At 64.9% G+C, this 225,143-nt stretch carries 216 protein-coding genes, 2 pseudogenes and 1 riboswitch (2 of these 219 running past the window's edge); of the genes and pseudogenes, 105 read left to right on the plus strand and 113 right to left on the minus strand.

The genetic code is table 11. The features are described from left to right. Both AWB67_RS00520 and AWB67_RS00525 read left to right on the plus strand, forming a co-directional pair. A protein-coding gene (locus tag AWB67_RS00520) for an ABC transporter substrate-binding protein (RefSeq protein ID WP_087654276.1) crosses the window boundary here: on the plus strand, nt 1-441 show its 3' portion. 300 nt of this gene lie to the left of the window's left edge; the window shows 441 of its 741 coding nt (coding positions 301-741); the start codon falls outside the window, past its left edge; the stop codon is at nt 439-441. 15 nt (nt 442-456) lie between these two features. Next, nucleotides 457-888 carry a GNAT family N-acetyltransferase gene (locus AWB67_RS00525; RefSeq protein ID WP_087654277.1) on the plus strand — a complete coding sequence of 144 codons (432 nt, stop codon included), beginning with the start codon at nt 457-459 and terminating at the stop codon, nt 886-888. Nucleotides 889-1,099: 211 nt separating this feature from the next. Here the strand turns inward: AWB67_RS00525 and AWB67_RS00530 are convergent, their stop codons facing one another. Next, nucleotides 1,100-1,789, minus strand: a complete 690-nt coding sequence (locus tag AWB67_RS00530) for a DJ-1/PfpI family protein (RefSeq protein ID WP_087654278.1) — start codon at nt 1,787-1,789, stop codon at nt 1,100-1,102. Nucleotides 1,790-1,852: 63 nt separating this feature from the next. On the opposite strand from AWB67_RS00530, the gene AWB67_RS00535 reads away from it, so the two are divergent. Then, a complete protein-coding gene (locus AWB67_RS00535) occupies nt 1,853-2,869 on the plus strand; it encodes a GlxA family transcriptional regulator (RefSeq protein WP_327365052.1) in 1,017 nt (338 codons plus the stop codon). Nucleotides 2,870-3,243: 374 nt separating this feature from the next. Further along, nucleotides 3,244-6,147, plus strand: coding sequence for a bifunctional diguanylate cyclase/phosphodiesterase (locus tag AWB67_RS00540; RefSeq protein WP_087654280.1), 2,904 nt, complete (start codon nt 3,244-3,246; stop codon nt 6,145-6,147). Here AWB67_RS00540 and AWB67_RS00545 read toward each other — a convergent pair. Continuing rightward, on the minus strand, nt 6,116-6,352 hold the full coding sequence (locus AWB67_RS00545; protein WP_087654281.1) for a hypothetical protein: 237 nt from the start codon (nt 6,350-6,352) through the stop codon (nt 6,116-6,118). The genes AWB67_RS00540 and AWB67_RS00545 overlap by 32 nt on opposite strands. Nucleotides 6,353-6,630: 278 nt before the next feature. Here AWB67_RS00545 and pqqA (AWB67_RS39385) point away from each other — a divergent pair, with 278 nt between their 5' ends. Next, the gene (gene pqqA / locus AWB67_RS39385) at nt 6,631-6,705 is read left to right on the plus strand and encodes a pyrroloquinoline quinone precursor peptide PqqA (protein ID WP_008353049.1); all 75 of its coding nucleotides are present in this window, start codon (nt 6,631-6,633) and stop codon (nt 6,703-6,705) included. A 37-nt stretch (nt 6,706-6,742) separates the two neighbouring features. Here pqqA (AWB67_RS39385) and AWB67_RS00555 read toward each other — a convergent pair whose 3' ends face one another. Further along, complete coding sequence (locus AWB67_RS00555) at nt 6,743-7,048, minus strand: hypothetical protein (RefSeq protein ID WP_087654283.1); 306 nt, start codon at nt 7,046-7,048, stop codon at nt 6,743-6,745. A 129-nt stretch (nt 7,049-7,177) separates the two neighbouring features. Here AWB67_RS00555 and AWB67_RS00560 point away from each other — a divergent pair, with 129 nt between their 5' ends. The 5 genes and pseudogenes from AWB67_RS00560 to AWB67_RS00575 all read left to right on the plus strand — a co-directional run bounded on the left by AWB67_RS00560 (nt 7,178) and on the right by AWB67_RS00575 (nt 11,203). Then, on the plus strand, nt 7,178-8,701 hold the full coding sequence (locus AWB67_RS00560) for an FAD-dependent oxidoreductase (RefSeq protein ID WP_087654284.1): 1,524 nt from the start codon (nt 7,178-7,180) through the stop codon (nt 8,699-8,701). Between the two features lie 8 nt (nt 8,702-8,709). Then, nucleotides 8,710-9,201, plus strand: a pseudogene (locus AWB67_RS00565) (UdgX family uracil-DNA binding protein); the annotation flags it as partial. 75 nt (nt 9,202-9,276) lie between these two features. Next, nucleotides 9,277-9,444: a hypothetical protein gene (locus AWB67_RS41340; RefSeq protein ID WP_200822143.1), complete on the plus strand. Its 168-nt coding sequence runs from the start codon at nt 9,277-9,279 to the stop codon at nt 9,442-9,444. A 4-nt stretch (nt 9,445-9,448) separates the two neighbouring features. Then, on the plus strand, nt 9,449-10,768 hold the full coding sequence (locus AWB67_RS00570) for a PQQ-dependent sugar dehydrogenase (protein WP_200822144.1): 1,320 nt from the start codon (nt 9,449-9,451) through the stop codon (nt 10,766-10,768). Continuing rightward, entirely contained in the window at nt 10,769-11,203 is a 435-nt protein-coding gene (locus AWB67_RS00575) for a hypothetical protein (protein WP_087654287.1), read from the plus strand. A 4-nt stretch (nt 11,204-11,207) separates the two neighbouring features. Here the strand turns inward: AWB67_RS00575 and AWB67_RS00580 are convergent, their stop codons facing one another. Next, a complete protein-coding gene (locus tag AWB67_RS00580) occupies nt 11,208-15,287 on the minus strand; it encodes a CheR family methyltransferase (protein WP_235024988.1) in 4,080 nt (1,359 codons plus the stop codon). Nucleotides 15,288-16,048: 761 nt separating this feature from the next. Here AWB67_RS00580 and flhD point away from each other — a divergent pair. From flhD to AWB67_RS00595, 3 genes are all read left to right on the plus strand, one after another. Then, a complete protein-coding gene (flhD, locus tag AWB67_RS00585) occupies nt 16,049-16,366 on the plus strand; it encodes a flagellar transcriptional regulator FlhD (protein ID WP_087654288.1) in 318 nt (105 codons plus the stop codon). Between the two features lie 24 nt (nt 16,367-16,390). Then, entirely contained in the window at nt 16,391-17,041 is a 651-nt protein-coding gene (gene flhC / locus AWB67_RS00590) for a flagellar transcriptional regulator FlhC (protein WP_087654515.1), read from the plus strand. A 186-nt stretch (nt 17,042-17,227) separates the two neighbouring features. Beyond that, nucleotides 17,228-18,559, plus strand: a complete 1,332-nt coding sequence (locus AWB67_RS00595) for an Nramp family divalent metal transporter (protein WP_087654289.1) — start codon at nt 17,228-17,230, stop codon at nt 18,557-18,559. A gap of 416 nt (nt 18,560-18,975) precedes the next feature. Here AWB67_RS00595 and AWB67_RS00600 read toward each other — a convergent pair whose 3' ends face one another. The 4 genes from AWB67_RS00600 to AWB67_RS00615 are packed head-to-tail and all read right to left on the minus strand — an operon-like array spanning nt 18,976 to nt 22,816. After that, nucleotides 18,976-20,151: an acyl-CoA dehydrogenase family protein gene (locus AWB67_RS00600; protein WP_235024989.1), complete on the minus strand. Its 1,176-nt coding sequence runs from the start codon at nt 20,149-20,151 to the stop codon at nt 18,976-18,978. A 35-nt stretch (nt 20,152-20,186) separates the two neighbouring features. Then, nucleotides 20,187-20,846, minus strand: a complete 660-nt coding sequence (locus AWB67_RS00605; RefSeq protein WP_087654290.1) for a methionine ABC transporter permease — start codon at nt 20,844-20,846, stop codon at nt 20,187-20,189. Further along, nucleotides 20,839-21,963: a methionine ABC transporter ATP-binding protein gene (locus tag AWB67_RS00610; protein WP_087654291.1), complete on the minus strand. Its 1,125-nt coding sequence runs from the start codon at nt 21,961-21,963 to the stop codon at nt 20,839-20,841. Before AWB67_RS00610 ends, AWB67_RS00605 begins: the two co-directional genes overlap by 8 nt. Nucleotides 21,964-21,991: 28 nt before the next feature. Next, complete coding sequence (locus AWB67_RS00615; protein ID WP_087654292.1) at nt 21,992-22,816, minus strand: MetQ/NlpA family ABC transporter substrate-binding protein; 825 nt, start codon at nt 22,814-22,816, stop codon at nt 21,992-21,994. Between the two features lie 497 nt (nt 22,817-23,313). On the opposite strand from AWB67_RS00615, the gene AWB67_RS00620 reads away from it, so the two are divergent. Continuing rightward, nucleotides 23,314-23,688 (plus strand): hypothetical protein, encoded by a 375-nt coding sequence (locus tag AWB67_RS00620; RefSeq protein ID WP_125477524.1) that lies wholly within the window; start codon nt 23,314-23,316, stop codon nt 23,686-23,688. On the opposite strand, the gene AWB67_RS00625 is transcribed toward AWB67_RS00620, so the two are convergent. The 4 genes from AWB67_RS00625 to AWB67_RS00640 form a co-directional block, all read right to left on the minus strand. Beyond that, on the minus strand, nt 23,689-26,142 hold the full coding sequence (locus AWB67_RS00625; protein ID WP_087654294.1) for a mechanosensitive ion channel domain-containing protein: 2,454 nt from the start codon (nt 26,140-26,142) through the stop codon (nt 23,689-23,691). It lies immediately after the preceding gene. A 195-nt stretch (nt 26,143-26,337) separates the two neighbouring features. Then, nucleotides 26,338-27,267, minus strand: a complete 930-nt coding sequence (locus AWB67_RS00630; RefSeq protein ID WP_087654295.1) for a cation diffusion facilitator family transporter — start codon at nt 27,265-27,267, stop codon at nt 26,338-26,340. A 27-nt stretch (nt 27,268-27,294) separates the two neighbouring features. Further along, the gene (gene selD / locus AWB67_RS00635; RefSeq protein WP_087654296.1) at nt 27,295-28,359 is read right to left on the minus strand and encodes a selenide, water dikinase SelD; all 1,065 of its coding nucleotides are present in this window, start codon (nt 28,357-28,359) and stop codon (nt 27,295-27,297) included. 64 nt (nt 28,360-28,423) lie between these two features. Next, nucleotides 28,424-28,960, minus strand: a complete 537-nt coding sequence (locus AWB67_RS00640; RefSeq protein ID WP_087654297.1) for a putative glycolipid-binding domain-containing protein — start codon at nt 28,958-28,960, stop codon at nt 28,424-28,426. Between the two features lie 177 nt (nt 28,961-29,137). On the opposite strand from AWB67_RS00640, the gene AWB67_RS00645 reads away from it, so the two are divergent. Continuing rightward, the gene (locus AWB67_RS00645; protein ID WP_125477525.1) at nt 29,138-29,554 is read left to right on the plus strand and encodes a BspC domain-containing protein; all 417 of its coding nucleotides are present in this window, start codon (nt 29,138-29,140) and stop codon (nt 29,552-29,554) included. Between the two features lie 3 nt (nt 29,555-29,557). On the opposite strand, the gene AWB67_RS00650 is transcribed toward AWB67_RS00645, so the two are convergent. Further along, the gene (locus AWB67_RS00650) at nt 29,558-30,112 is read right to left on the minus strand and encodes an RrF2 family transcriptional regulator (protein WP_087654298.1); all 555 of its coding nucleotides are present in this window, start codon (nt 30,110-30,112) and stop codon (nt 29,558-29,560) included. Between the two features lie 324 nt (nt 30,113-30,436). Here AWB67_RS00650 and AWB67_RS00660 point away from each other — a divergent pair, with 324 nt between their 5' ends. Beyond that, nucleotides 30,437-30,670: a hypothetical protein gene (locus tag AWB67_RS00660; RefSeq protein WP_087654300.1), complete on the plus strand. Its 234-nt coding sequence runs from the start codon at nt 30,437-30,439 to the stop codon at nt 30,668-30,670. Nucleotides 30,671-30,733: 63 nt separating this feature from the next. Here AWB67_RS00660 and AWB67_RS00665 read toward each other — a convergent pair whose 3' ends face one another. From AWB67_RS00665 to AWB67_RS00680, 4 genes are all read right to left on the minus strand, one after another. Next, nucleotides 30,734-31,528, minus strand: coding sequence for an anti-sigma factor family protein (locus AWB67_RS00665; protein WP_087654301.1), 795 nt, complete (start codon nt 31,526-31,528; stop codon nt 30,734-30,736). Then, the gene (locus AWB67_RS00670) at nt 31,525-32,049 is read right to left on the minus strand and encodes an RNA polymerase sigma factor (RefSeq protein ID WP_087654302.1); all 525 of its coding nucleotides are present in this window, start codon (nt 32,047-32,049) and stop codon (nt 31,525-31,527) included. Before AWB67_RS00670 ends, AWB67_RS00665 begins: the two co-directional genes overlap by 4 nt. A gap of 107 nt (nt 32,050-32,156) precedes the next feature. Then, nucleotides 32,157-32,522 carry a COG4315 family predicted lipoprotein gene (locus AWB67_RS00675; RefSeq protein WP_087654303.1) on the minus strand — a complete coding sequence of 122 codons (366 nt, stop codon included), beginning with the start codon at nt 32,520-32,522 and terminating at the stop codon, nt 32,157-32,159. Nucleotides 32,523-32,654: 132 nt separating this feature from the next. Further along, nucleotides 32,655-33,632, minus strand: coding sequence for an AraC family transcriptional regulator (locus AWB67_RS00680; protein ID WP_087654304.1), 978 nt, complete (start codon nt 33,630-33,632; stop codon nt 32,655-32,657). Nucleotides 33,633-33,864: 232 nt separating this feature from the next. Here AWB67_RS00680 and AWB67_RS00685 point away from each other — a divergent pair, with 232 nt between their 5' ends. Next, nucleotides 33,865-34,917: an aldo/keto reductase gene (locus AWB67_RS00685; RefSeq protein WP_087654305.1), complete on the plus strand. Its 1,053-nt coding sequence runs from the start codon at nt 33,865-33,867 to the stop codon at nt 34,915-34,917. On the opposite strand, the gene AWB67_RS00690 is transcribed toward AWB67_RS00685, so the two are convergent. The 3 genes from AWB67_RS00690 to AWB67_RS00700 are packed head-to-tail and all read right to left on the minus strand — an operon-like array spanning nt 34,911 to nt 36,768. Then, nucleotides 34,911-35,402 carry a GNAT family N-acetyltransferase gene (locus AWB67_RS00690; RefSeq protein WP_087654306.1) on the minus strand — a complete coding sequence of 164 codons (492 nt, stop codon included), beginning with the start codon at nt 35,400-35,402 and terminating at the stop codon, nt 34,911-34,913. The two genes, AWB67_RS00685 and AWB67_RS00690, sit on opposite strands and share 7 nt — an antisense overlap. Next, entirely contained in the window at nt 35,399-35,860 is a 462-nt protein-coding gene (locus tag AWB67_RS00695; protein ID WP_087654307.1) for a YaiI/YqxD family protein, read from the minus strand. Before AWB67_RS00695 ends, AWB67_RS00690 begins: the two co-directional genes overlap by 4 nt. 41 nt (nt 35,861-35,901) lie before the next feature. Further along, a complete protein-coding gene (locus AWB67_RS00700) occupies nt 35,902-36,768 on the minus strand; it encodes an SDR family oxidoreductase (protein WP_087654308.1) in 867 nt (288 codons plus the stop codon). A gap of 109 nt (nt 36,769-36,877) precedes the next feature. Here AWB67_RS00700 and AWB67_RS00705 point away from each other — a divergent pair, with 109 nt between their 5' ends. After that, nucleotides 36,878-37,573: an alpha/beta fold hydrolase gene (locus AWB67_RS00705; RefSeq protein WP_087654309.1), complete on the plus strand. Its 696-nt coding sequence runs from the start codon at nt 36,878-36,880 to the stop codon at nt 37,571-37,573. 91 nt (nt 37,574-37,664) lie between these two features. After that, nucleotides 37,665-38,846 carry a 4-hydroxybenzoate 3-monooxygenase gene (locus AWB67_RS00710; RefSeq protein ID WP_087654310.1) on the plus strand — a complete coding sequence of 394 codons (1,182 nt, stop codon included), beginning with the start codon at nt 37,665-37,667 and terminating at the stop codon, nt 38,844-38,846. Nucleotides 38,847-38,986: 140 nt separating this feature from the next. Here AWB67_RS00710 and AWB67_RS00715 read toward each other — a convergent pair whose 3' ends face one another. Beyond that, nucleotides 38,987-41,200, minus strand: a complete 2,214-nt coding sequence (locus AWB67_RS00715; RefSeq protein WP_087654311.1) for an amylo-alpha-1,6-glucosidase — start codon at nt 41,198-41,200, stop codon at nt 38,987-38,989. A 190-nt stretch (nt 41,201-41,390) separates the two neighbouring features. Here AWB67_RS00715 and AWB67_RS00720 point away from each other — a divergent pair, with 190 nt between their 5' ends. Continuing rightward, nucleotides 41,391-42,185, plus strand: coding sequence for a sulfite exporter TauE/SafE family protein (locus tag AWB67_RS00720; protein WP_087654312.1), 795 nt, complete (start codon nt 41,391-41,393; stop codon nt 42,183-42,185). A gap of 315 nt (nt 42,186-42,500) precedes the next feature. After that, nucleotides 42,501-44,189, plus strand: a complete 1,689-nt coding sequence (locus tag AWB67_RS00725) for an acid phosphatase (RefSeq protein WP_087654313.1) — start codon at nt 42,501-42,503, stop codon at nt 44,187-44,189. 149 nt (nt 44,190-44,338) lie between these two features. On the opposite strand, the gene AWB67_RS00730 is transcribed toward AWB67_RS00725, so the two are convergent. Genes AWB67_RS00730 through AWB67_RS00740 form a run of 3 tightly spaced genes read right to left on the minus strand, consistent with a single transcriptional unit; the run spans nt 44,339 to nt 47,141 of the window. Further along, complete coding sequence (locus AWB67_RS00730) at nt 44,339-45,751, minus strand: HdeD family acid-resistance protein (protein WP_087654314.1); 1,413 nt, start codon at nt 45,749-45,751, stop codon at nt 44,339-44,341. A gap of 59 nt (nt 45,752-45,810) precedes the next feature. Beyond that, on the minus strand, nt 45,811-46,200 hold the full coding sequence (locus tag AWB67_RS00735; RefSeq protein ID WP_087654315.1) for a RidA family protein: 390 nt from the start codon (nt 46,198-46,200) through the stop codon (nt 45,811-45,813). 47 nt (nt 46,201-46,247) lie between these two features. Further along, nucleotides 46,248-47,141, minus strand: coding sequence for a LysR family transcriptional regulator (locus AWB67_RS00740; protein ID WP_087654316.1), 894 nt, complete (start codon nt 47,139-47,141; stop codon nt 46,248-46,250). Between the two features lie 110 nt (nt 47,142-47,251). Here AWB67_RS00740 and AWB67_RS00745 point away from each other — a divergent pair, with 110 nt between their 5' ends. Further along, nucleotides 47,252-48,145 carry an NAD-dependent epimerase/dehydratase family protein gene (locus AWB67_RS00745; protein ID WP_087654317.1) on the plus strand — a complete coding sequence of 298 codons (894 nt, stop codon included), beginning with the start codon at nt 47,252-47,254 and terminating at the stop codon, nt 48,143-48,145. Nucleotides 48,146-48,437: 292 nt separating this feature from the next. On the opposite strand, the gene AWB67_RS00755 is transcribed toward AWB67_RS00745, so the two are convergent. The 3 genes from AWB67_RS00755 to AWB67_RS00765 form a co-directional block, all read right to left on the minus strand. Next, complete coding sequence (locus AWB67_RS00755; RefSeq protein ID WP_087654318.1) at nt 48,438-49,532, minus strand: malate/lactate/ureidoglycolate dehydrogenase; 1,095 nt, start codon at nt 49,530-49,532, stop codon at nt 48,438-48,440. A gap of 134 nt (nt 49,533-49,666) precedes the next feature. After that, entirely contained in the window at nt 49,667-51,133 is a 1,467-nt protein-coding gene (locus AWB67_RS00760; protein ID WP_087654319.1) for a M20 family metallopeptidase, read from the minus strand. Nucleotides 51,134-51,196: 63 nt separating this feature from the next. After that, complete coding sequence (locus tag AWB67_RS00765; RefSeq protein WP_087654320.1) at nt 51,197-53,647, minus strand: penicillin acylase family protein; 2,451 nt, start codon at nt 53,645-53,647, stop codon at nt 51,197-51,199. A 232-nt stretch (nt 53,648-53,879) separates the two neighbouring features. On the opposite strand from AWB67_RS00765, the gene AWB67_RS00770 reads away from it, so the two are divergent. Both AWB67_RS00770 and AWB67_RS00775 read left to right on the plus strand, forming a co-directional pair. Then, entirely contained in the window at nt 53,880-54,053 is a 174-nt protein-coding gene (locus tag AWB67_RS00770) for an oxidoreductase-like domain-containing protein (protein WP_087654321.1), read from the plus strand. A 78-nt stretch (nt 54,054-54,131) separates the two neighbouring features. After that, nucleotides 54,132-54,641 (plus strand): DUF1993 domain-containing protein, encoded by a 510-nt coding sequence (locus AWB67_RS00775; RefSeq protein WP_087654322.1) that lies wholly within the window; start codon nt 54,132-54,134, stop codon nt 54,639-54,641. 62 nt (nt 54,642-54,703) lie between these two features. On the opposite strand, the gene AWB67_RS00780 is transcribed toward AWB67_RS00775, so the two are convergent. After that, nucleotides 54,704-55,981, minus strand: a complete 1,278-nt coding sequence (locus AWB67_RS00780) for a virulence factor family protein (protein ID WP_374729789.1) — start codon at nt 55,979-55,981, stop codon at nt 54,704-54,706. Beyond that, nucleotides 55,969-58,563 carry a bifunctional lysylphosphatidylglycerol flippase/synthetase MprF gene (gene mprF, locus AWB67_RS00785; RefSeq protein WP_087654519.1) on the minus strand — a complete coding sequence of 865 codons (2,595 nt, stop codon included), beginning with the start codon at nt 58,561-58,563 and terminating at the stop codon, nt 55,969-55,971. Before mprF ends, AWB67_RS00780 begins: the two co-directional genes overlap by 13 nt. A gap of 450 nt (nt 58,564-59,013) precedes the next feature. Here mprF and AWB67_RS00790 point away from each other — a divergent pair, with 450 nt between their 5' ends. After that, nucleotides 59,014-59,376: a hypothetical protein gene (locus tag AWB67_RS00790; protein WP_087654323.1), complete on the plus strand. Its 363-nt coding sequence runs from the start codon at nt 59,014-59,016 to the stop codon at nt 59,374-59,376. A 9-nt stretch (nt 59,377-59,385) separates the two neighbouring features. Here the strand turns inward: AWB67_RS00790 and AWB67_RS00795 are convergent, their stop codons facing one another. Next, nucleotides 59,386-59,868 (minus strand): hypothetical protein, encoded by a 483-nt coding sequence (locus AWB67_RS00795; RefSeq protein WP_087654520.1) that lies wholly within the window; start codon nt 59,866-59,868, stop codon nt 59,386-59,388. A gap of 148 nt (nt 59,869-60,016) precedes the next feature. Between AWB67_RS00795 and AWB67_RS00800 the strand changes: the two genes are divergently transcribed. Beyond that, the gene (locus tag AWB67_RS00800; RefSeq protein ID WP_087654324.1) at nt 60,017-60,985 is read left to right on the plus strand and encodes a nucleoside hydrolase; all 969 of its coding nucleotides are present in this window, start codon (nt 60,017-60,019) and stop codon (nt 60,983-60,985) included. Here AWB67_RS00800 and AWB67_RS00805 read toward each other — a convergent pair. Both AWB67_RS00805 and AWB67_RS00810 read right to left on the minus strand, forming a co-directional pair. Then, a complete protein-coding gene (locus tag AWB67_RS00805; RefSeq protein ID WP_087654325.1) occupies nt 60,982-61,653 on the minus strand; it encodes an alpha/beta hydrolase in 672 nt (223 codons plus the stop codon). The genes AWB67_RS00800 and AWB67_RS00805 overlap by 4 nt on opposite strands. 24 nt (nt 61,654-61,677) lie before the next feature. Further along, nucleotides 61,678-62,067, minus strand: coding sequence for an MAPEG family protein (locus tag AWB67_RS00810; protein ID WP_087654326.1), 390 nt, complete (start codon nt 62,065-62,067; stop codon nt 61,678-61,680). Between the two features lie 117 nt (nt 62,068-62,184). Here AWB67_RS00810 and AWB67_RS00815 point away from each other — a divergent pair, with 117 nt between their 5' ends. Continuing rightward, entirely contained in the window at nt 62,185-62,580 is a 396-nt protein-coding gene (locus AWB67_RS00815; protein WP_087654327.1) for a PPC domain-containing DNA-binding protein, read from the plus strand. Here the strand turns inward: AWB67_RS00815 and AWB67_RS00820 are convergent. The 4 genes from AWB67_RS00820 to AWB67_RS00835 form a co-directional block, all read right to left on the minus strand. Next, nucleotides 62,567-63,397, minus strand: a complete 831-nt coding sequence (locus AWB67_RS00820) for a phosphatase PAP2 family protein (protein WP_087654328.1) — start codon at nt 63,395-63,397, stop codon at nt 62,567-62,569. The genes AWB67_RS00815 and AWB67_RS00820 overlap by 14 nt on opposite strands. After that, the gene (locus AWB67_RS00825) at nt 63,394-64,230 is read right to left on the minus strand and encodes a metallophosphoesterase family protein (protein WP_087654329.1); all 837 of its coding nucleotides are present in this window, start codon (nt 64,228-64,230) and stop codon (nt 63,394-63,396) included. The genes AWB67_RS00820 and AWB67_RS00825 overlap by 4 nt, the downstream gene beginning before the upstream one ends. Continuing rightward, a complete protein-coding gene (locus AWB67_RS00830; protein ID WP_087654330.1) occupies nt 64,227-65,210 on the minus strand; it encodes a diacylglycerol/lipid kinase family protein in 984 nt (327 codons plus the stop codon). The genes AWB67_RS00825 and AWB67_RS00830 overlap by 4 nt, the downstream gene beginning before the upstream one ends. Before the next feature lie 476 nt (nt 65,211-65,686). Continuing rightward, nucleotides 65,687-66,127 carry a CBS domain-containing protein gene (locus AWB67_RS00835; protein ID WP_087654331.1) on the minus strand — a complete coding sequence of 147 codons (441 nt, stop codon included), beginning with the start codon at nt 66,125-66,127 and terminating at the stop codon, nt 65,687-65,689. 324 nt (nt 66,128-66,451) lie between these two features. On the opposite strand from AWB67_RS00835, the gene AWB67_RS00840 reads away from it, so the two are divergent. Further along, complete coding sequence (locus AWB67_RS00840; protein ID WP_087654332.1) at nt 66,452-67,408, plus strand: chemotaxis protein; 957 nt, start codon at nt 66,452-66,454, stop codon at nt 67,406-67,408. Between the two features lie 134 nt (nt 67,409-67,542). Here the strand turns inward: AWB67_RS00840 and AWB67_RS00845 are convergent, their stop codons facing one another. From AWB67_RS00845 to AWB67_RS00855, 3 genes are all read right to left on the minus strand, one after another. Next, on the minus strand, nt 67,543-67,815 hold the full coding sequence (locus AWB67_RS00845) for a hypothetical protein (RefSeq protein WP_087654333.1): 273 nt from the start codon (nt 67,813-67,815) through the stop codon (nt 67,543-67,545). 308 nt (nt 67,816-68,123) lie between these two features. Then, nucleotides 68,124-68,570 (minus strand): response regulator, encoded by a 447-nt coding sequence (locus tag AWB67_RS00850; protein WP_087654334.1) that lies wholly within the window; start codon nt 68,568-68,570, stop codon nt 68,124-68,126. A 92-nt stretch (nt 68,571-68,662) separates the two neighbouring features. Then, a complete protein-coding gene (locus AWB67_RS00855) occupies nt 68,663-69,070 on the minus strand; it encodes a hypothetical protein (RefSeq protein ID WP_235024990.1) in 408 nt (135 codons plus the stop codon). A gap of 155 nt (nt 69,071-69,225) precedes the next feature. Between AWB67_RS00855 and AWB67_RS00860 the strand changes: the two genes are divergently transcribed. After that, nucleotides 69,226-70,251 (plus strand): transporter, encoded by a 1,026-nt coding sequence (locus tag AWB67_RS00860; RefSeq protein WP_087654335.1) that lies wholly within the window; start codon nt 69,226-69,228, stop codon nt 70,249-70,251. Between the two features lie 21 nt (nt 70,252-70,272). Here the strand turns inward: AWB67_RS00860 and AWB67_RS00865 are convergent, their stop codons facing one another. Further along, nucleotides 70,273-70,740, minus strand: a complete 468-nt coding sequence (locus AWB67_RS00865) for a nuclear transport factor 2 family protein (RefSeq protein WP_087654336.1) — start codon at nt 70,738-70,740, stop codon at nt 70,273-70,275. A 98-nt stretch (nt 70,741-70,838) separates the two neighbouring features. On the opposite strand from AWB67_RS00865, the gene AWB67_RS00870 reads away from it, so the two are divergent. Continuing rightward, nucleotides 70,839-71,405 (plus strand): TetR/AcrR family transcriptional regulator, encoded by a 567-nt coding sequence (locus tag AWB67_RS00870; protein WP_087654337.1) that lies wholly within the window; start codon nt 70,839-70,841, stop codon nt 71,403-71,405. Between the two features lie 48 nt (nt 71,406-71,453). Here the strand turns inward: AWB67_RS00870 and AWB67_RS00875 are convergent, their stop codons facing one another. Continuing rightward, complete coding sequence (locus AWB67_RS00875; RefSeq protein ID WP_087654338.1) at nt 71,454-71,888, minus strand: RcnB family protein; 435 nt, start codon at nt 71,886-71,888, stop codon at nt 71,454-71,456. Between the two features lie 144 nt (nt 71,889-72,032). Next, nucleotides 72,033-73,541: a MocR-like pyridoxine biosynthesis transcription factor PdxR gene (pdxR, locus tag AWB67_RS00880; RefSeq protein ID WP_087654339.1), complete on the minus strand. Its 1,509-nt coding sequence runs from the start codon at nt 73,539-73,541 to the stop codon at nt 72,033-72,035. A 178-nt stretch (nt 73,542-73,719) separates the two neighbouring features. Between pdxR and AWB67_RS00885 the strand changes: the two genes are divergently transcribed. The 5 genes from AWB67_RS00885 to AWB67_RS00905 all read left to right on the plus strand — a co-directional run bounded on the left by AWB67_RS00885 (nt 73,720) and on the right by AWB67_RS00905 (nt 78,747). Next, a complete protein-coding gene (locus AWB67_RS00885; RefSeq protein ID WP_087654340.1) occupies nt 73,720-74,811 on the plus strand; it encodes an ABC transporter ATP-binding protein in 1,092 nt (363 codons plus the stop codon). 64 nt (nt 74,812-74,875) lie between these two features. Continuing rightward, nucleotides 74,876-75,913 carry an ABC transporter substrate-binding protein gene (locus AWB67_RS00890; protein ID WP_087654341.1) on the plus strand — a complete coding sequence of 346 codons (1,038 nt, stop codon included), beginning with the start codon at nt 74,876-74,878 and terminating at the stop codon, nt 75,911-75,913. Between the two features lie 62 nt (nt 75,914-75,975). Beyond that, nucleotides 75,976-77,247 carry an ABC transporter permease gene (locus AWB67_RS00895; protein WP_087654342.1) on the plus strand — a complete coding sequence of 424 codons (1,272 nt, stop codon included), beginning with the start codon at nt 75,976-75,978 and terminating at the stop codon, nt 77,245-77,247. A 5-nt stretch (nt 77,248-77,252) separates the two neighbouring features. Continuing rightward, nucleotides 77,253-78,092 (plus strand): ABC transporter permease, encoded by an 840-nt coding sequence (locus AWB67_RS00900; protein WP_087654343.1) that lies wholly within the window; start codon nt 77,253-77,255, stop codon nt 78,090-78,092. Between the two features lie 223 nt (nt 78,093-78,315). Next, the gene (locus tag AWB67_RS00905) at nt 78,316-78,747 is read left to right on the plus strand and encodes a DUF3331 domain-containing protein (RefSeq protein ID WP_235024991.1); all 432 of its coding nucleotides are present in this window, start codon (nt 78,316-78,318) and stop codon (nt 78,745-78,747) included. Nucleotides 78,748-78,768: 21 nt separating this feature from the next. On the opposite strand, the gene AWB67_RS00910 is transcribed toward AWB67_RS00905, so the two are convergent. Continuing rightward, complete coding sequence (locus tag AWB67_RS00910) at nt 78,769-79,383, minus strand: NAD(P)-dependent oxidoreductase (protein ID WP_087654345.1); 615 nt, start codon at nt 79,381-79,383, stop codon at nt 78,769-78,771. Nucleotides 79,384-79,839: 456 nt separating this feature from the next. On the opposite strand from AWB67_RS00910, the gene AWB67_RS00915 reads away from it, so the two are divergent. The 12 genes from AWB67_RS00915 (at nt 79,840) to yjfF (ending at nt 98,007) form a co-directional block, all read left to right on the plus strand. Then, nucleotides 79,840-80,037, plus strand: coding sequence for a hypothetical protein (locus tag AWB67_RS00915; RefSeq protein ID WP_087654346.1), 198 nt, complete (start codon nt 79,840-79,842; stop codon nt 80,035-80,037). Nucleotides 80,038-80,531: 494 nt separating this feature from the next. Then, nucleotides 80,532-80,987 carry a cellulose biosynthesis protein BcsD gene (bcsD, locus tag AWB67_RS00920; RefSeq protein ID WP_087654347.1) on the plus strand — a complete coding sequence of 152 codons (456 nt, stop codon included), beginning with the start codon at nt 80,532-80,534 and terminating at the stop codon, nt 80,985-80,987. A gap of 176 nt (nt 80,988-81,163) precedes the next feature. After that, nucleotides 81,164-81,889, plus strand: coding sequence for a cellulose biosynthesis protein BcsP (gene bcsP / locus AWB67_RS00925; protein WP_087654348.1), 726 nt, complete (start codon nt 81,164-81,166; stop codon nt 81,887-81,889). Further along, on the plus strand, nt 81,886-82,674 hold the full coding sequence (gene bcsQ, locus AWB67_RS00930) for a cellulose biosynthesis protein BcsQ (RefSeq protein ID WP_087654522.1): 789 nt from the start codon (nt 81,886-81,888) through the stop codon (nt 82,672-82,674). The genes bcsP and bcsQ overlap by 4 nt, the downstream gene beginning before the upstream one ends. After that, complete coding sequence (bcsA, locus tag AWB67_RS00935; protein WP_087654349.1) at nt 82,671-84,878, plus strand: UDP-forming cellulose synthase catalytic subunit; 2,208 nt, start codon at nt 82,671-82,673, stop codon at nt 84,876-84,878. The genes bcsQ and bcsA overlap by 4 nt, the downstream gene beginning before the upstream one ends. A gap of 3 nt (nt 84,879-84,881) precedes the next feature. Beyond that, on the plus strand, nt 84,882-87,380 hold the full coding sequence (bcsB, locus tag AWB67_RS00940) for a cellulose biosynthesis cyclic di-GMP-binding regulatory protein BcsB (RefSeq protein ID WP_087654350.1): 2,499 nt from the start codon (nt 84,882-84,884) through the stop codon (nt 87,378-87,380). 1 nt (nt 87,381) lies between these two features. Continuing rightward, nucleotides 87,382-88,533 carry a cellulose synthase complex periplasmic endoglucanase BcsZ gene (gene bcsZ / locus AWB67_RS00945; RefSeq protein ID WP_087654351.1) on the plus strand — a complete coding sequence of 384 codons (1,152 nt, stop codon included), beginning with the start codon at nt 87,382-87,384 and terminating at the stop codon, nt 88,531-88,533. After that, a complete protein-coding gene (locus AWB67_RS00950; protein WP_087654352.1) occupies nt 88,527-93,128 on the plus strand; it encodes a cellulose synthase subunit BcsC-related outer membrane protein in 4,602 nt (1,533 codons plus the stop codon). The genes bcsZ and AWB67_RS00950 overlap by 7 nt, the downstream gene beginning before the upstream one ends. 220 nt (nt 93,129-93,348) lie before the next feature. Continuing rightward, nucleotides 93,349-94,317: an ABC transporter substrate-binding protein gene (locus AWB67_RS00955; protein ID WP_087654353.1), complete on the plus strand. Its 969-nt coding sequence runs from the start codon at nt 93,349-93,351 to the stop codon at nt 94,315-94,317. Nucleotides 94,318-94,373: 56 nt separating this feature from the next. Then, complete coding sequence (locus AWB67_RS00960) at nt 94,374-95,888, plus strand: sugar ABC transporter ATP-binding protein (protein WP_087654354.1); 1,515 nt, start codon at nt 94,374-94,376, stop codon at nt 95,886-95,888. Continuing rightward, nucleotides 95,885-96,922 carry an ABC transporter permease gene (locus tag AWB67_RS00965; RefSeq protein WP_087654355.1) on the plus strand — a complete coding sequence of 346 codons (1,038 nt, stop codon included), beginning with the start codon at nt 95,885-95,887 and terminating at the stop codon, nt 96,920-96,922. Before AWB67_RS00960 ends, AWB67_RS00965 begins: the two co-directional genes overlap by 4 nt. Beyond that, nucleotides 96,919-98,007: a galactofuranose ABC transporter, permease protein YjfF gene (gene yjfF, locus AWB67_RS00970; RefSeq protein WP_087654356.1), complete on the plus strand. Its 1,089-nt coding sequence runs from the start codon at nt 96,919-96,921 to the stop codon at nt 98,005-98,007. The genes AWB67_RS00965 and yjfF overlap by 4 nt, the downstream gene beginning before the upstream one ends. A gap of 316 nt (nt 98,008-98,323) precedes the next feature. Here the strand turns inward: yjfF and mntP are convergent, their stop codons facing one another. Beyond that, the gene (gene mntP / locus AWB67_RS00975) at nt 98,324-98,893 is read right to left on the minus strand and encodes a manganese efflux pump MntP (RefSeq protein ID WP_087654357.1); all 570 of its coding nucleotides are present in this window, start codon (nt 98,891-98,893) and stop codon (nt 98,324-98,326) included. Between the two features lie 8 nt (nt 98,894-98,901). After that, nucleotides 98,902-99,079, minus strand: a riboswitch (yybP-ykoY riboswitch). 213 nt (nt 99,080-99,292) lie between these two features. Here mntP and AWB67_RS00980 point away from each other — a divergent pair. Beyond that, the gene (locus AWB67_RS00980; RefSeq protein ID WP_087654358.1) at nt 99,293-101,506 is read left to right on the plus strand and encodes a TonB-dependent receptor; all 2,214 of its coding nucleotides are present in this window, start codon (nt 99,293-99,295) and stop codon (nt 101,504-101,506) included. A gap of 86 nt (nt 101,507-101,592) precedes the next feature. Next, nucleotides 101,593-102,279 (plus strand): Fe2+-dependent dioxygenase, encoded by a 687-nt coding sequence (locus AWB67_RS00985; RefSeq protein ID WP_087654359.1) that lies wholly within the window; start codon nt 101,593-101,595, stop codon nt 102,277-102,279. A 4-nt stretch (nt 102,280-102,283) separates the two neighbouring features. On the opposite strand, the gene dhaK is transcribed toward AWB67_RS00985, so the two are convergent. The 9 genes from dhaK to AWB67_RS01025 all read right to left on the minus strand — a co-directional run bounded on the left by dhaK (nt 102,284) and on the right by AWB67_RS01025 (nt 110,674). Next, nucleotides 102,284-103,273: a dihydroxyacetone kinase subunit DhaK gene (dhaK, locus tag AWB67_RS00990; protein WP_087654360.1), complete on the minus strand. Its 990-nt coding sequence runs from the start codon at nt 103,271-103,273 to the stop codon at nt 102,284-102,286. Nucleotides 103,274-103,290: 17 nt separating this feature from the next. After that, nucleotides 103,291-103,920: a dihydroxyacetone kinase subunit DhaL gene (gene dhaL, locus AWB67_RS00995; RefSeq protein ID WP_087654361.1), complete on the minus strand. Its 630-nt coding sequence runs from the start codon at nt 103,918-103,920 to the stop codon at nt 103,291-103,293. Then, nucleotides 103,917-104,936, minus strand: a complete 1,020-nt coding sequence (locus AWB67_RS01000) for an ABC transporter ATP-binding protein (RefSeq protein WP_087654362.1) — start codon at nt 104,934-104,936, stop codon at nt 103,917-103,919. Before AWB67_RS01000 ends, dhaL begins: the two co-directional genes overlap by 4 nt. Then, on the minus strand, nt 104,929-106,005 hold the full coding sequence (locus AWB67_RS01005; RefSeq protein ID WP_087654363.1) for an ABC transporter ATP-binding protein: 1,077 nt from the start codon (nt 106,003-106,005) through the stop codon (nt 104,929-104,931). The genes AWB67_RS01000 and AWB67_RS01005 overlap by 8 nt, the downstream gene beginning before the upstream one ends. Before the next feature lie 2 nt (nt 106,006-106,007). Then, nucleotides 106,008-106,178: a hypothetical protein gene (locus tag AWB67_RS41345; RefSeq protein WP_181505532.1), complete on the minus strand. Its 171-nt coding sequence runs from the start codon at nt 106,176-106,178 to the stop codon at nt 106,008-106,010. After that, complete coding sequence (locus AWB67_RS01010) at nt 106,175-107,128, minus strand: carbohydrate ABC transporter permease (protein WP_087654364.1); 954 nt, start codon at nt 107,126-107,128, stop codon at nt 106,175-106,177. Before AWB67_RS01010 ends, AWB67_RS41345 begins: the two co-directional genes overlap by 4 nt. Next, the gene (locus AWB67_RS01015; RefSeq protein WP_087654365.1) at nt 107,125-108,090 is read right to left on the minus strand and encodes a carbohydrate ABC transporter permease; all 966 of its coding nucleotides are present in this window, start codon (nt 108,088-108,090) and stop codon (nt 107,125-107,127) included. Before AWB67_RS01015 ends, AWB67_RS01010 begins: the two co-directional genes overlap by 4 nt. Before the next feature lie 108 nt (nt 108,091-108,198). Then, entirely contained in the window at nt 108,199-109,530 is a 1,332-nt protein-coding gene (locus AWB67_RS01020) for an ABC transporter substrate-binding protein (RefSeq protein ID WP_125477527.1), read from the minus strand. A gap of 124 nt (nt 109,531-109,654) precedes the next feature. Continuing rightward, a complete protein-coding gene (locus AWB67_RS01025; RefSeq protein ID WP_200822145.1) occupies nt 109,655-110,674 on the minus strand; it encodes a LacI family DNA-binding transcriptional regulator in 1,020 nt (339 codons plus the stop codon). Nucleotides 110,675-111,028: 354 nt separating this feature from the next. On the opposite strand from AWB67_RS01025, the gene AWB67_RS01030 reads away from it, so the two are divergent. Both AWB67_RS01030 and AWB67_RS01035 read left to right on the plus strand, forming a co-directional pair. Further along, on the plus strand, nt 111,029-111,385 hold the full coding sequence (locus AWB67_RS01030) for a host attachment protein (protein WP_087654367.1): 357 nt from the start codon (nt 111,029-111,031) through the stop codon (nt 111,383-111,385). 3 nt (nt 111,386-111,388) lie between these two features. After that, on the plus strand, nt 111,389-112,207 hold the full coding sequence (locus AWB67_RS01035; RefSeq protein WP_087654368.1) for a hypothetical protein: 819 nt from the start codon (nt 111,389-111,391) through the stop codon (nt 112,205-112,207). Nucleotides 112,208-112,227: 20 nt separating this feature from the next. Here AWB67_RS01035 and AWB67_RS01040 read toward each other — a convergent pair whose 3' ends face one another. Continuing rightward, the gene (locus AWB67_RS01040; protein ID WP_087654369.1) at nt 112,228-113,616 is read right to left on the minus strand and encodes an FAD-binding oxidoreductase; all 1,389 of its coding nucleotides are present in this window, start codon (nt 113,614-113,616) and stop codon (nt 112,228-112,230) included. A 408-nt stretch (nt 113,617-114,024) separates the two neighbouring features. Between AWB67_RS01040 and AWB67_RS01045 the strand changes: the two genes are divergently transcribed. Continuing rightward, nucleotides 114,025-114,231, plus strand: a complete 207-nt coding sequence (locus AWB67_RS01045) for a hypothetical protein (RefSeq protein WP_087654370.1) — start codon at nt 114,025-114,027, stop codon at nt 114,229-114,231. On the opposite strand, the gene AWB67_RS01050 is transcribed toward AWB67_RS01045, so the two are convergent. Beyond that, entirely contained in the window at nt 114,228-119,069 is a 4,842-nt protein-coding gene (locus tag AWB67_RS01050; protein ID WP_087654371.1) for an NAD-glutamate dehydrogenase, read from the minus strand. The two genes, AWB67_RS01045 and AWB67_RS01050, sit on opposite strands and share 4 nt — an antisense overlap. A gap of 124 nt (nt 119,070-119,193) precedes the next feature. Here AWB67_RS01050 and AWB67_RS01055 point away from each other — a divergent pair, with 124 nt between their 5' ends. Next, entirely contained in the window at nt 119,194-119,613 is a 420-nt protein-coding gene (locus AWB67_RS01055; RefSeq protein ID WP_087654372.1) for a cupin domain-containing protein, read from the plus strand. Between the two features lie 6 nt (nt 119,614-119,619). Here the strand turns inward: AWB67_RS01055 and AWB67_RS01060 are convergent, their stop codons facing one another. Then, nucleotides 119,620-120,114, minus strand: coding sequence for an LEA/WHy family protein (locus tag AWB67_RS01060; RefSeq protein ID WP_087654373.1), 495 nt, complete (start codon nt 120,112-120,114; stop codon nt 119,620-119,622). 39 nt (nt 120,115-120,153) lie between these two features. After that, nucleotides 120,154-120,675, minus strand: a complete 522-nt coding sequence (locus AWB67_RS01065; protein ID WP_087654374.1) for a metal-dependent hydrolase — start codon at nt 120,673-120,675, stop codon at nt 120,154-120,156. A gap of 140 nt (nt 120,676-120,815) precedes the next feature. Here AWB67_RS01065 and AWB67_RS01070 point away from each other — a divergent pair, with 140 nt between their 5' ends. Then, complete coding sequence (locus AWB67_RS01070; protein ID WP_087654375.1) at nt 120,816-121,325, plus strand: M48 metallopeptidase family protein; 510 nt, start codon at nt 120,816-120,818, stop codon at nt 121,323-121,325. A 6-nt stretch (nt 121,326-121,331) separates the two neighbouring features. Here AWB67_RS01070 and AWB67_RS01075 read toward each other — a convergent pair whose 3' ends face one another. The 3 genes from AWB67_RS01075 to AWB67_RS01085 form a co-directional block, all read right to left on the minus strand. After that, nucleotides 121,332-121,799 (minus strand): DUF4126 family protein, encoded by a 468-nt coding sequence (locus AWB67_RS01075; RefSeq protein WP_087654376.1) that lies wholly within the window; start codon nt 121,797-121,799, stop codon nt 121,332-121,334. A 19-nt stretch (nt 121,800-121,818) separates the two neighbouring features. After that, nucleotides 121,819-123,813, minus strand: coding sequence for a PAS domain-containing hybrid sensor histidine kinase/response regulator (locus AWB67_RS01080; RefSeq protein WP_087654524.1), 1,995 nt, complete (start codon nt 123,811-123,813; stop codon nt 121,819-121,821). 64 nt (nt 123,814-123,877) lie between these two features. Continuing rightward, the gene (locus AWB67_RS01085) at nt 123,878-124,315 is read right to left on the minus strand and encodes a DUF3293 domain-containing protein (protein ID WP_087654377.1); all 438 of its coding nucleotides are present in this window, start codon (nt 124,313-124,315) and stop codon (nt 123,878-123,880) included. A gap of 141 nt (nt 124,316-124,456) precedes the next feature. Here AWB67_RS01085 and AWB67_RS01090 point away from each other — a divergent pair, with 141 nt between their 5' ends. Then, on the plus strand, nt 124,457-124,660 hold the full coding sequence (locus tag AWB67_RS01090) for a DUF1059 domain-containing protein (RefSeq protein ID WP_087654525.1): 204 nt from the start codon (nt 124,457-124,459) through the stop codon (nt 124,658-124,660). 12 nt (nt 124,661-124,672) lie between these two features. On the opposite strand, the gene AWB67_RS01095 is transcribed toward AWB67_RS01090, so the two are convergent. Together AWB67_RS01095 and AWB67_RS01100 are read right to left on the minus strand one after the other, a co-directional pair. Next, nucleotides 124,673-125,530 carry a GNAT family N-acetyltransferase gene (locus AWB67_RS01095; protein ID WP_235024992.1) on the minus strand — a complete coding sequence of 286 codons (858 nt, stop codon included), beginning with the start codon at nt 125,528-125,530 and terminating at the stop codon, nt 124,673-124,675. Nucleotides 125,531-125,609: 79 nt separating this feature from the next. Then, the gene (locus AWB67_RS01100; RefSeq protein WP_087654378.1) at nt 125,610-125,846 is read right to left on the minus strand and encodes a hypothetical protein; all 237 of its coding nucleotides are present in this window, start codon (nt 125,844-125,846) and stop codon (nt 125,610-125,612) included. A 298-nt stretch (nt 125,847-126,144) separates the two neighbouring features. On the opposite strand from AWB67_RS01100, the gene AWB67_RS01105 reads away from it, so the two are divergent. Further along, complete coding sequence (locus AWB67_RS01105; protein ID WP_087654379.1) at nt 126,145-126,384, plus strand: DUF4148 domain-containing protein; 240 nt, start codon at nt 126,145-126,147, stop codon at nt 126,382-126,384. Between the two features lie 10 nt (nt 126,385-126,394). Here AWB67_RS01105 and AWB67_RS01110 read toward each other — a convergent pair whose 3' ends face one another. The 3 genes from AWB67_RS01110 to AWB67_RS01120 all read right to left on the minus strand — a co-directional run bounded on the left by AWB67_RS01110 (nt 126,395) and on the right by AWB67_RS01120 (nt 129,037). Then, nucleotides 126,395-127,576: an acyl-CoA dehydrogenase family protein gene (locus AWB67_RS01110; protein ID WP_087654527.1), complete on the minus strand. Its 1,182-nt coding sequence runs from the start codon at nt 127,574-127,576 to the stop codon at nt 126,395-126,397. 84 nt (nt 127,577-127,660) lie between these two features. Further along, complete coding sequence (locus AWB67_RS01115) at nt 127,661-128,038, minus strand: nucleotide pyrophosphohydrolase (RefSeq protein ID WP_087654380.1); 378 nt, start codon at nt 128,036-128,038, stop codon at nt 127,661-127,663. A gap of 15 nt (nt 128,039-128,053) precedes the next feature. Continuing rightward, nucleotides 128,054-129,037 carry a 2-dehydropantoate 2-reductase gene (locus AWB67_RS01120; protein WP_087654381.1) on the minus strand — a complete coding sequence of 328 codons (984 nt, stop codon included), beginning with the start codon at nt 129,035-129,037 and terminating at the stop codon, nt 128,054-128,056. Between the two features lie 85 nt (nt 129,038-129,122). On the opposite strand from AWB67_RS01120, the gene nudC reads away from it, so the two are divergent. From nudC to AWB67_RS01145, 5 genes are all read left to right on the plus strand, one after another. After that, on the plus strand, nt 129,123-130,064 hold the full coding sequence (nudC, locus tag AWB67_RS01125) for an NAD(+) diphosphatase (protein ID WP_087654382.1): 942 nt from the start codon (nt 129,123-129,125) through the stop codon (nt 130,062-130,064). Between the two features lies 1 nt (nt 130,065). Further along, nucleotides 130,066-130,749: a HisA/HisF-related TIM barrel protein gene (locus tag AWB67_RS01130; RefSeq protein WP_327365089.1), complete on the plus strand. Its 684-nt coding sequence runs from the start codon at nt 130,066-130,068 to the stop codon at nt 130,747-130,749. Between the two features lie 314 nt (nt 130,750-131,063). Beyond that, entirely contained in the window at nt 131,064-131,930 is an 867-nt protein-coding gene (locus AWB67_RS01135; RefSeq protein ID WP_087654383.1) for a manganese catalase family protein, read from the plus strand. Nucleotides 131,931-132,062: 132 nt separating this feature from the next. Continuing rightward, a complete protein-coding gene (locus AWB67_RS01140; protein WP_087654384.1) occupies nt 132,063-132,638 on the plus strand; it encodes a phasin family protein in 576 nt (191 codons plus the stop codon). Nucleotides 132,639-132,713: 75 nt separating this feature from the next. Further along, on the plus strand, nt 132,714-134,075 hold the full coding sequence (locus AWB67_RS01145) for a glycerophosphodiester phosphodiesterase family protein (protein ID WP_087654529.1): 1,362 nt from the start codon (nt 132,714-132,716) through the stop codon (nt 134,073-134,075). On the opposite strand, the gene AWB67_RS01150 is transcribed toward AWB67_RS01145, so the two are convergent. Continuing rightward, the gene (locus AWB67_RS01150) at nt 134,076-134,567 is read right to left on the minus strand and encodes a response regulator (protein ID WP_235024993.1); all 492 of its coding nucleotides are present in this window, start codon (nt 134,565-134,567) and stop codon (nt 134,076-134,078) included. Between the two features lie 118 nt (nt 134,568-134,685). On the opposite strand from AWB67_RS01150, the gene AWB67_RS01155 reads away from it, so the two are divergent. Next, complete coding sequence (locus tag AWB67_RS01155; protein ID WP_087654385.1) at nt 134,686-135,258, plus strand: peroxidase-related enzyme; 573 nt, start codon at nt 134,686-134,688, stop codon at nt 135,256-135,258. Between the two features lies 1 nt (nt 135,259). Here AWB67_RS01155 and nhaR read toward each other — a convergent pair whose 3' ends face one another. Then, nucleotides 135,260-136,153 carry a transcriptional activator NhaR gene (gene nhaR, locus AWB67_RS01160; RefSeq protein ID WP_087654386.1) on the minus strand — a complete coding sequence of 298 codons (894 nt, stop codon included), beginning with the start codon at nt 136,151-136,153 and terminating at the stop codon, nt 135,260-135,262. A 130-nt stretch (nt 136,154-136,283) separates the two neighbouring features. Between nhaR and AWB67_RS01165 the strand changes: the two genes are divergently transcribed. From AWB67_RS01165 to AWB67_RS01180, 4 genes are all read left to right on the plus strand, one after another. Continuing rightward, the gene (locus AWB67_RS01165; RefSeq protein ID WP_087654531.1) at nt 136,284-136,607 is read left to right on the plus strand and encodes a TFIIB-type zinc ribbon-containing protein; all 324 of its coding nucleotides are present in this window, start codon (nt 136,284-136,286) and stop codon (nt 136,605-136,607) included. Nucleotides 136,608-136,661: 54 nt separating this feature from the next. After that, a complete protein-coding gene (locus AWB67_RS01170; RefSeq protein WP_087654387.1) occupies nt 136,662-137,168 on the plus strand; it encodes a CBS domain-containing protein in 507 nt (168 codons plus the stop codon). Between the two features lie 220 nt (nt 137,169-137,388). Next, nucleotides 137,389-137,661 (plus strand): DUF1488 family protein, encoded by a 273-nt coding sequence (locus AWB67_RS01175; protein ID WP_087654388.1) that lies wholly within the window; start codon nt 137,389-137,391, stop codon nt 137,659-137,661. Between the two features lie 355 nt (nt 137,662-138,016). Continuing rightward, complete coding sequence (locus AWB67_RS01180) at nt 138,017-138,691, plus strand: dihydrofolate reductase family protein (protein ID WP_087654532.1); 675 nt, start codon at nt 138,017-138,019, stop codon at nt 138,689-138,691. A 44-nt stretch (nt 138,692-138,735) separates the two neighbouring features. Here the strand turns inward: AWB67_RS01180 and AWB67_RS01185 are convergent, their stop codons facing one another. The 3 genes from AWB67_RS01185 to AWB67_RS01195 form a co-directional block, all read right to left on the minus strand. After that, nucleotides 138,736-140,973 carry an NADP-dependent isocitrate dehydrogenase gene (locus tag AWB67_RS01185; RefSeq protein ID WP_087654389.1) on the minus strand — a complete coding sequence of 746 codons (2,238 nt, stop codon included), beginning with the start codon at nt 140,971-140,973 and terminating at the stop codon, nt 138,736-138,738. 187 nt (nt 140,974-141,160) lie between these two features. Then, the gene (locus AWB67_RS01190; protein ID WP_087654390.1) at nt 141,161-141,793 is read right to left on the minus strand and encodes a LysE family translocator; all 633 of its coding nucleotides are present in this window, start codon (nt 141,791-141,793) and stop codon (nt 141,161-141,163) included. A gap of 123 nt (nt 141,794-141,916) precedes the next feature. Continuing rightward, nucleotides 141,917-142,090 (minus strand): hypothetical protein, encoded by a 174-nt coding sequence (locus AWB67_RS01195; RefSeq protein ID WP_235024994.1) that lies wholly within the window; start codon nt 142,088-142,090, stop codon nt 141,917-141,919. Nucleotides 142,091-142,334: 244 nt separating this feature from the next. Between AWB67_RS01195 and AWB67_RS01200 the strand changes: the two genes are divergently transcribed. Next, nucleotides 142,335-142,784 (plus strand): ester cyclase, encoded by a 450-nt coding sequence (locus tag AWB67_RS01200; protein WP_087654533.1) that lies wholly within the window; start codon nt 142,335-142,337, stop codon nt 142,782-142,784. Between the two features lie 139 nt (nt 142,785-142,923). After that, complete coding sequence (locus tag AWB67_RS01205) at nt 142,924-143,613, plus strand: carbonic anhydrase (protein WP_087654392.1); 690 nt, start codon at nt 142,924-142,926, stop codon at nt 143,611-143,613. Here the strand turns inward: AWB67_RS01205 and AWB67_RS01210 are convergent. Beyond that, nucleotides 143,610-144,209, minus strand: coding sequence for a GNAT family N-acetyltransferase (locus AWB67_RS01210; protein ID WP_087654393.1), 600 nt, complete (start codon nt 144,207-144,209; stop codon nt 143,610-143,612). The two genes, AWB67_RS01205 and AWB67_RS01210, sit on opposite strands and share 4 nt — an antisense overlap. Before the next feature lie 123 nt (nt 144,210-144,332). On the opposite strand from AWB67_RS01210, the gene AWB67_RS01215 reads away from it, so the two are divergent. Continuing rightward, nucleotides 144,333-145,718 carry a TAXI family TRAP transporter solute-binding subunit gene (locus AWB67_RS01215; RefSeq protein ID WP_087654394.1) on the plus strand — a complete coding sequence of 462 codons (1,386 nt, stop codon included), beginning with the start codon at nt 144,333-144,335 and terminating at the stop codon, nt 145,716-145,718. Continuing rightward, the gene (locus AWB67_RS01220) at nt 145,719-146,519 is read left to right on the plus strand and encodes a 2-keto-4-pentenoate hydratase (protein WP_087654395.1); all 801 of its coding nucleotides are present in this window, start codon (nt 145,719-145,721) and stop codon (nt 146,517-146,519) included. It abuts the gene before it with no gap. Here the strand turns inward: AWB67_RS01220 and AWB67_RS01225 are convergent. After that, entirely contained in the window at nt 146,506-147,408 is a 903-nt protein-coding gene (locus AWB67_RS01225) for a LysR family transcriptional regulator (protein ID WP_087654396.1), read from the minus strand. The two genes, AWB67_RS01220 and AWB67_RS01225, sit on opposite strands and share 14 nt — an antisense overlap. A gap of 143 nt (nt 147,409-147,551) precedes the next feature. On the opposite strand from AWB67_RS01225, the gene AWB67_RS01230 reads away from it, so the two are divergent. The 3 genes from AWB67_RS01230 to AWB67_RS01240 all read left to right on the plus strand — a co-directional run bounded on the left by AWB67_RS01230 (nt 147,552) and on the right by AWB67_RS01240 (nt 150,195). Further along, complete coding sequence (locus AWB67_RS01230; RefSeq protein WP_087654397.1) at nt 147,552-148,298, plus strand: SDR family NAD(P)-dependent oxidoreductase; 747 nt, start codon at nt 147,552-147,554, stop codon at nt 148,296-148,298. A 92-nt stretch (nt 148,299-148,390) separates the two neighbouring features. Next, nucleotides 148,391-149,101, plus strand: a complete 711-nt coding sequence (msrA, locus tag AWB67_RS01235) for a peptide-methionine (S)-S-oxide reductase MsrA (RefSeq protein WP_087654398.1) — start codon at nt 148,391-148,393, stop codon at nt 149,099-149,101. Between the two features lie 83 nt (nt 149,102-149,184). Then, nucleotides 149,185-150,195, plus strand: coding sequence for a sensor domain-containing diguanylate cyclase (locus AWB67_RS01240; RefSeq protein WP_087654399.1), 1,011 nt, complete (start codon nt 149,185-149,187; stop codon nt 150,193-150,195). Nucleotides 150,196-150,207: 12 nt separating this feature from the next. Here AWB67_RS01240 and AWB67_RS01245 read toward each other — a convergent pair whose 3' ends face one another. From AWB67_RS01245 to AWB67_RS01260, 4 genes are all read right to left on the minus strand, one after another. Beyond that, a complete protein-coding gene (locus AWB67_RS01245) occupies nt 150,208-151,344 on the minus strand; it encodes an MBL fold metallo-hydrolase (protein WP_087654400.1) in 1,137 nt (378 codons plus the stop codon). A 50-nt stretch (nt 151,345-151,394) separates the two neighbouring features. Continuing rightward, a complete protein-coding gene (locus AWB67_RS01250; RefSeq protein ID WP_087654401.1) occupies nt 151,395-153,011 on the minus strand; it encodes a D-alanyl-D-alanine carboxypeptidase/D-alanyl-D-alanine-endopeptidase in 1,617 nt (538 codons plus the stop codon). Between the two features lie 104 nt (nt 153,012-153,115). Beyond that, on the minus strand, nt 153,116-153,961 hold the full coding sequence (locus AWB67_RS01255; RefSeq protein WP_087654402.1) for an oxidoreductase: 846 nt from the start codon (nt 153,959-153,961) through the stop codon (nt 153,116-153,118). A 71-nt stretch (nt 153,962-154,032) separates the two neighbouring features. Then, nucleotides 154,033-155,982 (minus strand): CaiB/BaiF CoA-transferase family protein, encoded by a 1,950-nt coding sequence (locus tag AWB67_RS01260; RefSeq protein ID WP_087654403.1) that lies wholly within the window; start codon nt 155,980-155,982, stop codon nt 154,033-154,035. 247 nt (nt 155,983-156,229) lie between these two features. Here AWB67_RS01260 and gcvA point away from each other — a divergent pair, with 247 nt between their 5' ends. After that, nucleotides 156,230-157,129 (plus strand): transcriptional regulator GcvA, encoded by a 900-nt coding sequence (gene gcvA / locus AWB67_RS01265; protein WP_087654404.1) that lies wholly within the window; start codon nt 156,230-156,232, stop codon nt 157,127-157,129. A gap of 9 nt (nt 157,130-157,138) precedes the next feature. Here gcvA and AWB67_RS01270 read toward each other — a convergent pair whose 3' ends face one another. Together AWB67_RS01270 and AWB67_RS01275 are read right to left on the minus strand one after the other, a co-directional pair. Beyond that, nucleotides 157,139-157,942: an enoyl-CoA hydratase/isomerase family protein gene (locus tag AWB67_RS01270; RefSeq protein ID WP_087654534.1), complete on the minus strand. Its 804-nt coding sequence runs from the start codon at nt 157,940-157,942 to the stop codon at nt 157,139-157,141. Between the two features lie 11 nt (nt 157,943-157,953). After that, on the minus strand, nt 157,954-158,721 hold the full coding sequence (locus tag AWB67_RS01275; RefSeq protein WP_087654405.1) for an SDR family NAD(P)-dependent oxidoreductase: 768 nt from the start codon (nt 158,719-158,721) through the stop codon (nt 157,954-157,956). Between the two features lie 317 nt (nt 158,722-159,038). Between AWB67_RS01275 and AWB67_RS01280 the strand changes: the two genes are divergently transcribed. Continuing rightward, on the plus strand, nt 159,039-160,343 hold the full coding sequence (locus AWB67_RS01280) for an MFS transporter (protein WP_087654406.1): 1,305 nt from the start codon (nt 159,039-159,041) through the stop codon (nt 160,341-160,343). A gap of 70 nt (nt 160,344-160,413) precedes the next feature. Then, nucleotides 160,414-161,586 carry a thiolase family protein gene (locus AWB67_RS01285; protein WP_087654407.1) on the plus strand — a complete coding sequence of 391 codons (1,173 nt, stop codon included), beginning with the start codon at nt 160,414-160,416 and terminating at the stop codon, nt 161,584-161,586. A gap of 7 nt (nt 161,587-161,593) precedes the next feature. On the opposite strand, the gene AWB67_RS01290 is transcribed toward AWB67_RS01285, so the two are convergent. Then, nucleotides 161,594-162,985 carry an ATP-binding protein gene (locus AWB67_RS01290; protein WP_087654408.1) on the minus strand — a complete coding sequence of 464 codons (1,392 nt, stop codon included), beginning with the start codon at nt 162,983-162,985 and terminating at the stop codon, nt 161,594-161,596. Between the two features lie 122 nt (nt 162,986-163,107). Here AWB67_RS01290 and AWB67_RS01295 point away from each other — a divergent pair, with 122 nt between their 5' ends. Further along, nucleotides 163,108-163,527: a TOBE domain-containing protein gene (locus tag AWB67_RS01295; RefSeq protein ID WP_087654409.1), complete on the plus strand. Its 420-nt coding sequence runs from the start codon at nt 163,108-163,110 to the stop codon at nt 163,525-163,527. 16 nt (nt 163,528-163,543) lie between these two features. On the opposite strand, the gene AWB67_RS01300 is transcribed toward AWB67_RS01295, so the two are convergent. Next, complete coding sequence (locus AWB67_RS01300; RefSeq protein ID WP_087654410.1) at nt 163,544-164,410, minus strand: NHL repeat-containing protein; 867 nt, start codon at nt 164,408-164,410, stop codon at nt 163,544-163,546. A gap of 154 nt (nt 164,411-164,564) precedes the next feature. On the opposite strand from AWB67_RS01300, the gene AWB67_RS01305 reads away from it, so the two are divergent. Together AWB67_RS01305 and AWB67_RS01310 are read left to right on the plus strand one after the other, a co-directional pair. After that, complete coding sequence (locus AWB67_RS01305) at nt 164,565-165,050, plus strand: molybdopterin-dependent oxidoreductase (RefSeq protein ID WP_087654411.1); 486 nt, start codon at nt 164,565-164,567, stop codon at nt 165,048-165,050. Then, a complete protein-coding gene (locus AWB67_RS01310; RefSeq protein ID WP_235024995.1) occupies nt 165,047-165,604 on the plus strand; it encodes a nitrogen fixation protein NifQ in 558 nt (185 codons plus the stop codon). The genes AWB67_RS01305 and AWB67_RS01310 overlap by 4 nt, the downstream gene beginning before the upstream one ends. Before the next feature lie 93 nt (nt 165,605-165,697). Here the strand turns inward: AWB67_RS01310 and AWB67_RS01315 are convergent, their stop codons facing one another. Next, nucleotides 165,698-166,858 carry a porin gene (locus AWB67_RS01315; RefSeq protein ID WP_374729791.1) on the minus strand — a complete coding sequence of 387 codons (1,161 nt, stop codon included), beginning with the start codon at nt 166,856-166,858 and terminating at the stop codon, nt 165,698-165,700. Between the two features lie 254 nt (nt 166,859-167,112). Here AWB67_RS01315 and AWB67_RS01320 point away from each other — a divergent pair, with 254 nt between their 5' ends. After that, nucleotides 167,113-167,433 (plus strand): winged helix-turn-helix domain-containing protein, encoded by a 321-nt coding sequence (locus AWB67_RS01320; protein WP_087654413.1) that lies wholly within the window; start codon nt 167,113-167,115, stop codon nt 167,431-167,433. A gap of 8 nt (nt 167,434-167,441) precedes the next feature. On the opposite strand, the gene AWB67_RS01325 is transcribed toward AWB67_RS01320, so the two are convergent. The 6 genes from AWB67_RS01325 to AWB67_RS01350 all read right to left on the minus strand — a co-directional run bounded on the left by AWB67_RS01325 (nt 167,442) and on the right by AWB67_RS01350 (nt 175,003). Further along, entirely contained in the window at nt 167,442-168,749 is a 1,308-nt protein-coding gene (locus AWB67_RS01325; RefSeq protein ID WP_087654414.1) for a DUF2325 domain-containing protein, read from the minus strand. A 121-nt stretch (nt 168,750-168,870) separates the two neighbouring features. Further along, nucleotides 168,871-169,569 (minus strand): glutathione S-transferase C-terminal domain-containing protein, encoded by a 699-nt coding sequence (locus tag AWB67_RS01330; RefSeq protein WP_087654415.1) that lies wholly within the window; start codon nt 169,567-169,569, stop codon nt 168,871-168,873. Between the two features lie 31 nt (nt 169,570-169,600). Next, nucleotides 169,601-171,967, minus strand: a complete 2,367-nt coding sequence (locus tag AWB67_RS01335) for a DNA polymerase II (protein WP_087654416.1) — start codon at nt 171,965-171,967, stop codon at nt 169,601-169,603. Nucleotides 171,968-172,039: 72 nt separating this feature from the next. Beyond that, nucleotides 172,040-172,426, minus strand: coding sequence for a DUF427 domain-containing protein (locus tag AWB67_RS01340; protein WP_087654417.1), 387 nt, complete (start codon nt 172,424-172,426; stop codon nt 172,040-172,042). 180 nt (nt 172,427-172,606) lie between these two features. Next, nucleotides 172,607-173,581: a hypothetical protein gene (locus AWB67_RS01345; protein ID WP_235024996.1), complete on the minus strand. Its 975-nt coding sequence runs from the start codon at nt 173,579-173,581 to the stop codon at nt 172,607-172,609. Nucleotides 173,582-173,941: 360 nt separating this feature from the next. Then, on the minus strand, nt 173,942-175,003 hold the full coding sequence (locus AWB67_RS01350; protein ID WP_087654418.1) for an AraC family transcriptional regulator: 1,062 nt from the start codon (nt 175,001-175,003) through the stop codon (nt 173,942-173,944). A gap of 165 nt (nt 175,004-175,168) precedes the next feature. Between AWB67_RS01350 and AWB67_RS01355 the strand changes: the two genes are divergently transcribed. The 3 genes from AWB67_RS01355 (at nt 175,169) to AWB67_RS40710 (ending at nt 176,740) form a co-directional block, all read left to right on the plus strand. Beyond that, entirely contained in the window at nt 175,169-175,603 is a 435-nt protein-coding gene (locus AWB67_RS01355) for a GFA family protein (protein WP_087654419.1), read from the plus strand. A 130-nt stretch (nt 175,604-175,733) separates the two neighbouring features. After that, nucleotides 175,734-176,567, plus strand: coding sequence for a class I SAM-dependent methyltransferase (locus AWB67_RS01360; RefSeq protein ID WP_087654420.1), 834 nt, complete (start codon nt 175,734-175,736; stop codon nt 176,565-176,567). Next, a complete protein-coding gene (locus tag AWB67_RS40710) occupies nt 176,564-176,740 on the plus strand; it encodes a hypothetical protein (protein WP_159964761.1) in 177 nt (58 codons plus the stop codon). Before AWB67_RS01360 ends, AWB67_RS40710 begins: the two co-directional genes overlap by 4 nt. A 37-nt stretch (nt 176,741-176,777) precedes the next feature. Here the strand turns inward: AWB67_RS40710 and AWB67_RS01365 are convergent, their stop codons facing one another. Beyond that, nucleotides 176,778-177,746 carry a VTT domain-containing protein gene (locus tag AWB67_RS01365; protein ID WP_159964763.1) on the minus strand — a complete coding sequence of 323 codons (969 nt, stop codon included), beginning with the start codon at nt 177,744-177,746 and terminating at the stop codon, nt 176,778-176,780. A 198-nt stretch (nt 177,747-177,944) separates the two neighbouring features. Beyond that, nucleotides 177,945-179,966, minus strand: a complete 2,022-nt coding sequence (locus AWB67_RS01370; protein ID WP_087654537.1) for a VTT domain-containing protein — start codon at nt 179,964-179,966, stop codon at nt 177,945-177,947. 145 nt (nt 179,967-180,111) lie between these two features. On the opposite strand from AWB67_RS01370, the gene AWB67_RS01375 reads away from it, so the two are divergent. The 3 genes from AWB67_RS01375 to AWB67_RS01385 all read left to right on the plus strand — a co-directional run bounded on the left by AWB67_RS01375 (nt 180,112) and on the right by AWB67_RS01385 (nt 183,093). Further along, nucleotides 180,112-180,465 carry a DUF1428 domain-containing protein gene (locus AWB67_RS01375; RefSeq protein ID WP_087654422.1) on the plus strand — a complete coding sequence of 118 codons (354 nt, stop codon included), beginning with the start codon at nt 180,112-180,114 and terminating at the stop codon, nt 180,463-180,465. A gap of 146 nt (nt 180,466-180,611) precedes the next feature. After that, nucleotides 180,612-182,150 (plus strand): hypothetical protein, encoded by a 1,539-nt coding sequence (locus tag AWB67_RS01380; protein WP_087654423.1) that lies wholly within the window; start codon nt 180,612-180,614, stop codon nt 182,148-182,150. A gap of 184 nt (nt 182,151-182,334) precedes the next feature. Beyond that, on the plus strand, nt 182,335-183,093 hold the full coding sequence (locus AWB67_RS01385; RefSeq protein ID WP_087654424.1) for a DUF4410 domain-containing protein: 759 nt from the start codon (nt 182,335-182,337) through the stop codon (nt 183,091-183,093). 10 nt (nt 183,094-183,103) lie between these two features. Here the strand turns inward: AWB67_RS01385 and tehA are convergent, their stop codons facing one another. Then, nucleotides 183,104-184,084: a dicarboxylate transporter/tellurite-resistance protein TehA gene (gene tehA, locus AWB67_RS01390; protein WP_087654425.1), complete on the minus strand. Its 981-nt coding sequence runs from the start codon at nt 184,082-184,084 to the stop codon at nt 183,104-183,106. Nucleotides 184,085-184,225: 141 nt separating this feature from the next. Next, entirely contained in the window at nt 184,226-184,507 is a 282-nt protein-coding gene (locus tag AWB67_RS01395) for a hypothetical protein (protein ID WP_087654426.1), read from the minus strand. A 181-nt stretch (nt 184,508-184,688) separates the two neighbouring features. Here AWB67_RS01395 and AWB67_RS01400 point away from each other — a divergent pair, with 181 nt between their 5' ends. The 3 genes from AWB67_RS01400 to AWB67_RS01410 are packed head-to-tail and all read left to right on the plus strand — an operon-like array spanning nt 184,689 to nt 187,214. Further along, complete coding sequence (locus AWB67_RS01400) at nt 184,689-185,324, plus strand: TetR/AcrR family transcriptional regulator (protein WP_087654427.1); 636 nt, start codon at nt 184,689-184,691, stop codon at nt 185,322-185,324. A gap of 29 nt (nt 185,325-185,353) precedes the next feature. Beyond that, nucleotides 185,354-186,430, plus strand: coding sequence for an aldose epimerase family protein (locus tag AWB67_RS01405; RefSeq protein WP_087654428.1), 1,077 nt, complete (start codon nt 185,354-185,356; stop codon nt 186,428-186,430). Between the two features lie 34 nt (nt 186,431-186,464). After that, nucleotides 186,465-187,214: a Pr6Pr family membrane protein gene (locus AWB67_RS01410; RefSeq protein WP_087654429.1), complete on the plus strand. Its 750-nt coding sequence runs from the start codon at nt 186,465-186,467 to the stop codon at nt 187,212-187,214. Between the two features lie 9 nt (nt 187,215-187,223). Here AWB67_RS01410 and AWB67_RS01415 read toward each other — a convergent pair whose 3' ends face one another. The 9 genes from AWB67_RS01415 to AWB67_RS01455 all read right to left on the minus strand — a co-directional run bounded on the left by AWB67_RS01415 (nt 187,224) and on the right by AWB67_RS01455 (nt 195,414). Then, nucleotides 187,224-187,532 carry an EthD family reductase gene (locus AWB67_RS01415; RefSeq protein WP_087654430.1) on the minus strand — a complete coding sequence of 103 codons (309 nt, stop codon included), beginning with the start codon at nt 187,530-187,532 and terminating at the stop codon, nt 187,224-187,226. Nucleotides 187,533-187,562: 30 nt separating this feature from the next. After that, a complete protein-coding gene (locus AWB67_RS01420; protein ID WP_087654431.1) occupies nt 187,563-188,486 on the minus strand; it encodes an MBL fold metallo-hydrolase in 924 nt (307 codons plus the stop codon). Then, nucleotides 188,486-189,340, minus strand: coding sequence for a quinoprotein dehydrogenase-associated SoxYZ-like carrier (locus tag AWB67_RS01425; protein ID WP_087654432.1), 855 nt, complete (start codon nt 189,338-189,340; stop codon nt 188,486-188,488). The genes AWB67_RS01420 and AWB67_RS01425 overlap by 1 nt, the downstream gene beginning before the upstream one ends. Nucleotides 189,341-189,362: 22 nt before the next feature. Continuing rightward, entirely contained in the window at nt 189,363-190,280 is a 918-nt protein-coding gene (locus AWB67_RS01430) for a quinoprotein relay system zinc metallohydrolase 2 (RefSeq protein ID WP_087654433.1), read from the minus strand. Beyond that, a complete protein-coding gene (locus AWB67_RS01435; protein ID WP_087654434.1) occupies nt 190,280-191,260 on the minus strand; it encodes a LysR family transcriptional regulator in 981 nt (326 codons plus the stop codon). The genes AWB67_RS01430 and AWB67_RS01435 overlap by 1 nt, the downstream gene beginning before the upstream one ends. A 55-nt stretch (nt 191,261-191,315) precedes the next feature. Then, a complete protein-coding gene (locus tag AWB67_RS01440) occupies nt 191,316-192,056 on the minus strand; it encodes a hypothetical protein (RefSeq protein WP_087654435.1) in 741 nt (246 codons plus the stop codon). Beyond that, nucleotides 192,053-192,940 (minus strand): substrate-binding domain-containing protein, encoded by an 888-nt coding sequence (locus tag AWB67_RS01445; RefSeq protein ID WP_087654436.1) that lies wholly within the window; start codon nt 192,938-192,940, stop codon nt 192,053-192,055. Before AWB67_RS01445 ends, AWB67_RS01440 begins: the two co-directional genes overlap by 4 nt. Nucleotides 192,941-192,970: 30 nt before the next feature. Further along, nucleotides 192,971-193,384 carry a c-type cytochrome gene (locus tag AWB67_RS01450; protein WP_087654437.1) on the minus strand — a complete coding sequence of 138 codons (414 nt, stop codon included), beginning with the start codon at nt 193,382-193,384 and terminating at the stop codon, nt 192,971-192,973. Between the two features lie 218 nt (nt 193,385-193,602). Then, the gene (locus tag AWB67_RS01455; protein WP_087654438.1) at nt 193,603-195,414 is read right to left on the minus strand and encodes a methanol/ethanol family PQQ-dependent dehydrogenase; all 1,812 of its coding nucleotides are present in this window, start codon (nt 195,412-195,414) and stop codon (nt 193,603-193,605) included. Between the two features lie 373 nt (nt 195,415-195,787). Between AWB67_RS01455 and AWB67_RS01460 the strand changes: the two genes are divergently transcribed. The 9 genes from AWB67_RS01460 to AWB67_RS01500 all read left to right on the plus strand — a co-directional run bounded on the left by AWB67_RS01460 (nt 195,788) and on the right by AWB67_RS01500 (nt 203,436). Then, entirely contained in the window at nt 195,788-196,174 is a 387-nt protein-coding gene (locus AWB67_RS01460; protein WP_087654439.1) for a 4a-hydroxytetrahydrobiopterin dehydratase, read from the plus strand. Between the two features lie 200 nt (nt 196,175-196,374). Beyond that, on the plus strand, nt 196,375-197,409 hold the full coding sequence (locus tag AWB67_RS01465; protein ID WP_087654440.1) for a beta-ribofuranosylaminobenzene 5'-phosphate synthase family protein: 1,035 nt from the start codon (nt 196,375-196,377) through the stop codon (nt 197,407-197,409). Between the two features lie 47 nt (nt 197,410-197,456). Next, on the plus strand, nt 197,457-198,392 hold the full coding sequence (locus tag AWB67_RS01470) for an NAD(P)-dependent methylenetetrahydromethanopterin dehydrogenase (RefSeq protein WP_087654441.1): 936 nt from the start codon (nt 197,457-197,459) through the stop codon (nt 198,390-198,392). Next, complete coding sequence (locus AWB67_RS01475) at nt 198,392-199,573, plus strand: ATP-grasp domain-containing protein (RefSeq protein WP_087654442.1); 1,182 nt, start codon at nt 198,392-198,394, stop codon at nt 199,571-199,573. The genes AWB67_RS01470 and AWB67_RS01475 overlap by 1 nt, the downstream gene beginning before the upstream one ends. Continuing rightward, complete coding sequence (gene mch / locus AWB67_RS01480; protein ID WP_087654443.1) at nt 199,551-200,555, plus strand: methenyltetrahydromethanopterin cyclohydrolase; 1,005 nt, start codon at nt 199,551-199,553, stop codon at nt 200,553-200,555. The genes AWB67_RS01475 and mch overlap by 23 nt, the downstream gene beginning before the upstream one ends. Beyond that, on the plus strand, nt 200,552-201,523 hold the full coding sequence (locus AWB67_RS01485) for an ATP-grasp domain-containing protein (protein ID WP_087654444.1): 972 nt from the start codon (nt 200,552-200,554) through the stop codon (nt 201,521-201,523). The genes mch and AWB67_RS01485 overlap by 4 nt, the downstream gene beginning before the upstream one ends. Further along, nucleotides 201,510-202,361, plus strand: coding sequence for a triphosphoribosyl-dephospho-CoA synthase (locus AWB67_RS01490; RefSeq protein ID WP_087654538.1), 852 nt, complete (start codon nt 201,510-201,512; stop codon nt 202,359-202,361). Before AWB67_RS01485 ends, AWB67_RS01490 begins: the two co-directional genes overlap by 14 nt. 107 nt (nt 202,362-202,468) lie before the next feature. Beyond that, the gene (fae, locus tag AWB67_RS01495; RefSeq protein ID WP_087654445.1) at nt 202,469-202,978 is read left to right on the plus strand and encodes a formaldehyde-activating enzyme; all 510 of its coding nucleotides are present in this window, start codon (nt 202,469-202,471) and stop codon (nt 202,976-202,978) included. A gap of 71 nt (nt 202,979-203,049) precedes the next feature. Beyond that, entirely contained in the window at nt 203,050-203,436 is a 387-nt protein-coding gene (locus AWB67_RS01500) for a hypothetical protein (protein WP_087654446.1), read from the plus strand. Nucleotides 203,437-203,445: 9 nt separating this feature from the next. Here AWB67_RS01500 and AWB67_RS01505 read toward each other — a convergent pair whose 3' ends face one another. Further along, nucleotides 203,446-203,934 (minus strand): dihydroneopterin aldolase, encoded by a 489-nt coding sequence (locus AWB67_RS01505; protein WP_087654447.1) that lies wholly within the window; start codon nt 203,932-203,934, stop codon nt 203,446-203,448. A gap of 420 nt (nt 203,935-204,354) precedes the next feature. Here AWB67_RS01505 and AWB67_RS01510 point away from each other — a divergent pair, with 420 nt between their 5' ends. From AWB67_RS01510 to AWB67_RS01520, 3 genes are read left to right on the plus strand one after another with little or no spacing between them, the layout of a single operon-like run. After that, nucleotides 204,355-206,409: a sigma-54-dependent Fis family transcriptional regulator gene (locus AWB67_RS01510; RefSeq protein WP_087654448.1), complete on the plus strand. Its 2,055-nt coding sequence runs from the start codon at nt 204,355-204,357 to the stop codon at nt 206,407-206,409. Next, on the plus strand, nt 206,406-207,005 hold the full coding sequence (locus tag AWB67_RS01515; protein WP_087654449.1) for a flavoprotein: 600 nt from the start codon (nt 206,406-206,408) through the stop codon (nt 207,003-207,005). The genes AWB67_RS01510 and AWB67_RS01515 overlap by 4 nt, the downstream gene beginning before the upstream one ends. Beyond that, nucleotides 206,984-208,372 (plus strand): DUF6513 domain-containing protein, encoded by a 1,389-nt coding sequence (locus tag AWB67_RS01520; RefSeq protein ID WP_087654450.1) that lies wholly within the window; start codon nt 206,984-206,986, stop codon nt 208,370-208,372. Before AWB67_RS01515 ends, AWB67_RS01520 begins: the two co-directional genes overlap by 22 nt. Before the next feature lie 88 nt (nt 208,373-208,460). Here the strand turns inward: AWB67_RS01520 and AWB67_RS01525 are convergent, their stop codons facing one another. The 9 genes and pseudogenes from AWB67_RS01525 to AWB67_RS01560 all read right to left on the minus strand — a co-directional run bounded on the left by AWB67_RS01525 (nt 208,461) and on the right by AWB67_RS01560 (nt 219,097). Continuing rightward, nucleotides 208,461-209,921: a YadA family autotransporter adhesin gene (locus AWB67_RS01525; RefSeq protein WP_235024998.1), complete on the minus strand. Its 1,461-nt coding sequence runs from the start codon at nt 209,919-209,921 to the stop codon at nt 208,461-208,463. Nucleotides 209,922-210,029: 108 nt separating this feature from the next. Next, nucleotides 210,030-210,578: pseudogene (locus tag AWB67_RS43300) on the minus strand (ESPR-type extended signal peptide-containing protein); the annotation flags it as partial. Between the two features lie 410 nt (nt 210,579-210,988). Next, nucleotides 210,989-212,026, minus strand: coding sequence for a class II fructose-bisphosphate aldolase (gene fba, locus AWB67_RS01530; RefSeq protein ID WP_087654452.1), 1,038 nt, complete (start codon nt 212,024-212,026; stop codon nt 210,989-210,991). Beyond that, a complete protein-coding gene (gene tkt, locus AWB67_RS01535) occupies nt 212,026-214,089 on the minus strand; it encodes a transketolase (RefSeq protein WP_087654453.1) in 2,064 nt (687 codons plus the stop codon). The genes fba and tkt overlap by 1 nt, the downstream gene beginning before the upstream one ends. 33 nt (nt 214,090-214,122) lie before the next feature. Next, entirely contained in the window at nt 214,123-214,995 is an 873-nt protein-coding gene (locus AWB67_RS01540) for a phosphoribulokinase (protein WP_087654454.1), read from the minus strand. 98 nt (nt 214,996-215,093) lie between these two features. Beyond that, nucleotides 215,094-216,173 carry a class 1 fructose-bisphosphatase gene (locus AWB67_RS01545; protein ID WP_087654455.1) on the minus strand — a complete coding sequence of 360 codons (1,080 nt, stop codon included), beginning with the start codon at nt 216,171-216,173 and terminating at the stop codon, nt 215,094-215,096. A gap of 18 nt (nt 216,174-216,191) precedes the next feature. Next, entirely contained in the window at nt 216,192-217,148 is a 957-nt protein-coding gene (gene cbbX, locus AWB67_RS01550; protein ID WP_087654456.1) for a CbbX protein, read from the minus strand. Between the two features lie 3 nt (nt 217,149-217,151). Next, nucleotides 217,152-217,577, minus strand: coding sequence for a ribulose bisphosphate carboxylase small subunit (locus tag AWB67_RS01555; protein ID WP_087654457.1), 426 nt, complete (start codon nt 217,575-217,577; stop codon nt 217,152-217,154). 29 nt (nt 217,578-217,606) lie between these two features. Beyond that, complete coding sequence (locus tag AWB67_RS01560) at nt 217,607-219,097, minus strand: ribulose-bisphosphate carboxylase large subunit (RefSeq protein WP_087654458.1); 1,491 nt, start codon at nt 219,095-219,097, stop codon at nt 217,607-217,609. Nucleotides 219,098-219,427: 330 nt separating this feature from the next. Between AWB67_RS01560 and pqqA (AWB67_RS01565) the strand changes: the two genes are divergently transcribed. The 3 genes from pqqA (AWB67_RS01565) (at nt 219,428) to AWB67_RS01575 (ending at nt 220,893) form a co-directional block, all read left to right on the plus strand. Then, entirely contained in the window at nt 219,428-219,502 is a 75-nt protein-coding gene (pqqA, locus tag AWB67_RS01565; protein WP_008354335.1) for a pyrroloquinoline quinone precursor peptide PqqA, read from the plus strand. Nucleotides 219,503-219,602: 100 nt separating this feature from the next. Then, the gene (locus AWB67_RS01570) at nt 219,603-220,175 is read left to right on the plus strand and encodes a DUF447 domain-containing protein (protein ID WP_087654459.1); all 573 of its coding nucleotides are present in this window, start codon (nt 219,603-219,605) and stop codon (nt 220,173-220,175) included. A 19-nt stretch (nt 220,176-220,194) separates the two neighbouring features. Further along, entirely contained in the window at nt 220,195-220,893 is a 699-nt protein-coding gene (locus tag AWB67_RS01575) for a (5-formylfuran-3-yl)methyl phosphate synthase (protein WP_087654460.1), read from the plus strand. Between the two features lies 1 nt (nt 220,894). Here AWB67_RS01575 and AWB67_RS01580 read toward each other — a convergent pair whose 3' ends face one another. Genes AWB67_RS01580 through AWB67_RS01590 form a run of 3 tightly spaced genes read right to left on the minus strand, consistent with a single transcriptional unit; the run spans nt 220,895 to nt 223,683 of the window. Then, nucleotides 220,895-221,485: an amino acid kinase family protein gene (locus AWB67_RS01580; protein WP_087654461.1), complete on the minus strand. Its 591-nt coding sequence runs from the start codon at nt 221,483-221,485 to the stop codon at nt 220,895-220,897. Nucleotides 221,486-221,533: 48 nt separating this feature from the next. Continuing rightward, the gene (locus AWB67_RS01585) at nt 221,534-222,646 is read right to left on the minus strand and encodes a hydantoinase/oxoprolinase family protein (protein WP_087654462.1); all 1,113 of its coding nucleotides are present in this window, start codon (nt 222,644-222,646) and stop codon (nt 221,534-221,536) included. Then, on the minus strand, nt 222,643-223,683 hold the full coding sequence (locus AWB67_RS01590) for an ATP-grasp domain-containing protein (RefSeq protein ID WP_087654463.1): 1,041 nt from the start codon (nt 223,681-223,683) through the stop codon (nt 222,643-222,645). Before AWB67_RS01590 ends, AWB67_RS01585 begins: the two co-directional genes overlap by 4 nt. A gap of 248 nt (nt 223,684-223,931) precedes the next feature. Between AWB67_RS01590 and AWB67_RS01595 the strand changes: the two genes are divergently transcribed. Continuing rightward, nucleotides 223,932-225,143, plus strand: partial view of a molybdopterin-binding domain-containing protein gene (locus AWB67_RS01595; RefSeq protein WP_087654464.1) — the 5' portion only. The gene runs 123 nt beyond the window's last position; the window shows 1,212 of its 1,335 coding nt (coding positions 1-1,212); its start codon is at nt 223,932-223,934; its stop codon lies beyond the right edge, outside the window.

Here is a 225,143-nt window from a genome sequence, read left to right on the forward strand (position 1 = left end):
ATCGAGGGCTTCTATCTCGTGCGCGACGATTCGCCTGTTCAGAACAACGAGGACGTCGATCAGGAGACGAACCGCGTCGTCGTCGGCAAGGGCAGCGCGTACGACCTCTTTCTCACGCGCGAGCTGAAGCGCGCGCAGATCGTGCGGGCGGCGTCGTCGCAGGCGGTGGTCGAGACGTTTCTCGCCGACGGCATCGAAGTCGCGGCGGGCGTGAAGCAGCAACTCGAAGCCGATAGCGCCGGCAAGCCCGGGCTGCGGCTGCTGGGCGAGCGCTTCATGGTCATCCAGCAGGCGATGGGCACGCCGAAAAGCCGCGGCGAAGCGGCGGCGGCGCATTTAAAGGCGTTCGTCGAGGAGATGAAACGCGACGGGTTCGTCGCGGCGTCGCTTGCCCGGCACGGTGTGAAAGGCGCGTCGGTGGCGCCTGCAAGCGATCTCTGAGTTCTGCCCCGCGCGATGAACGTCACGATCGAAGTCGCCGACTGGATTGACGAGGACTTTGCCGCAGATATCGGCGGCGGCCTCGCGGCGTTCAATGCTGAGGTGCTTGGACCTTCGCGGCAGTTGGATCTTGCGGTGTCGATCTTTGCGGATGATGACCTCGTCGGCGGCCTGGCCGGTTTCACGGCGTGGGACTGGCTCTTCGTCAAATGGCTCTGGATCCGCGACGACGCGCGCGGTCAGGGGCTTGCTGCGCGCGCGGTTGAAGCGGCCGAGCGGGAAGCGGTGAAACGCGGCTGCCGCGCCGCGTGGCTCGATACGCTGAATCCGGACGCCAAACGCCTCTACGAGCGATGCGGATTCGTCGTGTTCGGCGAATTGCCGGATTTTTTCGCGGGCAGCACGCGGTTTTTCATGCAGAAGCGGTTCGAGGTGGTGAGCGCGTAGCGCGACGGGGCGGCGCGGTTCGCTTGGCTGACGCGGCTGCGCGTCTGGCGCGTCTGGCGCTTCTGGCGCTTCTGGCGCTTCTGGCGCTTCTGGCGCTTCTGGCGCTTCTGGCGCTTCTGGCGCTTCTGGCACGGTGGCACATTCAGCCCAGTGGCGCGCTTGTTACCTCAACGCGCCCAACGCGGCCGCCCAAGAACCGCACGCGCTCCCCTCACCGCCCCAATCCGAGCCGCGCCGCCACCCGCTCGACGATCTTCCCCCGCGCCGCGAGATTCGCCGCCGAGCGCTCCCTTACCGTTTCTACGACTGCACGCGGCGCGCTGTCCGGCGAACCTGCGTCGAACGGCGGTGCGGGCGCGTATTCAAGTTCCAATTGAATCGCCTGCGCCTCCTCCGCGCCGACGAGCTCCTCAGCCAGCGTCAGCGCGAAATCGATACCCGCCGTAATCCCGCCGCCCGTCAGCAGATTGCCGTCGCGCACGACGCGCTCGCGCACCGGAATCGCCCCCAGATCGGCCAGCAGCGAGTGGAACGCCCAGTGCGTCGTCGCACGCCGGCCGCGCAGGAGGCCCGCCGCGCCGAGTACGAGCGCGCCCGTGCACACCGACGTCACGAAGCGCGCGCCGCGCGCCTGCGTCCGGATGAAGTCGAGCGTCTCGTCGTCCTCCATCAGAGCGCCGACGCCCGAGCCGCCCGGGATGCAGATCACATCGAGCGGCGGGCAGTCGTCGAACGTGGTGTCGGGCGTGAGCACCATCCCGCTCGACGATTCCAGCGCCGCACGCGTCTTCCAGACCAGATGGACAGTCGCGCCGGAGATTTGCGCAAAGACATCGTGCGGGCCGGTCAGGTCGAGTTGCTGGACGCGCGGGAACAACAGCAGGCCGATATGGAGCGTCATGGCAGTTTCCTTTTCGAGTGAGAGGTGGACGGAGAAATCGTACGCCGCTACGCTATGGCGTGAATGACACATAGCCCACGTTTCACGCCAACCGCCATGAATCTGCAAAACACGCGACATATCGATGTGCTCGCCTTCGCCAACGTCCAGTTGCTCGACGTCGCCGGGCCCCTGCAGGCGTTCGCCTCCGCCAATGAACTGGCCTGCGCACGCGGCGACGCGCCGCCGTACTTGCCGCGCGTCATCGCGGCGGGTGATGGCGGGACCGTGACGACCTCCGCCGGACTCGGCCTCGTCGTGCATCCGCTGCCGGGCGAGGGCGAACCGTCCGATACGCTCGTCGTCGCGGGCGGCTGGGGCGTGTACGAGGCGTCGCGCGATCCAGTGTTGGTCGCGTGGGTACGCCAGCAGGCGTCGCTGGCGCGGCGCGTGGCGTCGGTCTGCACGGGAGCGTTCCTGCTCGCGGCGGCGGGCCTCCTCGACGAGCGCCGCGCCGTTACGCACTGGACGCGCTGCGCCGAGCTCTCCGAACGCTACCCGGCAGTGCGCGTCGAGCCCGATCCGATCTTCATCCGCGACGGCGATGTCTGGACCTCGGCGGGCGTCACGGCGGGCATCGACCTGGCGCTCGCGCTGATCGAAGACGATCTCGGCCGCGCGCTCGCGCTCGATGTCGCGCGGCATCTGGTCGTGTTTCTCAAGCGCCCTGGCGGGCAGGCGCAGTTCAGCGCGGCGCTCTCGCTGCAAAAAGCGGGCGATCGATTCGGCGAACTGCACGCATGGATCGCGGAGAATTTGTCGGCGGATTTGTCGGTGGGCGCGCTCGCGACGCGCGCCGGCATGAGCGAGCGCAGTTTCGTGCGCCACTATCACGCGCAGACCGGCCTCACGCCCGCGCGATCGATCGAGCAATTGCGGCTCGAAGCAGCGCGGCGCCTGCTCGGCGATACGGCGCTGCCGGTGAAGCGAATAGCCGCGCGCTGCGGCTTCGGCTCGGAGGAAACGATGCGGCGCGGCTTCCTGCGCGCGCTCGGCGTGACGCCGCAGGCTTACCGGGAGCGGTTCACGTCGCGGCAATGACGCCATGACGTACCCCGTCGGCTTTCGCGCACTGTCCACGCGCGCACTGCCGGGACCCCGATCGATCGGATGGCACGGTCCACGCGTGCGCCGACGACATCATTTCTGCCATCTGGCCCGACCGACGCGGGCGCGAATGCCAATGCCAGCGCCGCCGCCGGACTCCTCACTTATTGGCCGTTTTGCTTTTACACGAGCGCGGCTTTATTCTTCATACGCAACGTGCACCCTGCGCGAAGGCTTCGAGAAACATCTCAAGCCTCCGACCGCGCGTGCCGTTAGCACGAATAGACCGATCCACGGAACGGTTCACCGCTCGAATTATACAAAAGGGGTTGGCTTGCTCGCCCTGCACTGCCGATGAGTGTTTTCCCATGATTGACGTCTCGCCCGACTCGAACGATGCGCCGAGCGCCGCCACCGCCGCGCCGTCGATCGATGCCCTGTTGCGCCCGGCGCCCGGCTGCGGCCGGCCGTGCGCCTGGGCGTGGTATCGCGCGGGCGAGCAGTTGCACCTCGCGGGCCGGGGCGATGCGCCGCTCGACTGGCCGCAGGGCATCGCCGAAGATCGTTTCGCGGCGCTTTGCGCGGCGCGCGGCTGGCATCGCTGGCCGACCGGCCGTGGCGAAAACGTGCTCGGCTGGCTCGTCGCGCCCGCCGAATTCGCCGCCGACGAATCCTTGCGCGACCTCGCGAGGCGCCTCGGCGAGCGCGTACAGACCGACGCCCTCGCCCACGCGCAAAACACGCAGCGCGTGCTGTACGAGATCGCGTATCTCGCGAGTTCGGTGCCCGATCGCGCCGCGTTCCTGCAGCGCATTCACGAGCGGCTCGGCACGCTGATCGACGCCGAGAACTTCTACCTCGCGCTCTACGACCGCAAGAGCGGCAAGATCACGTATCCGTACTACGTCGACGTGATCGATACGGAAGTCGTCGCCGCCGAGAACTACGACCTTCTGAATCCCGATCGCCTTTCGCTGACCGCGCGCGTGCTGACGACCGGCCAGCCGCTCCTCGTCGATGCCGCGATGATCCGCGCCGCCGAACGCGAAGGCAGTTACTACTGCATCGGCGACCGCCCCGAGTTCTGGATGGGCGCGCCGCTGAAAAACGCATCGGACGAAGTGTTCGGCATGCTCGCGATGCAGGTTTACGACGTCTCGCGCGTATACAGCGCCGAGGACCGCGCGCTCTTTCTCGTGGTCGCGCGGCACGTCGCGATGGCGCTCGACCGGATCCTGCACCGCGCCGACCTCGAAGAGCAGGTCGCGCGGCGCACTTCGGAACTTTCACGCGTGAACGCGGCGTTGCGCGAAGGCATCGCCGAGCGCGAGCGCGCCGAACATTTGCAGGCGGCGCTCTTTCAGATCGCGGAACTGTCGAGCCGTCCGGGGGATATGGTCGAATTCTTCCGCAGCCTGCACGACATCGTCGGCGAGCTGCTTTATGCGCGCAATTTTTACATCGCGCTCTTCGATACCGATACGCAGGAAGTCTCGTTCCCCTATTACGTCGATGAGATCGTCCACGAGCCGCCGCTGCCGCGCCGTGGGCAGCGCGGCCTGACCGAATACGTGATCCGCCAGCGCCGCCCGTGCCTGATCGATGCCCCCGACGCGCGGCGCCTGATCGCCGAGCGCACGATCGATACGGGCAACGAGAACGTGCGGCTGCGTTCGTGGCTCGGCATCCCGCTCTTCGACGGCGACGACGTGCGCGGCGTGCTCGCCGTGCAAAGCTACGCGCCGCTCGTGCGCTATTCGCTACGCGACCAGGAATTGCTCACTTTCGTCTCGCGCCATATCGATACCGCGCTCTCGCGCCGCCGCGCCGCCGAGGCGCTGCATGCGGCGAACGCCGAGCTCGAAGCGCGCGTGCAGATCCGCACGCGCGAACTCGACAACGCCAACGCGCGGCTCGTCCACGAAAATTCGCACGACGCGCTGACCGGCCTGCCGAACCGCAGCCACTTGCTGCAGCGCTTGCAGGCCGAATGGCGGGCGTATCGCGAGCATGGGCGGCAGGTGACGGTGATGTTCATCGACCTGGACCGCTTCAAGGTCGTGAACGACAGCCTGGGCCACCATTACGGCGACCTGCTGCTCGTGCAGGCGGCCGAGCGGCTGCGCGCATGCCTGCGCACGAGCGACCTGCTCGCGCGGCTCGGCGGCGACGAATTCGCGGTGCTTTCGCCGAATGCGCCGCAGAACGATGCCGTCGCTATCGCCGAGCGGATTCTCGCCGCGTTCGACCTGCCGTTTCACATCGACGATCACGTCGTGTTTTCGTCGTGCAGCATCGGGATCGTGAACGCGGACAGCCAGTTCCACGCCGAACCCGCCGACCTGCTGCGCGACGCCGATACTGCGATGTATCGCGTGAAGAATGCGGGCCGCGACAGTTACGTCGTGTTCAATCACGAGTTGCGGCGAGAGGTGTCGGACCAGGTGGAGCGCGAAGGCGCGCTGCGCAACGCGCTCAAGCGCGACGACGAACTCCTGCCGTTCTTCCAGCCGATCGTCGACGTGACGACGGGCGACGTCGTCGCGCTCGAAGCGCTGATCCGCTGGCGCAAGCCGGACGGGCGCATCGTCGGGCCGGGCGAGTTTTTGCCGGCCGTCGAGGGGCTGCGGATCATCGGGCGGCTGGATTTGTACATGCTCACGCGCGTCGCCGTGATCCTTTCGGACGCGCGGCACGCGAACTGGCCGCCGGTGCACGTGAACTGTTCGAGCTACAGCATGACGCGCCCCGAGTTCGCCGACGACGTGCTCGCGCTGCTGCATAGGCACGGCGTGGCGCCCTCGCGCGTGTGCCTGGAGCTGACCGAAGGCGCGCTCGTCGCGGAGCCGGATCTCGCGCGCCGCACGATGCAGCGTCTCGCGGACAACGGCATGTCCGTCGTCCTCGACGATTTCGGCGCGGGCTTTTCGTCGCTGAGTTACGTGCATCAGTACCGCTTCAGCGGCCTGAAAATCGACAAGTCGTTCATCCTGGAACTGACCGCGAGTTCACGCAGCCGCGCGATCGTGCGGGCGATCGTGCGGATGGCGGAATCGCTCGATTTGACGCTGGTCGCGGAAGGTGTCGAGGATGCCGAGACGCTCACCGTCCTGCGCGACATGGGCGCGGAGCAGGCGCAGGGCTACTTCTTCGCCAAGCCGATGCCGCTCGACGCCCTGATGCGCTCGCCGCTCGCACAGCGCCTCGCGCGCGGCGGCGGCTCGGCGCTGTCGGCGGTGCTCAGGGCATCCCGCCCAGCGACGGCGAGATGATGCTGCCCGGCTCGCCTTCGGCGGTGCCGGCGTCGGTCTGCGCGATGCGCGTCGAAAGCGGCGGGTGACTGCGCGTGCAGGCATCGACGGAATCGGGGCCGAGGCAGTGCTGGAAGGCGTCCGCTTTATCTTTCGATTCGAACGCGTAAATCGCCTGATCGACTTTTACTTCGGTATCGGAAATGCGTTCTGCGTTGAGGGTCATGGTGTTCCTTTTTATATGCATTGATTCAGGGTGCCTGAGCATTACGCGCGCCTGCTTCACGGCATCGGGAAAAGCCTCATGGTGAAAACCCTTAGCGCGATGCCCTGTAAACCGTCGTTACGATTTACCCAGTGATGCGTTTTGCGAAGAAGAGTTAGGATGAGGATGCGTCGGGAAGAAACGAAATGCGGCCTGTAAGGCGCTTGCAGCTTTCATCGAACGAAACCGCGCAACGGTCATGCATTCGGCTTGGCCGGCCAAAAGCAAAAGGAGGCTATATGAAGTGGGAAACCCCTAGTTTTACCGACATGCGCTTTGGCTTTGAAATCACGATGTACATCGCCACGCGCTAAAAGCAGATGCGGCCTCGATCAGAGGCCGCTTTTCTTTTCAAGGCTTGGGGGCGTTCGGATCTTTCAAATCCGCGTTCTGCGCATCGAGGCCACCCGCGCCCGCCGGGTCCGGTCTGTCGCCCGATCCATAGGGCACTTCCGCCGTCTGTTCTGGATGTTGATCCAGTCGCCGCGATTCCGGCTCGACTTCCCCCGCGTTCGGCGCGCGCACGCCCTGCTTCGGATCGCCGCCCGTCGGCGCGCCCGGGCCCGGCAGATTGCCGATCGATCCCCCGCCGCTCGCACCGCTGCCTGCATCGCCAAGCGGCTTGTCGGTGCTCTCTACTTGTTCGCTGGTGGTCATCGCGTGCTCCGTCGTCGTGAGTGTCACTGCGATGGAGCAACCGACATACCCGTGCCTCGGATAGCGCTTAGGAGGCGATTAACGCGGTCCGCTTTTTGCGAGGTGTATTGCGACTAACAGGAGAATGCAATGCACTCGTCGATGCAGAAGGTCGCCCGTCTCACGGACTTGCCCGAGACGCGCGGCACACGCGTGAAAGTCGGCGAGACGCCGATCCTCCTGGTGCGCGTAGGCAACACCGTTCATGCCTACACGGCGGATTGCCCGCATGCCGGCGCACCGCTAGAAAAGGGCGGCCTCTGCAATGGACGCATCATCTGTCCGTGGCACAAGGGCACGTTCGAAATCAGCGATGGTTCGCTCGTCGAGCCGCCCGCGCTTAAAGGCCTGACGCGTTACGACGCTTCGGTCGATGGCGGCGACGTGTACGTGTCGCCTGAACCGGTCGAATCGCAAGCGCGAAGCCGTCGCGCCGATGAATCCACAATGTTCATCGCAGGCGCCGGAGCAGCGGGCGCGGCCGCTTGCGCGGCGCTGCGCGAAGCGGGCTTCGACGGTCGCATCGTGCTCGCGGGCAAGGACGCGCCGATGCCTTACGACCGCGCCGCGCTGAGCAAATTCGTCGTCGCGGGCGACATGCCCGCTGACGACGTTCCCCCGCTTCTCGATCCCTCCTTCTTCACCGATCAGCGCATCGAGCGCATCGAATCGGAAGCGGTGCGGCTCGATGCATCGACGCGCCAAGTCGAACTCGCGAACGGCACGGTGATCGACTATGACGCGGCGCTCGTCTGCACGGGCGGTCTGCCGAAACCGATGGACGTTCCCGGTGCGAAGCTCTCGCATGTACACGTACTGCGCAATCGCGACGACGCCGCCGCGATTGTCGCCACACTCGATACAGCGAAGCGCGCGGTGATCGTCGGGGCGAGTTTCATCGGACTCGAAGTGGCTTCGTGCCTGCGCAAGCGCAAGATCGACACCACCGTTATTTCGCCCGACAAAGTGCCGTTTGCGAAGCAGTTCGGAGAACGCATCGGCGAGATGTTCATGCGGCTTCATGAGAAGAACGGCGTGTCGTTTCGCATGCTGCGCAACATCAAGGCGATCGAAGCGAACGAAGTCGAACTCGACAACGGCGAGCGCATTCCTGCCGATGTGGTGATCGTCGGCACGGGGGTCAAGCCGGCGACGTCGTTTGTCGGCGGCATTACGCTCGCCGACGATGGCAGCATCGACGTCGATGCGGGAATGTGCGCCGCGCCCGGTCTTTACGCAGCAGGCGATATCGCGCGTTTCCCGCTGCCGCGCTCGGATAGCAAGCTGCGTATCGAACACTGGCGCGTCGCGCAGCAACATGCGCGCGTCGCCGCTTTCAACATGGCGGGCGCGAGCCGCGAGTACGACGGCGTGCCCTATTTCTGGACCTATCACTTCGAAAAGCGCTTCGACTACCTCGGACACACGAGCAAACCCGACCACGTCGTCATCGACGGCGACCTCGACACGCAGCAGTTCATCGCGTACCTGATGAAGGACGGCAAGGTCGGTGCTGTCGTCGCGTGCGAGCGCGAGGATGCGACCGCCCGGCTTGCTGAAGCGATGCGCGAACCGTTGACGATCGAAGCGGCGCGCGAAGTCGCGAGCGCGTGACGTCAGTCATGGCGGCCACACAACAGCCGGGCTTCGATCTCGATCAGGAACCCGCATCGCTCGATGAATGCCGACGCTGCCCGCTATGGAAGGATGCGACGCAAGCGGTGCCCGGTGCGGGTCCGCGTCACGCGCCGCTGATGATCGTCGGTGAACAGCCCGGCGATCAGGAAGACCTGCAGGGCAAGCCTTTTGTCGGACCGGCAGGCGCGATGCTGGATCGTGCGCTCGAAGAAGCGGGCGTCGAGCGCAAGGAAGTGTATGTGACGAACGCGGTCAAGCACTTCAAGTGGGAGCCGCGCGGCAAACGTCGCATGCACAAGTCGCCGGCGCGGCGCGAAGTCGATGCGTGCCACTACTGGCTGGATATCGAAAGCGGCAAGATCGAACCGAAGGTGATAGTCGCGCTGGGCGCTACTGCTCTGAAGGCAGTTTTGCAGGGCTCGGGCGCGAAGTTGCAGGCGTCGATGGGGCACGCAATCGCTCAAGGATCGCGCGTTCCCGCCTATTGCGCGCGATAAGGAACGCGGTTTGCTTTCATGTTCACAGCACCGCCAACACGCAAGGAGCACACGATGCCGCAAGAACCCCCTCTCAATCCCGGCGACGAAGCCGAACCCGGCACCCCCGGCAGCGGTGAAGACCTGTGCCCCGTTTGCGATGGCAGCGGCACGAGGGACGGCGCGAAGTGCGAAGCGTGCGGCGGCACCGGCAAGGTTGTGCAAGGCATCGGCGGAGGCTGAGCTTATGGGTCGCTTTCACACCAGGCTTGCTGCGGCATCGTTATTAATGGCGTCGATTGCGTGCGCCTACGCCGTCGATCAGAACGCGATCGGCTTCGGTCCCGATCCCGAATTGCCTCCGCCACAGAAAAAGTCGCTGTTGCCGACGGTCAACATCGCGCCCGCCTCGCAGCGGCCTGACGGCACAAAACCCACGTCTCCCGCCGGCTTCAACGTCACCGCATTTGCAACCGGGCTCGATCATCCGCGCTGGCTCGCGACGCTGCCGAACGGCGACGTGCTCGTCGCCGAAAGCAATGCGCCCGCACAGCATGACGCGAACGCGGGCGTGAAGGGCTGGGTGATGAAGAAGGTCATGAAGCGCGCAGGTGCCGGCGTACCGAGCCCCGACCGCATCATGCTCTTGCGCGATGCGGACGGCGACGGCATCGCCGAAACGAAGACCGTCTTCATCGACAAGCTGCATTCGCCGTTCGGCATGGCGCTGGTCGGCGACGAACTCTACGTCGCCGATACCGATGCGATCATGCGCTTCAAGTATCACGCGGGCGATACGAACATCACCGATCCCGGCGAGAAGTTCCTCGATCTCCCAGCGGGCCCGATCAATCATCACTGGACGAAGAATCTGATCGCGAGTCCCGACGGCAAGCATCTGTACGTGACGGTCGGTTCGAACAGCAACGTCGCGGAGAACGGTATCGATGCCGAGCGCGGCCGCGCTGCGATCATGGAAGTCGATATCGCGAGCGGACAGTCGCGTCTCTTCGCGACGGGTCTGCGCAATCCTAACGGCATGTCGTGGCAGCCGCAAAGCGGCGCGTTGTGGACGGTCGTCAACGAGCGCGACGAACTGGGCAACGATCTCGTGCCCGATTACATGACGTCGGTGAAGGACGGCGCGTTCTATGGCTGGCCTTATAGCTACTACGGGCAGCATGTCGACGACCGCGTGAAACCGCAGCGCTTGGACCTGGTGCAATCGGCGATACCGCCTGACTACGCGTTGGGTGCGCATACGGCGTCGCTCGGACTGACGTTCTACGACGCGAAAGCGTTCCCGCAGCGCTACTGGAACGGCGCGTTCATCGGACAGCACGGCTCGTGGAATCGCAAGCCGCATAGCGGTTACAAGGTGGTCTTCGTGCCGTTCGCGGATGGCAAGCCTTCAGGGCCACCCGAGGATATCCTGACCGGCTTCCTTTCACCCGATGGTCATGCTTATGGACGGCCGGTCGGTGTCGTCGTCGATCATTCCGGCGGACTGCTAGTCGCGGACGATGTCGGCAATGCAGTGTGGCGAGTCGCGCCCGCGGAGCAATAGATGGCAGCGCGCGCGTCGAGGAAATCGATCGGACTGTTCTCGCTTGCCGAGCGACAGGTGCTTGGTCTGTACGACGCAGGCATGCTGTCGCCCGCGGTGCTGCATCACGTGATTGCTGCTTACGTGGGGCGCGACGTCGATTGGAACGAGGACGCGAAAGCGCGCAGCGTCGACGATCGATCGCTGCATGAAGTCGTCGTGCTCACGATGATGCCGGGGCGTGCGCTTCGTAACGCGAAGAAGGATTTTCTGTCGGTCATCGAGCATTGGATGGGCGAACAGCCAAGCGTTGAAGCGGAAGAACCCGAGCAAGACGACGATCTACTGACACAACTCTCCGGCGCGTCGAAGAAGCCGCAAACGCAAGCGCGCAAGGAACCAGCTCGCAAAAGCGCGGCTTTCAATCCGCTCGTCAAGGCACGTCCGTTGCGCTGAAACGCTAATCGACGCGCCTCTTGAACACCGTCCGCTCCACCGCGGCGACCAGCGTGGCAAGCGACACCGGCTTGGTGAGATGCACGTCGAACCCTGCATCGAGCGTCTTGCGTTCCTGCGCTGCGCCGCTATATCCCGTCAGCGCAATCGCGGGCAGCGCTGCCAACTCCGGCATTGAACGCAGCGCATGCATCAACTGATAGCCGTCCATCACCGGCATCCCGACGTCGCACAGCAGCAGGTCTACATGCCCGCTCGTCAACGCGACGAGCGCGTCCGCCCCGCTCTCGCCCGTCTGCACGCTCGCGCCTTCCAGCGTCAGCAGCGACGCCAGCGCGCGCCCCGTCTCGCCATCGTCGTCGATGACGAGAATCGACAGCCCTGCAAGCACGCTCGTTTCACCCGGCAGCGCGCCGGGAATCACGATATCGTCGCCCGACGGCGGAAGCCACACCGTGATGCAACTGCCCTTGTCGACGCCTTCCGATGTCGCCGCCACACGCCCCGCGTGCATCTCCGCCAGTTGCTTCACGAGAGCGAGCCCGATGCCGAGCCCCACGCCGGACTTGCGCCGCGCCTCGTTCGCCTGCGAAAACATGTCGAAGATATGCGGCAGGAAATGCGGCTCGATGCCCTCGCCGGTATCGGCCACGTCGATGCGCAGATACTCCCCGTCGCGCGTCAACGTGATGCGCACTTCGCCGCCCGCAGGCGTGAATTTGAGCGCGTTGGTGAGCAGGTTCCAGAGGATCTGGTCGAAGCGCACCGGATCGACCTTGGCCGTCGCCGGTTCGGGCGGGAGCGTCGTCGTCAGCGCGATACCGTGCGCGGCAGCATCGCTTTCCATCGCGTCGCAGATCGCGGCTATCGTCGCGCAGAGATCGGTGCGCGCGAGGTTCAGCGCGAGCTTGCCGGTACGCACGCGCGAGAGGTCGAGCAGGTCGTCGATGATCCGCGCCTGGCCGTGTACCGCGCGGCGGATCGCATCGGCGGCTTCGACGATCGCCGGCACGCCGCGCGCCTCGGGCAGGCGCGGCAACATCTCCGCCTTGACGTTGATGAGGTTCAGCGGATGCTTCAGTTCATGCGAGAGCACCGCGAGAAAATCGTCCTTCAGGCGGTTCGCGGCCTCGGCGCGCTCGCGTACCGATCTCTCCTGCGAGAGCTGCAACTGCCGCATGTCCTCGAGCGTCTTGCGACTCGTCAGATCGCGTGCGATCTTCGCGAAGCCGGTGAACTGAGCCTCCGACAACGGCGTCATCACGCCGCTGCAAAACACGCGCCGTCCGTTCTTCGCGACGTGCCAGCGCTCGTCCTCGAAGCGACCCTCGCGTAACGCCGCCGTGCGCTCGTGTTCGGGAATGGCCGACGCGCGATCTTCGGCGGTGAAGAGCATGTCGATATTCCTGCCGAGCGCCTCGCTCTGTGCATAGCCGAACACGCGTTCGGCGCCCGCGTTCCAGCTCTGGATCACGCCGTTGAGGTCCTGCACGATGATCACGTAGTCGTTGGTCGTCTGCACGGCGAGCCGCAGCCGCTCCTCGCCCGCGCTCGCTTCGTCCTCGGCACGCCGCCGCGCGGTGATATCGACGAGCGTCAGCACCGCACCATCGATGCGATCGTCGACCGTGCGATACGGCAACAGCCGCGCGAGGAAATGGCGTTTGTCGTTGCCCGCTATCTCGCGCTCGATCACCCGCAGCGACTGGAACGTCACCGCGACGTCGTCCGCGAGTTCGGGATAGTCGAGCCGGTGCGTGATGTCGAAGAGCGAGCGGCCCACGTCCGCGCCGATCAGGTTGAACACGCTAGTCGCGCTCGGCGTGTAGCGCTTCACGCACATGTTGCGGTCGACGAAAATGGTGGCGATGTCGCTCGATGCGATAAGGTTCTGCAGATCGTCGTTGGCCTTGCCGGTCTCCTCGATCTTCAACTGCAATTCGTTGTTGACCGTGATCAGTTCCTCGTTCACCGACTGCACTTCTTCCTTGCTCGTCTCGAGTTCCTCGGTGGCCGAGCGCAGTTCCTCGTTGATCGCCTGCAATTCCTCGTTCGACGCCTTCAGCTCCTCCGTCGACGTCTCGTACTGCTCGATCGTGCGCTGCAACTGCTCCTTGCTGCGCTGAAGCTCGCGTTCGAGTTGCATCAGCACCGAATCGGCACTCGCGTCCTCGATGTGGACGGTGTCGTCCGATATCGCTTCCTGCACTTCGTCGAAGAGCACGAGGACGAAATCGGCATCGGCTTCGGCGTCGTGGAACGGGCGCACGGTCATCGTCACGTGCGCCTGGCGTCCGTCTCGCTCGAGCCGCACGCGTCGCGCATCGACGCTGTGGCCGGTCTGCTGCGCCTGAAAAAGCGCGGTGCGCAGGTCGAGCCGCAATTCGGGCAGGACGAGCGCAATCACGTTGCTCGAAGGCTCGCCGCCCACATAGCGCAGAAACCGTCCGACGTTATCGGACATATGCACGATCTTCGAATCGCGGTTCACGACGATGCTGGGCGGCGCGTACTGTTCGAGCATGCGCTGGTGCAGCGCGCCGAACGAAAAGTTGCGGCGCGCGGGGGGCAGCGCGGAACCGTTGTCCGCGGCGGCCGGCTGCGTGTTCGCGCCGCCCGGCGCCTGCCCGATGATCGACGGTCCGCGCGGCTTCGCAACGGCCTTCGCGCGATAAATGCGATGCTTCTTGTCGACCACGCTGAAGAGATCCTCCGCCGACTCCGCCGATTCGGAACTGCCGAGCATGAGGTAACCGTTGGGATGCAGCGCGAAGTGGAACATTTCGAGCACCTGGCGCTGCACGGTGCGGTCGAGATAAATCAGGAGATTGCGGCAGGAGACGAAATCGAGGCGCGAGAACGGCGGATCGCGCAGCACGTTATGCAAGGCGAACAAGATCCTCTCTCGCACAGGCTTCGCGATTTCATAGCGGCTCGCGGTCTTCGTGAAGAACTGGCGCAGCGTTTCCGGCGGCACATCGACCGAAATCGAATCCGGATAGACGCCCGCACGCGCCTTCGCGACGGCGCTTTCGTCGATGTCGGTCGCGAAGACTTGCAGCGCGGCCAGAGAGCGTGCGTCGCTCTGGTGCGCGGCGAACAGCATCGCGACCGTATATGCCTCCTCGCCCGACGAACAGCCGGCCACCCACACGCGCACCTGATCCTGCCCGTGCTTGCGCTCGAAGATTTCGGGCAGCACGTCGCGCGCGAGGGTATCGAACGCTTCGCGGTCGCGGAAGAATTGCGTGACCCCGATCAGCATGTCGGCGAGCAGCGCGCTCGTTTCGGGCGGGTTGTCCTGCAGGAAATCGCGGTATGTGACGAGGTCGGGCAGCGCGTTCACCTGCAGGCGCCGCTCGATCCGGCGCAGCATCGTCGCGCGCTTGTAGTGGCGGAAATCGTGACCGGTGCGGGCGCGCAGGCTCGTCAGGATGTCCTGCAGCGCCGATTCGGCGTCCATACCTGAATCAGGTTCGGATTCGGGCGCCGGCCTTGAGGCACGAAGTTCGAGCCCGGGCAGGCTAATGCGCTTCACGTTCTGCCAGAGCTCGAGGAGTTTCTGCGGCATCTCGACGACCGGCAGCACGAGATCGACCTGTCCCGTCGCGATCGCGCTTTGCGGCATCTCGCTGTATTCGGCGTCGTTCGGCTCTTGGGCGAAAGTCACGCCGCCGAGTTCCTTCACGCGCGCGAGGCCCACGGCGCCATCGCTGCCCGTGCCCGAGAGCACGATGCTCATCGCGTGCGGGCCGTGCGCATCGGCCAGGCTCCTAAAAAAGAGGTCGATCGTGACGGGTCGGCCGCCCGCGGGCGCCACGTCGCTCACGGTCAGATGGCCGTCGTCCATCGTCAGACTTTTGCCGGGTGCGATCACGTACACATGATTGCGCTCGATCGGGAGGGGCTTTTCCACCTGGACCACGCGCATGCGCGTTACGCGCTGGAGGATCTGGTCGGCGGTGCTGATGTGCTTCGGCGAAAGATGCAGGACGACCACGAACGCCATGTCCATGTCGGCCGGCGCATTCTCGAAGAAGCGCAGGAGCGCCTGCAATCCGCCCGCCGACGCGCCCAGCCCCACGACGGGAAATCGAGCGCGCTTCTGGTGAACGTGATATCGGCGGCATCCGTGCAAGATGGATCGAGGATCGATGCCGGGGTAGTAGTGCTTTCGCTCACTACGTGTCCTGTTTGGGCTTTGCAGCTTTTGTGGTTTTCTGGATTAACGCGATTGTGCGCGCAGAGCGGCGGACGATACCAACGGAATGCAGATTTTGCGCCCGCAAAGGCGGAGTAAACCCGCGAAGTAATCATCTGACGGCGTGCGTTGCGATAACCGCGCACACACAGAACCGCGCGCCTCCTTACTTAATTCCCGGAAACGCACTTTCGTACGAATATTCTCTTTTTAAGATGAAAACGAGTCGTCTACTCATCTTGAAAGTCGGGCCTCGATTGCTTCTCTATTAATTGAGAAGCGTGTCAACGGCAGCGTCGTTCATTTCGTTACAAATCACGCAACAGGCGCGTGTTTTCTCGTCTGATGAAATCTCAAAAACCCACGAAATCACGGTAAAAACGATAAAGGGACAGGTTAATCTTGCCTGTTACAAACGCCCGAAAAAGTTACCGATATCGCGTGTTGTTTTCTTGAAAATTATTATTGAGATGTGCTTGCTTTCCCGTCAGACGGTACTTACAATCCGTTTCACAGTGTTGTTACAAGTTGTAACACGCTGTATCAAAGAGTACGTAACCGGGCAAAACGACGCTCGGCGAGGCACAAAAAAAGATATCGGCAAAAAATGCCGGCAAGATCGGGGATTTACTGGAAGCAGCAACATGAACGGTCGTGAAACGCTTGACTCGATTCGCGAAATAAACCTGTCGTACATCATGCTCGCTCAGCGCATGTTGCGCGAAGACAAGGCAATCGGCATGTTCCGCCTCGGGCTTTCGTCCGAACTCGCGGACCTGCTCGCCGGCCTGACGCTTCCGCAGATCGTGAAGCTTGCGTCGTCCGACCAGCTGCTGTGCTTTTTCCGCTTCAACGATTACACGATGCTTTCGGCATTGACGCAGCCCGCGAAGCACGCGGACATTGCGTCGACGCACGCAGCAATCCTGCTGGCTGGCCAGCCAGTTGCACAGTTCGCTTGAGAGATGAGGCGAGCCATGACCACGATGCTGAAAAAAAGCCTGACCGAAGACGCACAGGAAGTATTCCGCGCGATCGCCTTGATCGAACTCGGGGCGCGGATGCAGGTCCTGGAGAGCGAATTGACGCTTTCGCGCGATCGCATGATCCGTCTTTATCGCGAAGTGAAGGGCGTATCGCCGCCGAAGGGAATGCTGCCCTTCTCGGCAGACTGGTACATGACGTGGCTCGCGAACATCCACGCATCGCTGTTCTACAACACGTACGTGTTTCTGAAGAACGAGGCGGGCTGCTCGCACCTCGATGCTTTGACCAAGGGGTATCGGCTGTATCTCGAACACTGCAACCATAGCGGTGTCGAGGCGGTACTCGATTTGACGCGGGCCTGGACTCTTGTGCGCTTTTTCGACGCCGACATGTTGCAGATGACGCGCTGCTGCCGCTGCACCGGAAAGTTCGTGGCGCACAAACATGATTTGCAGAACAACGTGGTGTGCGGGGCCTGCCAGCCGCCGTCACGCGCGGGGAAGACCAAGAAAGCGGCGGCCGCCCGTCAGGCGACCGAAGAAGCCGCTCTGGAGGTGGTGAGCGACAATGAAGTGCCGCACGAACCGGTACTCGACAACGCGGCGAGATTCTCGCCGCGCACACAAGGCCTGGTCGCACAGGCCGCTTGAACGGTAGCGGCGCGAGCCGTCCTCGAGGACCGTCTTCGGACGGGGGGCAACCCGCTTACCGCTACCGTTTTCCTTCTTCTTGAATTTTGAAGGCCCGCCAGAGGATCGGCGGGCTTTTTGCATTTTTGCGCTTGGCGTCGCGCTCGGGCATCATCGGGTGCTGCCATAGCCCCTCGGGACCTCACCTTGCCGTTCAAGCTGCCGACCACCGCCACCGCGCCGTTCTGCCCGTCCGAAGTCAGGGGTTCCGTCGATGTTCCCGAAGGCGCGCCGTTCTGGAAAAAGATCGCGCAATTCGCGGGGCCGGGCCTGCTCGTGTCGATCGGTTACATGGACCCAGGCAACTGGGCAACCGACATCGAAGCCGGCTCGCGCTACGGCTACAGCCTGCTGTTCGTGGTCGTCCTGTCGAGCCTCGCCGCGATGGCGCTGCAATGTCTCGCGATGCGCCTGGGGCTCGTCACTGGCCGCGATCTCGCGCAACTCTCGCGGGATCGATATTCGAAGCCGGTTGCGCGCGTGCAGTGGGCGCTCGCGGAGATATCGATCATCGCGTGCGATCTGGCCGAAGTGCTCGGCGGCGCGCTCGCGTTTCATTTGCTGTTCGGCTGCTCGCTGATGTGGGGCGTGATCTTCACGGCCTTCGACACGCTGATCGTGCTCGGACTCAGGGGCAAGAACTTCCGCGACCTGGAAGCGATCATGCTCGGCCTGATCGCGACGATCGGGCTCGGCTATGTCGTCGAGCTGGTTCTCGTGAAGCCGCACTGGCCGGCGGTAATACAAGGGCTCGTGCCGTCGTGGCAGGCGGTGGCCGGGCGCGAGCCGCTTTATCTCGCGATCGGCATCCTTGGCGCCACCGTCATGCCGCACAACCTGTATCTGCATTCGTCGATCGTGCAGACGCGGGTCGTGGCGCGCACGCCGTCGAGCCTTGCGTCGGCGATCCGGCTCTCGCGTATCGATACGATCGCCTCGCTCTGTCTCGCGCTGCTGATCAACGCGGCGATCCTGATTCTCGCGGCGTCGGCGTTTCATGCGACCGGCCACACGCAAGTGACCGAAATCGAGGACGCGTACCGCCTGCTCGCGCCGATCGTCGGGACGGGGCTCGCGGCGATACTCTTCGCCGTCACGCTGCTTGCATCGGGCCAAAGCTCAACGTTCACCGGCACGATCGCGGGCCAGGTGATCATGGAAGGCTTCCTCAACCTCAAGATTCCCTGTTACCAGCGGCGCTTCATCACGCGCGCGCTCGCGCTGATTCCGGCGCTGATCGGGGTCGGGATGATGGGTAACGGCGCGGTCGGCAAGCTGCTGGTCGCGAGCCAGGTCGTGCTGAGCCTGCAATTGCCGTTCGCGCTGTATCCGCTGATCCGCATGACGAGCGATCGCACGCTGATGGGCAATTTCGTGAATCGCGCGCTGACAAAAGGCATTGCGTGGATGCTGTTCGGCGTGATCAGCGCGGCGAACCTGTGGCTGGTCTTGCAGACGATCGGGTTCATCGCGGGTTGAAGTTTCGCTCGCGCTCGGGGGAGCTGTTCGACACCGTTCGATGCGCTAGTGCCTCTAAGGAACTTGCTTTCTTATTGGTCTATTAGCTCTGCCCCTGTGCGGGGCGGCACTCACTTTCTTTGCTGCTGCAAAGAAAGTAAGCAAAGAAAGCAGCTTTCAACCGCCAGTGCTAACCAACCCTCACTCGCGCAAAAACGGATTGGCGCTGGAGAGTAAGTGTCGCCCTCACGATGGACCCGGGCCTGGCTCGCGGACCCACTGTGACAACTCGCAGTACAACAGACAGGTGCAGCAGTCATACATCCGTCCTCGCGCTACGCGCTCAGACGTGGGGTGCACCGGACGCGCAATACTGGCCGGCCGATGACAACAAGGTCCATAGGAGCGTCGAGCTATCAATCAGTGCAAATATCGGTCTAGCTGTACAAGTTCGGTTCGGGCAACGCACCCGAAATCGCAAACCGCCCAATATCGCGCAACTTGTAATCGAGCGGATCGTGCAGCGTGTGCACGCGCGCATTGCGCCAGAAGCGGTCAAGCGCGCGCGGCGCGTGTGTTGAGCGTGCACCACAGGCATCGAAAAGCGCTTCGCTCACGTCGAGCGCCGCGCGATGCGCCAGCACCTTCGCCTCCGCAACCGCCAGCGCAACACGCGCACGTTCCTCGGCTTCTAACGCATCGCCGCGTTGCCACGCCCGATCGAGCGCATGCGCGGCACGGGTCGCGAGCGCCTCGGCGCTGATCGTCTTGAGCCGCATCTCAGCGAAGCGATGCAGTTGATACGGATCGTCGGCGGCGTTCGCGACGTTCGAGTGAATCCACGGCCGCCCGTGCTGCGCGACGTACTCGCGCGCCTCCTGCAACGCGCCTTCCGCGATCCCGACGAACAAATTGGTCAGCACCAGTTGCGACACGAGCGTGCGCAGCGTCGCGCGCGGCGTCGGCAGCACTTCCGACCGATGCAGCACTTCCTCCGCCCGCAGTTCGACATCGTCGAAAGAGACGCTGCCGCTGTCGGTCTGACGCTGGCCGATCGGGTCCCAGTCCTCGTGGACGGTGATGCCCGTGCGCGATGTCGGCACGACCGCGAAGACCGGCTTGCCAGTAGCCGGATCGTGCGCGGAGAGCGTCATCATCTGCGAGCCGCGCGTGCCGGAGCAAAAGCCCTTCTGTCCGCTCAGGCGATAGCCGCCGTCGCCCGTCGAGTGGGCGATCAGGCGCGTATCGAGCGGATTCACCGCGTTGCCCCACCACCAGCGGTTCTCGACCGTCCCGCGCAGATAACGCTCGCGCTGCGCCTCGTTGCCCCACACCGTGACGCTCACCACCTGCAGACAGGTAAAGCCGAGCAGATGCGCAAGCGCACTATCGACGCGGGCGATCGCGCGGATGGTTTCATACACGTCGGGCCAGCGCGCGCCCTCGCCGCCGAATTCGCGCGGCACAGCGATCGTCAGCAGGCCCGCATCGGCGATCAACTGTTTTTCCCGCCCGGCGTGTCCGCCGTCGCGATCGCGCTGTTCGGCGGTTTCGCGCAATGCCGCGACCACGTCGGCCAATTCGAGTTTCGCGGGCTGGTGAGGCGCGTTCATGCGATCTCCGATGTCGATGCGATACATCTGTTGTTTCATCCGGTGCGTTGCGTGATGCGGCGCACGAGGCGGTCGCCGCCCCATTGCACGGCGCTGACGAGCACGATCAAGAGCACGATCACGGTGACCATCACGGTCGTGTCGAAGCGCTGATAACCGTAGCGTATCGCGAGATCGCCGAGGCCGCCCGCACCGACCGCGCCCGCCATCGCCGATGAACCGATCATCGCGACGACCGTGATCGTGAAGCCGCCGAGGATGCCGGGCAGCGCCTCAGGCAATAGCACGTGCCAGATGATATGCCGGCGCTCGGCGCCCATCGCCTGCGCCGCTTCGATCAGCCCGCGATCGACCTCGCGCAGGCTCACTTCCGCGATGCGCGCAAAGAACGGGATCGCGGCGATCGACAGCGGCACGATCGCGGCCCACACGCCGATCGTCGTGCCGACGATGAGGCGCGTCAACGGCAGGAGCGCGACGAGCAGGATGATGAACGGCGTCGAGCGGAATGCGTTGACGAGCGAACCGAGCGTCGAGTTGACGGCAGGCCGCTCGAAGATGCCGCCGCGCGTCGTCGTGACGAGCACGAGCGCGAGCGGAATGCCGGCAAGCAGCGCGACGAGCGCCGAGACGCCGACCATCACGACGGTGTCGCGAATGGCGTCGATGAATTCGGGCAGCCAGATTTCAAACATAGCCGAGCACCTCCACTTTGTCCGCGTGACGGCGCGCGCCCGCGACGAGCGCCTCGACGTGCGCGCGCAGGCCAGCCTCGTTCGAGCCGCTCGCACGCAATTGCGCCGAGACGACGAGCCGTCCTTGCGCATGCCCCTGAATCCGGTCGATGCCGCCGTGCACGAAGTTCACGCGGCCGCCCAGCGCGCCAAGCGCCACCGCGAGCGCGCCGAGATCGGGCTCCTGCCGCGACTCACCGGTGTAGCGCACGTCGAGCAGAACGTCCGCGTTGTCTTGCGGCACGGGAGCGAGCCTGGCCGCGAGATCGGCGGGCAAATCATGCACGAGCGTGCGCAAAAGCGCCTGCGTCGCTGCATGATGCGGATCGCCGAACACGCGCCACACGGGCCCCGTCTCCACGACTTCGCCCGCCTCGATCACCGCGACCGAATCGCAGACCTCGCGAATCACGGCCATTTCGTGCGTGATGAGCAGCACCGTCAGCCCAAGCCGGCGATTGATGTCGCGTAATAGCGCAAGGATTTGCTGCGTCGTTTCGGGGTCGAGCGCGGAGGTGGCTTCGTCGCAGAGCAGCAGGTCGGGATCGTGAACCAGCGCCCGCGCGATGCCCACGCGCTGCTTCTGTCCGCCCGAGAGACTGCGCGGATACGCATCGCGTTTCGCCGACAAGCCGACGAGTTCGAGCAGCGCATCGACCTTCGTGTCGATGTCGCGCTTGTTCACGCCCGCGATCTTCAGCGGCAACGCGATGTTCTCGCGCACCGTCTTCGCCGAGAGCAGGTTGAAGTGCTGGAACACCATGCCGATGCGCCGCCTCAACGCGACGAGCCCGCGTTCGTCGAGCCCGCCGACCGAGATGCCGTTCACGCGCACTTCCCCGCTCGACGCTTTTTCAAGACCGTTCACGAGCCGCAACAGCGTGGACTTGCCCGCGCCGCTGCGCCCGATGACGCCGAACACTTCGCCGCGCGCCACCGATAAATCGACGTTTCTCAGCGCCGCCGCGTCACCGAACAGCTTGCCGATGCCCGCGAACACGACGCTCTTCGCATCGTTGCGCTCGGCGGCGAGACTCGTGTCGCTCAAGCGCGGTTCATCGATGATCAGGTCCGCCATGATGCAAGCCTCCGCTCGATGTTGAGAGTTACCACGCAACCGCGTATAGCGTGCCGAACGCCTTGTCGAGCGCGGCGCGCACCGCGGGCGACTGCTGGTAGATCGTGATGAACTTGCGGATGCGCGGATCGTTCGCGCTCTCCGGACGCACGACCCACTGGATCGCGAAGAGCTTGTTCTCGACACCATCGAAGAGCAGCGCGCTGTTCGGATCGGCCGTGCCCGCGAGCTTGATGAAGCTCGGATAACCTTGCGCGAGATCTACATCATCGAGCGAGCGCGCGAGTTGCGATGCTTCGAGCTGCACGATCTTCAAGTGCCTCGGGTTATCGACGATGTCGAGCGTCGTCGCGCGATAGTCCGCGCCGGGTTTGAGCTTGATGAGCCCCGCACGCTGCAGCAGCAACAGGCCGCGGCCGCCGTTCACCGGATCATTCGCGATCGCGACGGTCGCGCCGTCCTTCAACTGGTCGAAGCTCTTCACCTTTTTCGAATAGAGGCCGATCTTCATGATCGTGCCCGGCGCGATCGCCACGAAGTTGTAGCCGCCCTGTTTTTTCGCGTTTTCGAGGAACGGTATGTGCTGGAAGTAATTGACGTCGATGTCCTTGTTTGCGAGGGCGGCGTTGGGCGTATTCCAGTCGGTGAATTCAATCAGCTTGACGTCGAGGCCTTGTTCTTTAGCCTCGCGCACGGCGACCTTCAAGGCATCGATTTGCGGGCTCGTCGCGGTGCCGATTTTAAGCGTCGCGTTATCTGCAAACGCAGTGGACGCATAAGAAAGCGACGCGGCGGTGACGAGAAAAAGAGCAGCGGCGCGCACGCCGCCGAGCGCGGATTTGATAAAGGTCATGATCGACTCGTTCAAAGGAAAACGATGAGCGCGCACATTTAGACAACGCGCGAATGAAGCGAAAGGATGAAGAAAACAACTAGCTGCCGGACGAACGCCGACAGCGCGAATGCAGACGATTCATCGCCCTCTCCTGTGTCGACGAGAGTTAGCGCTTTAGCGCTTACTCACGTCCCATGCAGAGCACGTCGACGAGAGTTAGCGCTTTAGCGCTTACTCACGTCCCATGCAGAGCACGTCGACGAGAGTTAGCGCTTTAGCGCTTACTCACGTCCCATGCAGAGCACGTCGACGAGAGTTAGCGCTTTAGCGCTTACTCACGTCCCATGCAGAGCACGTCGACGAGAGTTAGCGCTTACTCGCGTCCCATGCAACATGGTTGCTAATTCAAGTGAAGGCCATCATAGAAGGCGAATCGTCAATGGTCTACGAAGCGATTGTCCAATCGAAATCGCTAAAGCGGATATAGTGCGGCTTGACGCCTGCGGGGCTTATCGATGACAACTCTCACCACCGCCGCGGCTGCGATGATCGACGCGTTTCATCGCACGCGTATCGAAGACGAACAGCAAGTCGAGATGTGGCTGGAAGAAACCGGCGACTGCGCGGTCGCGCTCGAAGCGATCTGGTCGGAAGGCGCGCACCATCGCGGACATGCGCGTATTGCGATGGAGCGGCTTATCGGTCTCGCGGACCGGCATCGCGTGCTGCTTACTTTAGTGCCGCGCCCGCTCGAACCGAAAGGCGACGGTCTCGTCGACCGCCACACGCCCGATGCCGCCGCACTCGAAGCGTTTTACGAGCGCCTCGGCTTCGAACGCAGCGGCGGCGAGTTCGAAGGCTCGCCGGTGCTCGTGCGCTCGCCGCGCTGATCAAGCCGCCGGATGCTGCGCAGCCTTCGAAGGCTCCGCGCGCTGCTCCGCTGAAGTCTGCGCCTCATCGCGCACCGTCGGCTCCCCATTACTGACCACCACGAAATTACGCTGCGGATTCGCGATCTCGATACCGCGCGCCGTAAACTCGTTCAGAATGCGCCGGTTCATCTCGCGCTGCACCGGCCAGCGCGCGCTGTCGCGGCATTGGATCTGGCCCGCGAGCGTCACTGTCGAGCCATCAACCGCATCGACGCCCCAGAAGCTGAAGTCCGACAGGATGCCGTCCTTGAAGGCATCGTCCTCACGCAGCGCCGCGCCGATTTCCTTCAGCGTCGAAATCGCGAGATCCACGTCCTGACCCAGCGCGATCGAAACGCGCACCGCCGCATTGCCGATGCCGCGATTCGTGTTGTTCACCGTCGACACCGAACTGAACGGCACGGTGTGCAGCGACCCGTCGCCGGCACGCAGGCGCACCGTGCGAATCGACAGATACTCGACCGTGCCCGAAACGCCCGCGAGCGTCACCCAGTCGCCGACCTGCATCGCGTTTTCCATCAACAGGAAGATGCCGGTGATCAAATCCTGCACGAGCTTTTGCGATCCGAAGCCGAGCGCCACGCCGAAGATGCTCGCGCTCGCGAGCAGCGGCGCCGTGTTCACGCCGATCTGGCTCAGACCCGTCAGCACGACCACCATCGCGATCACGATGAAGAGCGCGGAGCGCATCATCGGCAGGAGCGTGCGCAGGCGAGCGGCGCGCAAGCGCTCCCCGGTCGTGGTCCACTCCTCGAGGCGTCGCTCCACCATCACGTTCGCCGCTTCCCATACGACCACCGCGAACGCAGCCGCGACCGCGATCGTCAGCAGCGCCGACGCGAGCCGATTGCCCACGCCGCCCGACGTGAAGAACGCCAGGATGTGCACGCCCCACACTTCGAACAGCGCGATGACGGTCGCGATGACGATCACCGTCTGCACGATGCGCCGCAGCGCCGGATAGTAGCGATACGCATGACGATGCACGATCGACTGGCTCGCGAAGTCCTCTTCCGCTACGCTGTGGAAGATGCGGCCGAGCGCACCGAATGCGACGATCGCGGCGACGCGCGCTGCGACCAGCACGATCACCGAGACGCCGCCGAGGTGAAACAGCGTCTTGTAGCCGTTCTGCACGTCGAGCGCCCATACGAACCACAGCGCGAGCACGAAGAAGATCGCGATGCCCGCCCAGACATCGGCCACCCAGTTGCCGAGCAGCGTCACCGAACGATGCCCCTGCGCACCTTCGCGAATGCGCTCGGCGACCGGCTTTCTGCACGCGAAGATCACGTAGCAGATCATCACGTGCACGACGAACGTGACCGCCTTCAGGATCGCGATGCGCGCGTCGTCGGAGAGGCCGAGCGGCTCCGCGCCGTTCGCGAGGGCCACGCCCGCGCCCGCCACACAGACGATGCGCAGCACCCACGTATGCGTGAAAGTAGCGTACGCGTCGCGCATCTGCAGCAGGCGCAGGCCGGCCGCATCGGGCGCGAGGAAGAAGCCGCTCACGATCTGGATCAGGCGGCATATGAGGTACACGTCGATCAGCGCGCCCGCGACGTGGGCCTCGGGCGTGTTGTCGTCGATGAAGATCGACATGAGGAGCGTCGCCGCCGCAATGAACACGGCGAGCGGCACGGCCGAGAAGAACGTATAGAGCAACGCGCTCGGCAGGCGCTGCAGCAGCGTCCAGTGGCGTGCCGCGTGACGTTTGCCGCGCACTGTATCGGTCTTTTTCTCCGCGACGTGCAGCGCGGTTTCGTCGCCGCTGCGCTCGGCCACGGCCTCGTTGCGCACCGCCGCGCGCTCTTCGCGTGCGAGTTCCGGCTGGGTCTCATCGACATCGACGATGCCGCGCGCCGCGATCTTCGCGCGCGGACGCCGCAACAACCGGGCGCACAGGAATTCAAGCAGCAGCGCGGGCACGAGTGACAGCAGCACCGTCATGCCGACGTGCTCGATCAACTGACGCCCTGCATCGGTCGACGTGCGTTCACGCCACCATTCGAGCACCGAGCCGTAGTCGAGCAGCGCCGACATCGAATGGCGCAGCCCCGCGCCGATCTGCACGAGCCAGTGGCCGGCCTGATGCGAGATCTGCGAAGCTAGGCCGTTACTCGTCAGCGATTTCGCAAGCACGCTCGATGCACCGCTAGCAGCCGCAGCGGACGAAGCACCCGACGACGCCGCTGCCGATGCGCTTTGCGGCGGCGTCGCGAGCGCGCCCGCAGCCGCGACGGCGCGCAGCGTGTCCGCGACTTGCGCGCGGCGCGCGGGATCGTTCAGGACCGCGAGAGCATCGCGGGCTTGCTGCGGCGTGAGCGAGACCGGCGCGGGATTCGGAGACGCGGCATTCGCGACTGCGCTTAGGGCAAAGAGAAGAAAAGCGAGCAGGGTTTTACGCATGGGCCGTTGAGGAACTGAGGGATTCAGGGACTCGACGTAAGGTGTCGATCGATGCGCGCCGGAACGGATCGTGCTAACCGGTTTCGATCGACGATGGACAAGTACGGGTTCTTGCGTCGATGCACGGCACGAAACCGTGAACGCTCATTGGTAGCACATCTCGCGCCCGCCCGCAGGAACGAAGCGGCAAGAAGCTCAGTACATTTGTTCCGGTTGCGCCTTGTCGCGCGCGATATCCGGTTCGAAGAAGACCCAGCGGACTTGCGGGAACTTGCGCTGCAAATCGTCCTCGACGATATTGATCGCATCGATCAGCGCGCGGCCGCTCGCGTAATCGATCATCTCGGCCTGCACGGCGACCACCACATGCTTGCCCCACTGCAGCGTAATGAGGCTGATGATGCGCAGGATTTCGGGCCGCGCGCGCAGATGCGCATCGATCGCCTTGCGCACTTCGGGACTCGCCGATTCGCCGACGATCATCGACTTCACCTCGCGCGCCACGACATACGCGACCACCATCAGCAAAAGCCCCACACCGATCGAACCGCCCGCATCCCACATCGGATTACCGGTGAGCATCGTCATCAGCACGGCGCAGAACGCGATGGCAAGACCCGCGAGCGCCGCGACGTCCTCGCCCGCGACGACCAGCAGTTCCGACTCGCGCGTCTCGCGAAACCATCGCCAGAGCGTCTTGTTGGGCGCGCCCTTGCGAATCTCGCGCAACGCGCCCCAGAGCGAGAACGCTTCGAGCACGACCGAAATCCCGAGGATCACGAGCGCGACGACCGGGTTGCTCAACGGCTCGTGATGCAGCATGCGATGCACGCCCTCATACACCGAGAACGCGCCGCCGACGAAGAACAGCAGCAGCGCCACGATCAGCGCATAGAAATAGATCTCGCGTCCCGAGCCGAGCGGATGCAGCGCATTGGCCGGCTGCTGCGCGCGCTTCATGCCGAATAGCAGCAGAAGCTGGTTACCGCAGTCGGCGGTGGAGTGAATCGCCTCGGCGAACATCGAGCCGGAGCCGGTGTACGCGGCCGCGCCGAACTTGCACACCGCGATGCCGAAGTTGGCGGCGAGCGCGTAAAAGATGGCCTTTGGCGATTCTTCGTTCATATCGTTATTTTGAAAGGGCTGGAAGGCTCAGGACACTTCGACGCGGCTCGCTCCGTCTACCATCTCGCCGATGATGGCAGCGTCCGCGAAGCCATCGGCGCGGAAGATCGCGAGCACTTGATCGACCGTTTCCGGCGCGCACGAAACCAGCAGGCCGCCTGAAGTCTGCGGGTCCGTGAGCAGGACGCGTGCCACGTCGTCGAGCGTGGCGGTGAGCACGATGTCGGCGCCGTAAGCGCTCCAGTTGCGGCCCGACGCGCCCGTGAACACGCCAGCTTTCGCGAACGCCTCGACGCCCGGCAACCACGGCAACGCCGCATAGCGAATGCGCGCCGTGAGCCCTGCGCCGCGGCTCAGTTCGAGCGTGTGGCCGAGGAGGCCGAAGCCGGTCACGTCGGTCATCGCGTGGACGCCTTCGAGTTGCGCGAGGTCCGCGCCCGGGCGATTGAGCTTGGTCGTCGCGGCGATCATCGCGGCGTAGCCGGCGGCATCGAGCTTCTCCTTTTTCAGCGCCGCCGACAAAACGCCCACGCCGAGCGGCTTGCCGAGGATCAGCACGTCGCCGGGACGCGCGGCCGCGTTGCGCTTGATGAGCTTCGGATGCACGATGCCGAGCGCCGCGAGCCCATAGATCGGCTCGACCGAATCGATCGAATGGCCGCCCGCGACCGGAATGCCGGCCTCCGCGCACACCGACTCGCCGCCCTTCAGGATCTCTGCGATCACTTCATGAGGAAGCACGTTGATCGGCATGCCGACGAGCGCGAGCGCGAGGATCGGCTTGCCGCCCATCGCGTAGACGTCGGAGAGCGCGTTCGTTGCGGCAATGCGGCCGAAGTCGAACGGATCGTCGACGATCGGCATGAAGAAGTCGGTGGTCGCGACGATCGCCTGCTCGTCGTTCAACTGGTAGACGGCGGCGTCGTCGGCGGTGTCGTTGCCGACAAGGAGGTTCGGGAACGCCGGCAAAGGGACGGTGCGCTTCAGGAGATCGGCGAGCACGCCCGGCGCGATCTTGCAGCCGCAGCCGCCGCCATGCGACAGGCTCGTCAAGCGTGGAGTGGATGCGGGGAGCTGCGTGGTGTCGGTCATCGATGTGCGTTCGGCTCGTTGCGGTGAGAACCGTATTATGGCCGCTCGCGCACCGCGCCGTCTGCTAACCGCTTTGTACGCGCCGGAACAGCTCCGGATAGTCGATTACGAGACCGTCGTCATCGACGTGCAGCTCTGCCGTGTATTGCGACGTGATGCCTTCGTAGCGATAGCGGCGCTCTTTGAGGCGCGTATAGGCCTGCTCGACAGGCTCAGCCGTCATCGCGGGCAACGCGATGTAAACGACGCGAATCGCGCGCCGCTCGTCCGGATCAAGCCGCAAGCGGCGGATAGGCAGCGTATTGGTGAACGGAGTCGCCGATATATCGATATCGATGCAGCCTTCGAGGTCGATGCGCGGCCGGCCGCTGCCATCGGTCCAGTTGCCTTGCGCGTTGCTATGAAGCTCGAGCGCGGCGCCCCCCGCGCGCCGGATCGCCACGCGCGTGACGCGCCAGTGCGAGTCGCATTCGATGCGATACATAAAGCCGCCCTCGCCATCGATCAGCACGCTTTCCACGACCACGCCTTGCTCGTCCACCTCGAGTTCAAGGTGTTCGAGCCCTCCGTGTTCCTCCGACGTCCACCGCACCGGTTTCATCGCGCGCCTCTCTCTTTGCTTGGCCGTATAAGCATACAACTCGCCTGCGCGTTGCTTCAAGCAAAGAAGAAAGTGCCCTGAAACAGGCACTATTTCGAAGAGAGCGTGTCACTCGCAATGATCACACTGTATACTTCACACCCGAGTCACGCTTCATTCACACGATCCCTCCATCGCATGAAAGCTCCCTTTGCGCTCACCGCGCTGCTGTTCACGGGCTGCGTGTACCAAGCAGTACACGCGCAGGAAACGCCCGATCCTTCGAAGGATTATGACTACCTGACGCGCATGCATGTACCGAGCACCGTCATCAAATGCGTGGCCGCGTTCGATCACTTCGTCGAGCTTGCGCCAAAGTACGACACCTTCATCGTGCCCGATCGGCGCGTGCTCTCCGCGAAGATCGAAAGCGATTCGCCGATCTTCAGCGTCGGCAACCCGATTCCCGTCGACAAGATCATCGTGATGCGCGCGTTCGCGAAGTCGCGCGGGAAGTCGCAATGGACGCGCGTCGACAGCAAGTGCGGCGTGCGCGATGGGAATGTCGTCGGGGTGTCGCTGACGCCGAATGTGAAGCCAACAATCGTTCGATAGGGGTCAAGACTCCGAGCGTTCCTCTTCATGCCGCTCGGTACGCGCGACGCGCCGGTTCGTCGTGCGATCGTCGAGCCACTTGACTACTTGCGGCCCGTAACCACGCGGCGCTTTCGCCACGACGCGCGCAGCGAGATCAGCCAGGCAATCGCCGGCTAAAGCCTCCCGCATGCGCTTCTCCGCGTTGCGCATGACGGCGTGGACCGCGCACACGCCGCTCGTCGCCCACGGCGGCGGGTCCGCGTCGAACACCGCGCAGCGCGAGCGAATCTCCCGGCATTCGAAGATCGGCTTGTCGCCGTCGATCGCATCGACGACATCGAGCACGCTGATCTGCTCCGGCGGCCGCGCGAGCGCGAAGCCGCCCTTCGCGCCTTCGGTGGCAACGACGAGCCCCGCCTTGTGCAGCTTCGTGAAAAGCTTCGCGACGTAATCGACCGGCACGCCCTGCAGGTCCGAAAGATCGCGCACGCTCGCATCGCGCACGCCGTGCGGCTGTTCCGTCAAATAGAGCATGCAGTGCAACGCGTACTCCACGCCCGTGCTGATGTGCGACATGTCCACTCCGTATGAATCGATCGCAACGAACAAGCAGATCGCCCGAGCCGACGATCCATATATTTCAAGCCGAACGTTTACTTACAAACGCATACGGCTTGTCATTTCCCGATTCGCTAAATTGGGTTCACGGATTCACACGGAGAAACCGATGAAAAAAATAGCGATCCTCGCAGCCCTGGCTGCCTTGCTGGGCACGGCGCTCGGCGGCTGCATCATCGTCCCGGGAGATGGGGGATACCACCATCACCGCGACTACTACCGGTACTGAACCACTGCACGCGCTATTACTCGCACCACTACCGCTACCGGAGAAACACGATCATGAACAAGACCAGGAAGACACTGCTGCTCGTATCGCTCGCTGCCTCTCTCGGCATGGGCCTGATGAATGTCGCATCGGCTGACGATCATCGTCCGCAATACGTTCACACCGTAGAACGGGGCTGGCACGGCGACCGCTATTACGACGGCCATCGCTACTGGGCGCGCAGCGATTGGGAACGCCGTCATCCGGTGAAGTACCATCACGCGCCGCCGGTGCACCACTACTACTGATACTCATCCGATGCATCGAAAAGCCGGGACACGTCCCGGCTTTTTTTGTCGGCCGAAGCGCCACTACCAGCTCTTCGGATCGCCGCCGAGTTCCTTGCAGGTGTCGTAGGCGATCGCCTGCAATTTCTCTTCTCCGATCTGCCCGGACAGCGCATAGCCCGCGCCATTCCCCGCCCAGTAATACGTGGTGCGCGGCCCGTCGCGCAGCACGCGAATCTTGCCTTGCGCGCGCGTGACCGTCGTCGTGTAAAGCGTGAGGCGCTCGCCCGCCGCGTTTTGATACATGAACTGCGCAGCCGGTCCTTCCTCGCCGGGCAAGAGCCTGCCGCCGACGAGCTGGAATCCGTACTCCGCGAGCGACGGAATCGTCAACGTGCGGTTCAGCCGTTTCGACAGCCAGTTGACGAGATGATCCTGCTGCGCCGCCGCCACTTCCACCGCATGTCGCTGCTCGGGCGCATAGACCGCGTACGCGATGTCGGCGCGCTCGGCGAACGGAGGCCGGTTGTTGCCGAGCGCGGGCACGAGCATGTGTAACAAATAGCCGCAAGCCACACCGACGACGAGAAAGCACGCCGCCATCAGATACCGTTCGCGGGCACGCGGACGCATCACCACGACCTGCGGTTCGGCCTCCGCTGCGAAGAGCGCGCGCAACGCGTTGTCCTGCGCGTGGTACGCGGCGACGGTCGCGGCACTCGCGGGATCGCGCGCGATGCGATCGGCGGTGGCCGCGCGCTCCGCTTCGTCAAGTTCGTCGTCGACATACGCCGAAAGCGACTGCACATCCGGCGGGTCGCGTGGATCACGGGGATCGCGCGGGTCGTGCGCTTGATCGGGACGGTCGGGATTCGTCATGTGCGGTTCACCACTTTCAGCGACGACGCCGACGCCTTGCGTCCCGGCTCTTCACCGAGCAGGACGCGCATGTGTTCGCGCGCTCGCGAGAGGCGCGACATCACGGTCCCGGCCGGCACGTTCAGCACCACGGATGCCTCCTGATAACTCATTTCCTCGACGCATACGAGCAGCATCACTTCGCGCTGCTCGACGGGCAGACAATAAAGCGCCCGCTGGACGTCGCGCAGCACGAGTCCGTCGACTTCGCCGACCGGCGCCGCCATTTGCCGCCACGGCGCGGTTTCGTCGTCGACAGCGATGTCGCGGCGGCCGCGCAATTGATCGATATAAAGATTGCGCATGATCGTGAACAGCCACGCGCGCAGGTTGCTGCCGGCCTGATAGGCCTTCGAACGGCCGAGCGCGCGCTCGGTCGCGTCCTGGACGAGGTCGTCGGCCCAGGCACGGTCGCCCGTCAGTGCGCGCGCATAGCGGCGCAACTGCGGCAGGTGCGTGAGCAGTTCGGTCTCGAAGGTCAAGGCGCGTCGCCGATTGAAGCGTGGTTTATCAAGTGGTTGATCGGGACCTGCCGCCGATGGCGCCGCGCGCGGACGCTCGATGGCGGCAGGATGTCCGACTCACCGCCTCAGGGCTTCAGGACGTGCCAGACGTCGCGGAAGTTGTCGCCGTTCTTGTCGCCCGGCTTGGTGTCCTTGGCGAAGCGGTAGACGCGCTTGCCGTCGTAGGCCCACTGCTTGCCGCCTTCGGCCGAAACCGTGGTCCATGCGCCGGAGGGCTGGTCGGCGTCGGTCGCCGTTGCGGCGGGCCACGCCTGCACGCAGCCGCCCGTGCAGGCGCTCGGGCTGCCCTTCGTGTCCTTGTCGAACGTGTAGAGCGTCATGCCGTTCTCGTCGACGGCCATGCCGTTTGCGACCTTCGGCGGCGCGGCCAGCACGCTCACCGACGCGCACAGCAAGCCAGCGGCTGCGGCCATCAGGAATTGCTTCTTCATTTCATCTCCTCCTGTGAAGTACCCGTAGAACGATTGGCGGCGCCAAACTATTCCGCGGGTGACGAAAAAAAAGATGCTTCGCTGAATTGGGTCGCAGTTCGTGCTTTCAGTTGTTTGACATCGAAGCGCGAATCACGCGCCCGCTTCTTCGCGCCAGCGCCTCGTGTCGCGCAACGGCGGCGCGCCGAACAGGCGGCTGTACTCGCGGCTGAACTGCGACGCGCTCTCATACCCTACGCGATGCGCGGCGGTCGCGGCATCGGCGATATCGAGCAGCATCAGCCGGCGCGCTTCCTGCAGGCGCAACTGCTTCTGGTACTGCAACGGGCTCATCGCGGTGACGGCCTTGAAGTGATGATGCAGCGACGACACGCTCATGTGCACGTCGCGCGCGATGGCTTCGACGCGCAACGGCTGGTCGAAGTTCTGCCGAAGCAGCAGGATCGCCTTGGCGATGCGCTGCGTCTGGCTGTCGGTGAGCGCGATCTGGCGCAGCCGCGCGCCCGGCCCGTTCATGAGCAGCCGATACAGAATCTCGCGCTTGACCAGCGGCGCGAGGATCGGAATGTCCTCGGGCGTATCGATCAGACGAAGCAGGCGCAGCACGGCGTCGAGCATCGGCGCGCCGAGACGGTTCACGTAGAGCCCGCGCGCGGCGTCCGAATGCGTGGCGGGCGGCAGCTTTTCGTCGCGGATCAGCTCGGTGATCGCCTCCACGTCGAGATCGAGTCGCAGCCCGAGATACGGCTCGGTTTCGCTCGCGACCGTCACCTGCCCCATCACCGGCAAATCCACCGACGAAACGAGGTAATGCAGCGGATCGTAGACGTAGACATCGTCGCCGACCATCACGCGTTTCGAGCCCTGGGCGATCAGCGCGAGCGCGGGCGTCTGGATGCCGTGCTTCGGCCCGCCGGGATTCATCACGCGATGCAGGTAGAAACCGGGCACGGGCGTTTCGATGGTGCCCTCGCAGCCGATGGTGAAGCGGTCGAGGAGCGCGACGAGGTCGAGCCGCGCACCATCGAGCGAAGGATCGGGCGTGCGCGGCGGCTCGTTCGGGACATGCGAGAAGTCGTTGGCGGAGTCCGCCGTCTCGTTCAGGGCCATGATTTCGCTTCAGAAAGGGAGTGCACCTAGCTTACTCGCGCGCACGCGAATTCGCTCATGGCTCCCCTCGCCGTTTGCAGGAACGGGCAATGATTCGACAGGATCAGGCTATGGGTCGCGGCGCGGCCGGGAAGATACTGGACGAGCAGCAGCACGGCCTGCGCTTACTCGCACCTTGGCGGGCGGCGTTCATAGGCCGGACTGCAACTGCCAAGCTTCGAAGGAGCAATCAATGCGCTACAGAAAATTCGGCAATACCGGCCTGTTCGTCTCGGAACTCTGTCTCGGCACGATGACGTTCGGCGGCGGAGGCGGCGGCATCTGGGACAACATCGGCACGCTGCAGCAGGCGGACGCCGACCGGCTCGTCGGCCGCTCGCTGGAAGCGGGCATCAATTTCATCGATACCGCCGACGTCTACGCCGACGGCCAGTCGGAAATCATCACCGGGCAGGCGCTGAAAAACCTGAAGGTGCCGCGCGAGAACGTCGTCGTCGCAACGAAGATTCATGGCGAAACCGGCACGAAAAGCGTGAATTCGCGCGGCGGCTCGCGCTTTCACATCATCGACGGCGTGAAGGCGAGTCTCAAGCGCCTGCAACTCGATCACGTCGATCTGTACCAGATCCACGGTTTCGACCCCGCGACGCCGATCGAAGAGACGCTGCGCGCGCTCGACACCCTCGTCCAGCACGGCCACGTGCGCTATATCGGCGTGTCGAACTGGGCGGCGTGGCAGATCGCGAAGGCGCTCGGCATCTCCGAGCGGCTCGGCCTTGCGCGCTTCGAGTCGCTGCAGGCGTATTACACGATCGCCGGGCGCGACCTGGAGCGCGAACTCGTGCCCCTGTTGCAGAGCGAAAACGTCGGCTTGCTGGTATGGAGTCCGCTCGCGGGCGGGCTGCTGTCGGGCAAATACACGCGCGAAGGCGGGAAGGAAGAAGGCAGCCGCCGCACGAAGTTCGATTTTCCGCCGGTGAACGTCGAACGCGCGTACGACTGTATCGACGCGATGCGCAGCATGGCCGAGGCGAAGGACGTCTCGGTCGCGCAGATCGCGCTCGCGTGGCTCTTGCACCAGAAGCCGGTGACGAGCGTGATCATCGGGGCGAAGCGTGTCGAGCAGCTCGACGACAACATCGCCGCGACGAACGTGCGCCTGAACGAGGACGAGCTTGCCGCGCTCGATGAAGTCAGTCAGTTGCCGGCCGAATATCCGGGATGGATGCTCGCGCGCGTGGGCGAATATCGTCGCAAGCAGTTGAAGGAAGCGGTGGATTACTGAAGCGGCTTCGTCATCAAAAGCGAGTCGTGATAGACGCCGTCGATCTTGAGCGCGCGCGGCTCGCGGGCGAACTGCTCGAAGCCCGCCGCGCGATAGAGGCGGATCGCTGCCTCGTTGTCCGGGGCGACCACGAGATGCACTTCCTCGACGACGCCGCGCGCGTGGTCCAGCACCCGCTCGACGAGCGCGGCGGCGAGCCCCGTGCCGCGCGCGGCCGGCCGCACGTACATGCCCCAGAGCATGCCTTTGTGTTTCAGTTTCGCGCCGGAGGGAACGAGAAGGCCCGCGACGCCGCCGAGCGTGCCGTCGGCAAGCCAGCCGCCGAACACCGCGTGATCGGCGATGCGCGCTTCGAACCACGCGAGGGGCTCGGTCTTTTCGTCGTCGTAAGAAGCGCCGAAGCCGTCGGGATGAAGACGCAGTCCTTCGAGACGAATGTCGCGATATGCAGCAGCGTCGGAAATTGCGAGGCGGCGCACGTTCATTTCGTCCTCGACGCGCGGTACTTGGCCAGAAACCGGTCCAGCTGCGCGGCGAAGTTCTTGCCATCGCGAGGGCTATACGGCGACGGCCCGCCCGTATCGACGCCCGTGCTGCGCAGCTGATCCATCATCGAGCGCATAGTCAGCCGTTCCTCGATGTTTTCCGCGCTGAACCACTCGCCACGCGGATCGAGCGCGAGCGCGCCTTTTGCCAGCACGCCCGCAGCGAGCGGAATGTCTGCCGTGATGATCAGATCGCCCGCCACGGCCAGTTCGACAATGCGCGCGTCGGCGACGTCGAAGCCCGCCGGCACCTGCACCGACCTGATGAACGGCGACGGCGGCGTGCGCAGATACTGGTTCGCGACGAGCGTCACGCAGACTTCGACGCGCGGCCCCGCCCGGAACAGGATGTCCTTGACTATGGCGGGGCAGGCGTCGGCATCGACGAGGATTTGCATGGTGAGCGGTATCGGGAAATCGAGCCGCTCATCATATCCCGCTAGATGATCGGCTTGCCACCCGTCACCGCGATGGTCGCGCCCGATGTGTAGCTAGATTCGTCCGAGGCGAGCATCACGTAGGCGGAGGCGAGTTCCGCAGGCTGGCCGGCGCGCTTCATCGGCACTTGCGAGCCGAAGTTCTTGACCTTTTCGGGCGGCATCGTCGAGGGAATCAACGGCGTCCAGATCGGCCCCGGCGCGACGCAGTTCGCGCGAATGCCCTTTTCCGCAAGCAATTGCGCCAGACCGCCGGTGAAATTCTGGATCGCGCCCTTGGTCGTCGCGTAAGCGATCAGGCCCGGATTCGGCGCGTCAGCGTTCACCGAACTCGTGTTGACGATCGCGCTGCCCGGTTTCATGTGCGGCAGCGCCGCCTTGACGATGCGGAACATCGCGCCGATGTTCGTCGAAAAGGTCTTGTCCCACTCGTCGTCGCTGATGTCCTCCAGGCCGTCGTAGGTCATCTGGTAGGCCGCGTTGTTCACGATCACGTCGATGCGGCCGAACATATCGACCGTTTTCGCCACCAGTTCGCGGCAATGCGCGCGATCGGTGATGTCGCCGGGCACGAGCAGCGAACGGCAGCCCGCTTCCTCGACCCAGCGCGCGGTTTCCTGTGCGTCTTCGTCCTCGTCGAGATAGGAAATCGCGACGTCCGCGCCCTCGCGCGCATACGCGATCGCGACCGCCCGGCCGATGCCGCTGTCGCCGCCGGTGATCAGCGCGACCTTGCCGGCGAGGCGCCCGCTGCCCTTGTAGCTTTTCTCGCCGTGGTCCGGCTGCGGATCGAGCGGCGCGGTCAGGCCGGGCTGGCGGTCCTGCTGCTGATCGGGGAACGGCGGCTTCGGATAGGAAATTTGCGTCATGTGGGTTCTCCGCTGGCTGGATCATTCGCTTTTCCAGCAAGCGACGGACCCGTCGCGCGCGCACGGAACGCCTAGACTTCGATCAGCGGACATCGTTCGGACTCGACGCATGATCGAAATCGTCACGCTTTGCGCAAACGCGTCGCGCGGCGCCGTCGCGCTCGAATGCGAGTGGCTCGGCGGCAAAGGCGGCGGCGCGCCGGTGATCGTGTTTCTCGCGGAGGGCACGATCGATCCTCTCGGCGACTGGCCGGCGAGGCTCGTGCGCGCGCTCGGTCTTCGCGGGCTGGTCTGCGGACTATCCGGCGGCGCGCCCGTGCGCGATCAGGCGCGCGACATCCTGCCCGCCCTGTTCGATGCGCGCGACATCGATTCCCGCATGTGGATCGTCGGTTATCGGGAGGGCGGGACGATTGCACTGCTCTACGCTGCTGAGCACCCGGGCGGCCTGGCGGGCGCTATCGTCATTGCGCCCCGGATGTTTTCGCAGTCGCCGCACGCCGGGCATCTGCTGGGCGTGCGCGCCGCCTTCGATCCGGCGAACCTCCGCGAGCGCTTCGCCTGCCACGCGCCGCACCACGAATGGACGATCGAAGGCGAGTTGCACGGCTTGCGCTGCCCGGTCCTCGCGATCAGGGATTTCCCGGACGACGACGGCAGCGCCGCCGCCCATATCGACCTGCTGAAATCGCACGCGCATGGCGCGGACCGCCTCGAAACCCATACGCATCAAGGAACGGCCGAATTCCCGCCGCTCGATCCGATGATTCGCTTCATCTCGGCACATTCGCCTCTATCTCGATAATGCATACGCGCTATCCGTCGTATCGCGTTGCGCGATAAGGTGGCTCAGCACGACACTGTTTCCACAACATCAACGTTTTCACGGAGACATCATGCGTACTCAAGTCGGCATCATCGGCGGGGGCCCGGCTGGCCTTCTGCTTTCCCACCTCCTTCATCTGCGCGGCATCGACTCGGTCGTGCTCGAAGCGCGCAGCCAGAACGACATCGAATCGACGATCCGTGCCGGCGTGCTCGAACAGGGCACGATGGACCTCTTGAACGAAGCCGGCCTCGGCGCACGGATGCAGGCCGAAGGCGCGCTGCACCACGGCTTCGAACTGGCGTTCGAAGGCCAGCGCCGCCGCATCGCGCTCACCGAGCTGACCGGTCATTCGATCACCGTCTACGCGCAGCACGAAGTGATCAAGGATCTGGTCGCAGCGCGCATCGCCGCCGACGGCGCGCTGAAGTTCAACGTCTCGAACGTCTCGCTGCACGACTTCGATGACGCAGCCGACGCGAAACCGCGCATCAAGTACCGCCACGAAGACCGTGACGAAGAGCTGGAATGCGACTTCATCATCGGCTGCGACGGCTCGCAGGGCGTCGCGCGCGGCTCGATTCCGGCGGCGCTGCGCCAGGATTACCAGAAGATCTATCCGTTCGGCTGGTTCGGCATCCTGGTCGAGGCGCCGCCCTCGTCGGACGAACTCATCTACGCGCGCCACGACCGCGGCTTCGCGCTCATCAGCACCCGCTCGCCGGGCATCCAGCGCATGTACTTCCAGTGCGACCCGAAAGACACCGCCGATGCCTGGTCCGACGACCGCATCTGGGCTGAACTGCACGCCCGCGTCGATACCGCCGACGGCTGGCAGATCACCGAAGGCAAGATCTTCCAGAAGAACATCGTCGGGATGCGCAGCTTCGTGTCCACGCCGATGCAGTGCGGCAAGCTCTTCCTTGCCGGCGACGCCGCGCACATCGTGCCGCCGACCGGCGCGAAGGGACTGAATCTCGCGGTATCGGACGTAAAGGTGCTGACGGCCGCGCTCACCGCGTTCTACAAGGAAGGCGCGAACGACAAGCTCGCGCGCTACACCGAGACGGCGCTCAAGCGCGTCTGGCGCGCGGAGCACTTCTCGTGGTGGATGACGCGCATGCTGCACAAGCTCGACGACACGTCGCCGTTCGAGCAGCGCCTGCAGGTCGCGGAACTGGAGCACGTGACGACCTCGCGCGCCGCGGCTACCGCGCTCGCGGAGAACTATGTAGGGAGCGTGGCGGTTTAAGATTTGCATCGACGCGAGGCTTTGGCCTGGCGTTGAAATCAGCCTGACCGGAAAGGTCCAATTCGGCTTGCGCCGATTGGACCTTTTCTTTTTTGCGGCTTTCCGCCTCGCTATCTGCTGACTGCCGGGGCCATCCGAACCTACAGCACCGCCACTACACGCACGTCCCCTTCCACCGACGGCACCACCTGCCCGCCGACACGCCGGAACGTAATCGACACGCTCCGCTCGCCGACCCGCAATTCGCCGATCTCCAGCCAGTCAATACCATCCGGCAACTGCGGCCGGTCGATCCGCACTTCGTCGCGCTCGGCGTCGATGGTCACGCCGAGACACGCTTCCAGAATCATGAACGGCGCCCCCGCCGCCCACGCTTGCGGCAGACACGCGACCGGATACGCGATCGGCTTTTCGCCGCGCTGCCGCGTGAAGCCGCAGAAGAGCTCCGGCAAACGCATGTCGAAGGTCACGGCCGCTTCGAACAACGCCTGCAACAGACGCACCGCGCCGCCGCGATCGCCGTAGCGCGCAAGGCCGCGCGCGCACATCGCGGTGTCGTGCGGCCACACCGAGCCGTTGTGATACGACATCGGATTGAAGCGCGGCTGCCCCGCTGCGAGCGTGCGCACGCCCCAGCCCGTGTGAAAGAGAGTGGATTCGAGTTGCCGCGCGACCGCTTCGCCGCGCCCCCGCTCGACGAGATCGAACGCGAGCAGATGCCCCGCATTCGACGCGAGCACGCTGCACAACGCGCCGTGGCCGTCGAGCGCGATGCCGTAGAACTCCGAATCCGGCATCCAGAACATCGCCTCGACGCGGTCGCGGATGTTCTGCGCGCGCCGTTCGTAATCGAGCGCCTCTTCCTTCGCGCCGCGCGTCCGGGCAAGACGCGCCATCGTCGCGAATGCCGTCGATGCGTACGCCTGCACCTCGACGAGCGCGATCGGACCGTCGGGGAAGCGGCCGTCCGCGTGAAACACGGAGTCCTGGCTGTCCTTCCAGCCCTGGTTCGCCAGGCCGTGCTCCGACGCGCGCTGATAGTCGAGCAGGCCCCAGGCGTTCTTGTCGCAGTGACGCGCGATCCATTGCGTGGCGAGTTGCAGGTTCGGCCACAGTTCGTCGATCAGCGCGCGGTCGCCGGTGCGCTCCACGTAGGCGCCCGCGAGCACGACGAAGAGCGGCGTGCTGTCCACGCCGCCGTAGTACATCGCGAACGGCACTTCGCCGGTGGCGGCCATTTCGCTCTTGCGCGTCTCGTGCATGATCTTGCCGACCTCGGCGTCGCGGAACGCCGAATCCTCGCGCGCCTGATGCGCCGCGAGAAAGCGCAGCACGCCGCGCGCGAGCGTCGGCTGCAGCCACAGCATCTGGAGCGACGTGATGATGGCGTCGCGGCCGAACGCCGTGGAGAACCACGGAATGCCGGCATACGGATATGGGCCAGTTTCGAGATCGGTGGTGAGCAGGCCAAGATCAGCCAGCGAGCGGTCGATCCATTCGCTGAACAGCGGATTGCTCGACCGCACGCGCGCCGTCGCGCGGCGCCGCTCGCGCATGCGCCGGTGCGCTTCCATGAGCGCCTCGCGGATCGCCGGGCGCCCCGATTCGGGCGCGCATTCGGCCGCTTCGGACGCGTCGCGCTTGCTCTGCTCGCTCGCGTCGCTCAGGGCGTGCGTCGTGGCCGTGACCGACAGATAGATCGAAATCGCCGTTTCCGACTGAATATTGAGCGCGTAATCAGCGCGGCTCGGCGTCAGCGAATCGGGCGCGGGCGTGAACTGGATGCGCGCGGTGCGCTCCACTTCGTCGAGACCGGTGTAGCGCAGCACGACTTCGCCGTTTTCCACCATCGGCGGGCGCATCGTGCCCCGCTTTGCGCGCTTGCTGCCGCGCACTTCGAACATGTCGAGGAAGTCGGCGGCGAACGAAATCGACAGCGGCACAATGGCCGGTTCCGTCCCGTAATTGGTAAGCACTATGCTTTCGTGCAGCACATGACCCGACAGCACGCGTTTGCGCTCGACGTGAATCACGCCCTCGGGCGTACGCGCCCCGCCGATGGGCGGCAGCGGCTTGTTGGTCAGGTGGGCCGTGAAGACGGCGTTGTCGCTCGACACGCTGCCCGACAGGAGTGACGGCGCCCGGCCGCCGAAGGTCAGCACCAGTTCCGAGAGCACGCGCGTATCGTTGACAAAGAGGCCGTCGTCGTGGCCGCGGATGTCGCCGTTCGCGTCGTTGACGGCGAACGTGTTGCCCGACTTGAGCACGAACTGCTGCTCGCTCGCGATGTTCGCGTGCTCGTTCGGGATGAATGCGTCGTCGGGGCGCGGGGGGTTCGGTTGCTTCGTTTCCATTTGCACCTTCCTGAATTGACTTGAGTAAGCGCCGGGGCGTGCATGCTGGCGGTTTTTTACCGCGCTGCATGCGCGCCCCCGGGCCTCGCGATGGGCTGGGGCAAAAGAAGCCGGCGGGACGGCACCGCCGCCGACCGGCTATCATCGACGGCTTTTCGACCGTCTCACGCCTAACGGGTTCTACGCGCGAATGTCATTTCCGCATATCGACTTACTTTATTCAGCGTCCGGACTGGCCGTCGGATTCCTCGTCGGCCTGACGGGCGTCGGCGGCGGCTCGCTCATGACGCCGCTGCTCGTGCTCCTGTTCGGCATCCATCCGGCGACCGCCGTCGGCACCGACCTGCTCTACGCCGCCGCAACCAAGACGGCCGGAACGCTCGTCCACGGGATCAAGGGCTCCGTCGACTGGCGCATCACCGCGCGGCTCGCCATGGGCAGCGTGCCGGCGGCCGCGATCACGCTCGTGCTGCTCAACCGCTACGGCCTGCACGCGCCGGGCACGGCCAGACTGATACAGATGATTCTCGGCTCGGCGCTCCTGATCACGGCGGTTTCGCTCGTGTTCCGGCCTCAGCTCGCGCGGCTCGCCTATAACAAAGGGCGCAACCGGCCGGACAATCCGCAGCGCACTGTCTTGTGGACCGTGCTCACCGGCGCGATTCTCGGCATGCTCGTGTCGATCACCTCGGTCGGCGCGGGCGCGATCGGCGTGACTGTCCTGCTTTTGCTCTACCCGCGGCTCGCGACCGCGCGCATCGTCGGCTCGGACATCGCCCACGCCGTTCCGCTCACGCTGATCGCCGGGACGGGCCACTGGATTCTCGGGTCGGTCGACTGGTCGCTGCTCGCCTCGCTGCTCGTCGGCTCGCTGCCGGGCATCGTGCTCGGCAGCATGTTGTCGGCCAAGGCACCGGAGGCGCTCCTGCGCAACCTGCTCGCGGCTACCCTCGTCCTCGTAGGCATCAAGCTCGTTCTGAGCTGACGTTCGATGCGTTGATAGTAGTCGCGCGCGGTGACGGATTCCAGTCGGCCAAAAGGCATAGGTTTTTCGCACAGGCGTGCGCATTTTTTCCTGTTTGTGCTTCGGGCTTATGCCATTCGGCCGACTTCTCGCGGCGTCTCGTTGCAGGCAACATGCAGTTCCGATGCACTCGATGAGCGGCCCGACGCGGGTAACCCCCCGGTTCTTAACGGTTGGCGCACGCCACGTCATTGACGATAATGCTTGGCGCGCGCCGCCGCGCGTCGAAGCATGGGACCAGAGTAAGCCGCTAAGCGACCCAAAGGAGCCAGAGCGATGAGCCAAACCGACGATCCGCGTGACGACCTTCCCGCTTCTTACGCAAGCGATGCACCGACGGACCCCGCCCGGCGCCGTCTGCTCGCCGCGGGTGTCGGCCTCGCGGGCCTGTCGCTCGGCGGCTGCAACCTGTTCGATCAAAAATCCGCGACACCCAGGACCGCCGCCGATATCGCGCTCGACCGCACGCTGCAGGCGAAAATCAAGCGCATCGTGGTGATCTACGCGGAAAACCGCAGCTTCACCAATTTGTACGGCAATTTCCCCGGGGTCCAGTATCCGCTCGATTCCGTGCCGGCGTCGCGCTATCTTCAGCTCGATCGCGACGGCAGCACGCAGCTCGCCAAGTTGCCCGCCATCTGGGGCGGGCTCGTGCCGCAGGCGCAGGAAGTGAACGGCAAGCGCTACGCTATTGCCGAGAACCAGATCACCGGCCTTGCAAACACGCCGTTCCGCTTGACGGACGCGCAGGGCCAGCCGCTGCCGAACGGTGTCATCACGCGCGATCTCGTGCACCGTTTCTATCAGAATCAGATGCAGATCAACGCGGGGCGCAACAACCAGTTCGCCGCGTGGGGCGACTCGGGCGGCCTCGTGATGGGGCACTACCGCAATTCCGCCGGTACGCTGCGTCTCTGGGGGCTCGCAAGCCAGTACACGCTTTGCGACAACTTCTTCATGTCGGCGTTCGGCGGTTCGTGGCTCAACCACATCTTCCTGATTTCCGCGCAGGCGCCGTTCTATCCGAACGTGAGCAGCGGGCCGGCGGCGAAGCTCACCTCGGTCGTGGAAGGCGACGACCTCACCGGCACGCGCCTGAAACTCGCGCCGGATTCGCCGAAATCGGCGCTCGAAGGTCCGCCCAAGTTCGTGCGCGACGGCGCGCTCACCGCCGACGGTTACGCCGTCAACACAATGGCGCCGCCCTATCAGCCGAGCAACGTGCGACCCGCCGAGCACGGCGATCCGTCGCTCGCGGACCTCTCGAATCCGCGCGTGCTGCCGCCGCAGGATTACGCGACGATCGGCGACCGGCTGTCGGCGAAGGGCGTCGACTGGGCGTGGTACAGCGGGGCGTGGCAGTACGCGCTCGAACACGCCGATACGGGCATGGTCCCCGATTTCCAGTATCACCATCAGCCGTTCAACTATTTCCGCAGCTTCGCGCCGGGCACGCAGGCGCGGGCGCAGCACCTGCGCGATGCCGGCCTCGGCGACGATCCGTCGACCAACAAGCTGATGGCCGACATCGACGCGGGGCGCCTGCCCGCCGTCACGTTCTACAAGCCGCAGGGCAACCTGAACATGCACGCCGGGTACGCGGACGTCGAATCGGGCGACCGGCACATCGCCAACGTGATCGAGCGGATTCAGCGCGGGCCGCAGTGGGAGAACACGGTCGTGGTCGTCACCGTCGATGAAAACGGCGGCTGGTGGGATCACGTCTCGCCGCCGAAGGGCGACCGCTGGGGACCGGGCTCGCGGATTCCCGCGCTCGTGATCTCGCCGATCGCGAAAAAGGGTTACGTCGATCACACGGTGTACGACACGAACTCGATCCTGCGGTTTATCTCAAGGGTGCATGATTTGCCGCCGCTCGACGGCGTCGTCGCACGGGATCGGGCGTTTGCCGCGAACGGGGAAGCGCCGTTGGGGGATTTGACGGGGGCGCTGGATCTGGCGTAAGCGGCGGGCGGGTGCTCACGGCCGCTCGCACCCGTGATTTCGGTGCGACGTCAGGTCTGGGGTGGCAGCCAAACCTCCCTCTGCGCGCGTAGCCGCGGCGCGCGCGCGGCGCGGCCGTTCGGCGCGCGGAACTGCAGAGCTCGAAGCGCCTAAACCCGCCCCGCCCGCGCATCCGCGGCATCGACGGCTTCCTGCCGCCAGCCGCGTCGCGAGCGCATCATCCGGCGCAGCGCGAGCCGCGCCATCTTGAGCCAGCCGAACGGGCGCGGGTCGGCGAGCATGCTCAGCGCCCGCGCGTAGTCAAGCGTGAGGCCGGGCGTCCAGGCCATCGTCGCGGCGCGCTTGCGGATTTGCGCCGCGACCCACAGTTCGGGCGTGACGAGCAGCCGCCAGAACGCGCGCCAGCCGGTATCGCGTCCGTGAAATCGGCCGACCGCGCCTTCCAGCGCGGCTTCGAGCGCGTTCGACACCGTGCTCGAACAGTTGCGATACGTGAGGTTGTAGGTCGGTTCCTGCCGATAGGCGTCCCAGAATTCGCCCAGTCGGTCGGGGCTGTAGTTGCGGATGCGGACTTTCGTCGTCGATTCGCACCACGCCTTCGATTCCGTCGCGTAGTCCGGCTGGAACACGCCGGGCACGTCGTTTTCGCGGGTCGCGCGCAGGATGCGGCCGAATTCGTCGGGCGAGCGGTCGATTTCCACGCCCGGATAGAGGCTGATATACACGCCCTCCGGAGATTCCAGCGCAGCGTGGCCGGTCGAAATCACGCCGTTCGCATCGACGGCCGCGATGTAGCGATCGACGATCAGCGTGCGTTGCGCCTGCGTCCGCGCCGATCCGACCGGCGTCCATACATGGACTGTGAGCGCTTTTTCGTCCGGAGCGGGCGGGCCGTCCCATTCGAACGGGCTATCGGCGGCGAGCTGGGTCGCGGATTTCTCGACGATCGTGTGGTCCGCGATCACGTCGTCCGACAGGTTCAGCGTGCGCTTTCTTTCCGGCGGGATGCGCTGCAACGCGCGCACGCGCAGCGCGATCCACAGCAGGTTCCAGCCGCCGAACGCGAGCCCGAGGCCGAGGCAATATGGTGCCGTGCCGACGTAATGCGTCGGATACGGCTGGAAGAAAAATATCGCCAGCAGGATTTCGACGATCGCAAACCCCAGCACGACCCGCCAGCGCGGATAGCGCACGACGAATGCCGACACCGCCTGCAACAGCCCGTCGGCGAGAAAAAGCGTGCCGAAGATCATCGACAGCACAAAGTTGCCGTGGTGATGCCCGGCCAAAATCAGCGCCGCCGCCAGCACGACCGCCGCGCCCTTCACGTAGCGCAGCACGCGCTGCCCGCCCGCGCCGGTCCACGCGACGGCGAGCGTCGCGAGACCCTCGGCGAGCAGCAGATAGGCCAAAAATTCCATCGGGAAATAGATGGCGTTGTCGAGCGCGTCGATGAAAACGCCTACGCCGATCAGCAGCCACAGCAAGCCGACGGCGAACAGCGTGCGCCAGCGTCTGCGCAAATAGTCGACGCCGAGGAGAAGCAAAACGAGCTGGACCATGACGCAACCTGTATTGACCGGACCTCGCAATAATAAGAGCGATGGCCGGGCGAGCAAAATCAGTCGCGCTCGACCCACGCGCGCGCCGCGATCTCGAGCAAGTAGCCGTAGTGCAGCGCGCCAACCGGCACGACCGCGCGCGCGGACTTCCACTCGCCGAAATGGCGCGCGTAAATCTCGTTGAATTCCTTCCAGTGATCGACGCCAACGAGATATACCGTGACTTCGATGCAGTCTTTCAGCTCGGCGCCCGCTGCCGCGAGGACCGCGCGCAGGTTCGACAAGGTCTGTTCCGCCTGCACCGCGAACGGCTGGTCGCCGGTGTGGGTGCCGTCAGGGCGCATCGGCAACTGGCCGGACACGCAGATCAGGTTGCCCGCGCGCGTCGCGTGGCTGTAGTGGCCCGCGGGGATCGGCAGGCCGGGAGCGTTGAGGGCTTCGATTGGCATCGTCGGTTCGGTGGTTGAGGAGACGCCCAAGCATACGCAGCCGCGCCTCACCCCGCCAGTTTCGCCACCAGAAAATCTAGGAACGCGCGCGCCCGGCCCGCCATCGACGCGCTCTGGTAGTACACCGCGTTGACCGGCAGGCGGACGTCGGCGAGGGCGTCGTCGAGAATCGCGCGCAGGCGGCCTGCGCGCATGTCGGCGGCTGTCATGAACTCGGACAGACACGCGATCCCGCAGTCGTTCAGCGCGAGTTGCCGGATCGTCTCGCCGCTCGATGCCGCGAGCGCCGGCGTGATAGTCACGAACGCGCGGGCGGAGCGGGCATCGCGCAGGGGCCAGTCATTGAGGCTTTCCGGCGCCGTAAAGCCGATCAGCCGATGCCGCAGCAATTCATCGACGTCGCGCGGCTCGCCGTTTTCCGCCAGATACGCCGGACTCGCGAGCACCCGCCAGCGCGTGCTGCCGAGCGAGCGCGCGTGCAGCGTCGAATCCTGCAGCGCGCCGAGCCTGATCGCGATATCGACGCGCTGCTCCATCAGGTCGACGATGCGCTCGTTGCTCGTCAGCTCCAGCGTGATATCGGGATAGAGCGCGTTGAACGCCTTCACGTTCGGCACGATGCAGTGGAGCATGAACGGCGACGCGGCATCGACGCGCAGCCGCCCCGCCGGCCGCTCGCGATGCCGCACGATGGCTTCCTCGGCGTCGTCCATCGCGGCGAGGATCAGCCGGGCGCGCGCGAGAAACAGTTCGCCCTCGTCGGTCAGTTGCAGACGGCGCGTCGTGCGGCGCACGAGCGTGGCGTCGAGTTTCGTCTCCAGCCGCGTGAGCGCCCGGCTCACGCCGGAGACGGTCTGCTGCAACGCCTCGGCCGCCGCCGTGATCGAGCCGCAATCGATCACGCTCACGAAGACCTGCAATTCGTCGGTGTTCGTCTTCATCGTTTGTTTGTTGACTCAGAATCAAGATTGATTTGAGACTAGCACTGTTTTTGCGAAAGTCGAATCGGCCCATACTGCCCCTTATCGACACCTTTCAAAGGAGCAGCACCATGAAAATTTTTGTGACTGGCGCAGGCGGGTTCATCGGCGGATCGATCGCGGCGGGCCTCGTGCGCGACGGCCATCAGGTGCGCGGCCTCGTGCGGCGCGCGGAGCAATCGGACGAACTGAAGCGCCTCGGCATCGAGCCGGTGCTCGGCAGCCTCGACGACCGCGCGCTCCTCGCCGCCGAAGCGCGCGCGGCGGACGCCGTCATCAACGCCGCCAGCAGCGACCATCGCGGCGCGGTCGAAGCGTTGATCGAAGGGCTCGAAGGCTCGAACAAGCCATTCCTGCACACGAGCGGGTCGAGCATCGTCGGCGATGCGTCGGGCGGCGAGTCGTCGGAGGCGATCTATCGCGAGGACAACCTGCCCGAGCCCACCGCCGACAAGGCGCCGCGCGTCGCGATCGACAACCTCGTGCTCGATGCCGCCAAGCGCGGCGTGCGCTCGGCCGTGCTCTGCAACACGCTGATCTACGGCCACGGCGCGATTCCGTCGGCGGCAAGCGTGCAGTTGCCGCGCTTGCTGAAGCAGGCGAAGAAGAGCGGCGTCGTGCGTCATGTCGGGCCGGGGCGCAACATCTGGTCGAACGTGCATATCGACGACGTCGTCGATGCGTACCGCCGCGCGCTCGACAAGACGCCGCCGGGGACGTTCTATTTCATCGAGAGCGGCGAAGCGCCGTTCCGCGAAATGACGACGGCGATGGCAGAGGTGCTGGGTTTGGGCGAGCCTCAGGACTGGCCGCTCGACGCCGCGAAGGAAGAATGGGGTTATGAGATGGCGTCGTACGGGCTCGGGTCGAACAGCCGGGTGCGCGGCGAGCAGGCGCGCAAGCTGCTTGGATGGACGCCGAAGAGGACGTCGGTCGTCGAGTGGATCAAGAATGAAATGGTTTGACTTCGGGTACGGGGTGACTTTGCTGGATTAGAAAAAGCCGTTCCAACGCGTTGGAACGGCTTTTTCGCGGCCTTCGCGGCCTTCGCGGCCTTCGCGGCCTTCGCGGCCTTCGCGGCCTTCGCGGCCTTCGCGGCCTTCGCGGCCTTCGCGGCCTTCGCGGCCTTCGCGGCCTTCGCGGCCTTGGCGGCCTTGGCGGCCTTCGCGGTTTTCGCGGTTTTCGCGCCTGCAGCTACGTCAAGCTTCGATTCCGCTCACGTGACCGGCACTACACCGGCCAGCGAGTCTTAAATCCCTACCGCAACTGCCTCACAAACCCCTCGATCTCCTCAGCCGCCATCCCAGACGCCGCCGCCGCATCGCGAATCTGCTGCCACGTCGTCGGATCGATCGGCACGCCGTTCGCGCCCCGCTCCTCGCGGCGCGCGTCCTCCGGCTCGCCCGGCGCGTAGATGCGCTCGACGCCCGCCTGCACCGGCGACGCCTTCACCCACTCGATAAACGCCTCCGCCTCTTCCTGCGCTGCGGGTGCATCGAATGCGTCCGGATCGAGGATCACCGATGTCATGCAATTCATGATCGCGCTCGTCTTCTGCAGCGTGCTTTCGCGCGTCGTGTAGCCGCCCGACAGCGCGCCGCCGAGAATCTCGCACATGGCGGCCAGACCAAATCCCTTGTGCAGCCCGAACGGCAACAGTGAGCCGAACGGCTCCTCGTGCATCACCTTCGGCTCTACGGTCGGCGTGCCGTCGTGTTCGATCAGGTAGCCCGGCGCGACCTTCACTCCCTTGTTGTACGCGACGCGCGTCTTGCCGTACGCGATGCCGCTCGTCGCGAAATCGAGCACGAGCGGCGTCTTGCCTTTGCGCGGGAACGCGGCGCAGAACGGATTCGTGCCGAAGCGCCGGTCGATGCCGCCGAACGGCGCGACGAGCGGGTCGCCCGCGACGTTCACGAAGTGAAACGACACGAGGCCGGCCTTCGCGCACTGTTCGGCCCAGTGCCCGATGCGCCCGATGTGGTGCGCGTTGCGCAAGCCGACCGCGCAGACGCCGAGTTTTTTTGCGCGCTCGATGCCGTGCTCCATCGCCTCGTAGGCGACGACCTGGCCAAAGCCCTTGACGCCGTCGATGGTGAGCACAGCGCCCGCATCTCGGACGATTTCGGCGTGGGCGTTGAGCTTGAGTTCGCCGTCGGCGAGCGAAGCGACGTAGCGCGGGATCATCCCGACGCCGTGCGAATCGTGGCCTGACAGGTTCGCCATGACGAGATGATCGGCGACGAGTTCCGCCTCGCGCGGGGTGCTGCCAGCGCGTTCCCAGATCGCGCGGACATAGGTGTGGAGGGCTTCGGCGGGGATGCGTGGTTCGTGTGTCTTGGGGTCGGTCATCAGAAGTTTTGTCTCCATTATGCAAGTGCAACGCGGAAGCCATACTCTACAGACGATCGATTGGCCTTACCACTTTTGGCAAGAAAAAAGGCGCGCAGAACCGACCGCGCGCCTCCGTCATCCCGCGTGAAACGTCAACGCGTCGCCGCAATCACCTCCGCAACCGCCGACGTCAGCTTCTTCCCATACGGCACATGCAAAAATTCATTCGGCCCATGCGCGTTCGACTTCGGCCCGAGCACGCCGCACACCATGAACTGCGAGCGCGGAAAGCCTTCCTTGAGCGTATTCATCAGCGGAATCGTACCGCCCTGCCCGATGTACGCAACATCCGCGCCGAAATGCCGCCGCGACGCATCGTTCAGCGCCGCTCCGAGCCACGGCGCCAGGTCCGGCGCGCTCCAGCCGGTCGCCGCGCCCGCCTCCGGCTTGAACGTGACCTTCGCGTTATAGGGTGGGTCGAATTCGAGCAGCGCCTTCAGTTCCGCGACCGCCTGCGTCGCCTCGACGAGCGGCGGCAGACGCAGCGACAGCTTGAACGCCGTGCGCGGCGCGAGCACGTTGCCGGCATCGGCGAGCGGCGGAAGGCCGGACGCGCCCGTCACCGTGAGCGATGGCCGCCACGTCGAATTCAGCAGCGCCTCCTGCGGATCGGTCGTGGTCGGCAGCACCGATCCGCCGTCCTGCCCGCAGCTCCACGGCAGCTTTTTCCAGACGTCGTCGCCGAGGATGTGCGCCGTCGCTTCCGCTTCCCGCAGGCGTTGCAGCGGGATCGGGCAGTGAAAGCCCTTCGGCAGGAGGTTCCCAGTGCCGGCATCTTCGAGACGCTCGAAGAGTTGTCGCATGATCCGGAACGTCGATGGTGCAATGCCGCCGTAGCCGCCCGAATGGATGCCTTCGTCGAGCACCTGCACTTCGAGATCGCCCGCGACGAGGCCGCGCAGCGACGTCGTCAGCCAGAGCTGGTCGTAGTTGCCCGCGCCGGAGTCGAGGCAGATCACGAGGCCGACATCGCCCAGCCGGTCGCGCAATGCATCGATATACGGCAGCAAATCGTAGCTGCCCGATTCCTCGCACGTCTCGATGATGCCGACGCAGCGCGGCCGTTCGATGCCCTGCGCGTCCAGCGCGGCGATCGCGGTGATGCTGGCGTAGGTTGCGTAGCCGTCGTCAGCGCCGCCGCGGCCGTAGAGCTTGTCGTCTTCGAGCTTCGGCGTCCACGGACCGAGGTCGCGGCGCCAGCCTTCGAATTCGGGCTGCTTGTCCAGATGCCCGTACAGCACGACGGTTTCCGTGCTGCCCGAACGCGTCGCGGGCGCTTCGAAAAAGATCACCGGCGTGCGCCCGGCAAGCCGCACGATCTCGACTTTCAGACCCGTCACCGGCTGCTGCTCGACCCATTGCACGGCGTCCGTCACGACGCGTTCGATGAAGCCGTGGCGGAACCAGTCGGCGTCGAACATCGGGCTTTTGGCGGGGACGGCGATGTAGTCGGTCAGCGCGGGAACGATCTCGTCGTTCCACTTGCGCTCGACGAAGGCGGTCAACGCTCCGCGATCGAGTTGAGGGGCGGCTTGCTGCGTGGTGTCATCGGAAATCATGACGGTCTTTCCATCCGATTTAAACCTCAATCATAGACGCGTTTCGACACTCATAACCGCTCCTTACGGCACGCGGCGCGGCCCGACCGGGCGCAGCACCGCCTCCTGCACGCGCTCGCCGGTGACGGTCGCGCGAACAAGCGTGGGGTCGGCATCGATCGCTTCGTCGGTGAAAGGAAAGCGCGACCACGTCTTCGAGGCGAAAAGCCGCGTCGCGTCGCCGGAATGCGGGGAGGCGGGATCGTCGGATTCGGAGTGCGCGAGCATCGTGTCGGCATCGACGCCCTGCTGGCCGAACGACACCACCTGCATGTAACTGTCGCCCTGGCCGTTCACGTCCATCGAATAGCCGCGGGAGTCGAGCGGCCGGCGCGCGCACACGACCGTGAAATACCCGACTTCGTCGCAGCCACCGTAGAGCGGCACGCGCGCGCCGTTGCGCGTCGTGTAGAGGATGTCGCCGCGCCGCGAATTCAGCGCGAAGCCGTTTAGCTTGAGCGCGAGTACCGCGCCGCCGAGCGCCTGCTTCAGATCCTGCACCACCGACGGATTCGACGTGTTGAAGCCGCCCGGCGTCGCGAGCGGCTTGGCGGGGTCGAAGGCGTTCGCCCACAGCCGCTCCGGAGCGATGCGCACGAGGCGCACCCAGAATTCGTCCCACAGATTGGCGCCGCGTGCGTCGGTGTTCGCGGTGCCGTCCCAGGCGCGCAGCACGTCGCAGGCTTCGCGCAGGTTGTTGGTCGGATCGCCGAAGTTGCAGGCGGCATCGAGCAGCGGCTTCCGGTACAGCCGCTCCGACATCGATCCGGAATCCAGCACCGCCGTTTTCAGCGCATCGCGCGTGATGCCGCCGGGCTCGCGCTGAAGCTGCGCGGCGAGCAAATGCCCGTAGCGCGTGCGCAGCGACTGCGACGTGCCGGTCGCGCCAGCGATGCGCGGATAGCCCGTCATCGGCGCATTGGCGTTGGTGAGCCAGTAGCTGTCGTTGAAATTGCCGACGTAGTCGCCGCGCGCGATGCTCGGCATCTCGTCGACGGGGAGCGCGCCCGCCTGCGCCGCCGTGTCGTCGACGCGCCACGCGCAGGCACTCTTCGCGCCGTCGAGAAAGGCGACGCCCGGCACGCGACCCGCGAACGAACGGCCTGCCGGCGTCGTGCAGGTGTCGAGAACGGTGTCGGGCACGTTCGGCATCGGGCCGATGTCGGCGAACCAGACGCGCGCGTCGCCACGCCCGATCGCGAACGTGTTGACCCACGGCATCGCGGCGAAGCGCTTCTGGATCGAGATGAAATCGGTCAGCGAGCGCGCCTGGTTCCACGCGAAGAAATTAAGGAACGCGCGATTGTTCTCGGCGTTCACGTCGCGCAGGGCGAAGGCGCGCTGCGCGGTCCAGCCGAGCCCGGGCGCCATCGGCGACAAATCCGCGACCGGTCCGAAGCGCGTGCGATACAGCGTGCGCGTGACCGGTTCGGTCGAGCCGTCGGGACGGCGCGTCTGCACGGTGATCTGCACGGGCGTCATCGGCTCGGAGCGGCCGTCGACGACGTAGCGTGTCGGGTCGGCGGGATCGAGCGTCAACTGGAACAGGCCGAAGCGGCGCACGGTCGAGACCGTGTGCGTCCACGCGACGTTTTCGTTGAAGCCGAGCACGATCACCGGCACGCCGAGAAACGACACGCCCGCCACGTTCACGACGCCCGGAATCGTCAGTTGCGCCTGATAGAAGCGGTCCGGGCCGCGCCAGAACCAGTGCGGATTGCCGAACAGGAGGCTGCTGTCGTCGTGCGTGATCGGCGCGCCGAACGCGAGCGCGTTGCTGCCGACGCCAGGCGTCTTGCCGATGTCGACGTTCGTGGTTTTTTCGACTTCGCCAGGCGCGGCGGGCGCCTCGGCCGAAGGCGCACGCGGCGGCCGCGCGTTCGCGATCTGCTGCAGGAACTGCGTCGATCCGCCGGCGAGGTTCGCGGCGATCAGGCGCTGGTAGACGTCGGCGGAGGTGATCCGATCGACCCACGGCTTGCCCTTGCAGGCGGCGTGGGCGTTGGGGAAGCGGCCGGCGTCGAGGTCGCGGAGGTATCGGTTGTAGCCGGCCGCGAAGCCTTCGATCAGGCTTTGCAGCGTGGCCGGCTGCGCGGATCGATAGCGTTCGACGGCGGCGCCGTCGACGATGAAGCGGAAGAAAAAGTCAGCGTCGATGTTGCGCGGCTGTCCGAAGGTCGCGCCGGCGGGCGGGCGCGCGTCGGCGCCAAACCAGGCGGAGCGCTCGCCGCGATAGGTCACGAAGGCGTCGGCGAGCGTGCAAAGGTTGTCTTCCGCCTGCGCGTATCCGTAGCCGTAGCCCAGGCTGCCCCAGTCGGCGGCCTTGACGTGCGGGATGCCCGACTGCGTGCGGCGGATTTCGGCGGTGTAGGGGGTGTCGGACCGGGAGGCGGAGGCCGACGGCTGCGGCTGCAACTGCATGCAGCCCGCAAGGACGACGAGCGCGGCAAAAAGGAGCGTGGCTGTCTTGGTCATCGAAGGAGCCTTCCATTCGTTCGAGAGGCAGCAGCGTCGCCCTCTGGAACCACGCGCGAGGAGAAACGCCGCGTGGCGGGCCGTTGCCGCGTAGTTTGTCCGCCACGTCTCATGGCTGCTGCGGCAAAGTATGCCATCGGGCACACCGTCGGACGACGCCAAAACCTAGCCGCCGAAGTCTGCGAACATCGATCGGCGCAAAATGGCGTGACTGTCTTTGAACGCCGGTGAGATGCCCGATCCAGACTCCAATCCGCGCCCGATTCCGCCCGAGCGCCCCGCCCCGGACGACTGCTGCCAGAGCGGCTGTCATCCGTGTGTGTTCGATCTCTATGAAACCGCTCTAGAACGCTACGAAGCCGACTTGCGCGCGTGGGAATCTCGTGCGCGGGCAACGCCGTCATAAGCCTCGTTTCGGCAGCCGAGAGCCCGACGCGCTATCCTTGTGGCCCCTGTCAAACCACAGTCAAAAAAGGAGACACCCATGTCCCTGACGATGTATCGCGCGTCGATTCCGGCGTTCATCCGCGGCCTCGAAGTGCTGTCCACGCTGCTCGAAAAGGCGGCCGCTTTCGCCGACGAAAAAGGCATCGCCCATGCCGACATCATCGGCACGCGGCTCGCGCCCGACATGCTGCCGTTCGCCGCGCAGATCCAGCGCGCGAGCGATACGTCGAAGCTCTCGGCGCAACGACTCGCGGGCGGCGAAGCACCGCGCTTCGAAGACAACGAGGACAGCTTCGACGCGCTCCAGGAACGCATCGCGAACACGATCATGTATTTGAAGAGCATCGACGCGAAGCAACTCGACGGCAGTGACACGCGCACCATCACGGTCAAGTTCAAGGATGCGCAGCCGAGCTTCAGCGGCGTCGATTATCTGCTGGGGTTCGGGCTGCCGAACTTCTATTTCCACGTCGTGACGGCGTACGACATCCTGCGGCATCTGGGCGTGCCGATCGGGAAGATGGATTATCTGGGGCTGTTGAAGTAAGCGCGGCCAGCGCCTTTATGTAGGCCGCGCCGCCTCGTTGGCGCGCGCGGCTTCTTACTGTTTTACGCCCCGTTGCGCGCAGCAATCTGCTTCTGCCACCCGCCAAGGATGCGCTTGGCGAGCACATCGTAATCGCCGCCGAAGTGGTGATCGCCCGGCAGCCTGACCACGTCGATACCCGTCTTCGTCAGCGTCGGACACAGCGTGTCCTCTTCCTTCTCGCCGTAGATGCACTGCACGATCGCGGGCGGCAGCTTCGCCAGCTCGCCCTTCACCGGCAGCGCCTTGTCGCTCGCCGGCATGCCGAGCCAGCCGGTCACGCGAATCTGGAAATCCGCCGTCGGCGCAAACCCCATCAGCGACACATACGACACCTTTGCGCGCAACGCGTCCGGCAGACGGTTGTAAGCGAACGGCATCACATCGGCGCCGAACGAGTAGCCGACCAGCGCGACATGGCTCGTATGCCAGCGCGCGCTATAAGTCTGGATCACGCGGCCGAGGTCGTGCGCGGTCTGTTGCGGCGTTTTCTCGCTCCAGAAGTAGCGCAGCGCGTCGATGCCGACCACCGACACGCCTTCGCGCTGCAGCGCCTCGGCGATCGTCTTGTCGAGATCGCGCCAGCCGCCGTCGCCGGAAATGACGATCGCGAGCAGGTCAGTCGGGCGGGACGCGCGCAGTTCAACGAGCGGCAGGTCGGACACGTCTTCCTCACGCTCGACGGTTGCGCGCAGATGCGGAGCCGTCATCGCGACGAGCGCGTCGGCCTTCGTGCGCCCCGCCTGCATCGCGCCACGCTCGACGAAACCGGGCAAGCCCTTGCCGTGCGTGATCGTCGGGTCCGGCGGACAAAGGTCGAAGCGCGGATCGAGTTGCTTCTCGGCGTCGAGCGAAACGGCGCCTGCGACAGTGTTCTCCGGCGCCTGCGCCAGAATCCGCTCGGCGAGGATCGCGCCCTGCCCCGTGCCCGCGATGATCGGCGCGAAATAGCGGCTCGTCTGCACGCCGCGCTCTAGCTGATGGCTCACGGCTTCGGCATCGCCGACGAGGTTATGACAGCTTTCCTTCTCCGCCGGCGATTTCAGGCGCGCAGCGTAGCGCTCCGTATCCACGCCGACGACCATCGCGCCGTTCTTCGCGAGCGCATCGGCGGCTTGCTGATCGGCCGGGCTCCAGCCGCTTTTTTCCGAAAACAGCACGACGAAGCCGCGCATTTCGCCGACGGGCTTCGTCAGCGTGACCTGGCCGTAGCGGCCGCCCGGGATCGTGGCGGCGTGGGCCGCGGAGATCAGCGCGAGCGAAACCGCCGCGACCTTCAACAAAAATTTCATGAACGCCATCCGCCCGCGAGCAGCGAGAGGTCCGCCAAAGTGAAAAATACGCCGACCGAGCCGGACGCCGCGAGATAACGCGGCTCCCAGCGCGGCTGGAACTTGCTTTTGAATCCGCGCAGGCCGCGGAAATTGTAGAAACGCCCGCCAAAGCGCCAGATCAGGCCGGCCAGGCGGTGCCAGTACGACGCGAGCGGCGTCGGCTGCATGCCGGAGAGCGGCGCGATGCCGAGCGACAACGACTGGAACCCCGCCTGCTTCAGATGCAGCGCGAGCTTGGTGAACAGATACTCCATCGCGTAAGGCGACGCGTCGGACACATGGCGCATCACGCCCACCGTCGCTTCGGTGTTCAGGTCGGTCGTCATGAACGTGACGAACGCGACGGGCGTGCCCTGCTGGCGCACCAGCAGCACCGATTGCGCGGCCAGATAGTCCTCGTTGAACGCCGCCACCGAGAAGCTCTTTTCGCGCGCGAGACGGCTTTCGAGCCACGCATCGGAGATTTCGCGCAGCATTGGCAGGCTTTCAGGCACGCGCGCCGGTTCGATCACTTCGACGTCGAAGCCATCGCGTTCGCCGCGTTTCAGCGCATAACGCAGATGCGCGCGATGCGAGCCCTTCAGGTCGAAATCGCTCAGAACGACATGCGCTTCCTCGCCGAGCTTCATCAGCGTGAGGCCGGCGTCGAGGTAGAGCGGCAGCGCGTCGGCGCGCACCTGGTAGAACGCGGCGCGGCCATGGTGCGCATGCGCGAGCTCGACGAACTTGCGGATCAGTTCCGCCCATTCGCGGCGCGGACCGACCGGATCGTGCAGCGCGGCCCATGTGCGGCCGTGCTTCGCGTACATCAGGAACGCCTCGCGCGACTCGGAAAACAGGAAGCTCTTGTCGCCCATCATCGCGAGGCCGGCGTCGCTGCGCTCCTGCGCGCGGAAAATGCGCGCGGCGTCGAGCAGGTCCTGCGGCTCGGGCATCACGAATCGGCCAGCGGCCGGACGCAGCAATTGCCACATCGCGAAGACGGCGGCGAACAGGACCGCGGCGAGCGTCGCGCGCAGCGCACGCGGCGCGCGGTTGTCGAACGCGAACTGCCACCAGAGGTCGCCGCTATAAGGAACGTCGCGGAACGCGAAGAACATGACCCACACCGCCAGCAGCATCACGACGGCGACCGACGCGAGCCACGTCGCCGTGAAACGCTCGGCGAAGAGCGACGAACGGCGGTTGAAGCGCTCGCGCGTCGCGAACAGGAGGACGATCAGGAAGCCGAGCACGCCCGCTTCGACGAACGCGAGACCCTTCGCCAGCGAGAGCGCCAGATTCGCGACCGCCAGAATCATCGCGAGCCACCAGGCGGCGTCGAGCCGGCGCAGCAGCCCGCGCGCGACGAACAGCAACAGCACGCCGAGCACGCTGCCAAGCAATTGCGAGCTTTCGAGCACCCAAAGCGGCAGAATCGTCTGCAGCGTGGCGATGCGTTTTGCGAATGCAGGCGTCGCGCCGGAGATGACGAGCATCGAGCCGGCCACGAACGTGACGATGCTCAAAAAGAGCGGCGCGAGCTGCGATACGTGGCGCGGGCGCAGGAACGCGAAGCGGCCTTTCAGCGCGCGGCCTTCGAACGCGGCCATCACGCCGGCCGAGAGGATCAGCGGCACGCCGAAGTAGATCGCGCGGTACGCGAGCAGCGCCGCGACCATTTCGGGCGTTTGCACGGTGCCGCCGAGCGCGAACACCATCGACGCTTCGAACACGCCCACGCCGCCCGGCGTATGGCCGATCATGCCGAGCAGCATCGCGGCGGAGAACACGGTGATGAAATCGCCGAAGCCGACTTGCGCGTGCGGCAGGAGCGCCCACAGCGCGAGGCCGGCGGCAATGACGTCGACGATCGCGAGCACGATCTGAGCGACGAAATCGCGGCGCGCGGGAATCGTGAAGCGCAGCCACGTCCAGCGCGCGGCCAGCGTGCGCGGCGCGGCGCCGCAGCAGGCGATCATCACGGCGAACACGGCGACGAGCGCCGCACCGGCCGCCCGCAGCGCGACGGGCGAAAGCGGCATCATGCGGGCCAGGGTATCGGCGGAAACGATCATGCCGACCGCGGTCATCAGCACCAGCGATAGCGCAAGCGTGACGCTCGTGAACACCGTGAGCCGGCCGATCTGTGCGGGCGTGACGTCCGCCGCGCCGTACACGCGGCAGCGCACCGCGCCGCCGGTGAGCGCGCCGAAGCCGGTCGCGTTGCCGAGCGCCGAGCCGACCGTCGCACCGACCCACAACAGCGAGCGCGGCACCTGCACGCCGACGTGCCGCAGCCCGACGGCATCGCGCCCGATCAGCGCGCCGAAGCTGAGCGCGGTGGCGAAAAGCGCGGCGCCCCAGGCATCGAGGGGCAGATGGCGCAATTGCCGCATCACCGATTTGTAATCGACGGTTTGCGACAGGTGCTGGAACACGGCAAGCAGGAGCGCGCACACGACGACCGTGAGGACGGGCGCCGTGAAACGCTGCAGGCGATGAGCGTGGGACCAGCTGCGGACTTTCGCGACTGTGCGGGCGGGATCGAACAACTTTCTGCGGGGCATGCGTTCAACCAAGGTGACAAGAACCGTCGCAACGGGGCCCGATTGCTCGGGCGCCGCTCTGGCGGCATTAGCATTTTCCGTGGAGCTTCTGCGGGTTTTCCGCCGTTGTCTCAGAGGCGAAATAATGCATCGGCGGCATATGGGGCCGGCTCTTGCGGACGGCGTCTTATCTTATTAAGTAGGAACGCCTGTATAACGGCGTGGGTTGACGTGACTTAAGTAATTGAGAAGAAAGTCACTCGAATAATTCTGAAAGTTACCGATCGATCGTAAGTGTTTGCTGAATTTCGGGGGTTTGGACCAGCTCGACGAGCTTTCGGATCGCATCGCCCGCTGGCTTTACGGTTCGTCAGCCGAACGGTTAGCATCGGGGACGGCGATTTTTCCGCGTCGCCGCCTGCGAAACAAGCCGCCAGCGCGCGGCGACATCACGAAAAGGCATCGAAACGCATGAAATTTCCCGCCCTCGCCTCGTCCGCCGCGACCTGCGCGCTTGTCCTCACTGGCTGCGCCGCAGCTATGGATGACAACAATCTGATGAAAAACGTGCCGGTCGGCTCGGGTACATCGCACCTCGAAATCTATCCGTTCATCGAGTGCGTGAAGGCGAAATGGGCGCCGCAAGCCGGACGTCTGCGCCAGTACACGCCCGACGCGGACGGCCAGGTCCTCGCCGTGCGCAGCGCGAGCGGCAGCGGCGATGACGTCCTGCTGTACGCGCAGCCGTCGCCGGCAGCGCGCAACACCGGCTACACGATCTACGGAGATATCGCGGCCGCCCGCTACGTCTCGGCGGCGCATGCCTGCGACTGAGTCAGCGCTTCAAGAAGCCTTGCCGCCGCCGTTCAGATCGACACCCGCGCGATGCGTGCCGACGATCCGCCCGATCAGATAACCGTCCGACGCGCAGGCGTTGAGGCGCTCGTTGCCGTTCCACTGGATCTTGTATTGATCCTCGCGTGACTGGACGCTGGCGGCGTCGAACTTGCGTTTCGGTGGTGTTTTGACGCCCCCGTCGCGCGCCTGCTCCAGCACGAGGCGGTTCCACGTCAGCGCGTAGCCGTAGCGCACGCCGTCGGCGAAAGCGTCGTTGTCGCAGACTTGCGACGGCGGCACGAGCTTGAGGGTCACGTGATAGCCGCTCGACCCGCCGACCATGATGCGCTGTTCACCCGGCGGCCCGGCCGGCACCGGCGGGCCGACGAACGTCGCCGCCGCACCCGACGCCGAATTCGGTACGGGCGGCAGGCTGGCGTTGACATCGGTGGATTGGGGAAGCGGCGCGCACGCGCCCAGAAGGAGCATCGACGCGCCTAGCGCCGCGCCGAAAACTTTCAAACGTCTTAGGAAAATCACCTGCGATTCCGTCTCAAATAATCCGACCGCTACCTTAACATCTCAGACGAATCTCACATTTACGCTGCGCTTTCACCAGACTGATCCGATCGCCTCCATGACCCTCCACACCGTCATCTACGACACCGACCCCGGCATCGACGACGCCATCGCCCTCGTTTTCCAGGCGCTGCATCCGGATATCGAACTGGCGGGGATCACGAGCGTGTTCGGCAATGCGTCGATCGCGACGACGACGCGCAACGCCCTTTATCTCGCCCAGCGGTTCGCGCCGGGCGTGCCGGTCGCGCGCGGGGCGGCCGCGCCATTGCAGTGCGCGGCGCCCGAGCCGCTCGGCTGGATCCACGGCGACGACGGCCTCGGCAACATCGAACTGCCCGAAGTCGATCACGCGCCGCTCGATTCGCGGCCGGCGCACCGGTTCATCGTCGATACGGTGCGCGCGCGTCCGGGCGACATCACGCTGCTCGCCGTCGGGCCGCTCACGAGCCTGGCGCTCGCGCTCGCCGACGATCCCGGCATCGCGGAGTTGGTCAAGGAAGTGGTGATCATGGGCGGCGCGTTCGGCATCGGCGGCGTGCTCGGCAACGTCACGCCGGCCGCCGAGGCCAACATCCACTGCGATCCGCACGCCGCCGACCTCGTGTTCGCGGCGCCCTGGAAGGTGTCGATCGTCGGGCTGGACGTGACACACGAAACCGTGATGACGACGGCCTATCTCGCCTCGATCCGCGACCGGGGCGGCGATGCGGGGCGCTTTGTCTGGGACATTTCGCGCCACTACGAACGTTTCCACTCGGAGAGCGGCCAGACCACGGGCATCTTCGCGCACGATTATTCGGCCGCCGCGTACATCGTCGCGCCGCATCTATATGGAACGCGCGGCGGGCCGGTGCGTGTCGTGACGGAGGGCATCGCGAACGGTCTGACGATTCAGAAGCCGTTCGCGATGCAGGTAGACGCGCCGGACTGGGACGGCCGGCCGTCGTGTGAAGTCTGCGTCCACGTCGATGCGCCGGGCGTGCTCGATCTCTTCGATCGCACGCTTTGCGACGAAAAGGCTTAGGCCAGTTGTTTGGCCAGCCAGTCGCGCAACGCCTCGATTTCCTCGATGCACACCGAATGCGGCATCGGATATGTGTGCCATTCGACCGGGCAGCGTTGCGCCAGCGCGAAATCGCGTGCTTCCTCGCCTAAACGCAGCGGGAGGACGTCGTCGGCGGTGCCGTGGGCGGCGAAGATCGGCGTCTCGCGGTTGGCCTCGCTGAACGCCGCGTCGATCACGCTCGTCGACGGCACGTAGCCCGACAGCACGATCAGCCCCGCCAGCTTTTCGGGATGCGTGAGACCAGCCGAATACGTCATCGCGCCGCCTTGCGAGAAACCCGCGAGGAAAATTTTCTCCGTCGGGATGCCGCGCGCGTTCTGCTGCGCAATCAATTCACGCACCGCGCCGCACGACGCCTCGATGCCCGCCTCATCGACGCGCCGGTTGATCCCCTGGAACGACAGGATGTCGTACCACGCGCGCATCACGTAGCCGTTGTTCGCGGTGACGGCGATCTCCGGCGCGTTCGGGAACACGAAACGCACGGCGGGCGCGTCCTGCAGACGCAATTCGGGCACGAGCGACACGAAGTCGTTGGCATCGGCGCCCAGGCCGTGCATCAGGATCACGGCGAATTCGGGATCGGGCGCGGTCTCGATTTCGATCGTCGACGGTTGGTCGGTCATGTCTGCGGCTCCGTTTTATTACAGTCAGATGATGGGAATCAGCACGAGGATGATGCCGACGAGCGACACCGCCCACACGAGCGAGCGCAGGAACGGCACGCCCGCCGCGTACAGCGGCAAGTAGATCACGCGCGCGACGATGTAAACAAGCGCGCCCCAGTGCGTCATGACACCCTCGCGCCCGGCGACGTGCGCGATCAGGATCGCGGCGGCAAATACCGGCAGCGTCTCGAAAAGATTGCTCTGCGCGCGCATGAGGCGGCCGGTCAGCTTGCCGGGCGGTGGCGCGGGCGCGTCGCGCGGACCGGCGTTGTAGCCGATGCCCGTCTCGCCGTTGCGCAGCACGGCGGGCAGCATCACTTGCACGAGCGCGAGGACCAGCGTCCAGGCGAGAACCGTCAGTTCGAAACTCATGGTGACTCCTTGGGGCACGTTCGACTATTTTCGGGATGGTGCCGGCCGCGTGCGCGCACATCATGCCATCGCGCCCGGGCAGCGTGTAGGCTAGGCGTTTTGGCCAGGACCGCGCTTATGCAGACACTTCCGTTGCGCCTCGTCCCCGGCGACGATCTGCGCGCGTCGCTCGAAGCCATCGCCCGTTCGCAGGCGCTGTCCGCCGCGTTCGTGCTGCAGGGCATCGGCAGCCTGAGCGTCGCGCGGCTGCGCTACGCGGGCATCGACGATCCCGCGCAGCTTACCGGCGACTTCGAGATCCTGACGTTCGCCGGCTCGCTTTCCATCGATGGCGCGCATCTGCATATGTCCATTTCCGATCGCGACGGACGCGTGTTCGGCGGACACGTCGCGACAGGCTGCATCGTGCGAACGACGGCGGAAATCCTCATCGCGCTGCTCCCGGAGCACACCTTCTCGCGCGAATCCGATCCGCGCACGGGCTTTCCGGAGCTGGTCGTCAGGCCGCGCTAGCGCGTCGGCTGCGGCGGCGATGCCACGCCATCCGCGTCAATTCGATGCTCAAAATGCACGCGACGAGCCACGCCGTCCCCGACGCGAAGCCCGCCAGCACGTCGCTCGCGAAATGCACGCGCAGGAACACGCGGCTGCAAGCGGTCGTGAACGCGACGACCGTCGCCGCGACCACGACCGGTTTGTGCCACCGCGCGGGCATCGTCCGCACGAGGACGTACGCGATCATCCCGTAAGTCACGAGCGAGCCCGACGTGTGCCCGCTCGGAAAGCTCCAGCCAGCGGCGGTGGCGATGGCCTGATCATGCACCGGCCGCACGCGCTCGAAAATGTGCTTGAGCGTCGTGTTGAGCACGCCGTTGCCCGCGATCGCGAGCACGAAGCCGAACGCGAGCAGCCGCCGCCGCGCAAATAAGAGCGCCGCCGCCCCGCCGACGCACCACACCGTCAGCAGCCATGGATCGCCGAGATGGGTAATCCATGCGAACGCACGGATCACAGCGGGCGGGACGGACGCGGCGATCGCATCGGCGAAAGTCTGGTCGAGGCGGCCGAGTTCTTCTTCAGCGCCGAGTTCGTCGGCGATCGCGGCGAAAAGCGCCGCTGCGCCCGCGATGATCGCGAAACTTACAGCGAGGTGGATGAAAAGCAGTGTCTTCGGCGGCACGCGGCTTTCTTCGCGCGGCACGCCGTAGAGCAAGACGAGCCGCCACGCCATCGGCACAACAATTACGAGCACCAGCAGCAACACGCCGAAGCCGGCGAGCGCATGTTCCCCGACGAAGCGTGCGATGGCATCGGGATCAAATGGATTCATGGGGTTTCGCACGGCTGACGTGCTTCATCGAAGACGAGATCGTGCTGCGTCACGCGCGCGAACGCCCCGCTCGCTTCCGCGAAATCCCAGCGCTCGACCACCGCCCGGCGCGGCCCCGGCGCCGCGTGCTCGTAGCGGATCAGGTTCACCGAATTGTTGATCTCCCCGCGCACCCGCGACGACACCGCCGTCCCCGCCTGCACCGCCCACATGCGGCGCGGCAGGTTGGCGAACGTGTCGTGCAGCGGCAGCACGTACGGCAAGTGGATGTGGCCGCCCGCGATCAAGTCAGCGCCCGCGCGCGCCCAGCGCGACACGGCGCGATCGCGTCCGTGCAGCAGATTCGCTTCGTCCTGCGCGCGCGTGACGGCCACCGGCTGATGCGTGATCACGACGCGCAACTGCGCGGGCGTCGCGCGCTCGAGCCGCTCGGCGACGCGTTTGATCTGCTGCATCGACACCTCGCCGTCCTTGTGGCGATACGGGCGCGTCGTATTGAGCGCAATGACGAGCAGTTCCGGCGATTCGTAGACCGGTTCGAGCTCCCGCCCGAACACGCGCTGATGATTCGCGTACGGATGGAACACGCGCGCGAACAGGTTGAAGAGCGGAATGTCGTGATTGCCGGGGACGATGAGCGTCGGCGTTTCGCCCAGCTTGTCGACGAAAGCGCGCGCAGCCCCGAACTGCGCGCGGCGTGCGCGCTGCGTCAGATCGCCGGACATGAAGATGAGATCGGGCGGCATCGATTCGATCAGCGCGAGCAGCGCATCGACGACGCGCGGTCGTTCGGTGCCGAAATGCGGATCGGAAATCTGCAGCAGCAGCGTCATGAGCGATTGGCGAGGGCGATTTCGGGCTCCGGCTTCAGCAAAAAGAGCGGTTCGGGCGCGACGTGGAATTCGAGCGGCATGTCGAGATGCGTCAGTTCGCCGTCGGTCGCGATTTTCACGCGGCGGCGCCGTTTGGACGGATGCGTCACCGTGATGCTGCGAAACGCGAAGCTGATCACGTTGTCCGCGTCGCTAAGGCGGCCGGCAGCACCGCGCAGCGACAGAAAAATCTGCGCGATCCGGCCGACCGCGCGCGGCGCGATGGCTGCGAGCAAGCCCTGTTCCAGCAAAGGCGCTTCCTTCATGCCGATCTGTTCGAGTTGCAGCCGGTTGTTACCGACGAAGAGCGTCGAGGTGCGGATTTCGCGCATCTGTCCTTCGTGTTCGATATGCAGCCGCAGATGGCGATGCCGACGCAGCATCGTCGCAGCCGCCGAGAAGAGCGCGATCAGGCGGCTGCGGCCGAACTGCTGCTTGTAGGTTTCGCGGTCTTCGAGGAGCTTCGGATAGAGCCCGAGGCTCGCGTTGACGAGGAACATGCGCCCGTTCACCACGCCGACCTGCACCGGATAAGCGCGCGCGGTGAGAAGGAGCCGCGTCGATTCCTCGAGGCCGGCGGGGATGCCGTGGTCGCGGCTGAAGTAATTGAACGTGCCGCGCGGGAGGACGGCGAACGGGCAGCCGCTGCCGAGTGTCGCCTGTGCGACGGCGCAAAGCGTGCCGTCGCCGCCCGCGCCGACGACCACGCCGTTCTGCTGGATCGCGTCTTCGACGGCCATTCGGGCGGTGGCGGCAAGTTGCGTGGGATCGTCGACGAGGCGCAGTTCGTATCGACGGCCCGCGCCGCCGAGTTCGCGGTCGAGGATTTCGCGCGTCAGGTCGCCCTGCTTGCGGCCTGAGCCAGCGTTCATGACGATGAAGAACGGGGCGTCGGGCGGGACGGTGAGCGCGGAAACGGCGCGCTCAACTGTAGGGGTCATGGGGCGGGCGCTCCTTGGGGGCGGGCGATGGCGCTCGTTCGGAAGGCGGAGCGGCGCGCTTGCGTTAGGCGGCGCGGCAAGTATACGAGTTCATTACAGGAAGCTTGGTTCCGGATCGTCTCGGGGTGTTTCGCTTATTTGGTCTGATGCAGACTAAGCCGTAACCGCCCCACGTCATGGAGCACGAAGCCCCAACACGAGCCATATCGCGAAAAACCGAAATGCACCTGCCGTTGGCGCATGAGGTGCAGATGGCCGTCCAGAGCCAGCGGGCGCTGTCCGCTATTCTCGTCACCGCTGGCAAAACAGTCGCAAGAATTGGGGCTCGGGTACGAATGAGGCATTCGCAGGGCATGGCGATGTAAAAAAACCGCCGATAAAAGTCGACGGTTATCTCGCACTTCGTACGCACCGGCAAGCTACTCGCTACTCGCCGACTACGCCGCGATTCTAGGAACCGCGGCACATCGACACGCTCACGTATGCTCGCCGCGAATATAAAACTCGAGCTGCTGAATGGTGAACTGCTGCTCAGAGATGATGTTCTTCACCAGATCCCCGATTGAAATCATCCCGACGAGCTTCCCGCCGTCGATCACGGGCAAGTGCCGCATGCGCTTGTCGGTCATGAGGGCCATGCAGTCGTCGGTGGTCTGGTCGAGGCGCACGTAGCGCACCTGCGCGGTCATGATGTCGCGCACCGGCGTCTGCTTCGACGCGCGGTCCATCAGCACGACCTTTCGCGCGTAGTCGCGCTCCGTCATGATGCCGACGATTTCCTCCCCTTCCGTCACCACGACCGCGCCGATGTGCTTTTCCGCCATCATCTTGATGGCGTCGAATACGGACGCGGTCGCCGCGATCGTAAACACCGTTTGATCGGGCTTCGAATTCAGAACCTGTGCGACAGTTGCCATCGAGCGCCTCCGTTTGACCGCACGGCGCGCATCGGCCGATGCACGCCCTCTTTCTTCTTCGGGATCGCCGCCCCTGGTTCGCGGCGTGGCCGGGAGCGCCTGGAAGGGCAATTACGCCCTGATTACCCCGACCATTCAAAAAGTATAGTTCAGAGACACGCGCCGATGTGCGCCCCCGACCCGCCATGACTCGCGCAAATCCGCACGCGACGCGAAACACCTTCAGTTTCGCAGAAAGTTGCCGCTAATCAGCAATCCATCGTCTGCAAGCGGGCGATAACACACAGCGCAACCAGCGTTTCCAGCGACGATCAGGGGAAAAGAGTGAGCAGTTCACAGCACGATATCGAGCAGCGCGTCAGGCTCGCCGGCAACAACATGTTCGAATTGCTGCTGTTCCGTCTGGGCGAAGCACCGGACTCGGAGCAGCGCGAGCTCTACGGCATCAACGTCTTCAAGGTGCGCGAAATCCTCGCGATGCCCGCCATCACCGCCGTCGCAGGCGCGAACGCGGAAATTCTCGGCGTCGCGGATATTCGCGGGCAGATCATTCCCGTCATCGATCTGGCGAAAGTCACCGGCTGCCGGCCGAAAAACGGGCCGAAGATCCTGCTCGTCACGGAATTCGCGCGCACGACGCAAGGCTTCGCCGTCGAGGAAGTCGACGATATCGTGCGGCTCGAGTGGAATCAGGTGCTCTCGGCGGAATCGCATTCGAGCGGGCGCACGGTGACGAGCTTCGCGCGGCTCGACGGCAACGTCGACGGCTCGCGGCTCGCGCAGGTGCTCGACGTGGAGCGCATCGTGCGCGACGTGCTGCCGTCGACGGAACCCGACATCACCGAGGAACAGACCGGCCGCGTCAAGCTGAAGCCGGGCGCGAAAGTGCTCGCCGCCGACGATTCCGGCGTCGCGCGCAGCCTCATCGAGCAAAGCCTGACCGCGATGGGCGTGCCCTTCGTGATGACGAAAACGGGCCAGGAAGCGTGGCACGTGCTGCAAACCGCGCAGAGAAAGGCGCAGGCCGACGGCACGGACATCGGCGATCAGATCGCCCTCGTCCTGACCGATCTCGAAATGCCGGAGATGGACGGCTTCACGCTCACGCGCCGCATCAAGGCCGACGCGGGATTGCAGTCGATTCCGGTCGTGATCCATTCGTCGCTGTCGGGTTCGGCGAACGAGGAGCACGTGCGGAAGGTCGGCGCGAACGCGTATGTGTCGAAATTCGTGGCGGCAGAACTGGCGTCCGTGATGCGTCAGGCGCTTTACGGGACGTGATCGCGTTCGAATAGGCCGCGTCGTAAACGGATCGGCGCCCGGTGCAGTCAGACCTCGTGAGTCTGCTGCACCGGGCGCCGTTTCGTTTCTACTGCGTTCAGGTCCGTGGGATGGGCGACCGGAACGCCGTTCGATCAGCGACCGAAGAAGACCGAATTCGTGTCGTTCGATTGCGCGCGGTTGCCCGATTGAGCCAGCGAGTCACGCGAACCGCCGTAGGCGCGGGCGTCCGAACCGGTTGCTGCTTGCTCGGCGGCGATAGTCTGCGCGCTCGGGCCTTGTTGCGACGACGGTGCGCCGACAGCCGGGCGATACGACGGTGCCGGGCCGTAGCCGCTGGCGAAAGCCGGGGCAGCGAGGGTAGCGGAAGCGGCGATCAGAAGGACAGCGAGAAGATTGCGTTTCATGGTAGTTGCTCCAGAGTCGTTTGACGTTTCGATTCGTTTCAGAAGGCGCCGCAGCAGACTTTCGAGAAACTCTGTGCTACGTCGATGAAATGGAGTGTATACCCGCACTATCGATTTTTTATCCCCATAAATTTCAATTGTCTTTTCAAGATAGGCCAACAATCGATCTAACACGGTTTTAGTTGAAATCGCGCAAATACCCGCCACGCAAAGGCTTGCGCGATTCGAGCGACGGGGTCGGTTTCGGGGGACGGAACAATCGCGGCGCAAAGTTTTTTGCGGTCGCGCTTGGTGGAGCGTGCTGGAGGCTAGTGGAGCAGGCGCTGAATCAGATGAACGAGTTCGCGCGGCGTGTTTCCTTTTTGGCAGTAGCCGTCGAAGCCGGCGTGCACGCCTTTCGTGCGGACGTAATCCTCGGCGAGCGCCGTAAACGCGATGATCCCGACGTTGCGCGTCGGTGGAATGCGGCGCAGGACGCGCGCGGTCGCGAAACCGTCGTGCTCCGGCATGCTGATATCGAGAACGATGACGTGCGGCACCCAGCCGTCGATCGCATGCAGCGCATCGACGCCGCTCAGCACGTAGCGGGTATCCAGACCGTCCGCGGCGAGCGCGGCGGCGAGACCTTCGGCGCTCGCTTCGTTATCGTCGACGACGAGAATCCGCCAGCGCTTTACGTCGGCGTCGGAGTCGACACTTCGGTCGGTCCAGAGGACACAGGAACAGGAACGGGAACGCGGCAAGACTGAATGCATGTGACGCACGCTCGGAATATTCGTCTTGGTGTGAGCAGCAGGTTTCGCGCCTGACATGCACAACACGTGGACAAACACGCCGTGCGCGGCGCTCAGGCCTCGTCTTTTTTGCCCTTGCGGCGCTTGGCCGTCGCTTCCTCGTTGTCGCGCAGCTTGGCGTTCGCCGCGACGAGCAGAGCGGCGTCGCGCTGAACGAGCGCGTGTTCGAGACTTTCGAGCGCCTCGCGCAATGCGGCTTTATCGGCTTTATTGAGCGGCGCCGGGGCGTGGTCGATCACCCGTTTCGCTTCTTTTTCCAGTCGCTTGAAGAGTTTCGTGCCGAAACGGCTGTCGATGGCCTGTTCGCGCAGCAGATCGCCGAGGGTCGCCGCGAGCCGCGTCAGCCCGGCGGCGCTCGTCTGCGTGGGTTCATCGATTTCGTCCTGAAATTCCACCGCGATTCTCCCGTAAGCCCAGTTCTGCATGCCGTGCGGATGCACGGTCATCGTGCGCAGCGCCATCGTAGCGCGTCAATGTGACAGTCATACGTGCCTTTCAATATGCACGGTTTCACCGATTGGCGCAGCGATCGAAACGCCGCACACGTCAAAAAGGGCCTCAAGCGGTGGCAAACTACGGCACGCGATCCCAAAAATACACGCCCCCGACGCCACGCATGAATTCCCCCACTCTCAAGGCCGCGCCCTACGGCTCCGACTTCTCCGGCCTCGTCTGCGGCTTTCGCTTCGTCGCAGATGAACCCGGCGTGCCGATCGACTCGAACGGCGTGGTCCAATGGATCGAGAGGCACGATACCGCGAAGGAATTCCTCTGGCTGCACTTCGATCTCGCGAATAGTTCGTGCGAGCGCTGGATGCGCACGCGGCTCGATCTGCCGGAAGCCTTCTTCGAAACCCTGCGCGACGGCTCGCACTCGACGCGCATCGAGCATCAGGAAGGCGCGCTGCTCGCGGTGATCAACGACGTCATCTTCAATTTCGAGCTGACGCCCGCCGAAATCGCGACGCTCTGGGTCTACACGCACCAGAAGCTGCTCGTGACGGCGCGCCTGAAGCCGCTGCGCTCGGTTGATACGCTGCGCGAATCGGTGCGGCGCGGCGAGGTGTTCCGCTCACCGGCGGAGTTGCTCACGCACCTGTTGCGCGATCAGGCCGATCTGCTCGTGCAGATCGTGCGGCGCACGAACGTCGAAGTCGACCGGATCGAGGACCGTTTTCTCTCTATGCGCGCGCCCGCGAGCCGCTCGGATCTCGGCGCGATGCGGCGCGTGCTCGTGCGCCTGCAGCGGCTGCTCGCGCCGGAACCCGGTTCGGTGTTCCGGCTGCTCGCGAGGCCGCCGCGCTGGCTGCATCTGCACGACGTGCAGGACCTGCGCGACGCGACCGAGGAGTTTTCGCTCGTGCTCGGCGATCTGGCGGGGCTCGTCGAACGGATCAAGCTGCTGCAGGAAGAAATCGGCACGCGCATGGACGAGCAGAGCAACCGCACGCTCTTCACGCTCACGCTCGTCACCGTGCTCGCGCTGCCGATCAACATCGTCGCGGGGTTCTTCGGGATGAACGTCGGCGGGATTCCATTCGCCGAGAATCATCACGGCTTCTGGCTGATGGTGCTGATCGTCGCGACGTTCACCGTGCTTGCGGGATGGTGGGTCTTCCGCAGGCGGCGCGGCGACCAGTAGCGGCGCGCCCTTCCCTGTGATTCAAAGCCCCAGGTCACTCAGACCCGGATGGTCGTCGGGCCGGCGGCCGAGCGGCCAGTGATATTTGCGCTCGGATTCCCTGATCGGCAGGTCGTTGATGCTCGCATGCCGATGCGTCATCAGACCCGCCTCGTTGAACTCCCAGTTCTCGTTGCCGTAACTGCGGAACCAACTGCCCGAATCGTCGTGCCATTCATACGCGAAACGCACAGCGATGCGCGATCCAGTGAACGCCCACAATTCCTTGATCAATCGATAGTCGATTTCGCGCACCCATTTACGCTGCAAAAACGCCTCGACGGCGGCGCGGCCCGTGACGAATTCCGCGCGGTTGCGCCAGCGCGTGTCCTCGCTGTACGCGAGCGCGACGCGCTTCGGATCGCGGCTGTTCCAGCCGTCTTCGGCGAGGCGGACTTTGAGCTTGGCGGATTCGAGATCGAACGGCGGGAACGGCGGCTTGGTTTCCATGACGCAATCCTTATGTACGTGACTGAAGGGAAGGTAGACAGGTCCGTCTACCGACGCACTCTAGCGCAGGGAGACAGACCTGTCTACAATCTCTTTTCATGAACTCCACCGACCTCATCGACGCATCGGATCTCGCGCCGTCCGAGCGCATCCTGCTCGCCGCGCACGATCTCTTCTATCGCGACGGCATCCGCGCGACGGGCATCGATCGCGTGATCGCGGAGTCGGGTGTCGCGAAGAAAACGTTCTATCGGTACTTTCCGAGCAAGGACGACCTGATCCTCGCGTTCCTCGAATACCGGCATCAGAACTGGATGGCGTGGTTCAACGAAGCGCTCGAACGTCACGGCGCGAACCTGCAGGCGCTCGTGCCCGCGCTCGCCGAGTGGTTCGAAAGCGAGGCGTATCGCGGTTGCGCGTTCATCAATTCGGTGGTGGAAGTGGGCGGCACGCATGCGGATGCGGTCGGCATCGCGCGGCGCCACAAGCGCGACATGGCCGATGCGATCAGGAAGCTGCTGCCGGCAGCGTCGCGCACCGCGAAAGCCGATGCCCAGGCGCTTGCGATGGCGGTGGATGGCGCGATCGTCGCGGCGCAGTTCGAGGACTCGCCGGCGCTGGCGTTGAAGTCGCTGGCGCGTATCGTCAGGGCGATGAGCGCATAGAAAAACACCGGCGCGAGGCCGGTGCTGAAGTTCCGATGGCAGCGGTGTTTATCGCGCGAGCACGATCTGCGCGATGATGCCCGACGCCGCCGCAACGAGCAGATAGTCCCCGCCTACGCCGACCCACTGATAGCCGCGCGGCGGCTGGCGCAGGCCGTAGCCGCGCCAGTCGTCGACGACGTACTGGCGGTCGCGATAGTCGTGCGAGAGACGATCGCCCTTGCGCCATTCGGCGTGTCCGTCGGGGCCGCCGGGTCCGCCGCCTTCCGCATGCATCGGCGCGGGTGCGTGACCGTTGTCATGCGCGTTGTTCGGTGCGCCGTGCTGGCCTCGATCAGGGCTACCATGCGGGCCACCATTAGAACCATGCTCCTGCTGATGCGGCTCGCCAGGACCACCCGGCATTCCCTGCGCAAAGACTGCAACGCTGGAAAGACCCATGCTCGCGCAAAGCAACGCGGCAACGATTCGACTCTTCTTCATATAAACACCTCTTCAACGATCCATGACTGGCCGATAAAAAAAGTCATCCGGCAATGTGAACCTGCGGGACGAATCGGAAGAGGTGACTGTACGCGGCGCGAGCGGCCCGAGCCGTTTCATTGTGTAAGTAACGCTTACGGCGGTTTACCGGCTCGCCACCTTACGAAGCCTGCGCGCATCGGCCGGCGCGATGGCTTTTTCGATCACGCGCGCGAGCGTCTCGAAGGCCGGGCCGATCTGTTCGTTCGGCACGCACGCGTAGCCGAGCATGAGCCCCGGCCGCGCAGATGCCTGGTCCACGTAGTAGTTCGCGAGCGGCCGCGTCACGACACCCGCATCCAACGCAGCAGCCGCGACCGCGCGATCGTCGGTGCCTTCGGGGAGACCCAGCACGAGATGCAAGCCGGCTTCGTCGCCCATCACGTCGAGCGTATCGCCGAAATGCGCGGTAATCGAATCGATCAGCAATTGCCTGCGCTCGCCGTACAGCGTGCGCATGCGGCGCACGTGCGAAGTCAGGTAGCCGTCCATGATGAACTCGGTCAGCACGGCCTGCTGCATCAACTGCCCTTCGCGATAAAGCTCCGCGATACCCGTGCGAAACGTGTCGACGAGTTGCTCCGGCACGACCATGTAGCCCATGCGCAGACCCGGAAACAGCATCTTCCCGAGACTGCCGACGTAGATCACCTGCCCCGCTTCATCGAGCCCTTGCAGCGACGCGAGCGGACGGCTGCCGTAGCGGAACTCGCTGTCATAGTCGTCCTCGATGATCCAGACGTCGTGCTGGCGCGCGAATTCGAGCAGTGAGCGACGCCGCGCGAGGCTCATCACCATGCCGAGTGGATATTGATGCGACGGCGTCACGAGCGCGAGCCGAGGCGGCTCGCGCATGTCGCGTTCGAGCGGATTGAGGCCTTCGCCGTCGACGGGAATCGGCACGAGCGTCAGCCCCGACGACTGCAGCACGCTCCTCACGCCCCAGTAGCACGGCTCCTCGACCCACGCGCGGTCGCCGAAATCGGTGAGCAGGCGCACGGCGAGATCGATCGACTGGTGGATGCCGGTCGTGATCACGATCTGGTCCGGCGCGCACTTCACGGAGCGCGCGACGCGCAAATAATCCGACAGCGCGCGCCTGAGCGGCCGATACCCGCCGCCGGGTGCGTAAGTCAGCAGTTCGGGACTGGCGCGCTTCCAGAGCCGCGCCTGCAAGCGGCTCCACGTACGCGCCGGAAACTCGGCGACATCGGGCACGCCGGGCATGAAGGCGCCCCACTGTTTAGGCGAGACGCCCGCCTGCCCGATCAAGCGCGCGCCTCGCTTCGAAAGCGCGCAGGGCTTCTTAGGGCCGACGTTGTCTTCGGGTGGCCGGGCCTCCTGCGGCCGCGTATCGGCGACATAAGTGCCGCTTCCCGTCGACGAAATCACGTAACCCTCGGCCGTGAGCTGGTCGTAGACGTGCAGCACCGTATTGCGCGCGATCTCCAGATCGGCGGCGAGCGTGCGCGAACTCGGGAGCTTGGTGCCGGGCGCGAGCTGGCCGGTCAGGATTGCCTGCTGCATCAGGTCGAGCACCTGTCGGTACATCGGTTCGGCGTGCGCGCGGTCGAGCCGCGCATGCAGCCAGTCGGAAAGGATGATCGTGTCCACGCGGTTCCCTGACCGTATCAGTGGCGCCGCTTAAGTGGTTCCACCGCGAATATTGAAATGGCTCCACATTGTAGAACCGTAGAGGACTATAGTTGTCGCGGGCAGTGGAAAAATTTTCCGGTGCGGCGCAGCATGCGTCGCGGCGACAGGCATAACGGATTCGAAGGAGACTCGGACGATGAAATCCGATCAGGTGATCGTCAGCTTTCGCGGGGTTCGCAAGACGTACGACGGCGAGACGCTCGTCGTCAAGCAACTCGATCTCGACATCTATCAGGGTGAATTTCTCACGCTGCTCGGGCCGTCCGGGTCCGGCAAGACGACTTGTCTCATGATGCTCGCGGGCTTCGAGTTCCCGACCGGCGGCGAAATCTGGCTCGATGGCAAGCTGCTCAACAAGGTGCCGCCGCACAAGCGCGACATCGGCATGGTGTTTCAGAACTACGCGCTTTTTCCGCATCTGTCGGTGCAGCAGAACGTCGAATATCCGCTGACGGTGCGCAAGATGTCCGCCGCCGAGCGTACCGAGCGCACGCACAACGCGCTCAAGATGGTGCGCATGGAGAGCTTCGCGAAGCGTTATCCGGCGCAGCTTTCGGGCGGCCAGCAGCAGCGCATCGCGCTTGCCCGCGCGCTCGTGTTCGAGCCGAAGCTCGTGCTGATGGACGAGCCGCTCGGCGCCCTCGACAAACAATTGCGCGAGCACATGCAATACGAGCTGAAGTCGCTGCACGAGAAGCTCGGCGTGACCTTCGTCTACGTGACGCACGATCAGGGTGAAGCGCTCACGATGTCGGACCGCGTCGCGGTGTTCGACAAGGGCATCGTGCAGCAGCTCGATACCGTCGATCACCTGTATGAAGCGCCGTGCAACGAATTCGTCGCGAACTTCATCGGCGACAGCAACAAGCTGCGCGGCACGATCGAGCAGACGCAAGGCGATTTCTGCGACATCCGTCTCGCCGACGGCACGCGCGTCTCGGGGCTGAACGTGGCGAAGGCGCAGCCGGGCGCGCAGGCCATCGCATGTATCCGGCCGGAGCGCATGAAGCTCTCGCAGAGCCTTGGCCGGCCGGGCGCGAACGCGCTCGCGGGCGAGGCGAAGAGCCTGATCTATTTCGGCGATCACGTCCGCATGCGCTGCGGTTTGCGCGAGCAGGACGAATGCTTCGTGAAAGTGCCGCTCGGCACCGAAGCGCTCGACGCCTTCGCTCCCGGCGCGCCGATCGCGCTGGAATTCGCGCCCGAGCATCTGCGCGTCTTCGCTTGAAGCGGCAGAAACGTTTCCCACCGCAGTCCAATTCATAACAGCAAGCAGAAGAGGAAGCCAGATCATGAAGAAGTTCGCAATGTGTTCCATCGCGGCTGCGGCTGCGCTCGTGTGCGCTTCGGGGGCGATGGCCGCCGAGCTGACCGTCGTCAATTTCGGCGGCGCAAACGGCAACGCGCAAAAAGTCGCGTTCAACCAGCCGTTCGAGAAGGAATCGGGCACGAAGGTCACGGCCGTCGAGTACAACGGCGAGCAGGCCAAGGTCAAGGCGATGGTCGAAGCGAAGCACGTGAACTGGGACGTCGTCGAAGTCGAATCGGGCGATCTCGGACGCGGCTGCGACGAAGGGCTGTACGAGAAGCTCGACTGGTCGAAGATCGCGAAGAAGCCGGACCTTGTTTCCGAATCGCCCGCGACTTGCGGCGTCGGCTTCTTCGTGTGGTCGACGGCACTCGCCTACAACGCTGACAAGCTGAAATCCGCGCCCGCCGGCTGGGCCGATTTCTGGGACGTGAAGAAATTCCCCGGCAAGCGCGGCATGCGCAAAGGCGCGCGCTACAACCTCGAATTCGCGCTGATGGCCGACGGCGTCGCGCCGAAGGACGTCTACAAGGTGCTCGGCACGAAGGCCGGCGCCGATCGCGCGTTCAAGAAGCTCGAAGAACTGAAGCCGAACATCCAGTGGTGGGAAGCGGGCGCGCAGCCGCCGCAGTTCCTCGTCGCGGGCGATGTCGTGATGTCGACGGCCTATAACGGCCGGATCGACGCCGCGCAGAAGGAAGGCAAGAACCTGAAGGTCGTGTGGAACGGCAGCATCTATGACCTGGATTACTGGGCTATTCCGAAGGGCTCGCCGAACAAGGACCTCGCGACGAAGTACATCGCGTATTCGGTGTCCGAGAAGCCGCAGCAGGAATACGCGAAGAACATCGCCTACGGTCCGGTGAACAAGGCCGCGATCAAGGCGCTCGACGCGAAGACCCAGTCGAACATGCCGAACTCGCCGGAGAACGCGAAGAACGCGGTGCTGCAGGACATGGCGTTCTGGACCGATCACGGTGATGAGCTGGAGCAGCGGTTTACAGCTTGGGCGTCGAAGTAAGTAGTTGTATGGCCGCCTCCCCTGGGAAGGCGGCCGTGCCATGCAGCAAGCAAGGAGATTGAGTGAACACGATGACGATAGCCGCCGAACCGACGCTCGAATCCACGGCGCGGTTGAAGCGCGAGCTGAAAATCGCCGATGCGAAGAAGCGCGCTATGGCGCTCCTCCTGATCGCGCCGCTCGCGATCTTCCTTTTTCTGATCTTCGTGGTGCCGATCGGCGCGCTGCTCACGCGCGCCGCCGAGAACCCCGAAGTCGCGACCGCGCTGCCGCACACCGGCGCCGCGCTCGCCAAATGGGACCGCAAGACGCCGCCGCCCGACGCCGCCTACGCCGCGCTTGCGCAGGACCTGGCGGTGGTCAAGGACGGCGAATCGATGGGCGCGCTCGCCCGGCGCCTGAACACGGAGATTCCGGGCTACCGCTCGCTCGTCACGAAGACGGCGCGCGACATGCCCCTCGTCGGCGACGACGGCCAGCCGCTCGCCGCGCCGCAAATCCGCGAAAAGATCATCGGTATCGACGAACGCTGGGGCGACGTCGCGTACTGGCAGGCGATCGCGAAGAACGCGGGCCGCTATTCGCCGTTCTATCTTCTCGCCGCGCTGGATCACCGGCAGGACGGCTTTGGCAAAATCGAGCACGCGGGGCCGGATCAATCGATCTACCTGAGCATCTTTGCGCGCACGTTCGTGATCGGTGTTGCGGTGACGTTCTTCGCGTTGCTGCTCGGCTATCCGCTCGCGTACTGGATCTCGACCCTGCCCGCCCGCAAAGCCAATCTCGTGATGGTGCTCGTGCTCATTCCATTCTGGACGTCGGTGCTGGTGCGCGTCGCCGCGTGGATCGTGCTGCTGCAAAGCGAAGGGCTGGTGAACAAGACGCTGATCGGCGCGGGCCTCATCGATCAACCGTTCGCGCTGCTTTTCAACCGCGTGGGCGTCTACATCTCGATGACGCACATCCTGCTGCCCTTCATGATCCTGCCGCTCTACAGCGTGATGAAGTCCGTCCCGCCGACGTTCCAGCGCGCGGCCGTGTCGCTCGGCAGCCATCCGTTCGCCGCGTTCTGGCGCGTGTACGTGCCGCAGACGTATCCGGGCATCGGCGCGGGCGTGCTGCTCGTGTTCATCCTCGCGATCGGCTACTACATCACGCCGGCGCTGCTCGGCGGCCCGAACGACCAGATGGTCAGCTACTACATCGCCTACTTCACGAACGTGACGATCAACTGGGGCATGGCGTGCGCGCTGGGCGCCCTGCTGCTCGCCGCGACGCTCCTGTTGTACGTGGTCTACGGCCGCTTCACGCGCTCGAACGTGAGCCTGGGGTAAAGAATATGAAACTCGCCAAACCGCTGTTCGCGCCCCATACGTCGGTCATCGAGCGCATCTGGTTCTTCGCGCTGCGCATCATCTGCGTGCTGACGCTCCTGTACCTGATCCTGCCCGTTCTCGCGATCGTGCCGCTGTCGTTTTCGTCGAGCACGTTCCTTGTGTATCCGATTCCCGGCTTCTCGATGCGCTGGTACGAGAACCTCGTCATGTCCGACGAATGGCGCATGGCCGCGAAGAACAGCTTCATCGTGGCGCCGTCGGCCACGATCGTCGCGACGATTTTCGGCACGCTCGCCGCCGTCGGGTTGCAGAAGGCCAATTTCGTCGGCAAAGGGCTGCTGATGGCCGTGCTGATCTCCCCGATGATCGTGCCGGTCATTGTGGTCGGCGTCGGCATGTACCTGTTTTTCGCACCGCTCGGCATCGCGAACACGTACTTCGGGCTGATCCTCGCGCACGCGGCGCTCGGCGTGCCGTTCGTCGTGACGACCGTCGGCGCGACGCTCCAGAACTTCAACTTCAACCTGGTGCGGGCGAGCCAGTCGCTCGGCGCGAGCCCGCTCACGACGTTTTTCCGCGTCACGCTGCCGGTGATCGCGCCGGGCGTGATCTCGGGCGCGCTGTTCGCGTTCGCGACGTCGTTCGATGAAGTCGTCGTCACGCTTTTCCTCGCCGGCGCCGACCAGACGACGCTCCCCCGCCAGATGTTTACCGGCATCCGGGAGAACATCAGCCCGACGATCGCCGCCCTCGCGACGATCCTGATCGTGTTCTCGACGAGCCTTTTGCTCGCTTTGGAGTGGCTGCGCGGCCGTGCGGCGGCGCGCGCGGTGGCGGCTTGAGGCTTTTTTCGGCCGTGGAAGTTATTGTCCGACATCCGCTCTGCCCCGCCTGACGGGCCTGTCGAGCAAATGACGGTTTATTCCCGTCGATTATTCGCGCCAACGGGACAGTGTATTCACTGATGCAGTATTTATCAGAATGTGCTTATTGACGTACGTTCTAGGGCAAGCAACGCCTGGAACAGATGCCATGACAGCATTGATGAAAAGAGCGGACCCCTGGATGCAAACGGTCCACCAGCTGAAAGCGCTCCCGAGTGAGAGCGCCGTGGGGAATGCGCCGCAGAAGTCGGCGAGCGCGGAGCGTGCGTTCATCGACCAGCTGACGCGCGACTGGGACCGCGACCACCCGCGCCCGTCGAACGATCTGCGGCCGTTTCCGGAAGCGGTCGTGCGCGTGATCGAGCGGCCGAGCAGCGCGACGGCGCTCGTCTACTGGTCCGACCCCGGCACGTGCCACTACGGCTATCAGGGATGGCGCGCCACAAGCGCGACCATCGCGGGCGTCTGCTCGCTGTCCGGCATGCCGATTCATCGCGGCGACGCGGTGTACCGGCCGTCGCAGCGCGATCCGAAGCCACAAAACGCATCGGCGATGATCCTCGCCGCCGCGATGCCCGCCGACGAGGAAATGGAAGCCGACCTGCACGGCTGAGCGGTTTTACCGGCGGTTTCTTTAATAGCCGACGGTAAACCGCTGCCGCACGTGCGCGGACTTTTCGAACTCGTCGAGGAAGGCGATAGCGAAGTCCTGGAACGAGATCCAGCTTCGGCCATTACCATCGACCAGCAATTCGTCCCGGCCGGTGCGGAAGCTCTGCGTGCGCTTCCCGTCGACGAATTCCGCCGATGGCGACACGAACGTCCAGTCGAGGTCCTTCTCCGCGCGCAACGCGTCGAGGAATGCGGCGCCCGCCGCCGCTTCCGTCTTGTACTGCGACGGGAAGTTGGGCGCATCGATCACGCGCATGCCGGGCGCCGCGTACAGACTGCCCGCCCCGCCGACCACCAGCAATCGCTTAACGCCCGCCTTCTTCACCGGCTCGACGATCGCGGTCGCCGGCACGCCGTCGAAGCGGGCCGAACTGAACACGGCATCGCGGCCCGCGACGGCTTGCGCGAGCGCATCGGCATCGAAAAGGTCGACGTTGCGCGCCGCCACGCCGTCCCGCCCTTCGAGCGATGAGGCATCGCGCGCAATGCCAGTCACGGTGTGCCCGCGCCGCAACGCTTCCGCAAGCAGTTGGCTGCCCACGTTCCCTGTCGCTCCGATAATCGCGATCTTGCTCATTTGCTCGTTTCTCCTTGCATCAACGATGGGCTAAAGCGCCCAATCGGGTCAAAAATCATCATAGTCGCGAACAAACGGCCGCGTAAGCCGCTCGACCGACATGATTTCTTTCCGCAGCTAACAGAATGCGACCGTTTCGATCTCCGTCCATTTCGTCGGCCGAATGCTCGATTCTGTCGCTCGGGCAAAAATCACGCCCGTTTTTAGGGCGCCACAGCTATATTGAGATGGGCTCGCCATAAGTCCGACAAACGTTTGCCCCTCGTCACCGCTATTAAACTGTAGAGCCGCGCACTCGTTGCAGATCGCGTAACGGCTGCCCTGGCAGGGCCTCGCAGCAAGGCTTTGCGGGCGCCGGCGATCCGCAGTCGGGTGGAACTGAACGTCGTCAATTTGTCATTTCCTTGATTTATATTGCACTCTCTCGCCCGCTCCCATTACCGCAAGGAGTTAATCGTGAAGAATCCGCAAGCGCAGGGTGTCATCGAAGGAGGCGCGAGCCTACCGGGTCAGCCCAACGTTGAACCTGTCCCGGTCCGCGCAATGCCCGAAGAGTCGGCTGACGACTTCGGCTACTCCGATTCGCTGGACATCCCGCTCGACTACGGCATCGTCATGGACGCCGTCAGAGATGCCGTCCGGGCCAATCTCTGAGACGCCAATCTCTTTCCAACAAGGCGCCCCAATCGGGGCGCTTTTTTTTCGCTGGAATTTTCTGTCGTATCGAAGACGCTCAAGCTTCGATAGCAAACGTTTTCACGTCTGAATCGGCAGAAAATGCCGCATTTGCCATTCGATACGATGTAAACCATACTCGCGCTTTGCCGTTAACCAGCTAGTACAGGAGCGCATTCATCATACAAGCGCTTTAAAGGCGCTAGCGCCAAGCTTTTGTCTATCGAAGAATGAATTGAATCGGTAAATAGAAGGCCGATCGCAAGTCAATTCGCAAGATTCGATAAAAATGGCGCTGCTAGTCTTTCTACTGGCGAAAACAAAGCGGTTGAAGTACCTTCGGGCGTGCGCAAACGCATGGAAATAGCCCGCCCGATTATGTTGACAGCAGCAGCAATTAAGAATTCCGCAGTAAATACCGAGTAAGAACGACCGAATATCGGTCGACGCTCCCAAGTCTCTTCAGGGCCATCATGGTTGCCATTTTCGATTACCTGCTGGAACGTCAGATATCAGTGCAGTGGCGCGGCGTACTTGCTGCGCTCGCCGAAGAATTCGAAGCACAGATCGGTCAGAGCGAACTGCGTCAGTTGATGAATCGCATCGGACGCCGATTCGCGGACGCGCATCCGCTGCCCGCGTGTGAATCGATGACGGAACTCGTCGATTCGCTCAATGCCTTGTGGCGCGACACCGACTGGGGTTTCGTCGCGATTGCGGAGAAGCCCGGCTATTTGAGTATCACGCACTATTGCGCGCCGCTGCCGGCATTTGGGGCGCGCGCGCTCACGTGGAGTCCGGCGTTTCTCGAAGGCGCCTATCAGCAATGGCTGGGGACGCTCGGCGCGCAAGGACTGGCAGTCAAGCAAGCGGGCGAATTCGATGAAAATTCGGCCGTGGAATTCAGGCTTGCGCGCGGCATGCCGTAATAAGGCTTATACGGATTGCAAAAAATGCATCGGCGAAGTCGGCAAGGATGACTGAAACCGGACTACGGCATTCACCTTGCTTCCGAACATTGAATCTTTACCCGCAGCCGACCACAGATGTCTGCGCGGCAAATGGCTAATTAGAAGCAAATCGGGATTACGAGGACGGCGGCATCATGAATACTTCGCGCGACATCGAGAAATTATTCGAGCATTTTGGCGGCAACGCAGGCGATTATCAGGAAATCGGGCGGGAGAACGAGGCGCGCTCGGCACGCACGCGCTGGCCGCTGCTTGCGACGCTCGATTTCACGCAGCCGCCGATTCCGGAAGTCGCGCAGCGCCGTGACGTGCAGTTGCCGGGTGCGCGTGGCGAAGCCGACGCGGCATCGAAGGCGACGCCGATCAATCGCGGCAAGCCGCCGCTTTTCGCGCGCGCGCATCGCCGGACGATTCCGCCGGTCGGCAACGTGACGCTGCCGGCGGTTGCTCCGGGCGCTTCGCGGTTTGCGGACGCGGACGCCGTGGCGGAGCCGGCAGAAGTGTCACCGCCTGTGACGCAGACGGCCCGTCCCGCCGCGCCGGTTGCACCCGTCGCACCGACACAGCAGTCGCCGTTGCGTGCATTCAGCACCGCGCCAGTTGCACCGGTTGCACCCCTTCTTCCGTCGATTCCGTTCGTGGCAGCACCGCGCCAGGCCGCCCCCGTGCAACCCGCTGCGCCCGCGCCTTCGATCCTCGGCAAGCTATTCGCCTCGACCGAACAGCAAACCGCACCCCAAGTTCAAGCCGAGGCGCACCCGTCGTCGCTTCTGTCCGTGTTCGACCGCCTGCGCGGCAACGCGGCCGAACCCGCTGCCCCCGCCCGCACGTGGGCTGCCAACCGGGCGACGCGTTCATGAAAGTCATCACCGTCGTGTCCGCCAAGGGCGGCGTCGGCAAGACGACGCTCGCCGCAAACCTCGCATCGGTGCTCGCGGCGCGCGGGCGTCGCGTGATCGTGCTCGACCTCGATCCGCAGAACGCGCTGCGCCTGCACTTCGGCATCCCGCTCGACAGCATCGACGGCATTTCGCGCGCCACGCTCGCCGGCGACGCCTGGCAAACCGTGATGTTCGACGGCGTCGATGGTGTGACGGTCCTGCCCTACGGCGCGGTCCTGGAAGACGATCGCCGCCGCTTCGAAGCGCACATCGATCGCGAGCCGGCGTGGCTCGCGCATTCGCTCGATACGCTCGGCCTCGACGCGTCCGACATCGTGATCGTCGATACCCCGCCGGGCTCGTCGGTCTACACGCGCGCGGCGCTGACGGCGGCGAATTTCGCGCTGAACGTCGTGCTCGCGGACGCCGCCTCCTACGCCGCGATCCCGCAGATGGAACGCATGATCGAGAACTACGCCGCGCCGCGCAGCGATTTCGCCGGTCAGGGCTACGTCGTGAATCAGGTCGACCAGTCGCGCCAGTTGAGCAAGGACGTGCTGAAAGTGCTGCGCAACATGCTCGGCTCGAAGGTGTTTCCGGGCGTGATCCATCAGGACGAAGGCGTGAGCGAATCGCTCGCCTGCGACACAACGCTGATCCACTACGATCCGCTCTCCCAGGCCGCTGCCGATCTGCGCGCGTGCGGCGACTGGCTGCTGTCGGCGATCGACACGATGCAGGTTTCGCCGAGGAATGTCGCATGAGCACGACCAACGCCACGCCCGACGCAGGCGAAGGGCCGCCGTCGCGGCTCGAACGCTTCGTCGATTCACGCATCTGGGGAAGCCGCGCCGTCACGATCCTCGTGACGCTGTTCGCGGTCGTCGCGCTCTATTTCGTCGTGACGGTGCCCCTCGCGTTCGGCCAGCAGCTTGCGTTCGCGACCATCTGCTTCCTGTTCGCGCTCTTTTTCCGCCGCCTGCAGGGCCAGTACGCGACGCTCGTGATGATCATGCTGTCGGTGGTCGCGTCGGGCCGCTACATGTTCTGGCGCCTGACCGAAACCACCTACTGGGAGCGCCCGCTCGACGCTGCCTGGGGCCTCCTGCTGGTCGCCGCCGAAGTGTATTCGGCGCTCGTCCTGCTGCTCGGCTATTTCCAGACCGCCTGGCCGCTCAAGCGCAAGCCGATGCCGCTGCCCGCCTCGCGCGACGAATGGCCTACCGTCGACATCTTCATCCCGACCTACAACGAGCCGCTGACGGTCGTGAAGCCGACGATCTACGCCGCGCTCGCGCTCGACTATCCCGCCGACAAGATCGCGATCCACGTCCTCGACGACGGCCGCCGTCCCGAATTCAAGGCGTTCTGCGAGGAAATCGGCGTCAACTGGACGATCCGCACGCACAATCGCCACGCGAAGGCCGGCAATATCAACGAAGCGCTGAAGATCACGAAGGGCGAATACCTCGCGATCTTCGACTGCGATCACATCCCGACGCGCTCGTTCCTGCAGATCGGCCTCGGCTGGTTCCTGCACGACAAGCTGCTCTCGATGCTGCAGACGCCCCACCATTTCTTCTCGCCCGATCCGTTCGAGCGCAACCTCGGCACCTTCCGCAAGGTGCCGAACGAAGGCGAACTGTTCTACGGCCTCGTGCAGGACGGCAACGACCTGTGGAATGCGACCTTCTTCTGCGGCTCGTGCGCGCTTTTGCGCCGCACGATGGTGGAAGAGATCGGCGGCATCGCGGTGGAAACGGTGACGGAAGACGCGCATACGGCGCTGAAGCTCCACCGCCTCGGCTACACGACCGCCTATCTCGCGATTCCGCAGGCGGCGGGCCTTGCGACCGAGAGTTTGTCGGGCCACATCGGCCAGCGGATTCGCTGGGCGCGCGGCATGACGCAGATTTTCCGCATCGACAATCCGCTCACCGGGCGCGGCCTCAAGATCGGCCAGCGCCTGTGCTATCTGAACGCGATGATGCACTTCTTCTACGGCATCCCGCGGCTCGTCTTCCTGACCGCGCCGCTCTCGTTCCTGTTCTTCGGTGCGCACGTGATCGAAGCGGCGGCGAGCACCATTGCGATCTTCGCGCTGCCGCACATGATGCACGCCAGCATCACGAACTCGCGGATGCAGCGCTCGTTCCGCCATTCGTTCTGGGCGGAAGTGTATGAATCTGTGCTGGCGTCGTACATCACGGCTCCGACGCTGCTCGCCGTCATCAACCCGAAGCTCGGCAAGTTCAACGTGACGGCGAAGGGCGGCCAGATCGCGAAGGACTATTTCGACTGGTCGATCTCGCGTCCGTACCTGTTTTTGCTGCTTTTGAACCTGATTGGCTTCGGCGCGGGCATCGCGCATATCTATTTGTACTGGGATGTGCGCAGCGAAGTGCAGACCACCGTGCTGAACCTCTGCTGGACCGTCTACAACATGCTGATCCTCGGCGCGAGCGTCGCGGCGGCGAGCGAACGGCGCCAGGTCCGCACGACGCATCGCGTGCACATGGAAATGCCCGTGATGCTCAAGTTCTCGACGGGCAGAACGCTCGCATGCCAGACGATCGACTATTCGGAAGGCGGCGTCGGCGTGAAGCTGCCGAACGACATCGAAGTGCCGATGCACGAGCGCGTGACCGTCTCGCTCTTCCGGGGCGACGAGGAATACGCATTCCCCGCCACGGTTGGCTTCACGGCGCCGGGGCGCGTCGGGCTGCGCTTCGGGACGCTCACGCGCGAGCAGGAGTTCGAGTTCGTCAAGACGACCTTCGCCCGTGCCGACGCCTGGACCGGCTGGTCCGACGGACGTCTCGCGGATACGCCGCTGCGCGGCCTGTCCCACGTGCTTCTGGTGGGCACGCGGGGCATCGCCGGGCTCTTCGAACATCTTCACAACGACCTTCTGACGTGGATGCGCAAGCGCCCGATCGATACCAAGAAGCTGAAAACGAAAGACTGAAAAATGGGCAAAGGCATGTCGAAGTTGCGCGTGGATAACAACGTACGGGGCGAGCGCACGCCGCGTTTTTGCGAAAGGCCCCTGGGGCGCGTGATCGCGATCTGCATGGCATTGCAGACGGCGTTCGCAGCGCCCCTGGCCGCAGCGGCGACAGCGGTGGCCACGGCGGCGAGCGCGCCCGCTGCCGGCACCAACGTCGCGACCGGCGTAGGCTCCGTGCCGGCGCCGAGCCCGGCCGTGCTGCTCAATCCGAACACGATTCCCCAGCCTGCGCTCGCGATGCCCGTGCCCGCATTCGCCGGCAATCAGGCGAAGCCGCTCAACGCGCGCACGCCGACCACCGCCGATCCGGGCACGCTCGTGCCGGGAGGACGCCGCCAGTCGCTTTCGTTCGTCGATCTCGGCGCGCTCGATCCGCTGCAACTGCGCGGCACCGACGTCCAGAACGGCGTGCCCTTCTCGGTGCGCGGCGACGAAGTCGTGACCGCTGCCGTGCTGCATCTGATCTACAGCTACTCGCCGGCGCTGCTGCCGAACATCTCGCAACTGAAGGTGCTGATCAACGGCGAAGTCGCGGCTACGCTGCCGGTGCCGCGCGATCAGGCGGGCACGCTCGTCGCGCGTGATGTGTCGATCGATCCGCGCTTCATCACCGAGTTCAACCACCTGAACGTGCAACTGATCGGGCACTACACGCAGCAATGCGAGGACCCGTCGAGCTCGTCGCTATGGGCGACCGTCAGTAACGCGAGTTCGCTCGACCTGACCTACGCGTTCCTCGCGAGCAAGCCCGATCTCGCCGCGCTTCCCGCGCCCTTCTTCGACCGCCGCGACGTGCGCCGGCTCGAACTGCCGTTCGTGTTCGCGCAAAAGCCGAGCACGCAGGCGCTCGAAGCGGCCGGTTCGGTCGCGTCGTGGTTAGGCTCGCTCGCGGGCTATCGCGGCGCGGTGTTCCCCGCGCAGATCGACAACGCGCCGCTCTCGGGCAACGCCGTCATCTTCGCGACCTCCGATGCGCGCCCGGCCGGCATCGAGATTCCGGCGGTGTCGGGGCCGACGATCGCCGTGGTCGACCGCCCGGCGCCCGCGCGCGGACGCTTCCTGCTCGTGCTCGGCCGCAACGATTCCGAATTGAAGACCGCCGCGCGCGCGCTCGGCATGGGCCAGAACGCGCTGTCCGGTGAAAGCGCGACGATCACGCAACTGACCGATCTCCAGCCGCGCCGTCCCTACGACGCCCCGAACTGGCTGCCGACCGACCGTCCAGTACGCTTCGGCGAGCTGGCGGAAGCGCGCGACCTGACCGTCAACGGCTACGACGCCGACGCCGTGCGCGTGAACCTGCGCGTGCCGCCCGATCTCTTCATGTGGCAGACGAAGGGCGCGCCGATCGACCTCGCGTACCGCTACACGGTGCGCCCGGCGCCGGACCGCTCGTCACTCAACATCAGCGTGAACAACGGTTTCGTGCAGTCGCTGCGGATTCCGGCGGTGTCGGCATCGACGTTCGATCTCGGCCAGTACTTCAGCCGCGTGATGCCGGACAAGACCGTCGCCGCGCGCCGCCAGATCTATCTGCCGCCGCTGCTCCTCACGCCGCGCGCCCAGTTGCGCCTGCACTTCTACTACGACATCCCGAAGACGGGCGAATGTACGGGGCGCGTGCTGGACAACGTCGTCGGCGCGATCGATCCGAATTCGACCATCGATCTGTCCGGGTTCCCGCACTACATGGCCCTGCCCGATCTGGCCGCGTTCGCGAACGGCGGCTTCCCGTTCACGCGGATGGCCGATTTGTCCCAGACAGCGGTGATCCTGCCGAACGAGGCCGGTTCCGCCGACTACACCCTGTATTTGCTCGAAATGGGCCGCATGGGCGCATCGACGGGTTATCCGGCGACGGGCGTCACGGTCGGGTTCGCCGAACAGGTCGACCAGTTCGCCGACAAGGACCTCCTGATCCTCGGCTCGCCGGGACGCCAGCCGCTGCTGCAGCGCTGGGCCAAGTCGATGCCCTTCTCCGGCGACGGCGACGCGCGCACCTTCCAGTTGACGGACGTCGCGTACAAGGTCGTCGACTGGTGGCACGGCGAGCATGGCGTCGAGCGCTCGCCGGCGCGTGCGGATCTGTCGCTCGTCAGCAGCAATGGCGATGCGCTGATCTCCGGCTTCGAATCGCCGCTGAAGAAGGATCGAAGCGCGGTGGCGCTCGTGAGCGCGGCGGGTCAGTCGGACGCTGATCTCAGCGCGGCGCTCCTCGACAACGACCTGCTGCCGAGCATTCAGGGCGCGATGGCGGTGATCCACGGACGCACCGTCACCGTGACGTCGAACGGCGAGGCGTACTACGTCGGCCATCTGTCGCCGATGCATTACATGCGCTGGGCGCTGTCGTCTCATCCGGTTCTGCTGGTGATCGGCGGGCTGCTTGCCGCGCTGATCATCGCCGCGCTGTTCTACCGCACGTTGCGCGCGATCGCCGCGCGCCGGCTGAGGGACTGACATGCGGCATGTGATCGGAATCGGCGTATCGGCGGTGCTGCTGGCCACGGGCGCCGCCAACGTGGCCAACGCCGCCCAGTGCCCCGCCGAATGGAACGCGTACCGCACGTTCGTCGAGCGCTTCGTGCAGGCAGACGGCCGCGTGATCGACTATTCGACGCCCGCGCAGCAGACGACTTCGGAAGGCCAGTCGTACGCGATGTTCTTCGCGCTCGTCGCAAACGACCGTGCGACGTTCGACCGCCTGCTCAACTGGACGCGCACGAATCTCGCCGGCAACCAGTTCGACGCGCAGAACGTGCGCTTGCCCGCGTGGCAATGGGGCCGGAAGCCGGACGGCTCGTATGGCGTGCTCGATCCAAATTCGGCATCGGATTCGGATGTGTGGATCGCCTACGATTTGTTGCAGGCCGGGCGCCTCTGGAAAGACCCCGCGTACACGAAGCTCGGCCAGGCGCTCGCCGTGCAGATCGCGAAGCAGGAAGTCGTCGATCTGCCGAATCTCGGGCCGATGTTGCTGCCCGGCCCGATCGGCTTCAAGACTGGCGACGTGACGCGCCTGAATCCGAGTTATCTGCCGCTGCCCGTGCTGCGCGCACTCGCGCATGAAGTACCGGGCGGCCCGTGGGCGCGCATCGCGGAGAACGCCTACAAGCTCGTCAAAACGACGTCGCCGCACGGCTACGCGCCCGACTGGGCGGCATACAAGGACGGCCAGTTCGTGGTCGATCCGAAAAACGGCGACACCGGCAGCTACGACGCAATCCGCGTCTATCTGTGGGCGGGACTCGCCGCGCCGGCCGATCCGCTCGCGAAGCCGTGGCTCGCCGCGCTCGGCGGCATGCGCCAGAGCATCGCGCAGACGGGCGTGCCGCCGGAGCGCGTCGCCTCGACGACAGGCGCGCCCACAGGCGACGGCCCGCTCAGCTACTGGGCGGCGCTCGCGCCGTACTTCAAGGCATTGGGCGACGAGCGCGCGCTCGGCCTCGCCCGCACCCATCTCGCTGCACTCGACGCGCCGCCGCAAGGCGCCGGGCGCGACCCTGTCTACTACGATCGTGTGCTGGGCTTGTTCGGCACTGGATTCATCGACGGCCGCTATCGTTTCGACGATGCCGGCCGTCTCGTGCCGAGCTGGAGAAGCGCATGTTGATTCGCGCTAAAAAACGCGTCATTGCACTCAGTCTCGCGACGGCGTTCGCCGCGCAGGCTCCCGGAATCGTCTGCGCGCAGGCGGCCGCCGATCCGCTGAACGTGCTGATCGACCAGGGCAAGTACTGGCAGTCCCACAAGCGCGGCGACCTCGCCGAGCAGGCGTGGCAGAAAGTGCTGCGCATCGACCCGAAACAGCCCGACGCGCTGTTCGGCATGGGCATGGTGCTCGCCGACCGCAAGGACGGCAGCGGCGCGCAGCAGTATCTCGCGCGTCTGCGGGAAGTCGCGCCGAATTATCCGAGCATCGACGATCTCGGCCGGCGCCTCGGCGAAACCAGTTCGCGCGACCAGACCGTGAACGACGCGCGGCGCCTCGCGCAAAGCGGGCAGAGTGCGTCCGCGGTGCAGGAATACAAGCGCGCGATCGAAGGCAAGCCCGCGACACCCGCGCTCCAGCTCGAGTATTACCAGGCGCTCGCCGCCACGCCGCAGGGCTGGGACGAAGCCCGCCGCGGGCTCGAACAGCTCGCGCGCCAGAACGCCGACGATCCGCGCTACACGCTCGCCTACGCGCAGCACCTGACCTATCGCGATACGACGCGGCGCGACGGCATCGCGCGTCTTGCGCAACTGTCGAACGATTCGACGGTCGGCGCAGCGGCCAAGAAAAGCTGGCGGCAGGCGCTCTTGTGGCTCGGCGCGCGCGCGTCCGATGCGCCGCTTTATCAGGCGTACCTTCAAACCTCACCGGACGACGCCGCCGTCAAGGCCCGCTTCGATTCGATGGTGCAGCAGGACAAGGCCGCGCGCGAACGCTCGCAGGCCGACGCCGCCGTCGATGCGCGCGGGCGCACCGTCGCGGAAGGCTTCACTGCGCTCGATCGCGGCGATCTCGTGACGGCGCGCGCGAAGTTTTCGTCGGTGCTGGCATCGAATCCGAACGATGGCGATGCGCTCGGCGGCATGGGCGTCGCGTCGCTCAAGCAGGAGCGGTTTGCCGAGGCGCGCACGTATCTGGAACGCGCGTCGCGGGCGGGCAATCCCGCGCGCTGGAAGGACGCGCTCACCAGCGCGACCTACTGGACCTACACGAGCGAGGCGATCGGCGCGCGCAGCAACGGCGACAACGCGAAGGCTAAGGCGCTGCTGGAACGCGCGATTGCGGTGAATCCGTCCGACGTCACCGCGCAGACGCTGCTCGGCGAGACGCTGCTCGCCTCCGGCGACCCGCGCGGCGCCGAAGCCGCGTACCGCATGGCGCTGCGCCGTCAGGCCGACAATCCCGACGCGATCCGCGGACTCGTCGGGGCGCTCGCGGCCCAGGGTCGCGGCGACGAGGCGCTCGAATTCGCGAACCGGCTGAACGCGGAGCAGCAATCGAAGGCAGGCGGCATCAACAAGCTGCGCGGCGAGGCGCAAGCGGCGCAGGCGCGCGCGGCAGAAGCGCGCGGCGATCTGGGCAGCGCGCGCAGTCTCTTCGAGGACGCGCTGCTGAACAATCCCGACGATCCGTGGCTGCGGCTCGACCTCGCGCGCATCTACGTGCGGCAGGGCGCGGTCGCGAACGCGCGCAGCATGATGGACGGCCTGCTCGCCGCCCATCCCGACATGACCGACGCGCTTTACGCGAGCGCGCTGCTGTCCGCCGAGACGCAGGACTGGTCGGCGGGGCTCGTGCAGCTCGAGCGGATTCCCGCCGCGCAGCGCACCGCCGCGATGACCACGCTGCAGCATCGGCTGTGGGTCCATCAACAGGCCGATCTCGCCGTGCGCCTCGCGCGCGGCGGGCAGCGCCAGCAGGCGTTCGCCACGCTGCAGGCGGCGGAGCCGGTCGCGTATGGATCGCCCGAACTGATCGGAGCGGTGGCGTCGGGGTATCTGGCGGCCGGCGATCAGGGCCGCGCGCTCTCGCTCGTGCGCAACGCGATGGCCGCCGCGCCCAGCGATGCCGGTCTCTTGCTGCAATACGCGGGCATCCTTTCGTCGACGCGGCAGGACGCCGAGCTCGGCTCGGTGATGCGCCGCCTCGCTTCGATGCAACTCACGCCGCAGCAGCGCACCGATTTCGGCAACCTGAATCTCGGGATCGTGATCCGTCAGGCCGATGCCGTGCGCCTGCGCGGCGACCTCGCCGCGGCCTACGACGTCATCTCGCCGTGGCTCGCAGCGATGCCGGACAACGCCGATTTGCAGGCGGCGCTCGCCCGTCTCTACACCTCCGCCGGCGACGATGCCAGCGCGCTCCGGTGCTATCGTCAGGCGCTCACCCGCCGTCCCGACGATCTCGATCTGCAGGTCGCCGCGATCCCCGCAGCGGCTGGCGCGAAGGATTTCCGTTACGCGGAGACGCTCGCGAACCAGGCGCTGCAAACCGCACCGGGCGACCCTGCGGTGCTCGCCGCCGTGGGACGGATGTATCGCGCGGAGGGCAAGCTCAGTCTCGCAGCGCAGTATCTGCAGCGCTCGCTCATCGCAGCCAATACGCCGCTTGCGCCGTCCGCACGGCCAGTCGCCGGTGCGCCGAGCAACGTGCCGCGCGGCTGGGAAACCGCGATGCAGCGCATCGGCACGACGCCGCTGCCGGGCACGAATCCGTTCGAAGGCAAGACGGCCGTCGATACGGCCACGAACGCTTCCCCGGCCCCTTTCCAGCCGACTACCTCTCCGACGCAAGCCGTGCCGAACTACCTGCCGCCTTCCCAGCCCGCGCCTTATGTCGCGCCCTATGTTGCGCCCTACGGAGCGCCAGGGGCGCCGTCCGGTGTGCCTCGTCCGGTGGCCGCGAGCGGAGGCTACGGTGCCGATACGTACGGCTCGGGCCAGTCGGGCGCGCCCGCCGCCGCGCCGTTGCAACCGTATCCGGGGCAAGACGCGCAGCAGTATCAGCCCGCTTATCCGCAGCAACAGCAAGCGCAGCCGTATCAGCCGGGATACCCGCAGCAGCAGTATCAGCAGGCGCCAGCGCCCTATCCCGCGCAGGACCCCTACGTGAGCACGCCGTGGCCGATGTCGCAGGCAGCGCGCGACGCGCAGGCGAGCGCCTACGCGAACCCGGCGGCGGGCGGGATGCCGCTGCCCGCCTCGAATGCGAAGCGCTCGACGAGCAAGAAGCAGTCGTCGACGGCGCGCGCGGCGCAGGCGTCGAATCAGTACGGCGCGCCGCCGACTTATCCGCAAGCGCCGTATCCGCAGCAGCAGCAGGCTTATGCGCAGCAACCGTATACGCCGCAGCCGCAGCAGTACGCGCCGCAACCGTACGCACAGCAGCAACCGTACGCCCGCCAGCCCGCCTACGCGCAGCAGCAATACATCCCGCAACCGCCGGCCGGCTACGCGCAGCCGTACAACCCGACGCAGCCGCAAGCCGCAGCGGCCGGCGCGCAGCCATCGAGCGTCGCCGATGAACTCGCCCAGATCGAGCGCGAGCAGGCGAGCACGGTGTCGGGAGGGATCGTGTTCCGCAACCGCAACGGCGAGGACGGCCTCTCGAACCTGACCGATATCGAAGCGCCGATCGAAGGCCGCATCAAGGCGGGCAACGGCCACATCGTTGTGCGCGCGACGCCCGTCACGCTCGACGCCGGCACCGCCGCCACCAACCAGCAGACGCTCGCGCGCTTTGGCTCGGGCCAGGCCGTGCTGACGGGCGTGCCCAACGCCGCCGGGCTCACCAACACCTACGGCTCGCAGACGGCAACCGGCGTCGGCCTGTCGGTGGGATACGAGAACCGCAACATCAAGGGCGATGTCGGCTCGACGCCGCTCGGATTCCGCGAAACGACGGTCGTCGGCGGGGTGCAGTATCAGAACGCCATCACCGACAAGGCGTCGTATTCCGTCGCCGTCGCGCGGCGCGCCGTCACCGACAGCCTGCTCTCCTACGCCGGCACGCGCGACCAGGGCGCGGGCCTCGAATGGGGCGGCGTGACGTCGAACGGCGCGCGCGCCGACCTCGGCTGGGACGACGGCACGAGCGGCATCTACGTGAACGCGGCGTTCCAGTACCTCGAAGGCAACAACGTCGCGAGCAACAACGCGGTGAAGGGCGGCGGCGGCATCTACACGCGCGTCATCAAGGACGCCGACCAGACGCTGACGGTCGGCGCGAACACCACGCTGATGCACTACAACAAAAACCTGTCGTACTTCACGTACGGTCAGGGCGGCTACTTCAGCCCGCAGCAGTACGTGATTCTCAACTTCCCGGTCGAGTACATGGGACGCTCGGGGCTCTTCACGTATGACCTGAAGGCGTCGATCGGCGTGCAGCATTACCGGCAGGACGCGTCGAACTATTTCCCGACCAACGGCGGCTATCAGGCCGCGGCGGCGCAGAGCGGCCTCACGCCCGATGCCGGCGCGGTCTATCCGTCGCAGAGCAAGACGGGCGTGTCGTACTCGCTCAACGCGACGGGCGAATACCAGCTCGCGCCGCAGCTCGCATTCGGCGCGACGGCGGCGTTCGGCAACGCGTATCAGTATCGCGAGTGGCTGGCGGCCGTGTATTTCCGATACAGCTTCACGAAGCAGTCTGGCCTCTCGCCGTTCCCGCCGAATCCGCTCGTTTCGCCTTATCTCTCGCTGTCGAACTAAAAGCGAACTAAAGCGCACTAATAGCGAACAGCATCGAACAGCCGGGTCCGCCCGGCTGTTTTCATTTGGCAGCGCCGTCGCCATATCAAAAACGGTATCGGCATCGCGATTTAAAGGATTGGACCGTCATGCGCGGCGGGGCTAATCTCCGGATTGGTACGAGCCTTGACGACCGCGACCCCTTAATCGCGGCGGTACCGACAACACAACGGAGACAGCCATGACACTTTCACGACGCGACGCGCTCGCCGCGCTGCTCGGTTCCGCGTTCGCCCTGACATTCGGCCCGTTGGCCCACGCCGAGGACAAGAAAATCACGCTCGGGTTCGCGCAGGTCGGCGCGGAAAGCGCCTGGCGCACGGCCAACACCGTGTCCGTCAAAAGCGCCGCCACCGAGGCCGGCATCAACCTGAAATTCTCCGACGCCCAGCAGAAGCAGGAAAACCAGATCAAGGCGATCCGCTCGTATATCGCGCAGAAAGTCGATGTGATCGCGTTCTCGCCGGTCGTCGAATCGGGCTGGGAACCGGTGCTGCTCGAAGCGAAGAACGCAAAGATCCCGGTGATCCTGACCGACCGCAACATCGACGTGAAGGACAAGTCGCTCTACGTGACGATGATCGGCTCCGATTTCCTCGAAGAAGGCCGCCGCGCGGGCAAATGGCTCGAAGAACGTTACAAGAACGAACCCGGCCCGATCAACATCGCGGAATTGCAGGGCACGGTCGGCTCCGCGCCCGCGAACGACCGGCGCGCGGGCCTGCTCGAAGTGATCAAGAACGATCCCAAGTTCAAGGTGATCGCGTCGCAAAGCGGCGATTTCACGCTCGCGGGCGGCAAGCAGGTGATGGAAGCGTTTGTGAAGACCTACGGCAAGAAGATCAACGTGGTCTACGCGCACAACGACGACATGGCGCTCGGCGCGATCCAGGCGATGGAGGAAGCCGGCTGGAAGCCGGGCAAGGACGTGAGCGTCGTCTCCTTCGATGCGACCAAGGGCGGCTTCCAGGCGATGGTCGCGGGCAAGATCAACGTCGACGTGGAGTGCAGCCCGCTGCTCGGCCCGCAACTGATGACGGCGGTCAAGGACGTGGTCGCGGGCAAGCAGTTGCCGAAGCGCATCGTGACCGAGGAAACCGTGTTCCCGATGAGCGTCGCCGCCGAAGTCATGCCGACCCGCAAGTACTGAGCAACCGCTTGAGACCGTCGCGCGCGGCGGTCTTGAGCGCTTCTTGCTGGAGGAACATGACCGCTTCCCCGATCCTCGAAACCATCGGCCTGGATAAGACTTTTCCGGGCGTCAAGGCGCTCCTCAAGGTCGATTTCCGGCTCTACCCCGGCGAAATTCACACGCTGATGGGGCAAAACGGCGCCGGCAAATCGACGCTCATCAACGTGCTGACCGGCGTCCACGCGCCCGATGCCGGCGAAATCCTGCTCGGCGGCGAGCGCGTTTCCTTCTCGACGCCGCTCGAAGCCGAAGCCGCCGGCATCCGCACGTTGTATCAGGAAGTGAATCTGTGTCCGAACCTCTCAGTGGCGGAGAACGTGTTCGCGGGGCGGCAGCCGAAGCGGCGAGGCGCGATCGACTGGAACCTGATTCACGAGCGCGCGGCGGATGCGCTCGCGCGTCTGAACGTGTCGCTCGACGTGACGAAATCGCTCGATACCTATCCGATCGCCGTGCAGCAGATGGTGGCGATCGCCCGGGCGCTCTCGGTCGATGCGCGCGTGCTGATCCTCGACGAACCCACTTCGAGCCTCGACGACGGCGAAGTCACGCGTCTCTTCGACGTGTTGCGCAAGCTGAAGCAATCGGGCATCGCGATCCTGTTCGTCACCCATTTTCTGGAGCAGACCTACGCTATCTCCGACCGCATCACCGTGATGCGCAACGGTGAGCGCGAAGGCGAATATCTCGCGAAGGATTTGCCGGTCGAATTGCTCGTCTCGAAAATGGTCGGCCATGAGCGGATGACGGAGCGTCTGAAACGCGCCGCGTCCGAGCCGCCCGCGCAGAAAAGCGCGGTGCCGCCGTTCGTGGAGATGCGCGGCGTCGGGCGGCGCGGCGTGATGAATCCCGTCGATATCGACGTGCAGCCCGGCCAGATCCTCGGCCTCGCGGGCCTGCTTGGCTCGGGGCGCACGGAGACGGCGCGCCTGCTTTTCGGTGCGGAGCGCGCCGACGCGGGCACGATGACTATCGGCGGCAAGCCCGCGAAGCTGCATTCGCCGCGCGACGCGGTGCGCCACGGCGTCGGTTATTGCCCGGAAGACCGCAAGAAGGAAGGGATCGTCGCGGATCTTTCCATTCGCGAGAACATTATTCTGGCGTTGCAGGCCCGACGCGGCGTGTGGCGCTTCATCGGCCGGGCGAAACAGCGCCAGATCGCGGACGATTACATCGAACGCCTCGGCATCAAGGCGCGCGACGCCGAGCAACCGATCGGGCTTCTCTCCGGCGGTAACCAGCAGAAGGTGCTGCTCGCGCGCTGGCTCGCGACCGAGCCGAAAATGCTGATCCTTGACGAACCGACGCGCGGCATCGACGTCGCCGCGAAATTCGAGATCATGGACCGCGTGCTGGCGCTCTGCGCGAAAGGGCTCGGGATTCTGTTCATTTCTTCAGAGGTGAGCGAGGTCGTGCGCGTGAGCCACCGGATCGCCGTGCTGCGCGACCGGCGCAAGGTCGCGGAGGTGGCGGGCAACGCGGCATCGGAGGATCAGGTGTATCGGCTGATCGCGGGGGGCAGCGAATGAACTGGATCAAAGCCGGTTTGCAGCATCAGCTTCTGTGGCCGTTGCTCACGCTCGTCGCGCTGTGCGGGCTCGATCTCGCGCACAACCCCGCGTTTCTCTCCGTCACGCTGCTCGACGGCCACCTGTTCGGCGCGCCGATCGACATTCTGAATCGCGCCGCGCCGCTCGTGCTCGTGTCGCTCGGCATGACGCTCGTGATCGCGACACGCGGCATCGATATTTCCGTGGGCGCCGTCGTGGCAATTGCGGGCGCGGCCGCCGCGACGATTCTCGCCGACGATCCTTCGCGCGTCGGCCTCGCGTTGGTTGCGGCGCTCACGGTCGGCGTGCTGGCGGGCATGTGGAACGGCTTGCTGGTCGCGTTCGTCGGCATGCAGCCGATCATCGCGACGCTGATCCTGATGGTCGCCGGACGCGGCGTCGCGCAACTGCTGACCGGCGGTCAGATCATTCCGATCGGCGCACCGGGCTATCTCGTCGTCGGCGGTGGCTATCTGGCGCGCGTGCCGTGCTCGGTGTGGGTCGCCGTGGGCGCGCTCGCGGTCACAGCGCTCCTGATGAACCGCACGGCGCTCGGGCTGTTCATCCGCGCGATCGGCGTGAATCCGGTGGCGACGCGCCTGGTCGGCCTGCGTTCGAGCGCGATCGTGTTCGGCGTCTACACGTTTTCCGGACTGACGGCGGCGCTCGCGGGCATCCTGATCAGCTCGAACGTGCGCAGCGCCGATGGCAACAACGCGGGACTGCTCCTCGAACTCGATGCGATCCTCGCCGTGACGCTCGGCGGCACGTCGCTGCTCGGCGGGCGCTTCAGCCTTGCGGGCACGGTGCTCGGCGCGCTCATCATCCAGACGCTGACCTACACGACCTATTCCATCGGCGTGCCGCCCGAGGCGACGCTCGTCGTGAAGGCGGCCGTGGTGCTGGTGGTCAGCGTGATCCAGTCCGCGACCGCGCGGTCCGTACTCGTGCGCCAGTTCAAGCGCGCGTTGCCGTTCGCCAACCGGAAGCCCGCCGCCGAGGCCGCCCGATGAGAAACCTGCTCGAACGCCTGATCGATCCGCGCACGCTGCCGATCGTCGTCACCGTCGTGCTGTTCGCCGTGCTGTTCGGCTTCGGCTCGGTGATGTACACCGGTTTCTTCTCGCTGCAGGTTCTGCTCGGACTGCTCGTCGACAACGCGTTTTTGCTGATCGTTGCGATCGGCATGACGTTCGTGATCGTGTCGGGCGGGATCGATTTGTCGGTCGGCTCGGTCGTCGCGCTGACGACGATCCTTGCCGCCGTCTTCGCCGAGCACTTCCACTGGCCGGTGTGGGTCATCGTGCCGCTCGTGCTCGCGGCGGGCACGCTCTACGGCGCGGCGATGGGCGCGCTGATCCACTTCTTCCGGTTGCAACCGTTCATCGTGACGCTCGCGGGCATGTTCCTCGCGCGCGGCGCGTGCTTCCTCATCACGACGCAGTCGATCACGATCAACGATCCCGCTTTTCATGCGATTTCGGGGTATCACCTGCAAGTGGGCAGCGGCTCGCTGACGGCGGGGTCGCTGATCGCCCTCGCGACGCTCGTCGTGGCGATTTTCGTCGCGCACTTCACGCGCTTCGGGCGCAACGTCTACGCGATCGGCGGCAACGAGCGTTCCGCGTTGCTGATGGGCTTGCCGGTCGCGCGCACGAAGGTCGGCGTGTATGCGCTTTCCGGGTTCTGCTCGGCGTTGGGCGGGCTCGTGTTCACGTTGTACGTGCTCTCGGGCTACGGCTTGCAGGGACAAGGCATGGAACTCGATGCGATCGCCGCGACCGTGATCGGCGGGACGCTGCTCACGGGCGGTGTGGGGTATGTGATCGGATCGGTGTTCGGCGTCGGTATCCTCGGGACGATTCAGACGCTCATCACCTTCGACGGCACGCTCAGCTCGTGGTGGACGCGCATCGTGATCGGCGCGCTTTTATGTGCGTTTTGCCTGCTGCAACGCGTGATCGAACGGCACGCGGCGAGGCGCAAGTCGGGCGGCACGGGGATGAAGGAGCGCGTGAAAGCGAACGGGCGCCGCCGCGCCGCCCCACGGGACGATGAACCACGCGCCGATTCGGTCGCGATGACGCCGCGTAGCTGACGCGGCTTGCGGTGGCATCGGAAGGGTAAAGGCGAACGGACGGCGGCGGTCGGCCACGCGCGGCGATGAACCGCGCGCCGATTCGGTCGCGACGCCGCCTCGTAGCTGACACGGCTTGCGGTGGCATCGGAAGAGTGGGGGCGCAGAAGCGGCGCTGGTCCGCCGCGAACTGTTCGATCGCGATGACGCCCCGTCGTTGAAGGGCGCATCGTTCAAGCCGCTCGTGCCGACGAACCGCGCGTGAATTCCGACGTGGCGACGCTTGGCGGCATCGTTCCAGCGGCTCGCGCGCGGACAACAACTCGAGCCGCCTCGTTCACCGCATGACGCCCAGATGCTCGGCCAGAATCACCGAGCCAATCACGATCAGAATGACCCCGCCGCCGATCTCCGCGCGTTTCCCCACCACCGCGCCCAAAAACCGACCGACCATCACGCCCAGCGTGACCATCACCATCGTCGCGAGGCCGATGGTCGCAGCGGTCGAAAGGATGTTCACGTCGATGAAAGCGAGGCCCGCGCCGACGGCCATCGCATCGAGACTCGTGGCGAAGCCGGTCAGCGCGAGCAGCCACAGCGAGTGGCGTTCCGGTTTTTGCGTCTCTGGCTCGGGCGTGCCGAAGCCCGAGCGGATCATCCGCAAGCCGAGCAGCGTGAGCAGGCCGAATGCGATCCAGTGATCCCACGACTCGACGTAAGGTGCGGCCGCGCGACCGAGCGCCCAGCCGACGAGCGGCGTCGATGCCTCGATGATCCCGAAGATGAGCCCCGTCCTGAGCGCCTCGCGCAGATGTGGACGATGGAGGGCCGCGCCCTTTCCGACGGCGGCGGCGAAGGCATCCGTCGACATGGCGACGGCGAGCAAAAGCGTGGAAGCGATATTCATGGAGTAGCGTTCTGGCCGGGCATGACGAACGACATGCCGCGCGCCCGGCCGGGTCGCGCTGACATGTCGATGGTCTTGCCAACCTGAAAGGGCTGATGGCTGCTCATACCACGGTCGATGTGACCAAGTGTGTTGACATGAGCGCTTCCGTTAAACAGAAGCCGGCTACTCCCCAAAGACAGACGTGAGCGTACCACACCTGAAAGCTTGGTGTAATAATTCATGCTTCTCGCAAAATCTAACCAAATCCCCTGCTTTATTACACATTCTTGCAAATAATTTCCACGCGTGTAATGATAGTGATTCGCATTAACTAACGAGAAACGCTGTTGTCTGGAATTTCCATTGCATCCAGCGACGACTTCTCTCGCCTGCAAAATCACAGGATCGGGGATTCACATGTTGAGGAAGACGCCGCTTGCCGCGGCATTGATGACGTTCATCGCAGCACCCATCGCCGCACCGCTCTACGCACAGACCGCCCCGCAAGTCGCACCCACCGTACCTGCTGCCACCGAAAACGCTCCCGCCGAAGGCACCACACTTCCCGCCGTCCGCGTAACAGGCCAGGCCGAAACGAGCAGTGACTTCCAGCCGGAAACATCGAGCGTAGGCGCGAAGGTGCCGACCGCGTTGCGCGATATCCCGCAGGCGGTTGTCGTGGTGCCGAAATCGGTCATGCAGTCGCAAGCGGCGACGTCTTTCTCCGACGCATTGCGCAACGTTCCCGGCATCACGATCGGCGCGGCCGAAGGCGGCCAGATCGGCAACAACATCAACCTGCGCGGCTTCACGGCGCGCACCGACATCTACCTCGACGGCTTCCGTGACCGCGGCCAGTACTATCGCGACACGTTCAACCTCGACTCGATCGACGTGCTGTACGGCCCGTCGTCGCTGTACTTCGGGCGCGGCTCGACGGGCGGCGTCATCAACCAGGTCAGCAAGCAGCCGACGCTCAAGAAGCGCGCCGACGTCTCGGTGATGGCGGGCACGCACGACCGCTATCGCACGACCGTCGACCTCGACCAGCCGATCAGCGACACCGCCGCGTTTCGCATCAACGCGTTCGGCCAGGACCTCGGCTCGACGCGCGACGTGATGAAAAGCAAGGACTTCGGCATCGCGCCGCAGGTGAAGTTCGGCATCGGCACGCCGACGGAGATCACGCTCTCCGCGCTGATCCAGCACAACCGCGACCAGCCCGACTACGGCGTGCCGCCGCTCAACGGCCATCCGGCGCCGGTCGATCGCAAGACCTTCTACGGTTTCACCGACGACCGCACGATCCAGGACGTGCAGACGCTCTCCGCGCGCATCGTGCATCGCGTGAACGAGAACGTCACGCTGCGCAACGAAACGCAGTTCAGCCACTACAGCACCGAGGCGCGCGCGACCAACGCGGCGGCCGTGCTGACCGGTCCGCTCGGCACGTCGACGGCGCTCACCAACGGCAACTACACGACGCTGCCGCTGCAAAGCCTCTACGTGCGCCTGCAAGGCAAGGACCGCAACATCAACGATCACTCGGTCTACAACACGACCGACGTGCAGGCGAAGTTCGCCACCGGTTTCGTCAAGCACGACGTGGTCGCGGGCGTCGACCTGAGTCACGAGACGTACAGCAACCAGAGCTTCACCGCGACTTCGCCGGGCCTGCCGTCGAATACGATCGCGATCGTGCCTCTGCTCAATCCGCCGTACAACAACCGGCCATCGAACGTGCGCGAACTGGCGACCAATCTCGCCGAATCGAGTGCGAACGGCATCGGCATCTATGCGAACGACACGATCTCCCTCGGCGATTACTGGAAGCTCGTCGGCGGCGTGCGCTGGGATCGCTTCGAGGCGTCGATCCACAATTCGATCAACGTGCCCTCCTACGCCACCCAGACCAACTTCTACACGAGCGTGCGCGGCGGCATCATCTTCCAGCCGACGGAGACGCAGTCGTACTACGTGTCGTACGGCACGTCGTTCAACCCGTCGCTCGAAGCGCTGACGCTCACGAACAACACGCAGAACATTTCGCCCGAGACGAACCGCTCGTATGAAGTCGGCGCGAAGTGGGATTTGCTCGGCGGCGGATTGTCGATCACGCAGTCGCTCTTCAACATCGAGAAGGACAACGCCCGCACACAGACCTCGACCGGCGAATACACGCTCGACGGCGACGTGCGCGTGCGCGGCTATCAGCTCGGCGTGGCGGGGCACATCACGAACAAGTGGCAGGTGTTCGGCGGCTACACGTACATGAACGGCGTCGTGCTGAAGGCCGCCGACGGCACCACCGGCCATACGCTCGCGAACACGCCGCGCAACATGCTCACGCTGTGGACGACCTACGCGTTCACGCCGCAGTGGGAGATCGGCGGCGGGCCGGTGTACACGTCATCGCGCTATGCGGCGAACACGAACTACGTGTCAGTCGGCGGATACACGCGCTGGGATGCGATGGCCGCGTATCATCAGAAGAAGTACGACATCCAGTTCAACGTCTTGAACATGACGGACAAGAAGTATTACGATGCGCTGATTCCGTCCGATGGCGGTCGCGCGGTGCCTGGCCTCGGCCGGACTTTCCTCGCGACGCTGAACTATCGCTTCTTCTGAAACGCAGCTTTGTAGCATTGGAAGCCCGCGCGCCGGCTCTTGCGAGCCACGCGCGGCAACGCAGGAAATGCAGGAACCCACCCGCAATGATTCTCTCGATCCCCGACGTCCTCACTCCCGCCGATGCCGCCGCGATGCGCGCCCGGCTCGACGCCGCCACCGACTCCTGGGTCGACGGCCGCGCGACCGCCGGCTATCAGGGCGCGCCCGTGAAGCGCAATCAGCAGATCGCGGAAGGCTCGCCGATCGCGCGCGAGCTGGGCGACGTGATCCTCGGCGCGCTGGAGCGGCATCCGCTTTTCATCAGCGCCGTGCTGCCGAATCGCGTGTATCCGCCGCTCTTCAATCGTTACGAAGGCGGCATGCATTTCGGCAGTCACGTCGATGGCGCGATTCGCATCGTGCCGGGACACGGCGCGCGCGTGCGCACCGATGTGTCGATCACGTTGTTTCTCTCCGAGCCTCATGAGTACGACGGTGGCGAACTCGTGATCGAAGACACCTACGGCGTGCAGGAAGTGAAGCTGCCTGCAGGACATGCGCTCGTCTATCCGGCGACGAGCCTGCATCAGGTGCGGCCCGTCACGCGCGGTGCGCGCGTGGCGAGCTTTTTCTGGGTGCAGAGCCTCGTGCGCGACGACACGCGCCGCACGCTCCTCTTCGATATGGATACGGCGATCCAGCGTCTGAACGCGCAAAACGCCGACGATGCCGCGCGGCGCAGTCTCGTCGGGTGCTATCACAATCTCTTGCGTATCTGGAGCGATACGTAAGCCGCTACATCCCCCATCGCAGCCCCGGCGTATGCACGGGGCTATCCCAATGCGTGGTCATCTCGTCATCGAGGACGCAGAGCGTGATCGACGCTCCCGCCATTTCGAGCGACGTCGTCAACGACCCGACCTGCGCCCGCGCGATATGCAAATCGCGTTGCTGCAGCCAAAGCCGCGTCGAATTGAACAGCAGGTAAAGCTCGCCTAGCGGCGTCCCACCCAACCCATTCACGAGCACGAGCAACTGCGCGCCCTCCGCCGGCTTCAGATCATCGACGATCGCCGTCAGCAGTTCGCCCGCGATCGCATCGGCGGAAGCCATCGGCGCGCGTCTGCGGCCCGGCTCGCCATGAATGCCGACGCCCACCTCGATTTCGTCGTCGCCGATCTTGAACGTGCGCGTACCCGCCGCTGGCACCGTGCAGCTCGTGAACGCCACGCCCATCGACGCCGTGCGCTTGTTGATGCGATCGCCGAAGGTCTTGCATTGCGCAAGCGTCGCGCCGCTCTCGGCCATGCTGCCGACCAGCTTCTCCACGATCACCGTCCCCGCGACGCCGCGCCGTCCCGTCGTATAGCTCGAATTCTCGACGGCGACGTCGTCGTTGATGAGCACCATCGCGTTCTCGACTTCGCACATCTCGGAGGCCATCTCGAAGTTCATCACGTCGCCGGAGTAGTTCTTCACGATGAAGAGCACGCCCGCGCCCGTATCGACAGCCTTCGCCGCGGCCATCATCTGGTCGGGCGTGGGCGACGTGAACACCTGGCCGGGACACGCGGCGTCGAGCATGCCGTAGCCGACGAAGCCGCTATGCAAAGGCTCGTGTCCCGAGCCGCCGCCCGAGATCAGCGCAACCTTCGCCGGCTTCAGCTCGCGACGCCGCACGTACACCGGTTCATCGTTGAGCACGACGAGATCGGCATGCGCGGCAGCGAAACCCGCGAGGCTTTCCGACAGAAAGTCGTCGACGTGGTTGATGAACTTCTTCATGGTCCTGGCTCCTTGCTTCAGATGGTTTGACCGAGCCGCGCGCACGTCGCGGCGATCATGAGCTGGCTCGAGCGCGCGCCGGGGTCGATGTGACCGCGCGAGCGCTCGCCGAGAAACGATGCGCGGCCCTTGGTCGCGAGCATGTCGCGCGTGGCGAGCATCGAAGCTTCCGCGACCTGCGGCAACGCTTCACGCACCTCCGCCGCCGATGCGCCCGCCGCCGCCATCTCCACGAAGCGTTGCGCGACGGGGATCAGCACGTCCATCATCGTCTTGCTGCCGAGGCCCGTCTTGCCGCGCTGTCCGACCGCATCGACGCCCGCCGCGAAGATGGCCGCGAACCCCGCGACGTCCATCGTGTTGCTGGCCGCCGCCTTCGCCATGCCGTTGAGCAGCGAAAAGAACAACGGCCCCGACGATCCGCCCACCGTCGAGAGTATTTTCATCGCGCCGAGGTCGAGCGCGGGCCCGAACGCGGCGGATTCGATCTGCGCGCGCAGTGCAACAAGCGCCTCCATGCCGCGCAGCAGGTTGAAGATGTGATCGCCGTCGCCGATCTGCTGATCGAGCAGCGCGATCTCGTCCGTGTGCGCCACGAGCGCCGCGTGCGCGGCATCGATGCACGCCATGACCGTCTTGCCGTTCATGTCCGGATCCTCCTTCCGTCCGCGCGGAAATATAAAAGGCTGCGCGCGGGCAGCGACACGCCGACCGTCTGCCCCGGGCTGAAGTTGCGCTCGATCGACGTCGTCGCGACGACGGGCGTCCCGTTGCGATCGAGGATCAACAGATGGCGCAGCGGCGAATATTCGAGCACCTTCAGTTCGAGCGCACTCTTTTCATCGGGCGCGTCGAGCACGATGTCTTCCGGACGGATCGCGACGACCGACGTATCGTCGGGAATCGCGGCCGTCTCGAAGAACGCGCGCGGCAGCAGGTTGATCGGCGGCGAGCCGAGACGCCGCGCCGCAGAGAGACACGAAGGATCGCCATAGACTTCGCGCGGCGTGCCGATCTGCACGAGGCGCCCATGTTCGAGGATACCGATGCGGTCCGCGAGCGTCGTCGCTTCCACCTGATCGTGCGTGACGTAGACGATGGTCGCGCCGATCGTCCGGTGCAGCCGCTTCAGTTCGATGCGCAGTTCTTCGCGCAGCTTCGCATCGAGCGATGAGAGCGGCTCGTCCATCAGGAACACGCGCGGTTCGCGCACCAGCGCGCGCCCGATCGCGACGCGCTGCATCTCGCCGCCCGAAAGATGCGTCGCCATGTTCGCGAGCTTCGTTTCCATGTGCAGCATCGCGGCGACTTTCTCGACGCGTGCGCGCACCTCGCTCTCGCTGCTGCGCCGGCGCGGTGAGCGCAACGGAAACGCGAGATTGTCGAAGACGCTCAGGTGCGGATACAGCGAATACTGCTGGAAGATGAACGCGACATCGCGTTCGGACGGATGCACGTGCGTCGCGAGTTCGCCGTCGATCAGCACGTCGCCGGCGTCGGGGCCTTCGAGGCCGGCGATCAGGCGCAGCGTCGTCGTCTTGCCCGCGCCGCTTGGGCCCAGGATGACGACGAACTCGCCGTCCTGCACGTCGAGCGAGAGATCGTCGACGGCGACGATCGAGCCGAAGCGCTTCGTCACGTTGCGCAACTGGATTTCAGCCATGCGCGGCTCCCGGAAGAAGGCGCCCGCTCGCGGCGTCGTAGAGCAGCGTGCGATCGCGGCGGAAAGACAAGCCCACCGGCGATCCGGCCGCAAGCCGCGCATCCTTGCTCGTGCGCGCCCTGAGCGTGCCCACCGCCGTCTCGATGATCAGCACCTGATGCGAACCGAGATACTCATCAGCGATCACCTTGCCGCGCAGCGGGCCGTGTTCGTCGATCACGACATGCTCCGGCCGGATGCCGAGCAGCACGCGTTCGGCCGTGGCGTCGCAACGCGGCACTTCAATCTGCGCGTCGTGCAGGCGCACGGTTTCGTCGCCTGCATGCACGGCCGCATCGACCGGCAGGAAGTTCATCGGCGGACTGCCAATGAAGTTGCCGACGAACACCGTCGCCGGATAGTGATAGATCTCGTGCGGCGGGCCTGATTGCAGCACCTCGCCCTGGTTCATCACGACGAGGTCGTCCGCCATCGCCATTGCTTCGCTTTGATCATGCGTCACGTAGACGGTCGTCGCGGAGAGCGCGTTGTGCAGCTTGCGCAATTCGAGGCACATCAGCTCGCGGAAATCGGCATCGAGCGTGCCGAGCGGTTCGTCCATCAGGAACGCCTTCGGCTGGCGCACGATCGCGCGGCCGAGCGCCACGCGCTGGCGATCGCCGCCGGAAAGGCCACCCGTTTTGCGATCGAGCAACTCCTCGATACGCAGCATGCGCGCGGCCGCATCCACGCGCGACGCGATCTCGTGGCGCGGCACGTGCTCGTTCTTCAGCGGGAACGCGATGTTGTTGCGCACCGTCATGTGCGGGTAGAGCGCGAACATCTGGAAAACGAACGCGATATCGCGTTGACGCGCGCGCAACGCGGTGACGTCCTCGCCATCGATCAGAATCTGGCCCGAGGTCGGCAGCTCTAATCCCGCGATCATGCGCAGCGTCGTGGTCTTGCCGCAGCCCGACGGCCCGAGCAGCACGACGAAGCGCCCCGCGCCGACAGTGAGATCGGTGCCGCGCACCGCGGTGAAATCGCCGAAGCGCTTCTGCAGGTTGACGAGAACGATCGTCGACATGTTCAGTCCGGAAAGTGGCTGGTGACGAGAAACGCGAAGGCGCCCGCGAGAATCACCGGAAACGACCACGTATAGAGCGTGAGCGAAAACGGCTGCACGAGCATTGCGATTCCCGCGCCGATGATGACCGTCGACACAGCTTCGCCGGGCCCGCGACTTAGCAGATGTCTCATTTGCGCACCGCTCCGAAAGTGATGCCGCGCAGAAGATGCTTGCGCAGCACGACGGTGAAGAAGAGGATCGGCAGCACGAAGAGCGTCGTCGCGGCCGCGACCGCCGGCCAGTCCTGCCCGCCTTCGCCGATGATGAAAGGGATGAACGGCGGCATCGTCTGCGCATCGCCGCTCGTGAGCAGCGAGGCGAACGCATACTCGTTCCACGCGAAGATCAGGCAGAAGATCGCCGTCGCGGCGATGCCGGTGATCGCCTGCGGCAGCACCACTTTCACGAACGCATGCAGCCGCGTATAGCCATCGACGAGCGCGGCTTCTTCGTACTCGCGCGGTATCTCGTCCATGAATCCCTTGAGCAACCACACCGCAAGCGACACGTTCACCGCCGTATAAAGCACGATCATGCCGACGTAACTGTCGCTCAGGCCCAGCGCGCGATACATCAGGTAAATCGGGATCGCGACCGCGATCGGCGGCATCATGCGCGTCGCGAGAATGAAGAAGAGCAGGTCGTCCGCCAACGGCACCCTGAAGCGCGAGAACGCATACGCGGCGAGCGTGCCGAGGAACACCGCGAGAAACGTCGAGCCGAAGCCGATCACGAGCGAGTTCATGAAACGCGGCAACACCTTCGACGGCCCCGCGATCACCATGTTGCGCTTGCGCACGTCGCGCTCGTACCACGTCGTGGCCGGTGGCAGGCTCGCGATGAACTCGGGCGTCTGCCGCGAGCGGATCGTGAAGAGGCTCACGTACCCTTCGAGCGTCGGATGAAACACGACGACCGGCGGATACGCGATCGCGTCCTCCTGCGACTTGAAGCTCGTCATGAAGATCCACGCGATCGGCAGCGTCGTGACGAGCGCATACGCGATCACGACGAGCGCCGCGAACCGCTTTCCGCCCGCCGATGCCGCGACGACTGAATGTGCAGTGCCTGACGGTCTCATCGCTGTTTGATCCGGTTGAGGGCCTTGATATAGATGTTCGCCGCGCCGAACACGGTCACAAACAGGATGATCGCGAGCGCCGACGAATAACCCGTCTGCCACTTTTCGAACGCGGCGCGCTTGAGCGTGATCGATACCGTCTCCGTCACCGAGCCGGGACCGCCCGAGGTCAACAGGTTCACCATGTCGAACATCTTGAAGTTTTCGATGCCGCGAAAGAGGACCGCGAGCATCAGGAACGGCAGCGTCATCGGCAGCGTGATCGACCAGAACTGGCGCCACGGGCTCGCGCGATCCACTTCGGCGGCTTCGTAGATATAGTCGGGAATCGAGCGCAGGCCGGCCAGGCAAATCAGCATCACGTAGGGCGTCCACATCCATACGTCGACCATCACGATGGTCCACGGTGCGAGCTTCACGTCGCCGATCATCTGGAACGAGCCAGGCGCGATGCCGGTGAAGAAGCTGACGATGTCGTTGAAGAGGCCCGTCTGCGGTTGCAGCAGGAACGTCCAGAAGTTGCCGACCACGGCAGGCGACAGCATCATCGGCAGGAGGATCAACGTGGTCCAAAAGCTATGGCCGCGAAACTGCCGGTTGATCAGCAGCGCGAGCCCGAAGCCGAGCAGCACTTCGAGCCCTACCGACCAGAATACGAAGCGCGCGGTGACCTGCATCGCGTACCAGACGTCCTCGTCGGTGAGTATGTCGACGTAGTTGTCGATGCCCACGAAGCGCGCCGCCACGCTCGGCATGTTTGACTTGAAGTTCGTGAACGACAGCCGAAGTGCCCAGATCAGCGGAAAGATGTTGATCGCGAGGAGAAGGAGGATAGTCGGAAGAATGAAGAGCCATGCGATCGTGCGGTCGGACAGGCCGCGCAGTTTGCTGGCTGCGCGTAATGCCTGCGCTGACTGCACTTCCTTTTGCTCTTGCGATGCGAAAGGTCGGTCTGCTTGCATGCTTTATCTCCTGTCGACCAGCGTTAGCGCTTTAGCGCTTACTCTGGCCCCACGCAACGAAGTTGCGCGATAAAGCGGCAGCCAGTAACGGCCGCCGCTTCGTCGGCTTCAGTTCTTCCCTGCGTTCTTAAACACCTTGTTCCAATCCTTCACCAGCAGATCGAGCGCTTCCTTCGCCGTCCCCTTATCCGCGACGACATAGTCATGCACGCGCTTCTGCATATCCAGCAACAGCTCGGCGTAGGTAGGCTCGGCCCAGAAGTCCTTCACGATCTCCATCGACTTCAGGAAAGCCGGCGCAAACGGCGCGCTACCCGGAAAGCTCGGGTCCTGCACCACCGACTTCGCCGCCGAATACCCGCCCAGTTGCCACCATTTCTTCTGAACGTCCGCCTGCGCGAACCACTTGATGTATTCGAGCGCATCGTCCTTGTGATCCGAGTACGACACGACCGAGATCCCCTGCCCGCCCAGTTGCGTGAACTGCTTCTTTTCACGCGGATTGACGAAGAAGCCGATCTTGTCGCCGCCGACGTTCGGGTCCTTGTAAAGCCCAGGGAAAAACGCGAACCAGTTCATCTGCATCGCGACCTGGCCGGACTTGAACGCATCGAGCCCTTCCTGCATGTACGCGTTGGTCATGCCCGGCGCCGTGCAGCACTTGTATAGCGACTTGTAGAACTCGAGCCCGCGGATTGCATCCGGCGAGTTGACGAAGCCTTCCAGGTGATACGGCTTCTTCGGGTCCTGGTACTCGAAGCCGAAGCTGTAGAGCGCGTTGGTCACGCCCATCGTGATGCCTTCGGAGCCGCGCTCGGTGAAGATATACGCGCCATACACCGTCTTGCCGTCGATCTTGCGGCCCTGGAAGAACTCGGCGGTCTGCTTGAGTTCGTCCCACGTTTGCGGCGGTTCGAGCTCGCGCTTGTACTTCTGCTTGAACTCGGCGCGCAGTTCGGGCCGCGCGAACCAGTCCTTGCGATACGTCCAGCCGACCGCATCGGCCATGGCGGGCAAGGCCCAGTAGTTCGGCGTGTTCTTCGGCCACTCCGCATAGCCGACGACGGTCGCCGGCATGAAGTCGTTCATCGATATCTTGTTCTTCGCGAAGAAGTCGTTGAGCTTGACGTAGTGGCCGTTGACCGCCGCCCCGCCGATCCACTGGCTGTCGCCGATAATCAGGTCGCACAGCTTGCCCTTCGAATTCAGTTCGTTGAGAAAGCGGTCCGCGTAACTCGTCCACGGCACGAACTCGAACTTCATTTGTATGCCGCTCTTCGCCGTGAAGTCCTTCGATAATTCGACTAGCGCGTTGGCCGGGTCCCATGCCGCCCAACAGAGCGTCAACTGCTTGCCCTGCGCGTGTGCGCCCGGCGCCATGCAAAGCCCTAGCGACAACGCCAGCGCCGCGGCCATCCTGCGTGGTGTAAGCCGTAACATGTGTCTTCTCCTTGTTGCATCCGGTCTCCATCCTGATGACGGTCGGCACCCATGCGCCGGGCGCCGTGCTTCGGCTCTCGCGGGCTAGCCGCCGGTCCGCATGACGCGGGCCATTTCGCGATCATTAGGCATGCGCATTCTCACGAAGATAAATACGGGTTTCCGGCGTCGGGATCGCTAGCGCGCCGCGCACGTCGTTCAGAAAGTTGACGGCCGCAAGCCCCGCCCAGTGGACGATGCCGCGCACGTCCTGATCGAGGATCACGTCGATCGCGCGTTCGGCCAGTTGCGCGCGCGTCTCTGGCGACAGTCCGTGACCGATCACGACGACGCGCGACTTGTCGCCCGATTCGATGAGCGTCGACGCGATGCCCGGAATGCCGCCGCCCGTCGCATAGACGCCCGCGAGATCGACGTGGCGCGCGAGGAGGCCCTGTATCGCGAGGCCAGCGCCGTCGCTGTCTTCGGCGAAGTCCGGCTCGGCGATCCAGCGCAGATTGCGGAAGTCTTCTTCGAGAACTTGCGAAAAACCGGTGCGCCGTTCTAGCTGATCGTGCAACCGCGACGACCCCGACACGACTGCAACCGTCCCGATGCGGCTGCCGAGAAAGCGGCCCATCAAGAGACCCGCCGTGCGCCCGGCGATGCGGTTATCGACGCCGACATACGCGGCGCGGCTGCTGCCCGGCAGATCGGAGAACACAGTGACGACGGGCACGTCCGCTTCGCTCAGGCTCGCGATGAGCCGCTCGACCCACGGGTAATCGAGCGGCGCGACCACGAGTGCGTCGTAGTCGAGCGCTTCTTCGGTGAAGACGGCGGTGTCGCGCTGGCTCGCGAAGTCGCAGCGATAGAACGAAGGCGTGATGCGATGCTCGCGAAAAAAGCTCGCGGACAGCGCGATATCGCGTTCGACGTGATCGAGAAAGCGTGAGTTGACCTGAGGCAGCACGAAGGCGACGCGAAACGTGCTCGGCTTCGCGGGCCGTCCGCGGCTCGCGCGTTCGTCGCGCAGGCCCGCGAGCGCCACATGCACGCGCTGCGCGGTTTCGGGCCGCACGGCCTGATCGTCGCGCAGCACGCGATCGACCGTCGCCACACTGACGCCGGCCCGCCGCGCGATCATCATGCGTGTCGCCGGCATGGGTCTCCTCCTGTGTCGGCCACAGTTAGCGCTTTAGCGCTTACTGTGGCCCCATGCAGCGCATGTCGACCAGAGTTGGCGCTTTAGCGCCTTACGGTGGTCCCATGCAAGATGGTTGCTGTGCCGTGCTGCGATGCTTTTGTAAAATTAAAGGTAGTTTTTCCCGTGAAAAATGCAAGCTTTTTTCGCGGGATTAAACCGTCATTTGATTGCATCGGGTGTGCGCTCGAAACTCTGTATCGGCTTAATTGGAAGCGCATAGAAATGTCCATGCGATCAGAGCCTCATGCGCTGCGATTTGAGTGAAAATGTCGGGTGCCTGCGCTCTGGGCTCGGGCAACAGGAGGAAACGCCATGACCACAATTACCTGGGTTCTCGCCGCCGATGGCTGCCGCGCCCGGATCTTCGAAACGCACGGCCTCAAACTCGACCTTCAGGAAATCGAAGACCTCACCAACCCCGCTCCCCGTTCGACAGAACTCGACCCGAAGGATCGCGAGAAGTTTGCGAGGACCGTCGCGCAGCACATCGAACAGGCCCGGCTGCACAATCGTTTCCATCGCCTGCGGCTCGCCGTCGAACCCAGGTTTCTCGGACTCTTGCGCGAGCATCTGAGCGGCGAAACCCGCAAGCTCATCTACGAAGAGGTGAACCACGACATCTCCAAGCTCGATTCGCGCGGCATCCAGCGGCATCTGGAGCGTCCCTGACCGATGACGCAAGCGACGACGCCACCGATCCACGAAACGCTGCATCCGCTGCGTCCGTTCCTCAAGAACTATGTCTGGGAGCATGGCCGGATCGGCACCCGCTATCTCGACTGCGCCGATGGCCAGGTGAAGTTCGACGAAGGCAAGAAGTCGCGCTTCGCGTCCGAGCCCTACATCTACGTGCCGCTCGACGGCAACGCCAGCGACGATCCGAACGTGACAGGGCCGGTGATCCAGGAAGCCGGCCTTGCGCGCTTTCTGCGGGCCGCGCAGCTCGGCAAGCCCGAGGAAGCGGGGTCCGCGGCGGAAGTGCAGCGCGCGGTGCACGACGCGGTCGAGCTGGGCGTGTTCAGCGCGTATCAGCGTGACGCGCAGGCCGCGCACGAACGCTACTCACAAGAGCCGATGTTCGACGACGAGATCCGCGCGGAAGTCGTCGCAGAAATTCGACGTCTTTATGCGGGCATGCGCGAGCAACTGGCGCTCTACGACTTCACGGTGCTGCACGGCCTGCCCGCACCGCTCCTTTTCGGCGACGTGCCTTTCATCGACTGGCGCACGCGCGCGCATTCGCCGCTGCCCTTCGTATCGATACCGCTCGGGCCGTATGCGTTGCTGGTGGGTGGGGCGTCGGGCAGGACGAGCCGTGCCGTGCCGCTCGTCTGGAAGAGTGCGGCTGCGCTAGGACCGCTGAAGGATCACAACCGTCACATGGTCGATGCGGCGAGGCGCTGGCTCGTCGCGACGACGGACGATCAACTCATCGCGGTGCAGAATCGCTTCGCTCCCGCAAAGAGCGAGGAAAGCGGGCCAGCGCCGTAAGCGTCAGCCCGCTAACAGCATCAAGCCGATGGCTTGATGTTCTGGTTGGTGGAGAACAGGTTCGCCGGATCGTACTGGGCCTTCACAGCCGCGAGCCGTTCGTAGTTCGGCCCGTACGCCGACTTCACACGATCGCCCTCGTCGCCGGTCATGAAGTTCACGTAGACGCTGCCTATCGCATACGGCGCGAGCGCATTGAACACGTCACGCGCCCACGTGATGCATTTCTCGTCGTCGGCGGCTTCGGTCCAGCGTCCGTGGATGTTCACCGTATAGAGCGAATCGCGATTCGCGTAAGCGGTCGCATCGACTGGCACGCGATTCGTCTGTCCCCCCATCGCGCCGATGAAAATCTCGCAATGCGGCGACGGCAGCTCCGTCGTGTGCTTCGTCAGCGCCTTCAGCACGTCGTTTTCCATGTCGCTGAAGTTGTGCGACTTCCAGTAGTTGCGCACGCCCGGCGTCATCAACGGATCGAAGCCCTTTTGCCACGCGCTGAACGGCATCTCGCCGAGATGCTCGCCATACGGCGTGCCGAAGTGCCGCAACGGTTCGACCGCCTGTGCACCGTTTTCGAGCGGCCCGACGTAGCACGACGCCAGCACGATCACCGGCTTGCCATGCACCTCGGCGGGGAGGAAGGGCAGCGGCGGTGCGAGCCGCATCACGACCCAGACCGTGAGGTCATCGGACATCGCCGCGACGAAATCGCGATACTTCGGCAGCACGTCGTCGGCCTGTTCGAGCGGATACACGACGAGCCCGCCATAGATCTGCGGTCCCACCGGATGCAGCTTGTACTCGAACTGCGTGACGACGCCGAAGTTGCCCCCGCCGCCGCGAATCGCCCAGAAGAGATCGGCGTCGTGCTCCGCGTCCACGCGATGCCACTTGCCGTCGGCCGTCACCATTTCCGCCGCTACCAGGTTGTCGACCGTCACGCCGAACTTGCGACTGAGCCAGCCAAAACCGCCGCCGAGCGTGAGGCCCGCGACGCCCGTCGTCGAGTTGATGCCGAGCGGCGTCGCGAGACCGAACGCCTGCGCTTCGCCGTCGAGGTCGGCGAGCGTGGCGCCCGGTCCGACATACGCGCGTTGCGCCACAGGATCGACGCGGACCGACTTCATCGTCGATAAATCGAGCATCACGCCATCGTCGCAGACTGCGCTGCCCGCGATGTTGTGCGCGCCGCCGCGGACGGAGAGCACAAGGCCGTTGTCGCGCGCGAAATTCACCGCCGCGATGACGTCCGCCGTGCCCGCGCAGCGCACGATCACGGCCGGGCGCTTGTCGATGGTCGCGTTCCAGACGGTACGCGCTTCGTCGTAGCCGGCGTCGGACGGCGCCAGCACGGCGCCTCTCACTTTCGATTTCAGAGTGTCGAATACTTCGCTTGTCATGCTGACCATGAGTTACCTCGTTACATGCTTCATGCGAGTTTGCGATGGCGGACTTTCTCGAACGATCAGAGAGAACCGGATGCCCGCCGGGCGAGTCACCTGTCCCGCGTCATGCTATGCAGAAGGAAGCAATGGCGATCGATGCGATCGTGCGATGGGCGGACAGAAGAGGGGCAATCGTTTGCCTTGATTCATTTAAGGCTTGCCGCAAGCGGATGTAAAGATTACTCCCAGTAAGTTGACGCATCGGATATAGCATCGATCGGACAATCGTTGCATCTATGTGCGGAAGCGCGAATGGAGCGTTTCATGCGGCCATCGTGCAGTAAATGCTCGCTGAAAAGCACGGCGTGCAGCCCGGGCACGCGTCGTGCGCCTAGATCGACTTCCTTTCATCACACGAGCGAGAGCGAAGCCATGAAAAACCCGTGGACCAAGAAGAATCCGTTTATGAGCATGTGGCTGAGCGGCGCGAACGCCGTCGCGGGATCGGTGCGTGGGCATGCGACCGCCGCCGTGAAACGCGAGAGCGCGACGGCGGTGCGCAAGGGCAACAAGCAAGTCGTCGATTTCTGGACGAGCGCGCTCACGCCGCCGAAAGCGACGAAGCGGAAGAAGCGTTAAGCCCGCTCCAGAACCGCCATCTCCCGCACGACGACGAGCAGCATCGAAAGGCTCGCGCCGCCTGTCGCGCGCAGTTCGGTGACTAGCCGCGCATAGCGTTCCAGCGCGTCAACCCGCTTGGCGCGCCAGCTTTCGACTATCACCTCTGCCGATTCAATCCCGCGCGACTCTTCGAGCGCGCTCACGGTCAGCGCGCGCTTCAGCCGTGCAAGTTCTTCGAGCGCCGCCGCGCGCGCGAGCAAGTCCCAATGATTCGCGGCAGGCAGCGACATCGCGCGCTCGGCGATCCAGCCGTAGTTGAGCAGCGTGCCGATCGCGAAGTACACGCTCGCGACCACTTCCAGCGGCCGGTCGCAATTCGCCGCGACTTCGGCGCTGTCAAGCACGGCCGTCGATATCTCGCCGCTCGCGACGCGCGCCGCAAGCGAACCTTCGACACCCGCATCCTCCAGTTCGCGCCGCCGCTCGTACCACGACTCCAGATCGGCGGCGGGCAACAGCGCCGGCAACTGCGGCGCAAGCCGCTGCGCCGCCTCGCGGCAGCGCGTGAGCAGCGCCGACGCACCGTTCGTGCGTTGCTTGAGATGACGCAGGAACCACAGCGTCGCGCCTTCCAGCAGCCGCACGACTTCGACGAACATCCGCGCCTGCACTTCATCGGCGACGAGGTTGTCGAGGCCATCGACGTGCTTCCACAGGTCGTCGAGATCGAAGACATCGCGCGCCATCAGCGCCGCGCGCACGATCTCGCTCGGGCGCGCATCGGTCTCCTCGACAAGCCGATTCACGAACGTGCAGCCGACGCGATTCACGAACACATTCGTCAGATGCGTCGCGAGGATTTCGCGCTTGAGCGGATGCCGCTGCATCGGTTCGCTGTAGCGGCGTTGCAGTGGCGTCGGGAAATATTCGAGCAGCATGCCCGCGACGAGCGGATCTTCCGGCACGTCCGAGTCGAGCAGTTCGTCGTAGAGCCACATCTTGCTGTACGCGAGCAGCACGGCCCGCTCCGGCGACGTAAGCCCCTGCTTCGCCGCCTGCCGCTCGGTGATTTCGTCGTCCGACGGAAGGAATTCGATCTTGCGCTTCAGCCGCCCCGCGCGTTCCAGCGCGCGCATCAGCCGCGCCTCGGGATCGAGCATCTCGGCGACGTAGCGCTTCGCTATCGACAGCGCCTGCGTCTGGTAGTAGTTGTCCTTCAGCACGAGCAGCCCGACCTCGTCGGTCATCTCGGCGAGCAGCTTGTTGCGCTGCTTCTCGGTCATCTCGCCATCGCTCACGACGAGCCCGAGCAAGATCTTGATGTTGACCTCGTGATCCGAACAATCGACGCCCGCCGAATTGTCGATCGCATCGGTATTCATGCGCCCGCCGCTCTGCGCGAACTCGATGCGTCCCAATTGCGTGAAGCCGAGGTTGCCGCCCTCGGCCACGACCTTGCAATGCAGCTCCGCGCCGTTCACGCGCACGCCGTCGTTGGTGCGGTCGCCGACTTGCGCGTGCGTTTCGTGCGCCGACTTCACGTACGTCCCGACGCCGCCGTTATAGAGCAGATCGACATCGGCGACGAGAATCGCGCGGATCAGCTCCGTCGGCGCGAGCGTGGCCACCGAGATGCCGAGCGCGTGCTGCACTTCCGCCGAAATCGCGATGGTCTTCGCCGTGCGTGGAAACACGCCGCCGCCTTTGGAGATCAGCGACGCGTCGTAATCGGCCCAGCTCGAACGCGGCAGCGCGAAGAGGCGTTCGCGTTCGCGGAAACTCGCTTCGGTATCGGGATGCGGATCGAGGAAGATGTGCCGGTGGTCGAACGCGGCGATCAGCCGAATGTGTCGCGACAGCAACATGCCGTTGCCGAACACGTCGCCCGACATATCGCCGACGCCGACCACGGTGAAGTCCGTCGTCTGCGTATCGACGCCCATCTCGCGGAAGTGCCGCTTGACCGATTCCCACGCGCCGCGTGCGGTGATGCCCATCTTCTTGTGGTCGTAGCCGACCGAGCCGCCGGACGCGAACGCGTCGTCGAGCCAGAAGCCGTACTCGCGCGCAATAGCGTTCGCATAGTCGGAGAACGTGGCCGTGCCCTTGTCGGCCGCGACGACGAGATACGGGTCGTCGTCATCGTGGCGCACGACGTCGGCGGGCGGCTCGATGTGGTCCGACACGCGGTTGTCGGTCACGTCGAGCAGGCCGCGCAGAAACATCTGATAGCACGCGATGCCTTCCGCCATGAACGCCTCGCGATCGCTCGCGGGTGGCGGATTCTTCACGACGAAGCCGCCCTTCGATCCGACCGGCACGATCACCACGTTCTTCACCATCTGCGCCTTCATCAGGCCGAGCACTTCGGTGCGGAAGTCCTCGCGACGGTCCGACCAGCGCAGCCCGCCGCGCGCGACACGCCCTCCGCGCAGATGCACGCCTTCGACGCGCGGCGCATAGACCCAGATCTCGAACATCGGTTTGGGCTCGGGCAGTCCCGGCACCTTCGACGGATCGAACTTGAACGACAGATACGCACGCGGCTTGCCGTCGGCCTCCTTGCGGAAGTGGTTCGTGCGCACCGTCGCGTTGATCACGCCGAGGAACTGCCGCAGGATGCGGTCTTCGTCGAGATTGGGCACCTTGTCGAGCGCCGCTTCGATCTCGCCGAGTACGCGTTCGGCCTGCTTGTCGCGCGTCTCGCCGTTGCGCGCGGGGTCGAAGCGCACGAGGAAGAGTTCGAGCAGCTTGCGCGCGATTGCCGGGTTGCCCGTCAGCGCGCGTTCGATATATGCATCGCTGAACGTGGAGCCGACCTGCCGCAAATACTTCGCGTACGCGCGCATGATCGTGACGTCGCGCGCGCCGAGTTGCGCGCGCAGCACGAGGCGGTTGAAGTCGTCGTTCTCGACTTCGCCCGTCCACACGCACGCGAACGCGTTCTCGAAGAGCGCCTTCACGCGATCGATCTCGAACTCGACGTCGTCAGCCAGTTCGAGGCCGAAGTCGTGAATCCACGCGTGTGGCGCACCGGTAGGCTCGATACGGTACGGCCGCTCTTCATCGACACGCACGCCCAGATGCTCCAGCATCGGCAAGCTGTGCGACAGCGCGATCGGCTCGCCCACGCGATACACCTTGAAGCGAAACGCGCGGCGCCCCGCTTCGATCGGACGATAGAGGCTCATTGCGAGGCCGCTCGCCTTCTGCTGCGTCTCCTCGATCAGTTCGATATCGCGCACGGCGGTACGCGCCGGATAGTCCTCGCGATAACCGGCGGGGAACGAATCGGCGTAGCGCTGCAGCAGACGGTTGCCGACTTCCTCGCCGTAGCTGTCGATCAGCGCATCGGCGAGATCGTCCTGCCAGCGGCGCGCGACCTGCACGATGCGCGCTTCAAGCTCGCGCGTATCGACCTCGGGCATCGTGCCCTTCGCCGCGCGCACCGTGATGTGGATGCGCGCGAGCGGCGATTCGGAAAGCAGCGGCGTGAACTCGATGCTCTTGCCGTTGAACGCCTCCATCAGCACCTTCGAAATGCGCCGCCGCAGGTCCGTGTTGAACTTGTCGCGCGGGACGAACACGAGGCACGACACGAAGCGGTCGAAGCGGTCGCGCCGCACGAAAAGCCGCGTGCGCTGATGCTCCTGCAGACGCAGCACGCCGAGCGCAATGTCGAAGAGCGCGTTCTCGTCGGCCTGGAAAAGTTCGTCGCGCGGATACTGTTCGAGCACCGAGATCAGCGACTTGTGCAGATGCCCTTTCGCGAGAAAGCCCGCGCGCCTCACGATGTTCGCGCACTTGCGCCGCACGATCGGAATCTCGGAAGTGGGCACGAGATACGCGGTCGACGTGTAGAGGCCGAGGAAGCGCCGCTCGCCGACGACCTTGCCGTCCGCGCCCACGCGCTTCACGCCGACGTAATCCAGGTACCCCGGCCGATGCACCGTCGCGCGCGAGTTCGCCTTCGTCAGGAAGATCGGGTCCGCGCCTTCGATGATCGACGCCGCGGCCGGCGGCAAGAGCGTGATGTCGTCGGCGGTGGGCGGGCGCAGCGTCTCGCGCAGGATGCCCGCGCCCGAGCCCGGCACGCCGCGCAGCGCGAAGACGCCGTCCTGCGTCACGAGTTCGTAGTCTCGATGGCCGAGGAACGTGAAGTGATCCGCGACCATCCATTCGAGGAACGCGCGCGATTCGATGCCGTCGGGCGTCGTGTCGCGCGCTTTCAGGTCGACGATGGTGGCGCGCGCCACGTCGATGATCTTCGGCCAGTCTTCCACCGCCGCGCGCACGTCGCCGAGCACGCGCGCGATATTCACGCGCAGTTCGTCGAGCTTCGACGCTTCGCCGCAGCGGTCCACCTCGAAATGTATGAAGGATTCGAGCGACGAAGATTGAGTCTCGCCCGCATCGGCATGGCCGAGCCCAATGCGCTCGATCGCGCCGGGCTTCGCGCGCCACACGCGAAACACCGGATGAATCGCGGAATGCAGCGCGAGGCCGAGGCGGTTGAGCTCCATCGTCACGGAATCGACGAGGAACGGCATGTCGTCGTTGACGATCTCGACCACCGTATGGTCCGAATGCCAGCCGTGCTGCTCCAGATTCGGGTTGTAGACGCGCAGCACCTCGCGTCCCGTCACGAATTTCTGCGCGGTCTGCCAGTGCGCCATGGCGGCGCCGTACAGATCGGCGGGATCGCGGCTTTGAATGTCCTCGACATCCACCTGTTCGTAGTAGCCGCGCAGGAATGGCTCGATGACGTTGAACGTGGGCTCAGGCAGACGCCCGCGTGCAAACTCGACGACTTCGTTGAGCAGATGCTCGACGCGCTCTTCGTTCTTGACCAGCATGGTGTCCTCCGGCTCGCCATCATGGCGCGCTCGCCCCACTTTGGGGATTATGCGCCAGCGTTTGTGACATCGCGCGGAACATGCGGCGTAGAATTTTCCCTGACGCCTTCTTTCAGGAACGCCCATGCACACCATTGCAGACGAGGCTGAGAAGCCCTTGCTCGTCACCGTGCGGCCGGACCGCGAAATCGCGACGCGCCAGCGCCTGCCCTATTTCGTGGGCATCTCGGAAGCGACCGCGGGCGCGCGGGGGTTGTCGATGCATCTGGTCGTCGTGCCGCCCGGCGGACATGCCGAGCCGCACGTGCATCGCGGCTATGAGACGGGCATCTATGTGCTGGAAGTAAGAGTCGAGACGCGCTATGGACCCGGCTTGCGCGAGTCCGTGATCAACGAGGCGGGCGATTTTCTGTTCATCCCGCCGGGCGTTCCGCATCAGCCGTTCAACCTCAGCGACACGGAACCCGCGCGGGCGATCGTCGCGCGCAACGACGCGAACGAGCAGGAACGCGTCGAGCCGTACGATCCGGCCGTCGACGCGTGAACGGGTTTATTCGTCGAGGCCGCCCGCGGTCGGCAGCGTGAGCGTGCCCTTGTCGGTAAAACGCGTGCCGCCGAACGGACCGCCCGCAAGCCGGCCGCGCAACGCGTACGGGAGGTTGTCGAGCTGCGAGCTGCCGGCAAAACCCAGCGCCTGGCGCGCCGCCGTGAACGCCGACACCGTCACCGGAACGCTCAGCACCGCTTCGCCGAAGCGCGGCACGGTGCCTTTCTGGTCGCTTACGCCGGAGGCGAACGGCCGGCCGTTGAGGTCGAGATCTAGCGAGACGCCGTCGTAGACGATCGGCGCATCGTTGGGATTCTGCACGCGCAGCTTCACGGCAAAGCGCATTTCGAGCCCCTGGCCTTCGAGCGGTTCGATACCGACCACGTTCACCCGCATCTCCTCGCGATTGAACATGCCGGCGCAGCCGCCGAGCGCGAAGAGCGCAGTTATCGCGAGAACGAAGAGCCGAAGAAAACGCGCGGCGGTAAGTGATTGCATGGCCTGTGGACCCCGAAATGAATTGAGCGGGCTATTGTACTAATGAGGGAGGAGCCGGATCGCGTCGAACAGCCGCGCGCCGAACGCGCCGTGCAGCCAGACGTGATCGACCATGAAGAACGCGCCTGTCCACGCCGCGCCGACGACCAGCAGATCGCAGTGGCCGCTCGTCCACCAGTTGAGCGAATGGCGCCGGGCGATCCACGGCACGCCGAGCGGATTTGGCCAGTCGGCGAGCAGATGCATCAGGCCGCCGCACGCGAAGCCGAACGAAAGCGCGGCGAGCGGATGCACGCCGACGAAACGATACGACGCGACGAGGAGCGCGATCCACGCCACGCCCCAGTGCGTCACGGTACGATGGGTGATCCAGAGCCGTCGGGCGCGCGACCACCACGCGACTTCGAGCCAGTCTGGCGCGGTGCCGCCGAGCACGCCGGCGGCGAGACTGAGCGCGCTGAAAAGCTGATACGGGCCGGCGCCGCCCGTCTTGCTGACGAGCGCCGCCGCGATGACGCCGGCGGCCCAGCCGGTGGCGTGATGCGCCTTGTTCGAAGCCATGATGTCGATGCCGCAGGGAGGACGATGAGATCGGTCGCGCATCTTGGCACAAGCGGCGCGCCGTGCACACGCCGCATACACAAACTTACGCGAACGCTCGCAGTCGTTACAATCGACTCAACCATGCAAACGCAACCGTCATGCAACAACAACTGAAATACCTGAGCGCCTACTCGGCCACGCTGCAGGCCAAGGTTCATCGGCTGATCGCCGAAGGGCGGCTCGGCGGCTATCTCGACGCGCGCTATCCGAATCGGCACGCCGTGCAGTCGGACCGGGCGCTCTATCTCTATTGCTGCGAGCTGAAGCAGGAGTTCCTGCGCGTCGCGCCCGCCATCGACAAGGTCGTCTACGACAGCAAGCTCGACGTGCTGCGGCACGCGCTCGGCCTGCACACGGCGATTTCGCGCGTGCAGGGCGGCAAGCTCAAGGCGAAGAAGGAGATCCGGATCGCATCGCTCTTCAAGGACACGGCGCCGGAGTTTCTGAAGATGATCGTCGTGCATGAACTCGCGCATCTGAAGGAAGGCGATCACAACAAGGCGTTCTATCGCCTCTGCGAATTCATGCAGCCGGGCTACCATCAGATCGAATTCGACCTGCGGCTTTATCTGACGCACCGCGATTTGAGCCGCATCAAGGCGGCCTGAAAACCGCTATCGCGCGATAGAAAGCACCAGCATCGCCGCGCCGCCGATCGCGACGACATCTTCGATCAGCGCCGCCGGCAAGTCCCGTCCGAACGACTGCGCGAGCGCCGCGCGCGCCTTCGCGCCGCCGAGCGTCCCGATGAACGCGCCCACGATACCCGCCACCAATCCGCCGATCCACACGCCCGAAGGCATACCGAGCGCCGCGCCACACAACGCGCCGACCACGATGCGCGTGCCGAACTGCACGGGCACCTTGCGGCTCGGCGTGCTGGGCAATTGATCGGTGACGAGTTCGAGAAGCGCGAGCACCGTGATGATCCACGGCGTCGCGGCATAGCCGAGGAAAGCGAGCGGCGTGCCCTGCAGCGGCAGCCAGCCGAGATGCGCGGCCCAGCTCACGGCGGCGGGCGCGGTCATCGCCCGGAGGCCCGCGACGACACCCATCAGCAACGCGATCACGTAGACGGACACGGGCACCTCTCGAAGAAGGTCAGGCCACCGGCCAGGAGGCATCGCCCGCGTGGTGACGGCGTTTCGCGCGCGCGAGCAGGTCGTCGAGCAGCGCCATCTCGACCGGCTTCACGAGATGCGCATCGAAGCCGGCCAGCATGGAACGCTCGCGATCCTGATTCTGCCCGAAGCCCGTCATCGCCGCAGTCATCGTGTGGACGACCAACGGGTGCTCACGCAGCGCGTGGAGCACGGCGAAGCCGTCCATGTCCGGCATCGCGAGATCGATGAGCACGAGGTGCGGCACGAACTCGCGCGCGAGCGCGACACCTTGCGCGCCGCCGTACGCGGCCCGCGCCTCGTGTCCCATCATGCCGATCAGCATCGCGAGGCTGTCGGCGGAATCGCGGTTGTCGTCGATCACGAGGATGCGCAGCGCGCCCGCCGAGATGTCCATCGCCGGCCGCGTGCGTTGCGGCCCGCCGTTGCCCGTGCGATGCCGCGCGCGCGGCAGGCGCACGGTGAACGTGCTGCCCTTGCCGCGCCCATCGCTTGCCGCCGTGATCACGCCGCCGTGCAATTCGACCAGCGACCGGCACAGCGTCAGGCCGATGCCGAGGCCGTTGTGCGTCGGATCGAGCAGCCGGTCTTCCTGCGCGAAAAGCGTGAAGACGGTTTCGAGCGCGTCCGGCGCGATGCCGCGGCCGTGGTCGCTCACGCGCATCACGACGTTGCGCGCCTCGCTTTCGATCCGCACCGCGATGCGCGCGCCCAACGGCGAAAACTTCGACGCATTGTTCAGCAGATTCTGCAGCACCTGCACGAGCCGCACGAAATCACCCTCGACGATCACCGGCTGCTCGGGCATGTCGATATCGATGCCCTGCTCGCGCTGGTCCGCGAGCGGCCGCACCGCCTCGACGCTGTGCGCGACGACCGCCGCCATGTCGATCGGCGCGGTGCGCAGTTCGATCTTGCCGGTGGTAATGCGGCCCATGTCGAGCAGATCGTCGACCAGGCGCGCGAGTTGACTCGTCTGCCGGTCGATCATGTCGCGGCACGAGGCGAGCTTCGGCGACACCGGTTCGAGCTGCATCACGCCGACCGCGTTGCGCAGCGGCGCAAGCGGATTGCGCAGTTCGTGCGCGAGCGTCGCGAGGAATTCGCTGACGTGCTGGCTCGAGCGCTCCAGTTCTTCCAGGCGCTTGCGCTCGCTCAGGTCGCGCGTGACTTTCGCGTATCCGCGCAGCAGGCCGGTCGAATCGTGCACGGCGGTGATGACGACGTTGGCCCAGAACATCGAGCCGTCCTTGCGCACGCGCCAGCCTTCGTCCTCGACGCGCCCGAAACGCTGCGCCATCGCGAGTTCGTAGGCGGGCTTGCCGGCGGCGTTGTCCTCCGGTCGATAGAACACCGAGAAGTGCTGCCCGATGATCTCGGCCGGCCGGTAACCCTTGATTTCTATCGCGCCCGTGTTCCAGCTCGCGACGCGGCCATCGGGGTCGAGCATGAAGATCGCGTAATCCTTCACCGATTCGACCAGCAGACGAAAGCGCTCCTCGCTCTGGCGCAGGCGTTCTTCTTCCTGGCGGCGCGCGGTCAGGTCGCGCGTGAGCTTCGCGAAGCCGATCGGCACGCCCGACGGATCGCGCAACGCCGTGATCACCACGTTGGCCCAGAAGAGCGTGCCATCCTTGCGCACCCGCCAGCCTTCGTCCTCGAAGCGGCCGTGGGCGCGCGCCTCGCGCAGTTCATGGTCCGGCCAGCCGCGCGCGAGCGCCTCCTGCGGATAGAAGCGCGAGAAATGCTCGCCGATGATCTCGTCCGCCGCGTAGCCCTTGATCCTGCGGGCGCCGGCGTTCCACGTGCGCACCCGCCCTTCCGGGCTGAGCAGGAAGATTGCGCAGTCCTCGATTTCCTGAACGAGCGTGCGATAAAGCGACACCTCCACGTCGGTGCTACGTGGCGTGCCGGAGCCGGCCGGATCGGGGCTGTCGGGGACGTCGTCGCTTGCGGCGGGAGTCGGTCGATTCATGGATGTTGTATTTTTGTAGATGCTTCGGACTTCGTCGAGCATACACCGATCGCCGCGCGTTTCATTAGCCCGGGCTCGGCGTATCGCGCAGTTGCGGATGAAGGAGCAGCCTCACGGTGCCTTTACGGTCGATGACAACCACCGCGTTCTGCTCGAATTCTCGCATCAGGTCGTCGGCTTTAGCAGAGGTTGCACCGAGGGCGAGCAGGCTGGTTTCAGCGGGCCAGGCGCCCGTTGGATCGATACCGGCGCCTTCGATGGTCGCCAGCTTCAGACCGTCAAGATACTCTGCGAGCTTGTGCTGACGCGCGGCGTTCTGCTCGTCGCTCAGGCGGCGGCTGAGCGGATTGAACGCCGTGACGAATACCGCCGATTCCACGCGATGCAACGCCAGCAGCGCAGCCACGGCCGCGTTCGTTTCGCCGATACATACGTCGATCGCGGGTTGCGTGTGGATGCGGTAGAGCGTAGTCATGTACGCCGCAAGGGTTTCGTGGTTCATCTGGCTCAGCGCATTTCGCCACCTATACTTTTATTGCGTTTCGATGCGAAACGCACTGGCATCGCATGGCTTTTCCGCATATTTCCGGGCCCGCACAGCGATGCATGCGAGCCGACGCTTGTCCAATATGAGGAGCACGTCATGACGCGCAAGTACATCGATTGCCGCGAGGTGCCGAGCGACAACAACTGCTCGGTCGCCCTTTCGGCGGATTCCGAAGACGAATTGCTCGAAGCGGCGGTACAGCACGCGGTGTCGGTCCATCAGCATGCCGATTCGCCGGAACTGCGCTCGCAACTGAAAAGCTTTTTCCATGACGGGACGCCGCCTGTCGAACGCGGCTGATATCAGCGGACATCATCCCAGTTCGAACGACGTCACGCCGAACACGCGATCGACCGGGATCGCGGGCGGCGACTTCGTGTACATACGCGCGGTCTCGAAGACGCTCGTCATGCCGTGGCGCGCGGCCAGCGCCATCGCGTGGCCGTTGGGTTCGGGGACGTCGAGGAACACCGCCTCGCCGGGCGCACGCGCGGCGAGCGCGCGATAAAGATCGTCGGCGATGTTGGCGTCGTCGGCGAAGAGCGGGCCGATCTTGTAGCCGCTGCGGCATGCCCGCAGCACTCCGTAGCCGCGCACGCGGCCGCCTTCGAGCGCGACGAAGGCGGCGCCTTCGGGTTGATCGAGCCATTGCGTCAGGAATTGCGGCCGGGCGGCGGAAAACAACTGCCCGTCGTAATCAACGATCTGCTGAAACGGCACCGTCGATGCCTCGACGACGCCCGCCACCCCATGCGCCTTCCCGACGCCCTGAAACCGCACGTTGCGATACGCGAGCTGAAATCCCGAGCGCCGGTAGTTCGCCTGCTGGCTGACGACGCCATCGAGCCCGATATTGCGATCGCCGAGATACGCGATGCCCGCTTGCCACAGACGCAGGCCGAAGCCGCGTCCGCGAAAGGCGGGCGCCACGATATAGAGTCCGATGAAGCCGAGCGCATCGCCGTAAGCGACGGCCGAAATGCATCCGGCGGGCTCGCCGTCGTATTCGCCGATGAAAAAGCCGTCGGGATCGGCGGCGTGGAAACACTGCGCGTCGTGCAGGCCGGGGTTCCACCCTTCGGCGGCGGCCCATTCGAGCGCCAGATCGACTTCGCCGCGCGCCATGCGGCGCACCGTGTAGCCGGTCGCGTTATCGGAGGAGGGATTCATGCCGTGCACCTCGGCGGGTCGTTCTGCGATGCATGAAGTGTCGCGCGATTGATGCCGCGGCGGCAACTTAGTAGATGGCCTAGACGCTGCTGCGGCTCGGCTCTGCGCGACGCGAAGCCTGCGATTTCCATTCGCCCTCGCGCATCGCGCGCTCGCCGTCCTCGCGTGCTTCTTCCTCGGAACCGAATCCGTCGTCGCTGAACGCGACGACCTTCACTCCGATGCCCGTTGGCCTATCGATGGTAATGCCCCAGTGCCACTCGCCATCCTGTTCGAAGACGTGCAGCGTGGGGTCCGACGACTTGACAGCGTCCATGTTCGACTCCTTGCGGCAAGAACTGCGTGGCGTGCCAGTGCGCCATTGTCTGCATTGCGTGGGCGGACAAGCGGCGCACATCGAAAAGCCACGCGAACCCACCCAGCCGACACAGCATACGCGGCCGATTGTTGCGTCGCAACAAAGTAATCCCGAGGCGTGGTACTAATCGTACGGCCGGGCTTTTTGTCCGGTTTTGTCTATGGTCGGTAGAAATGGAGGCTCGCTCGCCGAGGCGCTTCGGGCGGGCGTCTCCTAGAATGGAAAGGCCGTTTGGTCACGGTTCTAGAGGCTCCCCATGAAAACCCTACTTGTCACGCTAGTCGGTGCGATTTTCAGCGTATCGGCCCTCGCGCAGCAGCCTGCGCGCAACAGCGACCCATCGGCGCCGAAAACGCGCGCCGAGGTCAAGGCCGACCTGAAAGCGTGGCTTGCGGCCGGCTATGATCCCAACAATTGGTGGGAATATCCGATGAACGCGCAGCGCGCCGGACGCATCGTCGCCGCGCAGCGGGCGCAGGGCGTTCAGCCGCAATAAACGCCCGACTTCAGCCTTTCTCTGCGCGCGGCTTGTTCCCGCGCAGGATGCGCCGCGCGATGCTCCAGCGGTGCACTTCCGACGGGCCGTCGTAGATGCGAAACGCGCGCATGTCCGCGAAGATCCGCGCGACGATGGTCTCGTGCGTCACGCCCTGCCCGCCCAGCACCTGCACCGATCGGTCGACGATGCGCCACAGTGCCTCCGAGGAGATCACCTTCGCGATGCTCGATTCGTGCTTGCCGAGCACGCCCTGATCCAGCACCCAGGCGCAATGCCAGATCGCGAGGCGCGTGACGTGCAGGTCCATTTCGTTGTCGGCGAGCATGAAGCCGACGCCTTCGTGCTCGCCTAACGCCTTGCCGAACGCCTGGCGCTCGCGCGCATACGCCGATGCCACGTCGTGCGACCGCCGCGCCGCGCCGAGCCAGCGCATGCAGTGCGTGAGGCGCGCGGGCGAGAGACGCACCTGTGCGTATCGAAAGCCCTCGCCTGCTTCGCCTAGCACGTTCTCCGCGGGCACGCGCAGGCCGTCGAAGCGCACGACCGCGTGGCCGCCCGGAAAACATGTGTCTAGCGAATCCATCAGCCGCTCGATCACGATGCCGGGGCTATTCATATCGGCGAGGAACATCGTCGCGGGGCCGTCGGCGAGCTTCGCCATGATGATCGCGACGCCCGCGCCCTCGGCGCCCGTGATGAACCACTTGCGGCCGTCTATGACGTAGTCGTCGCCATCGCGCGTGGCGATTGTTTGCAGCATTCCGGGGTCCGCGCCGGCGCCAGGCGGCGGCTCCGTCATGCAAAAGCACGAGCGAATCTCGCCGGCCGCGAGCGGGCGCAGCCAGCGCTCCTTCTGCGCGGGCGTCGCGATGGCTTCGAGCAGATGCATGTTGCCCTCGTCGGGCGCGGCGATGTTGAGCGCGACCGGGCCGAGCGGCGAATAGCCCGCTTCCTCGAAGAAGATCGCCTTCGCGACGTGCCCGAGGCCCAGCCCTCCAAATTCCGCCGATACATGGCTCGACAAAAGCCCCGCGCGGCGTCCTTTCGCGACGAGTTCCGCGCGCAGCTCCTCGGTCGGCCCGTGCGGCGTGCAGCGCGGATCGCGCTCAAGCGGAACGATTTCTTCCGCGATGAAAGCGCGCACGCGCGACTGCAAGGCGCTCAGTTCGGGGGAAAGCGTGAAGTCCATCGGCGATTCCTTTTGGTTGGCGCAGATCGAGCACTTTAGCGGCTCGCGCGATGAACGCGCCATCGCGTATTTCCCGGACGGCGCCTAGGCTTTGTCCTTGTATTCGCTGTATTTGCGCGAATCGCCGCGAACCTGATCGGCCGGGTATTTGCCGCGATTCAGCTCCATCTTCTCCAGCAGTGCGCGGTACAGATCGACGTCGAGCTTGTCCGCGAGCATGACGAGGTACGCGAGCACGTCGGCCATTTCGTGGCGGATCGCGCCGAGCTTCGCGGCATCGAGTTCGTCCTTCTCGCCCGATGCGAGCCACTGGAACGGTTCGAGCAGCTCGCTCGCTTCCACGCTGATCGCGGTCGCGAGATTCTTCGGCGTGTGGAAGCGCTCCCACTCGCGCTCGCGGACGAACTCGCGCACGATTTCGCGCAGTTCGTCGAATTCGCCGCGTATCGGCTGCTGTTCCATGTCGATGTTCCTCGGTCAAGCTGAAGGGTAAAGCCCGAGCGTGCGCGCATGCAGGCGCGCCAGTCCGAACAGCGCGTTCGTGAACGGTGTCGCAACGCCAGTCATTCGCCCGAGTTCGCTGACGGCCGCCACCAGCGCATCCAGTTCGACGGACTTCTTCGCTTCGACGTCCTGCAGCATCGATGTCTTGATCGCGCCGAGTTTCAGCGTGACCGCGTGGCGATCGGCGGGCTCCTGGTCGATCGGAATGCCGAAGCGCGCGCCGATCTCCTTCGCCTCCAGCATGATGCTCGTGACGAATTCGCGCACGAGATCGTCGCCGAGAATACGGTCCGTCGTGGCGCCGGTGATCGCGCTGATCGGGTTCATCGTCATGTTGCCCCACAGCTTGAACCAGACTTCGCGCTGGATCTGCGCGGATGCTTTCGTCTCGAAGCCAGCGTCGTCGAGAAGCGCGCACAGCGTATCGACGCGTTCACTCGGCTGCCCCTTCGCCTCGCCGACGATCAGCCCGCGCCCCTGCTTGTGATGGATGACGCCGGGCGCGTCCGTCAGGCAGGCTGCGTGCACGACGCAGCCGAGCGTCTGCGCGCCGGGGATCGCCGCGGCGATGGCGCCGTCCGGATCGACCGATGCGAGCCGCTGGCCCGCGAACTCGCCCGCGAGGCCGTCGCAGAACCACCACGGCACGCCGTTCATCGCGGTGAGAACGAGCGTATCGGCGTTCAGGAGCGGCGCGATGTGCGCGGCCACCGACGGCATCGCGGGCGCCTTCACTGCGATTACGACGAGGTCCTGCGCGCCGAGGTCGGCGGGGTTTTGGCTCGCGCGCACGCTGGCGGTGTGCGTCGCGCCGTCCTCGACGAGGCGCAATCCGTTCTGCTCGAGCGCCGCGAGCGTCGCACCGCGCGCGACCACGCTCACGTCGTGGCCCGCCTGCGCGAGCTTCACGCCGATCCATCCGCCGATGGCGCCTGCGCCGTAAATGCATACCTTCATTGTCTGGCTCCTGATCTCTCTGCCCGCGTCATCGGACATGTCATGGTAAGTTGCAACCTGCGCGATCGTACCGAAAAATACTCCCATGTCCCTGTCTGATCCGTCCACCGCCCTCGGCTTTGCTTTCAATCCGCTCGATCGCCGCTCGCAGCAACGCGACGACGAAGCTTTCATCGACCGCCTGCGTCACGATCCATCGACGCGTTTTCTCGTCTTCACCGGCGACGTGCCCGTGCTGAAATCGGGCGACGTGCTCTTCACCGCCAACGAAGCCGCGCAATTCGGCGAACCGCTTCAATCGATCTTCCTCGGCGATGCCGACGGCCGCACGCTCTTCGCTTACGGTTTCGAAAAAAGCGCAGCGGAAGCGTCCGCGTCCGCGTCCGCCACGCCATTGGAACCCATCGACTTGCGTTCGATCGCATTGCGCGGCCTCGTCGAACCCGCGCTGCTCGGCGCGCTCGGCCAGGCGAAAGCGATGCTCGACTGGCATCGCCGCCATCGCTTCTGCGCGAACTGCGGCGAAAAAAGCCGCGTCGCGACCGCCGGCTGGCGCCGCCTGTGCGACGCGTGCGGCGCGCAGCACTTTCCGCGCGTCGATCCGGTCGTGATCATGGTCGCCATCGATGGCGAGCGGTGTCTACTCGGCCGCCAGCGCCAGTTTGCGCCCGGCATGTACTCGGCGCTCGCGGGCTTCGTCGAACCGGGCGAAACCGCCGAGGACGCCGTGAGCCGCGAAGTGCTGGAGGAAGCCGGCGTGCACTGCTCGGCCGTCACCTACTTCGCAACGCAGCCGTGGCCGTTCCCGTCGTCGCTGATGATCGGCTGCTTCGCGCGCGCCGACGATACCGATATCGTCATCGATACGACCGAGCTCGAGGACGCGCGCTGGTTCTCGCGCGCCGAAGTCGCGTCGATGCTGGACGGCACGCACCCCGACGGCCTCTCGGCGCCGAAGCCGTTCGCAATCGCGCATCATCTGCTGCGCGCGTTCGTCGAGCGGGGCGCGGCGGTCGTGCGCGGCTGACGTGCAAGTGCGCGTCATCCCGGTCGTCGATCTGCTCGATGGCGTCGCGGTGCACGCCGTGCGCGGCGAGCGCAGCCGCTATCGACCTGTCGCATCGCGACTGTGCAGCGGTAGCGATCCGGTAGTCGTCGCGCGAGCGCTCGTCGATTGTTGCGCGGCGTCGGTTCTCTATGTTGCCGACCTTGATGGCATCATGCGCGGCACGCCGCAGGCGGGGGCAGTTGCGCTTCTTGCCCGCGAGTTGCCTGGCGTCGAACTGTGGCTCGACGCCGGATTCACCGACCCCGCCAGCGCGCTCGCGCTGATCACGCAACTGCCCGACAACGTCACGCCTGTGTTCGGCAGCGAGACGTTGCGCGCGGACACAGCCAGCTATTTACCTCACGACGCCGTTCTCTCGCTTGACCAACGACACGCCATGCCGCTCGGCGACGCCACGCTCTGGCACGACGCCACGCACTGGCCATCGCGCGTGATCGTCATGTCGCTGGATCGCGTCGGATCGTTCGGCGGCCCCGATCTCGCGACCGTCGCCGATATCCGCCGACGTGCGGGAAACGATCGAACGATCGTAGGCGCAGGCGGCGTGCGCAATGTCGCCGACCTCAGCGCCGCCGCCGAAGCAGGCGCCGACGCATGGCTCATCGCATCGGCGCTGCATGAAGGAAGCATTTCTGCGCAATAGTTAGCACCGCAACTATCGGACGATCTTTCCTCCGCCGTCCATCTCATCGGCAAAGAGTTCACCACTAGGAAAACCGCGCTACGTCGGGAACGCCACATGCTGAAGCAGCCTCGCGAGTTTTATTTCTGCGCGGTTGACTCGAGCCGCGCGCCAGCCAGAGCGATGCACCACTCTGAGGCCCGACATGGAACGCGGCGATCGGCACTTATGCGCTATCCGCCCCGATTCGGGATTACGTCCCCACTATCGTGACGAAATCCGCGACCGTCCCCGGTAATTCGGCAAGACGCGCCGCATGACTCTGGAGCCACAACATGTTTGTCCACAATAAACGTTTGCAATACACCGTCCGCGTCGCCGCGCCGAATCCGGGCCTCGCGAATCTTTTGCTCGAACAGTTCGGCGGCCCGCAAGGCGAGCTCGCCGCTGCGTGCCGTTATTTCACACAGGCTGTCGGTGAAGACGATCCGGGCCGCAAGGACCTGCTGTTCGATATCGCCACCGAAGAATTGAGCCACCTGGAAATCATCGGCTCGATCGTCGCGATGCTGAACAAGGGCGCAAAGGGGCAACTCTCAGAAGCGGTGGAGAGCGAAGCCGAGTTGTATCGCTCACTGACCGGCGGCGGCAACGATTCGCACACCACCGCGCTGCTTTACGGCGGCGGCCCGGCGCTCACGAACTCGGCCGGTGTGCCGTGGACGGCGGCCTACATCGACACCATCGGCGAGCCGACCGCCGACCTGCGTTCGAACATCGCAGCCGAAGCGCGCGCAAAGATCGTCTACGAGCGGCTCATCAACGTGACCGACGATCCCGGCATCAAGGAAGCGCTGGGCTTCCTGATGACGCGTGAAATCGCGCACCAGAAGTCGTTCGAGAAGGCGCTGCATTCGATACAGCCGAACTTTCCGCAAGGCAAGCTGCCGGGCGTGCCCGAGTTCACGAACGTGTACTACAACATGTCGTCGGGCAACGATGCGCGCGGGCCGTGGAATGACGGGGCGGACTGGAAGTTCATCGAGGACCCGCAGCCGGCAGTCGATGGCGGCGATGGCCTCGCGACGGTCGGCGTATCGGCGGAAGACATCGACGTGCTGAAGGCAATGGCCGCGCGCACGGCCTCCGATGCCACTTCGGACCCGAAGACCGGCGCCGATCTGGGGTCGGGACAGGCTTGATCCGGTTCACTCCATAACAAGCGATCGTCCGGAACTCGGACGCGATGCCGCCGTCTGAACGGGCGGCGGCATCGAAGAGTTTTCGATTCCGTCATTACCGAGCGTCAAGCTCGACCTTCACAGGAGCGGTCAATGTTTCCTTACTCCACTCAACCTTTCTCATCGATAGCCCGGGCGAATTTCGCGGCGTTCCTCAACGTCTCCGGCCGCTTCGCCAGCGGCATCCAGCAACTGACGGAACTGAACATCCAGACGGTGAAGACCGTCATCGAGGAGAGCAATTCGCTGCTGCGTGCGGGCGAACAGGCGAGCGCCGGTGACGTGCTCGGCTGGCAATCGATCATGCTCGCGCAGTTGCCCGAGAAGGCGGCGTCATACAGCAAGCACTTCATGTCGATCATCACTTCAACGGAAGCCGACATCATCGAGGAAGCTCGCAGCCAGTACGAACGCAACGGCATCGAGATCAAGGGCGCGGTCGAACAAACCGCTCAAGAAGTGCAATCGGCAACGGAAACACAAGGCTCGATCCTTTCCGACGCGACAAAGACCGTGACAAACCAGATGGCCGAATCGACCGCCGACAGCGCGAGCGTCATCCTCGATGCAAGCGGCGAACTGGCGAGCAAGGCAGCCGAAACAGGCGAACAGGTGACCGATATCGCCGAGGCTACGACGTCGAAGGCAAGGTCGTCGTCCAAGCGCTGAAGCGGCGAGTCATACGGCGGTCATCGTCGGCGCGCCATAATCGGCGACGCTAAAAACGAGCCAATGGAAAACGCGATGATCCCTGCCAAAACCGCCGTCGCACTTGCCGCGTTCGCGGCACTCACTGCCTGCAACGGCAACAACGACAACAGCACGCCGGCAGCCACGCCGGCACCCACCGCTTTTTCCACGCTCGACGGCAACGCGCCGCTCGTGATCGGCCATCGCGGGCTTCCGGGGCTGCGTCCCGAGGAAACCCAGCCATCCTATGAACTCGCCGCGGACAACGGCGCGGACGCCCTCGAAGAAGACCTGCACCTCTCGAAGGATTGCGTACTCGTCGCGCGTCACAATCCCTGGCTGTCGGACAACACGAATATCGCGGATGTCGCGAAGACGAACGCATCGGTGGCCGCGAGAAAGCGCACCGTTCCCGGCGTGATGGTCAACGTGACGTGGCCGACCACGCCGACGAGCGGTCCGTCGCAATACCTCACCGACCTGACCGATCCGCAGAATCCGAAGTCCGTGCTGAAGTCGTTGATCGTGGATGGCGAGGATCACACGAACGACTGGTCGATCACCGACTTCACCGCGCAGGAACTCACGACGCTGATCGGCGGCACGACCTACGATGCCGCGAGCGAACGCCCGACCGAGTTCAACGGCAAGTCGCCGGTGATGACGTTCCAGCAGATCATCGACATCGCGAAGTCGAAGAGTCAGTCGAGCGGCCGCGCGATCGCCGTGTATCCGGAGACGAAGAATCCGACCTGGAACAACGCGCAGGCTATCGCGAACGGCTGCGGTGCGGCGGGCAGCCACCCGCTGGAAGATGCGCTGATCCGCATCCTCGACGGCAACAGCCTGAACACGCACGATTCCGCCGTCTACGTGCAGAGCTTCGAGCCGGGCAGCCTCAAGTACATGCGCAGCCACGGCCTCAAGACGAAGGTGGTGCAACTGATCGATGGCTACGATGTCGATTACCACACCGGCAACGTGATCTACAACGAGATCACCGACAGCCGCCCGTTCGACTGGACCGTCGCCGGCGATCCGCGCTGGTTTGACGCGATGCTGACGCCCGCCGGCCTCGCCGACATCAAGACGTACGCGGACGGCATCGGTCCGTGGAAGCCGCAGATCGTGCCGCTCACGATCACGCCGTATCCGGCATCGAGCGCTAGCGTCTCGACCTCGGCCGCGACGACGCAGCCCGCGACGAGCGTTATCGCCGATGCGCACAAGGCGGGTCTCTTCGTGCACGTCTTCACGTTCCGCAACGAGAAGAAGTATCTGGCAGCGGACTACAACGGCGATCCGAACGCGGAATACCTAAAGTTCTTCCGCCTCGGCGTCGACGGCGTGTTCACCGATTTCGCGAACACGGGCACGGCGGCACGCCAGGCTTACTTGAAGGAACTGGGACGCTGATCATTCCTGCGACTGTTGCAGGAAGTATTGATCCAGCACCTCGATGATGCGCGCAGGCTCGGCCGGTTTTACAAAGTACGCGTCAAACCCGGTGACCTGCGAGCGCTTCCAGTCGGCGTAATCGGTCGAACTCGTGTGCGCCATCAACATCATCGACGGATGCGCCGCGCGGATCACCTCGGCAGCCTCCCAGCCGTCGCCGAGCGGCATCGTCAGGTCGAGCAGCAGCGTGAACGGCCGCCACTTGCGCGCCACGCCAACCGCATCCAGCCCGGTATGCGCAGTGCGTACGACAAACCCCGCATCCTCCAGTAAAAGCACGGTCGCGCGCGTGGCGTCGATATCGTCATCGGCGATGAGGACGCGCCTTTCTTCCACTGGCGCCGGCATTGGGGGAATGCGCCAGATTGTTTCCCGAGGTGTGCGTTCGTTCGGTTCCATGCGCGTGTGATGGTTCGTGAAGTAGGAATGCTGCGGTACAGCAACCGTCATACCGCGACCGCCCTTCTAAGGGAAAACGTGAGGCGCGCGAACACTGGACGATAGCTGCACAGCCAGCCGCTACAATCGTCTCGCGACTCCTGCATGCCTTTGAAGAGGGACATACCCGATGAAGATCAGCCGCTACCCTGTGCCCGATCCCGATGCATGGCCGGACGACATTCGTGCACGCATCGTCGAAGTGCAGGATAAGGCCGGTTTCGTGCCGAACGTGTTTCTCACGCTCGCGCATCGCCCCGACGAATTCCGCGCGTTCTTCGCGTATCACGACGCGCTGATGTTGAAGGAAGGCGGCCTCACCAAGGGCGAGCGCGAGATGATCGTCGTTGCGACGAGCGCGGTGAACGATTGCCTGTATTGCGTCGTCGCGCATGGTGCGATCCTGCGCATCTACGAAAAGAATCCGCTCGTTGCGGATCAGGTCGCCGTCAATCATCGCAAAGCCGACATCACGCCGCGCCAGAAAGCCATGCTCGATTTCGCGCTTAAGGTGTGCCGCGCGTCGGGCAGCGTCGATGATGCGGACTTCGCGACCTTGCGCGGGCACGGTTTCTCCGATGAAGACGCGTGGGACATCGCCGCGATCACCGCGTTCTTCGGACTGTCGAACCGCATGGCGAACGTCATTTCGATGCGGCCCAACGACGAGTTCTATCTGATGGGCCGCGTGCCGAAGGCGTAGTTCAGGCGCCGAAGAGTTCGCTGCGCGCCGCGCTCAGTATCGACGCGATCGCCGGATGGCTGACGCGCCGCTCGATCGAAATGGAGAAGAACTCCTCGACGATCGTATCGATATGGCCGACCGCGCTCAACGCATGTTCGTTTTTCAACTGCGCCGCGAGCACCGTCGGCGCAAACAGCACGCCGCGGCCTTCGCGGCCGAACGCGATCGCGAGCGCCGCATCGTCGAATTCGCCGACGATGCGCGGCGCCACCCCCTGCGACTTCAGCCAGTAATCGAGCTTGCGCCGCACGGCTGATTCGGTGCCGGGCAACAGCACCGGCATGTCTTCGAGTGATGCAGGAAAGTCGCGCTCGGCACGCTTGACGAGCGACTTCGGCGCGTAACAACTGAGCGTCGAACGGCCGAGCAGATGGTTGAACGCCTTCACGTTGACACCGGATGGAATCGGCGCATCCGCGATGATCATGTCCAGCCGATGCACGGCCAGTTGCGCGAGCAGCGCGTGCAGGTTGCCTTCGTGGCAAATCAGCCGTAGCGATTCCGAGCGGTTCAGCGCCGGTTCGAGCAGACGATACGCGACAGCTTTCGGCACGGAATCGGCGAGACCCACGCGCAACTGCGTCTGCGTAAGCGCCTGGTCGCGCTTCACCGCGCTTTCCAGTTCCGCGCCGAGCGCGAAGATTTCATCAGCATAGTCGAGCACGAGCCGGCCCGCGTCCGTTACTTCGAGATTGCGCCCGCTCTTGCGGAACAGCTTTTTGTCGAGCGCGTCTTCCAGCAGCTTGATCTGCCCGCTCAGCGTCTGCGGCGTGATGTGCAGTTGCGATCCGGCGCGGGCCAGACTCCCCGCGCGCGCCGACACCCAGAAGTAGTACAGATGCTTGAAGTTCAAGACGGCCTCCGTGCGTGTAAACCATCCTTCGGTTTTCCCGAATGAAATAGATCGTAAATACGAGTTTTATATCACACGCATCTTCGATACATTGGTGACTGTCGTAAGCAAATTGAAGGAAATGACCGAGATGAAATGTCCTGTCTGCAAGACCCCGGATCTTCTAATGAGCGAGCGGGAAGGCATCGAAATCGACTACTGCGGGACGTGCCGCGGAATCTGGCTCGATCGCGGGGAACTCGACAAGCTGCTCGCGCGCATCGAGGAAAACGCCGTTGCACAGAGCCAGAAGCAAGTGCCACGCGAACGCTTCGAACACACGCAATACGGCGAGCGCGAGCGCCGCGCCGACTGGGGCACGCGCGATGACGACTACAAGAGCCATCGCGACCAGCGGCATCAGCCGTACAAGAAGAAGAAATCGTTGCTCAATGAACTGTTCGACTTCGGCTAAGGGTAAACAGCGAAGCGAAATTTTGAAGTTGATCTTTAATACGGAGCTCAGAAGATGGCAACTGTCAGGCAACTGTTGAATGCGAAGACCGATGTATCGGTCCATACGATCGACGTGGCGGCGAGCGTCTACGAGGCGATCGAAGTGATGTCGCGGCATGGTATCGGCGCGCTGGTGGTAACCGAGGGTGCGGCGGTTCGCGGCATCGTGACGGAGCGCGACTATGCGAGGAAAGTGGTGCTGCTGGAAAGGTCGTCGAGGAACACGGCAGTGGCCGACATCATGTCGCGCGCGCTGCGTTATGTGCGCCCCGGACAGAGCACCGATGAATGCATGGCGCTGATGAACGCTCATCGCATCCGGCATCTGCCGGTGATCGACGGCGGGCAACTGGCTGGGATGGTATCGATCGGGGATCTGGTGAAGAACCTCATCGACGAACAGCAATTCGCGATCGATCAGTTGCAGACGTACGTGCGAGGTGAAAGCCACGATGCGGGAGTGTCGACGCTAACGAGGCGCGCATCGTTGCCGCATGCGTTCGCGACCAGCCTTTCGTAAAGCCCCGCGGCGGAGGCTCTCACGCCTCCGCCACCGCCTTGAAGCGCACAGGCGTAAAACGCGCCTGCGATGCGTCCCCTTCAGTGCAAACCCTCTCCGACTCCTATAATCGGTAAAGACGCCCCTCGCGTCCGTGCCTGTACCTGAGAGCCGCGAGCGTGTCGACGCTGGCACGTCCCATGCTGTCGACCCCCTTGCGACTCAACCAAGGAGAGCAAACATGACCATTGCATTCAGCGGCCGACGTCACGTCGTAGCCGCTTCGCGCGTCGCGTTCGAGGCCAATGTCGAAGGTCGCGAGGTTTGGTGCAGCGTGTCGCTCGATGCGCTCAACGATCACTTCGGCAACGAAGGCACGTCCTCTCACGCGCTCCTGAGCACATTCGAAGGCAGCCGCATGCGCATCGAGGAAGCGGCCAAGCGCGTGCTGGAACACAACGGCGGACAGTCCGTCGAACTGGAAAGCAGCGACTTCAAGGGACCGTCCGTGTGACGATCCTCCGGCTTCGGTCGGAACTCCCGTAATTTCTCCCTCTTGAGGCGGCCAACGTGCCGCCCGTCCCCTCTCGTGCGTCGAACTGAACCCGACTGAGGCGCTTGTTCGCTCAATGGTCTCCCTTGCTGGTTTCGTAGACTGGGTTTGTGTCGAAATCCGGCACGCACGAGGAGAACGTCGATGATGCTGCGGAATTGGATCGTAGTGCTGGAGTGCGCGTATATGGAGTACACGACTTGGGGCGAGCGTCACGTTTTTCGGCGCACCGTGGGGTATGACCGCGTAGTCTGGTGCTGATGCGGGGTATGCGTCTTGCTGCTGGATTGGTCTTTTCAGCAGGGAGCACACCATGATGAAGCCTTACATCGTCGCGCACATGATGTCGTCAATCGACGGCCGCAGCCTCACCGGCGGCTGGAATCTCGACTACGCCAGCGATCTCTACGAAAGCACCGCCGCCACTTTCGAAGCCGATGGCTGGATTTGCGGCCGGGTGACGATGCAGGAAATCTCGCATGGCAAGGATTACCCGAGGGGGCTTGCGAAATCGCCGGTCCCGCGCACGGATTACTTCGTCGAACGCGACGCCTCGCAGTATGCGATCTCGATCGATCCGCAAGGACGTGTCGCGTGGAAGAGCAACACGGCGCTGAAATCGCATGTGATCGAAGTGCTCAGTGAGGACGTCCCCGACGATTTCCTCGCGTATCTGCAATCGATCGGCGTGTCGTACCTGTTTGGTGGCAAGAAGGATCTCGATCTGGCAGTTGTAGTCGATACGCTCGCGCGCGAGCTGGGCGTGAAGAAGCTGATCGTCGAAGGCGGCTCGCATGTTAGCGGCGCGTTCGTCAACGCGGGACTCGTCGATGAAGTGAGCGTGCTGATTCTGCCGCTCGTCGATTCACGCGACGAACATCCGTCGTCGTTCGAGGTTCCGATGGAGAAGTGGAAAGCGCCGGCCTATCTCAAGCTCGAATCGGTCGAGAAGGCCGGGCATGACGCGGTGTGGCTGCGTTATAAAAAATAACGGACGCGCTGCGTTGCACAGCGCGTCCCTAGCTCAAGAAAAGCTTAACGCTGGACCGAATCCAGCGCCTCGTTCAGCGTCTTGCTCGGACGCATCACGGTGGCGAGCTTGTCGAAGTCCGGTTTGTAGTAGCCGCCGATGTCCGCTTCCTTGCCCTGCACTTCCGCCAGTTCCGCGACGATCGCCTGCTCGTTTGCGGTCAACTGCTTCGCGAGCGGCGCGAATTGCGCGGCGAGTGCAGCGTCGTCGGTTTGCGCGGCGAGTTCCTGCGCCCAGTACATCGCGAGATAGAACTGGCTGCCGCGGTTATCGAGCTGGCCGGTCTTCGGCGACGGATTCTTGTTGTTCTCGAGCAGCTTGCCGGTCGCGGCATCCAGTGTCTTCGCAAGAATCTTGGCCTTCGCGTTGCCGGTCTTGATGCCGAGGTCTTCCAGCGACACCGCCAGCGCCAGGAACTCGCCGAGCGAATCCCAGCGCAGATGGTTTTCCTCGACCAGTTGCTTCACATGCTTCGGAGCCGAGCCGCCCGCACCGGTTTCGTACATGCCGCCGCCCGCCATCAGCGGAACGATGGAGAGCATCTTCGCGCTCGTGCCGAGTTCCATGATCGGGAACAGGTCGGTCAGGTAGTCGCGCAGGATGTTGCCGGTCACCGAAATCGTGTCGAGGCCGCGGATTACACGCTCGAGCGTGTAACGCATCGCGCGCACCTGCGACATGATCTGGATGTCGAGGCCGCTCGTGTCGTGATCCTTCAGGTAAGTTTCAACCTTTTTGATCAGTTCGGCTTCGTGCGGACGATACGGGTCGAGCCAGAAGAGCGCCGGCATGCCCGAGTTGCGCGCGCGCGTGACGGCGAGCTTCACCCAGTCGCGGATCGGCGCGTCCTTCACCTGGCACATGCGCCAGATGTCGCCTTCCTCCACATTCTGCACGAGCAGCACTTCACCGGTCGCGAGATCGACAATGCGCGCCTCGCCCGTTTCCGCCACTTCGAACGTCTTGTCGTGCGAGCCGTACTCCTCGGCCTGCTGCGCCATCAGGCCGACGTTCGGCACCGTGCCCATCGTGGCCGGATCGAAATTGCCGTTGGTCTTGCAGAAGTTGATCACTTCCTGATAGATGCGCGCGAACGTGCTCTCCGGAATCACAGCCTTCGTGTCCTTCGGACGGCCGTCGGCGCCCCACATCTTGCCGCCGATGCGGATCATCGCCGGCATCGATGCATCGACGATCACGTCGTTCGGCGCGTGCAGGTTCGAGATGCCCTTCGCCGAATCGACCATCGCGAGCTCCGGACGATGCTCATGGCACGCGTGCAGGTCGCGGATGATTTCCTCGCGCTTCGAGCTCGGCAGCGTTTCGAGCTTGTCGTACAGATTGACGAGACCGTTGTTCACGTTCACGCCGAGCTCTTCGAAGAGCTTGCCGTGCTTGTCGAACGCGTCCTTGTAGAAGATCTTCACCGCGTGGCCGAAGACGATCGGGTGCGAAACCTTCATCATCGTCGCCTTGACGTGCAGCGAGAGCATCACGTCGGTCTTGCGCGCATCTTCCATCTGCTCTTCGTAGAAGTCGCAGAGGGCTTTCTTGCTCATGAACATGCTGTCGATGATCTCGCCTTCCTGCAGCGCGACCTTCGGCTTCAGCACGATCGTCTTGCCGCTCTTCGTGACGAGTTCCATTTTCACGTCGCGGGCGCGGTCGAGCGTCATCGACTTTTCGCCGTGATAGAAGTCGCCATGCTTCATGTGCGCGACGTGCGTGCGCGACGCCATGCTCCACTCGCCCATGCTGTGCGGGTTCTTGCGCGCGTAGTTCTTGACGGCGCCGGGCGCGCGGCGGTCCGAATTGCCTTCGCGCAGCACCGGGTTCACCGCGCTGCCGAGGCACTTCGAATAGCGCTGGCGGATGGCCTTTTCGGCGTCGGTCTTGGGCTCCTCGGGGAAATCCGGGATCTTGTAGCCCTTGTTCTGCAGTTCCTTGATCGCTCCGATCAACTGGTGCACGGAAGCGCTGATGTTGGGCAGCTTGATGATGTTGGTGTCGGGCAGGAGCGTCAGGCGGCCGAGTTCCTTGAGGTTGTCGGGCACGCGCTGCGCTTCGGTCAGGAACTCAGGGAATTCGCCGAGAATGCGGCCTGCCACCGAGATGTCGCTCGTCTCGACGTTGATCCCGGCCGGCGCGGTGAACGTGCGGATGATCGGCAGGAAGGCGCTGGTCGCGAGCAGCGGAGCTTCGTCGGTGAGGGTGTAGATGATCGTCGGTTGCTGGGTACTCATCGCAGGTCTCAGGGTTGAAGGCGGGATGGGGCCGCGGGCGGCGGCAGGACCGAAGTCCGGCGCTAAACCCTGAATTTTGCCTGAATTTAGGGATGGGCGGCGGGGAGGTGGTGCGAGGCCGGCTGTTCAGTCTCCGCGTCGCGGTGTCAATGTAATAAATACATGCTGTTGCAGGTGGCAGTCTGTATCACTGATGGGAAGCCAACAACCGAATCCCAGCCACCCCGAACACTATCGCCAGACACCCATCCAGCCATCTGCGAACCGCGACATACCCCCGCCGCGCCGCCGCAGTCGAAAACAGCGCTGCGTAGCCCCCGAACACCGTCACGCCGATACACAAGCACCCGCCGACGACAGCCGCCATATGCGAATGGCTCGCCTGAGCCGGCGACGCCAGCGCGACAACCGATATCCACACGAGGATGGCCTTCGGATTCGTCAGATGCAAAAGGGCGCCGCGCGTGTAGAGCCGTCGCAGGGACTGTTCGCTCGCGGGTGACGTGCTGGCGACAGGCCTCGCCGTCAGCGCCGACTTTCCCGACTTGAACGCGAGCCACAACAAATAGACGCCCCCGAAAACCTTCACTCCGACGAGAAACCCCGACCACGCGAGGAGCGTCGCCGACAATCCAAGCGTCGCGAGCGTCGCCCAGAAAAACGATCCCGAGACGACGCCAGCGGCGAACGTCAGCGCCGCCTTGCGGCCGGAGGTCGCCGCGATCGACATGATCGCAAGGTTGCTCGGCCCCGGACTGGCCGTTCCGACGAAGTAAGCCGACCACGCGAACAGAAGGTTCGCGGTGAAGAACGCGGTCATGGAAGTGTCCAATCGTTTCGATGACGAGCCTTGAAACGCGGCTCGAGTGCGCAGTGAACGATTGTCGAAGAAACGCTTCGGCCGAACCATGTACGGTTTGCGCGCGCGACGACGGGCCACTAGCTAACGCACGCACTCGTCCGGCCGCGATTTGGAACCGCGACGCTCCGCCGGCACCTTGCAATTGTCGACGCGCTGGTCGTCGCTTGCCTTGTCGCCCAGGCGCTCCTTGAGCGTCTTCGGCGCTTGCGATTCGGCATCCGATGCGGCGCTTTCCTGCTGTGTCGCCACCGCCATCGATGATCCCGTCATGGCGACCAACACAGCGCAGAGCACTACACGCATGGCTATCAACCCTATGGCGAAGGCAAAGAAACAGCTTACCGCTCCACACCGCCTCGAACACTCCGTTTCTTGCTGCCTGATCAATATGTATTTCCCCGCAAGAATCGGGGCGTCGGCAGCGCATCGCGTCGATATCTTCGAGGCTGAGAGAAGCAACCGGCTTCTCTTTCCGACACAGCCATTCGAGGAAATCACCATGTCCAAGGAAGACGACAACAAGGCAATCGTAGGCCGCTGGTTCACTGATTTTTGGGGCAAGACTTGCAATCTCGACATCGTCGACAAGCTCGCCGCGTCCGACATGCTCCTGCAATACTCGCTGCACGAACCGCGCCGCGGCCGCGACGACATCAAGGCGTTCATGCGCGGTTTTCGCGAAGCCTTTCCCGATCTTGAATTCTGGGGCGCGGCCGAACTCATCGCGGAAGGAGACTACGTCGTCGGCCGGTGGGAAGGCGGCGGCACGCATACGGGCCCTGCTTTCGGCGACTTCAAAGTCGGATCGCTGCCAGCGGCGACAGGGCGCAAGATGCACTTCACCGGAACGACGGTGCTGCGGCTGAAGGACGGCAGGATCGTCGAGGAGATCGGTCTCGACGACGGCGTTACCGCGCTGCAGCAGCTTGAGCTGATTCGCGTGGGATGATTGTCACGACGGCCGGGCAACCCCCGGCCTTTCGTCCGGCCAAAACTTGCAACTTGCAAGCACGTTCCTTATCGTCGTGTTGAAATACACTTGATCGCCACGGCCGTTCTGAGCCGAACCCCACGACAAGGCCCCACCCATGTCCGACACCCAACCGCGCAGCGAAAACCACGACCTGCTCTACCTCCTCCAAGGCGCCGACGAATTCAGCCGCGACGTCTTCCCCGACAGCGCCGAACTCTTCAAAAGCCTCGCCGAGCACCAGTCGCCGCATACGCTGTTCATCGCCTGCGCCGATTCGCGCGTGTCGCCGGAGCTGATCACGCAGACGCGCCCCGGCGAGCTCTTCGTGTGCCGTAACATCGGCAATATCGTGCCGGGTTACGGCGAGATGCTCGGCGGTGTGTCGGCGGTCGTCGAGTATGCGGTGCTCATGCTGAACGTGAAGCAGATCGTCATTTGCGGCCACTCGGACTGCGGCGCGATGAAGGGCCTGGCGTTAGGCGCGACGCTCGCGGACGACATGCCGACCGTCCACGCGTGGCTGCGAAACGCGGAAGCCGCGCGCAGCGTCGTGACGGCGAGAAAGCTCGTGCCCGAGCGCGTCGTGCAGGCAATGGTCGAGGAAAACATCCGTCTGCAATTGAATCATCTGCGCACGCATCCCGCCGTGGCCGGGCGGCTCGCGCTCGGCACGCTGCAGATTCAGGGCTGGGTGTACGACATCGGGCACGGCAGTGTCTCGGTCTTCGATGAAGCCGACGGCGCCTTTCTCACCACTACCGAAGCCCGCACGCGACTCGCGCAAAAGCCGTCGAGCGGCGCCTAACGTGCCATTTTCGCGAGCAGCATCGCCTTCACGTCAGGCCATTCCGAATCGATGATGGAAAAGCGCACGGAGTTGCGCACGCGGCCATCGGGCATGATGCGTTCGTGGCGCACGATGCCTTCCTGCTTCGCGCCGATGCGCAGGATCGCGGTGCGCGACTTCTCGTTGAGTTCATCGGTCGTGAATTGCACGCGAACCGAGCGCATCACCTCGAACGCATGCGCGAGCAGCAAAAACTTCGCCTCGGTATTGACCCCCGAGCGCTGCATTGACTCGCCGAGCCACGTATGCCCGATCTCGAGCTTCCGGTTGACGCGATCGATCTTCCAGAAGCGCGTACTGCCGACAGCGCGTCCCGAATCCCGCATCACGATGACGAACGGCATCACCGTCCCGGCGTCGCGGCCTTCGAGTGCTTTGGCGATGTATTGCTCGATCGTGTCGGGTCCGGGCACGACCGTCAGCTTCATGTTCCATAGCTCGCCGTCCGCGGCCGCGCGCAGCAGGTCGGGCGCGTGTTCGCGTTGAAGCGGACGGAGTTCGACGGTCTTGCCGATGAGAACCGGCTGCAGGGGAGAAGCGGCGTTGTCGTTCATGACGGCATTTACAAGAGGAGGCTCGACATCTTAGAACAGGAACGGCGGCGAGCGGGTTAAGATAATTCACGCGCGGCACCACTAGAACGGACACGCCGCTTCCGACCATCCGATGAGGCTCTCATGAAGCATCGTCGCCCGCATTGGCCGCATCTTCCGAACGATCACGCGAAGATCGCCTGGCGCGATCTGGCGATCACGTTCGCGCCGGTCGCGGTGCTTTTCGTGATCGCGATGGTGCTCGTCATCTGGCTCGTCGATCCCGCGCCGCCCCGCAGCATCACGATCAGCGCGGGCCCGCGCGACAGTTCGTTCTTCGTCATCGCCGAGCAGTACCGCACGATCCTCGCGCGCAACGGCATCAGGCTCGACGTGCTCGAATCCGATGGCTCGGTGCAGAACCTGCAACGTCTCCTCGACCCGAAGCAGCACGTCGACCTCGCGCTCGTGCAGGGCGGCTCGTCGGACGGCATCGCCACGTCGTCGCTGATCTCGCTTGGCAGCGTGTTCTACGTGCCGGTCGTCGTGTTCTATCGCGGCAAGGGCGTGACGCGACTGTCACAACTCGAGGGCAAGCGCATCGCGATCGGCCGCGAAGGCAGCGGCACGCGCCTGCTCTCGCTCAAGCTGCTCGCGGCCAACGGCATCGTCCCCGGCGACGCCACCACGCTCCTGCCCTCCGACGGCCTGCAAGCCGCGACGCAGCTCGTCGCGGGCGAAGCGGATGCTGCGATCCTCAACGGCGACTCCGCGACCCGTGCGCTGATGCTGCGGCTCCTGAAAGTGCCCGGCGTTTCGGTAATGGACTTCACCGAAGCGCAGGCCTACACGCGCCTTTTCCCCTATCTCGACGAGATCGACCTGCCGCCCGGCGTGCTCGATCTCGGCCGCAAGGTTCCGCCCGACACGATCCACCTGATCAGCCCGACGGTCGAGATCGTCGCGCGGCCGAGCCTGCATCCCGCGATCTCGGACCTCATCATCGAGGCCGCGCAGGAGACGCACGGCAAGCCGGGCATCATGCAGAGCGCCGGCCAGTTCCCGAGCCAGGCCGCGCACGAATTCCCGATCAGCGACGACGCCAAGCGCTATTACCGTTCGGGCAAGAGCCTCTTGTTCCGCACGCTGCCATTCTGGGTCGCGAGTATCGTCGACAGGCTGCTGTTTCTGCTCGTGCCCATCGCCGTGCTGCTTCTGCCCGCGGTGCAGGTGATCCCCGCGCTGTATCGATGGCGCGTGCGCTCGCGGATCTATCGCTACTACGGGTCGCTGATCGCGATCGAACGCGGCGCGCTCGATCATTCCACCGACGAGGAGCACCGCACGCTGATCGCAGAACTCGATCACATCGAAGAGTCGCTCGATACGCTGCGCATGCCGCTCGCCTACGCCGACGCGTTCTACGTGCTGCGCGAACACGTGGGCGTCGTGCGCGAGCGGCTGTCGCGCTCGGCGCGGGCGGCCGGGCGGAGCGACTCGCCTGCCACGACCTCCGCAACCGGAGTATGAATGACACCTGAAACCGTACTCGCCCATCACGACGCGGCCGCACTCTGGCCCGCCGCGGACCGTCAGGGCCGCAGCACAACGGACGTCGCATCGGCCTATCAGGACGCGCTGGCCGTGCGCGCGCTGCGCGAAACGCGTGGAGAACGCGCGGTCGGCTATAAGATCGGCTTCACGAATCGCACGATCTGGGAGCGATACGGCGTGTTCGCGCCGATCTGGGGCCCGGTCTGGGACTCGACACTCACGCAGTGCGACGGCAGCGGCGTCGTTGATCTCGCGGGCACCTCGCAGCCGCGCCTCGAACCCGAGATCGTGTTCGGCATTGCCGCGACGCCGCCCGCGGAGCCGTCGCTCGAAGACGTGTTCGCGTGCATCGACTGGCTCGCGCCCGGTTTCGAGGTCGTGCAGACGCATTGCGCGCACTGGAAGTTCACGGCGGCCGAGACCGTCGTCGATGGCGCGCTGCATGCGCGGCTGCTCGTCGGGCCGCGCACGCCGGTGCGGAGAATCGCGGCGAGCGGCAGCGCGCTCGATGCCGCGCTCGCCGCCGCGCATGTGCGCCTCTATCACGGCGACGCGCTGATCGACGAAGGCGTCGGCGCGAACGTGCTCGACGGCCCGCTGCACGCGCTGCTGCATTTCGTGCGCGAGATGCAGCGCTGTCCGGGAGCGCCGGCTCTCAAGGCCGGCGACGTCGTGACGACCGGCACGTGGACCGACGCCTGGCCGATCGAGCCGGGTCAGACATGGCGCTCGGAACGCGACGCGCCGTTCGCGCCGCTGACGATTACGCTGCGCTGAGGCCGCCGTCCGTTACGACGAGTTCATCCGCGCGCGTCAAGAACAGCTTCAGCGCCGCCGACGCATTCGACCGGCTGTAGCCGATCACGAGATCGATCGTCGGCGCGGCGCCCGCGAGCGGCCGGCTGACCACCGACGCGGGCAACAGATTCTGCGCGTACGCGGGCATCAGCGAGAGGCCGCGCGTCGATGCCACGAGCGACATCGCCATCGCGAGATTGTCGACGCCGTGCGTCGGCGTGACGCCGATCCCGCTCTCCTCGACGTAGCGGTCGATCACGCCGCGCAGCACCTCCGCCTTGTCCGATGCGGCGACGAACGGCTCGCCCGCGAAATCTTCCGGACGAATGCTTTCTTGTGACGCGAGCGGATGATCGCTCGGCATCAGCACGACGAGCGGTTCGCGATCGACCACGCGATAGTCGAGGTCGTAGCCTGGCTCCGCGCGCAGGAATGCGAGGTCGAGCTTGCCGCGCGCGAGGGCATCGGCGAGATCGGGCGAATAGTGGCTCGACACCGTGACGTCGATGTTCGGCAGTTCGTCGCGTAGAAGGCGCATCGCGCGCGGCAGCCAGGTCATCTCCTCGCCGGTCAGAAAGCCCAGTGCGAAAACCTCCTTCGCCGGCTTCGACGCGCGGCGCGCGGCCTCGGTCGCGGCATCGACCTGGGCGAGCGCGAGCCGCGCGTGGTCCAGAAACGCGCGTCCCGCCGCCGTCAATTCGACGCCGCGCGCGCTGCGGCTCAGGAGCGCGGCGCCTACTTCGTCTTCGAGATCGCGAATCTGGCGGCTCAGCGACGGCTGCGACGTATGCAGCCGCTTTTCGGCGGCGACCGTCAGGCTTCCGGTCTCCGCGACAGCAACGAAATACCTCAGATGCCGAAGTTCCATTTCCATGCCTCCCAGGCATGACCACCCGCTTATTAAGTATTTTTCCGCGATCCAATAAACACCTACATTGGCTTCACAGCAACGGCAAAACGCTTTTCGAAGTTTGTCGAAGCGCTGCAACCCATACCTTATAGGAATCGATCATGTCCAACCCAGTCATTCTCATTACGGGCGCACTTACCGGCATCGGCCGCGCCACCGCCCTCGCGTTCGCCGAAAGCGGCGCACGGCTCGCCGTCTCCGGACGCCGCGAAGCCGAAGGCAACGCGCTCGCCTCAGAACTGCGCGAACTCGGCGCCGACGCCGTCTTTATCCAGGCTGACGTGCGCCGCGACGACGACGTCCGCCGCCTCGTCGACGAAACCATCGCGCGCTTTGGCCGGATCGACGCGGCCGTGAACAACGCGGGCACCGAAGGCCAGCCGGGCGCGATCGTCGATCAAAGCGCGGAAAGCTACGCCGCGACCTTCGACACCAATGTCCTTGGCACGCTGCTCAGCATGAAGCACGAACTGCGCGTGATGCTCGCGCAAAAAAGCGGGAGCATCGTGAACGTGTCGTCGACGTATGGGCATGAGGGCGCCGCGTTCGCGTCGGTGTATGCGGGCAGCAAGCACGCGGTCGAGGGCCTGACGAAGTCCGCCGCGCTCGAAGGTGCGCCCGCGGGCGTGCGCGTGAACGCCGTCGCGCCCGGTCCGACCGATACCGGCATGCTCGACCGCTTCACCGGCACGTCGGAGAACAAGGCGGCGCTTGCCGCGAAGGTGCCGCTCGGACGCATCGGTAAAACCGAAGAAGTTGCCCGCGCGATCGTCTTTCTCGCGTCGGAAGCGGCTTCGTTCGTGACCGGCCAGATCGTCACGGTCGACGGCGGGAAGACGGCCGGTTAAGTGCGATTCGTGCTCTCGAAGCGCGAGCAGCCGGACGGTGCGAGAATGAAACGACTCGCACCGTACCGGTCGTCGCGTTTGAAGGAGCGGACATGTTCAAGTACTCTCGGTCAATACGAGCCGCAGGCGCGGCGCTTTTGATCGTCGGCGCGCTCGGCCTGCTGCGCACCGCGCAATCCACCGAAACCGCGACAAAAATCCCGCCGCCCACGCAGGACGAGCAACCCGGCGCGACGCACGCGGAAGCGGCTGTCTTTGCTGGCGGCTGCTTCTGGGGCGTGCAGGGCGTTTTCCAGCACGTGCGCGGCGTGAAGCAGGTCGTGTCGGGCTACGCGGGCGGCGCGGCGGGCACGGCCCACTACGACATCGTCAGCGAAGGCAGGAGCGGCCACGCCGAATCGGTGCAGGTCACCTTTGATCCGGCGCAGGTCACTTACGGCCGTCTGCTGCAAGTGTTCTTCTCGGTCGCGCACAATCCGACGCAACTGAACTACCAGGGGCCGGACCACGGCACGCAGTATCGATCGGCGATATTTCCGCAGAACGCGCAGCAGCGCACAATCGCGACGGCGTATATCGCGCAACTCGACGCGTCGCACGCGTTTCATGAGCGGATCGTCACGAAAGTCGAGGACTTCAAGGGCTTCTATCCCGCCGAGGCCTATCACCAGAACTACCTGACGCTGCATCCCGACAGCGGCTACATCGCGATCAACGACCTGCCGAAGATCGATTACCTGAAGCAGATGTTCCCCGGTCTGTACCGCGACAAGGCGGTGCTGGTCGCTGCGACATCGAACTGAAAGGCGCACTTGCCAGCCTTCGCTTAAGATTCTTCCCCCGCCGCCGTAAACCTCGGGGAGAACTCACAGCAAAGGCTGGTTCAATGATCAACGAAGACGACACCGCGCTCGCCGCGCAATTTCTCCGCCACGACGCGCCTCTCGACGCGATTTCCTCCGATCTCGAACACGACGGCGCCGTCTACCGGACGCTGCTCGAATCGACGCGCGCGATTCCCTGGAAGATCGACTGGCACACGATGGAGTTCGCGTACATCGGCCCGCAGATCGAATCGCTGCTCGGCTGGCCGCCGTCGAGCTGGAAGACGGTGCAGGACTGGGCCGACCGCATGCATCCCGACGACCGCGCGCAGGTGGTGGACTTCTGCGTCGCGCAATCGAAGGCGGGCGCGGATCATGAGGCTGACTATCGCGCGCTGACGAGCGACGGCGGCTACGTGTGGCTGCGCGACGTGGTGCACGTCGTGCGCGACGAAGCGGGCGAAGTGCAGGCGCTCGTCGGCTTCATGTTCGATATCAGCGAGCGCAAGAAGACCGAGGAGCAGGTAGCGCGGCTGCAGCGGGAACTCGAAGAACTGTCGTTCAAGGATGGGCTGACGGGTGTGGGGAACCGTCGCATGTTCGACATCGCCCTTGCGCGCGAGTGGGACGCGGCGTTGAAGAACCGCTCGGCGCTGTCGCTCGTGATGATCGATATCGATTTCTTCAAGTCGTACAACGATTATTACGGTCACGTTCAGGGCGATGCTTGTCTTAAGCGCGTCGCTGAGATTCTTGGCGAAGGCTTGCGGGGCGGCGATTTTCTGGGGCGCTTCGGCGGAGAAGAGTTCGTGCTCGTGCTGCCCGATACCGGCGCCGATGCCGCGATGCGCGTCGCGGAACGGTGCCGCAATCTGATCGGCGCCGCGCAGATCGCGCATGAGCGCTCGCCGTATCGACAGGTGGTGACGGCGAGTTTCGGCGTGGGGACGATCGTGCCGTCGGAAGATCTCGATTCGACCGGCTTCGTCAATCTCGTCGATGCGCAGCTTTATAACGCGAAGGACAACGGGCGGGATTGTATTGCGGCGATCGATCGGAGCCGGGGGCGGTGAGGTCGGCGGTCATCAACGCGTGTCGCCGAGCCTGATCGTCTGTCCGTGACGTAGCACGGTAAATGAATCGGGCGCCAAACCCGCTTCCTTGACCGCGTCCGCAAGCAAACGCGGCGCCTCGTCGAGCGGATCATCGGCGAGTTCGAACGTGCCCCAGTGAACGCCGATCGCCTTCTTCGCGCGCAAGTCGCCGAAGACTTGCACTGCCTCCTTCGGATCGACGTGCTGCGCGTGCATGAACCACCGCGGCGCATACGCGCCGATCGGAATCAGCGCGAGATCGAAACCGCCAAAGGCCTGGCCGATATCCGCGAAATCCTTCGAATAGCCCGTATCGCCGACAAAGCAGAACGAATACGGATGCTTCGCGCCCTCGGGCGTCTTCACGACCCAGCCGCCCCACAGCGTCTCCGCGCGATCGGTCAGCGTGCGCGCGGACCAGTGCTGGCTCGGAACGAACCAGACAGCGAGGCCGGCGGCGCGCGTCTCGTCGCCCCAGTCCATCTCCCGCACGTTCGCGATGCCCTTGTCCGCCATCCACGCCTTGATGCCGAGCGGCACGAGAAAGAGCGGCGGCCCGCCCGGCTGCGCGTTGAGCGCCTGCACGCTCGCGGTATCGAGATGATCGTAGTGATTATGCGAGATGAGCACGACGTCGATGTGCGGCAACTCCGCGACCGATAACGCAGCGGGCACCTTGCGCTCCGGCCCCGCGAACGACACCGGCGACGCGCGCCGCGAGAACTGCGGATCGGTCAGCACGTTGACGCCGTCGATCTGCACGAGCGCGCTCGCGTGACCGATCCACGTGAGCGTGTCGACGATGCGGTTCGCCTTCAGCCACGCGACGTCTGGACGATCCAGCGGAAACTCGTAGCCGTTCGCGGGCGGCTTCGGCAAGCCCTGCGTCCAGCGTTCCCAGCGCCATTTGAGAAACGACTCGTGCGGCAGGTCGCCGTAGTTGTTGACGTAGCCCGACGACGTGTGGCGCGCGTGATGCAGCGGCGGACGCGTGTCGTGCAAGATCGCGTCGGAACTTTGGCTTTGGCTTTGGCTCTGCGCGGGCGTGCCGCTGCCGCACGCGGATAGCAGCGCGCCGAGCATCAGCGCGTCACGAGAGCGGAACAGCATCGAGAGGAAGGTACGCATTGGAGGCCGTTTAGGAAGCGACGTTCAACCGGTAGCATCTCTCGTGCCCTTCATTGCAGCTTCCACAGCATGGCCGCAATCGTCCCCTGGTCCTGGAAGACGGCGAGCACATCGTTGATCGACGTGATCGGCACGCCATTCACGGCCAGGAAAAAGACGAGCCTGCGTCCGCTCTTCGCGTCGAGGTAACCGGCGAGCGCCTGCCCTTTCAAGGTGAGCGGCGGCCCGCCCACATACGTTCCCGTTTTCGCATGTACCTGTCCCCTGGCCGGCGCGAGCGTCGGGTCGGCTTCGAAGTCCGTCACGAACGAAAGCGATCCGTCGACGGCGAGAACCGGCAGCGAATCGAAGTACGACGGGAACGCCGCGCGCTTTGTCATGCCGGTGAGCAGCGTCGTGACCGCCTGGCCCGTCGCGGTCGTTTCGCCGCCGCCGCTGCCGTCGATGAAATGCAGGTCAGCGGCGGGTATCTGGAACTGCGTCGAGAGCGCGTTCTGTTCGGCGGCGAGCGCGCCCGCGACGGTCGTCGAGCCGTCGGCGGCAAGGCCGAACAGCATCAGGCTCATGTCGGCGCCGATGTTGTAGCTCACTTTATCGATCAGCTTCGCGTAGTCGCCGTAGGGTTGCGACACGAGTTGCGCGACCTGCGTCGACGGCACGTACGAATTCTGTGCCGGAAGCAACTGCACGGGATTCGGCTCGACGTTCGCAGCCGTCACCGTGACGCCCGCGCGCGCGAGCGCCTCGATGAACACCGTGCGCGCATAGTTTGAAGGCTCGGTGATGCGGAACGTCCGAATCAGCGGATACGCGTTCGTGAGCGGCGGCACGAAGCCGGCCGGCAAGTTGCCCGTCACTCTTCCCACGCAATTCGGCGTACCGATGCAGTTGGGCGGCTCGGGCGCGAGCTCGATATCTAGTGCGGACCCTTGCCCACCCGCCTGCAGGCCCGACAGCACGCTCAAGGCCGCCGACTTCGGCCGCCAGTCGACCGATGCATCGGCGCCGATGATCACATCGACAATATCGTCGTTGACGAAGACCGGCCGCACATCGAACTCGCCGCGAAAGTTGAACGGCTGGAACAACCGGTCGTCGATCACGACTTCGCCCGCCACACGCCGGATGCCCGATGACGCCACCTGCGCCGCGAGCGCGTCGTACCCCGCTAACGGATCGGGCGTGGTGAGCTGCGCGTTGCCGAGCGCGTTCGCCTCGTTGTGGTCGAAGTTGCTGATTGCGAGCGATCCGTCCGGGTTCGTGCGGCCGCCCATCGTCAGGTCGCCGCTTGCGACGAGCACGAGATTGCCGTTGAGCGTGCCGCTCCCTTCGACCACGCCCTGCCGGTAGACCGGCGTGACGAAGCGATGGTCCGGTCCGAGCTGGTTCAGCGCCATGCCGACCGAAAAGAGCTTGCGCACGGACGCGATCAAGGTGGGCGCTGTGGCGTTCTGCGCATAGACCACGCGCCCGCTCTCGAGAACGATCACCTGCAGCGACCACACCGCGTTCTTGTAGACGGGCTTCTGCATCACGTTCGTTATCTCGGCGGGAATCGGCTGCGTGCCGCCCGGTGTGCTCGATCCGCAAGCAGCGAGCGCAATAGCACCGAACGCCGCTATGGCAAGACAAATGCGCTTCGATCGATTCGTCGGATGCAGGGTCATCGCGAACTCCGTCGGTGCAAGGTGCGTGGATCGGGCGGTTCGCCATCATCGCGCGAATGGCGCGCCCGCGCAGCCACCGATCGACGTTCGCGTGACCTTCTGCCCTATGTGTGATCCGTCGAAATCGCCAGGTCGTGCCACGCCTTCAGTTCGGCCTCGACGTGGCGATTCTTCTCCTCGATCCGCGCGATCGTATCTGTGCCGAGCGGCAGGCGCACGGGTGGCGTCGGGCTGTCGGCGAGGGTCAGGATCGCCTGCGCGAGCTTCGCCGGATCGCCCGGCTGCTGATGGTTCGCGCCAGCCGCGAAGTCACGCATCGTGCCGACAGTCTCGGCGTAATCGGCGATATGCAGCTTGGTCGAGACGAGCGAATCGTCGTTGAGAAAGTCCGTGCGGAAGAATCCCGGCTCGACGACCGTCGAATAAATGCCGAGCGGCGCCAGTTCGCGCGAGAGCGCCTCGCTCAAGCCCTCGACCGCGAACTTCGTCGCGCCGTACACGCCCCAGCCCTGATACGCCGAGTAGCCACCGATCGACGAAATGTTGATCAGATGGCCGCTGCGTTGCGCGCGCATTTGCGGCAACACGGCGCGCGTCACGGCGAGCAGGCCGAAGACGTTCGTGTTGAACACGGCCTTGACCTCGCTGTCGCTCGATTCCTCGACCGCGCCCAGCAGCCCGTACCCTGCGTTGTTGACCAGCACGTCGATGCGCGAGAAACGGGCCACCGCCTGCCGCGCGGCCTCCACGGCATCGGCTTCGTTCGTGACGTCGAGCTTCACGGCGAGCAGGTTCGGATGATCGCCGAGGCGCTCGATGACGGTCTGAGGATTGCGTGCCGTCGCGACGACGCGGTCGCCCCGTTCGAGCGCCCGGCGAGCGATGAGTGCGCCGAAGCCACGCGATGCGCCTGTGATGAACCAGACCTTGCCAGTATCGGTTTGAGCCATGATTGCAATTCCTTTGCGAAAGTAGTTGATGTTTCGTGCAGTCTTGGCGACTGCTCACAGCCGCCTGCTTTTCAAGCGGTATGAACTTCATCGGTTAGCATCACGCATTCGGGCGCGCCCGGGACCGCGCGAACGCGCGCGGGCGTGCGCGAAAGCCGGTACGGGACCTTCAGCACCGGCCAGAACGCGCCACGCGTGTCGCGCGCGACGCTCAGCACGTCCACGAGGAAGTCGCCGTCTTCGATCAGCTCGTGCACGCGTGCGACCGGCACCGCGCGCAACCCCGACGCCACGAGGCTCGCGACTGCGCGCTGCCTCGTCATCGCGCCGCATTTCGCGCGCATTACCGCGTGATCGCCTTCGACCCATACATAACCGTCGCTGCACGGAACGGCCGCACCCGGCGGCTGCGGATTGCCCGTCGCGAACAACGCGCACCACGCGGCGACGTCCTGCATCGATACTTCGACGAAGGTGCCCGCGTTGTGTGCGCGACCGGCCAGCGTCGCGACGATCGCAAAGAGCGCAGCCTGGCCGCCGAGAATGTCCGCGCCCGATGCGCCGAACTTCACGGGCACCCCTTCACTGCGCGTGAGATCCATCAGTCCGCCCATCGCTTGAATGACGGTGTCGAACGCGGGCCGCGTCGGATACGCGGACTCGATGCCGAAGCCCGAGATCGAGCAATAGATCAGCTTCGGGTTGATGCCGCCGAGCGCCGCGCGATCGAAACCGAGTTTCGCGAGCGCCCCGGGCCGCAGGTTTTCGACGAGGACGTCGGCGGTAGCGAGCAGCTTGCGCAGATACGTGCGGTCCGCTTCCTGTTTCAGATCGAGCGAAATCGTCTGCTTGTCCGTGTTGTTGAGCGCGAAGAAATAGCTCGTGCCGTTCTGCCCCGGCATCCATGCGCGCGCGACTTCGCCTTCGGGCGGCTCGATCTTCACGACCTCCGCGCCAAGCGCCGCGAGATGCTTGCCGACGAGTGGCGCGGTCGTGTACTGGCCGATTTCGATCACCTTCACGCCGGCGAGCGGGCCGGCATCGTCTTCGGCAGTGGCACGCTCGATCGTCTGTATCGTTTCGACACCGGCGATCAGCTTCGACGTGTGAAACACCGGTACATCGCGATACGTCTCTCCATCGACGCCATGCGCATCCATCTGTTCTGCTGCATGCGCGTGACGCATCCGAAAGTTCGGCTCGCCCGGCAAGTCCGCGACCGATACGATCGGGCCCGCTGCCACGCCGATCCGCTCGCACAGGCGCGAACAGGCGTCGGTGGTCAGCGTACTCGTCCACGTTTCGATCAGTGCGTCGAGGGCACCGACGTTGCGCACGCGATCCGCGAGCGTTGCGAACCGCGCGTCATCGAGTTGCGGCACACCGGCCGCGTGCTTGATCTTGCGCCACTGCTCCTCGGTGCTCGTGCAGATGAGGACCCAGCCGTCGCGTGTTCTGAATGCGTTCCAGGGCGCGCACGCCGGATGCCGGTTGCCGACGCGCCCGACCGTCTCCCTCGCGAACGCGGCCGGAAGAAACGTCGTCAGCGCGCTCGCCGCGCAGCCGAACAGCGTGACGTCGATGTTCTGCCTGATGCCGCGCAGCGTCGCGACGCGAAGCGCCGAAGCCACCGCGGCCGCCGCATACATCGCCGCCGAGATCTCCGTGAACGGCACGCCGATGCGAACGGGCTGGCCGTGCGCAAAGCCGGTCGTGTCCATGAGGCCGGTCATCGCCTGGATCTGCGCATCGGTCCATTGGGTGCCCGCGCGCGCGCCTTGCGGGCCGGTCGCGGTAATGTCGCAAACGATGTACTTGCCCGCCGACTTCAGTTCCGCGATCATGCCGCGCCGCGTCGCCGAACTCACGTCCGATGAGACCACGATCACGTCGTGGCTTAAAGCGTCGATAGGGTCGGCGTCGGTGACTTCGACCCTGGCACCTGCGCGCTCGAGAAGCGTCGCGCTCAGCTTCACCGCGCTGCGTTCGCCCCACGCGAGAATTCGTACTCCGTCCAGCATTGCTGTCTCCTGTCGACCCGAGTTGGCGCTGTCGGCCAGAGTTAAGCGCTTTAGCGCTTACTCTGGTCCCATGCAACGTAGTTCCGTTCTTGCGGTTCGTTTCCGCGTATGACCCTTGAAGCAAAGATACGGCGCTCCGAATCCCCCGACAAACGACTTTTTTTCAAACCTCAGTTGAGTTTTTCTAAGGGCTTTTGCCGGTAATAACCTGCTCCGCCACGCACAACGCCCGTGCTACCATTTTCCGATGCGAACCCTTCCGTCCCTCAACGCGCTGCGCGCCTTCGAAGTCTGCGGGCGCCTCTTGAGCATTCAGCTCGCCGCCGACGAACTGAACGTCACGCCCGCGGCCGTCAGCCGGCAGATCAAGCTGCTGGAAGACCAGCTCGGCCTGCTGCTGTTCGATCGCGGACATCGTGCTATCACGCTGACGCCGATGGGCGAGCGCTATCTGACGGACATCGTGCGCGGCTTCGAAACGTTGCGCACCGCGACCATCAACCTCACCGAAGCGCGCCGCCGGCGAACGCTGAAAATCCGCGCCTACACGACGTTTTCGATGAACTGGCTGCTGCCGCGTCTCTCGACGTTTCATCGCGAGCATCCCGACATCGAAGTGAGCCTGACCACCTCGCTGCAGGCGGTGGACTTCAACGCGGAAGACGTCGACGCCGCGATCAGGCTTTCGCACACGCCGTCGTCGGACGTAGGTTCGGACCGGCTCGTGCCGAACGAGCTCGTCCCGGTGTGCAGCCCCGAGTTCCTGCGCGCGCATCCCGAGCTGACGGATGCGACCGCCTCGAGCCTTCGCAACGTTCCGTTGCTTCATTCACTCGCTCGCCGCGAAGACTGGGCCAAATGGCTCGACGCGGCCGGCGTACGCGGCGTCAATCCCTTTAGCGGCCTCAGCTACGAGAGCTCGATCCTCGCGTACTTCGCCGCGACGCAAGGGCACGGCATCGCGATCGCGCAACGCGTACTGGTTGCCGATCAGCTTCGCGCCGGCACGCTCGTCATGCCGTTTTCATTCGTGCTCGATCTCGGCGCGTACACGTACTACCTCGTCTATCCGCCAAAGCATCTGGCGAGCCCCGAGTTCGCCGCGTTCCGCACCTGGCTGCTGTCCACGTGCGACGAGCAGGTGTGACACGTCTTTTCAGCGCCCTTTGAAACGAGGCTTGCGCTTCTCCGCGAACGCCTTGCGCCCTTCCACCCGATCCTCCGATTCGCGCATCGCGCCCCACGCCAGTTCCGTGAATTCGATCGCCTGCGTGAGCGGCACATTGCTGCTCGTCTCCGCCACCTTCTTGATCATCTGCACGGCGAGCGGCCCGTTCGCCGCGATTGCGTTCGCGAGTTCGTGCGCCTTGTCCATAAGCGCCTCGGGCTCCGTCACGTCGGAGACGAGGCCTACGCGCTCCGCGTAAGCGGCGTCGATTTTCGCGCCGGTGAAGAGCATTTTCATCGCGATCGCCGATGGCACGGCCTTCTGCAACGCCTGAATCCCGCACACGGCCGGGATGCTCGCGACGACCGCTTCCGGCAAGCCGAACACCGCGTTGCTCGACGCGATGCGCAGATCGCATTGCAGCGCCAGTTCGAGCCCGCCGCCGAGGCAATAACCGTTGATCGCGCCGATGATCGGCTTGAAGATTCGCAACGAAGTCAGGTCCATCAGGCGCACGTAGATGCCTTCGGCCCCCGCGCGATCGATCGATTTGACGAATGAGGAACTGAAGCTGGTCGAGGGCGGCAGCGTGTTCTTCAGGTCCGCGCCGACGCAAAACGACTTGCGTCCCGCGCCGGTCAGCACGATCACGCGGACGTCGTCATCGTCGCGCGCTTGCGAAAGCGCGGCGCGCAGTTCTTTCAGGCTCTCCAGATCGAGTGCATTAAGCGCCTCGGGGCGATCGAGGCCGATCGTCGCGACGTGATTCGAAACTGTGTAGTGGATGGTCACGTCCGTTCCCCTTAAACGCTCGGCGACGACAGCGACCGGCCACCACACACATAAAGCGTCTGCCCGGTGATGTACGACGCCTCCTTCTGCGCGAAAAACAGCACGGCCTGCGCGATGTCCTCGGGCGTGCCGATTCTCTGCACCGGGACCGATTTCTTCAACCGCTCCTGAAGATCGGCGTCGAACTTGCGAAAGAGCGGCGTATCGACGATACCCGGTGCGATCGCGTTGACAGTCACGCCCGCGCTCGCCCATTCGAGCGCGAGGCTGCGCGTGAGGCTCACCACGCCGCCCTTCGCAGCGGAATAGTTCGACTGCCCGACGCCCCCGAGCCACGCACGCGAAGAAATATTCACGATGCGCCCGTACTGCGCGGAGACCATGTGTTTCAGCACCGCACGGCAGCTCAGGAACTGCGACTTCAGATTGACGTCGATGACTGCGTCCCAGTCGTCGTCGCTCATCTTCGTGATTCGCTTGTCGCGCACGATGCCCGCGTTGTTCACGAGCACGTCCACGCGGCCGAAGCGCTCGGCCACCGTCTCCACCGCCGCGTTCACCGCCTCGCTCTTCGTCACATCGACTGCGAGGCCGATCACGTCGGCACCCTCGGCTGCGAGCGCGCTGGCTGCTTCGTCGAGGCTTGCGCCGTCGAGATCGAAGAGCGCGATGCGGCGGCCGCTCTTCGCGAGTGCCGTCGCGATGCCGAGGCCGATGCCTTTCGCACCGCCCGTGACGATGGCGACTTCGTCTGATCGATGGTTCGCGGTTGGGTTCATGACGTGTCTCCGTTGAATGAAAGTCCTTGCATGCTTCGATGCTAGGTCGCGCCACGTCCCCGCTCAAACGACATTTCCTGCGACTTCAATTGACTTGCGATCAATCGAAGTCTGCCATGCGCCAAGCGATCAGGGGGTACGAAAAAAACTCATGCCAGTTCTGAGAAAAAATCGTTTGTACGGCTACGTTCTCCAAACCTACGATGCGTCCATGTGCTGAGTTGCCTTCCGGCTGCCACGGCGCAGTGAGTTCGTAAATCGGCGCGTGCGTTCAACCGGACCGCACGCAATCATTACAAAGAGACACGGAGACAAAGATGGATACCACCCTTCCAAACGTTGTCGAAGCAGGGGCGACGCCGCTCACGCGAACGCAGAGAAAAGCCATCATCGCGGCGACGCTCGGCACCATCGTCGAATTCACCGACTGGATCATTTACGCGACCTTCGCGTCACTCTTCTCGCGGCACTTCTTCCCCGCGAACAACGATCGCGTCGCGCTGCTCTCGGCGTTCGCCGTATTTGCGGTCGGCTTCCTGATGCGGCCGATCGGCGGCGCGCTGCTCGGCGCCTACGCTGATCGTCACGGCCGCAAGAACGGCCTCGCGCTGTCGGTAGCGCTGATGGCGGGCAGCTCGCTCGTGATCGCGGCGTGTCCCGGCTACGCGACGATCGGCATCGCGGCTCCGATCGTCCTCGTGCTCGCGCGGCTGATCCAGGGGTTCGCGGCGGGCGGCGAGTTCGGCTCTGCATCGACGTTCCTGATCGAATCGTCGGCGCCTTCGCGGCGCGGCTTCGCGGGATCGTGGCAGCACTTCGCGGTGAACGCGGGCGTGCTCGTCGCGGCGTTGATCGGCTACATCCTCACGTCGGTTATCGCGCCGCCGGATATGGCCGCGTGGGGCTGGCGCATTGCGTTCACGATCGCGGGCCTGATGGGTTTCGTCGCGCTGTGGATGCGGCTGACCGTCGCCGAAACCGATGCGTTCAAGCGGACCGCGGCATCGCATCGGCGCACACAGCATCCGTTCCTCGTGATCGTGCGTGAACATCGGCGCGCGGCGCTGCGAGTGATCGGTATCGCGATGGCGGGCAACCTCTGCATCTACCTCTGGCTCGTGCTGTTTCCCACCTTCGCACACATGCGCACTGGCCTGCCGCTGCGCGAGGCGTTCAGCGCGAGTGTTATTTCGATCATCGCTTCGCTCGTCGCTATTCCGCTGATCGGCATGCTCTCCGACCGTATCGGACGCAAGCCCGTATTGCTTGTGTTCGCCGGCGGATCGGCGCTCTTCGCGTGGCCAGCGCTGCATTTCCTCACCAACGACTTCTGGACGGCCACGACCATCGTCACGATCGGGATGCTGCTCTCGTCGGGCTTCGCCGCAACGTGCGCAACCGTGATGGCCGAGCAGTTCCCCGCCGAAGTGCGCGCGACAGGCGTGGCGCTGCCGTACGCGATATCGGCGGCGGTGTTCGGCGGCACGCTTCCTTACATCATGACCGCGATGAACAGCTCGGGCCTGTCGCAATACGTGTGGGTCTACGTGGCGGCCGTGTGCTCGGTGGGATTCGTCGTGTACGCACGGATGCCCGAGACACGCGGGAAGATTCTCGACTAGGAGCGACGACGCTGAAAGCTGAAGCGTCATGGCAGGAATTCGTTTTTCACACTTTCGATTGGAGACAGCAATGCGCAAGGTAGTTATCGGCGGCGTCGGCATGACGCCCTTTGGCAAGTTCCTCGACCGCAACCTCAAGTCGCTCGCTGAAGAAGCGGTCGCGCTCGCACTGAAGGACGCGCACGTCACGGTGAACGACGTCGATCGCGTCTTCTTCGGCAACGCGGCGGCGGGCGTCGTCACGGGGCAGGAGATGATTCGCGCGCAGGCGTCGCTGCGCAATACCGGCCTCGACGGGAAGCCGATGTATAACGTTGAGAACGCGTGCGCGTCGGGCAGTTCGGCGCTCAATCTTGCGTGGCTCTCGGTGGCGTCGGGACAGGCGGAAACGGCGCTCGTGGTCGGCGTCGAGAAGCTCTCGCACGAGGACAAGGCGGTGTCGTTCGGCGCATTCGCGAAGGCCGTCGATCTGGACGAGCCGCTGCCCGAAGGTGTCAAGACCGGCACCGGCTCGCTGTTCATGGACCTCTACGCGGCGAAGGCCCGCAAGTGGATGGAGAGGACCGGCGCCGAAGCCCGCGACTTCGCGCGCGTGGTCGTGAAGAGCCGGCGTGCGGGATCGCTGAATCCACACGCGCAGTTCCGCAAGGAAACGACCGTCGAGGAAGTGCTCCAAAGCCGCATGGTGAGCGACCCGCTCACGCTTTTCATGTGCTCGTCGATCGGCGATGGGGGCGCCGCCGTCTTCATCTGCTCCGAAGACTACGCGATCAAGCACGACATCCGGCCGGTGTTCATCCGCGCGAGTTCGATCGTGTCGGCAAAGGCCGATGGCTCGGGCGAACTGGTCGCGGTGCGGGCGGCGAACGCGGCTTACGAGGAAGCGGGGATCGGGCCGTCGGACGTACATGTCGTCGAGTTGCACGATGCGTCCGCGCCTGCTGAGCTGATCCACTACGAGAATCTCGGTCTCTGCGCTCCCGGCGACGCGCCGAAGCTGATCCGCTCGGGCGACACCGACCTCGGCGGGCGCATCTCGGTGAATCCGAGCGGCGGGCTTTTGTCGCGCGGGCATCCGGTCGGGGCGACGGGCGTCGCGCAGATCGTCGAGCTCACGTGGCAGTTGCGCGGGATGGCGGGCGCGCGGCAGCGTCCGGGCGCGAAGGTCGCGCTTGCCGAGAACAACGGCGGGCAACTCGCGGGCGACTCGGCCGTCGCGCTTGTGACGATTCTTTCGACGTAAACGCGTGTCAGTCGATCGTCGCGGACTCCGCCTTCGACTCGTGCTGCGTTATGGCCGCCGGAAACACGACGGCCACGCGCAAGCCGGTCTCACCTGGCACCCACGGCGCATCGCCGAGCGTGACGCGCGCGCCGAGTCGCGCGGCGATCGTCTGCACGACCGACAAGCCGAGCCCCGAGCCGGACTGCCCGCTGCCGAGCACGCGATAGAAACGGTCGAAAACGCGTTCGCGCTCTGCTGCAGGAATACCGGGGCCGGTATCGTCGATCAGGATCGACGTGACGCCGTGCTCCGTCTGCACCGACAAATCGATGCGGCCACCGGGCGGCGTATAGCGAATCGCGTTGTCGACGAGGTTCTTTAGCATCGTCGCGAGATCGCTCTCGCTCGTCTCGACGACGGCGTTCACGTCGCCCACTACACCGATGTCGAGATTGCGGGCCTGCGCGATCGGTATCAGGTCTTCGAGGATGCGCCGGATCACACTCTCGACCGATACCCGCGCGAGCTTCGCTTGGGGCGCGTCCTGCACGCGCGCGAGCGTCAGCAACTGTTCGAGCAGTGCGCGCGTGCGGGCGATGCTCTGGCGCATCGTCGCGAGGCGCTCGCGTGCCTGCGGGGACATGTCGGTCGCCTCCAGCCGCTCCGCGTGCAGCGAGAGCGCCGTGAGCGGCGAGCGCAGTTCGTGCGCGGCATCGGCGACAAAGTGCCGTTGCAGTTCCACCGCCCGCGCCACGCGCGCGAGCAAACGATTGTTCGCCACGACGAACGGCGTGATCTCGGTGGGAAGACACGCATCGAGCGGGCTGGCGACGGGCGCCAGGTCGTGCTCGGAGCGGCTGTCCAGTTCGGCCGCGAGTCGCGCGAGCGGCTTGAACATGCGCCTGACAAGCACGGCGACGATCGCGAGCAGCACGGGCACGAGCACGCCGAACGGAATCAGCGTCGCGACCGCACTGTTGCGCGCGATTTCGTTGCGGTCGGCGGTCTGCTGGCCGACCGCAACGCGCGTATGCGCATCGATCGTCTTCAGGATGACGCGCCATTCGAGCCCGCCGATCGGCACGGTGTGGATGCCGTCCGCGAGCCCGGGCGGGAGGCCAAAGAGCGCGCCATGCATCTGCTCGTGGTCGGGAAAGCGTTGCACGATCACCTTGGCTTCGGGCTCTATCGTCGGCACGTAGTGCGCCGAGCCGCGCGCCATCACGTCGATGTTATCGCTCGTTACGAGTGCGGCGACCTCGTGCAACTGGCCGTCCTGGATCTGGTTGGCCTCCCAAAAAGCCGCGCCGAACGAGAACGCGCCGGCGGCGAGCGCGCTGATCAGGATCGCCGCGGCGAGCCACAGCGAAAGCCGATATTGCAGCGAATTCGTCAGCCTGACTTCGGGACCGTCCATCGCGCGTTCCTGTGAGTTTGATTGCGTTACCTGCTGCTTTGCTAAAGTATCGCACCGGCATCGCGAGATACGTGTCGACCATTTGCCGGACAAGCAAAAACACTACCCAGGAGAACAAGGTCATGAAAACCAGCGCCCGCAACCATTTTTCCGGCGAAATCAAGGAAATCAAATCTGGCGCCGTCAACGATGAGATCACACTGGGCGTCGACGGCTCCACGCTCGTTGCCGTCGTCACGCAGGAAAGCACGAAGTCGCTTGGGCTCGCCGTCGGTTCGAAGGCGTCGGCGCTGATCAAGGCATCGTCTGTGCTCGTCATGGTCGACAGCGATCCCGCCAAGATCTCCGCGCGCAACGTGCTGACCGGCACCGTCGCGAACGTGAAAACCGGCGCCGTCAACACCGAAGTGACGATCTCGGCGGGCAGCCTGCAGATCGCCGCGATCATCACCAATGACAGCGCCACGCGGCTCGGCCTCGCCGCCGGCACGCCCGCGAGCGCCGTGTTCAAGGCGTCGAGCGTGATTATTGCGATCGATTGAGCCGCTTGAGGCTGGTTTAGTCGAGCGGGATGATCCGCAGACGGCTCGGCCGGTCCGGGCGCCGCGCGCGATCGACGGCTAGGAGGCGCTTGCGCACCGCATCGACGGCGACTCCGCGCGGTTCATCGAAATCCGTGGCGAGCGCCGTGGTGTCGCCGTTCTTCGAAATGCGGCACAGGCCGTGTTCGCCGCATTTCGTATAAAGCGTGCCATCGGGCGATGCGGCTAGCAGGTCCGGCGACGGCACGGCCGCGAAGACGTCGGTCGCCGCAACCGGTGCGGAAGCGCCAAGCGCCGCTTGCAAATCGACTTTCACGACACGGTTATTCGTCTGATCCGTGATGTAGAGCGTGTTGCCCGATACCGCGATGCCGACGGGCTTGCCGAGGCCCGTGACCAGATCGCGCTCGGTACCGCTTGTGACGAGACTCACGCCGCCTTCGCCCTGCTTCACGAACCAGCTCGACAGCCATTCCGTTCCGCTCAGCACGACGAGACCCAGGCGCCTGCGCTCGGGATGAATTCCGCTGGCAAGCGAAACGTCACCGGACGCATCCACGCGAAAAATCGCACTCGCCGTTCCGAAGCCGAAGCGCGTCACAAAGAGATCGCCGTCCGCGCCTGTCGCGATCTGGCTGAGACTATTGCGCGGCGCACCATCATTGGGAATCGCGGCATAAGTCGCAAATCGTGCCGCATCACGCGACACGACGATCGCGCCGGCCGCGTCGTCGGTGACGAAGATCGCGCCGTCGGACGACCGCACCGCCACGCCGTTGGGCGCGCCATCGAGCGCGATCGACTGCGCCGCACCGTGCGGCCCCGGCGAGCCGCACCCGGCGAGCCAAAGCGACACCGCGCAGGCAAGCAGCGATCCTTTCATCGAACGTCTCCGTTTTTTCGTTGTGCGGCTTTATGCGGGGCGCGACATGAAGGACATGCCCGCAAAATCATGGTATCGACGCATTGTCCGTAATATCCTCGCATATATCGCGTTGTCGCTTTCACTCTAATCGGCGTTCCCAGCGAGTTTGCCCATGAACGATTCAGCCTCGATTATTTCCGCAGAACCGGTTCTGACGATCGGCGGGACCGTCGAACGGCCGCTTTCCTTCGATATCGCCGCCTTGCGCGAATACGAGAGCGTGTCGCTCGAACCATTCGATCTGGTCTGCTTCACGAGCGGCCGGTTCATTCGTACGGTCGGCAGTTATCGCGGCGTGCAGTTGCGCGTGCTGCTCGATGCGGCGGGCGTGCGTCGTCCGGGAAACGCGGACTTCAAGCGCACCGTGTTCCTTGCCTATGGGCACGACGGCTACGCGGTCACGTTCTCGTGGCACGAGCTGTTCAATTCGCCGATCGGCGATCGCGTGCTGATCGCGTATTCCTGCGCGGATCAACCGATCGATGCGGAAGACCTCCCCGTGCTCGTGTCCGACGGCGATAACGTGCGGGCGCCGCGGCATATCAAGCGCCTCGCGGGCGTCAATGCGATCGTGCTCGGAGCGCCGGTGGTGCCGTGAGCGCCGCGAGCGCACTGTTAGAACGCGCGAACGATCCCCCCGCCGCCGATACAATCGCGTTCGCGCGTTTGATCGGTGCGCGACTCGACGCGGGCGAGCTATTGTTGCTCGGCCTGAGCCGCGCAGAAGTCGACGCGCTGATCTCACGGCATTTCCCGCACGGACAAACGAGAGTCGATACTCCGAGCGCCATGCTGTGGTCGCCGCATTGGCCGTTCGTGAGCGAGTTGCGCGCGCTGCTGTTGAAATATGACGTCACCGCCATGAAACGCGCCGCCGACGCATACTGCCTCGCGACGATCATCGCGACCGCGTGCCTGCGCCCCGATCATCTCTGGCGCGACCTTGGACTGAGCGGCCGCGACGACGTGACGGCTATCCTGCAGCGCCACTATCCCGACTTGATCGTGCGCAACGTGAAGAATTTGCGCTGGAAGAAATTTCTGGCACAGGAGGTCGCGCTCGCGCATGGACGGCCCGTCACGCACGCGCCCGGCTGCCCCGGTTGCGAAGACTTCGCGCATTGTTACCCATCCGATAGCACGCGGCCATAAAAAAAAGCGCTGCGGGCATGGCTGCCGCAGCGCTCAAAATGGCAATCGGACGTCGTTGCCAAGGAGATCAGTTGATCGTTCGGAAACTGTCGCTCAGAACTTGTGACGCAAGCCGATGCGCGCGGCGAACTGGTTGTTCGCGCCCGCACCCGAATTGCCGATGAAGCTCGAACTCGACCCGATTTCCGCCTGCACCGGAACCTCGCGGCCGGCGACCGTGTTGCTGCCCGACGCTTTCTGATAGATCGCGAGCGCGTAGACATCGGTGCGCTTGGAAAGCGCGTAGTCCACCACGCTGTTAATCTGATGCCACTTGCCTGAGAAGTTGTCGTCGAGCTTCGAGAACGTGTAGCCGAGACCCGCGCTCAACGCCGGCGTGAATGAGTATTTACCGCCGATTTCGTAGTTGTTCAGCGTCGACGTCGCGGCCGTGATCGGCTCGAACTTCGTGTGCGTCCAGTTGCCCCAGATCACACCCCCGCCGATCGAATAGCGTGCGCCGACACCATATGTTTCAAGGTCGCGCAAGCCGCCCGTGTTCACGTTCGCGATGCTCACGCTGAACGCCGGCGTCGCGCCGTTCGGGAAGCGGATGTTCGTGTATGCGCCGCCGATGCCGAACGCTCCGGCCGCGTAGTTCAGCCCGAAGCTGTACGCGCTCGACGAGCCTTGGGTGGTCGTGCCGGCGACGGTCGTCGTCGGCGATCCGGCGAACGAGCCCGCCTGATTCGAGAAGCCGTACATGCCGCCGAAGGTCAGGCCCGCGAAGTTGGCGCTGCTGAACTTGATAGAGTTGTTGATGCGGCTCGCGGTCAGTTGGTCGAGGTCGTTGATGTGGTACGCGTAGTTGCCGGCGGGCGTCTGGCTGCCCATCGTGTAGTTGCCGCCGAGGAAGTCCGTCGAGAACGAGTACGGGCGGCCGAGTGTGATCGAGCCCACGTCGTTCTTCGCAACGCCAACGTACGCCTGGCGTCCGAAGAGCGCGCCGCCTTGTTGCAGCGTGCCGTCGCCGGAGCTGAAGCCGTTTTCGAGCACGAAGAGCGCCTTCAATCCGCCGCCCAGGTCTTCCGTGCCACGCAGGCCCCAGCGGCTTCCTTGCGCGACGCCGTCGCCGTACTTGAACAGATGGTCGTGTCCCGTCGGTGTCGCGGCGTTCGTCACGTAGGTGAGGCCCGCGTCGATGATGCCGTACAGCGTCACGCTGCTTTGCGCATGCGCGCTCACGCCGACGCTGCCGAGCACAGCGGCCATCATTACCTGTTTCTTCACTGGTGTTCTCTTCGTTGTGTGAAGCTTGGAGTTAGGCTTGGGGCAAGTGGTCGTTATATTTCCGGGAATATAGCGTTTTGTAATCGACCGGTAAACTCGATCCTTCCAATGCGTGGCGTCTCCGATACAGTCGGCGCGCGATCAGCCTGTGAGCCCCATCGTGTATGCTTTGGGGCATGATCACTTCCGTCAAGACCAAACAGACCGCCTCCCGAAGGCGCGCCGAAGTGCGCTTCAGAATGCGCATCAAGAGCGGCGACACCGTCGCGCTCGGGCCGGGCAAGGTTGATCTTCTGGAAGCCGTGCAGAAACACGGCTCGATCTCGGCTGCCGCGCGCAGTCTCGGCATGTCCTACCGGCGCGCGTGGTTGCTCATCGACGAGCTGAACCGCTCGCTCAAGTCTCCCGCGACCATCTCCGAGCAGGGCGGACAAAGCGGCGGCGGATGTGCGCTCACGCCGGTCGGCGAGAACATCGTCCGGCTTTATCGCGAGGTCGAATCTGAAGCGCAGGCGGCGTGCGCCGCACAGATCGCCGCGTTGACGAAGTTGATCCGATAGCGGCGCGTTTAGCCGTGTCGGAGGCAGAAGGCTGACGCTGGCGGCGTGCTCGCGCGGGCTTCGCGATCCGGCGCGAGACGCGTCATCAATTCGACGAAGCTCGCCACGCTCGCGGTCCGCAGCGGGTAGTAGCGCACCTGATGACGCTCGCACACGCGCTTGAGCATCGACATCGAATCGTGATCGATGCAATCGACCGGGAACACGACGAGATCGGCGCCCGGCAATGTCGCGGCGAGAAGGCCCTTGCGGTCCTCGACGCCGCCATCGTGAACGATCAGCTCCCCGCCCACCGATGCCACCAGCCTCTTGAGCGCAGCGTTCGATCCCGGCCTTCCGCCGACATAGACGATTCTTCTATCCGCAATCCACGCGTAGGCGCCGCGACGCGTGTCGGCTTCGTCAGGCTGCATCGACATCGCGCCTTCCAGCGCCTGCGATTCGGCCTGCATGATCCTATGCAGCGCGTGTGCTTCGTCAAGACGCTCGCGCAGCACGCGCGCGGCCTCCTGCTCCTGGATCGTCCGTTGCTCGGCCACTTCACGGCGGCTCGTATGCAGCGCCAGGCGCCGTTCGCAATCTTCCAGTTTTTCTCTCAGGCCCAGCACCTGCGCTTCGAGTTCGGATTGCGGCTCGCGCGGAGCACTCTGCGTCGCCTGGGCCGCCAGGTCGCGCATCGCGTTATCGCGTTCCGCGGCCATTTCCTGCAATCGATTTTGCTGGCGCTCGACCTTGTCCTTGAGCGCCGCGTTGTCTTTTTCGAGCGCGACGAGCCGCCGGATATCCGCGCGATTCGCCGCACCAACCAGATGCGACAGCATGTGCAGTTCACCGAACGCCACCTGCCGCACTTCGATCGTCGATTGCGGATGCGTCATCAGCGCCCAGTAGGCCGGCGAGATGTCGCCGCTCGCGCGCGCTTCGTTCCATAGCGCCAGCACGGCTTCCGGATCGCGCGCCTGTTCGAACTGCCGAATCGCACCGGCATAGCGTTCGTCGAGCGCCTTGTGCAGCGCCTTGCTCGCGGGGCCATCGGCCATCGCGAGTTCGACGGCCGTGTGATGAATCTCCAGGTCGCACGCCTGCCGTCGGTCGATGTCGGCGTACTTCGGCACGAGCTTCCTCAATTCGCTCGTGCTGAGACACGTGCCGATGATCGAGCAATGCAGATGCGAATCGAGTTCGGAAAGACGCACGCGCCGATGCAGCGCGCGCGCTGGCGTCGGCGCAGGCTGGCAGCACGCATCGCGCGAGATGCGTGAGTCGGCGGGACCGATGTTCAGCGAGCGTGCGAGGCGAAACGGCGGCGCTTCCATCATGATTTCGGGTCCGGGCGTTGATGAGCGAGGCGCATGGAGGCCTCACATGTACCCGCGTAATATACGACAGAATATAGCGTATGCCAACGGCGCAGGAATTCTCGAACGTGCGTTCGACTTAGGGCGTCTGCTTTAACGCCGCACGCATTACACGAACATGCCCGACGAGCTTCGGCTGCGACAGCACGAATTGCTTGAGCGGCGTATCGATATCGTAGAAATAGATGTTGGCAAGAAAGCCGTAAAGCGTCGCATCGATCCCCGACGGCTGCGCGCCGAACATGAATCCCGCGTCGCCGATCAGGTTCGCCACCGCCCGCAGGTCGGCGATGCCGCGCGCGTACACATCGTCCGGTTCGAAGCGGCCGATGCCCTGATAGTGATAGCGCTCGAAGTTGTATTTGCGCGCGCCTTCGAGTGCCTCGGCGGTGATGTCGGGATGCGTCGTGAGCAGCGTATCGCGGAAGGTCGGCCAGTAGCGCGGATCGCGCCAGCGCGAGTACGACATGACCCAGTAGAGATCGTCGAGCGTGCGGCGCACCAGCAGATCGAGGTTCTCTTGCGCGGACGTGAGCGCTTTATCGATCGGCGGATCGTACTTGCGCTTGAGGTGCGCGACGATCGCATCGCTGTCGCCGATGATGGCGCCGTCGTCGTCGATATAGGGAAGCTGTCCGCGCGGCGCGAGCTTCGTATCGAGGATATGGCGATGTTCGAACGGCAGCCCGCAGAGCGTCAGGAACGCGAATATCTTCAGGCCATAGGGATTGTTGTCTTCGACGCCAAAGAGATCAGGGTATGAATAAAGTACGATCATCGGACGCTCCGTCGCGCGAATGCGCGTGCCATTAGAAGAGTTCCTTCTGTCCCGACATCAGGCTAGAGAAGTCGTCGCGCAGGAACGGGAGGATCGCGTCGGCCACCGGCTGGAGCTGGCGCGTGAGGTAATGATCGTAGTCGATCGCCGCTCGTTGCACTTCCACCGGCTCGGGTCCCGCGACCGTCATCACATAGCTGATCCAGCCGCCGTTCTGATACTGCAGCGGACGGTTCTGCCGCCGGTTGTGCTCATCGGCCAGGCGCGCCGCGCGCACGTGTGGCGGCACGTTTCGCTGATAATCGTCGAGACGCCGGCGAAGCTGCTTGCGATACACGAGCAGTTCATCGAAGTCGCCAGCGAGCGTGCGGTCCGCGTAATCGCGCACGAAGTCCTGATACGCCTGCCCCTTGAAGATGCGCAGATAAAGCTGCTGCTGGAACTGCTGCGCGAGCGGCGTCCAGTCGGTGCGCACCGATTCGAGGCCCTTGTAGACCATCTCGTCGTTGCCGTTCGCATCGACGATCAGCCCGGCATAGCGCTTCTTGCTGCCCTGCTCGGCACCGCGGATCGTCGGCATCAGGAAGCGTTGATAGTGCGTATCGACTTCGAGTTCGAGTGCGCTTTCAAGGCCGAACGCTTCACGAAGGTGCTCGCGCCACCATCCGTTCACGCGTTCGACCAACGCGCCGCCGATGCGCTGCGCGTCCTCCTCCGTATGCGCGTGCTTGAGCCACACAAAGGTGGAATCGGTGTCGCCGTAGATAACGTCGTAGCCCGCGTCTTCGATCAGCTCGCGCGTGCGATGCATGATCTCGTGGCCGCGCATCGTGATCGACGACGCGAGACGCGGATCGAAGAAGCGGCATCCGCTCGATCCCAGCACGCCGTAGAACGAATTCATGATGATCTTGAGCGCTTGCGAAAGCGGCTTGTTGTGCTGGCGCTTCGCAGCCTCGCGCCCTTCCCACACCTGTCCGACGATCGCCGGCAAACTGTGCCGCGTGCGCGAAAAACGTGCGCCGAGAAAGCCCGGCACGGATTCGTTATCGCCGGGATGGCGCAGCCCCTCCACGAGCCCGACCGGATCGATCAGGAACGTGCGGATGATCGACGGATAGAGGCTCTTGTAATCGAGCACGAGCACCGAATCGTAGAGGCCGGGCTTCGAATCCATCACGAAGCCGCCGGGGCTCGATTCGAGTTGCACGTCGCCGAGATTCGGCGCGACGAATCCCGCGCGATGCATGCGCGGCATGTACAGATGCGTGAACGCCGCGACCGACCCGCCGCTGCGATCCGCGGCCAGCCCCGTGACCGTCGCGCGTTCGAGCAGGAAGGTCAGCAACTCGGTCTTCGCGAAGATTTTCGTGACGAGTTCGCAGTCGTTCAGGTTGTAGCGCGCAAGCGCCGGCTTGTCTTCGGCGAAGCGTCGGTTGATTTCGTCCATGCGCGCATACGGGCTCTCGATCGACTTGCCCACGCCGAGCAGCGCCTGCGCCACGTATTCGAGACTGAACGACGGAAAGCTCCACGTCGCGGACTTGAGCGCTTCGATCCCGTCGATGATGAGCCTCCCCGCCACCGACACGAAGAAGTGGTTCTGCTTCATCCCGTGCTCACGCCAGTCGACGAGGCTTCCGTCGCGTCCGAGGCGCAATGCGACGCCATAACGGTCCGCTTCTTTCTGCAGCACGCGCAGGTCGAACTGCACGAGGTTCCAGCCGATGATCGCATCGGGATCGTGGCGTTTCACCCAGTCGTTGAGGCGCTCGATAAGTTGTGCGGGCGTGGCGAGATATTCGAGGTCGAAGTCGCGGCCGGTGTCATCGCCGTTCGGCTCGCCAAGCATGTAGACCTGCCGCTCGCCGCATCCTTCGAGCGCGATCGAATAGAGGTCGCCGCGCTCGCTCGTTTCGATATCGAGCGACACGACCGCGAGCCGCGGACGATACTCCGGCGCAGGCCGCAGTTCGGCGTCGAGCAGCGGGCCGTCGCCGTTCGGCGTGCCGCTGAAGCGCACGGGCGCCGTGATGAAGCGCTCCATCACATAGCGCTCGGGCGGACGGACATCGGCTTCGTAGACCTGCACGCCGCCATCCTTCAACGACTTTTCGAGGTTCGACAGTTGCCGATACTGCTGGCAATACAGCCCGAGCACAGGCCGATGCTGGAAGTCGAAAAGCGGCAGCGGCCGCAGTTCGACGCCTCGCGCCCCGCCGATGATCGATTCCGCGCGCGTCCGCTGTTCAGCCGGAATGAACGCGACCGATGGCTGCGGTGCGAGACGGATGCGGCGCGGGCCGCTGTCGGTGGCGAGCCAGAACTCGACCTCCGTGCCGGCGGGCGTGTCGCGCCAATGTCGGGTCAGTAGGAAACCCTGTTGTGCCTGAGTCAAGCGGATGCCTTCGTAAGCCTGTGCGGTCGCGCTATTTTACGTTCGATCGCAGCGGGGCATCGCTTGGTGAACTCAGCCCTCGATGACCTCGATCGAATCGACGCGGTCCGGATAGAACGCCAGATGCTCCGCGATTTCAGCGACCGCTTCATAGGGCGTTTCGTACGACCACGCCGCGTTAGCGCCCTGCTCGCCAGCCGCCGCGACGCTGTAGTACGAGGCCTCGCCTTTGTACGGGCAATACGTCTGATGAGTCGTGCTCTCGAACACGGACATGTCGATGTCCTTGCGCGGGATGTATTGCACCGCGGGATACGCTGCTTCGCGCAGCGTCAGGGCGTCGCGCGTATCGGCGATCACGCGGCCGCCGGCCTTGACCACGACGCGCGATTGCGTCGGAGCGATATCGATCGGGTGGTCGGGCCCCGGAATTTTTACGACCCTGCTTTGCGTCTGCATTCGGTTCGGCTCCTGAAGAGTGGTGAGGCATCGTTTGATGCTACTTCATACACGCTTGAAGAAAAACGCGATCGAAGAGAACAGAGATGTCGAATCAACCGAATAATCGCGGCACGTCTTCACACCCAGTGGGCGGGAAGGTACACAACGTGGCGCCGGGCCAGGAGGTGCGCGTGAAATTCACGCCCAGTGCGCGGGGATGTACACCCGGCCGACCCAGTGCGCTGGCACCCAGACAACCGGACGCGGCGCGGGCGCAACGTAGACCACATGCGGCGCCGGCGCGACATACACCACATGCGGCGCGGGCGGCGGCGGCACGACCACGAAGGCCGGCGGCGGAGGCGGCGGGACATACACCGCAGGCGGCGGCACGACCACGACCGTCGACGGCGGAGGCGGCGGCGGGACATACACCGCAGGCGGCGGCACGACCACGACCGGCGCGGTGCTTACTCCCACCGTGGTGACGCTGCTGGTCGTCACCACGCCGCTGCTGGTGACGGTGCTGCCATGCACGCCCGTCACGCTGCCGGAGGTCGTCACGACGCCCGGCGCAACTTGCGTCGCGGTGCCGGAGTGGTAGACGGTGCCGCCGTCGTTGCCGGTCGCCGTACCCGAGCGCGAACATGAAGCGCCTGCGCAATTCGTCGATGCCGAATGGCTGACGGTGTTGCCGTTCGCGCCGTTGATCGTCCCCGACGACGAGTACTGGCCCGGTGCGTTGCGCGTGACGGAGCCGTCGGTCGTGGCGGTCTTGCCGTCGGGGCCAGTCAGGTTGCCGTTGTGCGAACAGGTGCCGCCCGCGCAGCTCGTGTCGCCGTTGTGCTGGACCGAGTTGCCGTAGCGGCCGGTCGCGGTACCCGAGTTAGAGAACTGGCCGGGCGCATTGCGCGTCACGGTGCCGGTATTGGTCGCGACGCCGCCCCACGGACCCTCGACGCCGCCCGCATGCGAGCAGCTTCCGCCGCCGCACGCGCCGTAGTGAGCACCGTTGTAGACGCCGCGCGAGGTGGACATCGTGCCGTGCTGCGCCCATCCCGCCGATGCCGGCGCACTCGCCAGCGCGACCACGGCGGCCGTGGCGGCGAGAACGAAGCGCCGCAGTGTGACGGAGGAAACGACGTTCGGGATGACAGACGAGGTGAGCTTCACGGTATGTCCTTGGCGGTTCGGGCCACTTCGCTTCGTTGCGTGGCGACGGAATGGACTATAGAAGAACGCGCCGGGCGGGTCTCTAGCAAACTTATTTCATGCGATGTCACGAGGCTGGTGGAAGCGGTTTCGGCTGTTGGGGGCGCCTTGGAGGGCGCGTCGGCGTGGTCGCCGCGCCGTGACGTGAATCTCGCTCAGGACGCTGCTGGCTGCACGAGTGCCACTGTTGAGGGCGCATCAGCGTAATCCGCTGCGCCGCGACACGAGACCGAAAGCGCGCGATTGGCACGAATACCCCTGCCCGTGGCACATCGGAAAGCGCATCTCAGTGATCGGGTGCGCGCGTCACGAGACGCGCAACTAGACTCGCGTCTCCCCCGCAGCCGACTCCGCGGCGGGCACGATCGCGACCTCTGGAGCCACCTCGGAACCCGCATCGCCATGATCCCCCGCGCCATGGCTCTTGCGCCACCCAGCGGGAGGCATGCCGAACTCTCGCTTGAACGCGCGGTTGAACGCAGCTTCCGACTCGTAACCCACCTGCTCCGCCACCGCCGCGAGCGACTTGCGCCCGCCGAGCAGTTCCTGCGCCGCGATCTGGAGCCGCCAGCGCGCGAGATATTGCATCGGCGGCTGGCCGAGCAGTTGCGTGAAGCGCTGCGCGAGCGCCGAGCGCGAGAGCCCCACCTTCTTCGCGAGTTCATCGACGGTCCAGCAATGCGCGGGTTGCGCGTGCAGCATAGCGAGCGCGCGTCCGACGAAACGGTCGCCGACACCCGCGAGCCAGCCCTTGCGATCGGCGGGCAGCGCATCGATGCAGCGCCGCACCGCCTCGACGAACAGCAGTTCTGAAAGGCGCGCGAGCACGATGGCGCTGCCGACGCGCCAGTCCGCCGCCTCCGCCGCCGCGAATTGCAGCGACGATTCGAGCCACGCCGAGCGCGGATCGTTGCGCATGTCGATCTTGAAGAGGCGCGGCAGCGCGGAAAGCACCGGATTGCTCAGCGTGTCGTCGCAGGCGAGAAAGCCGCAGACGAGCCGCGTGCGCGCCCCGCCGCCGCCGTACGTCAGCTTCATCACCTGCCCCGGCGCCGATTCGAGCTGGCTCGACAGCAGATGGCCCGTCGGCGCGGGTGCGAGATCGAGCGCGCTGCCCATCAGGTGCGCCTCGCCTTGCGGCACGACGAGGAGCTCGCCGGCATCGACGCGAATCGCCGAAGAGGAATCGTCCGCGAGGCTCGCCCAGCAGCTTCCCTCGGTGATCAGGTGATAGGAGACGACCCGTTCCGCGCGCGGCAGGAACGCCGCGCACAGCGCCGCGTCCGCCTGGCCGTAGAGGCACCAGGGCGCGGTGAAGTCGCCGTTGAGATAGACCGCGCCGCCGAGGCGCACGACGCGAAGAACGTCGGATAAGGCATCCATGACGAAGGCTCGCCAGTTCCGGCGTCCGTGGCAAGAGATCTGGACGCCTAGTCATTCATCGATACAACCGCCGCGCTGATACTAGCACTCACGCGAATCCTCAACAACGCAGGCAAATACGCTGGACTCGCGAACGACCCATGCGAACCATCGAGGAGCCACACCATGAGTTCAAAGAACGGTTATCGAGGCCAATGCTTTTGCGGCGAAGTGCAATTCACGGTTACGGGCACGCCCGCCGGCATGGGCTATTGCCATTGCGAGTCGTGCCGTAGCTGGTCGGCGGGACCGGTCAACGCCTTCACGTTGTGGAAGCCCGAAGCGGTGACGATCACGCGCGGCGCGGATCATGTCGGCACTTACAACAAGACGCCGCACAGCTATCGCAAGTGGTGCAGGAACTGCGGCGGGCATCTCTTCACCGAGCATCCCGGGCTCGGCCTCACCGATGTCTACGCGGCAGTCATCGAGGACTTTCCCTACGACGCATGCGTGCACGTCCACTATCAGGAAACGACGCTGCCTATGCGCGACGGCCTGCCGAAAATGAGGGACCTGCCGAAGGAAATGGGCGGCTCGGGATACAGGGTCGCCGAGTAGTCGGTCTGATGTGATTTGGCCCGCCCGCCGCGCGGGCAGACAGGCAAGCGAAGTCCGCGGCGACACCATAACAGGCGGTATCCCGATGCGCGCTCGCATCGCCGCCATTTCGCCTCTCTCAGGAGCAAACATGTCCGCAGTCCAATCTTCCTTCTCGCCCGCCGCCGATCTCGCCGCCGTCAAGGCCCGTCAGCAAGTCGCGTGGTCGACGGGCAACTATGCCGTCGTCGGCACCACGCTGCAGATCGTCGGCGAGGACCTCTGCGAAGCGCTCGACCTGCGCCCGGGAAGCCGCGTGCTCGATGTCGCCGCGGGCAACGGCAACGCGACGCTCGCCGCCGCGCGCCGCTATTGCGACGTGACCTCGACCGACTACGTCTCGTCGCTGCTCGATGCAGGCCGCGCGCGCGCCGAGGCCGAAGGCCTGCCCGTGCAGTTCCAGGAAGCCGACGCGGAAGCGCTGCCCTTCCCCGATGCATCGTTCGACGTGGTGCTGTCCACCTTCGGCGTCATGTTCACGCCGAACCAGGAACTGGCGGCGCGCGAACTCGCGCGCGTGTGCAGGCCGGGCGGGAAGATCGGCCTTGCCAACTGGACGCCCGACAGCTTCATCGGACAGGTGTTCAAGACGATCGGCAAGCACATTGCACCGCCGACGGGCGTGAAATCGCCGGCGCTGTGGGGCACGAAGGAACGGCTCGCGGAACTCTTCGGCGACAGCGCCCGCGACATCCGCGCGACGAGCCGCGAGTTCATGTTCCGCTACCGGTCGCCGGCGCACTTCATCGAAGTGTTCCGCACGTACTACGGCCCGATGAACAAGGCGTTCGCCGCACTCGAAGGCGAACGGCAGGCGGCATTCACCCAGGACCTGACAGCGCTGATGGACAGCCGGAACCGTTCCGGCGACGGGACGCTCGTGTTGCCGAGCGAGTATCTCGAAGTCGTGGTGGAACGAAAATGAACACGATCAGGCAATCGGTGGCCGGGCCGCTTTTTGCCGTGCTCTGGCTGTGGTCTGCGATCCGCCTCATCGGCCTGCGCTGTGCCGCTGTAACTATCGGCTTGCCGCTCTGCTCGTCCGCCTGCCTGCTCGGGCTGCGGTTCGTGTTGATGGCATTCGGGCTCTCGGCCTGACTTGCTGGCTTCGTCCCTCTAGCGAGGGCGAAGCCAATCATTGCCGCGCGAGCGATGGCTCCAGTGCACCGCCGCCATGCGCCAGCACCGGCTCCACCGGATACCCCCGCGCGACCCACGCATCGAGCCCGCCTCTGAGCGCATGCGAGTGCAGAAACCCCTCGCGATGCAGCCGTGCGCACACCATCTTCGCCGCCGCGTCGTTCGGACACGCGCAGTACACGACGACCACGCGCTCGATCGTGCCGACGTCGGGCGCGTGCGGATCGAACATCGACGCACCCGGAATCCGGTACGGCTCCTGCCCGACCTCGGTCGCGAGCCGCGCATCCAGCACGACCGGCGGCGACTTCGCGTGCATCATCCGGTCGAGCTGATCGACCGACACGCAGCGGTCATCCAGCCATTTTCGCAACCGCCAGCGCCGCACGTATCGATACGCGAGGTACAGCAGCGCGAGCGCCGCGAGCACGTCGACAACGGTTGCGCCGTGCGCTTCGACCGTCTGCACGAGCTGCGCCAATTGACGGCTGAAGAGCGCGCCGCCGAGCAGCCAGAACGACGCCCACGCCACCACGCCGATCGAGTCCCAGGTTGCGAAGATCTTCGTCGGAATGTGCGTCGTGCCCATCAGCGGCGGCGTAATGAGCGCCAGGCCAGGCACGAACTTGCAGATCGCCATGATCGGCGCGCCGAAGCGCTCGAAGAGGGCGCGCGTCGTCTGGACGCTGGTATCGATGGATAGCGAGAAACGCGCGAGGCGGTTGATCAGCGGACGCCCGTAGACGCGGCCCGCCGTGAACCACACGCCGTCGCCGATCATGGCCGCGAGCACCGCAGCGACGAGGACGTGCGTGAACGAGAGCGTGCCGTGCGCGATCGCCGAGCCCGCCAGCACGAGCACCGGCACGGCCGGAACCGGCACGCCAAGACGCGTCAGAAGGACGTTCGCGAAGACGGCCTCGCCGCCCCACGCCGTGATCGCCGCTGGTGAAACGTGTATCACTTGCCGCACTCCTCGTTGGTCGGATGCGCGTTTTCATTGTTGCACGCGGGGTGGGAATGCGCGCGGCGGTTCGTCGGAGCAATTCGCCGCGCGTGACGTGCTGTGCTGTGTGGCGGTTGCGCTCGCGCACGTTTCGCGTCTGGGCATCGCAAGGCTCGCGCCCGCTAATTCTCCGTTGCACCGCAGCACGCAAAAGCCTCACCTCGCCGCCGCCCGCGACGCGATCAACGTCACCCGCACGCCCTCGCAGCCCGCGCTGCGCGCCACTTCGAGATCGTGCCAGGGCGATCCCTCCCCGTGTTCGGCGATCATCGGTTCGACCACCCGCGTCGGACGCAGCACGTTGAACGGCCACGACGGCCGCCGCAGCCGCTCGTGCACGAGCGAGCCGAGCCAGATCGGCGTCGGCGGCACGCCGTTCTGCTGCTCGACCGCATAGTGCGTCGGCCAGAAGCGCAGGACGTCGCGCTCGTCGGCGCCCTTGTGCGAACGCACGAATTCCAGTTGCGACGGCTCGCCGTTGTTCAGCCGCGGCAACACGGGCAGCGCCGTCGCGGTGACGTTCGGCTCGACCAGCGACAGCACGCTCTTGGCCGACAGCCGCGTGCCCACGCTCCATCCGCGGCTTTCGAGTTGCGCCTTGACCTGCTCGGCGGTCGCCGTCCATTGCACGGTGATCGGCTCGCGCCGGTCGCCCTCCATATTCGCGCGGTAACACGAGAACGTGCGCCAGACGGTGTCGGTCCACTGCGCGGGCGTCACGACAACTACCTCCGGACGTTGCGCGACCTCCGCCGACGGCAATTCGCGCCCGGTCGCGACCTGCGCCGCGACCGAAACGCCGATCACCGCCAGCACCGCGACTGGCATCAGCGGCCGCGCGCGCGGCTTCTCGGGATGCCGCCAGACGGCCATCAGCGCGACGAGGAACACCCAGATCGCCGCGAGCGCCGCGCCGCCTAGGGCATCGGAGAGGGTGAAACGGTCGAAGTAGAGGCCGGAGAGCGTGACCGCCGTAACGACCGCGACCGTCGCCACCGCGACCAGCACGCGCGACACCGACCCGACCCGCCGCTCCACGAGAAACGCGAGGAAGCCGTAGATGATGACCGTTGCGGCGACGTGGTTGCTCGGAAAGGCGCGCGCGCTCGATGCCAGCGTGCCGAGCGGCAGATGCCGCGTCGCAAGCTGGATCGCGAGGATCAGCAGTTGCGAGAACGCGACTGCGCCGAGCCACCAGGCGATCGTGCGCCAGCGCCGCTCGATCGCCATCCACGCGATCACGAGCACGACAAGCGCGGTGAGCGTCGGCAGGCTGCCGAGCGTCGAGAGGACGGAGAGCGCGTCGTCGGCCCAGGTCGAGCGGAACGACTGCAGGAAGCGGTACGCCGACATGTCGACCTGCACGAGCGGATCGCCGTGGGCGATGTCCTCGAGCGTCGAGAAGAACACCGCCGCCGATACCAGCAAAAACACCGAAATCGTAATGATGAGCCCCGCCGCCGGGCTATCCGGATTCAGCGTGCGCAGGACGATGCGCCCCGCGCGCCCCGGATGACGCTCGCCCCACTCCAGCAGCCGCTGGCGCGACGTGCTGGTCCACGAGCGCGCGTGGGACACCGCGATGCGCACCACGTTGTAGATCAGCCAGGCGGCCACCGCGACGATCGCCGCGATCACGACGAGCCGGAACGAAACGGCCCCCGCCAGTTCGATCGATGCGCCGAACACGACGCCCGGCAGGATATGCACGGGCGCCCAGACGAGCGCGGAGAGGATATTGATCACGAGAAAGCGGCCGGGCGTCATGCCGAGCATGCCGGCGACGACCGGCACGATCGCCCGGAGCGGCGGCGCGAAGCGCGCGGAGACGACGCTTTTCGCGCCGTGCTTCGCGAAGTATTTCTCGCCCGCGACCAGCATGCCCGGATGCGTGCGGAACGGCCAGACCTGGCGGATCCGGTCCTTGTAGCGCGCGCCGATCCAGTAGCTCGCGGCATCGCCCGCGACGGCGCCCAGTATCGCGCAGACGAATACCCAGCCGAGATTGAGCGTCCCGGTGCCGATCAGCGCGCCCGCGACGAACATCGCCGTGCTGCCCGGAATGAATGTCCCGATGAACGCCACCGATTCGAGCAGCGCCGCAAGCGCGACGACCACGAGCGCCCACACGGGATGGCCCGCGAGCAAGTGCAGCAATTTGAAGTAGGCATGCTCCATCGGCAGCTCCTCGTTCTTGTCGGATTCTAGCCCCGTTGTCGCGTGGGCTTCTTTCAACGCGGCCATGTCGATTTACCGGCGCGCCGATCGTCGTCATGATGGGAGGCGCATATTGCGCGCCCGTCCAGCACACAGGAGGTGGTTCATGAATTACGTCGATGGATTCGTCGTGGCGGTACCGGTCGCGAAGCGCGAGGCGTTTATCAAGCATGCGCAGGCCGCAGCGGTCGTCTTCAAGGAGTTCGGTGCGTTGCAGGTGGTCGAATGCTGGGGTGACGATGTCCCCGAAGGCAAGCTCACGTCCTTTCCAATGGCGGTCAAGCGCGAAGCCGACGAGCAAGTCGTGTTCTCGTGGATCGTGTGGCCGTCACGCGCGGTACGCGACGAAGGCATGAAAGCCGTGATGGGCGACCCGCGCCTGAACCCCGAAACCAACCCGATGCCGTTCGACGGCAAGCGCGTGATCTTCGGCGGCTTCGAGGTGATCGTCGAGGCCTGATGCGCTGCACAAACCGCTCCCTGCTACCGTCAGCGTGAATAGGCAGGCATCCTTGAGCGGGGATGTGCGCGCGCCGTCGTCGTGGGATAACACCGCCACATGTCTTGCGCCGGGCAAGGCAGCAACCTCGGTGGCGGGAGGAAACCATGCCTTCGGACAATGTCATGCAACGGGTGTCGGCATCGGGCGGCTTTGCCGACGGACGCTCGGATCAGCGATCCGCGCAATTGAGGAAAGCGGCGCGCTCGCCCGTCATGCGCAGCGGCCCGACGGGCCGCTCGTGGCTCCTGTGGGCGTTCGTGCTGCTCGTCAACGTGGCGGGCGGCGTATTCCTCTGGCTCCTGATGCCGCCCGGCTCCTGCAATGCCGCGACGCCGTGCAGCATGCTCGCTCACATGCGCGTGTGGCTATGGGAATTCGTCGGCCGCGCACCTTTGCCGGGCGTGACGACGCGTTCGCTCGTGGCGCCCGATGACTTCGTCGTCGCGGTCGTGCTCGGGGCGATCGCCACGACGCTCGTCGCCGCGCCGTTCATCGGCTTCCTGACGCGCGGCTGGTTCGCGCGTCTCGACGAATTCCGCAACAGCCTGCAGGACGGCGCGCTCTTCGCGTATCTGCGGCGCTTCTGGTCGGCGCGCCTGCTCGCCGCGATCGATGAAAGCCCGGGGGGCGGCCGGCCGGTCAGCGAACAGGCGCTCGGCGCCGAACAGACGTGGAAGGATCTCGAAGCGCGCCACGCGGGCGTGAGCGGCAAGGTGTTCGAGACCATCTATCACGAGCAGTTCGGACTCAGCTCGTTCCTGCCGCCGTTCCTGCTGCTCGTCGTCATCACATATGCGGAAGGCGCCGTGCTCGCGCCGCTGCGCGCATGCGGCACCGGCGCGGCTGAGTGCACGCAGGTCTTCTTCGGCGCGGGGCCGCAGCTCGTGATCAGCGCGATCGCGGGCGCCTACATGTTCGCCGTCAGCGATGCCGTGATCAGCATCCGGCGCCGCTCGCTCAACGTATCGGACGTGTACTGGTATGCGCTGCGCGCCTTCCTCGCCCTGCCGATCGCCACGCTCTTCGCGCAGGCACCCGGTGTCGACGGCATGAAGCCGGTGTTCGCGTTCGCCGTCGCGATGCTGCCCGTCGATGTCCTGCTCAAGCAGATCCGCCGCCTGGCCTATCCGCCGGCGGTCGCGCAGGCCAATCCCGAGGAACAGGGCGACCAGTTGCTCATGCTCACCGGCGTGACGACGCCCGTCGTCGGCCTCTTTCTGTCCGAGGGCGTGTATTCGGTGGAACAGATCGCGGCATCGGACCCGGTGCTGCTCGCGATCCGCACGGGCCTGCCGTTTCGCTTCGTGATCCGGCTCGGCGGGCAGGCGATCGTGCGCCGGCATCTCGGCGACCGCGCTCGCGAACTGATCCCGCTCGGACTCGCCGATGCCGGCCCTATCGTCGAGCTCGTGCGGCGCGCGGACGGCGGCCAGGCTTTCGACGTGGCGACGCAGGCCGCGCGCGTCCGCCTGATGGCCGACGGCGACAAGGACATCCCGCTCGAACTCGTGCAGACGAAGTTCCGCCAGATCGCGGGCGAGGAGTACGCGAAGATGCTGTCGAAGATCGGGCCGCTGAAGGACGCGGGTGCCGATGCACCGGTTGCGGCCACAACTCCGGCCCCGGCCCCGGCCGCCGCGTGACATAGGGCGAAATAATTGTTGAATGGAGTTCGAAGCACCCTTTGCCCATACTTGCCTCTGTCGCTGGAGCACGAACGAAACGCCAAGCAGAACGCGCCCCAGCCAAGGTGTATCGCGATGTCGAGATCATCAGACGATACGTTTAATCAGGCTTCAGGCACGGTTGTGCCGGTAAAGGGTGAACATGTTTGCTTCGTTTAAATTCAGCGTGCGGCGGGTAGTGGCGGTGGCGGCTCTCGGTTCGATGTTCCTCACGGGATGCGCCAGCGCGGATGTCGGCACAGCCACTGCGCAATATTCTGCGACGCAGGTTGCGCGTCCCGACACCATCTACGTCTACGCATTTGACAGCTCCGCCGACGAGGTCAAGCTCGACAGCGGCAGGATGCAGAAGATGAAGGCGCGCATCGAAGGCACGTCGGCGGCTGAAGAGCAATCCGCCGATGCCACGGAAGTGCGCGAGGAAGTCGCGAACGAAATCGTCGCGAAACTGCAGTCGATGGGCCTGCGCGCCACCCGTGCAAACGCTCCGGCCCCGGCCGACGAAAACGTGCTGATGGTGACCGGCCACTTCGATACGATCGATGCCGGCAATCGCCGCCGCCGCACGCTGATTGGCCTGGGCGCGGGCAAGAGCGACGTCGGTACGTCAGTGCAGGTGCTCTACAAACCGGCGGGCGGCGCGGCGCAGCTCGTGCAGAGCTTCGACGCCAACGCCGACAGCGGCAAGATGCCGGGCGTCGCGGAAACGGCGGGTATCGGCGCGGCGGCTGGGCACGTGGCGGCATCGGCGGCGGTGGGCGGCGGGCTGCACGGCGTGACGGAAACGAAGCGCGCGGGGGTCTCGGCAGATGCGAAGCGGCTCGGCGACTCGATCGCCAAGCAGATCGCAGAAGTGGGTGTCGCGCAAGGATGGATGTCGGAGAGCCGCATCAAGGGCTGAGGGAATCCGATCAGCCGGCGCGCGCGTTCATTGCGACGGCTTTCGCCGGCAGCAGTTCGCCACGCAGCATCAGCGCGATCGTCTTCAACACGAGCAAGCCGATGATCACGTTCGACGCGATGAAAAGCCCCGGCGCCAGCCATTCGACCGGCCCAGTGCTGCCGCGCTCGACCATGCGCATCGCCATCGTCGGCAGCGCGGCGACGCCGAAGCTGAAGGCCCAGTACGACGGCGCGAACGCCTGCTTGCGAATCCACGGCAGGAGGCGCAGAAGCACGAGCGCCTGATAGAGCCCGTAGCCGAGCAGGATCATCGCGAAGAGATCGGGTGTGCCGCTCGTCAGGCTCAAGTACGTCACGCCGCCGACGACCGGCGGAGCAAGCTGGATACCGAGCGTCGGACGCAGCGCATCGGGCAGCGGCTCATGGACGGTCGCGCGCTGCATGATCATCGATTCGAGCGCGATCCATGACAACAGGCCCGCGCCGAAGAAAAGCGCGCCAAGCTGCGTCCAGCCGAAGGCGGCGGCGGTCGTCCCCGCGACGAAACTCGTGCCGACGGAAGGGAGATAGATGGCGGCGGTGACGAGTTCGGGCTTGCGTCCGCCCTGCCAGAAGCGGCCATGGAGGAACACGCCGAGCGCGAGCGCACCGAACGCCGACACGGCGAACAGCACGAGTGCGCCAGGCCGCGAATACGGGATCAGCGCTTGCGCCGCAAGAAGGCTGGACACCGGCCCCAACGCCGCGAACGACGATTGCACCGGATGCTGCATTTCGATGCGCGCCTCTTCGCGATGCACGAGCCACTTGTGCGCGTAGCCGAGCAGGATCGCGAGCCAGATGGCGAGTGCGGCGAACGTGATCAGGTCGGCGGCAGCGGCGCTCACCTGCCAGATTCTCGCCGCCACGCGCCATGCATTCGCCAGCGCGAGCGACCCCACCGCAATGCCGAAGAAAGCGACCGGCATCGGTCCGCGATCGATGTTCATGTTCGTATCTCCGTGAAGGACTGCGGGCGGGCCGGCTGTAACAACTGGCCCGTCGATGGAGATACTTTAGATGCCGCCGGTCGCTTCGTGAATGCCGGCCAGTCTCACGAACATGCTCGATCGGCTCAAATCGACCGCGTTTTACTGGCTCACGGTAGCGTTCGTGCTGGCCTGCTGCGAAGCGTGCGCGGCCGAAACCGACGTCAGCACGGCAGCCGGTAAATGTTGCGCTTCCTGCTTGCTCACCGCGCCGACGAACTTCCACCCCGTGGGCATCTTGACGAACGTGTAGCCCGTAGGCTGGTCGACGAAGACGTCGAAAGTCTTGGCCGTGTCGGCGGAAACCGACGGCGACTGCGCGAACGACATCGCGGAACCGGCGAGAAGCGAAGCGGCAACGGCTGCGTGGATCAGTGCTTTCATAGCGAAAACTCCTTCAAATTTGCTCGTGGATCGAAAGCCGCATCAGCCGCGCTTCCGATATATGTAACGACTGACACAGATATTAGGCGATACGGCTGGTCGCTGTCCAGTATTTTTGTTATGCTCGATACATAAATACGGGAAACGCCACACATGGCGTTCAAGAAACAGGAGCCGATGTATGTCATCCGTCGATGAAGAAGCCGTCCGCAGGCCGCGTGGCCGGCCGCGCGCCTTCGACCGCGAAGCCGCGCTGCGGCGCGCGATGGAATTGTTCTGGGCTAAGGGCTACGACCATTGCTCGATGAGCGATCTCGTCGATGCGATGGGCATCAATTCGCCGAGCATCTATGCTGCGTTCGGCAGCAAGGAAAGTCTGTTTCGTGAAGCTCTCGCGCTCTACGGCAAATCCGAGGGCGCGACTGCGCAGGACGCGTTGCAGGAACTGGTGAGCGGACGCGAGGCGATCAAGACGATGCTGCGGCGAAACGTGGAGTTGTTCACGTGCTCGGGCAAGCCGCGGGGCTGCATGCTGATACTCGGCGCGCTCAACATCGGCGCCGAGCATGAGGAACTGCATGTGATGTTGAAGAAGCGCCGCCAGGCGATCGCGGCGCTGGTCAGGAAGCGGCTCTCGAAAGCGGCGGAGGACGGCGAACTACCGTCATCGGCCGATATCAGCGTGCTGACGGCGCTGTGCATGACGATGCTGAGCGGCCTGTCGATGCAGGCGCACGATTGCGTGCCGCGCGCCGTCCTGTTCAGCGCGATCGATATGTTCGTCGCGTCGCTGCCTTTTATCGATACGACGCCCTAACGCTGGTTCGATCCCGACACCACGCAAACATGACTCTCCCCGATACCGAAGGCAACCGCACCACTAACGCACGCATCGGCGTCGAGCACTGGGGCCTGCTTCCCGGTGGCGATGCCGTGCGGCTCTTCACGCTGGGCAACGCGCACGGCATGCGCGTCGCGATCGGCGATCTCGGCGCGACGCTCGTCTCGTGGCACGCGCCCGATCGCGCGGGCCGCATCGCCGACGTGCTGCTCGGTCACGATACGCCCGCCGACTATCTCGCGGCCCGCGCGTTCATGGGCGGCACGATCGGGCGCTGGGCGAACCGTATCGCCGATGCGCGCTTCACGCTCGATGGCGTGACGTATTCACTCGATCGCAACGACGGCCCGAATCATCTGCATGGCGGCGCGGCGGGTTTTCATCGGGCGCTGTGGCAAGCACGCGAAGTGGACGGCGCGCTCGTGATGACGCACGAATCGCCCGCAGGTGACGGCTGCTTTCCCGGCGCGCTCACGGCGACCGTGCGCTTCTCGCTCGACGACGAAGGCACGCTCACGCTCGATTACGACGCTCTCGCCGATGCCCCGACGCCCGTGAGCCTGACGAATCACGCGTACTTCAATCTTTCAGGCGACGCGCCCGACATTCGCGACCATGTGATCGCAATCGATGCGGACGCGTTCTTCGCCGTCGATGATTCGATGATCCCAATCGCCCGCGCCGATGTCGCAGGCAACGCGTTCGACTTGCGCGCGGGCGCACCGATCGGTGCGCGGCTCAACCGGCCGGACGAGCAGCTCGCGCGCGCGGGCGGCTTCGATCATTGCTACGTGTTGCGAAGCGACGGCAACGCGCTCTCCACGGCCGCCGTCCTCTACGATCCCGCGAGCGGCCGCGAACTGACTGTCGCGACGAATGCGCACGGCATGCAGTTCTATACCGGCAATTTTCTGGAAGGCGTGATCGGTCGCAATGGCGAGCGGTATTGCAAGCACGCGGCGCTGTGCCTCGAAACGGGCGCGTTCCCGAACCAGATCAACATGGACGATGCCGCCGATGTCGTACTGCGTCCTGGCGAACGGTATCGGCAGAGAACGACTTACAAGCTGAGCGTGCGATAAACGCGGAATTCGCGCCGCCTATAAAATCGAACGGATGAACCGTTCATCCCTTCCCGCCGGCCGCCAGGAGCCGGAGCTTCCGTTGCACGCGCCGAGCGTCGCATCGCTTTCGATGGCGGCGGCGATCGCGCTCATCGCCTGGATCGCCATAGCCGCCCAGGCCGACATCACGATCGACCGCTGGACCTCGCGCGGCTATAGCGTGTTCTACGGCGTCGAACGCATGAGCAGCTATCTGACGAACCTGACCGTGTTCGCGAGCGCCATCTGCTTCACTTGTGTGGCGGCGCGTGCTCGGGCGCCTGTCGCGCGCTTCTTCCGGCAGCCGACCGTCGTGACGGCGGTCGTGGTGTACATGGTGTTCGTCGGCATCGCGTACAACGTGCTGCTGCGCTACCTGTGGACGCCTTCTGGTTATCGCGCGCTCGTCAACGAGTGTCTGCATACCTTCGTGCCGGTGATGGCCGCGCTTTACTGGGTGCTGTACGTGCCACGATTTCAATTGAGCCTGCGTCATTGCATGCTCTGGCTCGTGTTCCCGCTCGGTTATTTGAGCGTGACGCTCTGGCGCGGCAGCGTGTCGGATTTCTATCCCTATCCGTTCATCGACGTGGGTGAGCTCGGCTATCCGCACGTGCTGCTCAACGCGACGCTGCTCGTGATCGCGTTCCTCACGCTGATGGGCGTCTTCATCGCGATCAATCACCGCAGGCCGGACCTCAGCGTGCCCGATGAGGAAGAGCAAAGCGAACAGCCCGCCGATGACTTGCGCGGGGGGCCGTAGTGCTCACGCTCAAGCGTCCTTCGTATCGAACATCAGCAACTCGACGCCCGCCTGCGCGAAATTCGCGAGATCGCCTGCCGTCGCCGCGCCTTCGGGCGAACCGAGGGCCGTCTTGATCGCATCGAGCGATTCGAACTCCAGCACCGCGACGAGGTAATACGGCGACTCGCCCTGCCCCACGGCCACCGGCCCCTTGCTGATCTCGTAGCTCTTGAGTCCCGGCAAGGTTTTCGCGAGCGGCGCGTGAGTCGAGGCGTAGTGCGCATCGAACGCGGACGGGTTCGACGGATGCTTGTAAAGCGCCAGAAGCTTGGCCATCGGTTGTCTCCTTTTAGTAGTGCGGTTGGGTTACTGCTTTTCGAGCTGCAAATACAGCCGCTGCACGTTCTGCGGCTGCGCAATCGCATAGAGTTTGTAGTGGCTGAAGGCGGGGACTTGCACCGTGCGCATCGCGTCCGTCAGACCCGTGCCGCTCGCGTACGCGCGGCGCACGCCGGCATCGAGTTCACGCAGGTAGGCGCCCGTTTGCATGATGCCGTCGCCCTTCAAGAGCGGTCCGAAGCCCGGCACGACCACGCGCGGGTCCATCGCGCGCAGCTTGTCGAGCGCGCCGAGCCAGCCGGGAATCTGCTCGTTGCGAAGCTCGGGAATCCGTCCGTTGCTGACCAGCCCGCCCGCGAACACAACGCCCGTCGCCGTATCGAGCACGGCGAGGTCGCCCGGCGTGCTCGCGGGGCCGAAGTGGAGCAGTTGTAGATTGCGGCCGCCGCTTTCGATCTGCGTCGTGCCTTCGACGGTACGGTCCGGCACGGTCACGCGCGAGCCGCTCATCTCTTCGTCGCCGAGCGTGCGCTGCAGGTTCTTCAGACAGATCGCGCATCGTTCGCGGATCAGTTCGGCCGCGCGGCGTTGCGCGAGAATCGGCACGCCCTTATCGCGAAACGCCGAAGCGCCGAACACGAATTCCGGCGCCTGATGCGTGATGATGACGAGTTCGACAGGCAGCGGCGTGAGCTTGCGGATTGCTTCGATCATCGCGCGGCCGTATCGGTATGACGAACCGGTATCGACCACCGTCACGCCGCTCTTTCCGACGATGAACCCATTGTTCGCGACGATCCCGCGATTGGCCGGCGCCACCGCGTCGCCATCGCCGAGCATCACGTAGACGCCCTCCGCGATCGCGACGGGCGCGGGCACATCGCCCGCTGCGGCATGTGCAAATGCCGCGCACGCGAGCAACACTAACGCGCTGAAAAACCGCGCGCGCATCAAAGGCCGTTCGACGAAGTCTGCTGCACGCCCGGTTGCGGGCTGACCGCGACCGCCCCTTCGAACTGCTTGTTCTTCGTATCCTCGACGTGCGCCTTCAGTTCGCCGTTCCCGCGCGGCACGAAGTAAAAGCGGAAGTTCGGGTTCTCGCTGATCGAGAAATTCACGTTCGCGGTCATCACGGGCTTGTCGGCGTACGTCACCTCGACCTTGCGGATGAAATACGCACTCGCATAGTTGCGCGTGACCTGGTTCATCGCCATGCCGGTGCGGTTCGGATGCCGCACCATCAATTGCGCAAGCTGCGGACGCCCCGCGACGCTCTGCCCTTCCGCTTGCAGGCGCACCTGGCCGGCCGTGACTTCGGCGGTGGCATCGTCCTTGCCGGCGGGCGCCGAGCAGCCGCCCGATGCCTTCACGAAACGCACGGCGCTATACAAATGTCCGTCGTTCGTCTCGGCGATCACGCGCATGAACGTGTAGTCCTCCACGCGCACGCGTGTCTCGATGCTCGCGAGCCCCGAGTCCGGCGTGAAATCGAACGAGCCCGCGTACGGCTCGGGATTCTCGTCAATGAAGAGATAGACGCGCTTGATGTAGTGCGAAGGCGTTTGCGGGAACTGCGCGGTGATCGCGATCGGCACGACGGCGGCATCGGCTGCGCGCGCGGGCGCCTGTAACTTGATGACGGGGTCGCCGTGCGTATCGACGGGGCGGTCCTTGAACGTGCCTTCCTTGAAATCGAGCCAGCGCGCGATCTTGTTCGGGTCGTCGTCGGGCTGGGTGGCGTAGGCGCCGTTGAACGCGAGCGTCGCGATGACGGCGATCAGCGCGTCGCGTTTTCCGATGGTCATGATGTCCCTCCGTCCTGCTGTTCTACTGTTCCCACTCGAGTTCCGCATACGCGGCGGTCACGTTGCGGCGATGGTAGATATCGAACAGCAGCCACTTGCCGCGCTCGTTCTCGCCGATCGTATCGACCGCCTGCTGCATCGTCTCGCCGCGCCTGATCGATGCACGCACATCCTGCGCCAGATGGCTCAAATACGCTTCTTCGGCGTCGAGCGCGGCGCGCCACGGCGTATCGATCGGACCGTGTCCCGGCACCACGTGGCGCGGATTCATCTGGCGAATCGCGGCGATATCGTCGAGCCAGCCGATGATGCTGCCATCGATCACAGGAATGCACTTGACGAACAGCAGATCCGCGAGCCACAGCGTGCCCGTCTCTTCATCGTATACCGTCAGGTCGTTGTTCGTATGCGCTGTTTTCCAGGTGCTCAGAATCAGCTTGCGGTGGCCGAGGTCGAGCGTTTTCGTGCCATCCACGGCGAGCGTGGGCGGGACGATTTCGCTGCCGTCGGCAAGCGGGCCCAGTTCGCGCCGCAGCACGCGCAGATAGTTGTCCGCGCGTGACGCCTCCGCCTCGCCGAGCGCCGCGCTACCAACGAATTGCAGACGATCGCCCCTGAACGCGGCGTTGCCGAAAATGTGATCGGGATGCATGTGCGTGTTGATCACATAGCAGACCGGCAGCGGCGTCACGGCACGAATCGCGGCGCGCAGCTCGCGCCCTTCTTCGACGGTGCCGCCGGTATCGATCACCGCGACACACTTTCTTCCGACGATAAACCCCACATTCGCGATATCGCCCTTGTTTTCGCGTGTCGCGACATCGTCGTGGCCGCGATGCACGTAAATACCGGGCGCGAACTGCGTCACGGCGAGCGGCGCGGCGGCGTGGGCCGCGCAAAAGCAGAGCAGCAGCCCGGCCATGACGATCAAACGCCGCATCACACCACGCCGCCTATCCGCTCGCCCTGCGCTCGTTTCGGCGGCCGCAGCGCGAATTGTGCATACTCGCTTTCGAGGAACGGCTCGGCGTGTTCGAGCAGAAAACGCCGAAACGCGAGACACGTCGGAGACAACTGCTTCGAGCGCGAATGCACGAGTTGCCACGTCCGTTCGATCGGCGTGCCGTTCACGTCGAGCAGCGCAATCTCGCCCGTGCGCAATTCGAGCGCGAGCGTATGCAGCGAAATGAGGCTCACGCCCATGCCGGCCATCACGGCCTGCTTGATCGTCTCGTTGCTGCCGAGCGTCACGCTTCTCGCGGGCACGAACAGATGCTGCCGGAACACATGTTCGGCCACCGCGCGCGTGCCGGAGCCGGGCTCGCGCAGCAGGAACGTGTCGCCGGCGAGCTCCTGCAGGTCGAAGCGCCGCGCGTGCCGCAGCGGATGCGAGAGCGGAGCGACGATCACATGCGGGTGATAGGCGAGCGGCTCGGCGGTCGTGCCCAGCTCGGGCGGCGGACGGCCCATGATCGCGAGATCGGTCGCGTTGTCCTGCAGCCAGCGCAGAAGCGTCTCGCGATTGCCCACCGAAAAACGCACGTCGACCTTCGGAAACTGTTGCGAATAGAGCGCGAGCAGCTTCGGCGCGAAGTACGTCGCGGAACTTACGATGCTCACCGCGATCGAGCCGCTATCGGCCTGCGTCAGCGACATCATTGCGTCCTCGGCGTCCTTGATTTCGCCGAGGATTCGGCTCGCGTGATGCGAGAGGCGCTCGCCCGCCTCGGTCAGCGCGAGCCTGCGCGCGACGCGCTCGAAGAGCGGCAGCCCGATCGCTTCTTCGAGCTGCCGTATCTGCATCGACACGGCGGGCTGCGTCAGATGCAGTTCCTCGGCCGCGCGCGCGAAGCTTGGGCAGCGGCACGCGATCACGAAGATCTGCAACTGGCGCAACGTCAGCGAGCGGATGAAGTTCACGATGGGCGGCCATGCGTCGAAGAGAAGCCGGACAGGTGCCCGGCCCCGAACACAATCAACGGCTCGCGCGCGGAGCGTTCGCCGGCTTGACAGGCGCCGTCTCGCCGGGCTTCGCGGGCGCGAGCGTGCGCTGCGCGCTCTGGAAGTTCAGCGTTTCGGTTTGCACCGGATGGGCGAAATCGTTGTTCGCGCCCGGGGTTTCGGTGCGGATCGACATCACGTGGCCGGGCACGTCGTCGGCGACGAGGAACGTGTAGCGCTTGGCCGTGTACTGCGGAAAGCGCGCGGCATTCGGATCGTCGAGATATGGCTGGATCACGATCTGCTGCGCCTTGATCTTCTTGCCGCCCGCTTCGCTCGTCACCTGCACGATCGGCGGATTCGCCGCGAGCGCAAGCCGCACGCGCTGCTGGAAATAGCGCCGCTTGCCGCCGGTCAACTGCTCCATCTCCGTGATGTCGTGCTCCAGGAAATACAGGATCACCGGATTGCACGGCAGGCCGCCGGGCAGGGACACGGGGCCCGTGTGGTCGGACACGCGTGCGTCGCCGTTCGTGTTGCCGCGGCTCGTGACGAGCACACGCACGGTGTCCTTCAGCCGCTCGGGCGGGCCGGAGCTGTCGAGCGCGTAGTCGAGTTCGGTCAGCGGATCGACGCCGTCCAGATGCGGCGCCATGAAGAGCAATTTCTCGGCGGGCGCGATGTCGGTCGCGGGCGCGTCGGCGGCGTAGGCGTGACACGCGCTGCCGAAGAGCGCCGCCACCGCGACGCGCGATAACACCTTGAGGCTTCTCATTGCGCCGCCGCCGGCTGCAGGGGCAGCAGCGGCACCTGATAGCTCGTCAGGATCTGGTCGATCTTCGGCTGGTTCGCGCCGATCCAGTTATCGACCTTGTCCTTCCACGCCTTCTCGCCGTAACGCACGCCCATCGAAATTTCGTAGTCGAAGCGGATGCCCGGCGTCGGCTGGAAGGGCACGAGCTTGACGGTGTCGTTCGAACGCTTCACGAAGTAGCCGGCGATCGGCCCCCACAGGAACACGACGTCGACGGTGCCCTTCTTCATGTCGCTCTCGATCATCTCGCCGGGGAACGCATCCGGGTCGCCGCTTTGCGCCTGATACGACACGGCCTGCTCGATCAGGTTGTTGCCGAGCAGCCAGTCGACGGCGGGCGTGCGCGAGAAAATGCCGAGCCGCAATTTCTTGAGCGTGTCGGGCGGCAGTTTCGTCAGGTCGGACGGCGTCTGGATGCTCGCGAACTCGGGGCGGTTCGGGAACACCATCGCGTAGGTGGAATGCAGGTACGGGCGCGTGGTCGCCGTCAGGTCGTAGCCCTTCGGCACGCCGATAATGAGGTCGCACTTGAACCGTTCGGTGTCGGGCACCTTGTCGCGCAGCGTGCGCCGCACGAAGCCCATGCGCTGCGGAAAGTACGTGTATTCGATCTTGTACCCGAAGTCGCTCGCCATCTGGCTCGCGATCTTGTTCTCGTAGCCTTCGCCCTTGTTGTTCGACAGCGGCATGTTGTTCGGATCGGCGCAGACGCGCAGCACGCCGTCGGCGCCATCGTTGTTGGGCAGCGCGGGATCGTCGGCGAGCGCGGCGTGCGACGCGCAAGCGACGAGTAGCGCGGCGGCAAGCCGCACGGCAGTGATGCGGGTTACCTTGCATTCAGACATCGGCACCTCCGGTAGTGACTGCGGGCTTGCTCATTTTGCATCGATTGCCTGCAAGTCGCCGGGGTTGATTTTGCCGTCGGAGCGGCCTTTCAGGTACGCGTACAGGTTTTCCCAGTTCTTCTGCATCATCTGGCTCGAACTGAAGTCGGGCATGCCCTTGTCGATACGCCCGCCGAATACCGTCCGATGGAATTCCTTCGTGTCGAGTGTCTTGAACGCCTCGATCAGCGACGGGCCCACCATCCCCTCCTGCTTCGCGCCGTGACAGCGCTCGCAGGCGAGCGCGCGCCATGTCTTCCAGCCTTGCAGCGTATTGCTGTCGACCTTGTTGCCGTCCTGGACCTTGTACGCTACCGGCTTGACCTGTCCCGGGTCGGTCTGGGCGTAGGAAGCGGGTATTGCGAACAGTGCGATTGCCAGCGGCAAGAGTGATCGGCCTTTCATGCGTCTTTCTCCTATGTCAGCCAGAGTTGGCGCTATCGACCAGAGTTAGCGCTTCAGCGCTTTACTCTGGTCCCATGCGCCTTACTCTGGTCCCGTGCAAATTAATTACCTTTCGATATTCCGCCGCTAATAGCCGAATACCCTTTCTTCAGGGACGCCGCCAACCACCGCCTCATGACTTCGAGGCGGGGCTGGCGTGCGTTGCTACGAGGGATGGATCAGCCGCCGGGGATGGCGAACACGAAGAGCGTGCCGCCGAGTGCCGTGTACTTCGCCAATTCGCGATAGCCGCCGACCGCGCCGAGGCCTTCCGTCGACTTCTGGAGACCTGCTGCCATGCCGATGCCGGCCCAGCCGCCGATGCCCGAATAGACGCCGACAAACTGCTTGCCCTGGTACTGATACGTGAAGACGTTGCCGATGATCCCGGACGGCGTCTTGAACTTCCACAGTTCCTTGCCGTCCTTGATGCGCACTGCCTTCAGATACCCTTCGAGCGTGCCGTAGAACGCGATGCCGCCGGCCGTTGCGAGCGCGCCGGACCACACCGAGAACTTCTCCGGCTTGGACCACGCGATCTTGCCCTTGCTCGCATCCCACGCGATGAAGTTGCCCATCGCGCCGTTCTGGTTCGGACCCGGATACATCGAGAGCGTCGCGCCGACGAACGGCTGACCCGACACGTACTCGACCTCGAACGGCTCATAGTCCATGCAGACGTGATTCGTCGGCACGAGGAAGAGCCCCGAGTTCGGATCGAACGAGGCGGGCTGCTGGTCCTTCGACCCGAGCGCTGCCGGGCAGATGCCCTTCACGTTGTGGTCCGGACCGGCTTTCTGCGTCGAGTAGGTCGCGTTGCGCACCGGCAGGCCGCTCTTCACGTCCACGCTGTCGGCCCAGTTCACCGCCGGGTCGTACTTCTGCGCGACGAGCAGTTCGCCCGACTCGCGATTGAGCGTGTAGCCGAAGCCGTTACGGTCGAAGTGGACGATCGCCGGAACCTTCTTGCCGCCCATCGGCAGGTCCGCGAGGATCATCTCGTTCACGCCGTCATAGTCCCACTCGTCGTGCGGCGTCATCTGGTAGACCCACTTCGCCTTGCCGGTGTTCAGGTCGCGAGCGAAGATCGACATCGACCATTTGTTGTCACCGGGGCGTTGCGTCGGGTTCCATGTGCCCGGGTTGCCGGTGCCGTAGTAGACAAGGTTGAGCTTCGGGTCCCATGCGTACCAGCCCCAGGTGGTCCCACCTCCGGACTTCCACTGATCGCCCTTCCAGCTCTTGAGCGACGAGTCCGCGCCGATCGGGATCATCTTGCCGTCGGACCAGGTCATGGTCTGCTGCGGGTCCATCAGCATTTCGTTGTCCGGGCCCGTGCTGAACGCCTTCCAGACTTCCTTGCCGCTCTTGATGTCGTACGCGATCAGCCGTCCGCGCACGCCGAACTCGCCGCCCGAGATGCCGGTGAGCACCTTGTCGCCGAACACGTGCGGCGCGTTGGTGTTGGTTTCACCCGCCTTCGGATTGCCGTTCTGCGCCGTCCACACGACTTCGCCCGTCTTTGCATTGAGCGCGACGAGTTTCGTATCGGCTTGCTGGAGGAAGATCTTGTCGTCGCCATAGGCGAGACCGCGGTTCACCGTGTCGCAGCACATCACCGAGATGACCTGCGCGTCCTGCTTCGGCTCGTATTGCCAGAGGAAGGTCTGATCCTTGAGGTTGATCGCGATGACCTTGTTGGGGAAGGGAGAGTGGATGTACATCGTCTCGCCGATGACGAGCGGCGAACCTTCGTGACCGCGCAACACGCCGGTCGACATGGTCCAGGCCACCTGTAGCTTGCCGACGTTCTGTTCGTTGATCTGCTTGAGCGGGCTATAGCGGTGATTCGAATAATCGCCCGCCTGTGCCGCCCAGTTCGATGGGTTCTTGATCAGTGTGTCGAGCTGCGGGTCTGCTTGTGCAACATAGGAATTCAGACTCGCCGTCGCGACCACCGCCAGTCCAAGAACCAGGGTGCGTAAGTTCATGTCTCCTCCAGAATGTGATGCCGTCCGACCCAGGGATGACCACGCTACCGGGTGCATTCCCGCGCGCCTTCTCGAATGCAGGTAACGAGCAACGCCCAAGCCCGGTTCATTGCCGGGCGAGTTGCGTATGGAGGGCAATTGCATATTCCATGCCGGAATGTGCGGCGAAGGGCCGGCTTAAGCGCTGTGTTTGCCTGCCATGGCTTTGCGGCCGGGCCGCGCGTCATCGGTGCGACACATACTGTGTCAAATCCGCGATAGGTCCTGAGGCGCGCAACACAAATCATCGCGAACGGGACATGACGCGATGCAGCACGTCTTCAGGCGCATACTGACTTTTTCGTTCACCGACACCCCACGCGGAGGCCACGCCATGACGCTAGCCGAGAAGGTTTACTCCGATGAAGAAGTCCAGCAACGCCTGACGGGCCCCTTGCAGCACTGGTACGTCGAAGACGGGTGGCTCCGGCGCAAGTACAAGACCGAGAGCTGGAAGGGCACGCTCATGGTGGTGAACACGGTCGGCCATCTCGCCGAGGCCGCGTGGCATCACCCGGACCTGACCGTGTCGTATGCGTTCGTCGTCGTGAAGCTGAAGACGCATTCGGCAAAGGGCATCACCGACAAGGACTTAACCCTCGCGACGAAGATCGAGGACGTGATCCAGTGGCAACCGGGCAAGGAAGGCGGCGCGCTCGAAGGCACCCCCGCCGACGACCAGCGCTTCCGCTATATCAAATACGACGCACCGAAGGCGTGAGCACTTTGCTTAACCTGCGCTGAACACAATGACGCGCGCCTGACACAGTGCGCGCCGTCCCTTCGCGCTGCGGGCCGCCCGTCAAGGCGCACGCGGCTGGTACGTCTCTTGCCTTGAATGCTCGGCTTGCTGCGCCGGGGTTTTTGGAGAACCGCGCGGACGGCGCCGCCCAACACGATTTTGAACCAGGGACATTCGCGATGCAGATGCCTTCCGGTCGCCTCTCGCAGCCATCAGCCGTGACGGTCGATGCCCCCGCGCGCCTGCATCTCGGCTTCATCGATCCGAACGCGTCGCTCGGGCGTGCGTTCGGCAGCGTCGGCCTCACGATCGACGGGCTCGGCACGCGGATCACGGCGCGGGTAGCGGATGAGACGCGCGTAGAGGGCGCGGCGGGCGATGCGCAGCGCGCGCGCATCGAGCGGTATCTGGAGCAACTGCGGGCGGCGTACGGCGGGCCGCCGGTCGCGGTGGAGGTGAATGCGACGCCGCGTGCGCACGCCGGCCTCGGCTCCGGCACGCAGCTCGCGCTGGCGCTCGGCACCGCGTACGTGCGCCTGGCCGGCCGCACCGCGACCACCGCGCAGATCGCAAGGCTGCTCGGACGCGGCGCGCGCTCGGGCATCGGCATCCACGGTTTCGATCACGGCGGGCTGATGGTCGACGGCGGACATGGGTCGAACGCGGCTGTTGGGATCGCGCGCCTGCCGCCGTTGTTGTTCCGCCAGCCGTTCCCGGGCGGCTGGCGCGTGCTGCTCGTCGACGATACCTCGCGCGAAGGCCTGCACGGCGACGAGGAGCGCCGCAGCCTCGCCGCGCTAGCGCCCTTCCCGCGATCGCTCGCCGCGCACCTGAGCCACCTCGTCTTGATGCGCGTGCTCCCCGGCGTCGCGGAAAGCGACTTCGACGCGTTCACGAAAGGCATCGGCGAATTGCAGCAGACGATTGGCGAATACTTCGCGCCTGCGCAGGGCGGCGTGTTCTCGAGCACGGCTGTCGCGCGCGCGCTCGGGGCTGTCGCCTCGCAGGAAATGGCCGGCATCGGACAGACCTCGTGGGGACCGACCGGCTTCGCGTTCCTGCGCAGCCCCGCCGCCGCCGAGCGCGCGCTCGCGGCGGCGCGCGAGGCGAGTCGCGCAAACCCGTCGATCACCTGCTCGATCGCCACCGGCCGCAACCGGGGCGCGACCTGGCACGCGGCCGAAATCCAGAAGTGCGGCATCGACGCCGCGTGAGGTTACGAAAGCAGTCCGGACGTCCCGAAACCCCCAGCGAGTCCCCCATGCCCGAAGCCACCGAGAGCACCCCACGGCCCTACATCCTGCACATGTTCACGGCCACACCGCAGATGAGCCCGTTCGACGTCAACATGGCCGCCGACGCGGGCTACCAGATCGTCGTGCCGTACTGCAACGTCGATGAGGCGAGCGTCGTCCAGTTGACGCAGGACGCCATCTTCTCGCGCGGGCCGAAGGGCGTGTCGCGCACCGGCATCTTCATCGGCGGGCGCGACGTGATGCTCGCCGCCGACATGCTCGATCGCGCGCGCCAGGCGATGGTCCCGCCGTTCGAAGTCTCCGTGTTCGCCGACCCGAGCGGCTCGTACACGACGGCAGCGGCGCTGGTCGCGCTCGTCGAGCGGCATCTTAAAAAGGAACACGGCGTCGATTTCGGCGGCAAGCGCGTGCTGATCCTGGGCGGCACGGGCGCGGTCGGCCGCGTGGCGGCGGCGATGGCTGCTTCGCTCGGCGCCGATGTCGCGATCGCGAGCCATTCGAGCGCCTCGCGCGCGACGCAGGTCAGCGACGAGATCAACCGGCGCTTCGACGTCGCCACTTCCGGCGTCGCGACGACCACGCCCGAGCAGTTGCAGAAGGAGCTGGCGCGCGCGGAAGTCGTGTTCGCGACGGCGGTGGCGGGCGTGCAGGTGATGAGCGCCGCCGACCTCGCGCACGCGAAAAACCTGCTGATCGCCGCCGACGTGAACGCAGTGCCGCCCGAAGGCATCGCGGGCGTGAACGTGATGGACGACGGCAAGCCGCTCGCGGGCGCCGCGCGCCAGGACGCGGTCGGGATCGGCGCGCTCGCGATCGGCAACGTTAAGTATCAGGTCGAGCATCGCCTCTTCGTCAGGATGCGCACGGGCGGCAAGCCCGTCTATCTCGGCTTTCCCGAGGCGTTCGACGAAGCCCGCGCGATCGCCGCCGGCCTCGGCTGATGCACGCGGGGACGCCGTTTTCGCGGAAGCCCTGCGTCGCGGTCGTGGGGCTGTCGGCGCGGATGCTGGCGCAATCGGCGGTGCGGGCGGGGCTCGAGCCCGTCGCGCTCGATATCTTCGGCGATCGCGATACGCGGGAGGAAGCAAGCGCGTGGTTTGATATCGGCGGCAAGGGGCTTTCGATCGACCGCGAGCTTTTGCTCGACGCGCTGCAGCGCGCCGCGCGCCTGCCGCGCATGCTCGGCTTCGTCGCGACGAGCGGAGTCGAACCGCTGCTGGGCGCGTTGTACCAGAGCGAGCGGCTGCCGCGCTTCATCGGCAACGACGCCGCGGCGACCGCCGCCGTGCGCGATCCGAAGCGGTTTTTCGCGCTGCTCGACGAGTGCGGCATCGCGCATCCGGTAGTCAGCTTCACGCGCCCCGCTGATCCGCGCAGATGGCTCGTGAAGCATGCCGATGGCTGCGGCGGCGTGCATATCGAAGCGGCTTCTTCGGAAAGCGAGGGCTGGCCGCATGCTTACTTTCAGCGCGTCGCCGCCGGGCGTTCGATGTCGGCGCTCTTCGTGGGCGCGCGTCGCGAGGCGTGTGTGATCGGCTTCGCGGAGCAATCGAGCGTCGCGGCGGGCAAGCTGGCCTTCGTACATTCTGGTTCGCTCGGGCCGGTCGATCTGCCTCCAACGGTGGCAGCGAAGCTCCACGAAGCGATCCGTGCGATCGTCTGGCGCACGGGGCTGACGGGACTGAACAGCATCGATTTCCTGCTCGACGGCAACGCGTTCAGCGTGCTCGAAATCAACGCGCGCCCTTCTTCCACAATGGCACTGTACGAAGCCGTCTGGCCGCAAAGCCTCTTTGCCTGTCACGTCGATGCTTGCCTGCACGGCCGGCTGCCTTCGCCGCCGCCCGCTCCGCCGCGCCGGGCGGGCCAGCGCGTCGCGTTCGCGCCTTTCTCGATAACGGCGTCGAAGCCGTTCAGCGACGCGCTCCACGGCGACCCCGCCTGCCAGGACGTCCCGCTCGCCGGCACGCGCATCGAAGCGGGTCAGCCGGTCTGCACGCTCGCCGTGACCGCGCCGACGCTCGACGCAGTGCAGCACGAACTCGAACGCCACCACGCGCGTCTATTGCAACGAATCGAAACCTGTCGCGAGCCTTTTCATGACGTCAACACCTTCCGCTGATCCCTCGCACCACCTGAGCGTCAACGCATTGAGCGAACGCCTCGTCGCGCGTCTCGTCGACGATGCCGCGCGCTACGCCGTCGCGATCACGCGCACGGACGCCGGCACGACGCTCGTCGATGCGGGCGTCGCTGCACCGGGCGGCGTCGAGGCGGGCCTGCTGACCGCGCGCATCTGCATGGGCGGGCTCGGGCGCGTCGCGCGGCGCATGAGCGCCGAGGCCGAGCCGTTCTGGCCGAGCCTGATCGAAGTCCATACGTCGATGCCGGTCCTCGCCTGCCTCGGCAGCCAGTACGCAGGCTGGAGCCTCGCCGCGACCAAGGAGGAAACAGGCGGCAAGAAATTCTTCTCGCTCGGCTCCGGCCCGGCGCGCGCGCTCGCCGTGAAGGAGCCGCTCTTCGACGAACTCGGCTACCGCGACCGCCACGCGCGCGGCGCGCTTGTGATGGAAGTGGACCGCCTGCCGCCGCAAGTCGTCATCGACAAGGTGTTGCGCGATTGCGCGCTCGAACCCGAAGCGCTCACGATCGTCGTCACGCCGACACACTCGGTCGCGGGGACGGTACAGGTGGTGGCGCGCGTTGTCGAGGTTGCGCTGCACAAGACGCACGTGCTCGGCGTCGATCTGGCGGAGGTGGTTGAGGGAAGCGGCACGGCGCCGCTGCCGCCGCCCGCGCCCGACGCGATCCAGGCAATGGGCCGCACAAACGACGCCATCCTTTACGGCGGCCGCGTCCATCTGACCGTGAAGCACGACGCGGTGGCCGAGCGCCTCGTCGCCGAATTGCCGTCGCGCAACGCGCGCGACTACGGGCGGCCGTTCGCGGAAATCTTCACCGCGTTCAACTTCGACTTCTATCAGATCGATGCCGCGCTCTTCGCGCCCGCCGAAGTGTGGGTGAGCAGCCTCGAAAGCGGCGCGACGTGGCACGGCGGCGCAATCGACGCCGCGTTGCTGCGCGCGCAGTGGGGAAAACCATGACCGGAGCACTGCGCATCGCGATCATGACCGACGAGACCGGCTGGCACACCTCGCGTCTCAAAAAGGCGTTTCGCGCGCGCGGGGTGGAGGCGCGCTGCGTCGATCTCGCCGATTGCCGCATCGACACGACCTGGGCCCCGCACGGCCTGGCGATCCCCGGCTTCGGCCACGGGCTGCCGGACGCCGTGTTCGTGCGCGGCATCGCGGGCGGGACGTTCGAGCAGGTGACGCTCCGGCTCGGCATCCTGCACGCGCTGCGCGAATGCGGCGTGCCGGTCTACAACGACGCGCGCGCGATCGAGCGTAGCGTCGACAAGTCGATGACGAGCTTTCTCCTCAACCGCCACGGCGTACCGACGCCCCCCACGTGGGCCGGGGAATCGGCGGCGTTCGCGCAGCGCGTGCTGATGCGGGAGGCCGCGGCGGGTCGCAAGGTCGTGATGAAGCCGCTGTTCGGCTCGCAGGGCAAGGGCTTGCGGCGGCTGGGCGCGGGTGCGGGCGGGCGACTCGCGCCGCTGCCTTCCTTACGCCCATTCAGCGACGTGGCGTATTTGCAGCGCTACGTCGAAAGCGGCCGCCCCGGCTTCGACTGGCGCGTGCTGGTGATCGGCGGAAAAGCCGTCGCGGCGATGCGGCGGGTCGGCGGCCGGGGCTGGATTCACAACTTCGCGCAGGGTGCGGCGTGCGAACCGGCGCTCGTCACCGACGCCCTCGCCGACACCGCCATCCGCGCGACGCAGGCGCTCGGCCTCGATTACGCGGGCGTCGACCTGATTCCCGAGAGCGGCGGGCCGGACGCGGCCGCGCGCCCGCTCGTGCTCGAAGTGAACGGCGTCGCGGCATGGCGCGGGCTGCAATCGGTGACGCGGTTCGACATCGCCGCCGCGCTCGTCGACGATCTGCTCGACCGCAAGCTCGCGCTACCTGGTGCGCCCGTCGCGCTGGCAAGCGGCGATGCAAGCCGCTGAAGCTCGCGACGCCTTTTTGCGCGCGTGCCGGCTCGACGTCGAGACGCCTAAGCCGGGCAACGTGAGCGTCGATAGCGCGGGCCACGGGATGTCGGCCGCGCAGTTCATCGCGAGCGCCGACGCGGCGGCTGGGGCGCTTTTTACGCGGGGCGCAAGCGTCGGCGAGCGGATTCTTAGTGCCGTGGAGCGCACGCTTGACGTCGCCGGCTGCAATACAAATCTTGGCATCGTGCTGCTGTGCGCGCCGCTAGCGACGGCGCTCGAAGCAAATCCCGTCGATGCCACCGCCTGGCAGGCCGAAACGGAGCGCGTACTCGAACGCCTCGACATCGACGATGCCCGCGCCGCCTATCGCGCGATCGCGCTCGCGAACCCCGGCGGCCTCGGCGACGCGCCCGAGCAGTCGGTGCAGGAAGAGCCGAGCGTCGACCTGCGCGCCGCGATGACGCTCGCCGCCGCCCGCGACAGCATCGCGCGCCAGTACGCGAACGGTTTCCGCGACATTTTCGAGACGGGGCTGGCCGCCGCCGCGCCCTTCGAATCGCCGACGACGGCCACGCTCAACGTGTTCCTCACCTTCCTCGCGACGTGGCCCGATTCGCACATTGTGCGCAAGCAGGGTGTGACGATGGCGCAAAGTGTCACACGCGAGGCGCGCCTGAGACACGGGGAATGGAAAGCCGCCGCCGCGTCAGGCGCAACGCCGCGCCTCGCCGCATGGGACGCCGCGCTGAAGGCGCAGGGCATCAATCCGGGCACTAGCGCCGATCTCACGGTCGCGACGCTGTTCGTCGCTGGATGCGTTGTTCAAAGTCCGCGCGATTGGCACGGATCATGATAGGTACTTCGTGGTTTGCCCACCCTTAAGTCTTGCGCGACCGGAAGCCGGGCGTCGCGAGTAGTCCGCAAGTCGAATATCCGAGACCCAATCACTGGAGGAACAGCATGGCCAAGATCAATCGCGTCCTGGTAGGAGAGTCGCTCATCGGCGACGGCAACGAGGTCGCTCACATCGACTTGATCATCGGACCGCGGGGTTCCGCAGCCGAAACTGCGTTCTGCAACGCGCTCACGAACAACAAGGACGGCTTCACGTCGCTTCTGGCCGTCGTCGCGCCGAACCTGCTCACGAAGCCGAACACGATCCTCTTCAACAAGGTGACGATCAAGGGCGCCAAGCAGGCAGTGCAGATGTTCGGCCCGGCGCAGCACGCAGTGGCGCTCGCGGTGGCGGACTGCGTCGAGGACGGCACGATCCCCGCCGACGAAGCCGACGATCTATTCATCTGCGTGGGCGTCTTCATCCACTGGCAAGCCGAGGACGACAAGAAGATCCAGGAGTTCAACTACAAGGCGACACGCGAGGCGCTGCAGCGCGCGGTGGCGGGCGAGCCGAGCGCGAAGGAAGTCGTTGCGAAGAAGGCGACGGCCGCGCACCCGTTTGCGCCGAACTGAGGGCTTACGCCTTAAGCATCGCGCGGCCTTCGTGGCCGCGCGTCCGCTTCAATTTTTTCGAGGCTTTCTGCATGACTTCACGATGTCGCGCGCTGCTGGTTCTCGCCTGCCTCCTGCCGGCTGCCCCGCTCGCGCTCGCTGCCGGCGCTGCGGCGCAGGTCCACGATTACCCCACGCAGGGACGCGTGGAGTACGTACTCGGCTGCATGGACGACAACGGCCACGACTTCGTCAACGTCTACAAGTGCTCGTGCGCGATCGATCGCATCGCGGCGTCGCTTCCCTATGACGATTTCGTCGAGCAATCGACGTTTTCCAAATACGCGACACTCGGCGGCGAAGGCGGCGCGGAGTTTCGCGTCGATCGCGCGAAGGCGCAGACGAAGAAGTTCCGCGCGCTGCAGGCCGACGCGTACCGCGCCTGCGGCATCGGCCGGCCGGGGACCGTGGCTAAATAAGCGCTCTGGTCAGTTGGGGATGAGGCCTTCGCCGAGCGACGCGTACGTCGCCATCCCGCGCGCGCGCCGCCGCTCGATCAACACGCCGACCGATTCGACGTCATCGAATTTCGCGGGTTTCGCGAGCGATACCCGCACCCAGTGCGCGCCGAAATCCGCGATCAGCAACTGCGCGATTTTTTCCGCGAGCGCTTCCAGCAACTGCACGCCGTGCGACGCGAGCAGCGCATGCAGCGCCTCGCGCACGGCGGCGTAATTGATGGTGTCCTCGATGCGGTCGGTGGTGCACGCGCGAATCGCCGGCACGCCGATCGCGAGACTCATGCGTACAGGCTGCGGCTCGTGCAGCTCGCTCTTGTCGATGCCGATCACCGTGCGGCCCGTCAATCCTTCGATATAGACGATGTCCATCGGCGTTATGTCGTGCGCGCCTTGTTGCGCTGCGGCATTGAAAGCGTCGGGAGAGCCGGAGTGGCGAATCGCATCGAAACGGTCCATGTGGGTGACCTGCCTTTGAGAGAGGTTACTTGTTTGCTAAGACGAGGCATCAAGCAAAAACCGGGCGCATGCGAGTCTCCAGCCAATTGGATCGAAGCTAACGAGTCTATCCATTTTGCATAAACTCGCTAACTTCCCTATAAATCGCGCATTCGATGCGGCACGGCTCCGCGACCAAGCAAAAACCGGGCAAGAAAACCTTCCCATCTGCGACTACTTATTGAACAAGAACGTCAACGGATGTAGAGTTTTGCAGTAATCAGGCGGGAGAGCGGCTTTGCTGACGACATAGAAAGCCCGCACCGCAACGCCGCGCATGCGTACGGAGACAACGCAGCGCACAGGGGAATCACAACAGTTGGCGCCGAACGCGAAACCGCCCATGCGGAGCGCAAACGGACGCCAGGGAGACAAGCCCCCATGTCGTCGCTCGCTGACATCGATACCCATGTCCGAGAAGTCCTGAAGATCGTCAACAACCCGCTCGCGGCGCGCGCCGCGAACGATTCCGTTGCCCAGTCGTGGATTCGCTGCCTGAACGAGTTCAGGCTCGATCCCGCGCGCTTCGTGATGCCGCCGGTTCTCACGCAGCAGGAGCTCGCTGATCGCCGCGAGGCCGCGAGTGACCTGATCGCGTGCTCGAAGCTCGAAATGACCACGCTCTACCAGCAGCTTGCGGACCCGGAACTCGCGGTCGTCCTGGTCGATGCGGACGGCGTGATCGTGCATCAGGTGTCGTCGGTGCCGTTCGGCGAGGCCGTCGCCGCCGACGGGCTGCGCGTCGGCGCCCTCTGGAGCGAACGCGAAGCCGGTACCAACGGCATGGGCACGTGCCTCATCGAACGCGACTGCATCGCCGTGTGCCAGCACGAGCACTTCTATCCGCGCTACACGTCTCTCACGTGCTCGGCCGCGCCGATCTTCGACGATCGCGGCACGATCGTCGGCGTGCTCGACGTCACTAGCCGCTCGAAACTCCTGCAGCAGCATTCGCTGGTGCTCGTCGGCATGTCGCGGCAGATGATCGAGAACCGCCTGATCGATGCGCGCTACCGGCACGCGAACATGATCCACTTCCACAGCCGGCCGGAGTTCGTCGGCACGCTGCACGCGGGCAAGCTCGCCGTCAGCGACGACGGCGTCGTGCTCGCCGCGAGCCGCAGCGCCCTCTTCCAGCTCGACTTCCGCTCGCCCGCCGAACTGTGCGGCAAGCGCATCGACGAAGCGTTCAACGCGCAGCTCGAAGACATGATCGCGCGCAGCATCCGCGGCTCGTTCCATCCGGTGACGGTGTACAGCGCGAAGGCGAACAGCCGCTTCTTCCTGACCGCGCAGACGCCGCGCGAGGCCGGCACTGGCTCGACGCGCATCCTGCTCAACGATCCGCTGTCGCCCGCGGCACGCGCGAAGGCACCGCGCAAGGACGCGCCGCGCGAAACGGCCGGCCGCCTCGACAAGCTCTCGCACCTCGAATTCGGCGATCCGCGCATGGCGTCGCAGATCCAGCTCGCGGCGCGCGTGATCCAGCGCAAGATCCCGATCATCCTGCGGGGCCAGACCGGCACCGGCAAGGAAGTGTTCGCCAATGCGCTGCACAGCATCAGCCCGAATAGCGGCGGCACGTTCGTCGCGGTGAATTGCGCGTCGCTGCCGGAGAATCTGATCGAAAGCGAATTGTTCGGCTATCGCGCGGGCGCGTTCACCGGCGCGCAGCGCGAAGGACGGCGCGGCAAGATCGTGCAGTCGAATGGCGGCACGCTGTTTCTAGACGAAATCGGCGATATGCCGATGGCCTTGCAAGCGCGCCTCTTGCGCGTGCTGGAGGAGCACGAGGTCACACCGCTCGGCGCGGAGACGACGGTCAAGGTCGATTTTCAACTGATCAGCGCGAGCCACCGCAACCTGATCGAACTGGTGCAGACGGGCATCTTCCGCGAGGACCTGTATTACCGGCTGAACGGCATCGAGATCAATTTGCCGCCGCTGCGCGAACGCGCCGATGCGCTCGCGCTCATCACGCACATCCTCGAAAGCGAAGCCGACGATCCGCCCACGCTCAGCGCCGAAGCGCGCCATGCGCTTTTGAGCTACGCGTGGCCGGGCAATATCCGCCAGTTGCGGCACGTGCTGCAAATGGCGATCGCGCTCTGCGACGGTCCCGAGATCCGCTGCACGCACTTGCCCGCCGAAGTGGTGAACGGCACGAGCACGCAGACGGCCGCGCGCCTCGCGCCGCCGCCGGCCGCACCCGCCGCGCCCGTCGCGCACCTCACCGACGACGCCGACACTTCCGCCCTCAACGCGATCCAGGTGCGAGAACGCGAGACGGTGCTGTCGCTGCTCGACGAGCATCGCTGGAACGTGAGCAACGTCGCGAAGGTGCTCGGCATCAGCCGTAACACCCTGTACCGGAAGATGCACAGACTGCATATCCGTCTGTCGCACGACGGACCCGCCGCCGCATCCGACGCATGACGGAACACACGCCCGCCCGCCGGCTCGACGAGTTCAAGCCCGACGCGCGTTTCGCGTGGTGTGTGACCGGCTCCGGTCACATGATCGAGGAATCCATCGATCTCGCATTGCGGCTGCCGGGCGTCGACTTGTTCCTGTCGTCGGCGGGGGAGGAAGTGCTGCCGCTCTACGGCTGGCCCGTGCCGAAGCTGCGCGAGCACTTTCGCGTGTTCCGCGACAACAGCGCGAGCAGCGTACCCGTCGGCATGCTGTATCAGGGCGACTATCACACGGTCGTGATCGCGCCCGCGACGAGCAACACCGTCGCGAAGTGCGCGCTCGGCATCTCCGATACCCTGCCGACCAATCTCTACGCGCAAGCTGGCAAGCAGTGCGTGCCGGGCATCGTTTTCGCATGCGATACGGCACCGAGCGTCATCACGCAGAGTCCGCACGAGTGGGTCGAAGTGAGGCCGCGCGCGATCGAATTCGAGAACGTCGAGCGGCTCGCGCGCATCGAAAACACGACGGTCGCGCGTTCGCTCGACGATCTGAAGGCCGCGCTCGATCAACGGCTGTCGAACCTCGGGCTCGCATGGAACACATCGTCTTCCTGACTGGCAGGCTCGCTGAGAAGAGCCTGCATCAGGTGCTCGAAGGCATGGCGCCGACGCCCTTTACTTGGGAAGTGCGCGAAATAGGATTGCAGGTCGCGGGCTTGATGACGGCCGACATGATTCGACGCCGCGTCGCGTTGCCGCTACCGCCTGAAACGAGCCGCGTGATCGTGCCCGGCCGATGCCGCGGCGATCTCGATGCGCTCTGCGAGCACTACGGCGTGCGTGTCGAGCGCGGGCCCGAGGAGGTGAAGGACCTGCCGCAGTTCTTCGGACGCGAGGCGCGGCATTTCGACTTATCGCGCTACGAGACCGCGATCTTCGCGGAGATCGTCGATGCGCCGCGGCTCGATCTCGATGGCATCGTGGCGCGCGCTCGCGAGTATGCGCGGCAAGGCGCGGACGTGATCGATATCGGCTGCCTGCCGGAGACACCGTTTCCGCATCTCGAAGACGCGGTGCGGCGATTGAAGCGCGAAGGCTATCGCGTGAGCGTCGATTCGATGCTCACCGACGAACTCGTGCGCGGCGGCCACGCGGGCGCGGATTACCTGATGAGCCTGAACGTCGATACGTTGTGGGTCGCAGACGTTGTGGCGTCGACGCCGGTTCTCGTCGCGCGCGAACCCGGCGATCACGCGTCGCTCGACGCCGCCATCGACGCGATGACTGCGCGCGGCCGTCCCTTCCTCGCCGATCCGATCCTCGACCCGATTCCGTTCGGGCTCGCGGCATCGATAGCGCGCTACGTGTCGCTGCGCGAGCGTTATCCCGATGCTGCGATCATGATGGGCATCGGCAACGTGACCGAACTGACCGAAGCAGACACGAGCGGCATCAACGCGGTGCTGCTCGGCATGGCGGCGGAATTGCGCGTCGCGGCCGTGCTGACGACATCGGTGAGCCTGCACGCGCGGCGCGCTGTGCGCGAGGCGGACGTCGCGCGTCGCGTGATGCATGCGGCGCGCGAGGCGCAGGTGCTGCCGAAGGGCATCTCGGGCGAACTGTCGGCGCTGCATGCGAAGCGGCCGTTTCCTTATAGCGCGGCGGAAATCGACGAATTCGCACAAGCCGTGCGCGATCCGAACTTTCGCGTGCAGGTCGCAGCTGATGGCATCCATGTGTATAACCGCGACGGTCATCAGACCGCCGGCGATCCGTTTGCGTTATATCCGGCGCTGAAGCTGGAGAGCGACGGCGGGCATGCGTTTTATATGGGTGTGCAGCTCGCGCGCGCGGAAATCGCGTGGCAGTTGGGCAAGCGCTTCAATCAGGATCAGCCGCTCGGCTGGGGCTGCGAAGTGGATCGCGTGGAAGAGGACTTGATGGCGTGGCACGCGCCGGGGGCGACTAAGAAGAAGGGGTGAACGTCCTCACGCCCGATAAGAAAAAACCCCTTGCGGACTCTCGTCTGCAAGGGGCTGCGATTTTATTGCACGCGCATCGTCGGGATGCTTACCAATGCACGCCTGCACCAGCCGTCACGCCGTATTCCCCGTGGCCGTCGGTCGTGCCGGTGATCTTGACCGCGATCTTGCCGCTCTCCGACAACGCCGAAACGCCCATCGCCACCGCGCTCTCTCCGCGATAGTTGCTGCCCGCGACCGCCACCATCCCGCGGCCCGGAAGCGAAGACGCCGGCAAGCCCGCGATGGCCATCGCCGCCGCTACGCCCGCGAAGCTGTCGCGACGCACCTGGTTGACGCGCGAATCCGTGTAGGCGTTCGCATTGGCGACACCGCTCGCGACATTGCCCTGCAATTGCGAGAAGTTGACCGCATCGTTGGGCTGCGTGCCGGCGGCGACGTTCGTGATCTGCCGCTCGTTGCCTTCCGAACCCACCGATACCGAGTTCGCGCGATCGGTCGTCGAGTTCGCACCGAGCGCCACAGCGTTGTCGTTCGACGCCTTCGCGCCCGCGCCGAGCGCGGTGCCGTTGGCGGCGTCGGCCACCGAGTTCGCGCCGAGTGCCGTGCCGTTGTTGCCGGCGGCGGACGCATTCGCGCCCAACGCCGTCGCATGCGTGCCCGATGCCTTGGCGGCTTCGGTCTCGCTATTGCCGTCGGCCGCGACAAACGGAGAATGCGCGGCGCTCGCGATGGTATTCGTCACCGAGTTTTGAAGCTCGAACAATTGCGAACCGTTGATCGCTTCCTTGCTGTCCGCAGAGACCGTGCCGCTCGCGACGTTGGCAATCGTCACCGGTCCATGGGAGCCGTCCGCGCCGCCGAGCGTGACCTTGCTCTGCGATGCGTCGTCGTACTTGACCGCGCTATTGGCGACCGATGCAACGACTGCGCTGACGTCGTCGATCTTCGCGTCCACGCCTTTCAACTGCGCGACGTTGACGGCGTCGGTATCGGCGGAACCTGCGGCCACGCCCGTGATCTGTCGATTGCCGACGTTCACCTCACCCGCCGACGATTGTGTTGCTGCAAGTCCATATGCAGCATAGTTGGCCTGGGCTCCAACAGTGGTCCGGGAACCCGCCCCCAGCGCCACACTGTCTGCAAAGCTGGCTTGCGCACCCCGGCCCAACGCGAGCGCATCGGAAGCCGACGCGATTGCGTTATAGCCGACTGCCGTGGAACCCACTCCCTGAGCATGTGCGTCTTCCGGCGCAAGGTTATTGTCGTTGGTACGCGCGTATTTCACGCCGCTGCCATTGCTCTCGATGTAGACGTTGCTTGTGTCTCCCGCCAGCGCGAACAACTGCGCACCGTTGACGGCGTCGGTGCTATCGGCCGACAACTCGCCAGCCTTGACATTCGTGATGAGCGTGCCGCCGATGCCCGCAAGCGTAACCGAGGCCCTGCTCGAACCCGCGTCATAAGTCAGTGCATCGAGCGCTTCGCCGCTTGCGTCAACAAGACCCGACGCCCGCAACTGACCAACAGTGGCAGCATCCGTATCCATCACACCTGCCTTCACATTCGTGATGGTCCGCTGTAAGGATGCGCTGCCGACCGACACCGAGTTCGTTGTATCTGCGACCGACCCCGCGCCCAGTGCGACGGCGTTCGCTGCACTCACGGTCGCCTTCGATCCGAGCGCGACACCGCCCGAAGCGTTGGTTGCGGTCCCGCCAAGGTTGATCGAGTCGTTCGAGTTCGACGTGCTGGTGCCACCGTTCGGACTGAACGTAAATGAGTTTGCCGAGTTCGTAACTGTCCCCCCGTTCGGCGCAAGCAACACGCTTTGCGTCGAGTTGGAGTCGAGGACCACAAAATTGCTTCCGATCACAACGGAACTCGCCGCATCGTTGGTGATCTGGGAACCGATGGAGATGGCGTCTGCGTTGTTGCTCACAACCGAGGATCCGATTGCGACAGAATCATTCACACTGCCCGCACTCGAACCTGATCCAATTGCGATCGCCGTTCCGCCAGAAGCGTTACCCCCGTCCAGACTGACTGCCGCCGATGCGCTCGTCGCAGCACCAGCGAGCGTCGCTGCAGTCAGCACTACCCTCGCGACTCGGCCGCTGCGCTTACCGCGCGTCGCCGCGTGTTCCGACACCGCCACATATGCGCCCAAAGCGCCATTCCTCAACGACTTGTACATCTTGTTCATCACCGCTACCTGCTCTGAGTTTGCAATCGACCTCTGGTGAAATGGCAGCGCAGCGGGTAAGTGACACCGCCGATGAACTGCATTCAGCCAAAACCAGCGCGCACTTTACTCAGATACAACCAAGACTCTAATAGGACGAATCTCAGTCAAATCGGTGAAACAACACACGAATCGACAAGGGGATACAGGTCCTCGTGAAGAGAATGGAGCACACCAGTGAGAGGAGAATCAATCCCGGCCTCGCCTGCCAGCGCTCATAGGAGATGCATGCGTCGAACCAATAAGCCCCCGACTCCGCGCCAAGAATACGTTTCGATCGTCGCTTCGGGCCAGGCCACGCTTTTTACCCGCGCGTCCGCCGAATGTCCGCGGATTTCATCCGCGGGCTTCACAATAGAACGGTTGATGGATCAGTGATACTTCCGAGCCATTGCATCGAGTGGCATCGGCTTGATGCGCTCGGCCTGTCCCGCGCAGCCGAACGCCTCGAAGCGCGCCACGCACAGCTCGCGCGCCGCCGACGTCGCCGCCTTCAGCGCGTGACGCGGATCGAACTCCGAGCGCGCCGACGCCAGCGCGCGCCGAATCGCGCCCGTCATCGCGAGGCGGATGTCGGTGTCGATGTTCACTTTGCGCACGCCGTTCGCGATGCCGCGCCGAATCTCTTCGACCGGCACGCCGTACGTCTCCGACAACTCGCCGCCATACTCGCGGATCATCGCGAGCCACTCCTGCGGCACCGAAGACGACCCATGCATCACGAGATGCGTATTCGGAATGCGCTCGTGAATCGCGACGATGCGGTCGATCGCGAGAATGTCGCCGGTCGGCTGGCGGCTGAACTTGTACGCGCCGTGCGACGTGCCGATCGCGATCGCAAGGGCATCGACGCCCGTCGCTTCGACGAACGCGTGCGCTTGCTCCGGGTCGGTCAGCAACTCTTCGCGCGTGAGCTTGCCCTCGGCGCCGACGCCGTCCTCGTCGCCCGCCGTGCCAGTTTCGAGCGAGCCGAGACAGCCGAGTTCTCCCTCCACCGACACCCCGACCGCATGCGCCGCCTCCACCACGCGCCGGCTCACCTCGACGTTGTAGTCGTAGGCGGCTGGCGTCTTCTGGTCGGGCATGAGCGAGCCGTCCATCATCACCGACGTGAAGCCCGAACGGATCGCCTGCTGGCACACCGACGGGCTCGCGCCGTGATCCTGATGCAGCACGACCGGCAAGTCGGGATGCGCCTCCAGCGCGGCAAGCACGAGATGCCGCAGGTACGGCTCGCCCGCGTACTTGCGCGCGCCCGCGGACGCCTGCAGGATCACCGGGCTTTTCGTGGCCTCGGCCGCCTGCATGATCGCCTGGATCTGCTCCATGTTGTTGACGTTGAACGCGGGCACGCCGTAACTGTGCTCGGCCGCGTGGTCCAGCAATTGACGCAAGGCGATGAAGGCCATCACACGCTCCCTGAAGTTGAAACGACGCGGCGGGCTTCATCGACGACCGCGCCGACGGTCACCCCGAAATGCTCGAACAGCGCGCCAGCGGGCGCCGATTCGCCGAACGTATCGATACCGACCACGCCGCCTTCGAGGCCGACGTACTGCCGCCAGAATCCGGTCACGCCCGCCTCCACCGCGACGCGCGGCACGCCCGGCGGCAGTACCCTTTCACGCCACGCATGTGACTGGCGATCGAATACGGTGGTCGATGGCATCGAGACGACGCGCGCCAGGATGCCTTCTTCCCGCAGCGCGTCGATAGCACCCAGCGCGAGCGCGACTTCCGATCCCGTCGCGATCAGCACGACGCATTTGTCGTTCGGACCCGACGCATCCGGCCAGTCGCGCAGCACGTAGCCTCCGCGTTCGATCGCATCGATCTGTTGTTCGCTGCGCGCGATGAACGGCAGGTTCTGGCGGCTCAGCAACAGACACGAAGGACGATCGCGATCGATAGCGCTCACCCAAGCCTGCGCCGTCTCGACCGTATCGCACGGACGCCATACGTCGAGGCCCGGAATCAGCCGCAATGACGCCGCATGTTCGACCGATTGATGCGTCGGACCGTCTTCGCCGAGGCCGATCGAATCGTGTGTGAAAACGAACACCGTGCGCGTTTTCATCAGCGCGGCCATGCGCAGCGCGTTGCGCGAATAGTCGGAGAACGTGAGGAACGTGCCTCCGAACGGCAGATAGCCACGATGCAGCGCGATGCCGTTCAACACCGCGCTCATCCCGAACTCGCGCACGCCGAAGTGAATATAGTTGCCTTGCAAACTACTTTCGCCTGGCGAGACGGTGATTGCATCCTTCCAGCGCGTGAGGTTCGATCCCGTCAAATCCGCTGATCCGCCGAGCAATTCGGGCAGCGCGCGTGCAAGCCCTTCGATCGCGATCTGCGATGCCCTGCGCGTGGCGATCGATTGCGCGTCGCCGTTGGCATCGCGCACCAATGCGAGCGCGGCTTCGCGCCAGCTAGCGGGCAATGCGCCGCGCGCGCGGCGTTCGAACTCGGCGGCTTGCGCTGGATACTCTTCGCGATAGGCCGCAAACCGCTGCGTCCAGTCGGCTTCAGCGGATGCGCCTTCATCGCGTGCGTCCCAAAGCTGTCTTATTGACGCAGGGATCTCGAACGGCGCGTGCGGCCAGTCCAGCGCCTCGCGCGTCGCTTGCGCCTCCTTGCCGCCGAGCGGCGCGCCGTGCACGTCGTGCGTGCCCGCCATCGAGGGCGCGCCCTTGCCGATCACCGTCTTGCAACAGATGAGCGTCGGACGTTGCGAATCGCGTGCGTTCTGCAACGCGCGATCGACGGCATCGACATCGTGGCCGTCCACGTCGCGCAGCACATTCCAGCCGTACGCGGCGAAGCGCGCGGGCGTATCGTCGGCGAACCACTTCGCGACGTGGCCGTCGATCGAAATGCCATTGTCGTCGTAGAGCACGGTCAGTTTGTTCAGGCGCAGCGTGCCCGCGAGCGATGCCGCCTCGTGCGAGATGCCCTCCATCAAACATCCGTCGCCGACGAACACATACGTCCGATGATCGACCACATCGTGCCCCGGCCGATTGAACTCGCTCGCGAAGAGCGCTTCCGCAAGCGCCATCCCGACCGCGTTCGCGAAGCCTTGCCCGAGCGGCCCGGTCGTCGTTTCGACGCCAGGCGTCACGCCCACTTCGGGATGTCCCGGCGTTTTGCTATGCAACTGCCGGAAGCGCTCCAGTTCATCGACTGGCAAGTCATAGCCGGTCAAGTGCAGCAGGCCATACAGCAGCATCGATCCATGTCCGTTCGACAACACGAAGCGGTCGCGGTCAGCCCAATCAGGATTGCACGGGTTGTGCTTCAGATGCCGGCGCCACAGCGCGACGGCGATCTCGGCCATGCCCATCGGCATGCCGGGATGGCCGGAGTTCGCCTGCTGTACCGCATCGACGGCGAGCATGCGCAGCGCGTTCGCCATCGAGCGCGTGTCAGCGCGCGTCTCCGGCCTCTCCAGAGTTTCAGCAACGGCATTCATCGGATGCCTCCTTTCTACGATTGAGAAATTGGTTCAGGCCCGCGCGCAACGGTCGCGCAGTTGCAGGATCATCGGCGTGAAGATGAGCTGCATCGCGAGTCCCATCTTTCCGCCTGGCACGACGATCACGTTCGGCCGCGACATGAACGAGTCGTGCAGCATGGTGAGGAGATACGGGAAGTCGATGCCCTTCGGCCGCGTAAAGCGGATCACGACGAAGCTCTCGTCCGGCTGCGGAATTTCGCGCGCGGTGAACGGGTTCGACGTATCCACGGTCGGCACGCGCTGGAAGTTCACATGCGTGCGCGAGAACTGCGGACAGATGTAGTTCACGTAGTCCGGCATGCGACGCAGGATCGTATCGACGACTGCTTCGTGCGAATAACCGCGCATCGTCTGGTCCCGGTGCAGCTTCTGAATCCACTCGAGATTGATGATCGGCACGACGCCGACGAGCAGGTCCGCATGACGCGCGATGTCCACGTCGCCCGTGACGGCGGCGCCGTGCAGGCCTTCGTAGAACATCAGGTCGGTGCCTTCTGCGATGTCTTCCCATGGCGTGAACGTGCCCGCGTCCTGCTTGTAGTGCGCGGCTTCGACGTCGTCGTGGATGTAGCGGCGCAGCTTGCCGGTGCCGGTTTCGCCGTAGCTCGCGAAAAGCCGTTCGAGTTCCGCAAGCAGGTTGGCTTCCGGGCCGAAGTGGCTGAAGTTGACGAGGCCGTCGCGCTCGCTTTGTTTCATCGCCTCGCGCATGCCGAGGCGGTCGTAGCGATGAAATGCATCTCCTTCGACGACCTGCGCGTTGATGCGTTCGCGCCTGAAGATGTGCGTGAAGCTCTTCATGACGGTGGTGGTGCCGGCGCCGCTGGAGCCGGTCACGGCGATGATCGGATGTTTGACTGACATGCGCTCTCCCTTGTCGACCGGTGTTAGCGCTTCAGCGCTTACTCCGGTCGCATGCAACCAAGTTGCTAGTTCAAATTTGTTCTGCGCTATTTGCAGCGTCACACCGGATCAGGCAAAAAAAGCGACCGCTCATTAAAAAGCGGCGACGTATAAGGCTTGTCCTCGCCGCGATCGTATTCCCCGTGATAACGCCCGATGCGCGCCACTTCGTTCTTCGAGCCGAGGATCACCGGCACGCGCTCATGCAGCGCGTGCGGCTTTACATCGAGGATGCGTTCGCGTCCGGTGATCGACATGCCGCCCGCCTGCTCGACGAGAAAGCTCATCGGGCTCGCTTCGTAGAGCAGGCGCAGACGTCCCTGCATCGCGGGCGTCTTGAAGTCGCGCGGATACATGAATACGCCGCCGCGCATCAGGATGCGATGCACTTCCGCGACCATCGACGCAATCCAGCGCATGTTGAAATCGCGCTGGCGGCAGCCGCTTTTGCCGTCCTTGCATTCCTGCACGTAGCGGCGCACCGGCGGCTCCCAGAAGCGTTCGTTCGATGCGTTGATCGCGAACTCGCACGAATCCTCGGGGATGCGGATATCGGAATGCGTCAGCACGAAGTTGCCGACGTCGCGTTCCAGCGTGAAGCCGTGCGTGCCGTTGCCGACGGAGAGCACGAGCATCGTCGAGGGGCCGTATATCGCATAGCCCGCGGCCACTTGCTCGCGGCCGGGGCGCAGGAAAGCCGCATCGCCCGACGTGCCATTCACGCGCAGCACGGAGAAGATCGACCCGACCACGCCGTTGATGTCGATATTCGACGATCCATCGAGCGGATCGAATGCAAGCAGATATTCACCGCGCGGATACGCGTCGGGAATCGCGTAGACGCCCTCCATTTCCTCCGACACCATGCCCGCGAGCAGGCCGTCCCACTCGCAATGCTGCAGGAATATCTCGTTGGTCGCGAGGTCGAGCTTCTTCTGCTCCTCGCCGTGCGTGTTGTGCGTCTCGGCGGACCCGTAGTTGCCGCCGAGCGCGCCCTTCGTGAGCGCGGCGGAGATGGTCTTGATCGACGCGGCCACGTCGATGAGAAGCGCCGACAAGCCGCTCGCGGATTCTGGCCCGGGCTTGCGGTCGAGCGTGTCGATGAGGAATTTCGAAAGGGTCGTTCGTCCGTCCTGCATGGCACTCTCCTGAGAGGTCTATCGAATCGGATCGGGTGGCGGCGTGCCGGATGAATCAGCGAAGATGCGGCTCGCAAGGATGTCGCTCGCGGCGATGAGCGAGAGCGCCGCGCTGTCAGTCGGCGCGCCGCCTTGCAAAGCATCGGCGAAGAGGCGGTTCGCCTGACGCAGCCGCGCGCGGTCGAGCGCATTGCGCACCGAGCGCGCGTTCGCGAAGTTCGGCTGCGCGATGCGGCGCGCGAGATAGTCTTCGAACGCATCGCGCGATGCGTGATCGAGCCGATAATGCATCGAATCGAGCATGCGTTCGGCGATCAGCAGCAGCTCGGCCGCATCGTAATCGGGGAACGTGATGTGATGCGCGATGCGTGAACGAAAGCCCGGATTGCTCTTGAAGAACGTGTCCATGCGCGACTCGTAGCCTGCAAGGATCACGACGAGATCGCCGCGCTGGTTCTCCATCGTCTGCAGCAGAATCTCGATCGCTTCCTGCCCGTAGTCGCGCTCGTTCTCCGGGCGATACAGGTAATACGCTTCATCGATGAAGAGCACGCCGCCCATCGCGCGCTTGAGCACGTCGCGCGTCTTGGGCGCCGTGTGGCCGATGTACTGGCCGACGAGATCGTCGCGCGTCACCGACACCAGATGATTGCGCCGGATATAGCCAAGCCGGTGCAGCACTTCGGCCATGCGCAGCGCAACGGTCGTCTTGCCGGTGCCGGGGTTGCCGGAGAAGCACATGTGCAGCGTCGGCGCACCGCTTGCAATGCCGATCGTTTCGCGTGCCCGCTCCACGAGCAGATGCGCGGCGATTTCGCGGATGCGCGTCTTCACGGGCACGAGGCCGACGAGGTCGCGGTCGAGTTCGGCAAGCACTTCACCGATGCCCGACTCGCGGAACAGCGCGACGAGATCGACGCTCGGCGTATCGGTTGACTCGATGACGGGCATGTCGAGGATGGCTTCGGCGGACATCGTTCATCGCTCCGTGTAGCGTTCGCCAGCAGGCCGGTCACTCGCATAGCTCTTGATCGCGTAGCGCTGCACGCGGCCTGGGCCGTCCTGGCGTTCGAGGCGGAAGCCGGGTTCCGCATCGGGACGATTGACGATGAACGAGAGGCGCATCGTTTCGAAGGTGCGCACGGAATCGAATGCGTTGACCTTGATGTAATGCTGGGGATACGTGGTGCGGCACGCGTTGACTTCCTGCAACACGCCGGCGGCATCGTGGAGATCGAACATGGGGAGGCCCCACATTTCCCAATACGTGTTCCGCGGATGCGGATCGTCGGTGAACTCTACGGAACAGGCCCAGCCTTGTGCAAGGGCATAGTCGATCTGCTTCGTGATTTCTTCGTCAGTCAGTTCCGGGAGGAAGGAGAAAGTGCCTTGGGTTATGCGCATGATCTTGGTCCTTTGGAAGGGGTTTAGCTCTAAGCCGCCGTCGGCGTCACCGCAAAGTCCGGCGTATCCGTCGACGCATAGTTGAAAGTGACATCGCGCCACGTATCGAGCGCCTGCTTCAACGGCGTGCACCACCTCGCTGCGGCCTCAAGAACCTCTGGCCCTTCATTAGCGATATCGCGTCCTTCATTCCGTGCCTTGACCATAGCCTCGAGCGCCACGCGATTCGCCACCGCGCCAGCCTGAATGCCTCCCGGATGCCCAATCGTCCCGCCACCGAACTGCAAGATGCAGTCATCGCCAAACAGATCGAGCAGCTGATGCATCTGCCCCGCATGAATGCCGCCCGATGCCACCGGCATCACCTTCCGCAGGCCGGCCCAAGGCTGATCGAAGAAAAGCCCTCGCGACAAATCGACGTCATTGCGCGCATCGCGGCACACGTTGTAGTAGCCCTGTACCGAGAGCGGATCGCCTTCGAGCTTGCCGACTGCCGTCCCCGCATGCGCATGATCGACGCCGGCCATCCGCAGCCACTTCGCAATCACGCGAAACGAGATGCCGTGATTGCGCTGCCGCGTATAAGTCCCATGCCCCGCACGATGCAGATGCAGGATCATGTCGTTGCGGCGCGCCCACTTCGACATCGACTGGATCGCCGTCCATCCCACCACGAGGTCGATCATCACGATGCACGAGCCAAGCTCCTTGGCGAATTCGGCGCGCTCGTACATGTCCTCCATCGTGCCGGCCGTCACGTTCAGGTAGTGGCCCTTCACTTCGCCCGTCTCGGCCTGCGCGCGGGCCACGGCTTCCATCGCGAAGAGAAAGCGGTCGCGCCAGTGCATGAACGCCTGCGAGTTGATGTTCTCGTCGTCCTTCAGGAAATCGAGGCCGCCCTTCAGGCCTTCATATACGACGCGTCCGTAGTTCTTCCCCGAAAGTCCGAGCTTCGGCTTGACCGTGGCGCCAAGCAGCGGCCGGCCGTATTTATCGAGCCGTTCGCGCTCGACGATGATTCCTGTCGGCGGTCCCTGGAACGTCTTCAAATACGCGACCGGTATGCGCATGTCTTCGAGCCTCAACGCCTTGAGTGGCTTGAACCCGAACACGTTGCCGATGATCGATGCCGTCAGGTTCGCGACCGACCCCTCTTCGAAGAGATCGAGCTCATACGCGATGTAAGCGAAATACTGCGGCTCGCCCGTGGCGGAGGCAGGCACCGGCTCCACGCGATACGCCTTCGCGCGGTACATGTCGCAAGCGGTCAGGCGGTCGGTCCAGACCACGGTCCACGTCGCCGTCGACGATTCGCCCGCCACCGCCGCAGCCGCTTCCTCCGGCTCGACGCCGGGCTGCGGCGTGATGCGAAAGAGCGCGATGACATCGGTGTCCTTCGGCGTGTAGTCGGGCTGCCAGTAGCCCATCTCGCGATACTTCATGACGCCTGCCGCATACCGCGAACGCGGGTCTTGCGGGTTGCGCACTGCTTCGACGGCGGCTTTGCTGAAGTCGTTCATTGCGGTTCCTCGAGAGTGGTCGGCGGTTGCGTCAGGCAGTGAGTGCCTGCGCTGAGACCTCAGAGTAGTTGCCGTCTCTCTCGAAGAGAATTCACGAATTACTTGTGCAGACTTAAACGATCCTTTTAGCGCGGGTAATTGCCTAGGATGCAGTGGAACACTTTGCTGCGTTTTCGCGACACTCATTCATGAAACTGTGCGGCCGTTCCATTCCTTATACGTGCTCAAGAGCGTGGCATGAGCCTTGCGTACTGACCGATGCCGGCGCGTTTCGAAAGAAGTCGAAAGAAGCGCAAGGGCACGGTTGAACCACCAACGAGGAGGACGTGTATGCAATGGACCACCCCTAGCTTCACCGATATGCGTTTTGGTTTTGAAATCACGATGTATATCGCCACCCGTTAATCCCGCACGAGCCGCGATGAGCGGCTGCCGTGCGGGACCGTTGTTCTGGTAGTACAACCTGCCGGCTCAGAGCCAGTCGCCAAGACCAGCGTTCCCCGCCATGATTTTCGAAACGATCGTCACGACCGCGGCGCGCGATGGCCGGCCCCACATCGCACCGATGGGCGTCCGCTTCGAGGACGACATCGCCATCCTCGCGCCCTTTCGTCCTTCGACGACGCTCGACAACATCCTCGCCACCCGCGCCGCCGTGGTCAACTTCACGACCGACGTCCGCGTCTTCGCGGGCTGCGTGACCGGCGCGTCGCGCGAATGGCCGACGCTGCCCGCAAGCCGCGTCGAAAGCGTGCGGCTCGAAGGATCGCTTGCGCACGTTGAGCTGCGCCTCGACGAATTGCTCGATGACGAGGCGCGTCCCGTGCTTCATATGAAATGCGTGCATCGCGAGACGCATGCGCCGTTTGCAGGCTTCAATCGCGCGCAATCTGCCGTCGTGGAAGGCGCGATTCTCGTGAGCCGGCTTTTCATGCTGCCGCCCGAAAAAGTGGACAGCGAGATGGCGTACCTTCAGATCGCCATCGACAAGACCGCCGGCGACGTCGAGCGCATCGCCTGGACCTGGCTCAACGAAGCCATCGCAAAGTTTCGCAGCGACCCTTCCCACCCGCAGTAACCGCCGTAACGGAGACACCATGACCGCCCTGCTCGCGAGCGTCCGCTCGTCCGCTGAAGCGCTCGACGCCGCGCATGCCGGCGCCGAGCTGATCGACCTGAAGGAGCCGGGCGCGGGCGCGCTGGGCGGCGTGGCACTCGATGAAATCGGCCGCATCGTACGCGCGTTGCGGGCGCAGTATCCGGTGAAGCCGATCAGCGCGACGATCGGCGACCTGCCGACCAATGCCTTCGACGAAATCGCCGCGCGCGTGATCGACGTGAGCCAGGCGGGCGTGGATTACGTTAAGGTCGGCGTGAATCCCGGGCCGGACGCGGCGCGCTGTCTCGCGTTGCTCGCGAGCCTGCCGGCGTCGGTGGTGCCGGTACTGCTGTCGGATGACGGCGCGGACGCGGAACTCGCCGCGCTCGCGGGAAGGCTGGGCTTCGCGGGCATCGTCTTCGATACGGCAAACAAGGACGGCCGCACGCTCTTCGATTGCGTCGATGCGCCGACGCTCGCGCGCTGCCTCGGCGCGGCGGGTGCGCGCGGATCAATGACGTGCGTGGCGGGTTCGCTGGGCTGGGCGCAGCTCGCGCAGATTCGCGCGCTGGCGCCGGATATCGCGGGCTTTCGCACGGCGCTCTGCGATGAAGCCGAAGGGCGCGCGGGACGGCTCGATCCGAAGCGCGTGGCGCTTTGGGCCGACGCGCTACATCACGCAACCCACGCAGCTTGAATCAAACCACCGGCACGTTCAGCAAGCGGTCGCGCATCAGCCCAATATCGTCCTTGCTGAACAACTCGACGACGTAGTTCGCGTCCTTCACATGACTCACGAACCGTGCGTCGATCACGCCGCTCGCCGCAAGCGTTTCGAGCGGCGCGCCGGCATCGACGGGACATGACTTCACGACCATCAGGCGCTCGGCGTTGAGCGTCGTGGAGAGCATTGCGGCGAGGCTGTCGGAGGTGGTGTCCCAGTTGGTGGTGGAATCGGGCGTGACGCGCATGAGGCCGGTCGGCACCCACACGGCGACCTGACCGTCGCGCAACGCGCCGCGGATCCGTTCTTCGCTCGATGCGAGCACGAGCTCAGGCAGCACGCCCTGCATGAGGATCGCGTATTGCGCCATCGCGAGCAGACACATGTTGTGGGCGGCGAGGTCGTCGAAACGCCATTCGATCTGATACTGCCGCACCGCGTCCGCGAAATCGCCGCCGCCCGGCACGATCACCACCCGTCCGCCGCCCACTTCCCAAAGCTGCGTCAGCCACTCGCGCAGCGCCGGGTCGTGACTCAGGCTGCCCCCGATCTTCACCACCCACATGACGTGTCCTCGTTCGTTTGACTGCCGTGTCCGCTTTTGCCCGCTTGCTCATGCGGCCATCGTTTCCCCTGCGCCGGGCCGTTCCGCCGATGTCGCCGATGCCGCGAGCAATCCCACAGCGACACTCGGCGCGCACGTCGCGACCCATTCGCCCAACTCCGCGTCGGTGTCCGCGCCCACCAGCATCGCGAAATCGACATAGCTGCGGGCGTCCTGCCGCGCGAGCGCCGCCGCGAGAAACCGGCCGCATCCCGCGCCGACGATCGGCGCCGTCGCGAGCGCCGGATGCGCCGCGCACACGAGCGCCACGCTCGCGCCGATCGTGCGCAACTGCTCGCGGCGCCACTCGTCCGCGAAGGAGCGCCATTCGACATCGGTCGCATCGGCGGCATCGCGGCCGATCATCCGGGCGATGCGCGCGCGGCTCGCGGGCTTGGTCTTCGGGCCGTTGTCGGCGCTCGGATGCTGGTCGTGCGGCGGCCACAGCTCATCCGTCAGACGATACACGTCCGCGCTCGTCGCGAACCATTCGTTCATCACGCCCGTCGTCTCGCCGCGAAAAGCGATGCGATGCGCGATCCCGCAGAGCGGCGTGCGCACCACGCCCTGATACACGAGTTCGCCGGTCGCGAGCCGCTCGGCGTCGTTCGATCCGCGCGCCGCGACGCCGCCGCCGACGATCGGCACGATGTCCGTCGTGGTGCTGCCGATGTCGATGAAGAGCGCATCTCGCACGCGCGTTGCGACCCAGCGGGCGCTCGCGTGCCAGTTCGCCGAGGCGACCTTGCGCCAGCCGTCCGCGCATGCCGAGCGCGCGAGCCAGCCCGACGCGCCCGCGTAGAACAGCGTGCGCGGACCGAGCCGCTGCGCGAGCGTGCTTGCGAGGACGCGCACGCCCTCGGCGCGATCGGCGAAGAGATCGACCATTTCGCCCGTCATCGTGACCGCGTGGCGCGCGGCGGGCTCGCTCGCGCGCGGCCAGCGCTCGAACACGGCGTCGAGCGCGCGCTCCAGATGCGAGAGTCCCTGCCACAGCGGACACGCCCATTGCGCGACATCGGCGAGCACGCCCGCGCGATTCGCCATCGACACCTTCACGTGCGCCCCGCCGACGTCCCAGCCGAAGACCGGTGCATCGGCCGCCAGCCGCGCTTCGCTCATGACAAGCCTCCGAACGCCCGAAAACGCGGCTGCGCCTCGCTCTCGAAACCCGCGACGCCGTGCGCGGCCAGCAAATCGCGCGCGAGGTTGCGCTTCAGCCGCGCCGACTGCCCGGCGTAAGCCACGGTCAGCCGCGGATTGACCTCGATCACGACCGGTCCGCGCTCGGGATGCCAAACGAGATCGATGCCGACGAAGCCGCGCAGCCCCGGCAGCGCCGCGACGACGCGTTGCGCGAGTGCGTCGAGCGTGCGGCCCTGCACGCTGCGCCGGTCGATTCGGTCGATATCCACGCCGCTGAATTCGACGACGCGCTCATGATGCCCGTCGGCCGCTTCGTCGGGCAGGCCGATCCGCTGGCGGTTGATGCTCAGGAGCTCGGGTCCACGCGGGCCGCAGATCAGCGAAAGGCTGAGCGGCTCGCCCTCGATCCAGCGCTGAAGCACCGGATTGCGCCCCGCCGCCGCGCGCGCATCGTATTCGGCGGACGCGTGGGCGAGGTCGTCGTAGACGTAGGTGTCGAGGCCGCCCGCACCGTCGTCGGGCTTGACGACCCAGCGCGCGCCCGGCGGCGCATCGTCGCCGTGCGGCTCCAATGCGGGCGTCGCCGCGATGCCGCGCGCCGCGAGGCACGCGGCCGTCGCGCCCTTGCTCGACGTGACGCGGATCGACTCCTTCGCGCAGCCGAGCCAGCGCGCTGCGCCGACGGCATCGTAAAGACGCAGCAGCAGGCCGTCGCATTCCGGCGCGACGATCCACGCGTAGTCGTGCTCGCGGGCGACGCGCGCGACGAAGCGCGTCATCGGCTCGTTCGGTTCGGCGACGTAGTGCGCGTGGTTCGCGTCGACTTTTTCGAAACGCGAGCTCGCGAACGAGACCTCCACGGCGTCGATGTCATGCAGGTCCGCGACGAGCGCATCGCGCATCACGCGGCCCTCGACGATCAGCGCGCTCAGGTCCGCGAGGCTGCCCGCGCCCGCTAATTCGGGGTCGATGCCGCCACCGGTCAAATACTCGAATACGAAGATTTTGGTCAAGAGAAGTTCGCCATCGGAGATGCTGCAGGTTTATCGGTCACTGGCGGCTCACACAATATCCGTGCCAAGTGGTGCGGCGCGTCATGGCTGTCATGCGACTGCAAGGCGGTGTTGCAGCGCGTGTCCGTCGAGTGACACTGTGTTCCAGAACAACGCACAACCTGTGCGGCTTTTCGTATGAATGGTCGTTCGTGTCGCGCAATGACAGCCTTTTCCATATCGGCACGGACCTTGCTCGAAGGGGCGCCATGCATGATCCGTCATCCCTCTCGTCGAGTGTCGCCCACTCGGGCGCCGCTGTTGCGCCCGCGTCGCCTGTTTCATCCGCCTCGACGCGCGGTTCAACCACCGGAGACTGGACCTGCCCGTTCTGTCCGCTACTATGCGACGACATCTCGATAGACTTGCACGACGACGACAGCCTCGCCGCACCGGGCACCGACTGCCCGCGTCTCGCGCGCTCGATTGCGCGCTTCGGCGCCGGGGATGCAACCTGCCCGCCGATGATCGACGGCGCGACCACCGATCAAGAGTCGGCGCTCGCGCGTGCCGCGGAGATCCTGTCGCGCGCGCGGCGGCCCTTGTTCGGCGGCCTCGCGACCGACGTAGCCGGCGCCCGCGCACTGTATGAGCTGGCCGCGCGTTGCGGGGCGATTGTCGATCACCTGCACGGCGACGCGCTCGCGGCATCGACGCTCGCGCTCCAGGATCGCGGCTCGTTCTTCACGACGCTCTCCGAAGTGCGCTCGCGCGCCGATCTGCTGGTCGTGTTCGGCTGCGAGCCGTCGCGGCAATATCCGCGTTTTTATGAGCGCTCGCTCGGCGGGATCGAGCGTTCCGTTTCGCTGAGCTTTCTCGCGTGCGAAGTCGATCCGGCTGCGCGCTCGCTGCCAACGGCGAGTGTCGCGTCAGTGCTCGAAGACGCCGATCCGTTCGATCTCCTCGGTCAGTGGTCCGCGCTTTTGGACGGACGCGCCGTCGGCAACGACGCGCTCGCGGCGCTTGCGGATCGCGTGGCCGCCGCGCGCTACACGGTGTTCGTCTACGAACCTTCGGCGCTGCCGGGGCCGCATGCCGCTTTGTTGATCGAAGCGCTGAACCGCATCGTCAAGGCCGTGAACCGCACGACGCGCGCGGGCAGTCTCGCGCTCACCGGCGACGACGGCGCGCTTACCGTCAACCACGCGGTAACGTGGCTCTCGGGCTTTCCGCTGCGGACGCATGTGTCGATGACGGCGCCGCTCGATCACGATCCATACCGCTATCGCACGGCCACGCTCCTCGCGGATGGCGAAGCCGACGCGCTGCTATGGATCGCGAGCTTCGGACCGGAGCCGCTGCCTTCGTCGCTTCCCGACGACGTGCCCGCGATCGTGCTCGGCCATCCTGCGCTTGCCCAATCGATGGCCAAGCGCACTGCGCCCACCGTGTTCATCCCCGTGGCGACGCCCGGCATCGAC

This window comes from Caballeronia terrestris (genome assembly GCF_001544515.1).
Taxonomy (GTDB): domain Bacteria; phylum Pseudomonadota; class Gammaproteobacteria; order Burkholderiales; family Burkholderiaceae; genus Caballeronia; species Caballeronia terrestris.

Bases quoted from the DNA above. Each gene is read 5' to 3' on its own strand.
- AWB67_RS01260 (WP_087654403.1), bottom strand. From the start codon at position 155,982: ATGCTGGACGGAGTACGAATTCTCGCGTGGGGCGAACGCAGCGCGGTG.
- AWB67_RS01405 (WP_087654428.1), top strand. From the start codon at position 185,354: ATGACTCTCCCCGATACCGAAGGCAACCGCACCACTAACGCACGCATC.
- AWB67_RS00715 (WP_087654311.1), bottom strand. From the start codon at position 41,200: ATGGAAACGAAGCAACCGAACCCCCCGCGCCCCGACGACGCATTCATC.
- dhaL (WP_087654361.1), bottom strand. From the start codon at position 103,920: ATGAACGGCAAGACGGTCATGGCGTGCATCGATGCCGCGCACGCGGCG.
- AWB67_RS01515 (WP_087654449.1), top strand. From the start codon at position 206,406: ATGACGGAACACACGCCCGCCCGCCGGCTCGACGAGTTCAAGCCCGAC.
- AWB67_RS00705 (WP_087654309.1), top strand. From the start codon at position 36,878: ATGATCGAAATCGTCACGCTTTGCGCAAACGCGTCGCGCGGCGCCGTC.
- AWB67_RS00665 (WP_087654301.1), bottom strand. From the start codon at position 31,528: ATGACGAATCCCGACCGTCCCGATCAAGCGCACGACCCGCGCGATCCC.
- AWB67_RS01165 (WP_087654531.1), top strand. From the start codon at position 136,284: ATGAAATGTCCTGTCTGCAAGACCCCGGATCTTCTAATGAGCGAGCGG.
- AWB67_RS00640 (WP_087654297.1), bottom strand. From the start codon at position 28,960: ATGAAACCGGTGCGGTGGACGTCGGAGGAACACGGAGGGCTCGAACAC.
- AWB67_RS00890 (WP_087654341.1), top strand. From the start codon at position 74,876: ATGAAGAAGTTCGCAATGTGTTCCATCGCGGCTGCGGCTGCGCTCGTG.
- AWB67_RS00525 (WP_087654277.1), top strand. From the start codon at position 457: ATGAACGTCACGATCGAAGTCGCCGACTGGATTGACGAGGACTTTGCC.
- AWB67_RS00805 (WP_087654325.1), bottom strand. From the start codon at position 61,653: ATGACCGACCAACCGTCGACGATCGAAATCGAGACCGCGCCCGATCCC.
- AWB67_RS01305 (WP_087654411.1), top strand. From the start codon at position 164,565: ATGAACGATTCAGCCTCGATTATTTCCGCAGAACCGGTTCTGACGATC.
- AWB67_RS01115 (WP_087654380.1), bottom strand. From the start codon at position 128,038: ATGGAACAGCAGCCGATACGCGGCGAATTCGACGAACTGCGCGAAATC.
- AWB67_RS00745 (WP_087654317.1), top strand. From the start codon at position 47,252: ATGAAAATTTTTGTGACTGGCGCAGGCGGGTTCATCGGCGGATCGATC.
- AWB67_RS01190 (WP_087654390.1), bottom strand. From the start codon at position 141,793: ATGACCGCGTTCTTCACCGCGAACCTTCTGTTCGCGTGGTCGGCTTAC.
- AWB67_RS00900 (WP_087654343.1), top strand. From the start codon at position 77,253: ATGAAACTCGCCAAACCGCTGTTCGCGCCCCATACGTCGGTCATCGAG.
- AWB67_RS01290 (WP_087654408.1), bottom strand. From the start codon at position 162,985: ATGGACGGTCCCGAAGTCAGGCTGACGAATTCGCTGCAATATCGGCTT.
- AWB67_RS01295 (WP_087654409.1), top strand. From the start codon at position 163,108: ATGAAAACCAGCGCCCGCAACCATTTTTCCGGCGAAATCAAGGAAATC.
- AWB67_RS01095 (WP_235024992.1), bottom strand. From the start codon at position 125,530: ATGAATCCCTCCTCCGATAACGCGACCGGCTACACGGTGCGCCGCATG.
- AWB67_RS00660 (WP_087654300.1), top strand. From the start codon at position 30,437: ATGAACAAGACCAGGAAGACACTGCTGCTCGTATCGCTCGCTGCCTCT.
- AWB67_RS01425 (WP_087654432.1), bottom strand. From the start codon at position 189,340: ATGACCATCGGAAAACGCGACGCGCTGATCGCCGTCATCGCGACGCTC.
- AWB67_RS01375 (WP_087654422.1), top strand. From the start codon at position 180,112: ATGAATTACGTCGATGGATTCGTCGTGGCGGTACCGGTCGCGAAGCGC.
- AWB67_RS01010 (WP_087654364.1), bottom strand. From the start codon at position 107,128: ATGAGACCGTCAGGCACTGCACATTCAGTCGTCGCGGCATCGGCGGGC.
- AWB67_RS00850 (WP_087654334.1), bottom strand. From the start codon at position 68,570: ATGCATTCAGTCTTGCCGCGTTCCCGTTCCTGTTCCTGTGTCCTCTGG.
- AWB67_RS01220 (WP_087654395.1), top strand. From the start codon at position 145,719: ATGACACCTGAAACCGTACTCGCCCATCACGACGCGGCCGCACTCTGG.
- AWB67_RS01105 (WP_087654379.1), top strand. From the start codon at position 126,145: ATGAAAACCCTACTTGTCACGCTAGTCGGTGCGATTTTCAGCGTATCG.
- yjfF (WP_087654356.1), top strand. From the start codon at position 96,919: ATGAGAAACCTGCTCGAACGCCTGATCGATCCGCGCACGCTGCCGATC.
- AWB67_RS01470 (WP_087654441.1), top strand. From the start codon at position 197,457: ATGCCCGAAGCCACCGAGAGCACCCCACGGCCCTACATCCTGCACATG.
- AWB67_RS00815 (WP_087654327.1), top strand. From the start codon at position 62,185: ATGCAGACACTTCCGTTGCGCCTCGTCCCCGGCGACGATCTGCGCGCG.
- AWB67_RS01215 (WP_087654394.1), top strand. From the start codon at position 144,333: ATGAAGCATCGTCGCCCGCATTGGCCGCATCTTCCGAACGATCACGCG.
- mch (WP_087654443.1), top strand. From the start codon at position 199,551: ATGACGTCAACACCTTCCGCTGATCCCTCGCACCACCTGAGCGTCAAC.
- AWB67_RS00535 (WP_327365052.1), top strand. From the start codon at position 1,853: ATGACACATAGCCCACGTTTCACGCCAACCGCCATGAATCTGCAAAAC.
- AWB67_RS00835 (WP_087654331.1), bottom strand. From the start codon at position 66,127: ATGGCAACTGTCGCACAGGTTCTGAATTCGAAGCCCGATCAAACGGTG.
- AWB67_RS01090 (WP_087654525.1), top strand. From the start codon at position 124,457: ATGACGCGCAAGTACATCGATTGCCGCGAGGTGCCGAGCGACAACAAC.
- AWB67_RS00620 (WP_125477524.1), top strand. From the start codon at position 23,314: ATGACAACTCTCACCACCGCCGCGGCTGCGATGATCGACGCGTTTCAT.
- AWB67_RS01180 (WP_087654532.1), top strand. From the start codon at position 138,017: ATGAAGCCTTACATCGTCGCGCACATGATGTCGTCAATCGACGGCCGC.
- AWB67_RS00755 (WP_087654318.1), bottom strand. From the start codon at position 49,532: ATGACCGACCCCAAGACACACGAACCACGCATCCCCGCCGAAGCCCTC.
- AWB67_RS01035 (WP_087654368.1), top strand. From the start codon at position 111,389: ATGACGCAAGCGACGACGCCACCGATCCACGAAACGCTGCATCCGCTG.
- mprF (WP_087654519.1), bottom strand. From the start codon at position 58,563: ATGCCCCGCAGAAAGTTGTTCGATCCCGCCCGCACAGTCGCGAAAGTC.
- AWB67_RS01450 (WP_087654437.1), bottom strand. From the start codon at position 193,384: ATGAAAGGCCGATCACTCTTGCCGCTGGCAATCGCACTGTTCGCAATA.
- AWB67_RS01520 (WP_087654450.1), top strand. From the start codon at position 206,984: ATGGAACACATCGTCTTCCTGACTGGCAGGCTCGCTGAGAAGAGCCTG.
- AWB67_RS00710 (WP_087654310.1), top strand. From the start codon at position 37,665: ATGCGTACTCAAGTCGGCATCATCGGCGGGGGCCCGGCTGGCCTTCTG.
- AWB67_RS01145 (WP_087654529.1), top strand. From the start codon at position 132,714: ATGATCCCTGCCAAAACCGCCGTCGCACTTGCCGCGTTCGCGGCACTC.
- cbbX (WP_087654456.1), bottom strand. From the start codon at position 217,148: ATGTCCGCCGAAGCCATCCTCGACATGCCCGTCATCGAGTCAACCGAT.
- AWB67_RS00605 (WP_087654290.1), bottom strand. From the start codon at position 20,846: ATGTTTGAAATCTGGCTGCCCGAATTCATCGACGCCATTCGCGACACC.
- AWB67_RS00695 (WP_087654307.1), bottom strand. From the start codon at position 35,860: ATGCAAATCCTCGTCGATGCCGACGCCTGCCCCGCCATAGTCAAGGAC.
- AWB67_RS01570 (WP_087654459.1), top strand. From the start codon at position 219,603: ATGATTTTCGAAACGATCGTCACGACCGCGGCGCGCGATGGCCGGCCC.
- AWB67_RS00530 (WP_087654278.1), bottom strand. From the start codon at position 1,789: ATGACGCTCCATATCGGCCTGCTGTTGTTCCCGCGCGTCCAGCAACTC.
- AWB67_RS01585 (WP_087654462.1), bottom strand. From the start codon at position 222,646: ATGAGCGAAGCGCGGCTGGCGGCCGATGCACCGGTCTTCGGCTGGGAC.
- bcsQ (WP_087654522.1), top strand. From the start codon at position 81,886: ATGAAAGTCATCACCGTCGTGTCCGCCAAGGGCGGCGTCGGCAAGACG.
- flhD (WP_087654288.1), top strand. From the start codon at position 16,049: ATGAACGGTCGTGAAACGCTTGACTCGATTCGCGAAATAAACCTGTCG.
- AWB67_RS00540 (WP_087654280.1), top strand. From the start codon at position 3,244: ATGATTGACGTCTCGCCCGACTCGAACGATGCGCCGAGCGCCGCCACC.
- AWB67_RS01485 (WP_087654444.1), top strand. From the start codon at position 200,552: ATGACCGGAGCACTGCGCATCGCGATCATGACCGACGAGACCGGCTGG.
- AWB67_RS00770 (WP_087654321.1), top strand. From the start codon at position 53,880: ATGCCCGATCCAGACTCCAATCCGCGCCCGATTCCGCCCGAGCGCCCC.
- AWB67_RS00825 (WP_087654329.1), bottom strand. From the start codon at position 64,230: ATGACGCTGCTGCTGCAGATTTCCGATCCGCATTTCGGCACCGAACGA.
- AWB67_RS00860 (WP_087654335.1), top strand. From the start codon at position 69,226: ATGAATTCCCCCACTCTCAAGGCCGCGCCCTACGGCTCCGACTTCTCC.
- AWB67_RS01490 (WP_087654538.1), top strand. From the start codon at position 201,510: ATGCAAGCCGCTGAAGCTCGCGACGCCTTTTTGCGCGCGTGCCGGCTC.
- AWB67_RS01200 (WP_087654533.1), top strand. From the start codon at position 142,335: ATGTCCAAGGAAGACGACAACAAGGCAATCGTAGGCCGCTGGTTCACT.
- AWB67_RS00865 (WP_087654336.1), bottom strand. From the start codon at position 70,740: ATGGAAACCAAGCCGCCGTTCCCGCCGTTCGATCTCGAATCCGCCAAG.
- bcsA (WP_087654349.1), top strand. From the start codon at position 82,671: ATGAGCACGACCAACGCCACGCCCGACGCAGGCGAAGGGCCGCCGTCG.
- AWB67_RS00760 (WP_087654319.1), bottom strand. From the start codon at position 51,133: ATGATTTCCGATGACACCACGCAGCAAGCCGCCCCTCAACTCGATCGC.
- AWB67_RS01175 (WP_087654388.1), top strand. From the start codon at position 137,389: ATGACCATTGCATTCAGCGGCCGACGTCACGTCGTAGCCGCTTCGCGC.
- AWB67_RS00740 (WP_087654316.1), bottom strand. From the start codon at position 47,141: ATGAAGACGAACACCGACGAATTGCAGGTCTTCGTGAGCGTGATCGAT.
- bcsP (WP_087654348.1), top strand. From the start codon at position 81,164: ATGAATACTTCGCGCGACATCGAGAAATTATTCGAGCATTTTGGCGGC.
- AWB67_RS00985 (WP_087654359.1), top strand. From the start codon at position 101,593: ATGATTCTCTCGATCCCCGACGTCCTCACTCCCGCCGATGCCGCCGCG.
- AWB67_RS01110 (WP_087654527.1), bottom strand. From the start codon at position 127,576: ATGGACTTCACGCTTTCCCCCGAACTGAGCGCCTTGCAGTCGCGCGTG.
- AWB67_RS00730 (WP_087654314.1), bottom strand. From the start codon at position 45,751: ATGGTCCAGCTCGTTTTGCTTCTCCTCGGCGTCGACTATTTGCGCAGA.
- fae (WP_087654445.1), top strand. From the start codon at position 202,469: ATGGCCAAGATCAATCGCGTCCTGGTAGGAGAGTCGCTCATCGGCGAC.
- AWB67_RS01360 (WP_087654420.1), top strand. From the start codon at position 175,734: ATGTCCGCAGTCCAATCTTCCTTCTCGCCCGCCGCCGATCTCGCCGCC.
- AWB67_RS01350 (WP_087654418.1), bottom strand. From the start codon at position 175,003: ATGGATGCCTTATCCGACGTTCTTCGCGTCGTGCGCCTCGGCGGCGCG.
- AWB67_RS01185 (WP_087654389.1), bottom strand. From the start codon at position 140,973: ATGAGTACCCAGCAACCGACGATCATCTACACCCTCACCGACGAAGCT.
- AWB67_RS41340 (WP_200822143.1), top strand. From the start codon at position 9,277: ATGCCGCAAGAACCCCCTCTCAATCCCGGCGACGAAGCCGAACCCGGC.
- AWB67_RS01380 (WP_087654423.1), top strand. From the start codon at position 180,612: ATGCCTTCGGACAATGTCATGCAACGGGTGTCGGCATCGGGCGGCTTT.
- AWB67_RS01120 (WP_087654381.1), bottom strand. From the start codon at position 129,037: ATGAAGGTATGCATTTACGGCGCAGGCGCCATCGGCGGATGGATCGGC.
- AWB67_RS00845 (WP_087654333.1), bottom strand. From the start codon at position 67,815: ATGAAACGCAATCTTCTCGCTGTCCTTCTGATCGCCGCTTCCGCTACC.
- AWB67_RS01085 (WP_087654377.1), bottom strand. From the start codon at position 124,315: ATGAACCACGAAACCCTTGCGGCGTACATGACTACGCTCTACCGCATC.
- AWB67_RS00765 (WP_087654320.1), bottom strand. From the start codon at position 53,647: ATGACCAAGACAGCCACGCTCCTTTTTGCCGCGCTCGTCGTCCTTGCG.
- bcsB (WP_087654350.1), top strand. From the start codon at position 84,882: ATGGGCAAAGGCATGTCGAAGTTGCGCGTGGATAACAACGTACGGGGC.
- AWB67_RS01015 (WP_087654365.1), bottom strand. From the start codon at position 108,090: ATGCAAGCAGACCGACCTTTCGCATCGCAAGAGCAAAAGGAAGTGCAG.
- AWB67_RS00570 (WP_200822144.1), top strand. From the start codon at position 9,449: ATGGGTCGCTTTCACACCAGGCTTGCTGCGGCATCGTTATTAATGGCG.
- AWB67_RS01430 (WP_087654433.1), bottom strand. From the start codon at position 190,280: ATGCGGCGTTTGATCGTCATGGCCGGGCTGCTGCTCTGCTTTTGCGCG.
- AWB67_RS01140 (WP_087654384.1), top strand. From the start codon at position 132,063: ATGTTTCCTTACTCCACTCAACCTTTCTCATCGATAGCCCGGGCGAAT.
- AWB67_RS00600 (WP_235024989.1), bottom strand. From the start codon at position 20,151: ATGAACGCGCCTCACCAGCCCGCGAAACTCGAATTGGCCGACGTGGTC.
- AWB67_RS01100 (WP_087654378.1), bottom strand. From the start codon at position 125,846: ATGGACGCTGTCAAGTCGTCGGACCCCACGCTGCACGTCTTCGAACAG.
- AWB67_RS01505 (WP_087654447.1), bottom strand. From the start codon at position 203,934: ATGGACCGTTTCGATGCGATTCGCCACTCCGGCTCTCCCGACGCTTTC.
- AWB67_RS01330 (WP_087654415.1), bottom strand. From the start codon at position 169,569: ATGATCGTACTTTATTCATACCCTGATCTCTTTGGCGTCGAAGACAAC.
- AWB67_RS01320 (WP_087654413.1), top strand. From the start codon at position 167,113: ATGCGCATCAAGAGCGGCGACACCGTCGCGCTCGGGCCGGGCAAGGTT.
- AWB67_RS00735 (WP_087654315.1), bottom strand. From the start codon at position 46,200: ATGCCAATCGAAGCCCTCAACGCTCCCGGCCTGCCGATCCCCGCGGGC.
- AWB67_RS00675 (WP_087654303.1), bottom strand. From the start codon at position 32,522: ATGAAGAAGCAATTCCTGATGGCCGCAGCCGCTGGCTTGCTGTGCGCG.
- dhaK (WP_087654360.1), bottom strand. From the start codon at position 103,273: ATGAAGAAGTTCATCAACCACGTCGACGACTTTCTGTCGGAAAGCCTC.
- mntP (WP_087654357.1), bottom strand. From the start codon at position 98,893: ATGAATATCGCTTCCACGCTTTTGCTCGCCGTCGCCATGTCGACGGAT.
- AWB67_RS01325 (WP_087654414.1), bottom strand. From the start codon at position 168,749: ATGGAAGCGCCGCCGTTTCGCCTCGCACGCTCGCTGAACATCGGTCCC.
- AWB67_RS00685 (WP_087654305.1), top strand. From the start codon at position 33,865: ATGCGCTACAGAAAATTCGGCAATACCGGCCTGTTCGTCTCGGAACTC.
- AWB67_RS01045 (WP_087654370.1), top strand. From the start codon at position 114,025: ATGAAAAACCCGTGGACCAAGAAGAATCCGTTTATGAGCATGTGGCTG.
- AWB67_RS00795 (WP_087654520.1), bottom strand. From the start codon at position 59,868: ATGCTCCTTCTGGGCGCGTGCGCGCCGCTTCCCCAATCCACCGATGTC.
- AWB67_RS00630 (WP_087654295.1), bottom strand. From the start codon at position 27,267: ATGAACGAAGAATCGCCAAAGGCCATCTTTTACGCGCTCGCCGCCAAC.
- AWB67_RS01025 (WP_200822145.1), bottom strand. From the start codon at position 110,674: ATGCCGGCGACACGCATGATGATCGCGCGGCGGGCCGGCGTCAGTGTG.
- bcsD (WP_087654347.1), top strand. From the start codon at position 80,532: ATGGTTGCCATTTTCGATTACCTGCTGGAACGTCAGATATCAGTGCAG.
- AWB67_RS00680 (WP_087654304.1), bottom strand. From the start codon at position 33,632: ATGGCCCTGAACGAGACGGCGGACTCCGCCAACGACTTCTCGCATGTC.
- AWB67_RS01400 (WP_087654427.1), top strand. From the start codon at position 184,689: ATGTCATCCGTCGATGAAGAAGCCGTCCGCAGGCCGCGTGGCCGGCCG.
- tehA (WP_087654425.1), bottom strand. From the start codon at position 184,084: ATGAACATCGATCGCGGACCGATGCCGGTCGCTTTCTTCGGCATTGCG.
- AWB67_RS01575 (WP_087654460.1), top strand. From the start codon at position 220,195: ATGACCGCCCTGCTCGCGAGCGTCCGCTCGTCCGCTGAAGCGCTCGAC.
- AWB67_RS00545 (WP_087654281.1), bottom strand. From the start codon at position 6,352: ATGACCCTCAACGCAGAACGCATTTCCGATACCGAAGTAAAAGTCGAT.
- AWB67_RS01555 (WP_087654457.1), bottom strand. From the start codon at position 217,577: ATGCGCATAACCCAAGGCACTTTCTCCTTCCTCCCGGAACTGACTGAC.
- AWB67_RS01440 (WP_087654435.1), bottom strand. From the start codon at position 192,056: ATGAGAAGCCTCAAGGTGTTATCGCGCGTCGCGGTGGCGGCGCTCTTC.
- AWB67_RS00725 (WP_087654313.1), top strand. From the start codon at position 42,501: ATGAGCCAAACCGACGATCCGCGTGACGACCTTCCCGCTTCTTACGCA.
- AWB67_RS00885 (WP_087654340.1), top strand. From the start codon at position 73,720: ATGAAATCCGATCAGGTGATCGTCAGCTTTCGCGGGGTTCGCAAGACG.
- AWB67_RS00855 (WP_235024990.1), bottom strand. From the start codon at position 69,070: ATGGCGCTGCGCACGATGACCGTGCATCCGCACGGCATGCAGAACTGG.
- msrA (WP_087654398.1), top strand. From the start codon at position 148,391: ATGTTCAAGTACTCTCGGTCAATACGAGCCGCAGGCGCGGCGCTTTTG.
- AWB67_RS01455 (WP_087654438.1), bottom strand. From the start codon at position 195,414: ATGAACTTACGCACCCTGGTTCTTGGACTGGCGGTGGTCGCGACGGCG.
- AWB67_RS00775 (WP_087654322.1), top strand. From the start codon at position 54,132: ATGTCCCTGACGATGTATCGCGCGTCGATTCCGGCGTTCATCCGCGGC.
- AWB67_RS01060 (WP_087654373.1), bottom strand. From the start codon at position 120,114: ATGCAATCACTTACCGCCGCGCGTTTTCTTCGGCTCTTCGTTCTCGCG.
- AWB67_RS00610 (WP_087654291.1), bottom strand. From the start codon at position 21,963: ATGGCGGACCTGATCATCGATGAACCGCGCTTGAGCGACACGAGTCTC.
- selD (WP_087654296.1), bottom strand. From the start codon at position 28,359: ATGACCGACACCACGCAGCTCCCCGCATCCACTCCACGCTTGACGAGC.
- AWB67_RS01510 (WP_087654448.1), top strand. From the start codon at position 204,355: ATGTCGTCGCTCGCTGACATCGATACCCATGTCCGAGAAGTCCTGAAG.
- AWB67_RS01540 (WP_087654454.1), bottom strand. From the start codon at position 214,995: ATGTCAGTCAAACATCCGATCATCGCCGTGACCGGCTCCAGCGGCGCC.
- AWB67_RS01225 (WP_087654396.1), bottom strand. From the start codon at position 147,408: ATGGAACTTCGGCATCTGAGGTATTTCGTTGCTGTCGCGGAGACCGGA.
- AWB67_RS01460 (WP_087654439.1), top strand. From the start codon at position 195,788: ATGACGCTAGCCGAGAAGGTTTACTCCGATGAAGAAGTCCAGCAACGC.
- AWB67_RS01420 (WP_087654431.1), bottom strand. From the start codon at position 188,486: ATGCGCGCGCGGTTTTTCAGCGCGTTAGTGTTGCTCGCGTGCGCGGCA.
- bcsZ (WP_087654351.1), top strand. From the start codon at position 87,382: ATGCGGCATGTGATCGGAATCGGCGTATCGGCGGTGCTGCTGGCCACG.
- AWB67_RS00810 (WP_087654326.1), bottom strand. From the start codon at position 62,067: ATGAGTTTCGAACTGACGGTTCTCGCCTGGACGCTGGTCCTCGCGCTC.
- AWB67_RS00800 (WP_087654324.1), top strand. From the start codon at position 60,017: ATGACCCTCCACACCGTCATCTACGACACCGACCCCGGCATCGACGAC.
- AWB67_RS00615 (WP_087654292.1), bottom strand. From the start codon at position 22,816: ATGACCTTTATCAAATCCGCGCTCGGCGGCGTGCGCGCCGCTGCTCTT.
- AWB67_RS01410 (WP_087654429.1), top strand. From the start codon at position 186,465: ATGAACCGTTCATCCCTTCCCGCCGGCCGCCAGGAGCCGGAGCTTCCG.
- AWB67_RS00950 (WP_087654352.1), top strand. From the start codon at position 88,527: ATGTTGATTCGCGCTAAAAAACGCGTCATTGCACTCAGTCTCGCGACG.
- AWB67_RS00650 (WP_087654298.1), bottom strand. From the start codon at position 30,112: ATGTCGCACATCAGCACGGGCGTGGAGTACGCGTTGCACTGCATGCTC.
- AWB67_RS01560 (WP_087654458.1), bottom strand. From the start codon at position 219,097: ATGAACGACTTCAGCAAAGCCGCCGTCGAAGCAGTGCGCAACCCGCAA.
- AWB67_RS01030 (WP_087654367.1), top strand. From the start codon at position 111,029: ATGACCACAATTACCTGGGTTCTCGCCGCCGATGGCTGCCGCGCCCGG.
- AWB67_RS01050 (WP_087654371.1), bottom strand. From the start codon at position 119,069: ATGCTGGTCAAGAACGAAGAGCGCGTCGAGCATCTGCTCAACGAAGTC.
- AWB67_RS00780 (WP_374729789.1), bottom strand. From the start codon at position 55,981: ATGGCGTTCATGAAATTTTTGTTGAAGGTCGCGGCGGTTTCGCTCGCG.
- AWB67_RS00910 (WP_087654345.1), bottom strand. From the start codon at position 79,383: ATGAGCAAGATCGCGATTATCGGAGCGACAGGGAACGTGGGCAGCCAA.
- AWB67_RS01065 (WP_087654374.1), bottom strand. From the start codon at position 120,675: ATGGCTTCGAACAAGGCGCATCACGCCACCGGCTGGGCCGCCGGCGTC.
- AWB67_RS01445 (WP_087654436.1), bottom strand. From the start codon at position 192,940: ATGTCTGAATGCAAGGTAACCCGCATCACTGCCGTGCGGCTTGCCGCC.
- AWB67_RS01395 (WP_087654426.1), bottom strand. From the start codon at position 184,507: ATGAAAGCACTGATCCACGCAGCCGTTGCCGCTTCGCTTCTCGCCGGT.
- AWB67_RS01315 (WP_374729791.1), bottom strand. From the start codon at position 166,858: ATGATGGCCGCTGTGCTCGGCAGCGTCGGCGTGAGCGCGCATGCGCAA.
- gcvA (WP_087654404.1), top strand. From the start codon at position 156,230: ATGCGAACCCTTCCGTCCCTCAACGCGCTGCGCGCCTTCGAAGTCTGC.
- AWB67_RS01370 (WP_087654537.1), bottom strand. From the start codon at position 179,966: ATGGAGCATGCCTACTTCAAATTGCTGCACTTGCTCGCGGGCCATCCC.
- AWB67_RS01300 (WP_087654410.1), bottom strand. From the start codon at position 164,410: ATGAAAGGATCGCTGCTTGCCTGCGCGGTGTCGCTTTGGCTCGCCGGG.
- AWB67_RS00560 (WP_087654284.1), top strand. From the start codon at position 7,178: ATGCACTCGTCGATGCAGAAGGTCGCCCGTCTCACGGACTTGCCCGAG.
- AWB67_RS00965 (WP_087654355.1), top strand. From the start codon at position 95,885: ATGAACTGGATCAAAGCCGGTTTGCAGCATCAGCTTCTGTGGCCGTTG.
- AWB67_RS01340 (WP_087654417.1), bottom strand. From the start codon at position 172,426: ATGCAGACGCAAAGCAGGGTCGTAAAAATTCCGGGGCCCGACCACCCG.
- AWB67_RS41345 (WP_181505532.1), bottom strand. From the start codon at position 106,178: ATGAGACATCTGCTAAGTCGCGGGCCCGGCGAAGCTGTGTCGACGGTC.
- AWB67_RS00625 (WP_087654294.1), bottom strand. From the start codon at position 26,142: ATGCGTAAAACCCTGCTCGCTTTTCTTCTCTTTGCCCTAAGCGCAGTC.
- AWB67_RS01580 (WP_087654461.1), bottom strand. From the start codon at position 221,485: ATGTGGGTGGTGAAGATCGGGGGCAGCCTGAGTCACGACCCGGCGCTG.
- AWB67_RS01415 (WP_087654430.1), bottom strand. From the start codon at position 187,532: ATGGCCAAGCTTCTGGCGCTTTACAAGCATCCGTCGAACCCGTCCGCG.
- AWB67_RS01135 (WP_087654383.1), top strand. From the start codon at position 131,064: ATGTTTGTCCACAATAAACGTTTGCAATACACCGTCCGCGTCGCCGCG.
- flhC (WP_087654515.1), top strand. From the start codon at position 16,391: ATGCTGAAAAAAAGCCTGACCGAAGACGCACAGGAAGTATTCCGCGCG.
- AWB67_RS00875 (WP_087654338.1), bottom strand. From the start codon at position 71,888: ATGAAGAAGAGTCGAATCGTTGCCGCGTTGCTTTGCGCGAGCATGGGT.
- AWB67_RS01525 (WP_235024998.1), bottom strand. From the start codon at position 209,921: ATGGATACGGATGCTGCCACTGTTGGTCAGTTGCGGGCGTCGGGTCTT.
- AWB67_RS01255 (WP_087654402.1), bottom strand. From the start codon at position 153,961: ATGGCTCAAACCGATACTGGCAAGGTCTGGTTCATCACAGGCGCATCG.
- AWB67_RS01195 (WP_235024994.1), bottom strand. From the start codon at position 142,090: ATGGCGGTGGCGACACAGCAGGAAAGCGCCGCATCGGATGCCGAATCG.
- AWB67_RS01005 (WP_087654363.1), bottom strand. From the start codon at position 106,005: ATGTCGACGATCGTTCTCGTCAACCTGCAGAAGCGCTTCGGCGATTTC.
- AWB67_RS01285 (WP_087654407.1), top strand. From the start codon at position 160,414: ATGCGCAAGGTAGTTATCGGCGGCGTCGGCATGACGCCCTTTGGCAAG.
- AWB67_RS00690 (WP_087654306.1), bottom strand. From the start codon at position 35,402: ATGAACGTGCGCCGCCTCGCAATTTCCGACGCTGCTGCATATCGCGAC.
- AWB67_RS01055 (WP_087654372.1), top strand. From the start codon at position 119,194: ATGCACACCATTGCAGACGAGGCTGAGAAGCCCTTGCTCGTCACCGTG.
- tkt (WP_087654453.1), bottom strand. From the start codon at position 214,089: ATGAATGCCGTTGCTGAAACTCTGGAGAGGCCGGAGACGCGCGCTGAC.
- AWB67_RS01500 (WP_087654446.1), top strand. From the start codon at position 203,050: ATGACTTCACGATGTCGCGCGCTGCTGGTTCTCGCCTGCCTCCTGCCG.
- nudC (WP_087654382.1), top strand. From the start codon at position 129,123: ATGTCCCTGTCTGATCCGTCCACCGCCCTCGGCTTTGCTTTCAATCCG.
- AWB67_RS01000 (WP_087654362.1), bottom strand. From the start codon at position 104,936: ATGGCTGAAATCCAGTTGCGCAACGTGACGAAGCGCTTCGGCTCGATC.
- AWB67_RS01210 (WP_087654393.1), bottom strand. From the start codon at position 144,209: ATGAACGACAACGCCGCTTCTCCCCTGCAGCCGGTTCTCATCGGCAAG.
- AWB67_RS00820 (WP_087654328.1), bottom strand. From the start codon at position 63,397: ATGAATCCATTTGATCCCGATGCCATCGCACGCTTCGTCGGGGAACAT.
- AWB67_RS01385 (WP_087654424.1), top strand. From the start codon at position 182,335: ATGTTTGCTTCGTTTAAATTCAGCGTGCGGCGGGTAGTGGCGGTGGCG.
- AWB67_RS01155 (WP_087654385.1), top strand. From the start codon at position 134,686: ATGAAGATCAGCCGCTACCCTGTGCCCGATCCCGATGCATGGCCGGAC.
- AWB67_RS01545 (WP_087654455.1), bottom strand. From the start codon at position 216,173: ATGCAGGACGGACGAACGACCCTTTCGAAATTCCTCATCGACACGCTC.
- AWB67_RS00720 (WP_087654312.1), top strand. From the start codon at position 41,391: ATGTCATTTCCGCATATCGACTTACTTTATTCAGCGTCCGGACTGGCC.
- AWB67_RS01475 (WP_087654442.1), top strand. From the start codon at position 198,392: ATGCACGCGGGGACGCCGTTTTCGCGGAAGCCCTGCGTCGCGGTCGTG.
- AWB67_RS00830 (WP_087654330.1), bottom strand. From the start codon at position 65,210: ATGACCCCTACAGTTGAGCGCGCCGTTTCCGCGCTCACCGTCCCGCCC.
- AWB67_RS00575 (WP_087654287.1), top strand. From the start codon at position 10,769: ATGGCAGCGCGCGCGTCGAGGAAATCGATCGGACTGTTCTCGCTTGCC.
- AWB67_RS01465 (WP_087654440.1), top strand. From the start codon at position 196,375: ATGCAGATGCCTTCCGGTCGCCTCTCGCAGCCATCAGCCGTGACGGTC.
- AWB67_RS01230 (WP_087654397.1), top strand. From the start codon at position 147,552: ATGTCCAACCCAGTCATTCTCATTACGGGCGCACTTACCGGCATCGGC.
- AWB67_RS01040 (WP_087654369.1), bottom strand. From the start codon at position 113,616: ATGGTCAGCATGACAAGCGAAGTATTCGACACTCTGAAATCGAAAGTG.
- AWB67_RS01245 (WP_087654400.1), bottom strand. From the start codon at position 151,344: ATGCGTACCTTCCTCTCGATGCTGTTCCGCTCTCGTGACGCGCTGATG.
- AWB67_RS00700 (WP_087654308.1), bottom strand. From the start codon at position 36,768: ATGACGCAAATTTCCTATCCGAAGCCGCCGTTCCCCGATCAGCAGCAG.
- AWB67_RS01355 (WP_087654419.1), top strand. From the start codon at position 175,169: ATGAGTTCAAAGAACGGTTATCGAGGCCAATGCTTTTGCGGCGAAGTG.
- AWB67_RS01170 (WP_087654387.1), top strand. From the start codon at position 136,662: ATGGCAACTGTCAGGCAACTGTTGAATGCGAAGACCGATGTATCGGTC.
- AWB67_RS01240 (WP_087654399.1), top strand. From the start codon at position 149,185: ATGATCAACGAAGACGACACCGCGCTCGCCGCGCAATTTCTCCGCCAC.
- AWB67_RS01275 (WP_087654405.1), bottom strand. From the start codon at position 158,721: ATGAACCCAACCGCGAACCATCGATCAGACGAAGTCGCCATCGTCACG.
- AWB67_RS40710 (WP_159964761.1), top strand. From the start codon at position 176,564: ATGAACACGATCAGGCAATCGGTGGCCGGGCCGCTTTTTGCCGTGCTC.
- AWB67_RS00955 (WP_087654353.1), top strand. From the start codon at position 93,349: ATGACACTTTCACGACGCGACGCGCTCGCCGCGCTGCTCGGTTCCGCG.
- fba (WP_087654452.1), bottom strand. From the start codon at position 212,026: ATGGCCTTCATCGCCTTGCGTCAATTGCTGGACCACGCGGCCGAGCAC.
- AWB67_RS00645 (WP_125477525.1), top strand. From the start codon at position 29,138: ATGAAAGCTCCCTTTGCGCTCACCGCGCTGCTGTTCACGGGCTGCGTG.
- AWB67_RS01080 (WP_087654524.1), bottom strand. From the start codon at position 123,813: ATGAATCGACCGACTCCCGCCGCAAGCGACGACGTCCCCGACAGCCCC.
- AWB67_RS00960 (WP_087654354.1), top strand. From the start codon at position 94,374: ATGACCGCTTCCCCGATCCTCGAAACCATCGGCCTGGATAAGACTTTT.
- AWB67_RS00980 (WP_087654358.1), top strand. From the start codon at position 99,293: ATGTTGAGGAAGACGCCGCTTGCCGCGGCATTGATGACGTTCATCGCA.
- AWB67_RS01250 (WP_087654401.1), bottom strand. From the start codon at position 153,011: ATGACCCTGCATCCGACGAATCGATCGAAGCGCATTTGTCTTGCCATA.
- AWB67_RS01020 (WP_125477527.1), bottom strand. From the start codon at position 109,530: ATGTTACGGCTTACACCACGCAGGATGGCCGCGGCGCTGGCGTTGTCG.
- AWB67_RS00870 (WP_087654337.1), top strand. From the start codon at position 70,839: ATGAACTCCACCGACCTCATCGACGCATCGGATCTCGCGCCGTCCGAG.
- AWB67_RS01205 (WP_087654392.1), top strand. From the start codon at position 142,924: ATGTCCGACACCCAACCGCGCAGCGAAAACCACGACCTGCTCTACCTC.
- AWB67_RS01070 (WP_087654375.1), top strand. From the start codon at position 120,816: ATGCAACAACAACTGAAATACCTGAGCGCCTACTCGGCCACGCTGCAG.
- AWB67_RS00555 (WP_087654283.1), bottom strand. From the start codon at position 7,048: ATGACCACCAGCGAACAAGTAGAGAGCACCGACAAGCCGCTTGGCGAT.
- AWB67_RS01280 (WP_087654406.1), top strand. From the start codon at position 159,039: ATGGATACCACCCTTCCAAACGTTGTCGAAGCAGGGGCGACGCCGCTC.
- AWB67_RS00905 (WP_235024991.1), top strand. From the start codon at position 78,316: ATGCAAACGGTCCACCAGCTGAAAGCGCTCCCGAGTGAGAGCGCCGTG.
- AWB67_RS00790 (WP_087654323.1), top strand. From the start codon at position 59,014: ATGAAATTTCCCGCCCTCGCCTCGTCCGCCGCGACCTGCGCGCTTGTC.
- AWB67_RS01150 (WP_235024993.1), bottom strand. From the start codon at position 134,567: ATGACGGTTGCTGTACCGCAGCATTCCTACTTCACGAACCATCACACG.